Annotated in this window: 190 protein-coding genes, 1 tRNA gene, 1 other RNA gene and 27 pseudogenes (2 of these 219 only partly in view); 101 read left to right on the top strand and 118 right to left on the bottom strand. The window is 72.7% G+C overall.

The features are described 5' to 3' along the window. The 6 genes and pseudogenes from ENC19_RS23060 to mraZ form a co-directional block, all read right to left on the bottom strand. Nucleotides 1-1,281: the 5' portion of a UDP-N-acetylmuramoyl-tripeptide--D-alanyl-D-alanine ligase gene (locus ENC19_RS23060; RefSeq protein WP_164449189.1), read on the bottom strand. It extends 147 nt beyond the left edge of the window; 1,281 of the gene's 1,428 nt are visible here — the first part of the coding sequence; its start codon is at nt 1,279-1,281; its stop codon lies beyond the left edge, outside the window. Then, a pseudogene (locus ENC19_RS23065) lies at nt 1,278-2,855 on the bottom strand (UDP-N-acetylmuramoyl-L-alanyl-D-glutamate--2,6-diaminopimelate ligase). Before ENC19_RS23065 ends, ENC19_RS23060 begins: the two are co-directional and overlap by 4 nt. Before the next feature lie 22 nt (nt 2,856-2,877). Next, a pseudogene (locus tag ENC19_RS23070) lies at nt 2,878-4,750 on the bottom strand (peptidoglycan D,D-transpeptidase FtsI family protein). Between the two features lie 363 nt (nt 4,751-5,113). Beyond that, nucleotides 5,114-5,717 (bottom strand): annotated as a pseudogene (locus ENC19_RS23075) (septum formation initiator family protein). After that, entirely contained in the window at nt 5,714-6,820 is a 1,107-nt protein-coding gene (rsmH, locus tag ENC19_RS23080) for a 16S rRNA (cytosine(1402)-N(4))-methyltransferase RsmH (protein WP_164449350.1), read from the bottom strand. Before rsmH ends, ENC19_RS23075 begins: the two are co-directional and overlap by 4 nt. A gap of 209 nt (nt 6,821-7,029) precedes the next feature. Continuing rightward, nucleotides 7,030-7,461, bottom strand: coding sequence for a division/cell wall cluster transcriptional repressor MraZ (gene mraZ / locus ENC19_RS23085; RefSeq protein WP_137781340.1), 432 nt, complete (start codon nt 7,459-7,461; stop codon nt 7,030-7,032). A 355-nt stretch (nt 7,462-7,816) separates the two neighbouring features. Between mraZ and ENC19_RS23090 the strand changes: the two genes are divergently transcribed. From ENC19_RS23090 to ENC19_RS23100, 3 genes are read left to right on the top strand one after another with little or no spacing between them, the layout of a single operon-like run. Continuing rightward, nucleotides 7,817-9,064 (top strand): MurT ligase domain-containing protein, encoded by a 1,248-nt coding sequence (locus tag ENC19_RS23090; protein WP_164449351.1) that lies wholly within the window; start codon nt 7,817-7,819, stop codon nt 9,062-9,064. After that, a complete protein-coding gene (locus ENC19_RS23095; RefSeq protein ID WP_164449191.1) occupies nt 9,054-9,773 on the top strand; it encodes a type 1 glutamine amidotransferase in 720 nt (239 codons plus the stop codon). The genes ENC19_RS23090 and ENC19_RS23095 overlap by 11 nt, the downstream gene beginning before the upstream one ends. Further along, nucleotides 9,770-10,555, top strand: coding sequence for a TVP38/TMEM64 family protein (locus tag ENC19_RS23100; RefSeq protein WP_164449192.1), 786 nt, complete (start codon nt 9,770-9,772; stop codon nt 10,553-10,555). Before ENC19_RS23095 ends, ENC19_RS23100 begins: the two co-directional genes overlap by 4 nt. A 174-nt stretch (nt 10,556-10,729) precedes the next feature. Here the strand turns inward: ENC19_RS23100 and leuS are convergent, their stop codons facing one another. The 7 genes and pseudogenes from leuS to mbhE form a co-directional block, all read right to left on the bottom strand. Beyond that, entirely contained in the window at nt 10,730-13,555 is a 2,826-nt protein-coding gene (leuS, locus tag ENC19_RS23105; protein WP_164449193.1) for a leucine--tRNA ligase, read from the bottom strand. 231 nt (nt 13,556-13,786) lie between these two features. Then, on the bottom strand, nt 13,787-14,149 hold the full coding sequence (gene mnhG, locus ENC19_RS23110) for a monovalent cation/H(+) antiporter subunit G (RefSeq protein ID WP_164449194.1): 363 nt from the start codon (nt 14,147-14,149) through the stop codon (nt 13,787-13,789). Beyond that, a complete protein-coding gene (locus ENC19_RS23115; protein WP_164449352.1) occupies nt 14,146-14,403 on the bottom strand; it encodes a monovalent cation/H+ antiporter complex subunit F in 258 nt (85 codons plus the stop codon). The genes mnhG and ENC19_RS23115 overlap by 4 nt, the downstream gene beginning before the upstream one ends. A gap of 2 nt (nt 14,404-14,405) precedes the next feature. Continuing rightward, nucleotides 14,406-14,782 (bottom strand): annotated as a pseudogene (locus ENC19_RS23120) (Na+/H+ antiporter subunit E). A 34-nt stretch (nt 14,783-14,816) separates the two neighbouring features. Further along, nucleotides 14,817-16,280 carry a proton-conducting transporter transmembrane domain-containing protein gene (locus ENC19_RS23125; protein ID WP_164449195.1) on the bottom strand — a complete coding sequence of 488 codons (1,464 nt, stop codon included), beginning with the start codon at nt 16,278-16,280 and terminating at the stop codon, nt 14,817-14,819. After that, a complete protein-coding gene (locus ENC19_RS23130; RefSeq protein ID WP_164449196.1) occupies nt 16,277-16,675 on the bottom strand; it encodes a sodium:proton antiporter in 399 nt (132 codons plus the stop codon). The genes ENC19_RS23125 and ENC19_RS23130 overlap by 4 nt, the downstream gene beginning before the upstream one ends. Continuing rightward, nucleotides 16,672-19,425 (bottom strand): hydrogen gas-evolving membrane-bound hydrogenase subunit E, encoded by a 2,754-nt coding sequence (gene mbhE, locus ENC19_RS23135; protein ID WP_164449197.1) that lies wholly within the window; start codon nt 19,423-19,425, stop codon nt 16,672-16,674. The genes ENC19_RS23130 and mbhE overlap by 4 nt, the downstream gene beginning before the upstream one ends. Nucleotides 19,426-19,680: 255 nt before the next feature. Here mbhE and ENC19_RS23140 point away from each other — a divergent pair, with 255 nt between their 5' ends. From ENC19_RS23140 to ENC19_RS23150, 3 genes are read left to right on the top strand one after another with little or no spacing between them, the layout of a single operon-like run. Beyond that, a complete protein-coding gene (locus tag ENC19_RS23140) occupies nt 19,681-20,733 on the top strand; it encodes an AAA family ATPase (protein WP_164449198.1) in 1,053 nt (350 codons plus the stop codon). 1 nt (nt 20,734) lies between these two features. Next, nucleotides 20,735-22,033 carry a DUF58 domain-containing protein gene (locus ENC19_RS23145; RefSeq protein WP_164449199.1) on the top strand — a complete coding sequence of 433 codons (1,299 nt, stop codon included), beginning with the start codon at nt 20,735-20,737 and terminating at the stop codon, nt 22,031-22,033. A 16-nt stretch (nt 22,034-22,049) separates the two neighbouring features. Beyond that, nucleotides 22,050-24,521: a transglutaminase TgpA family protein gene (locus tag ENC19_RS23150; RefSeq protein ID WP_164449200.1), complete on the top strand. Its 2,472-nt coding sequence runs from the start codon at nt 22,050-22,052 to the stop codon at nt 24,519-24,521. 179 nt (nt 24,522-24,700) lie between these two features. On the opposite strand, the gene ENC19_RS23155 is transcribed toward ENC19_RS23150, so the two are convergent. The 8 genes and pseudogenes from ENC19_RS23155 to ENC19_RS23190 form a co-directional block, all read right to left on the bottom strand. Further along, nucleotides 24,701-25,096, bottom strand: a complete 396-nt coding sequence (locus ENC19_RS23155) for a DUF3040 domain-containing protein (RefSeq protein WP_164449201.1) — start codon at nt 25,094-25,096, stop codon at nt 24,701-24,703. A gap of 115 nt (nt 25,097-25,211) precedes the next feature. Then, entirely contained in the window at nt 25,212-26,471 is a 1,260-nt protein-coding gene (locus ENC19_RS23160; RefSeq protein WP_164449202.1) for a DNA polymerase IV, read from the bottom strand. Between the two features lie 38 nt (nt 26,472-26,509). Further along, the gene (locus ENC19_RS23165; RefSeq protein WP_164449203.1) at nt 26,510-27,682 is read right to left on the bottom strand and encodes an alkaline phosphatase family protein; all 1,173 of its coding nucleotides are present in this window, start codon (nt 27,680-27,682) and stop codon (nt 26,510-26,512) included. Next, nucleotides 27,679-28,442: pseudogene (locus ENC19_RS23170) on the bottom strand (class I SAM-dependent methyltransferase). Before ENC19_RS23170 ends, ENC19_RS23165 begins: the two are co-directional and overlap by 4 nt. Before the next feature lie 35 nt (nt 28,443-28,477). Further along, nucleotides 28,478-31,860: pseudogene (locus ENC19_RS23175) on the bottom strand (error-prone DNA polymerase). 99 nt (nt 31,861-31,959) lie between these two features. Continuing rightward, a pseudogene (locus tag ENC19_RS23180) lies at nt 31,960-33,752 on the bottom strand (DNA polymerase Y family protein). Continuing rightward, nucleotides 33,745-34,469, bottom strand: a pseudogene (locus ENC19_RS23185) (hypothetical protein). The pseudogenes ENC19_RS23180 and ENC19_RS23185 overlap by 8 nt, the downstream one beginning before the upstream one ends. A gap of 129 nt (nt 34,470-34,598) precedes the next feature. After that, nucleotides 34,599-35,048: an SAV_6107 family HEPN domain-containing protein gene (locus ENC19_RS23190; protein WP_164449204.1), complete on the bottom strand. Its 450-nt coding sequence runs from the start codon at nt 35,046-35,048 to the stop codon at nt 34,599-34,601. A gap of 446 nt (nt 35,049-35,494) precedes the next feature. Between ENC19_RS23190 and ENC19_RS23195 the strand changes: the two genes are divergently transcribed. The 6 genes and pseudogenes from ENC19_RS23195 to ENC19_RS23220 all read left to right on the top strand — a co-directional run bounded on the left by ENC19_RS23195 (nt 35,495) and on the right by ENC19_RS23220 (nt 40,859). Continuing rightward, entirely contained in the window at nt 35,495-35,983 is a 489-nt protein-coding gene (locus tag ENC19_RS23195; RefSeq protein WP_164449205.1) for a YbaK/EbsC family protein, read from the top strand. A 76-nt stretch (nt 35,984-36,059) separates the two neighbouring features. Further along, nucleotides 36,060-36,802 (top strand): annotated as a pseudogene (locus tag ENC19_RS23200) (monooxygenase). Continuing rightward, nucleotides 36,799-37,392: a GNAT family N-acetyltransferase gene (locus tag ENC19_RS23205; protein ID WP_164449206.1), complete on the top strand. Its 594-nt coding sequence runs from the start codon at nt 36,799-36,801 to the stop codon at nt 37,390-37,392. Before ENC19_RS23200 ends, ENC19_RS23205 begins: the two are co-directional and overlap by 4 nt. Beyond that, on the top strand, nt 37,389-38,228 hold the full coding sequence (locus tag ENC19_RS23210) for a carotenoid biosynthesis protein (RefSeq protein ID WP_164449207.1): 840 nt from the start codon (nt 37,389-37,391) through the stop codon (nt 38,226-38,228). Before ENC19_RS23205 ends, ENC19_RS23210 begins: the two co-directional genes overlap by 4 nt. Then, nucleotides 38,225-39,353: pseudogene (locus ENC19_RS23215) on the top strand (glycosyltransferase). Before ENC19_RS23210 ends, ENC19_RS23215 begins: the two are co-directional and overlap by 4 nt. An 18-nt stretch (nt 39,354-39,371) precedes the next feature. Continuing rightward, complete coding sequence (locus tag ENC19_RS23220) at nt 39,372-40,859, top strand: phytoene desaturase family protein (RefSeq protein ID WP_164449208.1); 1,488 nt, start codon at nt 39,372-39,374, stop codon at nt 40,857-40,859. Nucleotide 40,860: 1 nt separating this feature from the next. On the opposite strand, the gene ENC19_RS23225 is transcribed toward ENC19_RS23220, so the two are convergent. Together ENC19_RS23225 and metF are read right to left on the bottom strand one after the other, a co-directional pair. Then, a complete protein-coding gene (locus tag ENC19_RS23225; protein WP_164449209.1) occupies nt 40,861-41,550 on the bottom strand; it encodes a CDP-alcohol phosphatidyltransferase family protein in 690 nt (229 codons plus the stop codon). Between the two features lie 43 nt (nt 41,551-41,593). Further along, nucleotides 41,594-42,511 (bottom strand): methylenetetrahydrofolate reductase [NAD(P)H], encoded by a 918-nt coding sequence (metF, locus tag ENC19_RS23230; protein ID WP_164449210.1) that lies wholly within the window; start codon nt 42,509-42,511, stop codon nt 41,594-41,596. Between the two features lie 618 nt (nt 42,512-43,129). Between metF and ENC19_RS23235 the strand changes: the two genes are divergently transcribed. Further along, nucleotides 43,130-44,212: a polyprenyl synthetase family protein gene (locus ENC19_RS23235; protein WP_164449211.1), complete on the top strand. Its 1,083-nt coding sequence runs from the start codon at nt 43,130-43,132 to the stop codon at nt 44,210-44,212. A gap of 100 nt (nt 44,213-44,312) precedes the next feature. On the opposite strand, the gene ENC19_RS23240 is transcribed toward ENC19_RS23235, so the two are convergent. Next, complete coding sequence (locus ENC19_RS23240; protein ID WP_164449212.1) at nt 44,313-44,696, bottom strand: Rv2175c family DNA-binding protein; 384 nt, start codon at nt 44,694-44,696, stop codon at nt 44,313-44,315. 166 nt (nt 44,697-44,862) lie between these two features. Between ENC19_RS23240 and pknB the strand changes: the two genes are divergently transcribed. After that, nucleotides 44,863-46,851: a Stk1 family PASTA domain-containing Ser/Thr kinase gene (gene pknB / locus ENC19_RS23245; protein ID WP_164449213.1), complete on the top strand. Its 1,989-nt coding sequence runs from the start codon at nt 44,863-44,865 to the stop codon at nt 46,849-46,851. Then, on the top strand, nt 46,851-47,750 hold the full coding sequence (locus ENC19_RS23250; RefSeq protein ID WP_164449214.1) for a deoxyribonuclease IV: 900 nt from the start codon (nt 46,851-46,853) through the stop codon (nt 47,748-47,750). The genes pknB and ENC19_RS23250 overlap by 1 nt, the downstream gene beginning before the upstream one ends. 86 nt (nt 47,751-47,836) lie before the next feature. Here the strand turns inward: ENC19_RS23250 and ENC19_RS23255 are convergent, their stop codons facing one another. The 4 genes from ENC19_RS23255 to ENC19_RS23270 form a co-directional block, all read right to left on the bottom strand. After that, nucleotides 47,837-48,865: a threonine aldolase family protein gene (locus tag ENC19_RS23255; RefSeq protein WP_164449215.1), complete on the bottom strand. Its 1,029-nt coding sequence runs from the start codon at nt 48,863-48,865 to the stop codon at nt 47,837-47,839. 38 nt (nt 48,866-48,903) lie between these two features. Next, nucleotides 48,904-50,310: a class II 3-deoxy-7-phosphoheptulonate synthase gene (locus ENC19_RS23260; RefSeq protein WP_164449216.1), complete on the bottom strand. Its 1,407-nt coding sequence runs from the start codon at nt 50,308-50,310 to the stop codon at nt 48,904-48,906. A gap of 87 nt (nt 50,311-50,397) precedes the next feature. Then, nucleotides 50,398-50,880 carry a hypothetical protein gene (locus ENC19_RS23265; RefSeq protein WP_235945044.1) on the bottom strand — a complete coding sequence of 161 codons (483 nt, stop codon included), beginning with the start codon at nt 50,878-50,880 and terminating at the stop codon, nt 50,398-50,400. Between the two features lie 155 nt (nt 50,881-51,035). After that, nucleotides 51,036-52,664, bottom strand: a complete 1,629-nt coding sequence (locus ENC19_RS23270) for a glycosyl hydrolase family 18 protein (RefSeq protein ID WP_164449217.1) — start codon at nt 52,662-52,664, stop codon at nt 51,036-51,038. Nucleotides 52,665-52,866: 202 nt separating this feature from the next. On the opposite strand from ENC19_RS23270, the gene ENC19_RS23275 reads away from it, so the two are divergent. Then, nucleotides 52,867-53,355: a glutathione peroxidase gene (locus tag ENC19_RS23275; protein ID WP_164449218.1), complete on the top strand. Its 489-nt coding sequence runs from the start codon at nt 52,867-52,869 to the stop codon at nt 53,353-53,355. 244 nt (nt 53,356-53,599) lie between these two features. Here ENC19_RS23275 and ENC19_RS23280 read toward each other — a convergent pair whose 3' ends face one another. The 7 genes from ENC19_RS23280 to ENC19_RS23310 form a co-directional block, all read right to left on the bottom strand. Continuing rightward, complete coding sequence (locus ENC19_RS23280) at nt 53,600-54,166, bottom strand: GNAT family N-acetyltransferase (RefSeq protein ID WP_164449219.1); 567 nt, start codon at nt 54,164-54,166, stop codon at nt 53,600-53,602. Continuing rightward, complete coding sequence (locus ENC19_RS23285; protein WP_164449220.1) at nt 54,166-54,645, bottom strand: GNAT family N-acetyltransferase; 480 nt, start codon at nt 54,643-54,645, stop codon at nt 54,166-54,168. Before ENC19_RS23285 ends, ENC19_RS23280 begins: the two co-directional genes overlap by 1 nt. A 191-nt stretch (nt 54,646-54,836) precedes the next feature. Beyond that, nucleotides 54,837-55,205 (bottom strand): DUF2203 domain-containing protein, encoded by a 369-nt coding sequence (locus ENC19_RS23290; protein ID WP_328824355.1) that lies wholly within the window; start codon nt 55,203-55,205, stop codon nt 54,837-54,839. 77 nt (nt 55,206-55,282) lie between these two features. Then, nucleotides 55,283-56,101 (bottom strand): pyrroline-5-carboxylate reductase, encoded by an 819-nt coding sequence (gene proC / locus ENC19_RS23295; RefSeq protein ID WP_164449221.1) that lies wholly within the window; start codon nt 56,099-56,101, stop codon nt 55,283-55,285. A gap of 70 nt (nt 56,102-56,171) precedes the next feature. Continuing rightward, the gene (locus ENC19_RS23300) at nt 56,172-57,200 is read right to left on the bottom strand and encodes a 6-phosphofructokinase (protein WP_093401195.1); all 1,029 of its coding nucleotides are present in this window, start codon (nt 57,198-57,200) and stop codon (nt 56,172-56,174) included. Between the two features lie 156 nt (nt 57,201-57,356). Next, nucleotides 57,357-57,851 carry a pyridoxamine 5'-phosphate oxidase family protein gene (locus ENC19_RS23305; protein WP_164449222.1) on the bottom strand — a complete coding sequence of 165 codons (495 nt, stop codon included), beginning with the start codon at nt 57,849-57,851 and terminating at the stop codon, nt 57,357-57,359. Nucleotides 57,852-57,958: 107 nt separating this feature from the next. Further along, nucleotides 57,959-58,456 (bottom strand): polyadenylate-specific 3'-exoribonuclease AS, encoded by a 498-nt coding sequence (locus tag ENC19_RS23310; RefSeq protein ID WP_164449223.1) that lies wholly within the window; start codon nt 58,454-58,456, stop codon nt 57,959-57,961. A 263-nt stretch (nt 58,457-58,719) separates the two neighbouring features. Between ENC19_RS23310 and ENC19_RS23315 the strand changes: the two genes are divergently transcribed. After that, on the top strand, nt 58,720-59,412 hold the full coding sequence (locus ENC19_RS23315; RefSeq protein WP_164449224.1) for a Crp/Fnr family transcriptional regulator: 693 nt from the start codon (nt 58,720-58,722) through the stop codon (nt 59,410-59,412). Between the two features lie 80 nt (nt 59,413-59,492). Here the strand turns inward: ENC19_RS23315 and ENC19_RS23320 are convergent, their stop codons facing one another. Further along, nucleotides 59,493-59,684, bottom strand: coding sequence for a hypothetical protein (locus ENC19_RS23320; RefSeq protein ID WP_235945045.1), 192 nt, complete (start codon nt 59,682-59,684; stop codon nt 59,493-59,495). A 197-nt stretch (nt 59,685-59,881) separates the two neighbouring features. Here ENC19_RS23320 and ENC19_RS31560 point away from each other — a divergent pair. From ENC19_RS31560 to ENC19_RS30590, 3 genes and pseudogenes are all read left to right on the top strand, one after another. Beyond that, a pseudogene (locus ENC19_RS31560) lies at nt 59,882-59,965 on the top strand (zinc-ribbon domain-containing protein); the annotation flags it as partial. Nucleotides 59,966-60,001: 36 nt separating this feature from the next. After that, nucleotides 60,002-62,413, top strand: coding sequence for an ATP-binding protein (locus ENC19_RS23330; RefSeq protein ID WP_328824356.1), 2,412 nt, complete (start codon nt 60,002-60,004; stop codon nt 62,411-62,413). Next, nucleotides 62,338-63,537 (top strand): hypothetical protein, encoded by a 1,200-nt coding sequence (locus tag ENC19_RS30590; protein WP_235945046.1) that lies wholly within the window; start codon nt 62,338-62,340, stop codon nt 63,535-63,537. The genes ENC19_RS23330 and ENC19_RS30590 overlap by 76 nt, the downstream gene beginning before the upstream one ends. On the opposite strand, the gene ENC19_RS23335 is transcribed toward ENC19_RS30590, so the two are convergent. Beyond that, complete coding sequence (locus ENC19_RS23335) at nt 63,471-64,181, bottom strand: lysophospholipid acyltransferase family protein (protein ID WP_164449226.1); 711 nt, start codon at nt 64,179-64,181, stop codon at nt 63,471-63,473. The genes ENC19_RS30590 and ENC19_RS23335 overlap by 67 nt on opposite strands. A gap of 284 nt (nt 64,182-64,465) precedes the next feature. Here ENC19_RS23335 and ENC19_RS23340 point away from each other — a divergent pair, with 284 nt between their 5' ends. Together ENC19_RS23340 and ENC19_RS23345 are read left to right on the top strand one after the other, a co-directional pair. Further along, nucleotides 64,466-65,311, top strand: a complete 846-nt coding sequence (locus tag ENC19_RS23340) for a DUF308 domain-containing protein (RefSeq protein WP_164449227.1) — start codon at nt 64,466-64,468, stop codon at nt 65,309-65,311. 175 nt (nt 65,312-65,486) lie between these two features. Beyond that, a complete protein-coding gene (locus tag ENC19_RS23345) occupies nt 65,487-66,899 on the top strand; it encodes an alpha,alpha-trehalose-phosphate synthase (UDP-forming) (RefSeq protein ID WP_164449228.1) in 1,413 nt (470 codons plus the stop codon). Between the two features lie 31 nt (nt 66,900-66,930). Here ENC19_RS23345 and ENC19_RS23350 read toward each other — a convergent pair. From ENC19_RS23350 to ENC19_RS23375, 6 genes and pseudogenes are all read right to left on the bottom strand, one after another. Further along, a pseudogene (locus tag ENC19_RS23350) lies at nt 66,931-67,732 on the bottom strand (alpha/beta hydrolase). 11 nt (nt 67,733-67,743) lie between these two features. Further along, the gene (locus ENC19_RS23355; protein ID WP_164449229.1) at nt 67,744-69,150 is read right to left on the bottom strand and encodes a flavin-containing monooxygenase; all 1,407 of its coding nucleotides are present in this window, start codon (nt 69,148-69,150) and stop codon (nt 67,744-67,746) included. A gap of 91 nt (nt 69,151-69,241) precedes the next feature. Next, nucleotides 69,242-69,967 (bottom strand): endonuclease/exonuclease/phosphatase family protein, encoded by a 726-nt coding sequence (locus ENC19_RS23360; protein ID WP_373688947.1) that lies wholly within the window; start codon nt 69,965-69,967, stop codon nt 69,242-69,244. Between the two features lie 2 nt (nt 69,968-69,969). After that, the gene (locus ENC19_RS23365; RefSeq protein ID WP_164449356.1) at nt 69,970-70,917 is read right to left on the bottom strand and encodes an ROK family glucokinase; all 948 of its coding nucleotides are present in this window, start codon (nt 70,915-70,917) and stop codon (nt 69,970-69,972) included. A 69-nt stretch (nt 70,918-70,986) separates the two neighbouring features. Then, a complete protein-coding gene (locus ENC19_RS23370) occupies nt 70,987-71,691 on the bottom strand; it encodes a hypothetical protein (protein ID WP_235945047.1) in 705 nt (234 codons plus the stop codon). A gap of 40 nt (nt 71,692-71,731) precedes the next feature. Further along, a complete protein-coding gene (locus tag ENC19_RS23375) occupies nt 71,732-72,187 on the bottom strand; it encodes an SRPBCC family protein (RefSeq protein WP_164449230.1) in 456 nt (151 codons plus the stop codon). Between the two features lie 145 nt (nt 72,188-72,332). Here ENC19_RS23375 and ENC19_RS23380 point away from each other — a divergent pair. The 5 genes and pseudogenes from ENC19_RS23380 (at nt 72,333) to ENC19_RS23400 (ending at nt 79,221) form a co-directional block, all read left to right on the top strand. Beyond that, a pseudogene (locus ENC19_RS23380) lies at nt 72,333-74,129 on the top strand (AMP-dependent synthetase/ligase). Nucleotides 74,130-74,143: 14 nt separating this feature from the next. Further along, nucleotides 74,144-75,838, top strand: coding sequence for a GAF domain-containing sensor histidine kinase (locus ENC19_RS23385; protein WP_164449231.1), 1,695 nt, complete (start codon nt 74,144-74,146; stop codon nt 75,836-75,838). A gap of 7 nt (nt 75,839-75,845) precedes the next feature. Next, nucleotides 75,846-76,514: a response regulator transcription factor gene (locus ENC19_RS23390; protein ID WP_007072219.1), complete on the top strand. Its 669-nt coding sequence runs from the start codon at nt 75,846-75,848 to the stop codon at nt 76,512-76,514. Nucleotides 76,515-76,676: 162 nt separating this feature from the next. Further along, complete coding sequence (locus tag ENC19_RS23395; protein ID WP_164449358.1) at nt 76,677-77,486, top strand: SAM-dependent methyltransferase; 810 nt, start codon at nt 76,677-76,679, stop codon at nt 77,484-77,486. 79 nt (nt 77,487-77,565) lie between these two features. Then, the gene (locus tag ENC19_RS23400) at nt 77,566-79,221 is read left to right on the top strand and encodes a putative bifunctional diguanylate cyclase/phosphodiesterase (protein WP_164449357.1); all 1,656 of its coding nucleotides are present in this window, start codon (nt 77,566-77,568) and stop codon (nt 79,219-79,221) included. 21 nt (nt 79,222-79,242) lie between these two features. On the opposite strand, the gene ENC19_RS23405 is transcribed toward ENC19_RS23400, so the two are convergent. The 3 genes and pseudogenes from ENC19_RS23405 to ENC19_RS23415 all read right to left on the bottom strand — a co-directional run bounded on the left by ENC19_RS23405 (nt 79,243) and on the right by ENC19_RS23415 (nt 83,233). After that, nucleotides 79,243-80,367: a glycosyltransferase family 4 protein gene (locus ENC19_RS23405; RefSeq protein WP_164449232.1), complete on the bottom strand. Its 1,125-nt coding sequence runs from the start codon at nt 80,365-80,367 to the stop codon at nt 79,243-79,245. Continuing rightward, nucleotides 80,364-81,623, bottom strand: coding sequence for a M48 family metallopeptidase (locus tag ENC19_RS23410; protein ID WP_164449233.1), 1,260 nt, complete (start codon nt 81,621-81,623; stop codon nt 80,364-80,366). Before ENC19_RS23410 ends, ENC19_RS23405 begins: the two co-directional genes overlap by 4 nt. A gap of 180 nt (nt 81,624-81,803) precedes the next feature. Beyond that, a pseudogene (locus tag ENC19_RS23415) lies at nt 81,804-83,233 on the bottom strand (NYN domain-containing protein). Nucleotides 83,234-83,360: 127 nt separating this feature from the next. Here ENC19_RS23415 and ENC19_RS23420 point away from each other — a divergent pair. From ENC19_RS23420 to ENC19_RS23450, 7 genes and pseudogenes are all read left to right on the top strand, one after another. Continuing rightward, nucleotides 83,361-85,115, top strand: coding sequence for a DEDD exonuclease domain-containing protein (locus tag ENC19_RS23420; protein ID WP_164449234.1), 1,755 nt, complete (start codon nt 83,361-83,363; stop codon nt 85,113-85,115). Between the two features lie 129 nt (nt 85,116-85,244). After that, complete coding sequence (locus ENC19_RS23425) at nt 85,245-87,032, top strand: RelA/SpoT family protein (RefSeq protein WP_164449235.1); 1,788 nt, start codon at nt 85,245-85,247, stop codon at nt 87,030-87,032. Nucleotides 87,033-87,106: 74 nt separating this feature from the next. Then, entirely contained in the window at nt 87,107-87,649 is a 543-nt protein-coding gene (locus tag ENC19_RS23430; RefSeq protein WP_164449236.1) for an NUDIX hydrolase, read from the top strand. A 53-nt stretch (nt 87,650-87,702) separates the two neighbouring features. Then, nucleotides 87,703-88,531, top strand: a pseudogene (locus tag ENC19_RS23435) (nucleotidyltransferase family protein). A gap of 88 nt (nt 88,532-88,619) precedes the next feature. After that, nucleotides 88,620-89,198: an ArsR/SmtB family transcription factor gene (locus tag ENC19_RS23440; protein ID WP_164449237.1), complete on the top strand. Its 579-nt coding sequence runs from the start codon at nt 88,620-88,622 to the stop codon at nt 89,196-89,198. After that, complete coding sequence (locus ENC19_RS23445; RefSeq protein WP_164449238.1) at nt 89,195-90,493, top strand: MFS transporter; 1,299 nt, start codon at nt 89,195-89,197, stop codon at nt 90,491-90,493. The genes ENC19_RS23440 and ENC19_RS23445 overlap by 4 nt, the downstream gene beginning before the upstream one ends. Continuing rightward, on the top strand, nt 90,490-90,777 hold the full coding sequence (locus ENC19_RS23450) for an Lrp/AsnC family transcriptional regulator (RefSeq protein ID WP_164449239.1): 288 nt from the start codon (nt 90,490-90,492) through the stop codon (nt 90,775-90,777). Before ENC19_RS23445 ends, ENC19_RS23450 begins: the two co-directional genes overlap by 4 nt. Before the next feature lie 48 nt (nt 90,778-90,825). Here ENC19_RS23450 and ENC19_RS23455 read toward each other — a convergent pair whose 3' ends face one another. From ENC19_RS23455 to ctaE, 5 genes and pseudogenes are all read right to left on the bottom strand, one after another. Further along, nucleotides 90,826-91,500 carry a DUF4142 domain-containing protein gene (locus ENC19_RS23455; RefSeq protein WP_164449240.1) on the bottom strand — a complete coding sequence of 225 codons (675 nt, stop codon included), beginning with the start codon at nt 91,498-91,500 and terminating at the stop codon, nt 90,826-90,828. A 166-nt stretch (nt 91,501-91,666) separates the two neighbouring features. Next, nucleotides 91,667-93,286, bottom strand: a complete 1,620-nt coding sequence (gene qcrB, locus ENC19_RS23460; protein WP_164449241.1) for a cytochrome bc1 complex cytochrome b subunit — start codon at nt 93,284-93,286, stop codon at nt 91,667-91,669. After that, on the bottom strand, nt 93,283-94,365 hold the full coding sequence (qcrA, locus tag ENC19_RS23465; RefSeq protein ID WP_164449242.1) for a cytochrome bc1 complex Rieske iron-sulfur subunit: 1,083 nt from the start codon (nt 94,363-94,365) through the stop codon (nt 93,283-93,285). The genes qcrB and qcrA overlap by 4 nt, the downstream gene beginning before the upstream one ends. Nucleotides 94,366-94,376: 11 nt before the next feature. Continuing rightward, nucleotides 94,377-95,215 (bottom strand): annotated as a pseudogene (qcrC, locus tag ENC19_RS23470) (cytochrome bc1 complex diheme cytochrome c subunit). Between the two features lie 76 nt (nt 95,216-95,291). Further along, nucleotides 95,292-95,891, bottom strand: a complete 600-nt coding sequence (gene ctaE, locus ENC19_RS23475) for an aa3-type cytochrome oxidase subunit III (RefSeq protein WP_164449244.1) — start codon at nt 95,889-95,891, stop codon at nt 95,292-95,294. 108 nt (nt 95,892-95,999) lie between these two features. On the opposite strand from ctaE, the gene ENC19_RS23480 reads away from it, so the two are divergent. From ENC19_RS23480 to ENC19_RS23495, 4 genes and pseudogenes are all read left to right on the top strand, one after another. After that, nucleotides 96,000-96,998: a cytochrome c oxidase assembly protein gene (locus ENC19_RS23480; protein ID WP_164449245.1), complete on the top strand. Its 999-nt coding sequence runs from the start codon at nt 96,000-96,002 to the stop codon at nt 96,996-96,998. Nucleotides 96,999-97,172: 174 nt separating this feature from the next. Then, a complete protein-coding gene (locus ENC19_RS23485; protein ID WP_164449246.1) occupies nt 97,173-97,568 on the top strand; it encodes a response regulator in 396 nt (131 codons plus the stop codon). An 84-nt stretch (nt 97,569-97,652) separates the two neighbouring features. Continuing rightward, nucleotides 97,653-98,698: pseudogene (trpD, locus tag ENC19_RS23490) on the top strand (anthranilate phosphoribosyltransferase). 109 nt (nt 98,699-98,807) lie between these two features. Then, a complete protein-coding gene (locus tag ENC19_RS23495) occupies nt 98,808-99,005 on the top strand; it encodes a hypothetical protein (RefSeq protein ID WP_164449247.1) in 198 nt (65 codons plus the stop codon). Between the two features lie 66 nt (nt 99,006-99,071). Here ENC19_RS23495 and ENC19_RS23500 read toward each other — a convergent pair whose 3' ends face one another. After that, nucleotides 99,072-99,500 carry a cytochrome c oxidase subunit 4 gene (locus ENC19_RS23500; protein ID WP_164449248.1) on the bottom strand — a complete coding sequence of 143 codons (429 nt, stop codon included), beginning with the start codon at nt 99,498-99,500 and terminating at the stop codon, nt 99,072-99,074. Between the two features lie 10 nt (nt 99,501-99,510). Continuing rightward, on the bottom strand, nt 99,511-100,482 hold the full coding sequence (gene ctaC / locus ENC19_RS23505; protein ID WP_164449249.1) for an aa3-type cytochrome oxidase subunit II: 972 nt from the start codon (nt 100,480-100,482) through the stop codon (nt 99,511-99,513). Nucleotides 100,483-100,675: 193 nt separating this feature from the next. Between ctaC and ENC19_RS23510 the strand changes: the two are divergent. Together ENC19_RS23510 and ENC19_RS23515 are read left to right on the top strand one after the other, a co-directional pair. Further along, nucleotides 100,676-101,826, top strand: a pseudogene (locus ENC19_RS23510) (cysteine desulfurase family protein). Further along, the gene (locus ENC19_RS23515) at nt 101,823-102,059 is read left to right on the top strand and encodes a sulfurtransferase TusA family protein (RefSeq protein ID WP_164449250.1); all 237 of its coding nucleotides are present in this window, start codon (nt 101,823-101,825) and stop codon (nt 102,057-102,059) included. The pseudogene ENC19_RS23510 and the gene ENC19_RS23515 overlap by 4 nt, the downstream one beginning before the upstream one ends. A gap of 55 nt (nt 102,060-102,114) precedes the next feature. Here ENC19_RS23515 and ENC19_RS23520 read toward each other — a convergent pair whose 3' ends face one another. The 3 genes from ENC19_RS23520 to ENC19_RS23530 form a co-directional block, all read right to left on the bottom strand. After that, nucleotides 102,115-103,092, bottom strand: a complete 978-nt coding sequence (locus ENC19_RS23520; RefSeq protein ID WP_164449251.1) for a carbohydrate kinase family protein — start codon at nt 103,090-103,092, stop codon at nt 102,115-102,117. A 222-nt stretch (nt 103,093-103,314) separates the two neighbouring features. After that, nucleotides 103,315-103,683: an iron-sulfur cluster insertion protein ErpA gene (gene erpA, locus ENC19_RS23525; protein ID WP_093401225.1), complete on the bottom strand. Its 369-nt coding sequence runs from the start codon at nt 103,681-103,683 to the stop codon at nt 103,315-103,317. A gap of 151 nt (nt 103,684-103,834) precedes the next feature. Next, complete coding sequence (locus ENC19_RS23530; RefSeq protein WP_164449252.1) at nt 103,835-104,974, bottom strand: glycerate kinase family protein; 1,140 nt, start codon at nt 104,972-104,974, stop codon at nt 103,835-103,837. A gap of 67 nt (nt 104,975-105,041) precedes the next feature. Here ENC19_RS23530 and nadA point away from each other — a divergent pair, with 67 nt between their 5' ends. The 4 genes from nadA to ENC19_RS23550 all read left to right on the top strand — a co-directional run bounded on the left by nadA (nt 105,042) and on the right by ENC19_RS23550 (nt 109,286). Next, nucleotides 105,042-106,217 carry a quinolinate synthase NadA gene (gene nadA, locus ENC19_RS23535; RefSeq protein ID WP_164449253.1) on the top strand — a complete coding sequence of 392 codons (1,176 nt, stop codon included), beginning with the start codon at nt 105,042-105,044 and terminating at the stop codon, nt 106,215-106,217. 226 nt (nt 106,218-106,443) lie between these two features. Then, entirely contained in the window at nt 106,444-107,799 is a 1,356-nt protein-coding gene (murA, locus tag ENC19_RS23540; protein ID WP_164449359.1) for a UDP-N-acetylglucosamine 1-carboxyvinyltransferase, read from the top strand. A 79-nt stretch (nt 107,800-107,878) separates the two neighbouring features. After that, complete coding sequence (locus ENC19_RS23545; protein WP_164449254.1) at nt 107,879-108,484, top strand: DUF3043 domain-containing protein; 606 nt, start codon at nt 107,879-107,881, stop codon at nt 108,482-108,484. A 517-nt stretch (nt 108,485-109,001) separates the two neighbouring features. Then, nucleotides 109,002-109,286 (top strand): hypothetical protein, encoded by a 285-nt coding sequence (locus ENC19_RS23550; RefSeq protein WP_164449255.1) that lies wholly within the window; start codon nt 109,002-109,004, stop codon nt 109,284-109,286. 1,324 nt (nt 109,287-110,610) lie between these two features. Here the strand turns inward: ENC19_RS23550 and ENC19_RS23555 are convergent. Further along, nucleotides 110,611-110,925 (bottom strand): hypothetical protein, encoded by a 315-nt coding sequence (locus ENC19_RS23555; protein WP_164449256.1) that lies wholly within the window; start codon nt 110,923-110,925, stop codon nt 110,611-110,613. 906 nt (nt 110,926-111,831) lie between these two features. On the opposite strand from ENC19_RS23555, the gene ENC19_RS23560 reads away from it, so the two are divergent. Further along, on the top strand, nt 111,832-112,956 hold the full coding sequence (locus ENC19_RS23560; RefSeq protein ID WP_408058102.1) for a WG repeat-containing protein: 1,125 nt from the start codon (nt 111,832-111,834) through the stop codon (nt 112,954-112,956). A gap of 233 nt (nt 112,957-113,189) precedes the next feature. Here the strand turns inward: ENC19_RS23560 and ENC19_RS23565 are convergent, their stop codons facing one another. Continuing rightward, nucleotides 113,190-113,915, bottom strand: a complete 726-nt coding sequence (locus tag ENC19_RS23565; protein WP_164449257.1) for a quercetin 2,3-dioxygenase — start codon at nt 113,913-113,915, stop codon at nt 113,190-113,192. A gap of 109 nt (nt 113,916-114,024) precedes the next feature. Between ENC19_RS23565 and ENC19_RS23570 the strand changes: the two genes are divergently transcribed. Beyond that, nucleotides 114,025-114,690 carry a TetR/AcrR family transcriptional regulator gene (locus ENC19_RS23570; RefSeq protein WP_164449258.1) on the top strand — a complete coding sequence of 222 codons (666 nt, stop codon included), beginning with the start codon at nt 114,025-114,027 and terminating at the stop codon, nt 114,688-114,690. A 45-nt stretch (nt 114,691-114,735) separates the two neighbouring features. Next, on the top strand, nt 114,736-115,734 hold the full coding sequence (locus ENC19_RS23575) for an aldo/keto reductase family protein (protein WP_164449259.1): 999 nt from the start codon (nt 114,736-114,738) through the stop codon (nt 115,732-115,734). Nucleotides 115,735-115,795: 61 nt separating this feature from the next. Here the strand turns inward: ENC19_RS23575 and ENC19_RS23580 are convergent, their stop codons facing one another. Both ENC19_RS23580 and ENC19_RS23585 read right to left on the bottom strand, forming a co-directional pair. After that, nucleotides 115,796-116,587 carry a site-2 protease family protein gene (locus ENC19_RS23580; RefSeq protein ID WP_164449260.1) on the bottom strand — a complete coding sequence of 264 codons (792 nt, stop codon included), beginning with the start codon at nt 116,585-116,587 and terminating at the stop codon, nt 115,796-115,798. Further along, on the bottom strand, nt 116,587-116,787 hold the full coding sequence (locus ENC19_RS23585) for a hypothetical protein (protein ID WP_093401231.1): 201 nt from the start codon (nt 116,785-116,787) through the stop codon (nt 116,587-116,589). Before ENC19_RS23585 ends, ENC19_RS23580 begins: the two co-directional genes overlap by 1 nt. 178 nt (nt 116,788-116,965) lie before the next feature. Here ENC19_RS23585 and ENC19_RS23590 point away from each other — a divergent pair, with 178 nt between their 5' ends. The 4 genes and pseudogenes from ENC19_RS23590 to ENC19_RS23605 all read left to right on the top strand — a co-directional run bounded on the left by ENC19_RS23590 (nt 116,966) and on the right by ENC19_RS23605 (nt 121,270). Beyond that, nucleotides 116,966-117,172 carry a hypothetical protein gene (locus ENC19_RS23590; protein ID WP_164449261.1) on the top strand — a complete coding sequence of 69 codons (207 nt, stop codon included), beginning with the start codon at nt 116,966-116,968 and terminating at the stop codon, nt 117,170-117,172. A 73-nt stretch (nt 117,173-117,245) separates the two neighbouring features. Continuing rightward, a pseudogene (gene cobU, locus ENC19_RS23595) lies at nt 117,246-119,153 on the top strand (bifunctional adenosylcobinamide kinase/adenosylcobinamide-phosphate guanylyltransferase). Beyond that, nucleotides 119,143-119,913 (top strand): annotated as a pseudogene (locus ENC19_RS23600) (adenosylcobinamide-GDP ribazoletransferase). The pseudogenes cobU and ENC19_RS23600 overlap by 11 nt, the downstream one beginning before the upstream one ends. A 67-nt stretch (nt 119,914-119,980) precedes the next feature. Then, a pseudogene (locus tag ENC19_RS23605) lies at nt 119,981-121,270 on the top strand (DUF2314 domain-containing protein). A 6-nt stretch (nt 121,271-121,276) separates the two neighbouring features. Here the strand turns inward: ENC19_RS23605 and gcvT are convergent. Next, a complete protein-coding gene (gene gcvT, locus ENC19_RS23610) occupies nt 121,277-122,401 on the bottom strand; it encodes a glycine cleavage system aminomethyltransferase GcvT (protein ID WP_164449262.1) in 1,125 nt (374 codons plus the stop codon). A 163-nt stretch (nt 122,402-122,564) separates the two neighbouring features. Between gcvT and ENC19_RS23615 the strand changes: the two genes are divergently transcribed. Beyond that, nucleotides 122,565-124,133 carry a leucyl aminopeptidase gene (locus ENC19_RS23615; RefSeq protein ID WP_328824359.1) on the top strand — a complete coding sequence of 523 codons (1,569 nt, stop codon included), beginning with the start codon at nt 122,565-122,567 and terminating at the stop codon, nt 124,131-124,133. Nucleotides 124,134-124,180: 47 nt separating this feature from the next. Here the strand turns inward: ENC19_RS23615 and ENC19_RS23620 are convergent, their stop codons facing one another. Then, complete coding sequence (locus tag ENC19_RS23620; protein ID WP_164449263.1) at nt 124,181-124,510, bottom strand: hypothetical protein; 330 nt, start codon at nt 124,508-124,510, stop codon at nt 124,181-124,183. A 179-nt stretch (nt 124,511-124,689) separates the two neighbouring features. Here ENC19_RS23620 and lpdA point away from each other — a divergent pair, with 179 nt between their 5' ends. Beyond that, nucleotides 124,690-126,081 carry a dihydrolipoyl dehydrogenase gene (lpdA, locus tag ENC19_RS23625; protein WP_164449264.1) on the top strand — a complete coding sequence of 464 codons (1,392 nt, stop codon included), beginning with the start codon at nt 124,690-124,692 and terminating at the stop codon, nt 126,079-126,081. Nucleotides 126,082-126,153: 72 nt separating this feature from the next. After that, the gene (gene sucB / locus ENC19_RS23630; RefSeq protein ID WP_164449265.1) at nt 126,154-127,980 is read left to right on the top strand and encodes a 2-oxoglutarate dehydrogenase, E2 component, dihydrolipoamide succinyltransferase; all 1,827 of its coding nucleotides are present in this window, start codon (nt 126,154-126,156) and stop codon (nt 127,978-127,980) included. 153 nt (nt 127,981-128,133) lie between these two features. On the opposite strand, the gene ENC19_RS23635 is transcribed toward sucB, so the two are convergent. Continuing rightward, a complete protein-coding gene (locus ENC19_RS23635) occupies nt 128,134-129,078 on the bottom strand; it encodes an SDR family NAD(P)-dependent oxidoreductase (RefSeq protein ID WP_164449266.1) in 945 nt (314 codons plus the stop codon). Between the two features lie 138 nt (nt 129,079-129,216). Here ENC19_RS23635 and ENC19_RS23640 point away from each other — a divergent pair, with 138 nt between their 5' ends. The 6 genes from ENC19_RS23640 (at nt 129,217) to ENC19_RS23665 (ending at nt 134,161) form a co-directional block, all read left to right on the top strand. Then, nucleotides 129,217-129,795 (top strand): TetR/AcrR family transcriptional regulator, encoded by a 579-nt coding sequence (locus tag ENC19_RS23640; RefSeq protein WP_164449267.1) that lies wholly within the window; start codon nt 129,217-129,219, stop codon nt 129,793-129,795. A gap of 45 nt (nt 129,796-129,840) precedes the next feature. Beyond that, on the top strand, nt 129,841-131,163 hold the full coding sequence (locus tag ENC19_RS23645) for a low temperature requirement protein A (RefSeq protein WP_164449268.1): 1,323 nt from the start codon (nt 129,841-129,843) through the stop codon (nt 131,161-131,163). 53 nt (nt 131,164-131,216) lie between these two features. Beyond that, the gene (locus tag ENC19_RS23650) at nt 131,217-131,486 is read left to right on the top strand and encodes a type II toxin-antitoxin system Phd/YefM family antitoxin (protein ID WP_164449269.1); all 270 of its coding nucleotides are present in this window, start codon (nt 131,217-131,219) and stop codon (nt 131,484-131,486) included. Beyond that, nucleotides 131,476-131,895 (top strand): type II toxin-antitoxin system VapC family toxin, encoded by a 420-nt coding sequence (locus ENC19_RS23655; protein ID WP_216592978.1) that lies wholly within the window; start codon nt 131,476-131,478, stop codon nt 131,893-131,895. The genes ENC19_RS23650 and ENC19_RS23655 overlap by 11 nt, the downstream gene beginning before the upstream one ends. A 311-nt stretch (nt 131,896-132,206) precedes the next feature. Beyond that, the gene (locus tag ENC19_RS23660) at nt 132,207-133,214 is read left to right on the top strand and encodes an aldo/keto reductase (RefSeq protein ID WP_164449271.1); all 1,008 of its coding nucleotides are present in this window, start codon (nt 132,207-132,209) and stop codon (nt 133,212-133,214) included. 47 nt (nt 133,215-133,261) lie between these two features. After that, entirely contained in the window at nt 133,262-134,161 is a 900-nt protein-coding gene (locus ENC19_RS23665) for a TIGR01777 family oxidoreductase (RefSeq protein ID WP_164449361.1), read from the top strand. 109 nt (nt 134,162-134,270) lie between these two features. Here ENC19_RS23665 and ENC19_RS23670 read toward each other — a convergent pair whose 3' ends face one another. Continuing rightward, nucleotides 134,271-135,500, bottom strand: coding sequence for an extracellular catalytic domain type 1 short-chain-length polyhydroxyalkanoate depolymerase (locus ENC19_RS23670; protein ID WP_328824360.1), 1,230 nt, complete (start codon nt 135,498-135,500; stop codon nt 134,271-134,273). A gap of 182 nt (nt 135,501-135,682) precedes the next feature. Between ENC19_RS23670 and ENC19_RS23675 the strand changes: the two genes are divergently transcribed. Together ENC19_RS23675 and lipB are read left to right on the top strand one after the other, a co-directional pair. Continuing rightward, nucleotides 135,683-137,503 (top strand): glycosyltransferase family protein, encoded by a 1,821-nt coding sequence (locus ENC19_RS23675; protein WP_164449273.1) that lies wholly within the window; start codon nt 135,683-135,685, stop codon nt 137,501-137,503. Between the two features lie 86 nt (nt 137,504-137,589). Next, nucleotides 137,590-138,234 carry a lipoyl(octanoyl) transferase LipB gene (gene lipB / locus ENC19_RS23680; RefSeq protein WP_164449274.1) on the top strand — a complete coding sequence of 215 codons (645 nt, stop codon included), beginning with the start codon at nt 137,590-137,592 and terminating at the stop codon, nt 138,232-138,234. Between the two features lie 117 nt (nt 138,235-138,351). On the opposite strand, the gene aspS is transcribed toward lipB, so the two are convergent. Further along, nucleotides 138,352-139,638 (bottom strand): aspartate--tRNA(Asn) ligase, encoded by a 1,287-nt coding sequence (gene aspS, locus ENC19_RS23685; protein WP_164449275.1) that lies wholly within the window; start codon nt 139,636-139,638, stop codon nt 138,352-138,354. Nucleotides 139,639-140,088: 450 nt separating this feature from the next. Here aspS and lipA point away from each other — a divergent pair, with 450 nt between their 5' ends. Then, on the top strand, nt 140,089-141,081 hold the full coding sequence (lipA, locus tag ENC19_RS23690) for a lipoyl synthase (protein ID WP_164449276.1): 993 nt from the start codon (nt 140,089-140,091) through the stop codon (nt 141,079-141,081). Between the two features lie 116 nt (nt 141,082-141,197). Here the strand turns inward: lipA and ENC19_RS29635 are convergent, their stop codons facing one another. The 6 genes and pseudogenes from ENC19_RS29635 to ENC19_RS29415 all read right to left on the bottom strand — a co-directional run bounded on the left by ENC19_RS29635 (nt 141,198) and on the right by ENC19_RS29415 (nt 144,358). Then, nucleotides 141,198-141,365, bottom strand: coding sequence for a LuxR C-terminal-related transcriptional regulator (locus ENC19_RS29635; protein WP_328824361.1), 168 nt, complete (start codon nt 141,363-141,365; stop codon nt 141,198-141,200). A 17-nt stretch (nt 141,366-141,382) separates the two neighbouring features. Continuing rightward, complete coding sequence (locus tag ENC19_RS29640; protein WP_208020999.1) at nt 141,383-142,273, bottom strand: tetratricopeptide repeat protein; 891 nt, start codon at nt 142,271-142,273, stop codon at nt 141,383-141,385. 160 nt (nt 142,274-142,433) lie between these two features. Continuing rightward, nucleotides 142,434-142,760: a YfgM family protein gene (locus ENC19_RS29645; RefSeq protein ID WP_208021000.1), complete on the bottom strand. Its 327-nt coding sequence runs from the start codon at nt 142,758-142,760 to the stop codon at nt 142,434-142,436. Further along, entirely contained in the window at nt 142,688-143,908 is a 1,221-nt protein-coding gene (locus tag ENC19_RS29650) for an ATP-binding protein (RefSeq protein WP_208021001.1), read from the bottom strand. The genes ENC19_RS29645 and ENC19_RS29650 overlap by 73 nt, the downstream gene beginning before the upstream one ends. Next, a pseudogene (locus ENC19_RS31565) lies at nt 143,850-144,089 on the bottom strand (ATP-binding protein); the annotation flags it as partial. The pseudogene ENC19_RS31565 and the gene ENC19_RS29650, both read right to left, overlap by 59 nt. Nucleotides 144,090-144,187: 98 nt before the next feature. Then, a complete protein-coding gene (locus tag ENC19_RS29415) occupies nt 144,188-144,358 on the bottom strand; it encodes a hypothetical protein (RefSeq protein ID WP_166459000.1) in 171 nt (56 codons plus the stop codon). Nucleotides 144,359-144,554: 196 nt separating this feature from the next. Here ENC19_RS29415 and ENC19_RS23700 point away from each other — a divergent pair, with 196 nt between their 5' ends. Beyond that, entirely contained in the window at nt 144,555-145,244 is a 690-nt protein-coding gene (locus ENC19_RS23700) for a DUF4191 domain-containing protein (RefSeq protein ID WP_164449277.1), read from the top strand. Between the two features lie 21 nt (nt 145,245-145,265). Here ENC19_RS23700 and ENC19_RS23705 read toward each other — a convergent pair whose 3' ends face one another. After that, nucleotides 145,266-145,664 (bottom strand): RDD family protein, encoded by a 399-nt coding sequence (locus ENC19_RS23705; RefSeq protein WP_164449278.1) that lies wholly within the window; start codon nt 145,662-145,664, stop codon nt 145,266-145,268. A 300-nt stretch (nt 145,665-145,964) separates the two neighbouring features. Between ENC19_RS23705 and glnA (ENC19_RS23710) the strand changes: the two genes are divergently transcribed. After that, on the top strand, nt 145,965-147,389 hold the full coding sequence (gene glnA / locus ENC19_RS23710) for a type I glutamate--ammonia ligase (RefSeq protein WP_164449279.1): 1,425 nt from the start codon (nt 145,965-145,967) through the stop codon (nt 147,387-147,389). Between the two features lie 175 nt (nt 147,390-147,564). Here the strand turns inward: glnA (ENC19_RS23710) and ENC19_RS23715 are convergent, their stop codons facing one another. The 8 genes and pseudogenes from ENC19_RS23715 to ENC19_RS23750 form a co-directional block, all read right to left on the bottom strand. Further along, nucleotides 147,565-148,200: a hypothetical protein gene (locus ENC19_RS23715; protein ID WP_164449280.1), complete on the bottom strand. Its 636-nt coding sequence runs from the start codon at nt 148,198-148,200 to the stop codon at nt 147,565-147,567. After that, nucleotides 148,200-148,715 (bottom strand): SigE family RNA polymerase sigma factor, encoded by a 516-nt coding sequence (locus ENC19_RS23720; protein ID WP_164449281.1) that lies wholly within the window; start codon nt 148,713-148,715, stop codon nt 148,200-148,202. Before ENC19_RS23720 ends, ENC19_RS23715 begins: the two co-directional genes overlap by 1 nt. A 421-nt stretch (nt 148,716-149,136) precedes the next feature. Further along, nucleotides 149,137-150,654: a polyprenol phosphomannose-dependent alpha 1,6 mannosyltransferase MptB gene (gene mptB / locus ENC19_RS23725; protein WP_164449362.1), complete on the bottom strand. Its 1,518-nt coding sequence runs from the start codon at nt 150,652-150,654 to the stop codon at nt 149,137-149,139. Nucleotides 150,655-150,801: 147 nt separating this feature from the next. Next, the gene (gene mptB, locus ENC19_RS23730) at nt 150,802-152,214 is read right to left on the bottom strand and encodes a polyprenol phosphomannose-dependent alpha 1,6 mannosyltransferase MptB (protein ID WP_281603362.1); all 1,413 of its coding nucleotides are present in this window, start codon (nt 152,212-152,214) and stop codon (nt 150,802-150,804) included. A 66-nt stretch (nt 152,215-152,280) separates the two neighbouring features. Further along, a complete protein-coding gene (locus ENC19_RS23735) occupies nt 152,281-153,897 on the bottom strand; it encodes a hypothetical protein (RefSeq protein WP_164449282.1) in 1,617 nt (538 codons plus the stop codon). 59 nt (nt 153,898-153,956) lie between these two features. Then, a pseudogene (locus ENC19_RS23740) lies at nt 153,957-156,713 on the bottom strand (bifunctional [glutamine synthetase] adenylyltransferase/[glutamine synthetase]-adenylyl-L-tyrosine phosphorylase); the annotation flags it as partial. Nucleotides 156,714-156,815: 102 nt separating this feature from the next. Then, nucleotides 156,816-157,169: pseudogene (locus tag ENC19_RS23745) on the bottom strand (hypothetical protein); the annotation flags it as partial. After that, nucleotides 157,169-157,933 (bottom strand): type 1 glutamine amidotransferase, encoded by a 765-nt coding sequence (locus ENC19_RS23750; protein WP_164449284.1) that lies wholly within the window; start codon nt 157,931-157,933, stop codon nt 157,169-157,171. The gene ENC19_RS23750 and the pseudogene ENC19_RS23745, both read right to left, overlap by 1 nt. 157 nt (nt 157,934-158,090) lie before the next feature. Between ENC19_RS23750 and ENC19_RS23755 the strand changes: the two genes are divergently transcribed. After that, complete coding sequence (locus tag ENC19_RS23755; protein WP_166459056.1) at nt 158,091-158,966, top strand: S66 peptidase family protein; 876 nt, start codon at nt 158,091-158,093, stop codon at nt 158,964-158,966. 129 nt (nt 158,967-159,095) lie between these two features. After that, entirely contained in the window at nt 159,096-159,638 is a 543-nt protein-coding gene (locus tag ENC19_RS23760) for a hypothetical protein (RefSeq protein WP_164449285.1), read from the top strand. 259 nt (nt 159,639-159,897) lie between these two features. On the opposite strand, the gene ENC19_RS23765 is transcribed toward ENC19_RS23760, so the two are convergent. After that, complete coding sequence (locus ENC19_RS23765; protein WP_099850791.1) at nt 159,898-160,323, bottom strand: DUF350 domain-containing protein; 426 nt, start codon at nt 160,321-160,323, stop codon at nt 159,898-159,900. Between the two features lie 187 nt (nt 160,324-160,510). Continuing rightward, a complete protein-coding gene (gene glnA, locus ENC19_RS23770) occupies nt 160,511-161,860 on the bottom strand; it encodes a type I glutamate--ammonia ligase (protein WP_164449286.1) in 1,350 nt (449 codons plus the stop codon). A gap of 203 nt (nt 161,861-162,063) precedes the next feature. Here glnA (ENC19_RS23770) and ENC19_RS23775 point away from each other — a divergent pair, with 203 nt between their 5' ends. Together ENC19_RS23775 and panB are read left to right on the top strand one after the other, a co-directional pair. Next, the gene (locus ENC19_RS23775) at nt 162,064-163,833 is read left to right on the top strand and encodes an NAD+ synthase (protein ID WP_164449287.1); all 1,770 of its coding nucleotides are present in this window, start codon (nt 162,064-162,066) and stop codon (nt 163,831-163,833) included. Between the two features lie 112 nt (nt 163,834-163,945). Beyond that, nucleotides 163,946-164,791, top strand: coding sequence for a 3-methyl-2-oxobutanoate hydroxymethyltransferase (panB, locus tag ENC19_RS23780; protein ID WP_164449365.1), 846 nt, complete (start codon nt 163,946-163,948; stop codon nt 164,789-164,791). Between the two features lie 37 nt (nt 164,792-164,828). On the opposite strand, the gene ENC19_RS31115 is transcribed toward panB, so the two are convergent. The 3 genes from ENC19_RS31115 to ENC19_RS23790 form a co-directional block, all read right to left on the bottom strand. Next, nucleotides 164,829-164,954, bottom strand: a complete 126-nt coding sequence (locus ENC19_RS31115) for a hypothetical protein (protein ID WP_268968086.1) — start codon at nt 164,952-164,954, stop codon at nt 164,829-164,831. A gap of 66 nt (nt 164,955-165,020) precedes the next feature. Further along, a complete protein-coding gene (locus tag ENC19_RS23785) occupies nt 165,021-165,431 on the bottom strand; it encodes a VOC family protein (protein WP_164449288.1) in 411 nt (136 codons plus the stop codon). Nucleotides 165,432-165,556: 125 nt separating this feature from the next. After that, a complete protein-coding gene (locus ENC19_RS23790; protein WP_164449289.1) occupies nt 165,557-165,949 on the bottom strand; it encodes a DUF222 domain-containing protein in 393 nt (130 codons plus the stop codon). Nucleotides 165,950-166,041: 92 nt separating this feature from the next. Here ENC19_RS23790 and ENC19_RS23795 point away from each other — a divergent pair, with 92 nt between their 5' ends. Then, the gene (locus ENC19_RS23795; RefSeq protein WP_164449290.1) at nt 166,042-166,806 is read left to right on the top strand and encodes a hypothetical protein; all 765 of its coding nucleotides are present in this window, start codon (nt 166,042-166,044) and stop codon (nt 166,804-166,806) included. Nucleotides 166,807-166,846: 40 nt separating this feature from the next. Then, entirely contained in the window at nt 166,847-167,359 is a 513-nt protein-coding gene (locus ENC19_RS23800) for a hypothetical protein (protein ID WP_164449291.1), read from the top strand. A 145-nt stretch (nt 167,360-167,504) separates the two neighbouring features. Here ENC19_RS23800 and npdG read toward each other — a convergent pair whose 3' ends face one another. From npdG to ENC19_RS23820, 4 genes are all read right to left on the bottom strand, one after another. After that, a complete protein-coding gene (gene npdG / locus ENC19_RS23805; protein WP_164449292.1) occupies nt 167,505-168,203 on the bottom strand; it encodes an NADPH-dependent F420 reductase in 699 nt (232 codons plus the stop codon). A gap of 142 nt (nt 168,204-168,345) precedes the next feature. Next, the gene (locus tag ENC19_RS23810) at nt 168,346-169,773 is read right to left on the bottom strand and encodes an RNB domain-containing ribonuclease (RefSeq protein WP_164449293.1); all 1,428 of its coding nucleotides are present in this window, start codon (nt 169,771-169,773) and stop codon (nt 168,346-168,348) included. A 162-nt stretch (nt 169,774-169,935) separates the two neighbouring features. Next, nucleotides 169,936-170,295, bottom strand: a complete 360-nt coding sequence (locus ENC19_RS23815) for a histone H1-like repetitive region-containing protein (RefSeq protein ID WP_208021002.1) — start codon at nt 170,293-170,295, stop codon at nt 169,936-169,938. A 649-nt stretch (nt 170,296-170,944) separates the two neighbouring features. Next, a complete protein-coding gene (locus ENC19_RS23820; RefSeq protein ID WP_093401270.1) occupies nt 170,945-171,145 on the bottom strand; it encodes a hypothetical protein in 201 nt (66 codons plus the stop codon). Between the two features lie 164 nt (nt 171,146-171,309). On the opposite strand from ENC19_RS23820, the gene ENC19_RS23825 reads away from it, so the two are divergent. From ENC19_RS23825 to ENC19_RS23840, 4 genes are all read left to right on the top strand, one after another. After that, nucleotides 171,310-171,819, top strand: a complete 510-nt coding sequence (locus tag ENC19_RS23825) for an NUDIX hydrolase (protein ID WP_164449294.1) — start codon at nt 171,310-171,312, stop codon at nt 171,817-171,819. Further along, on the top strand, nt 171,800-172,606 hold the full coding sequence (locus tag ENC19_RS23830; RefSeq protein ID WP_164449295.1) for a nucleotidyltransferase domain-containing protein: 807 nt from the start codon (nt 171,800-171,802) through the stop codon (nt 172,604-172,606). Before ENC19_RS23825 ends, ENC19_RS23830 begins: the two co-directional genes overlap by 20 nt. A gap of 261 nt (nt 172,607-172,867) precedes the next feature. Continuing rightward, nucleotides 172,868-173,239, top strand: a complete 372-nt coding sequence (locus ENC19_RS23835; RefSeq protein WP_164449296.1) for a hypothetical protein — start codon at nt 172,868-172,870, stop codon at nt 173,237-173,239. Further along, the gene (locus ENC19_RS23840) at nt 173,236-173,706 is read left to right on the top strand and encodes a roadblock/LC7 domain-containing protein (protein WP_164449297.1); all 471 of its coding nucleotides are present in this window, start codon (nt 173,236-173,238) and stop codon (nt 173,704-173,706) included. Before ENC19_RS23835 ends, ENC19_RS23840 begins: the two co-directional genes overlap by 4 nt. Nucleotides 173,707-173,731: 25 nt before the next feature. Here ENC19_RS23840 and ENC19_RS23845 read toward each other — a convergent pair whose 3' ends face one another. Both ENC19_RS23845 and ENC19_RS23850 read right to left on the bottom strand, forming a co-directional pair. Next, nucleotides 173,732-174,253 carry a DinB family protein gene (locus ENC19_RS23845; RefSeq protein ID WP_164449298.1) on the bottom strand — a complete coding sequence of 174 codons (522 nt, stop codon included), beginning with the start codon at nt 174,251-174,253 and terminating at the stop codon, nt 173,732-173,734. Nucleotides 174,254-174,332: 79 nt separating this feature from the next. Next, on the bottom strand, nt 174,333-174,923 hold the full coding sequence (locus tag ENC19_RS23850) for a hypothetical protein (protein ID WP_164449299.1): 591 nt from the start codon (nt 174,921-174,923) through the stop codon (nt 174,333-174,335). A 73-nt stretch (nt 174,924-174,996) separates the two neighbouring features. On the opposite strand from ENC19_RS23850, the gene ENC19_RS23855 reads away from it, so the two are divergent. After that, nucleotides 174,997-175,440 (top strand): hypothetical protein, encoded by a 444-nt coding sequence (locus ENC19_RS23855; protein WP_164449300.1) that lies wholly within the window; start codon nt 174,997-174,999, stop codon nt 175,438-175,440. Between the two features lie 27 nt (nt 175,441-175,467). Here ENC19_RS23855 and rnpB read toward each other — a convergent pair. Next, nucleotides 175,468-175,877: RNase P RNA component class A (rnpB, locus tag ENC19_RS23860), an RNA gene on the bottom strand. Nucleotides 175,878-176,089: 212 nt separating this feature from the next. Here rnpB and ENC19_RS23865 point away from each other — a divergent pair. Further along, complete coding sequence (locus tag ENC19_RS23865; RefSeq protein ID WP_166459065.1) at nt 176,090-176,596, top strand: DinB family protein; 507 nt, start codon at nt 176,090-176,092, stop codon at nt 176,594-176,596. A gap of 47 nt (nt 176,597-176,643) precedes the next feature. Continuing rightward, a complete protein-coding gene (locus tag ENC19_RS23870) occupies nt 176,644-177,405 on the top strand; it encodes a sulfite exporter TauE/SafE family protein (RefSeq protein ID WP_164449302.1) in 762 nt (253 codons plus the stop codon). Nucleotides 177,406-177,506: 101 nt separating this feature from the next. On the opposite strand, the gene ENC19_RS23875 is transcribed toward ENC19_RS23870, so the two are convergent. From ENC19_RS23875 to ENC19_RS23895, 5 genes and pseudogenes are all read right to left on the bottom strand, one after another. Next, nucleotides 177,507-178,715, bottom strand: coding sequence for a bifunctional RNase H/acid phosphatase (locus ENC19_RS23875; RefSeq protein ID WP_164449303.1), 1,209 nt, complete (start codon nt 178,713-178,715; stop codon nt 177,507-177,509). Nucleotides 178,716-178,718: 3 nt separating this feature from the next. Then, the gene (locus tag ENC19_RS23880) at nt 178,719-179,456 is read right to left on the bottom strand and encodes a zinc ribbon domain-containing protein (protein ID WP_164449304.1); all 738 of its coding nucleotides are present in this window, start codon (nt 179,454-179,456) and stop codon (nt 178,719-178,721) included. Beyond that, nucleotides 179,446-180,311, bottom strand: a pseudogene (locus ENC19_RS23885) (Nif3-like dinuclear metal center hexameric protein). Before ENC19_RS23885 ends, ENC19_RS23880 begins: the two are co-directional and overlap by 11 nt. A 232-nt stretch (nt 180,312-180,543) precedes the next feature. Then, a complete protein-coding gene (locus ENC19_RS23890) occupies nt 180,544-181,116 on the bottom strand; it encodes a flavoprotein (protein WP_164449305.1) in 573 nt (190 codons plus the stop codon). Between the two features lie 13 nt (nt 181,117-181,129). Next, nucleotides 181,130-182,359 (bottom strand): helix-turn-helix domain-containing protein, encoded by a 1,230-nt coding sequence (locus ENC19_RS23895; protein ID WP_164449306.1) that lies wholly within the window; start codon nt 182,357-182,359, stop codon nt 181,130-181,132. Nucleotides 182,360-182,609: 250 nt separating this feature from the next. Between ENC19_RS23895 and ENC19_RS23900 the strand changes: the two genes are divergently transcribed. After that, entirely contained in the window at nt 182,610-183,281 is a 672-nt protein-coding gene (locus tag ENC19_RS23900) for a bifunctional DNA primase/polymerase (RefSeq protein WP_164449367.1), read from the top strand. Between the two features lie 414 nt (nt 183,282-183,695). Here ENC19_RS23900 and ENC19_RS23905 read toward each other — a convergent pair whose 3' ends face one another. Genes ENC19_RS23905 through ENC19_RS23925 form a run of 5 tightly spaced genes read right to left on the bottom strand, consistent with a single transcriptional unit; the run spans nt 183,696 to nt 189,733 of the window. Further along, entirely contained in the window at nt 183,696-184,418 is a 723-nt protein-coding gene (locus ENC19_RS23905) for an FAD:protein FMN transferase (protein WP_164449368.1), read from the bottom strand. A gap of 47 nt (nt 184,419-184,465) precedes the next feature. Next, nucleotides 184,466-185,074 carry an FMN-binding protein gene (locus tag ENC19_RS23910; protein ID WP_164449307.1) on the bottom strand — a complete coding sequence of 203 codons (609 nt, stop codon included), beginning with the start codon at nt 185,072-185,074 and terminating at the stop codon, nt 184,466-184,468. A 14-nt stretch (nt 185,075-185,088) separates the two neighbouring features. Further along, on the bottom strand, nt 185,089-186,504 hold the full coding sequence (locus ENC19_RS23915) for a ferredoxin reductase family protein (protein ID WP_164449308.1): 1,416 nt from the start codon (nt 186,502-186,504) through the stop codon (nt 185,089-185,091). After that, complete coding sequence (locus ENC19_RS23920; RefSeq protein ID WP_164449309.1) at nt 186,501-187,880, bottom strand: DUF1501 domain-containing protein; 1,380 nt, start codon at nt 187,878-187,880, stop codon at nt 186,501-186,503. Before ENC19_RS23920 ends, ENC19_RS23915 begins: the two co-directional genes overlap by 4 nt. An 8-nt stretch (nt 187,881-187,888) precedes the next feature. Further along, nucleotides 187,889-189,733, bottom strand: a complete 1,845-nt coding sequence (locus ENC19_RS23925) for a DUF1800 domain-containing protein (protein WP_309246338.1) — start codon at nt 189,731-189,733, stop codon at nt 187,889-187,891. Nucleotides 189,734-190,356: 623 nt separating this feature from the next. Here ENC19_RS23925 and ENC19_RS23930 point away from each other — a divergent pair. Beyond that, nucleotides 190,357-190,614 carry a DUF3040 domain-containing protein gene (locus ENC19_RS23930; RefSeq protein WP_164449311.1) on the top strand — a complete coding sequence of 86 codons (258 nt, stop codon included), beginning with the start codon at nt 190,357-190,359 and terminating at the stop codon, nt 190,612-190,614. A 100-nt stretch (nt 190,615-190,714) separates the two neighbouring features. Here the strand turns inward: ENC19_RS23930 and ENC19_RS23935 are convergent, their stop codons facing one another. Both ENC19_RS23935 and ENC19_RS23940 read right to left on the bottom strand, forming a co-directional pair. Next, entirely contained in the window at nt 190,715-191,737 is a 1,023-nt protein-coding gene (locus ENC19_RS23935) for an SWIM zinc finger family protein (protein WP_164449312.1), read from the bottom strand. Continuing rightward, a pseudogene (locus ENC19_RS23940) lies at nt 191,734-194,843 on the bottom strand (SNF2-related protein). The gene ENC19_RS23935 and the pseudogene ENC19_RS23940 overlap by 4 nt, the downstream one beginning before the upstream one ends. A gap of 88 nt (nt 194,844-194,931) precedes the next feature. On the opposite strand from ENC19_RS23940, the gene ENC19_RS23945 reads away from it, so the two are divergent. Both ENC19_RS23945 and ENC19_RS23950 read left to right on the top strand, forming a co-directional pair. Next, nucleotides 194,932-195,801, top strand: a complete 870-nt coding sequence (locus ENC19_RS23945; protein WP_164449313.1) for a carbohydrate kinase family protein — start codon at nt 194,932-194,934, stop codon at nt 195,799-195,801. A gap of 108 nt (nt 195,802-195,909) precedes the next feature. After that, a complete protein-coding gene (locus tag ENC19_RS23950; protein ID WP_164449314.1) occupies nt 195,910-196,116 on the top strand; it encodes a hypothetical protein in 207 nt (68 codons plus the stop codon). Between the two features lie 17 nt (nt 196,117-196,133). Here ENC19_RS23950 and ENC19_RS23955 read toward each other — a convergent pair whose 3' ends face one another. Next, complete coding sequence (locus ENC19_RS23955) at nt 196,134-197,279, bottom strand: polysaccharide pyruvyl transferase family protein (RefSeq protein WP_164449315.1); 1,146 nt, start codon at nt 197,277-197,279, stop codon at nt 196,134-196,136. A 389-nt stretch (nt 197,280-197,668) separates the two neighbouring features. Here ENC19_RS23955 and ENC19_RS23960 point away from each other — a divergent pair, with 389 nt between their 5' ends. Beyond that, complete coding sequence (locus ENC19_RS23960; protein ID WP_164449316.1) at nt 197,669-197,854, top strand: hypothetical protein; 186 nt, start codon at nt 197,669-197,671, stop codon at nt 197,852-197,854. Further along, on the top strand, nt 197,851-199,068 hold the full coding sequence (locus ENC19_RS30595; RefSeq protein ID WP_164449317.1) for a glycosyltransferase family 2 protein: 1,218 nt from the start codon (nt 197,851-197,853) through the stop codon (nt 199,066-199,068). The genes ENC19_RS23960 and ENC19_RS30595 overlap by 4 nt, the downstream gene beginning before the upstream one ends. Before the next feature lie 394 nt (nt 199,069-199,462). On the opposite strand, the gene ENC19_RS23975 is transcribed toward ENC19_RS30595, so the two are convergent. Next, a complete protein-coding gene (locus ENC19_RS23975) occupies nt 199,463-200,260 on the bottom strand; it encodes an alpha/beta fold hydrolase (protein WP_164449318.1) in 798 nt (265 codons plus the stop codon). 144 nt (nt 200,261-200,404) lie between these two features. Between ENC19_RS23975 and ENC19_RS23980 the strand changes: the two genes are divergently transcribed. Then, nucleotides 200,405-201,265: a hypothetical protein gene (locus ENC19_RS23980; protein WP_164449319.1), complete on the top strand. Its 861-nt coding sequence runs from the start codon at nt 200,405-200,407 to the stop codon at nt 201,263-201,265. Nucleotides 201,266-201,271: 6 nt separating this feature from the next. Here ENC19_RS23980 and ENC19_RS23985 read toward each other — a convergent pair. The 5 genes from ENC19_RS23985 to ENC19_RS24005 form a co-directional block, all read right to left on the bottom strand. After that, nucleotides 201,272-201,346: transfer RNA gene (locus ENC19_RS23985), tRNA-Val, on the bottom strand. 87 nt (nt 201,347-201,433) lie between these two features. Next, complete coding sequence (locus tag ENC19_RS23990; RefSeq protein ID WP_164449320.1) at nt 201,434-201,898, bottom strand: peroxiredoxin; 465 nt, start codon at nt 201,896-201,898, stop codon at nt 201,434-201,436. Between the two features lie 53 nt (nt 201,899-201,951). Next, a complete protein-coding gene (locus ENC19_RS23995) occupies nt 201,952-202,389 on the bottom strand; it encodes a DUF3052 domain-containing protein (RefSeq protein WP_164449321.1) in 438 nt (145 codons plus the stop codon). 109 nt (nt 202,390-202,498) lie between these two features. After that, on the bottom strand, nt 202,499-205,303 hold the full coding sequence (locus ENC19_RS24000) for a thiamine pyrophosphate-dependent enzyme (RefSeq protein ID WP_164449370.1): 2,805 nt from the start codon (nt 205,301-205,303) through the stop codon (nt 202,499-202,501). Between the two features lie 37 nt (nt 205,304-205,340). Further along, nucleotides 205,341-205,832, bottom strand: a complete 492-nt coding sequence (locus ENC19_RS24005; protein ID WP_164449322.1) for a MarR family winged helix-turn-helix transcriptional regulator — start codon at nt 205,830-205,832, stop codon at nt 205,341-205,343. 192 nt (nt 205,833-206,024) lie between these two features. On the opposite strand from ENC19_RS24005, the gene ENC19_RS24010 reads away from it, so the two are divergent. After that, nucleotides 206,025-207,683, top strand: coding sequence for an alkaline phosphatase D family protein (locus ENC19_RS24010; RefSeq protein ID WP_164449323.1), 1,659 nt, complete (start codon nt 206,025-206,027; stop codon nt 207,681-207,683). 135 nt (nt 207,684-207,818) lie between these two features. Here the strand turns inward: ENC19_RS24010 and ENC19_RS24015 are convergent, their stop codons facing one another. Continuing rightward, entirely contained in the window at nt 207,819-208,223 is a 405-nt protein-coding gene (locus ENC19_RS24015; RefSeq protein ID WP_164449324.1) for a YjbQ family protein, read from the bottom strand. Between the two features lie 174 nt (nt 208,224-208,397). Between ENC19_RS24015 and aceE the strand changes: the two genes are divergently transcribed. From aceE to ENC19_RS24030, 3 genes are all read left to right on the top strand, one after another. Next, nucleotides 208,398-211,142 (top strand): pyruvate dehydrogenase (acetyl-transferring), homodimeric type, encoded by a 2,745-nt coding sequence (aceE, locus tag ENC19_RS24020; RefSeq protein WP_164449325.1) that lies wholly within the window; start codon nt 208,398-208,400, stop codon nt 211,140-211,142. Between the two features lie 305 nt (nt 211,143-211,447). Next, on the top strand, nt 211,448-212,737 hold the full coding sequence (locus tag ENC19_RS24025) for a choice-of-anchor B family protein (RefSeq protein WP_164449326.1): 1,290 nt from the start codon (nt 211,448-211,450) through the stop codon (nt 212,735-212,737). Next, complete coding sequence (locus ENC19_RS24030) at nt 212,734-213,660, top strand: hypothetical protein (RefSeq protein ID WP_164449327.1); 927 nt, start codon at nt 212,734-212,736, stop codon at nt 213,658-213,660. The genes ENC19_RS24025 and ENC19_RS24030 overlap by 4 nt, the downstream gene beginning before the upstream one ends. A 95-nt stretch (nt 213,661-213,755) precedes the next feature. Here the strand turns inward: ENC19_RS24030 and ENC19_RS24035 are convergent, their stop codons facing one another. Beyond that, entirely contained in the window at nt 213,756-214,202 is a 447-nt protein-coding gene (locus ENC19_RS24035) for an SRPBCC family protein (RefSeq protein WP_093401307.1), read from the bottom strand. Nucleotides 214,203-214,393: 191 nt separating this feature from the next. Between ENC19_RS24035 and ENC19_RS24040 the strand changes: the two genes are divergently transcribed. The 3 genes from ENC19_RS24040 to gltX are packed head-to-tail and all read left to right on the top strand — an operon-like array spanning nt 214,394 to nt 218,468. After that, nucleotides 214,394-215,740 carry a GH1 family beta-glucosidase gene (locus tag ENC19_RS24040; RefSeq protein ID WP_235945050.1) on the top strand — a complete coding sequence of 449 codons (1,347 nt, stop codon included), beginning with the start codon at nt 214,394-214,396 and terminating at the stop codon, nt 215,738-215,740. Then, nucleotides 215,737-217,008: an MFS transporter gene (locus ENC19_RS24045; protein WP_164449328.1), complete on the top strand. Its 1,272-nt coding sequence runs from the start codon at nt 215,737-215,739 to the stop codon at nt 217,006-217,008. Before ENC19_RS24040 ends, ENC19_RS24045 begins: the two co-directional genes overlap by 4 nt. Nucleotides 217,009-217,058: 50 nt before the next feature. Continuing rightward, nucleotides 217,059-218,468, top strand: a complete 1,410-nt coding sequence (gltX, locus tag ENC19_RS24050; RefSeq protein ID WP_164449329.1) for a glutamate--tRNA ligase — start codon at nt 217,059-217,061, stop codon at nt 218,466-218,468. Nucleotides 218,469-218,527: 59 nt separating this feature from the next. On the opposite strand, the gene ENC19_RS24055 is transcribed toward gltX, so the two are convergent. Beyond that, nucleotides 218,528-219,118 (bottom strand): copper resistance CopC family protein, encoded by a 591-nt coding sequence (locus ENC19_RS24055; RefSeq protein ID WP_281603318.1) that lies wholly within the window; start codon nt 219,116-219,118, stop codon nt 218,528-218,530. 243 nt (nt 219,119-219,361) lie between these two features. On the opposite strand from ENC19_RS24055, the gene ENC19_RS24060 reads away from it, so the two are divergent. Further along, nucleotides 219,362-220,009: a hypothetical protein gene (locus ENC19_RS24060; RefSeq protein WP_164449331.1), complete on the top strand. Its 648-nt coding sequence runs from the start codon at nt 219,362-219,364 to the stop codon at nt 220,007-220,009. 69 nt (nt 220,010-220,078) lie between these two features. Here the strand turns inward: ENC19_RS24060 and ENC19_RS24065 are convergent, their stop codons facing one another. Beyond that, nucleotides 220,079-220,444 (bottom strand): hypothetical protein, encoded by a 366-nt coding sequence (locus ENC19_RS24065; protein ID WP_164449332.1) that lies wholly within the window; start codon nt 220,442-220,444, stop codon nt 220,079-220,081. Between the two features lie 158 nt (nt 220,445-220,602). Between ENC19_RS24065 and ENC19_RS24070 the strand changes: the two are divergent. The 6 genes and pseudogenes from ENC19_RS24070 (at nt 220,603) to ENC19_RS24095 (ending at nt 226,169) form a co-directional block, all read left to right on the top strand. Continuing rightward, nucleotides 220,603-221,848: pseudogene (locus ENC19_RS24070) on the top strand (PucR family transcriptional regulator). Nucleotides 221,849-221,926: 78 nt separating this feature from the next. Further along, on the top strand, nt 221,927-222,907 hold the full coding sequence (locus ENC19_RS24075; protein ID WP_164449333.1) for an ACP S-malonyltransferase: 981 nt from the start codon (nt 221,927-221,929) through the stop codon (nt 222,905-222,907). Further along, nucleotides 222,904-223,848 (top strand): beta-ketoacyl-ACP synthase III, encoded by a 945-nt coding sequence (locus tag ENC19_RS24080; protein ID WP_164449334.1) that lies wholly within the window; start codon nt 222,904-222,906, stop codon nt 223,846-223,848. Before ENC19_RS24075 ends, ENC19_RS24080 begins: the two co-directional genes overlap by 4 nt. Nucleotides 223,849-223,931: 83 nt before the next feature. Continuing rightward, nucleotides 223,932-224,171 (top strand): acyl carrier protein, encoded by a 240-nt coding sequence (locus tag ENC19_RS24085; RefSeq protein ID WP_007072348.1) that lies wholly within the window; start codon nt 223,932-223,934, stop codon nt 224,169-224,171. Nucleotides 224,172-224,173: 2 nt separating this feature from the next. Further along, nucleotides 224,174-225,400, top strand: coding sequence for a beta-ketoacyl-ACP synthase II (fabF, locus tag ENC19_RS24090; RefSeq protein WP_164449335.1), 1,227 nt, complete (start codon nt 224,174-224,176; stop codon nt 225,398-225,400). Between the two features lie 136 nt (nt 225,401-225,536). Continuing rightward, a complete protein-coding gene (locus ENC19_RS24095) occupies nt 225,537-226,169 on the top strand; it encodes a lipoprotein (protein WP_164449336.1) in 633 nt (210 codons plus the stop codon). A gap of 7 nt (nt 226,170-226,176) precedes the next feature. On the opposite strand, the gene ENC19_RS24100 is transcribed toward ENC19_RS24095, so the two are convergent. Together ENC19_RS24100 and ENC19_RS24105 are read right to left on the bottom strand one after the other, a co-directional pair. After that, the gene (locus ENC19_RS24100) at nt 226,177-227,910 is read right to left on the bottom strand and encodes a glycoside hydrolase family 3 protein (protein ID WP_164449337.1); all 1,734 of its coding nucleotides are present in this window, start codon (nt 227,908-227,910) and stop codon (nt 226,177-226,179) included. Nucleotides 227,911-227,960: 50 nt separating this feature from the next. Then, nucleotides 227,961-228,452, bottom strand: a complete 492-nt coding sequence (locus tag ENC19_RS24105) for a DUF3145 domain-containing protein (protein WP_164449338.1) — start codon at nt 228,450-228,452, stop codon at nt 227,961-227,963. A 304-nt stretch (nt 228,453-228,756) separates the two neighbouring features. Between ENC19_RS24105 and ENC19_RS24110 the strand changes: the two genes are divergently transcribed. Beyond that, entirely contained in the window at nt 228,757-229,086 is a 330-nt protein-coding gene (locus ENC19_RS24110) for a hypothetical protein (protein ID WP_111245442.1), read from the top strand. A gap of 78 nt (nt 229,087-229,164) precedes the next feature. Here ENC19_RS24110 and ENC19_RS24115 read toward each other — a convergent pair whose 3' ends face one another. Next, complete coding sequence (locus ENC19_RS24115; RefSeq protein WP_328824364.1) at nt 229,165-229,683, bottom strand: carbonic anhydrase; 519 nt, start codon at nt 229,681-229,683, stop codon at nt 229,165-229,167. 286 nt (nt 229,684-229,969) lie between these two features. On the opposite strand from ENC19_RS24115, the gene ENC19_RS24120 reads away from it, so the two are divergent. Then, nucleotides 229,970-230,686, top strand: the 5' portion of a protein-coding gene (locus tag ENC19_RS24120) for an alpha/beta fold hydrolase (RefSeq protein WP_164449339.1). Its footprint extends 207 nt past the window's final position; 717 of the gene's 924 nt are visible here — the first part of the coding sequence; it begins with the start codon at nt 229,970-229,972; its stop codon lies off the right edge, out of view.

The raw sequence follows: 230,686 nt of genomic DNA on the forward strand, positions 1-230,686 counted from the left end.
CTCGACGGCCGCCGCCTGATCGGTGAGCAGCACCGACTCTCCTCCCCAGTCACCTACCGATGTCGCCCCGTGGTGGATCGGCGCCGCCGCCTCGCCGACCACGAGCAACCGGTCCACACCCAGCTCGGCCGCGAGTCGGCCCACCTCGGCGTGTCCCTGCGCCTCGAATTCACCCAACTCGGCCATGTAGCCGAGCACCGCGACGGTACGCCGTCCCGCGCCGAGGCCGTCCAGCGCCCGCAGCGCCACCGCCGTCGACGCCGGGTTGGCGTTGTAGGAGTCGTCGATCACGGTGACCCCGTCGGTGCGCTCGAAGACGTCCATCCGACGGGTGGAGACCAGCCCGAGCGCGCCCAGCGCGATGGCCAGCTCGGCCAGCGGCATGCCCAGCTCCCGCGCCACGGCCGCGGCGGCCAGGCTGTTCCAGACCTGGTGCCGGCCGGTCAGCCCGAGTCGCACCGGCGCCGTGCCCTCCGGCGTGACCAGGGTGTACGCGGCCCGTCCCCGCTCGTCCAGCGTCACGTCCACGGCCCGCACGTCGGCGTGCGCCGACTCGCCGTAACGGACCACCCGGGCCGTCGTCCGGGCGGCCATCGCGTCGACGAGCGGATCGTCGGCGTTGAGCACCGCCAGGCCGTCGGCCGGCAGCGCCTCGACCAGTTCGCCCTTGGCCAGCGCGATGTTCTCCTGCGAACCGAACTCGCCGATGTGTGACACCCCGACGTTGAGCACCACGGAGATACGCGGCGGCGCGACCTCGCACAGGTACCGCACGTGGCCGATACCCCGGGCGCCCTTCTCCATCACCAGGTAGCGGGTGGTCGGGCTGGCCTGCAACGCCGTGTACGGGTGTCCCAGCTCGTTGTTGAACGACCCGGGCGGCGCCACCGTCTCGCCGAGCCGGGCGGTCAACTGGGCGATCAGGTCCTTGGTGGTGGTCTTGCCGGAGGAACCGGTCAGCCCGATCACGGTGAGCCCGGGCAGCCGATCCACCACCGCGCGGGCCAGCCGGCCCATCGCGGTCAACGGGTCGGCCACGACGATCATCGGCACGCCGGGCACCGCACGGGTACCCATGACCGCCACCGCACCGGAGGCCACCGCCGCGGCGGCGAAGTCGTGGCCGTCCACCTTCTCGCCGTCGAAGGCGACGAAGAGCCCACCGGAGGTGACCTTGCGGGAGTCGAACTCCACGCTGCCGGTGACCTGCGCGGCGGGATCGGCGGCGACCAGCCGTCCGTCGACCGCCGAGGCCACCTCGGCCAGGCTGAGCGTGATCACTGCCCCTCCAGATCCCCGAAGCGGCTCCGCAGCGCGTCGGCGAGTTCGGTCCGGTCGTCGAACGGGTACACCTCACCGGCGATCTCCTGGCCCCGCTCGTGACCCTTGCCGAGCAGGGCCACCACGTCACCCGGTGCCGCCAGCCGCACCGCCTCGTCGATCGCCGCGCGGCGACCGCCGACCTCGGTGACCTGGGCCGGCGCAGCGGCCCGGTGCGCACCGGCCAGCACCTCGGCACGAATGGCCGCCGGATCCTCGGTGCGGGGTTGTCGTCGGTCACCACCACCAGGTCGGCACCGGCCGCGGCGGCGGCACCCATCGCCGGCCGTTTTCCCCGGTCCCGGTCGCCGCCGGCCCCGATGACGCAGATCAGCCGGCCGGTGCTGAGTTCCCGCAGCGCGGCCAGCGCGGCCACCACGGCGTCGGTCTTGTGCGCGTAGTCGACCACCCGCGCACCCCACCGGCCACGCCCACCGACTCCAGCCGCCCCGGCACGCCGCCGCAGGCGGCACGCCCTCGGCGGCCGTCGCCGGGTCGACCCCGGCGGCCACCAGGCTGGCGATGGCCAGCAGGGCGTTGGACACGTTGTGCCGGCCGGGCAGCGCCACCCGGGCGGGCAGCGCCAGTCCGTCCGGACCGTGTGCGGTGAACCGCTGCGCGTACCCCTCGCCGGTCTGCTCGTCGGCCCACCAGCTGGCGGCCCGGTCCCCGAGCGCGGAGAAGCTGACCGTGGCCGGCTTGAACAGCGCCTTGAGCGCCGGGTCGTCGTGGTTGAGCACCTCGACGGCGCACCGGCCGTCGAACAGGCGGGCCTTGGCGGCGAAGTAGTCCTCGGCGTCGGCGTGGAAGTCCAGGTGGTCGGAGCCGAAGTTGGTCCAGCCGCCGACGGTGAACCGCACCCCGCCGACCCGGCCCATCGCCAGGGCGTGGCTGGAGACCTCCATGACCACGGCGGTCACCCCGCGCTCGGCGGCGGCGGCCAGCATGGCGTGCAGGTCGGTGGCCTCGGGCGTGGTCCGCACGCTGTCGATCACCAGGTCACCGAGGCGGGTCTCCACGGTGCCGATCAGGCCGGTGACATGGCCGGCAGCGCGCAGCCCCGACTCGATCAGGTACGCGGTGGAGGTCTTTCCGGCGGTGCCGGTCACGCCGATCACGGTCAGCCCGGCCGTGGGATCGCCATAGACGGCCGAGGCGAGCGTGCCGAGCGCCGCGCGGGGGTCGGCCACCACCAGGGCCGGCAACCCGCTGTCGGCGGCCCGCTCGACGCCGGCCGGATCGGTGAGCATCGCGACCGCGCCGGCGTTCGCCGCGTCGGCGGCGAACTCCGCGCCGTGCCGTCGGGCGCCGGGCAGGGCCGCGTACAGATCGCCGGGGCGGACCTCGCCGCTGGCGTGGGTCACCCCGGTCACCATCGGGTCGGCACTGGTCGGGGACGCCACGGCGAGCCGGGCGGCCAGGTCACCGAGCCGGATTCCGGTCACGGAACGGGGACGAGGATTGCCGCGCACGGCGTCAGACCCTACCCGGTCGCCCGCTCCCGACCGCACGGCGCGCCTGAATCTCCGTCTCATGGAGTCGAACCGCAGGTCGTGGCTACGGGAAGACGGTGAACGTCGGCGCCGGTTCGGTCGACGGCGGTACCCGGTGGTGGCGCAGGGTGAAGGTCATCATGTCGCGGAAGGCCGGTGCCGAGATCTGACCGCCACCACCGCTGGGGCTGTGCACGAAGACCGCGATGACGTAGCGCGGGTTCTCCGCCGGGGCCATCCCGATGAACGAGGCGACCTCGCCGGGCTGCTTCTTGCCGTCCACCAACCGCCAGCCGGTGCCCGTCTTACCGGCGACCCGGTAGCCGGGGACCGCGGCGGCCAGGCCGGTGGCGTCGTCGACCGTGGTGACCGCCTCCATGATCGTACGCAGCGCGGCGGCATTGTCCGGGCTGAGCACCTGCCGGGTCTCCGGCTCCGGCCCGGGGGTCCGTTTCCCGTTCGGGGCGATCGTCTCCTTCACCAGGTGTGGCTGGATGTACGTGCCGTCGTTGGCGATGGCGGCGTAGGCGGCGGCCATCTGCAACGGGGTGGCGTCCACGCTGTGCCCGATCGGCACCGACCCGTGCGACGACCCGCTCCACTCCTGCACCGGCAGCAGCCGCCCGCTCGCCTCGCCGGGCATCCCGACCTCGGTCGGCTTGCCCAGGCCGAAGCGTCGCTGGTAGTCGAGCAGCCGGTCCGGACCGAGCTTGTCGGCGATCTGGATGGTGCCGACGTTCGAGGAGTACGCCATCATGCCGGCCACGCTCATCCGCCGCCCGTTCGCCTGGTGGGTGTCGCGGAACCAGGTGTCGCCCTTGCGGATGGCGTTGGCCACCGGGAACGAGGTGTCCCGGGTGATGACGCCTTCCTGCAGGGCGGCGCCGAACGTGATCGGTTTGTGCACCGAGCCCGGGTCGACGATGAAGCTGGTGGCGGCGTCCTCCCGATCGGTCGGCTCGCTGGGGAAGGGCTGCGCCGCGTTGTAGGTGGGGTGGCTGGCCTGCGCCAGCACCTCGCCGGTACGCGCGTCCAGCACTACGACGGCGCCGGTGCTGCCCTGCACCTGCTGCGTCCGCTCGCTGAGGATGCGCTGCACCATGTACTGCAGGTCGCGGTCGATGGTGAGCACCAGCGAACTGCCCGGCTTGGCCTTCGTGGTGCGGCTGATGCCGCCGGGAATCGGCGCGGCCAGGTCGCCGAGGCCGATCTCGAAGACCCGCTGGCCGTCCTCGCCGTGCAGCAGGTCGTCGAAGCGCGCCTCCAGTCCCTCCAACCCGACCATGTCCGGGCTGGTGAAGCCGATCAGGTTGGCGGCGAGATCCCCGCCGGGCACCTCGCGCCGCTCGTCGCGGTGCGTGCCGATGCCGGGCAGCTTGAGCGCCGTGATCTCCTTGGCGCGGTCGATGTCCACCCCCCGGGCGAGGTACTCGAACTGCGAGTCGACGCCGTTGATCCGCTTGCGAGGTTTCATCTTCTCGGCAAGCTCGGAGGCCGGGATACCGAGCAGCGGGGAAAGCGCCCGCGCGGTCGCCGCGATGTCCTTCACCCGCGTCGGGTCGGCGTAGACGTAGCGGGCCTCGACGCTGTGCGCCAGCGCGGCCTCGCCGGAGCGGTCGTAGATGGCGCCTCGCGGCGCGGGCAGCGGCACGGTGGTGATGCGGTCGGCGATCCCGCCGTCGGCGTACGCCGGGGTGTCGACGGTCTGGAGCACGACCAGCCGCACGCCGACGGCGACGAAGAGGGCCAGGGTCAACGCGGTACCCAGGCGCAGCCGACGCCCCGGGTCGGCCAGCCGGGGCGGTCGCGGCCGCTGGCGCGACGGTCGACGCGGCGGCGTGCGGTCCCCGCGACGCGGATCCCGGTTGGTCACCCGTCGTCGGGGGCGGCGGCCGGGGCTCGTCGCGCGGAGTGCGGTCGGTGACGGTACGGGTCACGGTGGCACGGGCCGCGCCACCGTCCCGGCGGGCCGCGCCACCCGGTCGGCCGGCGGCCCGGCCGGCGGTGACCCGACCGCCGTCGAGGACCTGTAGCGCCGGCCGGAACGGGTCCTGAGACCGGCTGCTGCGCGGGGTGCGCCGCTGCTCGGCGCGTCCGGTGCCGGCAGCCGCGCCACCCTCGCGGACGGAGCGGCCCCGCGGCGTGTAGGCGCGGGCGTCGGAGATGCCGCCCAGACCCGGCGTCACGTCCCGCTCACCGGCCGGGCGGGGCGGTGAACTCCGCTGCCCGCCGCCACGCGACGAACCGCGCCGGGAGCCTTCGGCGTCCCGGCGCGGTTCATCCGATCTCGGTGGCACGACCTACCCCTCCGCGCCCTGCTGGCTGGCGATGGAGACCTTCCCACCGGCCGGCTGCGGCACTCCGATCACCTTGCCGTCCGGCAGCCGGATGTACGCCAGATCGTCAGACTCGACCAGCCCCAGCTTGCGGGCCTGCGCGGCGAGGTTGCCCGGCGACTCGGACTCGGCGATCTGCTTCTTCAGCTGCTGCTGCTCCACATCGAGCTTGGCCTGCTGCTGCTGCAGCTCGTTTAGCCGGAAGGCGTTCTCGTTGATCTTCGTGTTGACCGCCAGGATGCCCAGCACCCCGCCGACGACCAGCACCACCACCAGCGCGGCGAACGGTGCCCGCGGCACCGCACCGGCGGCGGCGGGGCGACCCGCAGCTGCGGCGACTCCGACCGCTCGGCCGCGACGGCGACCCGCTCCACCGGACGCAGCGCCGCGCTGCCCTGGGTCGGGAACTCGCGCGCCCCCGGGCGCGAGTCTCCGCCGACCGGTTCACCCGGTCCGTCCGCCGAGCACCGTCGCCCGCTCCCCGGGTCCGCTCCGCCGCGATCCGGCCCCCCGACCGCGGTGCGCGCTGCCCGGCGCCGGCGATGTCCCGACGCTTGTCTACGTTCATGTCCCCTCCCCCTCTTCGTCCGTGGTGTCCCCCGGCGCCCGCCGCGGATCCGGACCGGATTCCGTGGTCGACGCCGTCCCCGGTTGGTGCATCGCCTTGACCCGGCGGCGGTACCGTTCGCGGTCGGTACGCCCCCGTTGCCGTGCCTGCGGGTCGATCCGCTCCGCGGCCCGCAGGCGCACCGAAGCGGCCCGCGGATTCGCGGTGACCTCCACCTCCCCAGGCAGTTCCGCGCCCCGGCTGAGCAGCCGGAACGTCGGCTCTGACCCGGGCAGTTCGACCGGGAGGTCGATCGGGCCCGTGCTGCGGACCCGATCGGCGAGCGCCTGCTTGGTGAGCCTGTCCTCCAGCGAGTGGTAGGACAGGACCACCAGGCGACCGCCGACGGCGAGCCGGTCCAGAGCGGCCGGCAGCGCCGTCTCCAGCGCTGCCAGTTCTCTGTTTACCTCGATCCGTAAAGCCTGAAACGTTCTCTTTGCCGGGTGTCCCCCGGTTCGCCGGGCTGGTGCCGGAATCGACTCCCGGACCAGCTCGGCCAGCCGCGCCGACGAGGTGATCCGGCCGCGTTCCCGCTCCCGGATGATCGCCGAGGCGATCCGCCCGGCGAATTTCTCCTCGCCGTAGACCCGCAGCACCCGGGCCAGGTCCGGGTGCGGGTAGGTGTTGACCACCTCCTCGGCGGTCACCCCCCGGGTCTGGTCCATCCGCATGTCCAACGGCGCGTCCTGCGCGTACGCGAACCCGCGGTCGGGCGCGTCGAGCTGCAACGAGGAGACACCGAGATCGAACAGGACCCCGTCCACGGACGGATATCCCAGCCGGTCGAGCACCTCGGGCAACTCGTCGTAGACGGCGTGCTCAAGATGGACGCGGTCGGCGAACCGGGCCAACCGGACCCTGGCGTGGGCCAGCGCCTCGGTGTCCCGGTCCAGGCCCACCAGCACCGTCTCCGGATGGGCCTGCAGCACCGCCTCGGCGTGGCCGGCGAGACCCAACGTCGCGTCGACGTGCACGGTGCGCCCACCCCGGCCCAGTGCGGGGGCCAGCAGCTCGAGACACCGCTCGAGCAGCACCGGCACGTGCGTGCCGCGTAGCTCCCCCATGTCGACCCCCACTGGTTGAACCGGTTGTGTATCCGCGCCCTGTTCGTCGGACGACGCCTTGCCGTCGTACCGCCAGATCCCCATCCGCTCTCCGCCCGCCCGTCGGGCCGCGGCCCGGAGGGTCGGATCGTGCGCCTGGCACCGGGGAAGGGATGCCAGGAACTCGAAAGCGGCTGGAGATCTCGCAGTACGCCGGGCGTCGCCACGCCCTACAGACCGCCGGGCAGCACCCCTTCCTCGATGTCGGCGAAGTCGTCTTCGCTCTCGGCGAGGTAGGTCTCCCAGGCGACCTTGTCCCAGATCTCCACCCGGGTGCTCGCACCGATGACCACCAGGTCCCGGTCGAGCCCCGCGTAGGTACGCAGGTGCGCCGGGATGGTCACCCGGCCCTGCTTGTCCGGCACCTCGTCGTGCGCGCTGGCGAAGAACACCCGGCTGTAGGCCCGGGCCGCCTTGTGCGTCATCGGCTGCGCGCGCAACTGCTCCGCGATCCGCTGGAACTCCGGCGTCGGGAAGACGTAGAGGCAGCGCTCCTGCCCTTTGGTGATCACGACACCCCCCGCCAGCTCATCCCGGAACTTCGCCGGAAGGATCAACCGGCCTTTGTCGTCCAGGCGCGGAGTGTGGGTGCCGAGAAACATCGGCCCAACCCCCTCGCCCTTGAGCGGCGTTCGCGCGCCGCTGACCCCCCGGGCCGGTGGGCCCCTCCCGGCCCCACCAATGCGCCCCACTCTACTCCACTTCCCTCCACTCGCAACCAGATTCGACCGCGTGGCGCGTCGCGCGTCGCCACAAAACCGCACGTCAGCCGGGGTGGAGCGGAGTGGAGGGCCGCGCGGCGCCCCCGGACGGGTCCGCTTTCCGACATAGATCGACTCCGTCCGGCCGAGGGTCATCCGACCGGGCGCCGGCCGCGCCGAGCCGAACGGATCGCCGTCGGTGCCGATCTCGCGGGTCCGCTGGTCCGGTAACCTCGCTCGCGTGACGGACGCGAAGATGCCCCTGCGGGCGAAGGTGGCCAGCTCCGTGTCACGGACCGCCGCGGCGTTGTCCCGGGCGGCGGGCCGGGGCGACGGCTCGGTGATCGGTGGTTGGCTCGGCCTGAAGATCGACCCCGAACTGCTCGCCCACCTCTCCGCCGGACGGGCCATCGCGCTGATCTCCGGCACCAACGGCAAGACCACCACCACCCGGCTCGCCGCCGCGGCCGTCGGGGTGCTCGGCCGGGTCGCCACCAACTCGTTCGGCGCCAACATGCCCACCGGGCACACCTCCGCGCTGGCCAAGGCCGGCAGCACGCCGTACGCCGTGCTGGAGGTCGACGAGCACTACCTCGCCCAGGTGATCGAGGCGACCGACCCGCACGTGGTGGCGCTGCTCAACCTCTCCCGCGACCAGCTGGACCGGGCCAAGGAGGTCGCCATGATGGCGCAGCTCTGGCGCGCGGCGCTGGCCCGGCACCCGGACATCCGCGTGGTCGCCAACGCCGACGACCCGATGGTGGTCTGGGCCGCCACCCCGCCGGCCTCCCACGACCAGCGGATCACCCCGCCGCACGTCACCTGGTTCTCCGCCGGGCAGCGCTGGCACGACGACTCCTGGGTCTGCCCCGAATGCGGCTCCACCATCCAGCGTTCCGGCGAGCAGTGGTGGTGCACCGGCTGCGCGCTACGCCGGCCGGAGCCGCAGTGGACCGTGGACGAGGAGGGCGTCGTCGACCCGACCGGCGCCTGGTACAAGGTCAAACTCCAGCTTCCCGGCAAGGTCAACATCGGCAACGCGGCGACCGCGCTGGCGGTCGCCGCCGAGTTCGGCGTACGCCCCTTCGACGCGGTCCCCCGCCTCGGCGACGTGACCTCGGTGGCCGGACGCTACGCCCAGGTCGTCCGGGACGGTCGCACCGTGCGGCTGCTGCTGGCCAAGAACCCGGCCAGTTGGCTGGAGGCGTTCGACATGGCCGACGAGGCGCCGACGCTGCTGTCCATAAACGCCCGGGACCCCGACGGGCTGGACACCTCCTGGCTCTTCGACGTCGACTTCGCACCGCTACGCGGCCGGCTGGTGCTCATCACCGGCGACCGGGCGTACGACCTGGCCGTACGGCTGGAGGTCAACGACGTGCCCTTCCAGTACGTACGCACCTTCGACGAGGCCGTCCGGGCGGTACCGCCGGGTCGGCTGGAGGTCATCGCGAACTACACCGCGTTCCAGGACATCCGAGCGGAGTTGGATCGTGTCAACTGAGACCCTGCGCATCGTCTGGATCTACCCGGACCTGCTGTCGACGTACGGCGACCGGGGCAACGCCCTGATCCTGGCCCGCCGGGCCCAGCAGCGCGGATTCCCGGTCGAGGTGCTGGAGGTCCGCTCCGACGAGCGGCTGCCCACCACAGCCGACATCTACCTCATCGGGGGCGGGGAGGACGGCCCGCAGGCGCTCGGCGCGCAACGACTGCTAGCCGACGGTGGCCTGCACCGGGCGGTGGCCCAGGGTTCGGTGGTCTTCGGCGTCTGCGCCGGCTACCAGTTGCTGGGCACCTCGTTCTTCGCCAAGGGCACCCAGTACCAGGGCCTGGAACTGCTCGACCTCTCCTCGGACCGGGGCCCCAGCCGGGCCGTCGGCGAGCTGGCCGGCGACATCGACGCCCGCCTCGGCCTGCCGCCGCTGACCGGGTTCGAGAACCACGGTGGCCGTACCCACCTGGGCCCCGGCGTCTCACCGTTGGCCCGGGTCACCGCCGGGGTCGGCAACGACGGCGCCACCGAGGGAGCCTGGCGGGGCAAGCTGCTCGGCACGTACTCCCACGGCCCGGCGCTGGCCCGCAACCCGGCCCTGGCCGACCTGCTGCTGCGCTGGGCGACCGGCGCGCAGCACCTGCCCCCGCTCGACGACACCTGGGCCGACCGGCTGCGGGCCGAACGCCGGACCGCGGTGGCCACCGCCCGGGCATGATCCGCAAGCTGCGGAGGCGACTGCTGCGGGCGAGCCGGTCGGGCGACCTCGCAGCCGGCCCGCCGCAGCCCGACACCCCACCGGTCGGCCCACCGCCCGCCGGGTGGCGCCGCCTGCTGGTCGCCGCGACGCCGTCGGCCACCCGGTTCGCGCTGCTGCTGCTCCTGCTCACCGCCTTCGCGGTGGCACTGCTGCTGGTGCCGCACCCCGAACCGACCGCGCTGCCGGACCTGGCCGACCGGATGGGACGGCTCGCTCCGGTGGCCGGCGTGCTCGGCGGGGCACTGCTGCTGGTGGCGCTGGTCCCCCGCACCTTCATCACGCTCGCCTCAGGCGCGATCTTCGGTGCCCTGGAAGGTGCCGCGTACGCGCTCGGCGCCGCACTGCTGGCGGCGGCGATCGGCTTCGCCGTGGGTCGGGTGCTGGGTCGGGAATTCGTCGCCGAACGCGTCCGGGGTCGGCTGGCCCGCCTCGACCGCTGGTTCACCCGGCAGAGCGTGCTCGGCGTGGTCACCGTACGGCTGCTGCCGATCTCCGGATTCGGCCTGGTCAGCTACGGCTACGGCACCACCGGCGCGCGGGTGCTGCCGTTCCTCGTCGGCAGCGTGATCGCCTCCGCGCCGACCGCGTTCGGCTACGCGGCGGTCGGCGCCGCCGTGACCAGCCCTGGCGGGATCAACTGGTTCGCCGCCGCCCCGGCCTCCCTGGGGTTCATCGCCAGCGCCGTGCTGCTCGCCCGCTGGTGGCGCGCCGAACGCCGCCTCCGCCGCCCCCTCCCCTGACCAAACTCCCCACCCAACCACCCCATTTCTTCCCCTGGCGACAAACCGGTGGGGGCCAGCGGGGTGGGGTGACCAGGCCGGCCTCGTAGGCGGCGATAGGTTGATCATGAGGTTGACGGCAGCAGTTGATTTTCAACCTGCCGCCAACCTCATGATCAACGAGAAAGGGCGCGGCTACAGGACGATGGAGACCATGCGGGTGGGGATGACGATTACCTTGCGGGGCTCCTTGTCGGCCAGCACGCCGGCGACGGCGGCCAGGGCGGCCTGCCGGACGTCGGTCTCGCCTGCGTCGGCGGGGACCTCGATGCGGGCCCGGACCTTGCCGTTGATCTGCACCGGGTAGGTGACCGTCTCGGCGACCAGCAGCGCCGGGTCGGCGACCGGGAAGTCCGCGTACGTCAGCGAGGTGGCGTGGCCCAGCCGCTGCCACAGCTCCTCGGCGACGTGCGGAGCGAACGGCGCGACCATCAGCACCAGCGGCTCGGCCACCTCGCGGGGGGTACCCGCCAGCCGGGTCACCCCGTTGGTCAGCTCGATCAGCTTGGCGATCGCGGTGTTGAACCGGATCTGCTCCATGTCGCCCCGGACACCGTCGATCACCTTGTGCAGCAGCCGCCGGGTCTGCTCGTCGGCCGGGTCGTCGGTGACCCGGGACTCGCCGGTGCGCTCGTCGACGATGGCCCGCCAGACCCGTTGCAGGAACCGGTACGAGCCGACCACCGCCCGGGTCTCCCACGGGCGGGACACCTCCAGCGGGCCCATCGACATCTCGTACACCCGGAACGTGTCTGCGCCGTAGGCGGCACACATCTCGTCCGGGGTGACCACGTTCTTCAGGGACTTGCCCATCTTGCCGTACTCGCGGTTGACCTGGACGTCGCCCAGGAAGAAGCCGCCGTCGCGCTCGGCGACCTCCTCCGCCGGCACGTACGCGCCCCGGGCGTCGGTGTAGGCGTACGCCTGGATGTAGCCCTGGTTGAACAGCTTGCGGAACGGCTCGAACGACGACACGTGGCCCAGGTCGTACAGCACCTTGTGCCAGAACCGGGCGTACAGCAGATGCAGCACGGCGTGTTCGGCGCCGCCCACGTACAGGTCCACGCCGCCGCAGTCGCCCTCGCCACGCGGGCCCATCCAGTACCGCTCGTTGTCCGCGTCGACGAACCGGTCGCCGTTGGTCGGATCCAGGTAGCGCAGCTCGTACCAGCAGGAGCCGGCCCACTGCGGCATCACGTTCGTCTCCCGGGTGTAGCGCTTCGGGCCGTCACCCAGGTCCAGCTCGACCTCGACCCAGTCCCGGCGGCGCGACAGCGGCGTCTCGGGGTTGCTGTTCGCGTCCTCCGGTTCGAAGGTGCGCGGGGAGAAGTCGTCGACCTCGGGCAGCTCGACCGGCAGCATCTCCTCCGGCAGCGCCACGGCCGCACCGTCGGCGTCGTAGACGATCGGGAACGGTTCGCCCCAGTAGCGCTGCCGGCTGAACAGCCAGTCCCGCAGCCGGTAGGTCACCGCGCCCTGGCCGTTGCCGGTCTCCTCCAGCCAGGCGATGATCCGGGCCTTGGCGTCGGCCACGCCCAGACCGTTCAGGTCCAGGCCGCGCTCGGGCGCGGCGCTGTTGATCGCCGGCCCGTCCCCGGTGTACGCCTTGCCGTCGAAGCCCTCCGACGGCTGCACGGTACGCACGATCGGCAGCTCGAAGACCTCGGCGAACTCCCAGTCCCGCTCGTCCTGGGCCGGCACCGCCATGATCGCGCCGGTGCCGTAGCCGGCCAGCACGTAGTCGGCGATGAAGATCGGGATCTGCCCACCGGTGACCGGGTTCGTGGCGTACGCACCGGTGAAGACGCCGGTCTTCTCCTTCGTCTCGGCCTGCCGCTCCACGTCGGTCTTGGCCGCCGCCGCCTTGCGGTACGCCTCGACGGCCTCCCGCGGGCTGTCGTGCCCGCCGGTCCACGCGTCCCGGGTGCCCGCCGGCCAGGCCGCCGGCACCAGCGTGTCGACCAGCTCGTGCTCCGGGGCCAGCACCATGTAGGTGGCACCGAAGACGGTGTCGGGCCGGGTCGTGAACACCCGGATCGCCGCCGCCGGAGTCGGGAAGTCGATGTGCGCACCCTGCGACCGGCCGATCCAGTTGCGCTGCATCAGCTTGATCGGCTCGGGCCAGTCCAGCTTGTCCAGGTCGTCCAGCAGCCGGTCACCGTACGCGGTGATCCGCATCATCCACTGCTTCAGGTTGCGCTTGAAGACCGGGAAGTTGCCCCGCTCGGAGCGGCCGTCGGCGGTGACCTCCTCGTTGGCCAGCACCGTGCCCAGCCCCGGGCACCAGTTGACCGGCGCCTGCGACACGTACGCCAGGCGGTGGTCGTCGACGATGGCGCGCCGCTCGGCGGCCGACAGCTCGGCCCACGGCCGGCCGTCCGGGGTCCGCCGCACGCCCCCGGCGAACTCGACGATCAGCTCACTGATCGGCCGGGCCCGGCCGGCTTCCCGGTCGTACCAGGAGTTGAAGATCTGCAGGAAGATCCACTGGGTCCAGCGGTAGAAGTCGGTGTCGATGGTGGCCACCGAACGCCGCTGGTCGTGGGCCAGTCCCAGCCGGCGCAGCTGCGCCCGGTACCGGTCGATGTTGGCCACGGTGGTGGTCCGCGGGTGGGTGCCGGTCTGCACCGCGTACTGCTCGGCCGGCAGCCCGAACGCGTCGAAGCCCATCGCGTGCAGCACGTTGCGGCCGGCCATCCGCTGGTACCGGGCGAAGCAGTCGGTGCCGATGTAGCCCAGCGGGTGCCCGACGTGCAGTCCGGCTCCGGACGGGTACGGGAACATGTCCAGCACGTACAGCTTCTCGGCACCGGAGCGCGGATGGCCCGGGTCGGCCAGCGGGCCGGACGGGTTCGGCGCGTGGAAGGCACCCTCCCGTTCCCAACGGTCCTGCCAGCGGCGTTCGATCTCGTCGGCCAGTGCCGCGGTGTACCGGAACGGTGGGACGTCTGCCTCGGTCATGGCCTTCTCCTCGCGTCGCTCGGCGGAGTCTGTCGGAGTGCTGGCTGGTCTCGGATCTGCCTCGGCGGCCCGTCGCGGGCCGGCGGCGGGCACGAAAAAGCCCCTCACGCAGGAGGGGCCGCCGTGCTGTCGCGCGTTCAGCGCATCAGCACGGCCCGATAAGAAGCAGGAAGACTCCGGCCATGTCCGGCAGTGTACCGCGCGTGGCGGGTGGCCGCCGTCGACCACCCCTCAGACCGGGTCGCGGGGCTGCTCGTCGCCACCCTCGCCGGCCCGGCCGCCGAGTTCGTCGTAGCGGGTGACCGGTGCCAGCGGGGCCCCGGACCGGTAGGCGGCCCGCGCCAGCGCGTAGCCGCCGATCGGTGCGGTGAACAGTTGCAGCCCGACGGCGGCCAGGACCACCACCGCGGTACGCCAGCCGGGTATCAGCAGCAGCACGCCGAGCAGCACGCAGCTCACCCCGAGGCTGGCCGCCTTGGCCACGGAGTTCATCCGGTGGTAGACGTCCGGCAGGCGGATCAGGCCGACCGCGCTGATCGCGATCAGCGCGGTGCCGAGCAGCAGCAGCGCCGACGCCACCGAGATCCGGATCATCGCTGCCTCCGGTGCACCAGCCGGGCCATCGCCACCGTCGCGAGGAAGCTCACGAGGGTGCCGGTCAGCACCAGGTCGAGCAGGTCGGGGGCGTGCAGCCGGGCGGCGAGCACCGCCAGGGCCGCCAGGAAGACGAAGAAGCCGAGATCCAGTGCGGCCGCCCGGTCGGCGTCGGTCGGACCGACCACCAGCCGGACGATCACCACCGTCATCGAGCCGGCGAGGACCACGAGCACCGCGTCGAGCAGAATCATCGTCACCGCCGGACCACCTCCGTACGACCGGCGTCGGGACCGTCCGGGTGGGCGGCCGGGCGCAGCGCGGCCAGCAGCCGCCACTCCAGGTCGGTCACCGCCCGCCGGAACGCCACCGGGTCGGCGGCGTACATGCCGTGCACCCACAGTGCGGCGGTGGGTGCACCCTGCACGCTCAGGGTCAGCGTGCCCGGGGTCAGGCTCACCGCCAGCGCCACCGCCGCCACCTCCGTGTCGGTGGCCGCCCGCAGCGGCACCCGCACCACCGCGGGCGCCAGCCGGGAACCCGGCGTGAGGATCTCCCAGGCCACCGCGAGGTTCGCCTGACCAGCCGGACGGCGAAGTAGCCGGCGAACCGCAGGACGCGTCGGACCCGCACCGCCGTGCGGCGGGAATCGTCATCGTGTCGCTGCTCATCGGCCGGTCACCGCCCGTACGTAGCCCGCCGGGTCGCGCAGCTCGGCCGCCGCCGTGTCGGCGAGGACCAGGAGCGGTGCGGCCGCCAACCCGGCCGCCAGGGAGAGACCGGCCAGTGCCAGCGGCGGGCCGACAAGCGTCGGTCCGATCCGCCGGGCCACGGTCGACGAGGCCGGCGGATCGCCGGTGAACAGCGCGCTCCAGATCTTCAGCATGGACAGCAGGGTGACCAGGCTGACCAGCACCGCGACCACCATGGCCAGCCAGGCACCGGACTCCGCGGTGGCCCGCAGCAGCAGGAACTTCGCCAGGAACCCGGAGAACGGCGGCAGGCCGGCCAGCGACAGCGCCGCCCCGGCGAAGGCCAGGGCGAGCGCGGGACGTTGCCCGGCCAGACCGCCGGAGCCGTCGAGCCGGTCGGTACCCCGGCCGGCACGCACCGCCGCCGCGCACAGGAACAACGCCGCCTTCACCAGGATGTACTGGGCCAGGTAGTAGACCGCCGCGGCCAGGCCGACGGCGGTGAACAGGGCCACGCCGAGCAGGACGTAGCCGAGCTGGCTGACCATGTGGAAGGTCAGGATCCGCCGCATCGAGTTCTCGCCCACGGCACCGAGCACGCCGACCACCATCGACAGCAGCGCCACCGCGCCGAGCAGCCAGCGGTATCCGGGATCACCGCCGTAGACCACCGCGTAGATCCGGATCACCGCGTAGAGACCGACCTTGGTCAGCAGCCCGGAGAAGAGCGCCACCACCACCGGCGAGGCCACCGGATAGGTGCGCGGCAGCCAGTCGTGCAGCGGCACCAGCGCGCTCTTGACGCCGAGGGCGAGCAGCACCACACCGCAGGCGACCGCGACCGTCGGTTCGTCGCGTGCCGCGCCGGCCAGCTCACCCAACCCGACTACTCCCGTGGTGCCGTAGACCAGAGCCACCCCGGCCAGCAGCAGGGTGGAGCCGAGCAGGTTGGTGGCGACGTACACCCGTCCCGCGCCGCCGCGCCCGACCCCGCCGGCCAGGCTCAACAGCACGTACGACGGCACCAGCATGACCTCGATCAGCACGAAGAGGTTGAACAGGTCGGTGGTGAGGAACGCGCCGCCGGCCCCGGCGGTGAGCACCAGCACCAACGGCAGGAAGTACGGACGACGGTCGTCTCCGGAGCCGACGGCGGCGACGAGGCAGCCGAGCACCACCAGCGCCGTCACCGTGACCAGCAGGGCGCTGAGCGCGTCCGCCGCCAGGCCGATGGCGATCGGTCCGGGCCAGCCACCGACGCGCAGCACGGCCAGCGCGCCCCCACTGGTCCGCACCAGCAGGACCAGGCCGGCCACCAGCACCACCGTCATGGTGGCGAAGGCGCCGACCCGATGCGTGCCGGGGCGGTTCGGCAGGGCGAGCAGCGCCCCGGCGGCCAGCAGCGGTCCGACCACCGGGATCAGGAGAAGAGCACTCACCGCCGCCGCCCCGTGGTGCCGGGCCTGCCCGCTCCACCGGTGCCGTCGCCGTCGGACTCGGCGTCGCCGTCGTCGTCGTTGTCGTCGTCCATGGGATCCGCACCGCTGGCCGGCCCGCCGGCGCCGCGTCGCAGCAGGCCGAGCAGATGGATGGTGATCCCGAAGGTGATCACGATGGCGGTCAGCACGAACGCCTGCGGCAGCGGGTCGGCGGTGTCCGGGCCCGCCTCCTCCAGCGCCGCGGTCCGCCGGCCGAGTCCGCCGGCGGATAGCAGCACCACGTTGACGGCGTGGCCGAGCAGCACGAAGCCCAGTACCACGCGCAGCAGACCCGGCCGCAGCAGCAGGAACACTCCGGCGGCCACCAGGACGCCGACCACGAACGCGGCGCTCACCGGGCACCTCCGGTCTCCGGCAGGTCGGCCGGCTGGGCCGGCGGCACCCCGAGGCGCCGCACCGCGGCCACCACCAGCGCCAGGACCATCAGGTAGATCCCGAGGTCGAACAGCAGCGACGTGGACAGCGACGGCAACGGATCCGGTGTGCTCAGGGCGAGCGGCGCGAGCAGCGACCGACCTGCGGCGAGCGGCACCAGCGCGGCGACCGTCGCGGTCAGCAGCCCGGTCGCCACCAGCGGAGCCGACCTGAGGCGGCCCAGCAGCGGCGCCCCGCCGGGGTGCGCCAACTGACCGAGCCCGACGGCGGTACCCGCCAGCAGCGCCCCGATGAAGCCGCCGCCGGTCTCCTCGTGTCCACGCAGGAACAGCACCGCCGAGGCGGTCAGCATCACCGGCGCGAGCACCCGGTAGGCGAGACCGAGCACCAGGTCCTCGCCGGCGGGCTCGGTCCTGGCCGGCTCGACCGGCCGACCGGCGGCGAGCCGGACCAGCCCGAGTGCCACCACCGCGAGCACCACCGCCTCACCGAGGGTGTCCAGGGCCCGGAAATCCACCAGGATGGTGTTCACGACGTTGGCGCCGCCGGTCAGTTCCTCCGCCCGGTCGAGGTACCACCGGCCGGGTTCGGACAGCCGGTCGCGCCCGGTCAGCACCGCCGTGCCCGCGGCTGCCGCGCCACCCGTGACGACCGCGAGCAGGGCCGCGCCGGAAACCGACAAGCGTCGACCGACGGGGGCGAGCCGGCGCGGCTGCTGCCGCAGCGCCAGCATGACGACCACCGCGGTCAGCACCTCCACCAGCATCAGGGTCAACGCCACGTCCGGTGCGCCGAGGGTCAGGAACCACGCCGACAGCAGCAGCCCCACCACCCCGGTGAGTCCGATCGCCGCCAGCGCGGAGCGCACCACCAGCAACCCGGCGAGGGCCGTCACGAGCAGCCCCAGCAGCAGCCAGTCACCGGGGCGGGCCGGGTCACCGCCGAGGCCGGCCGGGACGTCGGGCAGCGCCACCGCGGCGACCGCGGCCAGGACCACCGCCGCCAGCAGCGGCCGGGCCAGGTAGGGCGCCGGGCCCGGCGCGTGCGCGCCCCGGGCGACGATCGAGCCCGCGTGCAGCACCGCCTGTCGGGCCCGCTCGAACAACGCGGCGAACGGCGGTGCGGTGGGTACGGCCCGAAGCCACCGGTCCACCCGGACCCGGCCGAGGAACATCAACACGCCCAGCAGCACGGTGAGCACGCTCAGCCCCAACGCCGGGGTGAAGCCGTGCCAGAACGCCAGGTAGGGCGGCGTACCCTCCGGACGCGCGTCGGTCGCGGCCCGCTCCACGAGCGGGCTCAGCACGGCCACCGTGGGGCCGAGCGCGGTCGCCACCAGCGCGGCCACCGCAGCCGGGGCGAGAAACGCCCAGGACGGCTCGCGCAGTTGGCGTTGCCGGGTCGGTCCCTCCACCATCCCGTGCACCAGACGGGCCGCGTACGCGAAGGTGAGCACCGAGGCGAGCACCCCGAGCCCGGCGGCGCACCAGCCCAGCCATCGTCCGCCGTAGGCCCCGCCGAGGGCCTCGAAGATCGCCTCCTTGCCGACGAAGCCGATGGTCGGCGGCAGGCCGGCCATCGACATCGCCGCCAGCACGGTGAGCCAGACCGTCGCGGGCATCACCCGGTGCAGTCCGCCCAGCTCCCGCACGTCACGGCTGCCCGCCTGATGGTCGATGATGCCGACCAGCATGAACAGGGTCGCCTTGAACAGCGCGTGGGCGACGGTGTAGAGGATCGCCGCCGCGTCGGCGGCCGGGGTACCGACGCCGATCACCCCGACCAGCAGGCCGAGCTGACTGACCGTCGAGTACGCCAGCAGCGCCTTCAGGTCGTACTGACGCAGCGCGAGTAGCGCGCCGAGGATCGCGGTGAGCAGCCCGACGGCGATCAGTGTGCCGTTCCACGTCCAGGAGCCGGCGAACACCGCCGAGAAGCGCATCAGCAGATAGATACCGGCCTTCACCATCGTCGCCGCGTGCAGGTACGCGCTCACCGGCGTGATCGCCACCATCGCGCCGGGCAGCCAGAAATGGAACGGCAGCTGCGCGGACTTGGTGAACGCCGCGACGATCACCAGCGTCGCCACCACCCAGGCCGGTCCGCCGTTCAGCCGCTCCGGCTCGGCCACGACGGTGTCCAGGCTGGTGGTGCCGAGGTGCACCGCCAGCAGCACGATCGCGGCCAGCAGCGCCAGACCGCCGGCGACGGTGACCAGCAACGCCCGCACGGCGGGCCCGGTCGCCGCCGGCCGGCCGCCCTGCCCGATCAGGACGAAGGAGAGGATCGAGGTGAGTTCCCAGAAGACGAAGAGCACCAGCAGGTCGTCGGCGAGGACCAGGCCCAGCATCGCGGCGGCGAAGAGGGTCATCGTGACGTACACCCGCTCCTGCTCCACCTCGGTGCCGTCGAGGTAGCGGGGGCAGTAGGCCATGATGAGCGCGCCCACACCCAGGGCCAGCAACGCGAAGACCAACCCCAGTGCGTCCATCCGCAGCGCGGCGTGGACCTCCAGTCCGGGCAGCCACCGCCACGCCACGGCGACCTCCCGGTCGTCGAGGATCACCGGCAACCGGCTGAGCAACAGTGCCGCCCCGGCGAGGTAGCCGGCGGCCAGCGGATACCCGGCGTTGCGGTCGAAGCGCCGCACCAGCAGCGGTACGCAGGCCGCCAGGCCGACCTGCCAGGCGAGCGCGGCGGCGAGGATCACCTCGTCATGTCCTCCCGTCCGGGCAGGCGGATTCGACGCCGCTTACCCGGCAGAACCGACGACATGCGCTGCGTAAATGACAAATCACTGCGTAAGCGCTCAAACACCTGCGGCGGTCGGCGTTGACGACAAACATGGTTAGCCTGAGAGGCCAGTGAGATTGCCGCGGCACATGAGGCTCGTACGTCGCGAACGAAACGGCGGGGCCAGGTGCTCTTGTAGAGAGCTGCCGTGACGGCGACGAGGAGGAGGCCCGTGACACAACAGACCTGGGACGACGTTGGCGGTCTGCTGCCGTACGACGAGTTCCGCGCCGCCAGTGACGCGATCGTTACCAACATCGAACAGGTCATCGAGGGCAAGACCGCGACCGTGCGGCTGGCGCTGGCCGTCCTGCTCGCCGAGGGTCACCTGCTCATCGAGGACGTGCCCGGCGTCGGCAAGACCAAGCTGGCCAAGGCCCTGGCCCGGTCGATCGACTGCTCGGTGCGCCGCATCCAGTTCACACCGGACCTGCTGCCCAGCGACGTCACCGGGGTCAGCGTCTACAACCAGGAGACCCACGACTTCGAGTTCCGCCCGGGTGCCGTCTTCGCCAACCTGGTAGTCGGCGACGAGATCAACCGGGCCTCGCCGAAGACCCAGTCCGCGCTGCTGGAGTGCATGGAGGAACGGCAGGTCACCGTCGACGGCGTGACCTACCAGTTGCAGACGCCGTTCATGGTGATCGCCACCCAGAACCCGATCGAGATGGAGGGCACCTACCCGCTGCCGGAGGCGCAGCGCGACCGGTTCACCGCCCGCATCGCCATGGGATACCCGGACCCGACCGCCGAGCTGGCCATGCTCGACGGGCACGGGGCGCTCGACCCGCTGTCCGGGCTGCGGCCGGTTTCCGACGCCGACACCGTACGCCGGCTGATCGGTCACGTCCGGCAGGTGCACGTCGCCGACGCGGTCAAGCAGTACGCGGTCGACCTGGTCACCGCCACCCGCGAGTCACCCGACCTGCGCCTGGGCGCCTCTCCCCGGTGCACCCTGCAACTGCTGCGCACCGCCCGCGCGGTGGCCGCCCTCGACGGGCGTGACTACGTCCTGCCCGACGATCTCCAGGTGCTCGCCGTGCCGGTGCTGGCACACCGGATCATCCCCACGGCCGACGCCCAGCTCGCCCGGCGTACCACCGACGCGATCGTCGCCGACCTGGTGCACCGGTTGCCGCTGCCGCACGACCGCAAGCGCTCGCCCTACGACACCCGGCCACCGAGCGGTAACGGCCGGGCCCCCTTCGAGCCGCGGAGGCCGTGACGTGCGTGTCGGGCTGCGCGGGCTGACCACCCGCGGCCGCTCCTTCCTGGCCGCGGCGGTGGCGGCGGCCGTCTCCGCCGGCATCCTCGGCGAGAAGGACCTGTTGCGGGTGGCCGTGCTGCTGGCCGTCCTGCCGCTGCTCGCCGCGCTCTACGTCGGTCGCAGCCGCTACAAACTCGCCTGTCACCGGTCGCTGGAGCCACACCGGGTGCCGGTCGGCGCGACCGCCCGGGTGGTGCTGCGCCTGCAGAACATGTCCCGGCTACCCACCGGCACCCTGCTGCTGGAGGACCGGCTCCCGTACGCCCTGGGCAGCCGGCCCCGGGTGGTGCTGGAACGGCTCGGCGCGCACCAGGCCAGTTCCGTGGCGTACACGGTGCGTGCCGACGTGCGGGGCCGGTACGAGGTGGGGCCGCTCGTGGTCCGGATGACCGACCCCTTCGGCCTCTGCGAACTCACCCGCGCCTTCCCCGGCACCGACCGGCTCACGGTCGTCCCGCAGGTGGTTCCGTTGCCGTCGGTGCGGCTGCCCGGTGAGTACGCCGGCAGCGGTGAGAGCCGGGCCCGCTCGGTGGCGGTGCACGGCGAGGACGACGCGGCCACCCGGGAGTACCGGCGCGGCGACGACCTGCGCCGGGTGCACTGGAAGTCGACCGCGCGCACCGGCGAGCTGATGGTGCGACGGGAGGAGCAGCCCTGGGAGAGCCGGGCCACGGTGCTGCTGGACACCCGCGCGTACGGCCACCGGGGCGACGGGCCGACGGCCAGCTTCGAGTGGGCGGTCTCCGCCGCCGCCAGCATCGCGGTGCATCTGCGCCAGGCCGGCTACAAGCTTCGCCTGGTGACCGGCTCGGGCGCGGACGTCGACGCCACCGAGGGCGCCGGCGACGGCCTGCTGCTCGACCAGCTCGCCGAGGTCAGACTCGACCAGCGGGTCGAGATCACCACCCTGGTGCAGCACGTCCGGCAACGCGCCGACGGCGGGCTGATCATCGGCCTGTTCGGGTCGCTGAGCACCGCCGAGGCGGAACTGCTGGCCGGGCTGCGGGCCAACGGCGCCACCTGTGTCTGTTTCCTGCTGGACAGCTCCGCCTGGCTGAACCTGCCGACGCCCGCGCGGGCGGAGGCCGATCAGGCGCACGACACCGCGGCACTGGCGCTGCTGCATTCCGGCTGGCGGGTGATCGGCGTCGACCACGGCGGCCGGTTGCCGGCGCTCTGGCCACAGGCCGGGCGGGGCTCGCAGGGGTTCGCGCTGCGCGCGGCGATGGCCGAGACCGTGGCCGGTGGCGTGCGATGAACGGAAGGTCCCCCTCATGATCGCCCATCGGAACCTGGGATTGGTCGCCGCCGGCGCGACGCTGCTCGCGGCGGCGCCGCTGTCGGCCATCTTCGAGCGCTGGACGTGGCTGGTCCAGGCGGTCATCGCGGTGGCCGCGGTGGCGGCCGCGGCGGCGCTGGCCCGGCTCGGCCGGACTCCGCTGTGGGTGCAGATCCTGGCCATGGTCGGCGGCCTCACCCTCGCCCTGACCTGGCTGTTCCCCAGCGGCAGCGAGTTGCTGGCGGTGCTGCCCACCCCGGCCACCTTCGGGCACTTCGCCGAGCTGCTCGGCAACTCGGTCGAGGACATGCGCTCCCACGGCGTGAAGGTCCCGGACACCGACCCGCTGCTGTTCGTCACCGTGCTCGGCATCGGCGGGGTGGCGGTGCTGGTTGACGTGCTCTGCGTCGGGCTGCGCCGCCCCGCCCTGGCCGGCCTGCCGATGCTTGCCATCTACTCGGTGCCGGTGGCGGTCTACGTGGACAGCGTTCCGCCGGTGCCGTTCGCGATCGGCGCCGCCGGTTTCCTGTGGCTGCTGGTCACCGACAACGTGGACCGGGTCCGCCGGTTCGGCCGCCGGTTCACCGGCGACGGCCGCGACGTCGACGTCTGGGAGTCGTCGCCGCTGGCCGCCGCCGGCCGCCGCCTGGCGGTGGTGGGCCTCGCGCTGGCCGTGCTGGTGCCGTTGGCCGTGCCCGGGATGACCGCCGGGCTGATGACCACCCTCAACTCCGGCGCCGGCTCCGGCATCGGTCCCGGGTTCGGCGGCTCACCCGGTCGGGTCGATCTCTTCGCCGCGCTCAGTGGGCAGCTCAACCAGTCCCAGGTGACCGACCTGGTGACCGTCACCACCACCGAGGAGGAGCCCTTCTACCTGCGCTTCGGGGTCGCCGACGACCTGCGTACCGACGGCTTCCGGGTGCGCGGCCCCAACGGCAGGCGGGTCAACGGCGACCTACCCGATCCCTCGGGGCGCTCGGTGCCGGGCGTGCAACGCACCCGGCAACGGGCCACCGTGCAGGTCAGCCGGGAACTGAACATGCCGCTGCTGCCGGTCTACGCCGAGCCGGTCAGCTTCGCCGAGTTGGGCAACAGCTGGTTCTACGACCCGAACCTGCAGGTCGTCTTCTCCAACCGGGAGAACTCCCGGGGCAAGGAGTACTCCTTCGACTACGTACGCTCGTCGTACAGCCCGCAGGCGCTGCGGCGGGCCCAGCCGCTGCCGGCGGACCTGCCGCTGCGCCGGCAGCAGACCGTGACGCCGGACGTGCCGGAGGTCCGCACCCTGGTGGAGGACCTGACCCGGGGGGCCAGCACCGAGTACGACAAGGTGCGGGCCATCTACGACTACTTCTCCGAGGACAACGGCTTCAGCTACCGGCTCAGCACCGAGCAGGGCACCAGCGGCCAGGCGATTCTCGACTTCCTGCAGAACAAGGTCGGCTACTGCCAGCAGTACGCCGCGGCGTTGGCCTGGATGGTCCGCGACGCGGGGATCCCGGCCCGGGTCGCCTTCGGGTTCACCAACGGCAGCCGGCGCAGCGACGACACGCTCACCCTGACCAACCGCAACCTGCACGCCTGGACCGAGGTCTACTTCGACCAGATCGGCTGGGTGCCCTTCGACGCCACCCCGGCCTACGGTGTGCCGGGCTCGACCCGCTCGGCCTGGGCGCCGGACGTGGACGCCCCGGAGGAGAGCACGCCGCAGGGCGGCACGTCGGACACCCCCGACGAGACGGACCCGTCGGCCGACGCGGAGCAGGGACCGAACCAGTTCGAGGAGGGCGAGGACCCGGGCGCGGCGGCCGGCTCGGACACCCCTGCCGAGCAGCGGTCCCGCTGGCCGTGGCTGGTCGCCGCCAGCGTCCTGACGCTGCTGGTGTTGCTCGCCGTGCCCGCACTGCGCCGGCTCGCCCTGCGTCGCCGTCGGGGCCGGCCGGCACCGGTGGTACGGACGGTCGACGCGTCGGACGCGGCCCCGTCCGCGACCGGTCAACCGGTCATGGTGGTCGCCACCGATCCGGACCGGGCGCGGGCCGACGCGCACGCCGCCTGGGACGAACTGATCGACACGCTTGTCGACTACCGGATCGGGGTGGACCGGACGGAAACCCCACGCGCCACGGCGGAGCGGCTGGCCCGGGAGCGGCTGGCCACGCAGGACGACGCCGGGTCGGCGGTACGCCTGCTCGGGCGGGCGGAGGAGCGGGCCCGTTACGCGCGGGACCCGTTGACCGGCGAACCGCTGCCGGCAGCCTTGCGGACGGTGCGCGGCGCACTCGCCGGGCAGGCCGATCGGCGGACCCGCCTGGTGGCGACCGTGCTGCCGCCGTCGGTGTTGTCCCGGTGGCGCACCGCCGTCGCGGACAACTCGTCCCGACTGGTCAACTCGGCCGGGCAGGTGCGCCGGAGGCTGCTGCGGTTCAGTCCGCGCCGATTGATCGCCAGCCGCGCGGGGCGCTGACGCCAACCGTGCGCGGGCGCTGATCCCGTTGCCGGCGACACCATCGGAGGTCGCCGGCAACGCGCCGCCGGCAGGCGGGCGACACGGAGCCTCGCACGGCACCCTGGCCGTTTGCGCGCCACTCACCCCGGGCAGCCCAGCCCGGGGTGACGTGCTTCCTCGTCAGCGGCGGAACGGGGTCAGCGGTGCCCCTCCGGGCGCTGCCGCCACCGGTCCTCCATCCGGTCGAGGAAACCCGACTTCCGGCCGGCACGGCCTCGGAACCGGCGACGACTCGCCGTGCCCCCGACGACGTGCAGGTCGGGTGACTGCGCCCGACGATGCGACTGCACCGCGAACGCGGCCGAGGCCAGCATGACTACGAATCCCGCCACTGCCAGCGGCGGAGTCTTGATCACCGCGCCATAGACCAGCAACGCCAGGCCAGCGATGATCACGCCGGCAGCGACGAGCAGGCGACGCCGCGCGTGGAAGCGCGGATCGCTGGCGCGCACGGCCGAGGCGAACTTGGGGTCCTCGGCAAGCGACCGCTCGATCTGCTCGAACAGCCGCTGCTCGTGCTCCGAGAGCGGCACGGCACTCCTCCCCGGTCACGTTGGTCGGTCCGGTCGGACCGACAGACCGTGGCAGCCAACCGGCTGCTTACCCGCAAGTCTACGAGGGCCCTCGCGCGTCGGAAAGCGGGACGACCTACGGTCGGGTCGGATTTTCATTTCGTCGGGGATCGCGCCCGGTGAGAAGACTGGCCGGTCCTATGACGGACCGCCCGAAACGGGCAGCCGCCGCGTCGGCGGCGACCTCCGCCTCCCGCCAGCCTCTCTCCGGCTGCCCGAGGGCGAGCTGCTGCGGCGTCTGGTCCGCCGCCGTCAATCCCTCCGCCCGGACACCGAGCAGGCGGATCCGCTCACCCGGGTTCAACGCGGTGTAGAGCGCCCACGACGTGTCGAACATCTCCCGGGCCACGTCGGTGGGCACGTCCAGGGTGCGGGCCCGGCTCACGGTGCGGAAGTCGGCGGTGCGCACCTTGAGCGACACCGTCCGCCCCACCTGCCCGCCGGCCCGCAACCGGGCACCGACCTTCTCCGCCAGGGCCAGCAGAGTCCGGCGGATCTCGGCCGGGTCGTCGACGTCCACGTCGAAGGTGACCTCCGCGCCGATCGACTTCTCCGCCTGCTCCGGGCTGACCCGGCGTGGGTCACGGCCCCAGGACAGCTCGTGCAGGTGCGCGGCGGCCGCCTCGCCGAGCGCGGTCCGCAGCATGCCCGGCGGCGCCTGCGCGAGGTCGCCGATGGTACGCAGACCGAGCCGCAGCAGTGCCTGCTCGGAACGCTCCCCCACCCCCCACAACGCGCCGACCGGCAGCGGGTGGAGGAACTCGAGCACCCGGTCGGCCGGCACCACGAGCAGACCGTCGGGCTTCGCCCGGGTCGAGCCGAGCTTGGCCACGAACTTGCTCGGCGCGACCCCGACCGAGCAGGTCAGCCCCTGCTCGGTGGCGACCCGCTCCCGGATGCGGCGGGCGATCTCCGCCGGCCGGCCGAACAGTCGCCGGGCACCGGCGACGTCGAGGAACGCCTCGTCCAGCGAGAGCGGCTCGACCAGCGGCGTGACGTCCCGGAAGATCTGCATGACCGCCCGCGAGGCCGCCGCGTAGCGGGCGAAGTCGGGGGGAAGGAAGACCGCGTGCGGGCAGAGGGCCCGGGCCCGCATCGTGGGCATCGCGCTGCGAACGCCGTACCGCCGGGCCTCGTAGCTGGCCGAACTGACCACGCCGCGCGCACCGACCCCACCGACCACGACGGCCCGGCCGCGCAGCTCCGGTCGGTGCCGGACCTCCACCGAGGCGTAGAAGGCGTCCATGTCGACGTGCAGGATCGGGCACCCGGCGTCGTCGGCGCCGGGCCCGAACCGGGGATCGCCGCCCCGGGGTAGCGACTGGCTGCGGCCCACCCGCGCAGGTTAGCCCGCCGGGCTGACATTCCGGCCGGTCAGCCCCGCACCACCAGCAGCGGAATGGTCATCTCGGCCGCGGTGTCCGCACCGTGGAAGGCCACCAACCGGGACACCATCGGCGGCTCCGACCGACTGGCCAGCACGGCGTACGTGTCGTTGCAGACCACCACGACGTCGCCGATCCGGTCCAGGTGGCCGGCGGCCACCGGCCCGAACCGGCCGCTGGCCACCGCCTCCTCACGGGTGAGCACCCGGGCGGCGGTGCCGAGCACGGCCGACCAGGCGGCCACCACGTCGGCGGTGGCTCCCGGTGCGACATGCAGGTAACGCACCCGGGGTTCGCCGGCGACCACCCGCACCCCGGCGGTCAACCGGGGATTGGTGTCCAGGTCGAACCGATCCCCGGCGGGAATGTCGAGCTGACCGTGGTCGGCGGTGACCAGCAGCGCGGCGTCGGGCGGCAACCCGTCCACCAGCCGGGCCAGCAATCCGTCCATCTCGGTCACCGCCACCCGCCACGGCAACGAGTCGACGCCGCTGAGATGACCGTGCCGGTCGACGTCCGGATGGTAGGCGGAGACGAGAGTCGGACCGGGCCCGGCGGTCAGCGCCGCCAGCGTGGTGGCGGCCACCGCGTCGACACCGGCCGCGCCCCGGTAGTCACCACCCCGGTTGGCGGCCAGGGTCAGACCGGTGCCACCGAACTCCGGCCGGCTCACCACGGTCACCGCCACACCCGCCGCCCGGGCCCGTTCCAGCTGGGTGGGAACCGGCTGCCAGCGCAGCGGGTCGGGATCGCCGTCGCGCCACTCGATGTGGTTGAGGACCCGCTCGGTGCCCGGAAGGCACACGGTGAAGCCGAGCACCCCGTGCGCGCCGGGCGCCACGCCGGTGCCCAGGGTGACCAGGCTGGTCGGGGTGGTGGAGGGGAAACCGGAGGTGAGCGGTCGACCGGAGGCGGCGGTCAGCCCGGTCAGCGTCGGCGCGTACGGCGCGGCGGTCGGGATCTGGTACCAGCCGAGGCCGTCGACCAGCAGCACCGCGATCCGGCGCACCCCGGACAGTTCGGCGGCGAGGCCGAGCGGGTCCGCGACGCCGGGGACACCGAGCACGGCCAGCGCGCTGGGCAGCACGTCGGCGAGGCTGCCGCCGCCGTACCCCGGCGCGACGACCTCCAGCGGGCGGGCCCGGCCGATCACGCCGGTCATGCCGGACGGCGGGCGAACAGGTGCAGCTGGGCCGCGACGTCCCGCCAGGGTGGTCGCGCGGCGAGCGTCCGCTCCAACTCGACCAGGGCAGCGGCCTGACCGTCCGCCACGGCCGCGGGCAGCAGGTCGGCCAGGACGCGTACGCCGTGGATCTCCTCGACGGTGAGACCAGCGGCGGTCAGCAGCGCGGCGGCGCCCTCGACGTCGAAGCGGCGGCGCAGGGTGTCCCGCTCGCCGGCGGAGCCGACCGGGTCGGCGGCCAGGGTCGCGGCCACGTCGAGGTGCCCGTTCATCGCCCGGCCGAGCACCGCGGCGGCCCGCCCGGCGACCAGCACGCTCGCCGCACCGCCCGGTCGGAGCACGCCGGCCAGCGCGGACACCACAGGTGCCGGGTCGTCGACGACCTCCAGCACGGCGTGGCAGAGCACCAGGTCGACGCTGGCCGGCTCGATCAGCCCGGCCAACGCGTCGGCGTCACCCTGCACCGCGCGCACCCACCCGGCCACCCCCGCCTCGGCGGCCGGCGGCTGAGCGCGGCGAGCGCGTCGGGACTGGCGTCGACCACTGTCACCCGGTGCCCGGCCTGGGCCAGCGGCACCGCGAAGCCGCCGGTGCCACCCCCCACGTCCAGCACGGTCAGCTCGGCGGCCGGCCGGCGGTCCAGCTCGGCGCGCAGCACCGACCAGACCACGGCGGTACGGGGGGTGAGCGGCGGCCCGGCCGGGCCTGGGGTCTGTTCCACCCGGTCGAGCCTAGTCAGCCGGGCACAGATCGCCAGGGGGCACCTGCCCACCGTCAGCGGAAGTCGCGGGAGGCGGGGCGGACCGGTGCCTCGATCGGGTCCAGCCGGTCGGCGACCAGGTTGACCACCCCCTCGTGCCGCTGTAGCCGCCCCCGCACCACCAACGCCGTGCTGGTGCGGGCCACCCGTCGATGCCGCTGCCACAGCCCTGGCGAGCAGGTGACGTTGAGCATGCCGGTCTCGTCCTCCAGGTTGAGGAAGGTGACCCCACCGGCGGTCGCGGGCCGCTGCCGATGGGTGACGATGCCACCGACCCGGATCCGCCGGCCCGGTTCCACCCGGCCCAACCGGTCGATCGGGACCGCGCCCACGGCGTCCAGCTGCGGCCGGATGAACCGGGCCGGGTGGTTCTCCGGCGACAAACCGGTGGCCCAGACGTCGGCGACCAGCCGGTCTACCTCCTCCATTCCGGGCAGCACGGGTGCCTCCGTACCGGTGACCGTGCCGGGCAGCCGACCGGGCCGCTCCTGGGCCGCCGCGCCGGCCGCCCAGAGCGCCTGCCGCCGGGTCAGCCCGAAACAGGCGAAGGCGTCCGCGGTGGCCAGCGCCTCCAACTGGGCGGCGGTCAGACCCACCCGCCGGGCCAGATCCGGCATGTCGCGGTACGGGCCGTCCGCCGCCCGCTCGGCCTCGATCCGCTCGGCCACACCGTCGCCGAGGGTACGCACGCTGGACAGCCCGAGCCGGACCGCCGGGCCGCCCAGCCCCCAGGCGTGCGGCGGTTCCCCCGCCCGGCTGCCCCAGCGGGTGTCCGGGGTGGACTCCAGCACCGGCTTCGCGTCGCTGGCGTTGACGTCCGGTCGGCGTACCTGCACACCGTGCCGGCGGGCGTCGTCGACCAGGGTCTGCGGCGAGTAGAAGCCCATCGGCTGGGCGCTGAGCAGCGCGGCCAGGAACGGACCGGGGTGGTAGCGCTTCAGCCAGGAACTGGCGTAGACCAGGTAGGCGAAGCTCATCGCGTGGCTCTCCGGGAAGCCGTAGCTGGCGAACGCGGTGAGCTTGCGGTAGACGTCGTCGGCCAGTTCACCGGTGATGCCGCGCTCGGCCATGCCCTGGTAGAGCCGGTCGGCGATCTGCTCCATCCGCTGCACCGACCGTTTGGCGCCCATCGCCCGGCGCAGCTGGTCGGCCTCGGCCGCGTCGAAGCCGGCCAGGTCGATGGCGAGCTGCATCAGCTGCTCCTGGAACAGCGGCACGCCGAGGGTCTTCTCCAGCGCGTTACGCATCAGCGGATGCGGGTAGGTCACCGGCTCCTGGCCGTTCTTGCGCCGGATGTACGGGTGCACCGAGCCGCCCTGGATCGGACCGGGCCGGATCAGCGCCACCTCGACCACCAGGTCGTAGAACGTCCGGGGCTTGAGCCGGGGCAGGGTGGCCATCTGGGCGCGGCTCTCCACCTGGAACACCCCGACCGAGTCGGCCCGGCAGAGCATGTCGTAGACCTCGGGGTCGTCCAGCGTCATGTCGCCGAGATCCAGGCTCATCCCGATCATGTCGTAGCCGTAGTGCAGGGCCGACAGCATGCCGAGACCGAGCAGGTCGAACTTGACCAGGCCGACGGCGGCGCAGTCGTCCTTGTCCCACTGGAGCACGCTGCGCCCGGGCATCCGCCCCCACTCCACCGGGCAGACCTCGATCACCGGCCGGTCGCAGATCACCATGCCGCCGGAGTGGATGCCCAGGTGCCGGGGGAACGTCTGGAGTTCGTTGGCGTACGCGACCACCTGCTCGGGGATCTCCGGCACGTCCACCGTGGCCACGTCGCCCCACCGGTCGATCTGCTTGCTCCAGGCGTCCTGCTGGCCGGGTGGGAAGCCGAACGCCTTGGCCACGTCCCGCACCGCCGAGCGGGGCCGGTAGGAGATCACGTTGGCCACCTGGGCGGTGTGCTCCCGGCCGTAGCGGGCGTAGACGTGCTGGATGACCTCCTCCCGGCGGTCGGACTCGATGTCCACGTCGATGTCGGGCGGCCCGTCGCGCTCGGGAGCCAGGAACCGCTCGAACAGCAGCCGGTGCCGGACCGCGTCCACGTTGGTGATCCGCAGCGCGTAGCAGACCGCCGAGTTCGCCGCCGAACCCCGGCCCTGGCAGTAGATGTCCGCCCGGCGGCAGAAGTCGACGATGTCGTACACCACCAGGAAGTAGCCGGGGAAGCCCAGCTCCTCGATCATGTTCAGCTCGTGGTCGAGTTGCGCGTACGCCTGCGGGTGCGCCTCGCGCGGGCCGTAGCGTTCCCGGGCGCCGGTCTCGGTGAGGTGGCGCAGCCAGCTCATCTCGGTGTGCCCCGACGGCACCGGGTACGCCGGCAGCTGCGGCGCCACGAGCTGGAGGTCGAAGGCCAGCTCGGCACCGAACTCGGCGGCCCGGGCCACGGCGCCCGGGTAGGCGGCGAACCGGGCCGTCATCTCGGCGCCGTCCCGCAGGTGGGCGGTGCCCGCCGCGGGCAGCCGTCGATCTCGTCCAGGCTGCGTCGGGCCCGCACGGCCGCCAGGGTGGTGGCCAGTCGCCGCCGCCCCGGTGTCGCGTAGTGCACGTTGTTCGTGGCCACCGTGGGCAGGCCGGCGGCGGTCGCCAACTCGGCCAGGGCGTCGTTGCGGTCGCCGTCGACCGGATGCCCGTGGTCGGTCAGCTCCACCGCCACCGTCTCCGCGCCAAACAGCGCGGTGAGCCGGTCCAGCTCGCGGGCCGCCGCGTCGACCCCCTCGGTGAGCAGGGCGGCCGGCACGTGCCCCTTGCGGCAGCCGGTGAGCACCAGCACGTGGTCGCGCAGGTCGGCGGCGATCTCCTCCAGCTCACCGTAGACCGGGCGGCCCTTCTCACCGCCCCGCAGCTGGGCGCGGGCGATGGTCGCGGCCAGCCGGGCGTACCCCTCGTGGCCGTGAGCCAGCAGCAGCAGGTGGTTGCCGTGCGGGTCGGGTACGCCGTTCTGCGGACCGGGCAGGCCGAGGGACAGTTCCGCTCCGAAGATCGTCGGCAGGCCCAGCGCGCGGGCCGCCTCGGCGAACCGCACCACGCCGTAGAACCCGTCGTGGTCGGTGACGGCGAGGGCGGTGAGTCCCAACCGGACGGCCTCCTCGGCCAGTTCCTCGGGGTGGCTGGCACCGTCGAGGAAGCTGAAGTTGGTGTGCGCGTGCAGCTCGGCGTACGGCGGCACGCCGTCGGGCCGGGCCAGTTCCGGCGGCCGGTAGTGCTCCCGCCGCCGGCTCCAGGCCGGCGAGTCACCCCCGTCGGCGTCGACCGCCAGCGGATCCACCACATGCAGGTGCCGCTCCGCGCCGCTGCCCTTTCCGCCGTCGCTGCCCTTCCCGCCGGTCGACCGCCCGGAGAGCACCCGCTCCAGCTCCGACCACGGCAGCCGGGGATTGTGGAAACTCACCGCCGCCACCTCGCCGTCGCGCAGGACGCCGTATCTCGTGCCCTCGATCCGCCCGGATGCCCCCACATGCCGCAACTGGTGAAGCCCGTCGGCCCGACGTCAGTCATAGATCGCCTCCACCAGCCACTGGCCGGACTCGACGGCGAGCAGCAGGGCGCTGCCGTCGGCGAGGCGGACCTGGAACCGGGCTCGGCGGCGGGCCTCGGCCGGCGCCCACCACCGCTCGTCGACCGGCCACGGACCGGCCCAACCGACGATCTCGGCCGACGCGACCGTCCCACCACGAAGGGCGGTGGCCGAAGCGGCGGTGGAGGTGGCGGAACCCGGGGCGGGAGTGGGGCCGGTGGCCTGCGGTGACACCGAGCCGATGCTCAGCCGGGCCGGTGGCGCGCTGACTGCCAGCCGGGCGCTCACCACCACCGGCGCGCCGGTGGCGTCGAGCACGCTCGCGGCGAGCGGGACGGGCAGCACCACGGCCGGCGAGGGTGGCGGCAGTCGCCCCGGCCAGGACGGTACGGCCGGCCCGGGACTCACCCGCCGCCGACCGGGACGGGCCACTCCGCCGCCGGAGTACCGGCCCGCCACCGGAGCCGGCCGACCCACCGGAGGCGGCGGGTTCGACGTCCGGACCGGGCCAGGAGCGCTCGGCGGGTACGGGCGGCGGCGGACCGGGGCGGCCGGGCCGGCGCTCGTCACCCCAGGGCACCAGCCGGGTCTGGTCGGCCGGGGATCGCCCGCCACCGAGCACCGCGGTGACCACCGCCTCGGGACCGAGCAGGCCCTGCACCCGACTCAGCGCGCGGTGCGCCCGCTCGCGTTCCGCGCCGGTCTCCCCACAGCCCGGGTTGCAGGCCGGCCTGGGCCAGCACCCCGTCCGGCAGCAGCCGCAGTCGGATGATTCCGGCGGTGGGACGGGCCGGCCGGTCACCGCCGCGCCGGGCACCGGAGAGCCAACCGTCCAGTTGCCAGCGGACCCGGTCGGCGATCGCCGCCGCGGTGAGCAGCCCGTCGTGCCGCCAGACCCGGTGCAGTTCCTGGCCGTGTGCGGTGACCGCCTCGATGCCCAGGCGGGTGCAGGCCAATCCGTGCCCGGCGAGCCGTTCGTGCAGTTGCTCGGCCAGCGTCCGGGCCGCGAACGCCGCCACGTCGATCCGGTCGATCGGCTCGTCCAGGTCGGCGGTGACCGTCAGATCGACCGGCGGACGCCGGACCGCGAGCGGTCGGTCGTCCCGTCCGGCGGCCAGCCGCTGGGCCAGCGCCCCGTCGAACCCGAATCGGGCCAGTACGTCGCCGGCGGGCAGCGCGGCGAAGTCGCCCAGCGTGCGCACCCCCAGCCGGCGCAGCAGGTCGGCCAGGGCAGGGCGGCCGAGCGCCTCGACGGGCTGACCGGCCAGGAACTCCGATGTCCCGCCGGGCGGGACGATCCGCCCCTCGCGGGCGGCCAGTCCGGCGGCGAAGACCCCGGCGGCGACACCGATCTGGCTCTCCACCGCACAACTGAGGGCGACGTGCTCGACGATCCGCTCAGCAGCCGCCTCCTCACCACCCAGATAGCGGCTCGGGCCCCGGGCGGCCAGCGCGCAGGCCCCCGGACGGATCACCTCGACCCCGACCGCCACCTCCTCGACCGCGGCCACCACCGGCTCGAACGCCCGCGCGTCCCGCCCCGGATCGTGGTCGACGACGGTGAGCCCGGAGCAGCGTCCCTGCGCCTCCCGCCGACGCAGCCCTCGGCGTACCCCTTCGGCGCGGGCCTGCTCGGAACAGGCGATCACCCGGTTGGCGTGCAGCACCGCAACCGGCCCGGTGGCGGGCACCCCGTCGACGATCTCGGCGGCGAGTACCGGCCAGTCCGGGCACCACAGCAGCAGTGTCCGGACCGGTTCACCCACGGCCCGCCACCACCCGCAGGCGCGTGGCACCCGGTCGGGCGACGGTGGCCGGACCGGGGATGACCCGGGTCAGCTCGTCACCGGGCAGCCAGACCTTGACCTCTCGGGGCCGGGCGGCGGCACCCCGCCCGCGAGCCGAGATGGTCACCTCCCGGCGGCGCAACCGTCCCCGCCCCGGCCCGAGTCCCTGCCAGATCCCCCGGACCACCTGGAGCGTCACGTCCGCGCCGTCCCACCGGCCGTACGGCACCAGCACGCTGCCGCGTTGCCGGGCCCGCGCGGCCAACCGGTCGGCGACGGAGGCGGGGACGGTGGACGGGACCGCGGTGACCACCACGTCGACCCCGTCGATGAGCGCGGCGACGACGGTGGGCCACTCCGGACCGGGCTGCGGCACCGGGGCCAGCCGGTCCAGGACGATGCCGGCCTCGGCCGCCGCCCCGGCCCCGAAGGTCGGCATCCCGACCACGGCACACCAGGATCCGGCGCGGGACGCCTCGGCGAGCAGCGCGAGCAACAACGAGGTGGTGCCGCCGGGTCGGGCCTGTCCACCGCCGACCGCGACGGTGCTGCCGCGCCGCAGCCCCGGTTGGGCAGCAACCCGGTCAGCTCGGGCCGCACGGGCAGCACCCGGTGCCCACCCGCCGGGTCGGGTGCGCTGGCCGGGCGGACCAGCCCGGCCAGCGCGGCGGAACCGACCACCATGCGGCCCGCCATCGGACCTCCCCCGTCGTCGCCACGGACATCCGGCCCGTGGATGGTGCTGTCGTGGATCAGAAGAACGCGCGTGTGGTGGGGCGGCGTCCGGCCACCCTGGGTCCCGCCGAGGCGGCCGGACGCCGCGGCTCAGGCGACGAGACCGTCGATCGCCGGCTGGTGCGCCAGGCCGAGTGCCGCCTCCACCACGGTCACGAACTCCTCGGCGGCGCGGAGCAGGTCGTCGGCCTCTCGGGCGGTCACCACCCGGGGTATGCCGGCCTCGGCGGCGGCCCGTTTGCCGGCACCGAGGGCGAAGTAGCCGGCCCATTCGTCGAGCTCGGGGGCGACGTTGGCGAGCAGGACCCAGACGCTGGTGATCCGGTGGCGTCGGGTGGGTGCGGGACGGGCGCGGGCGGCGAGCACCGCCGCGGCGGCGCGCAGGGCCGCGAGATGGGCGGCGGCGTACCGGAGGCCGTCGGGGCCGGTCCGGGCGGCCTCGGCGAGCCCCTGCCGGGCCACCGCGAGCAACTGGACGGGAGTACGGTGCGGCAGCACGTTCGCGGGCACCGTCGGTGCCTGAGCCGGACTGGTCGGCATGGTCTCCTCCAGATGAGCCGGGGCGGGCAGGTGCACGACGGGTCGGATCCGTCGACGCGGTAGCCCGCGGCGGTCGGTGCGGAGGAAGACGCACCAGGTGGGTGGCCGGCCGGGTGCGGAGCTTCCCCACACCACACCCGGCCGGCGTACCGGCGGGTCCGTCGTCCGCCGCCCGGGGGTCGGTGGGCGGCGGACGACGGTCCTGCCTGACGGGCCCGGACTCGCGACTGCCCGGGGCCAGGTGCGGTCCGCGGCACCGCACCTGTCGGAGGCCGGTGCCGCGAAACACCCGCCCCCGAGAGGGTTGGAACGAACGTTCGAGGCAATCGAACACTCGTTCTAACTACTGCTGACACTACACCCTCCCCCCGACGAAAACGCAACGCACGACGCACCCCAACTTGGCCGGTGGCGCGGGCGCACCGCGTACCGGGAAGAATGGCGGCATGCAGTCACACCCGAACGTCCGGGCGGTGCAGGGCGCTCTCGACGCCGCGAACGCCCGGAACGGCTCCGACGCGCCCGCCACGGTCCGCCTGCTGCCCGACGCCGTGCACACCGCCGCGGCCGCCGCCGAGGCGCTCGGCGTCGACGTCGGCGCCATCGCCAACTCGCTCGTCTTCGACGCCGACGGCACCCCGCTGCTGGTGCTCACCTCCGGCGCGCACCGGGTGGACACCGCCGCGCTGGCCACCCGGCTCGCCGTCACCCGGCTGCGCCGGGCCACCCCACAGTTCGTCAAGGAACACACCGGACAGGTGATCGGCGGGGTCGCCCCGGTGGGTCACCCGCAGCCGCTGCGCACGCTCGTCGACACCGCCCTGGACAAGTACGACGAGATCTGGGCCGCCGGCGGCGTACCGCAGGCGGTCTTCCCCACCACGTACGCCGAACTGCTCCGGGTCACCGGCGGGACCCCGACCGACGTGGCGTGAACGAGCGAAGCGAGCGAACCATCAGGCACAGCACAGTGGTGCCTCGCGCCGGCGGCGAGCGCGGCGAGGTGGCGGCGTGAGGCACCCGGAGAGCGTCCCCGAGCTGGTCACCCTGCACGTGTGGCGGATCGCGCCGACCGCCGTGGGCCGGGCGCTGACCCGGATGGCGGTCGACCCGCGCCGGCTGCGGGCCCTGCCCGGCGTACGGTTCGGCAAGCTGCTCGGCACCGGGACCGGCACCGGCTTCGGACCCGGCGACGCGGACCTGACCCGCTGGGCGGCGTTGACGGTCTGGGACTCCCCGCCGCGGCCGCCCGGTTCGCCGACTCGCCGGTGGCGCGGGCCTGGTCCGGTCTCGCCCGCGCGGGCGTCCGGCTCGACCTGCGGCCACTGACCAGTCGGGGTGAATGGTCCGGCCGGCGGCCGTTCGGTGAGCCCGCCGGCGGCCGGGTCACCGGCCCGGTGCTGGCGCTGACCCGGGCCCGGCTGCGCCCGACCCGGGCCCTCACGTTCTGGCGGGCGGTCCCGCCGGTGGCCGCGGCCCTGCACGCCGCGCCGGGGCTGCTGGCCCGCTTCGGCGTCGGCGAGGCGCCGCTGGGCTGGCAGGGCACGGTGAGCGTGTGGCGTGACGCGGCGGATCTCGTGGCGTTCGCGTACCGTCACCCGGAGCACCGGGCCGCGATCACCCGGACGGAGACCCAGCGGTGGTACGCGGAGGAACTCTTCGCCCGATTCGAGGTGCGGGACGTGGTCGGCGACCGGACGGTACTGGGGTGGGTCACCGACGACGGTGACCCGGCGAAGGGTGAACGGGCATGAGGTTGGTGCGGTGGACGCCGGACGATCTCCTCCGGCGGCTGGACGACGTGGTGGCCGTCTACGGCGAGGCGATGGGTTACCGCGCCGACCTGCTGGAGGCCCGCCGCGGCTACATCGCCACCCACGTACGTCGACCCGGCTTCCGCGCCGTGGCCAGCCTCACCAGCTCCGGTCACCTGGCCGGATTCGGGTACGGCTACGTCGGCGCAGCCGGTCAGTGGTGGCACGACCAGGTCTGGCGGGCACTGGACCAGCCCACCCGGCGGCGCTGGCTGGCCGACTGCTTCGAGGTGGTCGAGCTGCACGTGCGGCCAGCGGCCCAGGGGCACGGGCTGGGCGCCGGGCAACTGCGCGCCCTGCTCACCATGACCGAGAACGCCACCACCCTGCTGTCCACTCCGGAGGCCGACGAACAGACCTCGCGCGCCTGGCGGCTGTACCGCCGGTTCGGTTTCGTCGACGTGCTGCGCGACTTCCGTTTCCCCGGCGACGAGCGCCCGTTCGGGGTACTCGGGCGGGATCTGCCGCTGCCCGTGCCGGGATCGACACCACCGCCGTCGGTGCCGACCCCACCACCGGTCCGCTCATGACCGCACGCTCGTCGGCCCGCGGCTACGCCTGGACGCTGTTGGCCCTGCTGGTACTGGCGCAGATCTGCTACCCGCTGACCGGCGGGGTCACCCGGGCCCGGCTGACCGTGGCCACGGTCGTGCTCGGCTACCTGCTCTCGGTGGGGCACGCCCTGGCCACCCGGGGGCCACGGACGGCGGTGGCGCTGGTCGCGGTGGCCACCGGCGGCGGGTTCGCCATCGAGGCGCTCGGCGTGGCCACCGGCTTCCCGTTCGGCAGCTACGACTACTCCGGCCAGCTCGGCCCGAAGCTGGCCGGCGTACCGCTGATCATCCCGCTGGCCTGGACCTGGATGGCCTGGCCGGCCTGGTTGGCGGCCACCCGGCTCACCGGCGGGTCGACCGGTCGGTGGCGTTGGCCGGGCCGGATCGCGTTGGCCACCGTCGGGTTGGCCGCCTGGGACCTCTTCCTCGATCCGCAGATGGTGGCCGAGGGGCACTGGGTGTGGCGGGACGCCACGCCGGCCCTGCCCGGGCTGCCCGGCATCCCGATCAGCAACTACCTGGGCTGGCTGCTGTTCGCGGTGCTGATGATGACCGCGCTGCGTCCGCTCGCCGGGCCCACCGTGGCCACCACCGACGCCGGCGACCATCCGATGTACGCGCTCTACCTGTGGACGTACGGCTCCAGTGTGCTCGCCCACGCCGTCTTCCTCGACCTGCCCGCCTCGGCGGTGTGGGGTGCGGTCGGCATGGCGGTGGTCGCCGTACCGCTGGCCGTCACCCTGCTGCGGGCCCGACGGACCCACGACCGGGACACCGGTTCGCCACGCTCCCCGGTCGACGTGGCGGCATGACCGTCGCGCTGGTCCTGTTGCTCGGCGTCACCGTGCTGACCGCGCACACCGTGGTCAACGCCGGCCGTTGGCTGCGCCGGCCGGCCGACCGGCCGGTGGAGGTCACCGAGCCGGTGGCGGTGCTGCTGCCGCTACGCGACGAGGCCGACCGGGTGACCCCGTGCCTGCGTGCCCTGCTCGCCCAGCGGGGAGTGCCCGGGCTGCGTGTCGTGGTGCTCGACGACGGCTCGGGCGACGGCACCGCCGAGGTGGTCCGCGCGGTCGTCGCCGACGACCCCCGGGTCACCCTGCTGACCGGGGTGAACCCCCCGCCGGGCTGGCTGGGCAAGCCGCACGCCTGCTGGCAGCTGGCCACCCGGGTCGAGGAGCCGGTCACCGCACTGGTCTTCGTGGACGCCGACGTGGTGCTCGAACCGTACGCCGTGGCGGTGGCGGTCACCGAACTGCGCGCCGCCGGGGCGACGCTGCTGTCGCCGTACCCACGGATCGTGGTGCGGACGATGGCCGACCGGCTGGTGCAGCCGCTGTTGCAGTGGCTGTGGCTGACCTTCCTGCCGCTGCGGGCGATGGAGCGTTCGCCACGGCCGTCGCTGGCCGCGGCCGGCGGACAGTTCCTGGTCGTGGACCGGGCCGGTTACCTGCGGGCCGGTGGGCACGCGGCAGTCGCCGACCGGGTGCTGGAGGACATCGAGCTGGCCCGGGCGGTGAAGCGGGCCGGCGGCCGGATCGCCCTCGCCGACGGTTCCCGGCTGGCCAGCTGCCGGATGTACGAGGACTGGCCGCAGCTGCGCGACGGCTACACCAAGTCGCTGTGGGCCTCGTTCGGGCATCCGGGTGCCGCGGCCGTGGTGCTGACCGTGGTGCTGGCGCTCTACACCGCACCACCGCTGGTGGCCGGCGCGGCGCTGCTCGCCGGTGCGCCGACGGTGGCCGGGATCGCCGTCGGCGCGTACCTGGCGGAGGGTGGCCGGGCGGGTGGTCAGCGCCCGGGCCACCGGCGGCCGTGCCTGGCCCGACGCGCTGGGCCATCCCGTGTCGGTCGCGGTCCTCGGTTGGCTGACCCTGCGGTCGTACCATCTGCGCAAGCGGCGACGTCTGTCCTGGCGTGGCCGTCCGGTCGGATAGGGCCCGGGAGGACGCGGCATGGCGCGGATCGTGGTGATCGGTGCCGGGGTGGGTGGGTTGGCCACCGCGGCTCGGCTGGCCGTCACCGGGCACCAGGTGACCGTTCTCGAACGCGCCGAGGAGGTGGGCGGCAAACTCGGCCGGCACCGCCGGGACACCCCCGAGGGCGCGTTCCACTTCGACACCGGCCCCAGCCTGCTGACCCTGCCCGAGGTCTTCCAGGAGCTGTTCGAGGCGACCGGGGCGAAACTCGACGAGTATCTCGACCTGATGCCGCTGGACCCGATCGTGCGGCACGTCTTTCCCGGTGGCGGCCCGGTGCTCGACTCCTGCGCCGACCCGGCCGAGTTCACCGCGCGGATCGGCGCGGCCCTCGGCGACCGGGCCGCCGCCGACTGGCAGCGGTTGTGGCGGCGCGCCGCCCAGGTGTGGCGGGCCTCGGAACGCGACATCCTGCGCCGCCGCGTCGACTCGCCCCGCGACCTGGCCCGGCTCGCCTGGCGGTTGGGCGACCTGGCCGCGATCCGACCCGGCCAGAGCCTGCGCGGGCTGGGTCGCACCCTGATCTCCGACCCGCGACTGCGGATGCTGCTGGACCGGTACGCCACCTACACCGGTGCCGACCCGCGCCGGGCACCCGCGGCACTGGTCGCGGTCCCCTACGCCGAGCTGGCCTTCGGCGGCTGGTATCTGCGCGGCGGCCTGGGCACCCTCGCCGACGCGCTGCTGTCCCGCTGCCTGGACCTGGGGGTGGTGGTGCGCACCGGCACCACGGTCACCCGGATCGACGCGGTGGGCGGTCGGGTGCACGGGGTACGCGTCGCCGGTTCGACCACCCCGATCCCGGCCGACGTGGTGGTGGCCAACGTCGACGCGCTCAACGTCTACCGTGACCTGCTGCCCGACGCGCGCCGGCTGGCCGGGCTCACCGACCGCAGCCTGGCCGGATTCGTGCTGCTGCTCGGCGTACGCGGCGACTCCGGGCTGGCCCACCACAACGTCTTCTTCCCCACCGACTACGACGCCGAGTTCGACGCGGTCTTCGGTGACCCGGGACGGGGGGTACGGGCCCGCCCGGCCGTCGACCCGACGGTCTTCGTCACCGTGGCGAACGATCCGGCGGTCCGTCCGGCCGGGCACGAGGCGTGGTTCGTGCTGGTCAACGCCGCCCGTCAGGGCACCGCGTCGGGGGCGATCGACTGGCGCCGGCCGGGGCTGGCCCAGGCGTACGCCGACCGGATCCTGGACGCGCTGGCCGAACGCGGCGTGGACGTACGCGACCGGCTGGTGTTCCGCGACGTGCGTACCCCCGCCGATCTGGCCACCGCCACCGGCGCACCGGGCGGCACCATCTACGGCACCGCCGGTGGCCTGCTCCGGCCGGCGAACCGGGGACCGGCCCGAGGCCTGTGGCTGGTCGGCGGCTCCAGCCATCCCGGCGGTGGCCTGCCGATGGTGACCCTGTCCGCGCAGATCGTCGCCGACGCGATCGGCCCCGCCTGGTAGCTCAGCCGGCGTCGATGAGTGCCCGGCGCACGGCGGAGAGCAGCTGTCCCAGCCCGAAGGCCGCGAGCAGCACCCACACCGCGGTCGCCATCGTGATGGTGCCCGCGGCCAGGTCCACCTCGACCAGCCCGCTCAGGCCGGCCAGCAGCAGCCCCGCCACGGCCACGCAGACCCGGGTGGGCCGTTCCCCGACGGTGACCGCGCCGATCTCCCGCATGCCGGCGGCGACCGCGCGGGCCCGGACGTACTCGTGCAGCCAGGAGAGCGCACCGCCTGCGGCGACCAACGCTCCCGGCGCGCCGACCAGCCAGAACGCCACCAGCCACGCGGCCTCGCCGATCCGGTCGGCGAGCGAGTCGTAGACGTAGCCGAGCCGGGTGGTGCGGCCGGTGGCCACGGCGACCGCACCGTCGACGCTGTCGGCCACCGAGGCGAGCAGCACGAACAGCGCCCCCAGGAACGGCCCGTCGCCGGGCCGGACCGCGAGCAGTGGTACGCAGAGGCAGAGCAGCACCCCGACCACCGTGACCGCGGTCGGGCCGACCCGTAGCCGGCCCAGCAGGAACCCCACGTGGTAGGAGAAGCGCAGCCAGCCACGCACCACCGGAGTGGCGGCCCGGGGATCGAACCCGCCGTGCAGCCGGGCCCACGCCGTGGCGTACTCGTTCCAGTTCAGCTGTCTGCCCACCACGGTTCAACCGTCGCGACAGCGCCGAGGTGTCGCGCGCCGGGTGTCACGTCGCGGCGCCCACCCGCAGGTTCTGCCAGATCTCCCGGGTCGCGGTGGACCGGTTGAAGGTGATGAAGTGGATCCCCGGGACTCCCTCGTCGAGTAGCCGGCGACACATCTCGCTGGTCTGCTCGATGCCGAGCCGGCGGACCGCCTCCGGATCGTCGGCGACCCGCTCGAACCGCGCGGCGAGCGCCGGCGGGAAGGGCGCCCCGGACAGCTGCACGGAACGCTCGATGGTGCCGATCCGGGTCACCGGCATCACCCCGGCCAGGATCGGGGTGTCACAGCCGGCGGCGGCCACCCGGTCACGCAGCCGAAGGTATTCGTCGGCGTCGAAGAACATCTGGGTGATCGCGAAGTCCGCGCCGGCCCGGCACTTACGGATGAAGTAGTCGGTGTCGGTGTCGACGTCCGGCGAGCGCGGATGCCGGTAGGGGAAGGCGGCGACGCCGACGCTGAAGTCGCCGGAGTGCCGGACCAGGCGGACGAGATCCTCGGCGTAGTGCACACCGTCGGGGTGCGGGATCCATTCGCCGGTGGGGTCGCCCGGCGGGTCGCCGCGAACCACCAGCACGTTGCGCACCCCGACGCCGGCCAGCCGGCCGATCACGTGCCGCAACTCGGCGACGGAGTGGTTGACCGCGGTCAGGTGGGCCATCGGCAGCAGGGTGGTCTCGGTGGCGATCCGTTCGGTGACCGCGACCGTGGTGTCCCGGGTGGAGCCGCCGGCACCGTAGGTGATCGAGACGAAGGAGGGGCGCAACGGCTCCAGCTCGCGGATGGCCTGCCACAACTGTCGCTCGCCCTGCTCCGTCTTCGGGGGCATGAACTCGAAGGAGAAGGTCGGCTGGCAGTCGCGGACCAGCTCCCCGATCGCCGGTTGCGAATTCGGGAGGACGGAGGGAAGACCGAGCGCCACGCACCGACTGTAGCGGGCCGGACCGAACACTCCTACCGGCTTCCCAGCGGTGGAGACGGCGGCTGCGCGTGGGCGCGGGCGTCCCCGTGTGGCCGGCGCGGAAACTGTCGCACCGCCGGACTACCCTTCCGACCTGCGCGGGGTGTGGTCGAGAGCCCACCCGGGGGCCGCGCGGGGGTCAGCAGCAGACAGTGCGTACCGGCACCGCCCCGATCGGGTGGGGTCGGGCCGTCGCCCCGCCGACCCGCCGGAGGATCAATGTCCCCGCCCCCGCTCACCCCTGCTCGGCCCGCCCTCGGCCCGCTGGTGGCCCGGTCACGGCGCGCCCGAGGGTGGAGCCAGTCCCGGCTCGCCGCCGAACTCTGCGCCGCCGCCGGAGTGTGCACGCTCAGCCGGCACGAGATCTCCCGCTGGGGCGAGGGTGCGCGTGCCGGGACGCTTCTGGCGCGGCTGGCTGGTCCGGATCCTCGCGGTGCCGGGGGCGCACCCGGGCCCGGCGGGTCGCCACGCCCGGCACGGCGCAGCCCCGGACCGGCCGGGCCGCGACCAGCGACGAACACGACGCGCCGGAGGACGGGTGGGTCGTCGCGGTGCACCTCGACCCACTAGCGTCGGGACGTGACCCATGCTGCTCCCGTCTCTCCCGTCGACCGTGCCAGCCTGCGCCAGCGGGTCGACAAGGCGCTGTCGGACTTCCTCGCCGGGCGTCGCGCCTGGATGACCGACGTCGACGACGCCCTGGTGCCGGTCGCCGAAGCGATCGAGGCGTTCGTGCTGGGTGGCGGCAAGCGGCTGCGACCGGCCTTCGCCTACTGGGGCTACCGGGGTGCCGGTGGGGTGGACACCGACCCGGTGGTGACCGCCCTCGCCGCGCTCGAGTTCGTGCAGGCCAGCGCACTGATCCACGACGACCTGATGGACCGCTCGGACACCCGACGCGGTGAGCCCGCCGTGCACCGGCGGTTCGCCACCCGGCACCGCCACGCCGGCTGGGGCGGCGACCCGGACGGCTTCGGTGACGCCGCGGCGATCCTGCTCGGCGACCTGTGCCTGGTCTGGTCCGACGAACTGCTGCACTCCGCCGGGCTCGACCCCCGGACGGTGGCCCGGGCCCGGCCGGACTTCGACGAGATGCGCACCGAGGTCACCATCGGGCAGTACCTCGACGTGCTGACCCAGGCCACCGGCGACACCTCGCTGGAACGGGCCGGCAAGGTGGCCAGGTACAAGTCGGCCAAGTACACCGTGGAACGGCCACTGCTGATCGGCGCGGCGCTGGCCGACGCCCCCGCCGACGTACGCATCGCCTACTCGGCGTACGGCCTGCCCTTGGGTGAGGCTTTTCAGCTGCGCGACGACGTGCTGGGTGTCTTCGGTGACCCGGCGCAGACTGGCAAACCGGCCGGCGACGACCTGCGCGAGGGCAAGCGGACCTACCTGGTGGCGGCGGCCCTGGAGGTGGCCGACGACGCCGGCCGCACGCTGCTGCTCGGTGGCCTCGGCGACGAGGACCTGGACGCCACCGGGGTGGCCCGGCTGCGGGAACTGATCGTCGACACCGGCGCGCTGGCCCGTACCGAGCAGCGCATCGTCACGCTCACCGACGCGGCGCTCGCCGCGCTCACCGCCGTCGACCTGGACACCGAGGCCCGGCAGGCCCTGGTGGACCTGGCCATCGCCGCCACCCGCCGCGCCGACTGACCCACCCGGGGTGGCTCAGCTCCCGAGCCCGCAGCCCGCAGCCCGCAGCCCGCAGCCTGCAGCCCAGCCCGCAGCCCGCAGGAGCCTGGCGGCCGGTGAGTCAGAAGCCCAGGGCCTGAGCCCGGCGCTTGACCTCACGGGCCTGGTCACCACCGAGGGCGGTCGCGGGGGTGCCACCGGCCAACGTGCCGTCGGGCTCGTAGAGCCAGCGCAGCGCGGCCTCGTCGTCGTAACCGGCGTCGGCCAGCAGGGTGAGCACACCCGGCAGGTGTTTGAGCACGGTCCGGTTCGCCACCAGGTCGGCCGGGATTTGGCGGACACCGTCACGGCGCACCGCGATCAGTTCCCGGTCCCGGATCATCTGGTGCACCTTGCTGATCGACAGGTCGAGCCGCTCGGCGACGTCCGGCAGGGTCAGCCAGCCCGCCGCGTCGGCGGGACCGGCCAGGGGCACGCCGCCCTCGGCGGGTACGGATTCGGTCACGCGCACCACCCTGCCACGCCACCCCCCGTACCCGGTCAACGACCTCCCGGCGACCACCCTGAGCTGGGGCAACCATCACCCTGTGCGCGCGTCGGACCCGCTAGGGGGTGGCTGCCGGTAGCATCCGGTTCAACCTTCGTCCCTCCGACACATAGACTGCCTGCCGATGGACACACAGGTCGCCGACACGTTGCTGGGCTCGCTGATCGACGGGCGCTACCGCATCCGCGGTCGCGTGGCCCGTGGCGGCATGGCGACCGTGTACACCGCCACCGACGAGCGCCTCGAACGCACCGTCGCAGTCAAGATCATTCACTCCACCCAGGGATCCCCCGGGCAGTCGGGTCGACCCAGCTTCGTCGACCGGTTCACCGACGAGGCGAAGACGATCGCCCGGCTCACCCACCCGAACGTGGTGGCGGTCTACGACCAGGGCACCCACGCCGGGCGGCCGTACCTGGTCATGGAGTACGTCCGCGGCCGTACCCTGCGCGAGGTGCTGGCCGAGCGGCGCCGACTCAACCCGGACGAGGCGCTGGCCATCACCGAGCAGATGCTCGCGGCCATCGGCGCCGCCCACCGGGCCGGCCTGGTGCACCGCGACGTGAAACCGGAGAACGTGCTGGTCGCCGAGGCGCCCAGCGGCGGTCCGGCCAACCTCGTCGACAGTGTGGTCAAGGTGACCGACTTCGGGCTGGCCCGGGCCGTCGAGGCGAGCACCGACCACGACAGCGGAAACCAGCTGATGGCCACCGTGGCGTACGTCGCTCCGGAACTGGTCACCGACGGCCGGGCCGACGCCCGCACCGACGTCTATTCGACGGGCATCGTGTTGTTCGAGATGCTCACCGGCCGGGTGCCGTACGACGGCGACCGGCCGATCGACATCGCCTGGCAGCACGTCGACCGCGACGTTCCCGCACCGTCGACGCTGGTGCCCAGCCTGCCGAGGGTGCTCGACGATCTGGTCGCCCGCGCCACCCGTCGTGACCCGGCGGCCCGCCCGGGCGACGCCGGCACGCTGCTGGCCGAGGTGCAGGTGGCCCGGGACGGGCTCGGCAGTCCGAACAGCCACACCGCCCGGATCGCCCCGGTGACCGACGGCCCGGCGGTGTCGCAGCCGACGATGATGGTCGCGCCGGTACGTCCGCCCGAGCGACCGACCTGGGCCCGCCTGCCGGAAGGCGGCTCACCCGCTCGTGGTCGACGCCGGGCGACGCCGGGCGGTGGCGACGATCTGTGGGCCCGACTGGCCGGGCTCGGCGCCCGGCTGACCGGCCAGGGCGGCGGACGTCTCGGCGTGGCGGCCGTGGTCGTGGTGCTCGGGTTGGTGGCCGCGCTCGGCGGCTGGTGGTTCGGCGTCGGCCGGTACACCACGGCGCCGCAGCTGGTCAGCATGAGCAAGGCGGAGGCGGAGGCACAGGCCACCCAGGCCGGCTTCGAGGTGGTCTACGCCGACCCGCGGTACGACGACCAGATCCCCCGCGACGGGGTGCTGGGACAGGATCCCGCCGCGTCCGCCCGGATCCTCAAGGGCGGCACCATCACCCTCACCCTGTCGCTCGGGCCGGAACGCTTCGAGTTGCCGGACGTGGTCGGCAAGGAGTTCGACCTGGCCGAGGCCGACCTGGTCAGCGCCCAACTCGAGGTGGTCAAGGGCACCGCCCGGTACGACGACAGCCTGCCCGAGGGCATCGTGGTGGCCACCGACCCGAAGGCGGGCGAGGAGGTCAAGCCGGGCGACGAGATCACCCTGATCCTCAGTAAGGGCCGGGCCCCGATCACCGTGCCGAACCTGGTGGGCAAGAACCTCAACGACGCCCGTAACCAGATCGCGCAGCTCGGCCTGGTGCTGGTGGAGCCGACGCGCAAGGAGTCCGACAAGCCGCGTGACGAGGTGATCGGCCAGAGCCCGGCCGCCGGTGGCGGCGTGGAGAAGGGTGCCCAGATCCGGCTGGAGGTAAGCGAGGGGCCCCCGCTGGTGACCGTGCCGCGCGTCGTCGACCTGCCCTGCCAGCAGGCCAAGCAGGTGCTGGAGAGCCAGGGCTTCCCGGTGGCGGTGCAGTTCAACCCGAACGCCGTCACCCGGTTCCAGAACCCGAACGAGAACGCCCAGGTCGCCCCGGGTACCCAGATCACCATCGGGTGCTTCTGATGCCGGCACCGGATCCCGGGCACCGGCCGATCGGTTCGCACACGCCCACCTCGGGTGGGCTGGCCAGGGCGGCACTGCCGTACGTCGACGCGGCCGGCTCCGAGGTGGCGCAGGTCTACGTCGGCAACTCCCGGGGCTGGGCGATGCCGGCCGGCGATCCGACGCAGGACGCGCTGTTCCGCGACGGCTGCGCCGAACGCGGCGTCGCCGTCTACATCCACGCCTCGTTGCTGGTCAACCTCGGCTCACCGACCGCGGCAACTGTCGAGCGGTCGGCCCAGAGCCTGGCGCACGCGCTACGCCGAGGTGCCGCGATCGGCGCACGTGGGGTGGTCTTCCACGCCGGCAGTGCGGTGGACGCCGGGCACGCCGAAGCGGCCATGCGGCAGGTACGCGAGTCGCTGCTGCCGCTGCTCGACTCGACCGCCGACGCGGGCGGCCCGATGCTGCTGGTCGAGCCGAGCGCCGGCGGTGGCCGGTCACTGGCCTGCCGGGTGGAGCAGCTCGGGCCGTACCTCGACGCGGTGGATCGGCATCCGCAACTCGGAGTCTGTTTCGACACCTGCCACGCCTGGGCCGCCGGGCACGACCTGGCCGTCGAGGGCGGGATGACCGCCACGCTGGACGCCCTGGTGACCGCCGTCGGGGCGGACCGGCTCCGGCTGGTGCACGCGAACGACTCCAAGGACCTGTGCGGTTCCACCCGGGACCGGCACGAGAACATCGGCAAGGGCATGATCGGCGAACCCGCCTTCGCCGAGCTGATGCGTCATCCCGTCACCGCCGGCGTCCCGATCGTCGTTGAGACCCCCACCGAACGCCACGAGGGCCACGCCACCGACATAACCACCCTCCGCCGCCTCCTCCCTCCCCCTGATCCCCACCCCCACCTCCGTTGATCATGAGGTTGGCGGCACTCGCGGAGATCGAGATCGCCGCTAACCTCATGATCAACGGAGGTGGCGGGTAGGGGCGGGAGGCGGGGTTAGCGGCGGAGGATGTGGGTGAGGGTGGTGGCGGCCTGGTCGATCTGGGTGTCGGTGACGTCCAGGTGGGTGACCAGGCGGGCAGTGCGGGGACCGAGCACCGAGATCAGTACGCCCTCGGCGCGGGCGGCGGCGGCCAGCGTGGGCGCGTCCAGCGGGGCCTTCGTCAGGTCCAGCGGAACGATGTTGGTGCGTACCGTGGTGGCCAGCACCCCGAACGGGGCGATCGCCTCCGCCAGCCGAGCCGCCTTCGCGTGGTCGTCCGCCAGCCGGTCGATGTGGTGGGCCAGCGCGTACCGGCCGGCGGCGGCCAGGATGCCGGCCTGGCGCATCCCACCGCCCATCCGCTTGCGGATCACCCGGCCCCGCCCGATCCGGTCGGCGGAGCCGACGACAAGTGAACCCACCGGCGCGCCGAGCCCCTTGGACAGGCAGACCGACAGGGTGTCGAACAACGCGCCGTAGCTGGCCAGGGGCACCCCGTCGGCGACGTGGGCGTGCCAGATCCGAGCACCGTCGCAGTGCAGCGCCAGCTGCCCGGCGTCGGCGATCCGACGCAGCTCACGCAGCGTGTCCAGGGGAATCACCCCGCCGCCGCCACGGTTGTGGGTCTGCTCCACCGCGATCGCCCGGGTGGGCACCGCCCAGTAGCCGTCCGGACGCACCATGGCGGCCACCACATCCGCGTCGAGCTCGGCGCCCACCGGCGGCCAGGTCCGCGAGGTGACGCCACCGTACGCGGCGGCGGCTCCCATCTCGTACGTGACCACGTGCGCGTCGGCGTCGCAGAGCAGCTCCGCGCCGGGCGGCACCAGCAGTTGCAGGGCGATCTGGTTGGCCATCGACCCGCTCGGGCAGAACAACGCCGCCTCGTGCCCGAACATCGCGGCGACCTCGGCCTCCAGGGCGTTGACCGTCCGGTCCTCGCCGTAGACGTCGTCACCCACCTCGGCACCGGCCATGGCCTGCCGCATCGCGGCGGTGGGCCGGGTCACCGTGTCCGACCGCAGATCGATCAGATCAGCCACTGTCGTCCCTCCGGCCGCCGACTGCGGGGCTCGCAAGCTCAGCCACGGAGCATCTCCGCGACGAGGAAGGCCAGCTCCAGTGACTGTTGGGTGTTCAGGCGGGGGTCGCAGGCGGTCTCGTAGCGGTCGGGCAGGTCGAGGTCGGCGATGCCCTGGGCACCGCCGAGGCACTCGGTGACGTCCTCGCCGGTCAGCTCGACGTGCAGACCGCCCGGGTGGGTGTCCAGGCCACGGTGCACCTCGAAGTAGCCGAGCACCTCGTCGACGATCCGGTCGAAGTGGCGCGTCTTGTAGCCGTTCGACGACTCGTGGGTGTTGCCGTGCATCGGGTCGCACTGCCACACCACCTTGGCGCCGGCGGCGCTCACCTTGGCCACGATCGGCGGCAGCGCGTCCCGGACCTTGTGGTTGCCCATCCGGCTGATCAGGGTGAGCCGGCCGGGGACGTTGTCCGGGTTCAGTTTCTCGCAGAGCTCGATCGCCTCGTCCGGAGTGGTGGTCGGGCCGAGCTTGACCCCGATCGGGTTGGCGATGCGGGAGATGAAGTCGATGTGCGCGCCGTCGATCTGCCGGGTGCGCTCACCGATCCACAGGAAGTGCCCGGAGAGCCCGTACGGCCGGCCACCGGAGACCCGGGTCAACGCCCGGTCGTACTCCAGCGCGAGCGCCTCGTGCGAGCAGTACAGGGTGACCGTACGCAACGCCTCGTCGTCGGTCATCCCGCAGGCGCGGATGAACGCCAGGGCCCGGTCGATCTCCCGGGCGATCGCCTCGTACCGCTCACCGGCCGGGGAGTTGCGCACGAAACCCTTGTTCCAGTCGTGCACCGCGTGCAGGTCGGCCAGCCCGCCGGCCAGGTAGGCCCGCAACATGTTCATGGCGGCGGCCGAGTTCGCGTACGCCCTGATCATGCGCTGCGGGTCGGCGACCCGCGCCTCCGGCGTGGTCTCCAGCGAGTTGATCATGTCGCCGCGGTAGGCCGGCAGGCCCCGCGCGTCGGTCGGCAGCGACCGGGGCTTGGTGTACTGCCCGGCCACCCGGGCCACCTTCACCACCGGCAACGACGCGCCGTAGGTCAGCACGATCGCCATCTGCAACAGGGTGCGGGCGTTGGCCAGCAGGTGGCTCTCGGTGTTGTCCGCGAACGTCTCCGCGCAGTCACCGCCCTGGAGCAGGAACGCCTTGCCCTCACAGACCAGCGCCAGGCGCTGGCGCAACTGATCGACCTCGTACGGGGCGACCACCGACGGCACGGTGTCGAGCACCTTGCAGACCTCGGCGACCTGGGCCGCGTCCGGCCAGGGTGGGGTCTGGGCGCGCGGCAGCTCCCGCCAGCGGTCCAGGCCGAAAGCCTCGTCCTCGGCGGAGTCGATGGTCGGGCGGCTGGTCTGCAGCACCGGGCTGCCCACGGCGGGATGACTCAACTGATGCCACTCATGGCGCATGGTATTCAGCGTACGGCGACCAGCCGGGTGGGCGACCGGCGAGGGGCCGGGTTCCGGCAGATGGACGACCCTCGACGGTGGCGCAGGTCAGGGCGTGGGTGCCGGGGCGGGACTGTGCCCGCCGGGCCGTTCGTCCGAGATGCACCAGTCGAGCCCGTCGCGGGTGACGGTGAACAGCAGCGGACGGGTGGCCTTCTTCTTGCCGACGGTCACCGTGACCGCGGTGCTGACCTCCTGCCCGGACGGGCCGGGCCGGATGTCGGTGATCTCGGACTTCGACACCTCGAAGTGGTCGGCGAAGTCGCCGTTCGGCTCGGTGGCGGCAACGTCGAACGCCTCGTGCAGCACCGCGCAGAGCTGACTACGACCGGCCGCCACGTCCTTGGCCGCCATCGCGTCCAGGTACGCCTGGACCCGCTCGCGGGACTTCAGCATGGCCTCCTCGGCCGGCGCCCGTCCGGGCTGCTCCGCCTCGGGCTCACCGCCGACGAAACCACAGCCGACCAGTGCGAACGGCAGGCTGGCCAGCAGCGCGGCGGTGCCCGCAGCACGTCGGTACGTGGCCCGCATCGTCACCTCCCTCGATGGCGGACATCGAGACACGGTCGAGCGGCGAGTCTGTCACACCGCCGTCCGGGCATCGGGATCGACCCCGGACACGCCGGACGGGGAGGGGCCGGTGCGGGGCCCCTCCCCGTCGTGTGGGTGGTGCGTCGACCGTCGGCTCAGCCGAGGCCGCCCTTGATGGCGCTGATCAGCTCACCGTTGGTGGTGTCACCGGAGAGCTCCCAGAAGAAGGCGCCACCGAGGCCCTGGTTCCTGGCGTACGTCATCTTGCCGCCGATGGTCGACGGGGTGTCGTAGCTCCACCAGTTGCTGCCGCACTTGGCGTACGCCGTGCCGCCGACGGTGCCGGTGGCCGGGCAGGTGTTCTTGAGCACCTTGTAGTCCTCGATGCCCTGCTCGTAGGTGCCCGGCGCCGGCCCGGTCGCGGTGCCGCCCGGCGTGGACTGGGTGACCCCGGTCCAGCCCCGGCCGTAGAAGCCGATGCCGAGCAGCAGCTTGTTGGCCGGGATGCCCTTGCTCTTGAGCTTCTGGATCGCCGCGTCGGACCAGAAGCCCTGCTGCGGAATGCCGGAGTACGAGTACAGCGGCGAGTGCGGAGCGGTGGGGCCCTGCGGGGCGAAGGCGCCGAAGTAGTCGTACGTCATCGGCATGATCCAGTTGAGGTGGGTGGCGGCACCGGCGTAGTCGGTCGCGTCGATCTTGCCGCCGTTGCTGCCGTCGGCGGTGATCGCGGCGGTGACCAGGTTGTTCGAGCCGAACCGGGCACGCAGTGCGCTCGCCACGTTCTTGAACGCGTTCGGGCCGCTGGCGTCACAGGTCAGACCGCAGGCGTTCGGGTACTCCCAGTCGATGTCGATGCCGTCGAAGACGTCCGCCCAGCGCGGGTCCTCGACCAGGTTGTAGCAGCTCTCGGCGAAGGCGGTCGGGTTCTGCGCGGCCTGGGTGAAGCCGCCGGACCAGGTCCAGCCACCGAACGACCAGATCACCTTGAGGTGCGGGTACATCTTCTTGAGCTTGCGCAGCTGGTTGAAGCTGCCGCGCAGCGGCTGGTCCCAGGTGTCGGCGACGCCGTCCACGCTGTCCGCGGCGGTGTACGCCTTCTCGTAGTCGGCGTAGCTGTCGCCGATGGTGCACCGGCCGCCGGTGGTGTTGCCGAAGGCGTACAGGATGTGGGTCAGCTTCGACGCCGAGCCGCTGGTGTGGATGTTCCGCACGTGGTAGTTGCGGGCGTAGACGCCCCACTGGGCGAAGTAGCCGACCACCTTCTGCGCGCCCGGGTTCGGCGGCGTGGTGGTCGGGGGCGGGGTGGTCGGCGGGGCGGTCGTCGGCGGCGTGGTCGTGGGTGGGGTCGTGGTGGGCGGTGCGGTGGTGGTCGGCGGCGTGCTGCCGCCGCCGCACGACGCGCCGTTGATCGTGCAGTTCAGCGGCGCCCGGTACGCGCCGGTGCCGTTGTAACCCCAGCTGAAGGAGGCGCCCGGGGCCAGCGCACCGGCCCAGCTCTTCTTGACCGCCACATAGCGGTTGCCGTTGCGGGTGACGTCGGCGTCCCAGGAGCTGCTGATGCTGGTGCCCGAGGGCAGCTCGAACTCGATACGCCAGGTGCTGACGCTGGCGTTCGACCCGTTGGTGATGGTGACCCGCGTTTCGTGCCCCGTTCCCCAGTCCGACACCCGGGTGAACGAGGTGGTCACGCTTCCGGCGCCGAACGCCGAGGCCATCGGGACCGTGGCGACGGTCACCGCGACCACGGCGCCGACCCAGAGGGCCCGGCGAAGCGATCTCTTCATGTGGCGTCTCCAAACAGTTAGGAAACTTTCCAAAAGGATGAGGAGACGCTACTCACACGCCACCACTTCGTCAAGATGGCCATGTATCGATTGCCCCGGACGGCCAGATCGACGTCACCGCCGGCCGAGGGTCGGATACCACTCGGTAACCTCACCCCACCCGCCGCGCCCGCGAGCACCGGCGCGGCGGTAGCCTCCGGGCATGACCGTCTTCGACATTCCGATCGGCGCACTCGCCGGCGGCCCGGCCGACCTCGCCCAGTACCGTGGACGCGCCCTGCTGATCGTCAACGTCGCCTCCCGCTGCGGCCTCACCCCGCAGTACGCGGGCCTTCAGGCCCTGCAGGACGAGTACGCCGACCGCGGGCTGACCGTGCTCGGCGTGCCGTGCAACCAGTTCGCCGGCCAGGAACCGGGCAACGCGGCGGAGATCAGCGAGTTCTGCCAGGTCAACTACGGGGTGACGTTCCCGATCACGGAGAAGGTCGACGTCAACGGCCCCGACCGTCACCCCCTGTACGCGGCCCTGGTGGACACCGCCGACGCCGACGGGCACGCCGGTGACGTCCGCTGGAACTTCGAGAAGTTCCTCGTCGCGCCCGACGGCTCCGTCGCCGCCCGCTTCGCCCCCACCGTCACCCCCGACGACCCCACCCTCCGCACCACCATCGACAAGAACCTCCCCGCGTAACCAGCTGCCGCCTCGTCGATCATGCAGTTGTGGTCGTTCTTTCGGGGCTTTCGCACCCTTATGGACCGACCCGAACTGCATGATCGACGAAGAGGGCGGGGAGAGTGCGGGGCGGAGTAGGTTCGGGATGGGTCAACGCGGTGGAGGGGTCAGCATGGCGACGGTGGGCGTGCTGCGCGCCGCGCTCGCGGACGCCGGCTGGCCCGGCCGCGGTCCGGCACCTGCCGGCGAGCTGCCGTTCGACTCAGTGCGACCCGGTGCCGGCGCGCCGGGCCCGCCACTCGGGTGCCAGCACCGACCAGATCTCCAGGTCGACGCGGCCCCGCGGTCCCGGCAACGTCTCCCGCAGGACACCGTCGCGGCGCATGCCCAACCGACGGGCCACCGCGATGCTGCGCACGTTGCCGGCGTTGGTACGCCACTCGACGCGGTGCAGCCCGCGCTCGACGAGCACCCAGTCGATGAGCCGTTCCACCGCCCGGGTCACCAGCCCTCGCCCCTCGGCGGCCGGTTCCAGCCAGCAGCCCGCCTCGCACACCCCGGACGCCGCGTTGAGCGACACCAGCAGCACCCCGCCGACCAGGGTGCCGCCCGACCAGATACCCCAGATGCCGCCGTCGTCGCGGGCCCAGCGGTCGGCGTAACGCTGGAGCACGTGCCGCGCCCCGTCGAGGTCGGTGGCCACGAAGGACGGCGACACCCACGGCGCGATGTGCTCCCGGGCCCGGTCCAGATTGCCCAGGAACTCCTCGGCGTGCCACGGGTTCAGCGGCCGCAGTTCGGCGTCCTCACCCAACGCTGTGGCGAACATCAGACTCCTCCGTCCCGCCGCATCGCGACCATCGACGTGGGACGGAAGCCCAGCTCCCGGTAGAGCGGCTCGCCCTCCGGGCTGGCCTTCAGCTCCACCGTGCGTACGCCGCGCTCGGCGAACCAGTCGAGTAGCGCGCCCAGGCAGACCCGCGAGAAACCCCGACGACGGTACGCCGGATCGGTCGCCACGTTGAAGACGTACCCGGACCGGCCGCTCGGATCCGCCGGCCCGCCGAGCCGCAGGTCGACCACCCCGACCGCACAGGCGGCAAGCGTCCCGGGTCGGCCCGGCGCGTCGACCACGTAGGCGGCGAGGTCGGCCTCCGGATCCGGCAGCTGCCGCCGGAGCGTACGCAGGGCGGTGTGCTGCCATTCGCCGGGCTCCGGCGGCGCGCCGTCCAGCGCACCCAACATGACCGCCCGCAGCCGGACCAGTTCCCGGGCGTCGTCCACACTCGCCCGCCGCACTCCACTCACCGGCAGAGACTAGCCGCCCTCGCGTCTCGGCCCCGACCGGCGTCTCCCCTGCCGCCCGCTACCGGCCGAGGCTCCGCACGCCTGAGGATCGTCGACGAGGAGGGCCAGGCCCGCATGGCGGAGTGGAAGGTACCCGGCAGCGATCGGGTCGGCACGACGGCAAGTGCTGCGGGTACCGGCCGACGGCAGGGTCAGATCGGGCGGCGGCCGGCGAAGCCGCAGTCGGCGCGGTGGTACCAGCGCACGTCGGTGTCCCCCTCCAGCCAGCACCAGAGCACCTGTCGCCCCTCGCGCTCACCTGGGAAGTCGAGCAGCACCGGTGCCACGCTCTTGACCTCGATGCCGTGCTGCTGAATCTCGTCGAGGACCGCGTACAGCCGGGCCTCCAGGCCCTTGACCTCTGCCCGACCACCGAGCGCGCTGAGCCCGTGGCCGGCCAGGTCGGCCTGCAACTCGGCCAGATCTGCCCGGACCCGGATCAGTTCCTCGATCCGGGGATGCAGGGTTGCCACCAGGTGCCGGGCCTGGGCGAGAGTGAACACCGCGCCAGTATGCGCCACCCGGTTGATCATGAGGTTGGCGGCAGTCCAGCGCAACTACTGCCGCCAACCTGATGATCAACGCCAGAGAGGGTTGGTCAGTCGGCTTGGGTGGCCAGTTCGCGGGCGCGGTCGCGGGCGGCTTCCAGGGCGGCCAGCAGGGCGGCGCGGACACCGTGGTTCTCCAGTTCGCGGATCGCCGAGATGGTGGTGCCGGCGGGTGAGGTGACCGCCTCGCGCAGCTTGACCGGGTGCTCGCCGGAGTCGCGCAGCATCACCGCCGAGCCGATCGCGGTCTGCACGATCAGGTCGTGCGCCACCTGGCGGGGCAGGCCGAGCAGGATGCCGGCGTCGGTCATCGCCTCGACCAGCAGGTAGAAGTAGGCCGGGCCGGAACCGGACAGGGCGGTCACCGCGTCCTGCTGGGTCTCGGGTACCCGGATCGTGGCGCCCAGTGGCTTGAACATCTCCTCGGCCAGCGCCAGGTGCTCACCGGTGGCGTGCGCGCCGGCCGAGATCGCGGTCATCGCCTGGTCCACCAGCGCCGGGGTGTTGGTCATCACCCGTACCACGGGGGTGCCCTCGGGCAACCGGCGGCTGAAGAAGCTGCTCGGCAGGCCGGCGCAGAGCGAGACCAGCAGCTTGCCGGCTGGCACCTTGGGGCCGATCTCGTCCAGCAGCGCGGCGGCGTCCTGCGGTTTCACCGCGACGGCCAGCACCTCGGCCTCGTCCACGGCGGTGAGGTTGTCCACCACCCGTACGCCGTAGCGGGCGGCCAGTTCCTCGGCGCGGGCCGGGCGGCGGGCGGTGGCCAGCAGCCGGTCCGCCGGCCAGCCGGACCGCAGCAGCCCGGAGAGCACCAGCTCACCGATCTTGCCCGCACCGATCACCGCGACGGTGTGCACCTCGGCTGACACCTGGCGTACCCCCTTCGTGGGCCGGCGTCGCGGCGGGCCCGAGGCCCGGACCGCGACGCCGGAGCGACGATCAGCTACCGAAGAAGACCTCGGCCTCGGCGTACCGCTCCAGCGGCACGGTCTTCAACTCGGCGGTGGCGTCGGCGAGCGGGACGCGGACGATGTTCGTGCTCTGCATCGCGACCATCTTGCCCCAGTCGCCCTCGTGGGCGGCGTCGATGGCCTGCAGGCCCAGCCGGGTGGCGAGCACCCGGTCGAACGCGGTGGGGGTGCCGCCGCGCTGGATGTGGCCGAGCACGACGGTGCGGGCCTCCTTGCCGGTCTTGGCTTCCAGCTGCTCGGCCAGCCACTGGCCGATGCCACCGAGCCGCACGTGCCCGAACGCGTCCAGCTCCTGGTTCTGCAGGACCATCTGGCCCTCCAGCGGCTGGGCGCCCTCGGCGACCACGACGATCGGGGCGTACTGGTGCTGGAAGCGCTTCTCGACGTAGCCGGCGACCTGCTCGACGTCGAAGTTCCGCTCGGGGAGCAGGATCACGTTGGCGCCGCCGGCCAGGCCGGCGTGCAGGGCGATCCAGCCGGCGTGCCGGCCCATCACCTCGACCACCAGGGTGCGGTGGTGGCTCTCGGCGGTGGTGTGCAGGCGGTCGATCGCCTCCATGGCGATGTTGACGGCGGTGTCGAACCCGAACGTGTAGTCGGTCGCGCCGAGGTCGTTGTCGATGGTCTTCGGCACGCCGATGACGTTGACGCCCAGCTCGTGGAGCTTGGTGGCGACGCCGAGGGTGTCCTCACCGCCGATGGCGATGAGCGCGTCGACGCCCTGCGCGGCCAGGTTGTCCTTGATCCGCTCGACGCCGTTCTCGATCTTGAAGGGGTTGGTCCGGGAGGAGCCGAGGATCGTGCCGCCACGGGGCAGGATGCCGCGGACCTCCGCGATGCCGAGCGGACGGGACAGCCCCTCCAGTGGGCCCTTCCAACCGTCCTGGAAACCCACGAACTCGTGGCCGTAGCTGGCGACGCCCTTACGGACCACCGCCCGGATGACCGCGTTGAGACCCGGGCAGTCGCCGCCGCCGGTGAGCACGCCGATACGCATGATCTGCTCATCCTCCTGGGGAGCATCTGGTCAAGCCCGATCAAGCCCCAGGATATGTGTCAGCGCGGACCTCGGCACCGTTGCCGGCCCGGGGCGGGCCGTCCCTACGAACTGTAGTCGCCGCCCGGTACGCCGCACACCGCGCCCCACTACCGGTCAGTAGCCGTCCTCCCGGCGATCGGCCGGCGACCCACCGGTCGGCGCGGCACCCACCGGGCCGATCAGCTCGACCTGCTCACCGCTGGCGTCCCAGCACCGTGCGGCCGTGGGGTGCACGCCGACCAGCGTGAGACCGGCGGTGGCCGGACCGTCCGGGAACCAGGGGGCCAGTCCGGGGTGCCACAGTCGTTCGGCGCGGGCCTGGTCGTGGTCGTCCCGGGCACTGCCGGTGATCGAGGCCCAGACCTGCGCCCGCGGGTCGTACAGGCCCAGCTCGACCTCCGGGTTCACCCGCACCTGGCGGACGGTCGCCGAGCCGGCGTACGCGAAGAACCACAACTGCCCGTCGAACTCCGCCCGTTGCAGGACCATCGGCCGGCCCACCAGCCGCCCGTCGAGGGAGATCGTGGTCATGATGCCGATCCGCGCGGCCCGGATCAGCTCGGTGATCCGGGCCCGGGCCTGCCCGCCGCCGATCACCCCGCCGCTCACGTCGGTACTCCCCTGCGCCTGCCCACGCCGGCAACTCCCTCGCCTCGGCCCCTTCGGCGAACCCGGTGCCCGGGACGGCCCGGGTCAAACCACCGAATGACCGGATCTCACGAACCGGTCATCGCCCGCCACCGGGCCAGGTTGTGCCGGGCGTCGACAAGCGCGTCGTGTCGGGCCGCCGCGGCGTTCGGCAGCGGAGGCCGCCCCCGGTCGTCCCACAACTGCCGCAACTCCTTGGTGTACCGGGGGATCTCCCGGGGCAGCGCCGGCATCGCGCCCCACAACTGCGCCAACGCCACGTGGTCGTACGCCGCGTACCAGGCCCACAGTTCCACCTCCTCGCCGGGCCGGTCCCGGATCGGCTCGACCAGGAACTCGTACAGGTCGTCGCGGATGCGTTCGCGGGACCGCCACGCCCGGTCGGCCGGGGAGGGCAGCTTGTCCAGGACGTTGCGACGGACCCAGGGCACCGCGCGGGACGCGTCGAACTCGGTGGAGACCGCGTAGAACTCGCGGCCGTGCTCGTCGACGACGCCGATCGAGACAAGCTCGACGGTCCGGCCGTCCTCGATGAACTCGCAGTCGTAGAAGTAGCGGTAGGCCATCGGGACCATCCTCGCCGACGGTCACCGCGGCCCGTCCATCGGGTCGGCGACACCGGGAGCGCTTCCATCGCCCGCACCGAGGTCATGCCCCAGCTCGAACCGGTCACGGAAGTGATTTGAGGGGTGTACAGCACGCGACCGGACCGTCATGATCTGATGTGTTACCGCTGCCGGACGCCGAACGGGTGTCGGATCACCTCGTCAGGGCCTTCAGGCTCACCCGGTGAGCGAGTTGGGGTCCTTGACCGGGGAGGGGTGGGGCCGTGGAGATGCGCCTGCCGGAGCCGGGCGACGCGCTCACCGGCGTTGACATGTTCGCCGGGCTCGAGCCGGAGGTGCGCCAGCGGGTGGTCGCCGCGGCGGTACCCCGCACCTACCGCAAGGGGCAGCTGCTGTTCGTGGAGAACGACCCGGGCGAATCGCTGATCATCCTGCGGCGGGGCGCGGTGGCCGTGTTCCGGACCGCGCCCACCGGCGAGCGGGCGATCCTGACCGTGATGCGACCGCCGGACGTGCTGGGCGAGGTCTCCCTGCTGGACGCCTCGACCCGCTCGACCTCGGCCGAGGCGATCGAGGACACCGCCGCGCTGGCGCTGTCCCGGCCGGCCTTCATGGAGCTGGTGCACTCGAACGCGCGCATCCTCGACGCGGTGATGCGGTCCCTCGGTGCGTTGATCCGCCGGTTGACCGAGCAGAACGCCGACCACGTCTTCCTCGACCTGCCCGGCCGGGTGGCCAAGACGCTGGTCCGGCTCGCCGGCGAGAGCCAGGCCCCGATGATCACCATCGAGCTGAACCAGAGCCAGCTCGCCGAGATGGCCGGCGGGTCCCGGCAGAGCGTCAACCAGGCGATCGGTTCGTTCGCCAGCCGGGGTTGGCTGCGCACCGAGGGCCGGCGGATCGTGGTCACCGACGTGCCCGCGCTGCGCCGCCGCGCCGGCATGAACGAGCGCTGAGCGGCGGCCCGGCACCGAGCGCGGCGAAGACCGAGGCGGGGCCGGGACGATCGTCCCGGCCCCGCCCGCACTCGTTGTGGTCAGGGCTTGGTGCTGCCCGGCCCGACCCATTCGGTGTCACCCGGTCCGACCCAGTCCGTACCGTCCTTGCCACCGCCGGGCACCTCGCCGACGATCCCCTGCGCCTGGAGCTGCGCGAGGGTGGCGGCGTCCACGTCCACCGAGTCTCCGGCGGAGTGGGCGACCCCGTTCCCGTCGGTCCAGTCACTCATCAGCATCACGTACACCATGGAGCTGTCCCCCTGATCAGCGGTCAACGAATCGGCTGCCTGAATCTAGCCGTTCCGAAGCGTGGTGAGCTGCCCGGCTGAGTGTCCACAAGCCAACAGCCCGGTACCCGACACTGCGTCCGGCGGCGATACTCGATGCTGCGCCCCGGGGCGTCGGGGGCCTGCCACTGGAGGGTGTCATCGCCGCGCAGTGTGACCGCTGTGGACGTACCGCCGCCGAGGGCGACCGCTTCTGCGGTGGCTGCGGCGCGGAACTCGGTGCCGTCTGCCCGCACTGCCTGCGCCCGCTCGCGCCGGACGTGGCCTTCTGCACCTCCTGCGGCGCACCCCGAGCCGGCACCGACCTACCGGGCGCCCTGAACCAGGAGGATCGCCGCCGGGTCAGCGTGCTCTTCGTCGATCTGATCGACTTCACCCCGTACGTCGAGCGGGCCGACCCGGAGCTGGTCCGGGGCATGCAGACCGGCTTCTTCTCCGCCGCCCGCCGGGTGGTCGGCCAGTACGGCGGAGTGGTGGAGAAGTACATCGGCGACGCGGTGATGGCGCTGTTCGGTGCGCCGGTGGCCACCGAGACCGACGCGTTGCGGTGTGTGCGGGCCGGGTTGGAGTTGCAGCGGGTGCTGACCCGCTTCACCCCGACCGGCACCGACGGGTTGCGCTTCCGGGTCGGGGTGGCGACCGGTGAGGCGCTCGTCGACGTGGCCGCCGCCCGCGACGGTGGCCAGGCGATCGTCGCCGGCGACGTGGTCAACACCGCCTCCCGGCTGCAGTCGGCGGCGCCGTCGGGCGGGGTGCTCGTCGACGGCGCCACGCACGCGCTGACCCGGGACACCATCCGGTACGACGAGCAACCCCCGGTCATCCTGCGCGGTCGGTCGGCACCGACCGAGGTGTGGCTGGCCCGGTCCGCGGTACGTCAGCAGCCCACCGATCGGGAACCGGACACCACCCCCCTGATCGACCGGGAGCACGAGCTGGGCATGCTGGTCAACGCCCTGCACCGCAGCCTGCGCGACCGCCGACCCCAGGTGGTGACCGTCTTCGGTCGGGCCGGCATCGGCAAGAGCCGGCTGGTCCGCGAGTTGCACCGGCACACCGGTCGGCTGGTGGACGAGCCGCTGACCTGGCGCATCGGCAGGTGTCCACCGTTCGGCGAGAACGTCACGTTCGCCGCGCTCGCCGACATCGTCAAGGCCGAGGCGGGCATCCTCGACACCGATCCGGCGGCCAGCGCCGCGCAACGACTCACCGCCGCCGTCGGCGAGCTGGTCGGCGTCGCCGAGCGGGGCCGGGTCACCGACGCGCTGCGTCCGCTGGTCGGGCTGGCCGGTAACCCGCTGCCGGCCGAGGAGGCGGAATCGGCGTGGCGGCGGTTCCTGCTGGCCCTGGCGGCCCGTCGCCCCACCGTGCTGGTCTTCGAGGATCTGCACTGGGCCGACGACCCGATGCTGCGCTTCGTGGAGTTGCTCGGCGCGGCGGCCCGGGACGTGCCGCTGCTGCTGCTGTGCACCGCCCGCCCGGAACTTGTCGACCGGGATCCGAGCTGGGCGGGGACCATCACCGGTTCGGTCACCATCGCCCTGCCACCGTTGCGGGACACCGGCATCGCCGCGCTGTACGCGCACATGTTCGGCCAGGCCGCGTTCTCCGCCGACCTGCTGACCCCGCTGGTCGAGGTGGCCGGCGGCAATCCGCTCTACGCCCACGAGTACGTCCGAATGCTGATCGAGCAGGGGGCGCTGCGGCAGTCCGGCCGTGGCTGGTCGCTGGAGAAGCACCTGGACCTGCCGATGCCGGAGAGTGTGCACGCGGTCATCGCCAACCGGGTCGACCTGCTCGACGCCAAGGACCGGGCGGTGCTGCTGGCCGCCGCGGTGGTCGGGGTGCAGTTCTGGCCGGGCGCGGTGGCCGCCGCCGTCGGTCAGCCGGTCGAGTCCGTCGAGCGTGCCCTGCGTCGGCTGGAGCAGCGGGACTTCGTCCACGAGCAGACCACCTCCACGATGGCCGGCCAGCCGGAGTACCGCTTCCGACACGTCCTGGTCCGGGACGTGTGCTACCAGCGGCTGCCCCGGACCGAGCGGGTGGCCCGGCACGATCGCACCGCCGACTGGTTGGACACCCTGTCGCAGAGTCGGGACACCGACCTGGCCGAGGTGCTGGCGCACCACCGCTGGGCGGCGCACGAGATCGCCCGCTCGCTCGGCATGGAGACCAACCGCTACGCCGCGCCGGCCCGGGCCGCTTTGCCCGGAGGCGGCACGCCGGGCGTACGCGCTGCACGGGCTGGACGCCGCCGCCGGCCACGCGGCCCGGGCGCTCGGCCTGGCCGACGACTCCGATCCGGTGGGCCGGCTGCAGCTGGAGCTGTTGAGCACCGAGATCGCGTTCCACCGCGACGGCAACGCCTTCCTCTCCGGCGGTGGACCGGAGCAGGTGCAGGCGCTCGCCGAGCGGCTGCTCGCGTGCGGCGACGAGGCGTGCGCGGCGCGGGCCTGGACGCTGCTCGGCCAGGCGGCGTGGCCGCGCCGACCGCCCGGCGGCACTGGCCTGCCTGGACCGGGCGGTACGCCTGTTCGACCCGCTGCCGGACAGCGCGCAGAAGGCCGACGCCTTCGCCGAGCTGGGGCGGCTGCACATGCTCAACTACGAACGTGATCCGGCGGTGGCGGCGGCCGACACGGCCGCGGCGATCGGCGAACGGCTCGGGCTGACCGAGATCCGCACCAACGCCCGGATCACCGCGGCCACCGCCCGGTACCAGGCCGGCGACCGGGCCGGGCTCGACGAGCTGTACGCGATCGTGGAGTCCAGCCGGACCGGTCTGCTGCTCGCGTTGCCCCGGGCCACCCAGAACCTCGCCTACGCCGTCTGCGAGGAGGGCGACTGGGTACGCTCCGACGCGTTGCTGGCCGCCGCCCCGGCCCGCACCGCCAGCGGGCAGACCCTGACCACCAGCTACTCGAGCGAGGCGACGCGGGCCTGGTTCGAGGGGGACTTCGATCGGCTGCTCACCGCCGCCGACGCCTGCATGAACACCCCGACCGGCGGCTGGGACATGCAGGTACGCGGCCTGCGGTCGTGCCTGCTGGTGCTGCGCGGCCAGCCGGTGCCGCCGGGCCCGCCCGCCGACGGTCGCCGGACGGGGGTGCCGCCGTGGTACGGTGCGTGGCCGCCGCGCTGGACACCGCGCGGCGCAGTGGCTTCCACCGGCTGCACTGGACGATGCTCGCGATGGGCGCGTTGCCGGGCGGTACAGGGTCGCCTCGACGAGGCCGCCGCGCTCGTCGACGAGCTGGCCGGGTCGTGGACGGCGGTGCCGGCGCTGGCCAGTGGCGAGTGGATCGCGGCGGCCGGCTGGGCAGCCAGCCTGGCTGGACGCAACCGCCGCCCAGGTGCGCGCCATGCTCGACCGGGTCGGCCACCGTACGCGCCCTGGTCGGAGGCGGCGCTGCGGACCGTGACCGGGGCGCTGGCCGGGTTCGACGACAACCACCGGCACGCCGCCGAGCTGCACCTCGCCGCCGCCGAGATCTACGCCGGGATTCCCGACGTCACCGACCGGATGCTGGCGCTGACCTTCGCGGTACGCGAACTGGCGGCCGCCGGCGACCACGCGACGGCCGGCGCGCGCCCTGACCGAGTTGCGCCTTCGCACCGCAACGCCGCTCGGGCCCTGCTCGCCTGGCCCATCCACCCACCGGCACCGCCCGGACCCTCGCCTCCTGACCGGCGCGCGGGCCGCGCGGTCACCCGCGCAGGCCGGGTGGCTCAGGCCGCGACCGGGGTGGCCGGCGCGGTCGTCGGGGTGGGCTGGGCCTTGAGCTGCTGGGCGTAGACGTCGACGTACTCCCGGCCGGAGAGCTCCATCAACTCGTACATGATCTCGTCGGTGACCGCCCGCTCGACGAACCGGTCACCGGCCAGCCCGGCGTAACGGGAGAAGTCCAGCGGCGGTCCGAAACGGATCCGGACCCGGGCCAGGTTCGGGATGAGCTGGCCCGGCGGCTGGATCTCGTCCAGGTTGAGCATCGCCACCGGCACCACCGGCGCACCGCTCTCCAGCGCCAGCCGGGCCACCCCGGTCTTGCCCCGGTAGAGCCGACCGTCGGGCGAGCGGGTGCCCTCCGGGTAGATGCCGGCGATGCCACCGGAGCGCAGCACCGTCAGCTGGGTGTCCAGCGCGGCGCGGGCGGCCCGGCCACCGGAGCGGTCCACCGGGATGGTGCCGGTGCCGGTGAAGAACATCTTGGTCAGCCAGCCCTTGACTCCCTTGCCGGTGAAGTACTCCGCCTTGGCCACGAAGGTGACCTTCCGGGGCACGATCAGCGGCGTGAAGATCGAGTCGGAGAAGGAGAGATGGTTGCTGGCCAGGATGACCGGACCGGTCGCCGGTACGTGGTGCAGACCCTCCACCCGCGGCCGGAAGATGAGCCGCAGCAGCGGGCCGAGCAGCACGTACTTCAGCAGCCAGTAGAGCACCGGCGTCCTTTCGGCAGGTGGTGGTCACCACGGACCGCGCCGGACCGGGTGATCGTGGCACGAGCCTACGAACCGCCGGCCGGCCGCGGCAACGGACGCTCGGTTCGAAACCGCCCGTCACGTTCGGTGTCGGACCGACGTCCTGGCCGGCGTCCGGCCGTACGCCGCGCCACAAGGCACTCCCCGAACCCACCCTCGACGTGTCACGATTCAGGGCACGGGGCGTGCGGGGGCGCGCCGAGGGGCCGCGGGGCGCGCCGGTGGCGCGATGAGGAGGATGGTCGGTGTCAGCGGGTGGGGCCCGCCGGGGACGGCGGGACAACGGTCTCGACGCGAGCGAGTACGCCATCGCCGGTGATGTCGATCCGCGCGTCGGCGAGCACCTGCTCGACGTGCTGGCCGCCGGCGGGATCGCCGCCTACCTGCAACCGTCGGCCGACCTGAACCCGGTCACCCGCACCACCACCGTGCCGTCCCGGCCGGTGGACCGGCTCTACGTGGATCGCTCGCACCTGAGCACCGCCCGGGACTACCTCAGCCAGCTCGCCGACGAGACCGGCGACGCCCGCGTCGGCGGCGAGCCGGACATCGACGCCGAGTGGGAACGCATCGTCGCCGGCTTCCACACCCCGCCGGACACCGGTGACCACCCGTGGCCGGCCGCCGAGAACGTGGACGACCCCGCCGGGCGGGGTGGCACGGCCACCGCCACCCGGCCGGGCACCGAGGAGCCCGGCCCGACCGCCACCGACGTACGCCGGCTGCCGTACGCCGCCGACATCTCCGGAGTCTCGGTCGGGCGTGGGCCCCGCGACGGTGAGGGCCCGTCGCTGCTGGACGGCCTGGACACCCTCGGCGCCGAACTGCCCGACGACCCGGACGACGACGAGCGGTACGTGCCGCCGCCGCCACCTCCGCTACCCCGCGTGTCGAAGTTCGCGCTGGCCGGCATCCTCGCCGTGCTGCTCGGCTTCGTGCTGTTCCTCTTCCCCGATCTGCTCCCCGCCGACCAGGGCATCGTCACCCTGCTCGGCTTCACCGGCATTCTCGCCGGCTTCGTCACGCTGGTGTGGCGGCTGCGGCCCGGTGACGCCGACGACCGTGACCCGGACGACGGCGCCGTCGTCTGAGCCGGCGCGCAGGGTAGCGGTCCGGATACCGGGACGGCGGCCGCCCGTGCCGAGGCGCGTAACAGTGGTGTAACTTACTGTCAGTAGGAATACCGCAGTACGTCACGTCACCCGCCGACTGCCCGGTTGTTCCTCCCTCGTGGCGGTCACTCCCCTGCTGATCGGAATGCCCGAGATGCGACAGAGTTCCCTCGTGGTGGTGGCCAACCGCCTACCCATCGACGACAGCGTGGCACCCGACGGTGCCTGCGAGTGGCGGCGCAGCCCCGGTGGGCTGGTCAGCGCGCTGCACCCGCTGCTACGCCACACCCCCGCGACCTGGGTCGGCTGGGCCGGCGGGACCGGTCCCGCGCCCGACCTGCCCGACATCGACGGGGTACGGATGCACTCCGTGCCGCTCAGCGGCGACGACCTGCGCGACCACTACGAGGGCTTCGCCAACGCGACCCTCTGGCCGATCTACCACGACGCGGTCGAGCAGCCGCAACACCACCGGCGCTGGTGGGACGCCTACCTTCGGGTCAACCAGCGGTTCGCCGAGGCCACCGCGCAGGTCGCCGAGCCCGGCGCGGTGGTCTGGGTGCAGGACTACCACCTGCAACTGGTGCCGGGGCTGCTCCGCACGCTGCGACCCGACCTGCGCATCGGCTTCTTCCTGCACGTGCCCTTCCCGCCGCCGGAGCTGTTCATGCAGCTGCCCCGCCGGGCCGAGCTGCTGCGCGGGATGCTCGGCGCCGACCTGGTCGGCTTCCAGCGCGCCCAGGCGGCGCACAACTTCGCCCAGCTGGTGACGAAGGTGCTGGGGTTGCCGGCCACCGACCGACGGATCGGGATCGACGACCGGGTGGTGCGCATCGGCGCGTTCCCGGTGTCGATCGACACCGTCGAGATGGCCGCGCTGGCCGACCGCCCGGACGTGGCCGACCGGGCTCGCCGACTGCGCCACGACCTGGGCAGCCCCGAGCAGGTGATCCTCAGCGTCGACCGGATGGACTACACCAAGGGCATCGAGCAGCGACTCAAGGCGTACAGCGAGCTGCTGGCCGGCGGGCACGTCAAGGTCCGCGACACGGTGCTGGTGCAGGTGGCGGTGCCCAGCCGGGAGCGGGTCAGCCAGTACCAGATCCTGCGGGACCGGGTGGAGCGGGAGGTCGGGCGGATCAACGGGGAGTTCGGCCGGGTCGGTGAGCCCGCCATCCACTACCTCACCCAGCCGTTCGACCGCGCCGAGCTGGCCGCGCTCTACCGGGTCGCCGACGTGATGGCGGTGACCCCGCTGCGCGACGGCATGAACCTGGTCGCCAAGGAGTACGTCGCCGCCCGGGTCGACGACACCGGCGCGCTGCTGCTCAGCGAGTTCGCCGGGGCCGCCGCCGAGCTGCCGCAGGCGTACCTGGTCAATCCGCACGACCTGGAGGGGCTCAAGCAGGGCCTGCTCGCGGCGGTGCGGGCCGACCCCGCCGACGTACGGGAACGGATGCGGTCCATGCGCGCGTACCTGCACGAACACGACATCCGGGCCTGGGCCCGCTCCTATCTGTCCACGCTGGATCAGAGTGGTTCGATGCTCGCCCACCTCGGCGGCTGAGACCGGCCGTCGGGTCACGCCCGCGACGAGCTCAGCCGAGGTCGTCGCGGCCCGGTTCCTTGATCAGCCAGTCGAGGATCGCGTCGATGGGCTCCCGCCACCGGGCGTCGAGCATCAGGTCGTGCCCCATGCCGGGAAAGAGCAGCGGAGCCGAACCGTACCGCCGCGCGGCACGGGTCAGCGCCGCGGCCGGCACCACCCGGTCGTCCGGGCTACCCAGTACCAGCACCGGCGGATCGCCCACCGCCGGCTCCGGATCGGCGCCGGTCAACAGCTGCCACTGGGCCCGCCGGGCCGCCCGCCCCAGCCGCGCGGCGTGCCGCCGAGCGTCGGCCTCGGGCAGTTCTGCGCTGAACAGCTGCCTGCGGTTGAGCCGCAGCCCGGCGCCAAGACCGCCGGCAGGGTGCCGAACAGGTTGCGGCGCAACGCGGTACCGAGCGTCGCCCAACCGCCGAAGACCGGCGCCACCAGCACCGCCGCCTTCGCCGGGTAGCGGGCCATGGCGTGCGCGACCACCAGGGCCCCGGCGCCGTGCCCACCAGCACCGCCCGCCGCGGCAGGCCGGCCGCCACCTGGACCACGTCGTGGGCGTACGCCCGCAGGGTCGCCTCCGGTGCCGGGGCGCTGCCGCCGTGCCCGCGCAGGCTCATCGCGTGAGCGCTGAAGCCGCGGGCGGCGACATGTCCGAGCCAGTTCTCCGCGTACGCCCAGGCACCATGGCCGAAGCCCGGCACGAACAGCAGCGGTGGTCGTCCCTCCTCCAACTCCGGGACGGCGCTGAGCACCTCACGCCGGACCGGGCGCACCGGCCGCGCCCACTCCCAGCCGCGCATCACCCGCTCGGTCACTTGCTCTCCAGCTCGCGTAGGGCGCGCTCCAGCGCGCGCAGGTAGTCGGCGTGCCCGACCTCGAACCAGTGCCGGGTCGAATCCTTCACCTGTCCCGAGTAGCGTTCGCCCGCCCCGGCGCGTACCCGGGCCGCGAAGGCGGCGGCCCGCTCCGGACGGCTGGCGCGCAACCGCAGCAACCGGGCGAAGAGCACGGCCTGCCAGTGGGCCAGGGTGAAGATGCCCGAGTCGGGCTGGAGCAGCCCGGTCACCGCGAGCGTGGGATGGTCCGGTACGAGGGCGTTGAGCCACAGCCGGGGTCGGCCCACCCCCTCGTCGTCGCCGAGCAGCTTGCCGTCGAGGAACTCGAAGCGGGGCAGGTAGCCGGTGGCGAAGACGACAAGTTCCGGGTCGATCTGCCGGCCGTCGGCAAGCTCCACCGAGTGCGGGTGGAAGCGCGCGATGTCCGGTACCGGGGTGATCGCGCCGTGGCCCACGTGGTACACGAGCAGGCTGTTGGCGATCGGGTGCGTCTCGTACACCCGGTGGTCCGGCTTCGGCAGGCCGAAGCGGGTCAGGTCGCCGACGGTCAGTCGCAGCGTCCGGTGGTAGAGCCACTGCCGGACCCGCAGCGGCACCCGCAGCGCCAGCAGCAGGTCGTTGACCTGGTCGGCAGGGCGACCGAAGACGTACTTCGGGGCGTACCAGTAGCCGCGACGGGTGGAGTGCCAACACCGTGACGCCTGCTGGGCGGCCTCCACGGCGATGTCGCAGCCGGTGTTGCCGGCCCCCACCACCAGCACCCGCTTGCCCCGCAACTGCGCCGAGTCCTTGTACGACGAGGCGTGCATGACCTCGCCACGGAACTGCTCCAACCCCTCGTAGCGGGGCAGCTTCGGCGACCAGTTGTGCCCGTTGGCGATCACCACGGCGCCGTACCGGGAGGTGCGCTCGGGACCGTAGCCGCCGGTGCTGCGGGTGGTGACGTCCCACCGGTCGTCGCCGACCGGCTCGACCCGCACCACCTCGGTGCCGAACCAGATGTGCCGGCGCAGGTCGAAGTGGTCGGCGTAGCGCTCGAAGTAGGACAGCAACTGACCGTGGTGCGGGTAGTCCGGCCAGTGGTCGGGCATCGGGAAGTCGGGGAACTGGGTGAACGGCCGCGACGAGATCAGGTGGGTGCTGGCGTACACCGGGCTGCGGTCGTGCCGCCAGTTCCAGGCGCCGCCGACGCCGGTCTCACGTTCGTAGCAGTCGACCCCGAAACCGTGTTCGGCGAGGTTCTTCACGGCGGTCAGGCCGCTGGCACCGGCACCGATGACGCAGACGGTGTCGCCCCGGTCGGAGACCGGACGGCCGTCGGGGCCGCGGGCGAGCGTGGTCGTCTCCGGATCTGGCCGGCCGGGCTCGGTGGAGGTGGGCACCGGGGGTCTCCTTCGTCTCGGCACGAGTGCCGGGTCGCGCGAAATCCTCCCCACAACGGAGCGGGATGTCCAGCCCGGCGAACGGCCGATGTCAGGCGGTGGCGGGCAGCAGCAGGTCGACCAGGACCGGGAAGTGGTCGCTGGCCCGCCGGGTCAGCGGGGTGTCCACCACGTCGTAGTCGACCACGGTGATCCGCGCGTCGACGAACAGCGCGTCGATGCGCCGGCGCGGATCCGCGCACGAGTAGGTGAGCCGGTCGGCCCGGTCGGCCGCCACCGCCGCGTCGGTCAACCCGTCGGCGACGGCGCGCCACGCCGGCCCGCCCGGCTCCTCGTTGAGATCGGCGGCGGCGATCACCGGATGAGGTGCGGCGACCAGGTCCCGCTTGAACAACTCGGCCTGGCCGGGACGCTCCGCCGGGTCGGTGGACAGGTGCGACCCGGCCACCGTGAACCGGGCCGAGGTGCCCACCCGACAGTCGGCGTACGCGGCGCCGCGCAGGTGCCGGCCGGGGGTGAGCGGGAAGCGCCGGCAGCGGGTGTCGGTCACGCGTACCCGGAGGCTGGTCAACAGCAGGTTGCCCAGCGACGGCAACCCGCCGGCGGCGACCACCAGACCGAACGACTCGGCCAGCGCGGCCGACTTCTCCCGCCACCGGAACCGGCGCGGTCCCTCCTGGACGATGACCACGTCCGGCGCCGCCCCGCGCACCACCGCGGCCAGCGCGGCGGTGTCGTCGCGCTGGCCGTGGACGTTGTACGACAGCACGCGCAGCGGCACCCCGTGCTCGGTCACCGGGTGCGGTGTCGAGGACACCGCTAGATCCGGCGGGCCAGGTCGGCGGCGCCGATGACGCCGGCGGAGTTGCCGAGCTCGGCTGGCCGGATCTCGGCCACCGGCAGCCGGCTGCGTTGCGCCAGTGCTTCGGTGAACGAGCGACGGGTGGGGCCCATCAACAGGTCACCGGCGTCGATGACGCCACCGCCGACGACCAGGATCTGCGGGTCGAGGATCTGCGCCATGTCCGCCAGGCTGGTGCCGAGCCAGCGGCCGACCTGCGCGAACGCCTCGGCCGAGACGGGGTCGCCGCCCTTGGCGGCGGCGGTGACCATCGGGCCGGTGATCGCCTCGGCCTCCCCGTCGGCCAGCTGCAGCAGGGCGGCGGCCCGGTGTGGCTCCTGCCGGGCGGCGGCCCGGGCGAACCGGACCAGGGCGCTGCCGCTGGCGTACTGCTCGATGCAGCCGAGCCGGCCGCACCCGCACTGGTGGCCGTCGGGAACGGTGAGCATGTGGCCCAGTTCGGCGGCGATGCCGTGGGCACCCCGGACCAGATCACCGCCGAGCACGATGCCGCCGCCCACGCCGGTGCCGATGGTGAACATGACCATCGAGTCGTCGGCGTGGCGGGCGGCGCCGTAGCGGAACTCCGCCCAGGCCGCCACGTTGCCGTCGTTCTCGACGATGACCGGCAGCCCGACCGCCGCGCTCACGTACGCCCGCAGCGGCTCGTCGCGCCAGGCCAGGTTCGGGGCGAAGAGCACGGTGGAACGGCTGGAGTCGATCCAACCGGCCGCGCCGATGCCGACCGCCTGGATGTCGTGGCCAGCGGCCAGTTCGGCGACCAGCTCGATGATGACGTCGCGGGTCTTGCCGACGTCGTCGGCGGGGGTGTCCCGTCGGGCCTGCACGAGGACCGTGCCGGTGTCGTCGACGACACCGCCGGCCACCTTGGTGCCACCGACGTCGACTCCGATGGTCAGCGTCACCGCTGCCACTCCCCTCTGCTGTGCCACCCGCGCACACCTGCCCTCGCCGGTGGTGCGGGTCGTCCGTGGTCAGGCCCCGTCGCCTGGTGCGTCCTGCCGCCCCCCGGGCACGGTACGGCCGTCCGGTGCGGGCTCGTCACCCGGTGCGGGTTCGCCGTCGGGTACCCGGGAGGCGGGCACCACGCGACGCTCGGTCGACGTCCGGCGTCCGGCCGGTGCGACCGGCCCGGCGGCGTCGACGGGCACGGCGGTCGGGACGGCGACGTCCTCCACCCGGGTCGCGGCGGACCAGACGTCCCGCTCCGGTGCCGGCTGAGAATCATGCCCGGTCCGGGTGGCCTCGCGCCACACGTGGTCGCCGTACGGGTCGGCGGCGGCGGTGGCGGTGTCCTCGGCGGCGGAGCCGGACGCCGGTTCGGCGGTCGAACCGGCCGAGCCGAAGGCGCGCAGGAAACTGGCCAGGCCAGCGGCCAGATCCCCGGCACCGGTGGCCAGTCGTTCGGCGAATTCGGGGCTCGGATCGCGCAACGCGGCGATGCCCCGACACACCGGGCAGACGCAGCATTCGGGCGCGCCGGTGGCGAAACCACCCCCGGTGCCACCGGACGCGGCGCCCGGGACGTCGTTGTGACCGAGGACACCGGTCACGATCCCGCCGAGCGGGCCCAACGGCACCGCCGCCGGGTTGGCGGCGGCCATCCGCACGGTGGCCAGCAGCGTGGCGACCAGCCGCTCCGCCTCTTGCCGGGCCGTGCCCGGATCTGTCGCACCCATGCTGGGCTCCTCTACCGCGGCGACCGGGTCGCCGGACGCGTCACTGCGCCGCACCGGATGCTTCTACCCGGCGCTTGAGCTGCTTCAACGCGGCGTCCATGATCATTTTCTCGGCCTTGCGACGGAACATGCCGAGCATCCCGACCGCGAGCTCCACCTCCAGGGTGTAGGTCACGGTGGTGCTCCCGTCGGCGTTGGCCTCCAAGTCGTACGCGCCCCGCTGCGCCTTCTGCATCTTCGACGGGGCCACCAGGTGCCACTCGACGCGGGACAGGTCCTCCGCGTAGGCGTACGCCAGCACGTACTCGTCGGCCATCACCGTGGCGTCGAGGACGAAACGGACCTGGCTGGCGTAACCGTCCTCGTACTCCTCGATCACCTCCGCCTCGCGGACCGCCTCGGTCCACTCGGGGTAGCTCGGGAAGTCGCAGATGACCGCGGCCACCCGGTCCGGTGACGCGCCGATGATGATCGACTGGGTGGAAGAGTCCGCCATGGTGGGAGGCTACCGTCCGGTGACCGCCCGCGTGCCGCGCCGCCCACCTGCGGTGTGCTCCCGGCCCACCGGGCGGGTAGGTTTCGACGAGGCCACCCGCGCAGGTGGCGCCCCGACCCGGTCCCGTGAGCACGAGGGAGTGCAGGTGCGCGAGTTCACCGTCCCGCCGATCGTCACCGTCGGCGATTCGGCCAACCTCACCGATCCGGTCTGGGACAACGCCGAGGCCGCGCCCGACGCGGTGCAGTTCGTCCGCCGCGACGCCGCGGGCGCGTGACGACGACTCGCCGGCAGTTCCGGCGACGAGGTGGCCGCGGTCGCCCGCGGGCTGGTCGCCGCCGGGGTGCGGCCGGGCGACCGGGTCGCGCTGATGAGCCGCACCCGGTACGAGTGGACGCTCGTCGACTACGCCATCTGGGCGGCCGGTGCGGTCACCGTGCCGATCTACGAAACCTCCAGCGCCGAGCAGGCCGCCTGGATCCTGGGCGACTCCGGCGCGGTGGCCGTGGTGGTGGAGACCACCGCACACGCCACGCTGGTGGCCGGCGTCCGTGACCAGTTGCCCGCCCTGTCCCATGTGTGGCAGATCGACCTGGGTGGGGTGGACGACCTGATGGCCGCCGGCGCCGAGGTGGAGCCGACCGAGATCGAGCGCCGCCGCGCGGGCCTGCGTTCCTCGGACGTGGCGACGATCATCTACACCAGCGGCACCACCGGCCGGCCCAAGGGCTGCGTGCTGACCCACCGCAACATGTACGCCGACATCGCCAACGCCGCCCCGGTGCTGCCGAACCTGTTCGGGCCGAACGCGTCGACCCTGCTGTTCCTGCCGCTCGCGCACGCCTTCGCCCGGCTGATCCAGATCGGCGTGGTGCAGGCCCGGGCCACGATGGCGCACTGCTCGGACACCAAGAACCTGCTCGCCGAGTTGCAGGAGGTCAAGCCGACCTTCGTGCTCTCGGTGCCCCGGGTCTTCGAGAAGGTCTACAACGGCGCCAAGCAGAAGGCCGAGGCCGGCGGCAAGGGCGGGATCTTCGCCCGGGCCGAGGCGGTCGCCATCGCGTACAGCGAGGCGCTTGAGACGCCCGGCGGGCCGGGCCTGGCGCTGCGTGCCCAGCACGCGCTCTTCGACCGACTGGTCTACGGCAAACTACGGGCCGCGCTCGGCGGGCGCTGCCGCGACGCGATCTCCGGCGGCGCACCGCTCGGCGCCCGGCTCGGCCACTTCTTCCGGGGCATCGGAGTGACCGTCTGCGAGGGGTACGGCCTGACCGAAACCTCTCCCGCCGCCTCCGCCAACCTGCCCGGATTCACCCGGATCGGCACGGTCGGCCGCCCGTTGCCCGGGGTGACCATCCGCATCGACGACGACGGCGAGGTGCTCGTCGCCGGTGATCTCGTCTTCCAGGGGTACTGGCACAACGACACGGCCACCGCCGAGGCGATCACCTCGGACGGCTGGTTCCGCACCGGTGACCTGGGTTCGCTCGACGCGGACGGCTACCTGACCATCACCGGCCGGAAGAAGGAGATCATCGTGACGGCCGGCGGCAAGAACGTCGCCCCGGCCGTGCTGGAGGACCAGGTCCGGTCGCACCGCCTGGTCAGCCAGTGTGTCGTGGTGGGTGACCGGCAGCCGTTCATCGCCGCGCTGGTCACCATCGACGAGGAGGCCCTGCCGGGCTGGCTGGAGTCGGCCGGGCTGCCGGCGGACACCGGGATCGAGCAACTGCGCGAGCACGAGGGGCTGCACGCGGAGATCCAGGCCGCCGTGGACCAGGCCAACCAGTCGGTCTCCAAGGCCGAGGCGATCAAGGTCTTCCGGGTGCTGCCGCGCGACTTCACCGAGGCGACCGGGGAATTGACCCCGTCGCTGAAGGTCAAGCGCCAGGTCGTGCACAAGACGTACGCGGCGGAGATCGCCGACATCTACCGCGGCTGACTACGATCCGTCACGTGCCCGCCTCCACATCCGCCCTGGCCCGCTCGCACCCGCTCGCCGCGGCGGCCCGCGTCGTCGTACTCACGCTGGTCGCCGTCCTGACCCTGTTCGCCACCCGCGACGTGACCCAGCTGTGGTGGATCGTCCTGCTGGCGCTGGCCGGGCTGCCGGCGATGCTGGCCCCCCAGCACCGGCTCGTCGGTCCGCTCAGCCGGGTGGCGGAGGTGGTGGTGCTCGGTCTGGCGGCCAGCCAGGTCGCCGCGGTGGCCACCGTCGGCGGCCACATCGGCGGGCTGGGTGCCTCCGCGGTGCTGCCGTACCTGGCGGTACCGGTGACCGTCACCGCGCTGCGTCGCCGGTTCCGTGAGGGCGCGGCGCTGATCGCCGTGACCGCCGGCAGCCTGCTGGTCGCCGGCGCGGTCACCGAGGTGGGCGGGGTTCGCCAGCTCAGTCAGCCCGGCTATCTCGCCGTCTGCGCCCAGTGGCTGATCCTCGCCGCCCTCGGTCTCTACGCCGCCGGCACCCTGCACCGGGTGATGCAGGCCCGCCACGACAGCAAACCCCAGCCGTACGCCGAGGCGACCCGGCTGCTGACCCAGCTGCGTACGGTGGCCCGCCAACTGCCCGGCGCCACGCTGGACCCGGGCGGCATCTCCGAGCACCTGTTGGAGGAGCTGCGCACGGTGGCCCGTACCGACCGGGGCGCGGTGCTCTCCGCCAGCGGTGGTGGCCGGCTGGTGGTGCTCGCCCAGCTCGGCGCGGACCGGGTCGACTGGGAGACCACCATCGACGCCGACTCGGCCATCGCCGACGCCTGGGCCAGCCAGCAGTCGCAGACCTCGGCCCGCTCGCAGTCCCGCTCACACCGTGGTGGCGAGGTCTCGGCGCTGATCGTGCCGCTGGTGGCCGGGTTGCGCACGGTGGGTCTGGTGGTGCTGGAGACCGACACGGCGCACGCGTACCCGCCACCGGTGGTGGCCCAGGTGACCGGGCTGACCGGCCCGGCCGCGCTGCGCCTGGAGGCCGCCCTGCTCTTCGACGAGGTGCGCTCGCTGGCCACCAACGAGGAGCGGCAGCGGCTGGCCCGGGAGATCCACGACGGGGTGGCCCAGGAACTGGTGATGGTGGGCTACGGCATCGACAACGCGTTGGCCACCGTGCACGACGACGCCGAGGAGACCGCCGAGTCGCTGCGTCTGCTGCGCCAGGAGGTGACCCGGGTGATCACCGAGCTGCGGCTGAGCCTGTTCGAGCTGCGCAGCGAGGTGGACCGGCACGGTGGCCTGGCCGCCGCGATCGCCGAGTACGCCCGCACCGTCGGCGCCTCCGGCGGCCTGCGGGTGCACCTGTCCCTGGACGAGTCCACCGCCCGGCTGCCCGCCGCGACCGAGGCGGAGTTGCTGCGCATCGCCCAGGAGGCGGTCACCAACGCCCGCAAGCACGCCGGCGCGGCCAACCTCTGGGTCACCTGCGAGGTGGATCCGCCGTACGCGCAGATCGAAGTGTCGGATGACGGTCACGGCATAGGTGACCAGCGCTCGGACGGGCACTATGGTCTTGCGATCATGGCCGAGAGAGCGGAACGTATCCGGGGCCGGTTGGAGATCAGGCCGCGACAGCCGAGCGGGACGACCGTCGCGGTGGTGGTCGGTTCACCGTCCCGGCGCGATAACGTTCGCGGTAGCGCCGCCGCAGCAGAAGGGGAGTAAGCCGAGGATGACCACAAGCCCGACACCGGCAACCCGTACCAAGGTCCTCCTTGTCGACGATCACGACTTGATCCGCAAGGGCCTGCGGCACGCCTTCGAGCGCGACCGGCAGTTCGAGGTCGTCGGCGAGGCGGCCACGGCGGCGGAGGGCGTCCGGCAGGCCGGTGCCCTGCAACCGGACGTGGTGATCATGGATCTGCGGCTGCCCGACGGTAGCGGCCTGGAGGCCACCCGGGCGTTGCGCAAGTCCAGCGCGTCGATGGGCATCGTGGTGCTCACCATGTACGCCGGCGACGACCAGCTCTTCGGCGCCCTGGAGGCGGGGGCCAGCGCGTTCGTGCCGAAGACCGCACCGGCCGACGAGGTGGTCGCCGCCGCCCGGCACGCCGCCTCCTCCCCCAGCGCCTTCACCGCCGCCGACCTGGCCGAGGCGATGAAGCGTCGACTCGCCCCGTCCGGCCCGCAGCTGTCTCCCCGCGAGGGTCAGGTGCTGCGGCTGCTCGCCGACGGCATGAGCGTCGCCGGCATCGCCAAGCAGCTGTTCGTCAGCGAGTCGACCGCCAAGACCCACATCTCCAAGCTCTACGAGAAGCTCGGCGCGGCCAACCGGGCACAGGCGCTGATGACCGCGCTGCGACTCGGTCTGCTCGAGGCACCGGACGCGCCGAAGTTCTGATCGGCGCGACACCCGACGAAGATCCGTGTCCCACCTCGGCGGGGCACGGATCTTCGCATCGAAGGCCTCCGCCCGTACCGGCTCTGGCCTCCCTCGCGAAAGCGGGGCAGAATACCCGCCGGGGCGGCGTCGCCGCCGAGGGCGGGCGAAGGGGTGAGGCACTTGCAGCGGCCGGACTGGGCACCCGAGACGATCGACGTCGAACGTCCCAGCGTCGCCCGCATGTACGACTACTATCTCGGCGGCTCACACAACTTCGCCGTGGACCGGGCGACCGCTCGCGCGATGGTGGCGGTGGTGCCGCAGGCACCGCTGATGGCGCAGGCCAACCGCGCTTTCCTGCGCCGGGCCGTGCAGTTCCTCACCGACGCCGGCATCCGGCAGTTCCTGGACATCGGTTCCGGCATCCCCACCGTGGGCAACGTGCACGAGATCGCGCAACGGCACGCCCCCGACTCTCGGGTGGTCTACGTCGACGTCGACCCGGTCGCCGTGGCGCACAGTCGGGAGATCCTGGCCGGCAACGACCGTACGGCGGTGATCCAGGAGGATCTGCGCCATCCCGAGCGGATCCTGACCCATCCCGACATACGCGCGATGCTCGACTTCTCCCAGCCGATGGCGGTGCTGGTGGTGGCGGTGCTGCACTTCGTTCCCGACGACGACCGGCCGGCCGAGGTGCTGCGGACGCTGCGGGCGGCACTTGCCCCCGGCAGCTACCTGGTCCTGTCGCAGGCCAGCGACGACGGCCGGGGCGAGGCCGAGCGGGCCGAGGCCGAGGAGGTCTACCGGCGCACCGACAACCCGCTGTGGATACGCAGCCGGGCCGAGCTGACCGGGTTCTTCGACGGCTTCGAGTTGGTCGAGCCCGGCGTGGTGTGGGTGCCGCAGTGGCGCCCGGAAACGCCGGAGAGCGCCGAGGACGCCGAACAGGCGGTGTTCCTCGGCGGGGTCGGGCGCCTCGGTGGGTAAGCCCGCGGACGGCCGGCCCTGCGCCGGCGTGTTCGCCCGCGCCTGGGCGAAGGCGGTATCGGGCACCAGCTATCTGCCGATGACCCACGCCCAGCTCGAGGTGCTGCTGCAGCGGCTCACCGACCTGCTCGCCGAGGCGCTGCGGGCGGAGCCGCTCGACCTGCGGGTCGGGCACAAGGTCGCCGACGAGCTGGTCGCCGCGCACATCGTCTCCGCCGAGGCGCTCGGCCGGACCGTCGAGGTGATCCAGCTTCGACTGGTCCGTGACCTCGACCTGGTCGCCGACGACATCGAGGACCGGATGGCCCGCCTGCTGGGCGCGGTCGCCACCGGCTACGCCCGAGCGCTGCGGGACCGGACCCTCGACGAGCAGGAGTCCATCCGGCGGGCCGCGATGACCGCCCGCGCCGAGGCGGAGCAGGCGCTACGGGCCAGCGAGGCCCGTTTCCGGCACCAGGCCACCCACGACCCGTTGACCGACCTGCCGAACCGCACGCTCTTCGCCGAACGCCTCGCCGCCGCCGTCGACGCGTCGGCCGGCAGTGGCCGCCGGGTCGGGCTGTGCTTTCTCGACCTCGACCGGTTCAAGCGGGTCAACGACTCCTTCGGGCACCAGATCGGCGACCGGGCACTGGTGGCCGCGGCACGGCGACTGCGGCGGGCGGTCGAGCCGCACCTGGTCGCGCGGCTCGGCGGGGACGCCTTCGTCGTTCTCGTCGAACGGTCCACCGGGACCGGAGACGTGGTCGCCGTCGCCGAGGCGGCACTGGCCGCGCTCTCCGAGCCGGTGGTGGTCGACGGACATGACGTGACCGTCACGGCGAGCGTGGGCATCGTGGAGCGGCGGGTCGCCGGGACCTCGCCGGACGACCTGATGCGGGCCGCGGGCAGCACCCTGCACTGGGCCAAGTCGGCCGGGGGCGCGGGCTGGGCCCTGTACGACGCGGAGCGCGACGGCCGGGAGCAGGCCCGCCAGGAGCTGTGCGCGGCCATCCCGGCGGGGCTGGAACGGGGTGAGTTCTTCCTCGACTACCAGCCGTTGACCTCGTTGCACGACGGTTCGCTGCTGGGCGTCGAGGCGCTGGTCCGGTGGCGCCACCCACGGCTCGGGGTGCTGCGCCCGGACAAGTTCATCGGTCTGGCCGAGGAGACCGGGTTGATCGTGCCGCTCGGCGGGTGGGTGCTCGCCGAGGCGTGTCGCGAGGCGGTCGGCTGGACGTCCACCTCGGGTGAGCCCCCGTACGTCAGCGTCAACCTGGCGGTCCGGCAGGTTCGCCGCCCCGGTCTGGTGCAGGAGGTGCGGGCCCTGCTGCGGCGTACCGGCCTGCCGCCGAACCGGCTCCAACTGGAGATCACCGAGAGCACGATGATGACCACCTCCGAGGAGCCGGTACGCGCCCTTCGCGCCCTCGCCGACCTGGGCATCCGGATCGCCATCGACGACTTCGGTACCGGCTACAGCAACCTGGCCTACCTACGGGACCTGCCGGTGACCGAGTTGAAGGTGGCCGGTGAGTTCGTGCGGGGCCTGCGTACTCCGGAGGCCCGCGCCGACGAACGGATCCTCGCCTCGCTGGTCTCGCTGGCGCACGCGCTGGACCTGACGGTGACCGCCGAGGGGGTGGAGACCGGCGGACAGGCCGAGCGGCTGCGGGCGATCGGCTGCGACGCCGGCCAGGGCTGGCACTTCGGCCGCCCCGCCTCCCCCGACCACATCCTCGCCCGCATCCGCTGAGCCAGCCTCCGGTGGCCGGTCTCAGCCGGCGAGCAGTGTGGACAGGCGTAGCGCCTGCGTCTCCCAGCGCCACTCCCGCTCCACCCAGGCCCGCCCGGCGGCGCCGAACTGCCGGGCCAGGTCCCGGTCGGCCAGCAGGGTGGCCACCCGGTCGGCGAGTTCGGCGAGATCCCGACCGTCCACCACGTAGCCCGTCTCGCCCTGGCGCACCGCGTCCGGGGCGCCGCCGGAGTTGCCGGCGACCACCGGCAGGCCGGTCGCCGACGCCTCCAGGTAGACGATGCCGAGCCCTTCGACGTCCAAGCCCCGGTTGCGGGTGCGGCACGGCATGGCGTACACGTCGCCGGCCGCGTAGTGAGCGGGCAGTTCTGCCGAGGGCACCGAACCGGTGAAGACCACGTCCCGCTCCATCCCGGACTGGCGGGCCAGCCGGGCCAGCGTGGTCCGGTACGGTCCACCGCCGACCACCAGCAACGCGGCGTCGGGCACCCGGCGGCGAATCAGCGGCATCGCCCGGATCAGCATGTCCTGGCCCTTGCGGGGCACCAGCCGCGACACGCAGACCACCACCGGCCGGTCGGCCAGGCCGAGCCGGTGCCGCACCGCGCCGCCGTCGACGGACGGGTGGTAGACGTCGGTGTCCACACCGGGCGCGAGCCGCCGCAGTTCGGTCAGGCCGTCCACGACCCGGGCCAGCCGGGTGCGGGTGTACTCGCCCAGGTAGGTCACCACGTCGGTGTCCCGAGCGATGCGCCGCAGCGCCGTCCGGGCCATCGGCACCGCCGCCCAGCCGACCTCGTGACCGTGGGTCAGGGCGACCACCCGCCGGATGCCGGCCCGCCGACGCAGCCCGGCCGCGAGCAGTCCGAGCGGAGCCGCCGCGCCGAACCAGACCGTGTCGCACCCGTACGATCGGGCCAGTCGGGCGGCCCGGCGCGCCACGAGGGGGGTGGGCAGCAACACCTTGGTGCGCTCCCGCACCACCTCGAACGGCTGGTCGGCGTCGAACTTGTCCGCCCCGGCCCAGCGTGACGCGTACACCACCACCGAACCGGCCGGCTGGCGCACCGCGAGGTTGTGCACGAACGACTGGATGCCGCCCGGCCGGGGCGGAAAATCGTTCGTCACCAGCAACGTGCGGCTCAACGGCCAACCTTTCGGGCGTACGCGCGGGCAGCGGCGATCCGCTCCACGGTGGACGGGTGGGAGGCCGAGTAGAGGTACTCCCAGCGGGGCGGGTCGGGGTCGGACAGGTTGACCGCGGACAGTCGCCGCTGCATCGACTCGAACGCGGCCGGGTCGCCGGTCAACGCCAGCGCGTGTGCGTCGGCGCGGGCCTCGACCCGCCGCGACATCAGCGCCTGCACCGGAGCGAAGACCAGCCCGGCCACCGTGACCAGGGCGAGCAACAGCGGGAACGCGCGGGGTTGCGCCACCGAGTCGACCCCGGCCAGGCGCAGCAGCGGTGGCCAGGAGCCGATCAGGTAGAGCGCCACCACCGCGGCGGCGGCGCCGAGCGCGCCGGTGAGCGTGCCGACCGGTACGTCCCGGTCCCGGGCGTGGCCCAGTTCGTGCGCCACCACCGCGGTCACCTCGGCCGGCGTCGCCTCGCGCAGCAGGTTGTCGTAGACCACCACCCGGCGGGTCGGCCCCAGCCCGGAGACGTACGCGTTGACCGCCCGGGTGCGCCGGGAGGCGTCGGCGACCAGCACGTCGCGCACCGGCACTCCGTCCCGTTCGGCCAGCTCCATGAGCTGGCTGCGCAGCGGCGACGGCTCCATCGGGCGGAACCGGTTGAAGACCGGCTCGACGAGCACCGGCAGCACGAAGGAGAGCAGCGCCACCAGGGTGGCGGCACCGGCCGCGCCGAAGGCCCACCACCAGCGGGGGGCGAGTCGCACGACGGTGTAGAAGCCGAGCAGCGCCACCGCGCCGATGACGGCGCTCACCGCGTACGACTTGAGCAGGTCCACCGCCCAGCCGCCCCAGCCGTTGGTGGCCAGCCCGTAACGGGTGAGCACGCTGTGCCGCCACGCCGAGAAGGGCAGGGTCACCAGGTCGGCGACCAGCACCACGGCCAGACCACCGAGGATCGCCTGCGCGATCCAGTGCCCGCCGAAGGGCCGCCCGGCCAACTCGACCAGGCGGCTGCCCAGCGGGGTCAACCCGAGTGCCAGGGCCACCAGCAGCCCGACGCCGAGCGCCGCCCATCCGCCGGGACGCAGCGCGGACCGGAACTGCCGGGCCCGCTCCACCTGCTCGGTCGGCAGGTCGCGCAGGGCGGCGAGCTGGTCGGCCCGGGGGGCCGGCGGGCGCTGCCACGGGATCAGCACCAGCGCCGCCACGACCAGGGCGACACCCAGTCCGGCCAGGGTCAGCACCGCCCATCCTCGCGGGCTCACCACGCCGTCCCGTCCGGCACCGGCGATCCGCCGCAACGAACGCGAACCGATCCGTCGCCCGCCGTGCGCCTCATGCCAGCCGCTCCTGTCGCCATGGGCGCCCATCCTATGTCCCGGGGTGGATCCGCCCCACGCCCGTCGACCCACCGCACGGCCGGCTCAGAACCACCGCAGCCGGGCTCAGGACCGCGACAGCCGACGCACCAGCGAATCCGCCCCCAGCGGGTACGCGCCGTGCCGGCGTACCCCGTCGGCCACCTCGCGGTCGGAGGACACCACCACCACGGGACGGCCCGGTGGTTCGGCCCGCACCAGTCGGCGGATCAGCTCGTCGGCGGTCTCACCCTTGCGGGAGAACAGCACCCGCACCCCACGCGGGGTCGGTGGCAGGCCGTGCACCCGTTCGGCGCCGTCGAAGACCACGGTGACCTCGTCACCGGTCTGCGCGGCGATCCCGCCGAGGCCGCTCACCAGCCGCTTGCGCTGCTGTTCGAGCGACATCTCCCCGAAGCCGCGTTTGGTCACGTTGTAGCCGTCTACCACCAGGTGCGCCCGGGGCAGCGCCAGGAGCTGGTCCAGCCGGGCCGGGTCGTCGGTGTCCTGGGCCCGGGCCGCGGCCCCGGTGGCGGTGGGCGAATCGGTGAAGGAGTCGGCCACGAAGTCGGCGGGCAGCTTGTCGACCGGATCCAGGGCCAGCTCCCGGCGCAGCCCGACGGCGGCCTGACCGATCGTCTCCAGCAGCAGCCACAGTCGCGCGTCGTCGACCGAGCGGGCCTCCTTGGCGCTGCTCCGCGCCGCGCCGGCCGCGGCCTCCGCCTCGGCCAGCCGGGCCCGGACCCGGCGCAGTTCGGCGTCCGCGTCGGCGGCGGCCCGGGTGGCCCGGCCCCGCTCGGTGGCCAGCAGCTCGTTGGCCCGACGCTCCCGGGCCTGGCTCTCCCGCAGCGTACGAGCCAGTTGCCGGGCCTCCTCGCGCAGTTGGCCCAGTTCCTCGCGGACCCGGGCCAGTTCGTCACGCAGCTTGTCGGCCTCCACCCGGGCGACCGCCCGGTCGTGCTCGGCCCGGTGGCCCGCTGTTCGGCCTGCCGGACCAGTTCGGCCACCACCGCCGTGTCCGCCTCGGCGCGGACCGCCGCCCCGCTGGCGTCGATCAACTCCCGCCAGCCGCGCGGACGGGCCAGGTAGGCCAGGGCCGCCACCTCGACCGGATCGGCGGCGGCGGGCGCGGTGCCCTCCACCACGGCGGTGCCCAGGTCACCGGCGTCAGCCAGCACCCGTGCGGTGACCCGCTGCCGGAACAGCGGATCGGCGGTGAGTTGGGCGGCGATCGCCGGCGCGCCGAGCCGGGCGCGTCGATTCGGAGCGAACTTGGCGACCCGACGCAGCGGCACGGGCACCTCGTCGGCGGGCAGACCGGGCAGCACGGCGGCGGTGAGCGAGACGATCCGCTGTCGCACCGGCTCGGGCAGGATCGGCTCCGGCTCCGGCTGCCCCGGGTCCACCGGCCCGGGGTCCGGCGTCGGCTCGTCGGTGGCACCGTCACCGGCCGCGGGCACCGCGACGACCTGCTCCTCCTGCGGGAGGTTGTCGTCGTGCGGCTCGGTGAGGGGCATGTGGCAAGTCTCCCACCGCGACCGGGCCCACCGCCCGGTGAGTGAGCCGATCTCTCATCCTAGACCGGTGGTGACGTCTGGGGCTGGTGGGGCGGGAGTGTCGGACCGGACCGTTACGGTGCCGCGGATGGCAGCACAGGAGTTCCGGCAACCGCCGCTCGCCGGCCTCGATCCGACCGTCGGCGGTGTCGACCCGGCGCTGCCGCTGTACGCGACGACGTTCGTGGTGGTCGACCTCGAGACCACCGGCGGCGCACCCGACGGCGGCGGCATCACCGAGATCGGCGCGGTCAAGGTGCGCGGCGGCGAGGAGCTGGGGGTGCTGGCCACCCTGGTCAACCCCGGGGTGCCGATCCCACCCTTCATCACCGTGCTGACCGGCATCACCCAGGCGATGCTGCTGCCGGCGCCGCCGATCGAGCAGGTGCTGCCGAGTTTCCTGGAGTTCGTCTCGGACGCCGTACTGGTCGCCCACAACGCGCCGTACGACGTCGGCTTCCTCAAGGCGGCCTGCGCGAAGCACGGCTACCGCTGGCCGAACCCGCGGGTGCTGGACACCGCGGCGCTGGCCCGACGGGTGCTGCTGCGCGACGAGGTGCCCAACCGCAAGCTCGGCACCCTCGCCGCGTACTTCCGGGCGGCCACGCAGCCGACCCACCGGGCCCTGGACGACGCCCGGGCGACCGTCGACGTGCTGCACGGGCTCATCGGCCGCCTCGGCGGGCACCGGGTCGACACCATCGGCGACGCCATCGAGTTCGCCCGCGCGGTCACCCCGACGCAGCGTCGCAAGCGGCACCTGGCCGACGGTCTGCCCCGCTCCCCCGGGGTCTACATCTTCCGGGCCGCCGACGAGCGACCGCTCTACATCGGCACCTCCCGGGACATCGCCACCCGGGTACGCAGCTACTTCACCGCCGCGGAGAAACGCGCCCGGATCTCGGAGATGCTGGCCGCCGCCGAGCGGGTGGAGGCGGTGGAGTGTGCGCACTCGCTGGAGGCCGAGGTGCGTGAGCTGCGGCTGATCGCGGCGCACGCGCCGCCGTACAACCGACGGTCGAAGTACCCGGAGCGGGTGGTCTGGCTGAAGCTGACCGACGGGCCGTACCCCAGGTTGTCGGTGGTCCGGGAGATTTCCCCGGGTGACCGCGCCTACCTCGGCCCGTTCACCTCACGGCGGGCCGCCGAGCTGGCCGCCGCCGGCTTCCACGACGCGGTGCCGCTGCGGCAGTGCACCCACCGGTTGTCGCTGCGTACCGTGACGCCGGCCTGCGCGCTGGCCGAGCTGGGCCGCTGCCCGGCACCCTGCGAGCACCGGATCTCACCCGAGGAGTACGACGCCCGGGCGGTCACGCCGTTCGCCACCGCCACCACGGGCGATCCACAGCCGGTGGTGGACGCCCTGCTCGCGCGGATCGAGGCGCTCTCGGCCGGCCAGCGCTACGAGGAGGCGGCCGCGCTGCGCTCCCGTCTCGCGGCGGTGCTGCGGGCCGCCGTACGCATGCAGCGGCTCGCCGCGCTGAGTGGGCTCGCCGAGGTGGCCGCCGCGCACCCGGCGGCCGGCGGCGGCTGGGAGCTGGCGCTGGTACGTCACGGCCGGCTCGCCGGCGCCGGGGTGTCGCCGCCCGGGGTCCATCCTCGACCGACGTTGACCGCCATCCGGGCCACCGCCGAGACGGTGCCGCCCGGGCACGGTCCGGTCCCGGCGGCCAGCCCGGAGGAGTCGGAGCGGATCCTGTCCTGGTTGGAGCGACCGGAGACCCGACTGGTCGAGATGTCCGCCGGTTGGTCCTCGCCGGTGGCCGGCGCGGCACGGTTCCGCGACCTGTTGACCAAGGCGGAGAGCGCGGCGTCCCGGCAACTCTGGTCCGAACGCTCATGAGCAACTGTCCGATCGGACTACGTCGACTCACTTACTCTGTTAAGGAAGTGCAGTCCTGCCCGTTTCGAGGGTCTGCTCCCGCTTGCCGGAATCCGGTGGTGGTGCAGCAGGCGTGAGGGGGTGTCCCAGGTGGACGTCAACGCCGGCCACGGCGGCGCCCTGGGCGGTGCGCTCCCGACACAGCCCGGCGAGCTGCCCCTGACCAGACGACTCCGATCGCTGCTGACCTGGCCGACCACCGAGACCGAACCGGTCGGCCAACTGGTACGCACCCACCGCGCCATCCACGCCGGCGCCGACCCGGCGGTGCTGCGCCGCGCGTACACCATCGCGGACAACATGCACCGCGGCCAGTTCCGCAAGAGCGGGGAGCCGTTCATCACCCACCCGCTGGCGGTCGCCCAGATCTGCGCGGAACTCGGCATGGACACCACCACTCTGGTCGCGGCGCTGCTGCACGACACGGTGGAGGACACCCGCTACACGTTGCAGGCCCTCGCGGAGGACTTCGACCACGAGGTCGCCCACCTGGTCGACGGGGTGACCAAGTTCGACAAGGCGTTCTACGGGCAGGCCGCCGAGGCGGAGACCATCCGCAAGATGATCATCGCGGCCGGCAAGGACGTCCGGGTGCTCATCATCAAGCTCGCCGACCGGCTGCACAACATGCGCACCCTGGGCGTACGCTCGGCCGCCTCCCGCGAACGGATCGCCCGCAAGACCCAGGAGGTGCTGGTACCGCTCTGCGACCGGCTGGGTATCCAGACCCTCAAACGGGAGCTGGACGACGTGGTGCTGCTGCACCTCGAGCCGGACGAGCACGCCCGCATCGCGCGGCACGTGCACGACCGGCCCGGCTGGGACAGCTACCTCACCGAGGTGGTCGCCCAGGCCAGGGTGGCGCTACGGCGCAGCCGGGTCGACGCCGAGGTCGCCCCGCGACCCCGGCACCTCTACTCGATCTGGAAGGACACCGTGGCCGGCGGCCACACCGCTCCGTTCGACCTGCCCCGGATCACCATCGTGGTCGACGGTCCGCCGACCGACTGTTACGCGGCGCTCGGTGCCGTGCACGGCCTCTGGCGGCCGGTGCCGGGCCGGTTCAAGGACTTCATCGCCTCACCGAAGAACAACCTCTACCGGTCCCTGCACACGAGCGTCTGCGGGCCGAAGAACCGCACCGTCGAGGTGCTGATCCGCACGACGGAGATGCACCGCGCGGCCGAGTACGGGGTGGCCGCCGACTTCCGCTTCCCCCGCTCCGGCGGGGCCACGGCCCGCTCGGGGCAGCTCGACTGGCTGCGCCGGGTGCTGGACTGGGAGCAGGATGCCGCCGACCCGGCCCAGTTCCTGCACTCGCTGCGCTGCGACCTGTCCGAGGCGCAGATCCAGGTGGTCGCCGAGGGGCGGCAGATCGTGCTGCCGGCCGGTGCCACCCCGGTCGACCTGGCCTACGAGCTCGGTACCGACCGGGGTGACCGGTGTCTGGCGGCCCGGGTCAACGGTCGGCTGGTGCCGCTCTCCTCCGAGCTCGAGGAGGGTGACGTGGTGGAGATCTTCACCGAGACCGACGAGGAGAGCAGCCTCGACGCCGAGGTGGCCCCGCGTGGGCCGCGTCGTGAGTGGCTGGGGTTCGTCAAGTCACCACACGCCCAGATGCAGATCAACAGGTGGTTCGCCGAGCACAGCGAGCCGGGGATCTCGATCAGCGACAAGGTACGCCTGGGCCGGGCCACCATCGGGCTGGCCCTGCGCCGGTACAACCGGGGGCTGGCCAGCGATCTGCCGCTGCTGCGCCTGTCGGAGGAACTCGGCTACCCGGATCTGGAAACGCTGCTGGTCGCGGTCTTCGACCGGGTCATCGAGCCGGACGCCGTGGTGCGCCAACTCATCGACCTCGTCGACCACCGTCAGTGACCGACCCGGCCCCACCCGGTACTCGGCGTGGTCCTCGTGGCGCGAGCGGGCCGCACGGCCACTAGCCTGGAGTCATGATCCCCCGTACCCGCCGCACCGGACGCGCCGTCGCGTACCAGGTCTTCTACCGGCTGCCGCTGCCGGTCCGACGTCGGCTGGTCCGGATGGCCGTGCCGAAGTACATCGTCGGTGCCGTCACCCTGCTCCGCGACAGTGAGGCCTCGGGCGCGGGTCGGTTGCTGCTGCTGCGGCAGCCGCCGGGCCGGGGATGGACCCTGCCGGCGGGGTTGCTGCAACGCGGCGAGAACCCGGCCGTCGGTGCCGCCCGGGAGTTGTACGAGGAGACCGGGGTCCGGCTCTCCCCCACCCGACTCACCCCGGCGGCACCCAACGCCATCGTGCACGCCAAGGGATGGGTGGACGTGGTGTTCACCGCCGAGGTGCCGGCCTCGCGCACCGAGCTGACCGTCGACGGTGCCGAGGTCTTCGAAGCCGCCTGGCACCCGCTGGACGACCTGCCGAAGCTGACCTGGCCGACCGCCCGCCTGCTGGCCTACTACGACATCGGTCCGCTGGCCGGGCAGTTCCCGCCGCCGCTGCCCGACACGACGCCGTGACCCGGCCCGAGGGTGCGGCGAGCGGCGGTCGGCCCACCGCGTCCTCCGACGGCATCTGCGCGGTGGTGCTCGCCGCCGGCGAGGGCACCCGGCTGCGCCCGCTGACCGAGCGGGTACCGAAGGCGTCTGCCCGGTGGGCAACGTGTCCCTGCTGGACCGGGCGCTGGCTCGGCTCGCCGGGCTCGGCCTGACCGGCCCGGCCTCGGTCGCGGTGAACGCCTGCTACCTGGGTGACCAGGTGGTGCGGCGGACAGGTGCGCGGGCGCACCTGTCGGTGGAGCCGGGCAGCCCGCTCGGCACCGCCGGCGGCGTGGGGCGGCTGCGGGACTGGATCGACGGCCGGGCGTGCTGGTCGGCAACGCCGACGCCTACCTGGCCGACCCGGCGGCACCGCCCGGCCCCGACATCGCCGCGCTGCTGGCCGGCTGGGACGGCGAATCGGTGCGCCTGCTCGGGCAGCCGGCCGCCGACCCGACCGCGCCGGGCACCTTCGACGGGCACGTCTTCACCGGGTTCTCCCTGTTGCCGTGGCGGCTGGTCCGCGACCTGCCCGCCACCTTCGGCGACCTGGTACGCGCGGTGTGGCGTCCGGCCGAGGCCGCCGGTCGGCTGACCGTGGTCGGCTACCGGGGCACCTTCATCGACACCGGCACCCCGGCCGACTACCTCGCCGCGAACCTGCACGCCGCCGGCGACGGCTGCCTGATCGACGCGGCCGCCACGGTCACCGGCACCTGTCACCGTTGCGTGGTGGGCGCGGGTGCCACCGTCCGGGGCACGGTCAGCCGCAGCGTGATCTGGCCGGACGCCGTCGTCGGCGCCGAGGAGCACCTGCGCGACGTGATCCGGGCCGGTGCCGACCTGACCGTCCCGGCGGCCTGACTCGTCGACGCACCAAGGCCGGACCCAACGTGCCCGGTTTACAGAAAAGTCTTTGCATAAGCTTTTCTGCGAAGCTATGTTGCCCGGCATGACCGATCCTCGCCAGGAACGACGGGTATCCGATCCCGCGGACCTCAAAGCGGTGGCGCACCCTCTCCGGGTGCGGCTGCTGGCGGCTCTGCGGGAGCACGGCCCGGCCACGGCCACCGAGCTCGCCCGCCTGCTCGACACCGAGTCCGGATCGACCAGCTACCACCTACGCGTACTGGCCCGGCACGGGTTCGTCACGGAGTCCGCGCTCGGGCGTCGACATCCCCGAGAACGGCGCTGGGCCGCCGTACACCTCACGACCGGTTGGAGCAACACCGAGCTCTCCGCGAGTGATGCCGGTCGGCAGGCTGCGGCGATGATGCGGCGTCGACAGGTCGAGGTGCTCGTCGGCGATGTCGAGCACTTCGAGGCGCACCTGGACGACCTGGATCCGGAGTGGGTGGAGGCGGCAGGTATCGGCGATGTCGTGACTCGGCTCAGCCGCTCCTCGGTGGCCGAGTTGTGGGACCGCTTCTATGCCCACCTCGACGAGCTGAGAGCACGGGACGAAGCCGATCCGACCGCGGTCACCGTGTCCATCGTGGTGGCCGGTTTTCCGCGCACCGAACGCCGATGAGCATCGACGCTGCCCGGCGTCGGTACGCATCGCTGAACTTTCTCCTGTGGCTGCCGACCGGGCTCTATCTGGTGCCCCTCGTACTGCTGATGCTCGACCGTGGCTTGTCGGTACCCACGATCGCGCTCGTCACCGCGGTGTACGGTCTCACGGTCGCGCTGCTCGAACTGCCCACCGGAGGGCTGACGGACGCGATCGGCCGCCGCCCCGTTCTCGTCGCCTCGGCGGTGGCCGGCGCCGGCGGCCTGCTGTTGCTGGGCCTGGCCGACACGGTCGCACTGTTTCTGGCCTCCGCGGTGCTGCGCGGCGTCGCCCGCGCGCTGTCGACCGGGCCGCTGGAAGCGTGGTACGTCGACACCGTGCACGCGCAGGCCGACCGCGATGTCGACCTGACCACCGGACTGGCTCGCGGTGAGGTCGCCGGGTCGCTGGCACTGGCGGTCGGCACGCTCGCTGGCGGTCTACTGCCGCTGGCCCTGGGTGACACCGGCGCGCTTCCGGCCCTGGCAGTGCCGGTGCTGACAGCGGCCGGGGTCGAGGCGCTGCGGGCCCTGGTGACGGTCCGGCTGCCCGAGCCGCCGCGCCCGCGTCTGAGGATGGCGGCCGTCGTGCGTCGCGTGCCCGCCGGCGTCGTCGCTGGGCTGCAGGTTTCGGCGCGGGACCGGGTACTGGCCCGGGTGTTGCTCGCGGCCGGCGGAGCGGGTGTCGCGCTGGGTGCCATCGAACTTCTCACCCCGGCCTGGCTGGCCGAGCTGACCAGCGGCCCGACCGCCGCCGCCACGTACGCGGTGGTGGCAGCCACAGGTTTCGGCGCCGACGCCGTAGGGGGGATGATCGCGGGTTGGACGGTGCGTACCTGCGGATCACACGCGCGGGCGGCAGCGACCGGAGCGGTCGTGTCCGCACTGTCCATGCTCGGACTCGCCGGTTGCGCCCTCCTGCGGGGGCCGGGTGCCATGACGCTCGCCGGGCTCGCTTACTGCCTGATGTTCCTCGGTCTCGGCGCGGCCTTTCCGGCACAGGCGAAGCTGCTCCACGACCGCGTCGAGGCGACCGAACGCGCCACCGTGCTGTCTGTACAGTCACTACTCATGCAGGTCGTGGTGGCGACGGGGCTACCGCTGATCGGCTGGCAGGCCACCCGGCACGGTGTCGAAGCGGGTTACCTGATCGGCGCGGCGGTGCTGTTCGCGTCCGCCGCCCTTTTCGTGCGCCTGCCCGGCGCAGCCCCGCACGGCGCTGCTGGCACAGCGCCTAGCATGGGCGAGTACGCCGACGAACGGAGAGTCCCGTGATCACCGCGATCGTGCTGATCGACTGCGCCACCGACTCGATCCCCGAGGTGGCCGAGGCACTGGCCAACCTGCCGGGGGTGAGCGAGGTCTACTCGGTGGCCGGGCACGTCGACCTGATCGCCATGGTCCGGGTCCGCGAGTTCGACGAGATCGCCCAGATCATCGCGGGCAGCATCTCGAAGGTGCCCGGCGTGCTCAACACCGAATCGCACATCGCCTTCCGCGCGTACTCGCGGCACGACCTGGAGGAAGCCTTCGCCATCGGCCTGGGCAGCACCGACTGAGCCGGCCCACCCCACAGGGGGTGGACCGGCTCGGCTCGTACCGCCGAATCAGCTCTGCTGCGGCACCGGGGTCTCGGTGACGGTGCCACCGGGCACCGGCTCCTCGGTGAAGGTCTCACCCGGGGCCGGCGTGGTGCCACCCGGAGCCGGGACGGTGCCACCCGGGCTGGCCGTGCCGCTCGGGCTGGTCTCCGGGACCGGGATGCCGAGTTCCTCGGCCAGCATCACCAGGGCGTCGTAGTGCGCCTGCAGGACCGGCAGCGCGGTCTGCGCCAGCTGGACCACCTGCGGCTCGGTGCCCTGTGAGATCTCCGTCTGGGTCGCCTGGATGGCCTGGACGTGGCCGGCCAGTTCCTGGGTCACCCAGAGCCGGTCGAACTCCTCGCCGCTGGCGTTGTTGAGCTGGTCGAGACCGGCCTGCTGTTCCGTGGTGGGTTCGCTCGGCAGGTCGACGTTCAGCTGTCCGGCCAGGTCCTGCACCGACTGGTCCAGTTCGGTGTGGTCCGTGACGAACTGCTGCCCCAGCTCCTTGACCTGCTGGTTCTGACCCTTCTGCTGGGCCAGTTCACCGGCGGCGATCTCGTACAGGTTGACCTGGTGGACCGCCTGCAGGTACTGGGTGTCCTGTTCCGACGGCTGTGCCGCCGCCTGCGCCGCCGCCGCGGGTGCGACCCCCACCAGCACCAGCGCGGCCAGCAGGCCGAGGCGTTTGATACCCAACATGCTTCCTCCCCGTTGAGACGTTGGACCGCACGGATACCCGGCTGACCGGGGTTATTCCTGCGATCCGGCGACGGCGGGAAGCGATGACGACGTCCGGATGCGGCGAAACGGGCGTGGCGCCCGCCGGAGCAGGTCCGACGGGCGCCACGTCAAATTACGACGGATCTCAGGGGCGGTTCTCCCCGCTGGTGATCTCCTCCCGCTCCGGCCGTGGCTCGACCGGGGGATGCCCCGGCGAGACCGGTGCCTCGGCCGGCCGCTCGATCGGGTAGAAGAAGCCCCGGATGGCCGGGCCGAGGGCACCGAGCCGGTTCATCTTCTTCGGTACCACCCAACCGGCGTAGTCCAGTTCGCCGTGCCCGTCGCCCGCGCCGAGCGGCTGGTGCACCTCGACGAACCGCCCGTCCGGCAGGCGCCGGATGATGCCGGTCTCCACGCCGTGCGCGAGGACCTCCCGGTCGTGCTGCTGCAGCCCGAGACAGATGCGGTAGGTGACGTAGTACGCCAGCGGCGGCAACAGCAGCAGACCGATCCGGCCGGCCCAGGTCATCGCGTTCAGGCTGATCTGGAACTTGTCGGCGATGACGTCGTTCGCGCCCGACAGGGTCAGGATCACGTAGAAGGTGAGGGCCATGACGCCCAGGCCGGTGCGGAACGGAACGTCGCGGGGACGCTGGAGCAGGTTGTGGCTGCGGTAGTCCTTCAGGTGGCGGGCCTCCATGAAGGGGTAGAGCAGGGATATCGCCACCAGGATGCCGGGTAGCACCACTGTCGGCCAGAACAGCGGCGGGATCACATAGCCCTCGCCGATGGGTATCGTGATCTCCCAGTCGGGCATCAACCGGGTCGAGCCGTCGAGGAACATCACGTACCAGTCGGGCTGGCTGGCGGCCGAGACCACCCACGCCTCGTACGGGCCGAACAGCCACACCGGGTTGATCTGGAACAGACCGCCCATCAGCGCGATCACGCCGAAGACGACCATGAAGAAGCCGCCCTGCTTGATCGCGTAGCGCGGGAACATCCGCTCGCCGACCACGTTGCCGTTGGTCCGGCCGGGCCCCGGCCACTGGGTGTGCTTCTGCTTGAACACCAGGCCCAGGTGCACGGTGATCAACGCGACCAGCAGACCCGGGATGAGCAGCACGTGGGCGATGAAGAACCGGCTGATGATGATCGTGCCCGGGAACTCGCCGTTGAAGACCGCCGCGGTCACCCAGGAACCGATCACCGGGATGGACAGCATGATCGCCGAGGCGATCCGCAGGCCGGTGCCGGACAGACCGTCGTCCGGCAGCGAGTAACCGGTGAAGCCGGCTAGGAAGCCGACCCAGAACAGCAGCGAGCCGATGATCCAGTTGGTCTCCCGCGGCTTGCGGAACGCGCCGGTGAAGAAGACCCGCAGCATGTGCACCACGATCGCGGCCATGAACAGCAGCGCCGCCCAGTGGTGCATCTGGCGCATGATCAGGCCGCCGCGGACGTCGAAGGAGATGTCCAGCGTCGAGGCGTACGCGGCCGACATCGGCGTGCCCCGCAGCGGGGCGTAGCTGCCGTTGTAGATGACCTCCGTCATCGCCGGCTCGAAGAAGAAGGTCAGGAAGACCCCGGTCAGCAGCAGGACGATGAACGAGAAGAGCGCGATCTCGCCGAGCAGGAAGGACCAGTGGTCCGGGAAGACCTTGTTGAGCAGTCGGCGCAGCGGGGTCGCCACCTGGAAGCGGTCGTCGACCGCTCGGGCGGTGTTGCCCGGCACCGCTGCCACGTCAAACTTTCGCCGCTTCACGGCCGCTCCCAGAAGTCGGGCCCGACAGCCTCGGTGTAGTCGGACGTCGCCACGAAGTAACCCTCAGCGTCCACCTCGATGGGCAGCTGAGGCAACCGCCGGCTGGCCGGACCGAAGATCGGCTTGGCGTTGTCGGTGATCAGGAACTGTGACTGGTGGCACGGGCAGAGCAGCCGGTTGGTCTGCTGCTCGTACAGGCTCGCCGGGCAGCCGGCGTGCGTGCAGACCTTCGAGTAGGCGGCGTAGTTGCCCCACATGTAGCCGCCGTGCCCGGCACGCTCGTTGGCGCGCCGCGATTCCACGGCGTCGTCCTCGCGCAGGTGGATCAGCAGGGTGGGCGAGTCGGCGTACCGGTTGCTCACCCCGTGCTCCACACCCGGGAAGACGGTGATCTGACCACCGGCGCTGATGTCGGCCGGCCGGATCGGTCGGCCGTCCTCGCGGACCAGGCGGATCTTCTGACCGTCCCGGGGGGCGAACCCGGTGGTCAACATCTGGTCGTCCTTGTGCGGGTCGGAGATCAGCCCGCCGACCAGGGGCGCGGCGGCGACAGCACCGACCGGCAGCAGACCGGCCAGCAGCGACACGCCGAGCAACGGACGACGCTTCACGCCCAGCTCGTCGGCCATGTACGCCATGGTCTCGCCGGTGATCCGCTGGTCCTCGGCGGGCGGGGCACCCTCGTGCCGGTCCTGGATCGACACCTCCTTGGGCAGCAGCTTCTTGCCCCAGGTGAGGATGCCGAAGCCGATGCCGAGCAGGGCGACGCCGAGGGTCACGCCGAGCAGCGGGGTGTAGAGCTTGTCACCGCCGCGACCCGGCTCGTACTCCCAGGGCCACCAGATGTAGATGGCCAGGAACGCCGTCGCCGCCAGCCCGGTCAGCAGGAAGAAGCCCGCGACCGTGCGGACCAGCCGCCGTTCGGCCTTGGTGCCCGGGGCCACCTGCGGCTCGTAGTGGACGATCTCGATGTCGTCCCGCCGGGCGCCCTCCCGGACGATGTCGAACCGGCTGAGCCGGGGGTCGTTCACGTCGACCCGTTGGCTCGGCAGGTTCGACTGCCCGGTCTGGCTGCTCATGGTCCCCCCGCTCACGACTTGCCCGCGATCCACAGGCTGGCGAAGACCAGCGCGACGATACCGACGAGGAAGATCGCCACCCCCTCGGTGGAGGGTCCGTACCGGCCCAGGTTGAACAGGCCACCCGGGTCACCGTCGTCCTTCAGCGTCTGCTGGATGTAGGCGATGATGTCGGCCTTCTGCTCCGGCGTGATCTGGTTGTCACCGAAGACCGGCATGTTCTGCGGGCCGCTGAGCATCGCGGCGTAGATCTGCCGGTCGGTGGCCGGCCGCAGGCTCGGCGCGTACTTGCCCGAGGAGAGGGCACCGCCGCCACCGCTGAACGCGTGGCACTGCGAGCAGTTGATCCGGTAGAGCTCGCCGCCGATCGCGACGTTGCCGTCGGCGTGCAGGTTGTCACCGGCCGGCACGACCGGCCCACCGCCGAGTTCCTGGACGTACGCCGCGAGCTGGTCGATCTCGTCGCGGGTGAAGACCTCGGGCTTGCGCGCCGCCTGGGCCTCCTGCCGCGCCATCGGCATCCGACCGGTGCTCACCTGGAACTCCACCGAGGCGGCGCCGACGCCGATGAGGCTCGGCCCGCGCCCCTCGACTCCCTGCGCGTTGCGACCGTGGCAGCTCACACAGCTCACGTCGAACAGCGCCTTGCCGTCGGCGGCGGCGCTGCTCAGCGGCGGATTCTCCTGGGCGGCGGCGCCGGGGGCGAGCACGGTGTAGGCGCCGCCGGCCAGCATCAGCGCGGCGACCAGCCGGACCGCAGCACCCAGCCGGCGGCGGCCCCTGCTGGGCGCCCGGGCCGCCCGCGCAGCCGCGCGAACAGACCGCGTCGGCGGTCGTTGTGAGAAGTCATGACCTGTGTCCTTAACCGGTTGGACCTTGTGTTGCGGGGGGTGGAGCAGCGGCAAGGCGGCTGGTGCGCGCCAAGATCACTGAAGCCAGTAGATCATGGCGTAGAGCGCGATCCACACGACGTCGACGAAGTGCCAGTAGTACGACACCACGATCGCCGAGGTGGCCTGCGCCGGGGTGAACCGGCCCATGGTGGTGCGGATCATGAAGATCACGAAGGCGATCAGACCACCGGTGACGTGCAGGCCGTGGAAGCCGGTGGTCAGGTAGAACATCGATCCGTAGCCGTCACTGTTGATCTTGACGCCGTGGTGCACCAGCTCGCGGTACTCGTTGAGCTGGCCGAGCACGAAGATCAGGCCCATCACGAAGGTGATCGTGAACCAGCGTCGCAGCGCGTGGACGTCACCCTTCTCGGCGGCGAACACGCCGAGCTGGCAGGTCACCGAGGACAACACCAGGATCACCGTGAAGGTGGTCGCGTACGGGATGTTGAGGACCTCGGTGTGCTCCGCCCACTGCTCCGGCGCCGCCGCGCGGATGGAGAAGTACATCGCGAACAGCGCCGCGAAGAACATGAGTTCGCTGGAGAGCCAGACGATCGTCCCGACGCTGACCATGTTCGGCCGCGTCAGGGAGTGGATCCGGCTCTTGTCAATGGCTGGGGCCGCAGTCACGCGGTCATTATTGCCGTTCACCACGGCCGGCGATCAGCGGGGGGTGAAACCCGGGCCAGCAGTGGCCCGATCGGTACCGTCCGGTTCGCCTGACCTAGGCTGATTGGTGTGCTGCACGTCGATCCGATCTCCGTGGCCGCCGCGACCGCGCCGCTGCTCACGGCCGCGACCAGCCCTGCCGCCAGCGACGTGACGACGAGCGCCGGGATTCTGGCGGCCCAGGCCACTCCGCCGCCGTTCTCCATCACCGCCGTGTTCACCGAGGCGCGGCTGGACAGCTGGCTCGCCGTCGGCCTGGTCCTCGCTGCCGGGCTCTACCTCTACGGGGTGTACCGGCTGCGGCTGCGCGGGGACCGCTGGCCGATCGCCCGGACCATCTTCTTCCTCGGCCCCGGCCTCGGCGGCATCGCCTCGGTGACGGTCAGCGGGCTGGAGGCGTACGACAGCACGCTGCTGTCGGTGCACATGGTGCAGCACATGGTGCTGTCCATGGTCTCGCCGATCTTCCTGGCCCTGGGCGCGCCGGTGACCCTGGCCCTGCGTACCCTGCCGACCGGCCCACGCAAGCGGCTGCTCGCGGTGGTGCACAGTCGGATCGCCCGGATCTACACCTTCCCGCTGGTGGCGTTCGCCATCTTCGTGGTGAACCCGTTCGCGCTCTACTTCACCGACCTGTACCGCTACACGCTCGAACACGCCTGGGCGCACGAGCTGGTGCACGCGCACTTCATCATGACCGGCTGCGTCTTCTTCTGGCCGCTGCTCGGCCTGGATCCGCTGCCCGGACGCTGGCCGTACCCCGGGCGGGCACTGCTGATGCTGCTGTCGGTGCCGTTCCACACCGTGCTCGGGCTCACCATCATGCAGAGCACCACCCTCTTCGGCGGCGACTGGTACCCCTCGCTCGGGCTGGGCTGGGCCGACCCCCGGGAGGACCAGGTGCTAGCCGGCGGCATCCTGTGGGCCGGCGGCGAGTTCGTCAGCGTGACGATGCTCGCGGTGCTGGTCGTGCAGTGGATGCGGCAGGCCGAGCGGGAGGCCCGCCGGATCGACCGCGAGCTGGACCGCCAGGAGGCCCGCCGACGGGCGGCGGAAACCACCGCCTGAGGCCAGCCCGGCGGACCGGCCGGGGCGGCGTGTCACGCGCACCACACCGGCCGGTACGATCAGCCACGCAGCTACGAAGTGGGAGCCGTTGGGAGCCATGAGCGAGCACAGCGAGCGGGTCACGCTCGGTGCGATGGCGCCTCAGGACGGCACGAAGCGAAGCGGAGTGTCGGCATGAGTGACCGTCTGTGCACCGTCCTGCTCTACAGCGACGACCCGCAGGTGCGGGACCGGATGCGGCTCGCCGTCGGCACCCGACCCGCGGCCGACCTGCGAGTCGAGTTCGTCGAGGCGTCCACCTACGCCGAGTGCGTCCGACTGGTCGACGACTACGAGATCGACCTGATGCTGCTCGACGGTGAGGCCACCCCCGGCGGCGGCATCGGCATCGCCCGGCAGATCAAGGACGACCGCGACGACGCCCCACCGACCTGCGTGGTGATCGCCCGCGCCGCCGACCGATGGCTGGCGTCCTTCGCCGAGGTCGACGCCACCCTGGTGCACCCGCTCGACCCGGTCACCACCGCCGCCACGGTGACCGAGCTGCTGCGCACGAGCGCACCCGCCTGACGTCCCACTCCGGCACCGCCACGGCGCCGGGCGAGCCGGCGCCGGTCCCGTCCCACCCGTAACCGTCTGCTCGGGAGGCCCGCCATGGGCGATCGGACCTGGCCACACCTGCTCACCGCGCTGTTGCGTGGCGAGGAACTGTCCACCGCCGATACCGCCTGGGCGATGGGCGAGATCATGTCCGGATCGGCCGCGCCGGCCCAGATCGCCGGCTTCGCCGTCGCGCTGCGGGCCAAGGGCGAGACCCCGGCCGAGGTGACCGGGCTGGTCGAGGCGATGCTGAGCCGGGCCGTCCCGGTCGAACTGCCCGAGAAGGTACGCGCCGAGGCCCTCGACGTGGTCGGCACCGGTGGCGACCTCGCCCACACGGTGAACATCTCCACGATGACGGCGCTGGTCGTGGCCGGCGCCGGCGTACGCGTGGTCAAGCACGGCAACCGGGCCGCCTCGTCCTCCTGCGGCACCGCCGATCTGCTGGAGTTCCTCGGCATTCCACTTGATCTCGGGCCCGAGCAGGTGGCCCGGTGCGTCGCCGAGGCCGGCATCGGCTTCTGCTTCGCCGCCCGGTTCCACCCCGGCATGCGCCACGCCGGTCCGGTCCGCCGGGAGTTGGGGGTGCCGACCGCGTTCAACTTCCTCGGCCCGCTGACCAATCCCGGCCGTCCCCGCTCCGGGGCCGTCGGCTGCTTCGACGCGACGATGGCGCCGGTGATGGCGGCCGTCTTCGCGGCCCGGGGCGACTCGGTGCTGGTGATGCGCGGCGAGGACGGGCTGGACGAGTTCACCACCGCTGCCGCGACCCGGTTCTGGATCGCCCAGAACGGGGCCGTCAGGGAGACCGTGGTGGACGCGGTCGACCTCGGCGTACCCCGGGCCACCCTCGCCGAACTGCGCGGCGGCGACGCGGCCCACAACGCCGGGTGGCCCGACGCCTGCTCGCCGGCGAGCCGGGGCCGGTGCGCGACGCCGTCCTGGTCAACGCGGCGGCGGCGCTGGCCACCCAGGGTCCGCTGGACGGCGACCTGACCGAGGCGCTCCGCGCCGGTCTGGGCCGGGCCGCCGAGTCGATCGACTCCGGTGCGGCCGCCCGCACCCTCGACCGCTGGATCGAGGTCGCCCGCACCGCCTGACCTCGCCCGTGCCCGGGCGGCGCGGCACGTCGGAGGGTCGTGGGAAACTACAACCGAGTAGTTCCGGCGACGTCCGGCGACCGGCCGCCCCGAGCGAAAGGAGAGGTCCGTGTCGGAGCGCGAGCTTCACTGCGACATCTGCGGCAGCATCCAGCGGTTCGAGGTGCCCCCCTGTGTCGACGGCCACGGTGCCGACTGCCCCGAACGGGCCTGCACCGGCTGCGGTGCGGCGATCATGATGGTGGTGAGCATCGCACCGCGCCGGTCGACCCGCCGCCGTGCGGCCGTCCACCACCGCGCCGCCTGAACAACCCGCCCACCCGACGACGACAGGGCCCGCCCCACCGGGGCGGGCCCTGTCGCGTTGCGAGGCTCAGTGCTCGGCGGTACGCCGAGTGCCGCTGTAGTACTCGAACAGCAGGCCGCAGGCGGCCAGGATCACGGCCACCGCACCGAGGCCGAGCAGCCAGAACTGCCAGAACACCAGGCCCAGGCCGGCGATCGCGGCGGCCAGGGCCAGCCCGAACGGCCAGTAGCTGCCCGGGCTGAAGAAGCCGATCTCGCCCGCACCGTCGGCAATCTCGGCGTCCGGCCGGTCCTCCGGGCGCAGGTCGATGCGGCGGGAGACGAACCAGAAGAAGCCGCCGCACATCGCGCAGAGCAGGAACGACAGCAGCAGGGCCACGGTGCCGATCCACTCGACCCGACCGCCGGAGTCGGCCCACGTCCAGCCGCCGTAGAGGACGGTCGCGAAGAGCAGGAACCCGGCGATGATCAGGAAGATACGCCACTCGGTCTTCATGCCGGTTGCCTCAGCTTCCCGTGCCGGCCGGAGCGGTGTCCGGGTTGAAGTTGCTCTCGTCACGCCGCGTCTCGAACGGCCTCGTGGTGATCGCGTACGGCTCCTCGCCGATGGAGGTCAACGCCTCCTGGGTCGAGGCGCCACCCTGCTTGGCGGCGAGGAAGCGGTCGAAGTTCTCCGGCGAGACGACCCGCAGCTCGAAGTTCATGAAGGCGTGGTAGCTGCCGCACAGCTCGGCGCAGCGACCCACGTACGCCCCCTCGGTCTCCAGCGAGGAGACCTGGAACTCGTTACGGATGCTGCCGGGGAAAACGTCCCGCTTGAACAGCATCTCCGGCACCCAGAAGGAGTGGATGACGTCGCGGCTGGTCTCCTCGAACCGGATGGACCGGCCGGTCGGCAGCACCAGGATCGGGATGACCTCGCTGGTGCCGAGCACCGACGCGGTGGTCTCGGCGTCGACGCCCTGGCCGTCGCGGTAGTTGAACTGCCAGTTCCACTTGAAGGCCACCACCTCGACGGTCACATCGGGGTTGTTGGTGGTCTTGACCACGTCGGTCTGCACCACCGCGGTGTAGTAGAAGAGCACCGAGACGATCAGCACCGGCGCGATGGTGTAGAGGAACTCCATCGGCAGGTTGTAGCGGGTCTGCACCGGCAGTTCGTTGCCGCGCTTGCGGTAGCGCACGATGCACCAGAAGATCAGGCCCCAGACGAAGAAGCCGACCGCGAGCGCCGCGACGCACGAGGCGATCCACAGGTCGTACATCCGTCGGGCCTCGGGAGTGATGCCGCCCTGCGGCCAGCCGAAGCCGCCGAACGCCGCTCCGACATCACAGCCCGTGAGCAGGACCAGCAGCGCCGCCCCACTGAATCCGAGCCCGGCGAGACGCCCGGCACGACGCCCTCGCCGCCCACCGGCCCGCGAGGATGCGCTGTGCCGTACGGCCGTCGGCCGTACCTCCGAACTCCTTGCGACCACCTGGTCCTGCCTCCCTAGCGCGCCGCGGTGTCCTCGTTTCGGCCGGCTCCGCCGAGCGGAGCCGCCGCACCGGCGGCAAAGGCGTCACCGACGGTCGCAGATTACTCGACCATGACGGGCTGGACCCGGTTGGGGTCGTTGTCCGCACCCGACGGGGGATCGGGTGCGGACCGGGACGATAGCGTGGGCAGACGTGACTGCCTCCCCCGTCTACCTGGACGCGGCCACCGCCGCGCCGCTGCATCCGGTCGCCCGGCAGGCGCTGCTGGCCGCGCTCGACGACGGTTGGGCCGACCCGGACCGGCTCTACTCGCCGGCCCGGCGCGCGCGTCAGTTGCTCGACGCCGCCCGCGAGGCCACGGCCGAGACCCTCGGCGTACGCCCCGACGAGCTCTCCTTCACCGCCAGCGGCACCACCGCCGCGCACGCCGCCGTGCTCGGTGGCCTGCGTGGACGCCGACGGGCCGGCCGGGTCCTGGTGCACTCGGCGATCGAACACTCGGCCGTGCTGTACGCCGCCGAACAGCACGTCGCCGACGGTGGCACGGCCGTCGAGGTGCCGGTCGACCGTCTCGGCCGGCTGGACCTGGACGCCTGGTCGACGGCGGTCGCCGGGGCCCACGTGGCGTCGGCCGCGCTGATCGCGGCCAGTCACGAGGTGGGCACGGTGCAGCCGGTCGAGGCCGCCGCCGCGGCCTGCGCCCGGTCGGCGTGCCGCTCTACGTCGACGCCGCGCAGGTGGTGGGCCGGATGCCGGTGCCGCCCGGCTGGTCGGTGTTGACCGCGAGTGCCCGCAAGTGGGGCGGTCCGCCCGGCGTCGGACTGCTCGTGGTCCGCAAGGGCACCCGCTGGGAGTCGCCCTGGCCGACCGACGAACGGGAGTCGGGGCGTACCCCGGGCACGCTCAACCTGCCGGCGGTGGTCGCGGCGGCGGCGAGCCTGCGCGCGGTGACGGCCGACGCGGCGGCCCAGGCGTCGCGGCTGTCCGCGCTGGTGGACCGGATCCGGGCCCGGGTGGCGGCGGAGGTGCCGGACGTGGAGGTGGTCGGCGATCCCGAGCGCCGACTGCCGCACCTGGTCACCTTCTCCTGCCTGTACATCGACGGGGAGGCGCTGCTGCACGCGCTGGACCGGCGGGGTTTCGCCGTCTCGTCGGGCTCGTCCTGCACCTCGTCCACCCTGCGCCCGTCGCATGTGCTGGAGGCGATGGGGGTGCTCTCGCACGGCAACGTCCGGGTCTCGTTGCACCCCGGCAGCACCGAGGCCGACGTGGAGCGCTTCCTCACCGAGCTGCCCGGCATCGTCGCCGACCTGCGGGAACAGGCGGGGGTGACGGGGCTGTGAGCGCTCCCGACGACCAGCCCGACGAGGTGCTCGACTGCCTCGGCCAGCGCTGCCCGCTGCCGGTGATCGCCCTGGCCCGCCGGCTGCCGGAGCTGCCGGTGGGCACGGTGGTCCGGGTGCTCGCCGACGATCCGGCGGCGGCGGTCGACATCCCGGCCTGGTGCCGGATGCGTCAGCAGGAGTTCCTGGGCAACGCACCCGGCCCCGGCTACGACGTGCGCCGCGCCCACTGAGCCAGGCGGTGCCCGGGACACCGCCTGGCTCGCGCTGCGGCAGAGGCAGGGTGGGTCAGGGGAGCATGTGCGGGCGGATCTCGTCGGCGGCGTGGTCGCCGTAGGACTCGGCGAGGCGCTTGACGAAGGCGTCGCGGTGCACCTGGTACTCCTGGGTGCCGACGGTTTCCAGCACCAGCGTGGCCAGCAGGGAGCCGACCTGCGCGGCCCGCTCCAGCCCGACCCCCCAGGACAGCGCGGTGAAGAAGCCGGCGCGGAAGCCGTCGCCGACGCCGGTCGGATCGACCGCCTGGGTTTCCCGGGCGATCGGCACGTGAATCGTCTCGATCTCCCGCCCAGCGATCTCCACCCCGTGTTTGCCCAGCGTGGTGACCCGGATCTTCACCCGGTCCAGCAGTTGCGCGTCGGAGAGGCCGGCCTTGCTCTGCAGCAGCGACTTCTCGTAGTCGTTGGTCATCAGATAGTCGGCACCGTCGATCAGCGCCACCACGTCCTCGCCGGGCATCCGGGCGAGCTGCTGCGACGGGTCGGCGGCGAACGGGTAGCCACGCTCACGGCACTCGGCGGAGTGGCGCAGCATCGCCTCCGGGTCGTTGGCGCCGACCAGCACCAGGTCCAGCCCGCCGAGGCGCCGGGCGACCGGGTGCAGCTCGATGTTGCGAGCCTCGCTCATCGCCCCCGCGTAGAACGAGGCGATCTGGCACATGTCGGTGTCGGTGGTGCAGACGAAGCGGGCGGTATGGGCGATCTCGCTGACGTGCACCGAGTCGCAGTCCACGCCGTGCCGCTCCAGCCAGGAGCGATAGTCGGCGAAGTCGGCGCCGACGGCGCCGAGCAGCACCGGCTGGAGACCGAGCTGGCCCATGCCGAACGCGATGTTGGCCGCCACCCCGCCCCGGCGCAGCACCAGGTCGTCCACCAGGAAGGAGAGCGAGACCTTGTGCAGCTGGTCGGCGATGAGCTGGTCGGCGAACCGACCGGGGAAGCTCATCAGGTGGTCGGTGGCGATCGAGCCGGTCACGGCGATCTTCATGGCAACCCTCGGGGTCGGCGGCAGAGCCCGATCAGCCTACCGGCAGCACCACCTGCGGGCGACCATCCGCCTCTCTCCCACCCGCCACCTCCGCCACTCCCGTCGACCCCGCCGGCACGGGCGATCAGGAGGTTCTGGTCGGGCCACGGTGGCCGGAGACGCAGAGACGCGGACGGCGGTACGGCCCATGGGCCGTACCGCCGTCCGCGTGCGAAACCGGACTCAGCTGAAGGAGTCTCCGCAGGCGCAGGAGTTGCCCGCGTTGGGGTTGTCGATCGTGAAGCCCTGGGCGTCGATCCGGTCGGCGAAGTCGATGGTGGCGCCGGCCAGGTAGGGGGCGCTCATCCGGTCGACGACGACCTCGACACCGTCGTAGTCGGTGACGATGTCACCGTCGAGCGAACGCTCGTCGAAGAAGAGCTGGTACCGCAGGCCGGAGCAGCCGCCCGGCTGCACGGCGACCCGGAGTCGCAGGTCGTCGCGGCCCTCCTGCTCGATCAGGGCCTTGACCTTCTGCGCCGCGACGTCGGTGAGGACGACGGACGTGGGGGCCTTGGCCTCGGTCGACTCGGTCTGCGCTGGCGTGGTCACGTGGAATTCTCCCTGCGGCGCGTCGGTGTGGTCCTCCCCTGGCCAACGTCAGCCGCCGGTCAGCGATTCCCACAGTGGTCCAGTTTCTGATTGTAGGCCGCCGGTGGCCGCGCCACCCGGCGGCGTGACCAGGCACTCGGTCCGAACCGGGTCAGCGGCTCCACTGCCGGGCCAGCCGGGCGCCGAGCTCACGCAGCCCCTGCGCCGGGCGCTCCAGCGCGGCGGCCAACCCGCCGCGCTCCTCACCGCCGAAGTGCTCCACCAGGCTGTACGTGTCGGTCACCCCGACCGACGCCGCCTCCCGCCGACCGGTGCTCACCTGCCCGGCGAGCACGACACAGGGTACGCCCCGGTCGCGCGCGGCCCCGGCCACTCCGGCCACCACCTTGCCGCGCAGCGACTGGTGGTCGAATCGGCCCTCCCCGGTGACCACCAGGTCGACCTCGTCGAGCACGGTGTCCAGTTCGACGACCCGGCTGACCAGCCCGATGCCGGACTCGCACCGTCCGCCCAGGGCGAGCAGCCCGGCACCGGCGCCGCCGGCGGCGCCGCCACCGGGCAGTGCGCCCAGCCCACTGGGGCAGCCGGGCAGGTCCCGCTCCAGCACCTCGGCCCAGCGCCCGAGCGCGGCATCGAGCAGCAGCACGTCAGCCCGGTCGGCGCCCTTCTGCGGGCCGAAGACGTTGCTCGCGCCGTGCAGCCCGAGCAGCGGGTTGTCGACGTCGGTCGCCGCGATCAGCCGGGCGTCCCGCAACCGGGGCGTCCCGTCGAGTTTCGCCGCCGCGGCCAGCGCCGCACCGCCGTACGGCAGGGCCGCGCCGGTGCCGTCCAGCGCCACCGCGCCCAGGGCGGCGAACATTCCCGCGCCACCGTCGTTCGTCGCCGAGCCGCCGAGCCCGACCACCACCGTGCGTGCGCCGGCCTCGACCGCGGCGGCGATCAGCAGACCCAGGCCGTACGACGTGGTGGCCAGCGGGTCACGCTCGGCGGCGGAGAGCAGGTGCAGCCCGCAGGCGTGCGCGCTTTCCAGCCAGGCGACCGCGCCCCCGTCGGTGAGCAGCATCTCACCGGTGACCGGGCGGCCCAGTGGATCGGTCGTCGGCACCGGCACCCGCTGGCCGGGCAGCGCCTCGGCGAGCACGTCGAGGAAGCCCGGTCCCCCGTCCGCCAGCGGCCTGACCAGCAGGTCGTCCCCGGGTGCCACCTCCCGCCAGCCCTCGGCCACGGCGGCGGCGACCTGCGGAGCCGGGAGCGTACCGGCGAACTTGTCCGGGCAGAGCAGTACGCGCATGCCTGGCAGTGTGGCAGCCCACACCGGCGCGGGCGGCACGGCGGTCGCGCTGTGGGACCATGGAGGCGTGACGTCGACCTGGGTTGAGCCCTCCAACACCGCCACTGCGCTGCTGCTCCTCGGCCGCGGCAGCGACCCCGCCACCGAACGTGGCGTGGAGTGTCCGGGTGACCTGCCGGCACCGAGCGATCCGGACCTGGTGGCCCGCGCGACGGCGGCCAAGGCCGCCCTCGGTGACCGGGTCTTCGTGCTGGGCCACCACTACCAGCGCGACGAGGTGATCCAGTTCGCCGACGTGACCGGCGACTCGTTCAAGCTGGCCCGCGAGGCCGCAGCCCGGCCGCAGGCCGAGTTCATCGTCTTCTGCGGCGTGCACTTCATGGCCGAGAGCGCGGACATCCTCACCTCGGACGCGCAGCAGGTGGTACTGCCCGACCTGGCCGCCGGCTGCTCGATGGCGGACATGGCCGCGCTGCCGCAGGTCGAGAACGCCTGGGACGTGCTCACCGAGCTGGGCCTGGCGGAGCACACCGTCCCGGTCACCTACATGAACTCCTCGGCGGACATCAAGGGTTTCGTCGGGCGCAACGGTGGTGTGGTCTGCACCTCGTCGAACGCGAAGCGGGCCCTGGAGTGGGCGTACCAGCAGGGCGAGAAGGTGCTCTTCCTGCCCGACCAGCACCTGGGCCGCAACACCGCCGTGCTGGAGATGGGCCTCTCCCTCGACGACTGCGTGCTGTACGACCCGCACAAGCCGGGCGGCGGGCTCACCGCCGAGCAGCTACGCGAGGCGAAGATGATCCTCTGGCGCGGACACTGCTCGGTGCACGGCCGGTTCACGCTCGACAGCGTCAACGACGTCCGGCAGCGGGTGCCGGGGGTGACCGTGCTGGTGCACCCCGAGTGCCGGCACGAGGTGGTGCGGGCGGCCGACCTGGTCGGGTCGACGGAGTACATCATCAGGACCATCGAGGCCGCCCCGGCCGGCTCCGCCTGGGCCGTCGGGACCGAGCTGAACCTGGTCCGCCGGCTGGCGCTGGCCCACCCCGACAAAAAGATCATGTTTCTGGACCGGGCGGTCTGCTACTGCTCGACGATGAACCGCATCGATCTGCCGCACCTGGTCTGGGCGCTCGAGGAGCTGGTCGCCGGGCGGGTGGTCAACCGGATCACGGTGGACGCCGACACCGCGCACCACGCCCGGGTGGCGCTGGACCAGATGCTCGCGCTGCCCGGCGCCTGACCTCGACCAGGCATCACGCTCAGTAACGCCCGGTGTACGCGAAAGTGCCGGATCACCGATAAATGCCCTCCGAAGCGGTGTGACCGGATCCATTCTCATCACGGAGGGCTATGCTGCCGGGCGACGACACATGCGGGCGCGGGCGTTTGCGCGCGGTCGCGCCCCGGGTAGCGAACCGGTGGTGTCCATCCATCGAAACGGCAGCACGCACGCGCTGGAGGTTGCGTTGACCGACGACATCCTGGTCGTACACGGAGGCACGCCGCTGCAAGGGCGGATCCGCGTGCGCGGCGCGAAGAACCTGGTCTCCAAGGCGATGGTCGCCGCCCTGCTCGGCGACAGCCCGAGCCGGCTGTTCGACGTACCGAAGATCCGCGATGTCGAGGTCGTCCGGGGTCTGCTCGGGCTGCACGGTGTCAAGGTCACCGACGGCGACGAGGACGGCGAGCTGGTCTTCGACCCGGCCAACGTGGAGAGCGCCAGCACCGACCAGATCAACGTGCACGCCGGCTCCAGCCGGATCCCGATCCTGTTCTGCGGGCCGCTGCTGCACCGCCTCGGGCACGCCTTCATTCCGGACCTCGGCGGCTGCCACATCGGGCCCCGGCCGATCGACTTCCACCTGCAGGCGCTGCGGGAGTTCGGCGCGACCGTCGACAAGACCCCCGAAGGGCTGCACCTGTCCGCGCCGAACGGGCTGCACGGCACCAAGTTCGCGCTGCCCTACCCGAGTGTGGGCGCGACCGAGCAGGTGCTGCTGACCGCGGTGATGGCCGAGGGCGTCACCGAGCTGCGCAACGCGGCGGTCGAGCCGGAGATCATCGATCTGATCTGTGTCCTGCAGAAGATGGGCGCGATCATCAAGGTGCACACCGACCGGGTGATCGAGATCCAGGGCGTACCGAAACTGCACGGCTACACCCACCGGCCGATCCCGGACCGGATCGAGGCGGCGAGCTGGGCGGCGGCGGCGCTCGCCACCCGGGGTCACGTCGAGGTGCTCGGCGCCGAGCAGGCCGACATGATGACCTTCCTGAACGTCTTCCGCTCGGTCGGCGGCGAGTACGAGGTGACCGACACCCGCCCCCCTCGGCTGGGACAGCCGGGGCAGGAGGGCGGCATCCGCTTCTGGCACCCGGGCGGCGAACTCCAGGCCACCGCGCTGGAGACCGACGTGCACCCGGGCTTCATGACCGACTGGCAGCAACCGCTGGTGGTCGCCCTGACCCAGGCGCGTGGCCTGTCCATCGTCCACGAGACGGTCTACGAGCAGCGCCTCGGCTACACCGAGGCGTTGAACTCGATGGGCGCGAACATCCAGGTCTACCGGGACTGCCTGGGCGGCACCCCGTGCCGCTTCGGCCGACGCAACTTCAAGCACTCCGCGGTGATCGCCGGCCCGAGCAAGTTGCACGCCGCCGACCTGGTCATTCCCGACCTGCGGGCGGGCTTCAGCCACCTGATCGCCGCGCTGGCCGCCGAGGGCACCTCCCGGGTCTACGGCGTCGACCTGATCAACCGGGGCTACGAGGACTTCGAGGCCAAGCTCGCCGACCTCGGCGCGCACGTGGAACGACCGTAGTCGGCCAGCGACGTCACCCGCCGCGCGTTCGGCGCACCGCGATGTGCGGCAGGCGCGCGGCGTTGGCTACCCTTGCCGCGTGCCGTCGCTGTTTCGTCGCAAGTCCGCCGACCTCGCCGATCCCGCCACCGAGCCGCTGACCCCGGCGCAGGAGGAGGCGGCCGAGGCGGCTCGGTCCCGTGCCTACACCCCGGCCAAGGGTCGCCAGACGCCCAAGCGACCCGTGACCGGGCGTCGACCCGCCGGGGCGACGAAGCCGCTGAGCAAGGACGAGGCGAAGGCGGAGCGCCGACAGCGTCGTGCCGAGGCGGCCGCGGAGTTCCGGCGGGAGGGTGGCCCCCGCGACCGGGGGCCGGAGCGGCTGCTGGCCCGCAACGTGGTCGACTCCCGGCGTACCGTCGGCACCTGGTTCTTCGGTGGTGCGCTGGTGGTGCTGATCGGCTCGAACCAGGCGATGCCGCCGGTGATCCGGTTGGCCTCCAACCTGCTCTGGGGTGCGCTGGCGCTGGGCGTGGTGGTCGACTCGGTGCTCATCTCGCGCAAGATCAAGAAGCTGGTCCGCGAGCGGTTCCCGAAGTCCACCCAGCGAATGGGGTCGCTGTACCTCTACGCGATCATGCGGGCGATCACCTTCCGCAAGCTGCGTACGCCGGAGCCACGGGTCGCCATCGGCGACCAGGTCTGACCGCGGGTTCGGTCCGCGCCGCACAGGCCGGGCGACGAGCGGCTGACGGTGGGTGTGGCAGCGTCGGGAGTCCGATACCGGCATAGGGATAAATGTCCGGATCAATAGGATAACGTTTGGGTTGACGAGGGTGCCGCAGTGGCGGTGACCGAGCCCGCGCCGTTACCCTCCATGCGCAGCCATCCGGTGCCCGGACGAGCGATTTTGCCGGCCTCCGGGGTGCCCAGCGCGACCATTTCCGACGAGGTGACATCGCCGTGAGCGAGCGGACGCGAGCCGACCACCGGGGCGCGACCGTGAGCGGGCGGGCGCCGGCCCTGGGCTCCGGCGCGGCCGGTGCACGGCCCCGGGTCGCCGCGGTTGCGTCGGACCGGTTCCCGCGCTGCGGGTCGCGTGACGTGCGCCGCCCACCGGCGGCGTCCCGGCCGCAGCGACAGGTTCGGCGGATGAGTCAGGCTACGCCGACCGGTGGCATCGATCCCGCCGAGCCATCCTGGGTCGTCGAGCCGACGAGCGAATGGCAGCCGCAGTTCCCCTCGGCCAGCGTTGCCCGGGTGACATCGGGGCCGAGCACCAGCCACCGCCCCCACGAGGTCGCGCGAGCGCCGTCGGACGCGCCGAGGTGCCGCCACTCGCGCCGACCCGACCCGACGGCACCTACGTCGGCCGGTCCTGGGACGACGAGCCGGACGGCTGGCCGGGCCGGCACGAGATCCCCGACCGTCGACCCGCCGCATTCGAACGGTGCGCAACCGTACGACCGGTCGGTGCCACCCGCTCCCGGACGGAGCGCCCGGACTGAGGGGCGGCTCGTCGTACGACGATGCTCCCAGGGGTCGCGACGGGTCGTCTGGTCGGACTTCTGACCGCAGGCCTCCGGCGCCGGTGCGCCGCCGCGCCGCGACCGGCGCGACCCGGACCGCTACGTGGACCGCCGAGACCCGCGCGAATCCGGACTGGCGCGACCCGGATCGCGCCCGCGACCAGCGCGATCCCGACCGGTACGCGCGACGCGACCCGCAGCGGTACGCCGGCCGGGAGCCTGAACGACGTGACCCGGCGCGACGACCGGTACCCACGACCCGAACCGGAGCGACGGAGCCAGCGCGAGCCCGACAAAGTCGTACCCGGATCGGCTGCGCCGCCGCGCCGAGCCGACCGGTTGCGACGAGTACCGGCGCGGGCACCGGTGTCCCCGGCCGCCCGGAGCCCTTCCGGCTGGGTGGCGAGACGGACGAGGAACGTCGGCCCGCCGCCGCACAACACCGCCCGGCCGATCAGCGTCGACCGTCGGCCGCCCGAGGACGTCTCCCGCGTCCCCGCTACCAGTGGAGTCACCACCCCGCAGCCGGCCCGCGCCGACGGCCCGGTGGTCGACGGTTACCGCGGTGACTTCGTCGGCGGCGACCCGACGCCGCGCCGTACCCGGACGGCTACGTCGACGACGAACCGGTCCGGGTACCCCCCGCCGATGAGTGGGTCCGCCCGGACCGCGACCGCCGGTGGGTGCCCCGCAGCCGTCGACGCCGGATCCGCAGGAGTACGGCACCTGTCGCGCGGCGACCTGCCCTGGCCGGCACCCGGACCGTTGCGGCCGAGCAGCGGTCGGGACCATCGCGAGTACCAGCGGCCGACTTCCGCAGGAGCGGGATGTTGACTGGCGGCTGGGCGGCTCACCGGACGGTGCCGAACCGGAGCGGTCTGTCGACCGGCGCCGGCCGCTGCGCTGCCCGAGCCTGAGCGGCCGGTCTCCGGGCACCTGACCAGGATCCGCGCCGCCGGCACCTGTCGGTGGTGCCGGACCATCCCGTCTCTCCCGGCCCCGAGCGCAACCAGTCCTGTCTCCCCCGCTCCCGGAGTGGGACCGTCCAGTCTCACCCGCGGCAGCGGGCCGGCCCGGCCTGTCTCCCCGCTCCGCAGCACCGCCAGCCGGGGTCGACTCCGCGCCACACCGTCGCCCCCTGCCGCGCCGGTCGGGGACCTTGAGCCGGCCAGGACCGGACTGCACCGTCACGCTCCCGACCACAACCGGACTGACCTTCCCGGCCAGGACCGGAGCGGCCTGCCGCCTCCGCTGCCGGCCGGGCACCGACGGGGGACGCCGTCCGACCGGCACCGCTGCATCTTCAGCACGAGGTACGTCCCGCGCGCCGTTGCACGAGCACCAGGTCCGTCCGGCTCCACTGCACGATCAGCCGGTCGTCGCCTTCGCCATCACCACCGACACCGGCGCCCTCGGTGGCCGCCGCGCCCTGCACCTGTCGCTGCGCCCCGGCCCGTCCGGTCTCCGCACCACCCACCCAACGCTCCGTGCCCGCACCACCCGCCCACCGACCGGTCTCCGCACCACCGGCCCAGCCGCCCGTGCCTGCACCGTCGGGGCGTGGGATGTCCGGGGCCAGCCGCCGACCCGGCACCGGTGGGACCGCCGCCGGAAGCACGACCCGATCCCCCGCCGGGCGCGGCCCCGGCGCCGACCGCACCGCCAGCCCGCCAGCCCACCTGGGTACGTTCCGCCGGCGCCCGAGCCGTCCGCGCCGGGACCCGCCTGCCTCGCCGACGCTCCGGCAGAGCTGGTTCGGGCCCGCCACCGAGCTGCCTGCCGCGGCGCGCAGGCCCCGCCTGCCGCCGCACCGCCACCGGTGCAGCCCGCACCGCCTGCCCCGATCCGCTCAGCTGCCGGGCCCGTGTCGGCACCACCCGGTTACGCCCGCCGACCGGCCGGCGCCACCCGGACCTCGCACCGCCCGACGTCGCGGCCCTCGCGCCGCCGGCCACGGCATCTCCCGGCTCGGCACCGTCCGCACCGCCACCACCCGATCAGCCCGGAAGCCGCCGCACCACCGGCATCGGCCACCCCACCGCCCGCGGTCCCGGCGTGCCTCCCGCTGGCGTCGACACTGCCGGTTCACCCGCACCCGCCGTCTCGCAGCCACCGGTCACCACGCCGTCCGCCGGAACACTGCCGACCTCGGCGCCTCCCGTGTCGGCGCCGTCGGTCTCCAGAACTCCCGGCGGGCCCGACTTCGGTGCGCCGGTCTCGGCCGTGCCGGTCTCGACGTCGCCGGAGCCTCTTCGCCGACCGGTGACCCCAGCCAGCGGACGACCAGGCTCAGCTCGGGTACGCAGCGGGCCCACTGGCGCGGCGGGCGGCGACACCCGCGCCTGGCGAGGCTGTCGAGGGTGCTGCCGGCACCGCGTCGGGTGACGTCGGAGATGGCAGCGGCCCGGTCGACGCGCTGCTCGACCCCTCGGCAGACTCCGGACTCCCGGCCACCGACGAGCAGGGCGCCGCGGATGCCACCGACGACGAGCCGGCACCGGAACCACCGGCCGATCCCGAACAGGTGCTGGCCCGCTTCCGCTGGCGTCTCGATCCGGTGACTCTGCGGGAGACCGTCGACGACCCGGAGGAACTGCGCGAGGTCCGGGAGCGGCTCACCGAGAAACTCGCCTCGGCGCTGGACAACCGGTCCCGCGCCCGGCTGCTGAGCCTGCGCGCGGTCGCCTCGCGGGTCCTCAACGACCTGGACGACGCGCTGGCCGACGGCCGAATGGCGCTGACCTACGCCGAGGCGACCGGTGAGTTGCGCCGGGCCGCGCTCGCCCAGGCCCGGCTGGCCCACGTACTGCGCTGGCGGGGCGAGTTCGCCGAGGCCGACCGGCTGTTCGCGGAGGCCAACTCGATCGAGCTACCCGACCGGCTTCGCGCCGCGCTGCACGAGCACGCCGCCCGCTGCTGCTACGACCAGGGCCGGCTGATCGAGGCCTGCCATCACTTCGAGCGGGCTCTCGACCTGCGCGGCGAGCAGGACGCCGAGTTGCTGGACCGGGTCCGGACCGGCCTCGACGCGGTCGCCAGCCGAGCCGAGGAGGGCGGCTTCGGGCCGTACCCGCGCAGTTGGGACGAGGTGTTGGAGCGCGACCGCACTCCGGTGCCGGCGCGCGACGGCGGCCAGGGCCTGTGGGGTTACGCGGACGCCGAGGGCGACATGGTGGTGGCCGCCCGGTACGCGGAGGCGCAGCCGTTCCGGGACGGCCTGGCCTGGGTACGCGGACCGCAGACCGACCGCTGGTCGTTGATCAACCTGGCCGGCGAGACGGTGCTCGAACCGACCTACCTGGCGGCTCGGCCGTTCTCCGACGGCCTGGCCTGGGTGGTGCGCGACGAGAGCGGTTGGCACGCCGTCGACGCCACCGGCGCGGTGGCGGTGCCGCCGGGTTTCGCCGACGTGCGGCCCTTCCACAAGGGTGTGGCGGTGGTCCGCCGGGAGGGCTGGGGCGCCGTCGACCGCACCGGCCGGATCGTGGTGCCGACCCGTTACCACGGCTTCCACACCACGCTGGCCGACGGCCACCACGTCGACGGCTTCACCGAGGAGGGGCTGGCCGTGGTGGACCTGGCTGGCCGCAAGGGTGTGGTGGACCGGAGCGGCCAGGTGATCGTCAGGCGCACGGCATCTGGCGCATGATCATCCTTAGTCGTTTTCCCGGTCAACAGCAGGTTGGAACTGGTGCTTGACTGGCAGCATGCGAGTCGTTGATCGATCTGGATGTGTTCTCACTTCCATCTGGCGGTGGTGGTGGAACGCGCCGAGATCGACGGACTGCGCCGACGCCAACCCGGTGCCTGAGGCCGGCGGCCCGACCGCCGGTCGCCGCGCGGCCACCGGCGGTCGCGTCCCGGCGCGGGATCAGGCCGGCGCTACTGGCCGCGTGCGGGCCTGCCTGGCCTTGGGTCCCACCCGGCACGGGTGGCGGCGTCCGGTGCGGGGCCCGGCACGCGCCGGTGGGGCGCGCAGGCGCCGGGGCCGGAGTGCGCTCGTACCCGGGGATGCGGAAGACGATCCTCCGGCGTCGCGGGCCAAGACCAGCTCGGACCGCGACCCGTCTCGCTGCGCTGAAGGCGGTCACGGTACTGGCCGGTGGGTCGGTTGGGGGCCGGGCCGGTCGGCTGGCCGGGTGGCGGGCCCAGCAGTTCGATCCCGTGCCGCGCGGAGGCGTGCCCGAGCGCGGCCGGGTCGATCGGCGCCGGGTCCGGCAGCCGACGCTCCACCGCCGGCACCCCGACCTCGGCGACGTACTCCTCGAAGCCCGCGGGGGTGGTCAGTTGCAGCACCCGCAGCGGTTCGTCCGGACCGACCACGAAGGTGTGCGGCAGGCCCGCCGGCAGCAGCACGAAATCGCCGGGTGCGGCGGTCAGCACCGCGTCGTCGCAGTAGAACGTTGCGGTGCCGGACAGCAGGTAGAACATCTCGTCCTCGACCTGGTGCCGGTGCAGTGGCGGGGCGAAGCCGGGCGGGTTGACGAACTCGACAGCGGTGAGCCGGCCGCCGGTCTGCGCGCCGGCAGCCTTGACGGTGACCAGGTTGCCCAGGAACCAGTACGCCTCCCCCTCGTCGGGCCGACGTACGAACGGATGGACGGACATGGGTGCCTCCCCGGTGTCGACAAGCTTCGCTGGACAGCGAGCTATTGGATAGCCAGTCGCTATTCGATAGCTAGGAGTCTAGTGAATACATTGCTAGTATGACGACGCCATGGATGAAGTCAAGGACGGAAAAGCGACCAGGCCGTACCGGTCCCGGATCCGCGAGGAGAACGCCCGCCGTACCCGACAGGCCGTGGTCGCGGCGGCGACCGAACTCTTCGTCGCGCGCGGCTACACGGCCACCTCGCTGGCCGACGTGGCAGCCGCGGCCGGGGTGGCCCGACCCACCGTGTTCGCGGCGTTCGGCTCGAAGGCGGCGCTGCTGCGCCAGGTGCTCGACGAGGCGCTCGCCGGCGACGACGAGCCGGTGCCGGTGGCCCAACGCCCCTGGTACCGGCCGGTGTGGGAGGCCACCACCGGGGGTGAGGTACTCGACGCGTACGCCGGCATCTGCACCCTGATCGGCGCGCGGACCACCAGGGTCTTCGAGACCGTCCGGCGGGCCGCCGACGGCAGCCCCGAGGTGGCCGAGGTCTGGCGGACGCTGCTGAGCAACCGCCGGCTCGGCGCCACGATGGTGGTCGAGCGGATGCGCGCCCTGGACGCACGCTTGCGCCAGGGCTCCGACGTCGAGGCCGCCATCGACGAGGTGTGGTTCTACAACGACCCGGCGCACTACGGCGCACTGGTGCTGGAACGCGGCTGGCGCGAGGAGACCTTCCGCCGCTGGCTCGGCCGCAGCCTGCGCCACGCCCTGCTGTCCGACCCCGACTGATCACCGTCGCCTGCCGGGTCCACCAGGGCGGGCTAGGGTCAGAGCATGGAATTCCGACACCTGGGCCGCTCCGGCCTCATGGTCAGTGAGATCTCGTACGGCAACTGGATCACCCACGGTTCGCAGGTCGAGGAGGAAGCGGCGTTCGCCTGCGTGCGAGCCGCCCTCGACGCCGGCATCACCACCTTCGACACCGCCGACGTCTACGCCGGCACCCGCGCCGAGGACGTCCTCGGCCGGGCGCTGCAGCAGGAGCGGCGCGAGGGTCTGGAGATCTTCACCAAGGTGTACTGGCCCACCGGGCCGGGCCGCAACGACCGGGGCCTGTCCCGGAAGCACATCATGGAGTCGATCAACGGATCGCTGCGCCGGCTGCGTACCGACTACGTGGACCTCTACCAGGCCCACCGGTACGACTACAGCACCCCGCTGGAAGAGACGATGGAGGCCTTCGCCGACGTCGTGCACTCCGGCAAGGCGCACTACATCGGCGTCTCCGAGTGGAAGGCATCGCAGATCCGCGAGGCGCACGGCCTCGCCCGGGAGCTGCGCATCCCGCTGGTGTCCAGCCAGCCGCAGTACTCGATGCTCTGGCGGGTCATCGAGGCCGAGGTCATCCCCACCAGCGAGGAGCTGGGCCTCGGGCAGATTGTCTGGTCGCCGATGGCCCAGGGGGTGCTCTCCGGCAAGTACCTGCCCGGCCAGCCGCCACCGGCCGGTTCCCGGGCCACCGACGAGAAGTCTGGTGCCGGCTTCATCGCCAAGTGGCTGACCGACGACGTGCTGACCCGGGTGCAGCAGCTCAAGCCGCTGGCCGACCAGGCCGGGCTGACCATGCCCCAGCTGGCCATCGCCTGGGTGCTGCAGAACCCCAACGTGTCGTCGGCCATCATCGGTGCCTCGCGCCCCGAGCAGGTGCACGACAACGTCAAGGCGGCCGGCGTCAAGCTCGACGCCGGCCTGCTCAAGGCGATCGACGAGATCGTCGAGCCGGTGACCGAGCGGGACCCGGCGCGCACCGAGTCGCCGGCCGAACGGCCCTGACCCGTCCCGCCCGGCCGGCGTACCGCACGTCGGCCGGGCGGGACGGTCCGATCGGCCGTGCTCAGCTTTGCCAGAAGCGGACCAGGTCCAGACCGGTCGCGTACAGCCACGGCGGCAGGCCGAGCAGGTCGCCGATGGCGAAGACGGCGGTGAAGAACCAGCCCCCGATCGTCGGGTTCCACAGCAACGCGAAGAGCAGGATGAACCCGTACGGCGCGAACAGGTCGTACATCCGCCGGTACGGCGAGGTCAGCCACGGCTGGATCATGTTCCCACCGTCCAACCCGGGCACCGGCAGCAGGTTGAGCAGGCTCGCGGTGACCTGAAGGAAGGCCAACAGGGCCACCGCCGCCCAGAACTGCACCGGCCCACCGCCACCCGCGCCCAGCCGCAGCACCACCACCAGCACGAGGGCGAACAACACGTTCGTGGCGGGTCCGGCGAGGCTGACCAGGGTGTGGCGTAACCGCCCCGGGATGACGTGCCGGTCCACCCAGACCGCGCCACCGGGCAGACCGATGCCGCCGAGCAGCACCACCACCACCGGCAGCGCGATGGACAGCAACGGGTGGCTGTACTTCAACGGGTTCAGGGTCAGGTAACCGCGGTGGGCCACCCCCCGGTCACCGCTGCGGTACGCCACCACGGCGTGGGCGTACTCGTGCAGGCACAACGAGACCAGCCAGCCGGAGACGACGAAGCCGAACACGGTGAGCCGGACGTTGCCGATCCCGTGCCAGGTCAACACGGCGCTGGTCACCAGCAGGGCGACCAGCGCCAGGAAGACCGGGCTGGGCCGGAAGGCGGCCCGGGGCACCCCGAGCACCAGCGGCTCGGAGTCCCGGGGCGTCATCACTCGGCCACGGGCTGCAGGCTCATCCGGTACTCCACCCGGTCGTCTTCCAGGAGCGCGACCGAGGTGACGCCGGACGCCGCGAGTTCCCGCCAGGTCTGACCGATCCAGGACTCGGCATCCGCCTGGCTACCGAACGACTCGGCCGGCCCGTCGACCGACTCGCCGTTCGCACCCTCGTACCGCCAGCTCCACGCCATGTGCGCGTCTCCCCTCGCCGCTGCTGCCCCTTGGGACGGACCTCCGCCAGCGTAGTCGTACCGCAGCACCGCCGACCGGGCCACGGGCGGCGATCGGCGGCCGGGCCGACGCCCGGGCGGGACTGACCCTGCCGCGGCCGGGTATGTCGTTCGGGAACCCGACGCACAGGAGGCGGCAATGACGACACCGATCCCGCAGATGGACACGGCGGAACTGCGCGACATCGCGGTGCGCGGCGGCATCGAAGGCGCGCGGGAGATGGAGCGGGAGGAACTCATCGACGCCCTGCAGGCCCGCCCCGGCGAGGGGGCCTGGCAGGAGGATCCGAAGCCGGCGGACGTCAACCCCAACGACGTCAGGTACCAGTCCCCCGACCGGCGCTGACCGCATCGCGGGCCGGCGGGCGGTGCCCTACCTGCGATCCGCCGGCCCGCCCGCTCGACGTAAGGTACGCAGCATGTCCCTTGACGGGTGGAACACGCTTCTGGTCCTCGGCGGCATCCGGTCCGGCAAGTCGGAGTTCGCCGAGTCCCTGGTCGCCGACGCGTCCACGGTCCGCTACCTGGCGACCGCCGCCGACCCGGGGGACGATCCCGAGTGGGCCGCGCGCCTCGCCGCGCACCGCGCCCGCCGGCCCGCGACCTGGAGCACCGAGGAGACCGCGACCGACCCGCGTCGCCTCGCCGACGTGATCTCCACCGCCCGGCCGGAGGACACCCTGCTCGTCGACGACCTCGGCGGCTGGGTGACGGTCCTGCTCGACCCGGCGCACCAGCCGGCCGACGACACCGCCACCGTCGACGAACTGGCCGCCGCCGTGCGGTCCTGCGCCGCACGGTTGGTGCTGGTCAGCCCCGAGGTCGGGCTCTCCCTCGTACCCACCACACCGCTGGGCCGGGCGTTCACCGACGCCCTCGGCGCGGTCAACCGCGCCGTCGCGGACGCCTGCGACACGGTGGTCCTGGTGGTCGCCGGCCAGCCGTGCCGGTTGAAGCCCCGCCGCCACCCGACCCGCACTGTCCGACGCGTCACCGGCCGCTTCCGGCTCCGTCGGCCGGAGCTGCCACGGTGCCCGCTCAGGCCGGGCCGACCGGCGAGTCGTCGGAGACCCCCGGTGCTCCGCCGCTGCCCGCTTCGCCGCCGGTGACCAGCCCGCAGGTGCCCGCCGAGCCCGCTGCCGAGGCCGTCGGCGCCGGCTGGACGGCGCCCACCACGGCCCTCCCGCTGGTCGCGACCGGCCTGGTCATCCAGCCCGGCATGGAAACTGCCCATGCCCGACGAGTACGCCGGGCCGCAGGCCGTCGACCGGCTGGCGAGCCTGGACGTGCCGGGCACCGGGCTCGGTGCGCTGGAGCAGGTCGTCTCGTTCCGCCGCCGCCACCCAGGGCACCCCGTCCCGGCCCCGTGGCGGTCGTGCGGGTGCTGCTGGTTCACGGCGACCACGCGGGCGGCGTCGCCGCCGGCACGACGGCCGGTGAGTCGGCCCGCCGCGCCGAGCAGGCCCGGAGCCGGGCAGGGCGTGCTCGCCCGGCTGGCCGCCGAGAGCGGCGCGAGCCTACAGGTGGTGGACGCCCCCGCCGCCGCGCCCATCGAGCACGGCCCGGCGCTGGACGCCGAGCAGGTGGACTCCGGCCCTGCGCCACGGCTGGCGGCTGGCCGAGGAGGCGGCGGACGCCGGCGTACAACTGCTGGTGCTGGCCGCGTGCGGCGCCGGCACCGAGGCCACGGCCGCGGCGGTGCTGGCCGCGACCGCCGGCGCCGAACCGCCCGCGGTGCTGGCCCGGGTGGTCACCGCGGGCGGCGAGATCGACGACGTGGCCTGGATGGCCCGCTGCGCCGCGGTCCGCGACGCCCTGCACCGCACTCCGTCGTTCCGCAACGCCGTCGACGTGCTCGCCGAGTTGGGCGGTGGGGACCTCGCCGTCGCCACCGGCATCCTGCTGGGCGCGACCGCCCGCCGGCTGCCGGTGCTGCTGGACGGTCCTGTCGGGGTGGCCGCCGCGCTGATCAGTCGGGACCTTGCCGGGCAGGCCCGGCACTGGTGCCTGCTGGCCGACGACGGGGTCACCCGGCCGTCCGGCTCGCCGCCGACGTGCTCGGCCTGGATCCGCTTACCCAGTTGCGACTCGATCTCGGCGAGGGGGCGAACGCGCTCACCGTGCTGCCGCTGCTGCGGTCGGCGCTGGCGCTGGCCGCCGCGTTGCCGTCCCGTGCCGAGGACGACGACAGCGGAGCGGGCGACGAGCCGGGACCGGTCGAGGAGACGGAGCCCGACTTCCACGAGCCGGAGCCCGAGGGGCCCGGCCCGACCACCACCACGCCGGCCGCGGAGCCGGCGGAGACCTCCGCCGCACGTGCCGGCTGAGCTGCGGCTCGGCGACGGGGCGCGGCTGGCGCTGACCACCTCACCATCCTGCCGCTGCGCGTCGGCCGGGTCGACGCCACCGCCGGCACGGCGATGACGCTCGCCCCGGCGGTCGGCGCGCTGCTCGGCGTGCCGCTGGCCGGCATCCTGCTGCTGCTGGCCGCCGGCACCGCGCCGCTGGTCGCCGCCGGAGTCACCGTCGCGGCGGCGGCGGTGCTCACCCGCGGACTGCACCTGGACGGGCTGGCCGACACCGTGGACGCGTCTCGGGTCGTACCCGGCGGGGGCCGGCGCCCTGAGATCGCGAAGAAGCCCGACGTGGGGCCCTTTCGGCGTGGTCGCCCTGGTGCTCGTCCTGCTGGTGCAGGCCGCCGCGCTGGCCGAGCTGGCCGGCCGGTCCCGCCCGGCGGTGTTCGCGGCCGTGCTGACGGGCCACGGCGGCGGGGCGGCTGGGGTGACGTTGGCCTGCCGGCGAGGGTGCCGGCGGCGCGACCGGAGAGGGCTGGGTGCGCTCGTCGCCGGCAGCGTCGGCCCCGTCGCGCTGGCCGTCACCACCGCCGCCGTCGCGCTGCTGGCGGTCGCGGCGGTGCCGCAACAGCCGTGGCAGGGCCCGCTGGTCGTGCTGGCGGCGCTCGCCGTCGCGGCCGGGCTGCTGCGGCACGTGGTACGCCGCCTCGGCGGGATCACCGGCGACGTGCTCGGCGCCACCGTCGAGCTGGTCACCACGCTCGTCTACCTGGGACTGGTGCTGTCCGCCTGAGTCGGTGGCCCGGAGCCGGGTAGCGTACCTGCGACGACAGCACCGGCGCGGCCACCCGGGGGACGACATGCTCATCACCGACGACTTCCTGCCCGTTCCGGTTCCGGAGTCGCTGAGCGCGACCTATCTGGTGCCGACGGCCGGACTGCCGTCGGTGACCGCCCGCACGGCCGTGGGGACGCTGGCCGGCCGGCTCGCCGAGCCGGTGTACGGGCTGGCCCGGCAGATGCTGGACAGTCCGCTGATGAGCGTCGACATCCGGCCCGTCGGCGAGTTCCCCGAGCTGCCGCCGGACCTGCTCACCGCGTTCGGGGCCAGCGAGGCGCAGCTGGACCGGCTGGCCGCCGCGAGCCACCTGGTGGTGGTGCAGGCGGAGTACCGGCCAGCTGGCCGCCCGCTCACGAGTGGGCTGCGCGCGCGGTGGCCGCGGCGGGTCGCCGAGGCGGTCGGCGGCGACGTGGTGGACGTCTTCGGCCTGCAGTTCCTCGACCCGGCCACGGCGCTGCGCTCGCTGCCCGACGCGCAGGGCCGGGTCCGGCTGGTCGACTGGGTGCTGGTGCCCTACTCGTCGGACGCCGAGGGGCTCTGGTTCACCACCAAGGGGCTGCGCCGCTTCGGCCTGCTGGAGTTGCAGACCCAGGGGGTGCCCGACCATCTCACCCGGGCCTGGGGCGCGGTGATGACCGGTGCCGCCCGGCGCCTGCTGCGGGACTGGACCGACGGGCTGGCCGGCGAGGAGGTCCCGGCGTTCGTGCAGCTACCGGTGCTGGCCACGGTGACCGGCCACGACATCGCGGTGGCGTACGGCAATCCGGAGCAGCACGGGGCGACCGCGCCGGTGCTGCTCCGGCTGGAGCTGGACCCGGCCACCGACCCGGACGCCGACTCCTTCCTCAGCCTGCGCCCGCCGGCCGGGCACCCCGGTCCCGCCGGGCGATACTTCGCCAACGCCTGTGCCACCCTCTTCTCCGGGATTCAGCCCGACGTGCGGTACGCCCGCTCCGGTGACGCGATGAGCCGGGCGATCGCCACCGCCCGCGCCGGACTGGCGGACATCCGGGCCCGGTTCCGCGACGGTCAGCTGCCACCGGAGACGCAGCTGGTGGTCAAGTACGGGCTGCCGGGCGACGACGGCCCGGAGTACGTCTGGGCCGGGGTGACGGACTGGGACTCCCCGGACCGGATCGTCGGTGCCAGCGCCAGCGACGCCAACACCGACCCCACCGTACGCATCGGCTCCCCCGTCGTCGTGGCGGTCGCCGACATCGTCGACTGGGCGGTCCTGAACGCCGACGGCGTCATCGAAGGCGGCTGGACCCAGGCCGTCCTCGACGCCGGCCAACCCCCAACCCCCTGACCGGTCTTACTTGACGGAGGGGTGGATGAAGGGGGGGCGGGTCAGGTGGACGGGGGTGCGGCGGTTGCGGATGTCGACGTGCAGCTCGGCGCCGTCGGTGAGGGCGGGGGCGGTGTCGATCAGGGCGAGGGCGATGCCCTGCTTCCGGGTCGGGCTGAAGGTGCCGCTGGTCACCGTGCCGACCCGGGTGTCGCCCGCGTAGACGGCCATGCCGGGGCGGGGGATGGCGCGTTCGACGGCGACCAGGCCGCGCAGCGTACGCGCCGGACCGGCGGCCTTCTCCGCGACCAGCGCGTCGCGCCCCCAGAAGGCCGGCTTGTCCCAGCCGACCGCCCACCCGGAGCGGGCCTGCACCGGCGTGATCTCCAGCGAGAGGTCCTGTCCGTGCAGCGGATACCCCATCTCGGTGCGCAGCGTGTCCCGTGCGGCCAGCCCACACGCCTGCGGCGCCGGCTCGGCGGCGAACAACGCGTCCCACACCGCGACCGCGTCACCGGCCGGCACCACCAGCTCGTAGCCCAGCTCACCGGTGTAGCCGGTACGGCACACGGTCAGCTCGACCTGGCCGAGCGTCGCCGGCGAGAAACTCATGTACCCGTGCCCGGTGGGCAGGCCGAGCGCGCCCAGCAGGTCCGCCGACCGGGGCCCCTGCACCGCCAGTACGGCGTACCCCTCGTGCTCGTCGGTGACCGTGACCTGCGGCGGCGCGGCGGCGCGCAGCCGGCGCACCACCTCGGCGCTGTTCGCCGCGTTCGGGATGAGGAAGACGTGGTCGTCGGCGTGCAGGTAGGCGATGATGTCGTCCACCACGCCGCCGGTCGCCTCGTCGCAGCAGAGGGTGTACTGCGCTCGCCCGGGCCCGATGCGCCCCAGGTCGTTGCTGAGGCAGGCGTTGACGAACTCCGCCGCTCCCGGCCCGGTCACCCGCACCTTGCCCAGGTGTGACACGTCGAACACGCCGACGCCGGTACGCACCGCGGTGTGTTCGCGCAGCACTCCGCCGCCGGCGTACTCCAGGGGCATCTCCCAGCCACCGAACGGAGCGAACTTGGCGCCGAGCGCGGTGTGCCGGCCGGCCAGCGGAGAACGACGCAGCCGGGTCGCGGCGGCGTCGGTGGTCACCTCGGTCATGGGTGGCAACTTACCGGGAGGCACCGGGCTGGTTAGCATCGGCGGGACCGCCGGATCACCTGGCGGGGCAGCAATGACGTCCGGCGGGTAAATCATCCGCCGGGGAACTCCACCGCCGGTACGCCACCACGCGACCGGCCCGGCCCGCCCGGGAGCAGCCTCCGTGACATCGCCCAGCACCACCCTGAGCCTGGTCGACACCGACCCCGCCGAACTCGCCGTCGACGCGATCGTGATCGGCGTGCACAGTACGACCGGCGAGCAGGACGCCACCCGCGGCCTCGCCGGCACCCTGCTGCTCGCCAGCGGCGCCGAGAGCATCGCCGCCGCCTTCGACGGCAAGCTGACCGAGACGCTGGCGCTGCTCGGCGCGACCGGCGGTCCCGGCGAGGTGATCAAGTTGGCGACGCTGGGCACGGTCACCGCGCCGGTGCTGGCCGCTGTCGGCCTCGGCCCGGAGCCCAGCGGCGCGGCGCCCGCCCGGAGACGCTGCGCCGGGCGGCCGGCGCCGCCGTGCGGGCTCTGGCCGGCGCGTCCGGGTGGCGATGACGCTGCCGCTGCCGGACGACGCCGACGCCGCCGACGCGCTGCGCGCCGTCGCCGGGGGCGCTGCTGGGTGGTTACTGCTTCGCCGGGTACAAGACCAGGCCGCAGCCGACCCGCCGCGAGCCGGTCGCCGAGGTACTCGTCGCCGTGCCGGACGCCGCGGACGCGGCAGCGCAGGCCGAGGGTGACCCGGGCCCGCACGGTGGCCGGCGCGGTCCGGCGTACCCGCGACTGGGTCAACATCGCCCCGGAACGGCTGCGCCCGCCGGCCTTCGCCGACGCGGTCGCCGAGGCCGGTCGGGCGGCCGGGCTGACGGTCGAGGTGCTCGACGAGGTCGCCCTGCGCGAGGGCGGCTACGGCGGCATCATCGCCGTCGGTCAGGGCTCGGAGGCCCCGCCGCGACTGGTCAAGCTGACCTACACCCCGGCCGGTGGCGGCACCGGTAAGCGGGTCGCCCTGGTCGGCAAGGGCATCACCTTCGACACCGGCGGCATCTCGATCAAACCGGCCCAGGGCATGTGGGAGATGAAGTCCGACATGGCCGGTGCGGCGGCGGTGGCGGCCACCATGCTGGCGGTGGCTGAGCTGAAGCCGTCGGTGACGGTGACCGGGTACGTGCCGATGGCGGAGAACATGCCGTCGGGAACCTCGTACCGGCCGGGTGACGTGGTCACCATGTTCAACGGCAAGAAGGTGGAGGTGCTCAACACCGACGCCGAGGGCCGGATGATCCTCGGCGACGCGATGGCCCGGGCCTGCGCCGACGGCTGCGACTACCTGTTCGAGACCTCCACCCTGACCGGCGGTCAGGTCGTCTCGCTGGGCAAGCGGATCTCCGGTGTGATGGGTACCGCCGAGCTGTGCGAGCGGGTCCGTGGTGCCGGTGACGCGGTCGGCGAGCCGGCCTGGCCGATGCCGTTGCCGGACGACGTGCGCAAGGGCATGGACTCCGACGTCGCGGACATCTCGCAGGTCAACGCGGGCATGGACCGGGCCGGTCACATGCTCCAGGGCGGAGTCTTCCTGCGCGAGTTCGTCACCGACGACGTCGCCTGGGCACACATCGACATCGCCGGCCCGTCGTACCACACGGGCGAGGCGACCGGCTACTGGACCAAGGGCGGCACCGGCGTCCCCGTCCGCACCCTGCTGCACCTGATCGACGACGTGGCCGCCAACGGCTGAGTGTGCGCGAGGGGCCCCTTGTCGTAGGGGAGGGGCCCCTGCGGACGTCAGTACTGTTCGGGGCGGCGTTTGCGGCGCTCGTTGTAGTCGCGCATGCGTTGCGGGTAGCCCATCAGCGCCACGTCGTAGATCGGGATGCTCAGCCGGAACGCGAACCGCCGCGCGCCGTCCGGCCCGTCGATCCGGCGTCGGGTCCACTCCCCGTCGTCGGCGATCAGGATCACGGTCGTCTCGGTGACGGTGGTACGCGGTTCGATGTACGCCTCGACGCCCTTGCGGGTCCGGACGAAGTTCTCAAGGTGCTCCAGATCGGCACGATTGGCCGTACGGTCAGGGTCAGCCGAGCGTGGTCGCTTGCTTCGCCGGAACAGTCCCACCGAGCCGTCTCCCCAGTCGTGGCGTATCGAAGGCAGAGCCAAGGGTACGTGGCGGCGACGTGTCGTTGGGCACCTCGGTACGCGGGTGCGACGCGGTGGTGACAAGATGGCCGAGGTGGGGTGTGTCCGTGTTACCCCGCCGTGACCCCCGATGCAGCGAAGCGACCTGGGAGTTGGACGTGAGCGAGCCGAACGACGCAACCTTCGACATCGTCATCCTCGGAGGTGGTAGCGGCGGTTACGCGACCGCCCTGCGCGCCGCCCAGTTGGACCTCTCCGTGGCGTTGGTGGAGAAGGGCAAGCTCGGGGGCACCTGCCTGCACAACGGATGCATCCCGACCAAGGCGCTGCTGCACGCGGCCGAGATCGCCGACCAGACCCGCGAGTCGGAGCAGTTCGGCATCAAGGCCGAGCTGGTCGGCATCGACATGGCGGGGGTCAACTCGTACAAGGACGGCGTGATCTCGCGGCTCTACAAGGGCCTCCAGGGCATGCTCAAGGGCAACAAGTCGATCACCATCGTGGAGGGGCACGGCAAGCTTGTCGCGCCGAACGCGGTCGAGGTGGACGGCAAGCGGTACACCGGCCGCAACGTGGTGCTGGCCTCCGGGTCGTACGCCAAGAGCCTGCCGGGTCTGGAGATCGACGGCGAGCGGGTCATCACCAGCGACCACGCGCTGACCCTGGACCGGGTCCCCGCCTCGGCGATCGTGCTCGGCGGCGGTGTGATCGGCGTCGAGTTCGCCAGCGTGTGGAAGTCCTTCGGGGTGGACGTGACGATCATCGAGGCGCTGCCCCGGCTCGTCGCCGCCGAGGACGAGGAGTCGTCGAAGGCGCTGGAGCGGGCCTTCCGCAAGCGGAAGATCAACTTCAAGGTCGGCAAGCCGTTCGAGAAGGTCGAGAAGACCGACAGCGGCGTGAAGGTGACCATCGCCGGCGGCGACACCGTCGACGCCGAGCTGCTGCTGGTCGCGGTCGGCCGGGGCCCGAACACCGCCGACCTCGGCTACGAGGAGCAGGGCGTCAAGGTCGACCGGGGCTACGTGCTGACCGACGAGCGGCTGCGCACCAACGTGCCGAACGTCTACGCCGTGGGCGACATCGTGCCCGGTCTCCAGCTCGCCCACCGCGGCTTCCAGCAGGGCATCTTCGTCGCCGAGGAGATCGCCGGCCAGAACCCGGCGGTGATCGACGAGGCGGGCATCCCCCGGGTCACCTACAGCGACCCGGAGCTGGCGTCGGTCGGCCTCACCGAGGCGAAGGCCAAGGAGCAGTACGGCGCGGACAAGGTCAAGACCTACAACTACAACCTCGGCGGCAACGGCAAGAGCCAGATCCTCAAGACGGCCGGTTTCGTGAAGCTGGTGCGGGTCGAGGACGGTCCGGTGGTCGGCGTGCACATGGTCGGCGCGCGGGTCGGCGAGCTGGTCGGCGAGGCGCAGCTGATCTACAACTGGGAGGCGTACCCGGGCGAGGTGGCGCAGCTCGTGCACGCCCACCCGACGCAGAACGAGGCCCTGGGCGAGGCGCACCTGGCCCTCGCCGGCAAGCCGCTGCACGCGCACGCCTGATCACGACGTATCCGCGGCGTCCGGCGACGGGCGGCGCTCCCCCCACCAGGGAAATGAAGGAGTCTGGAGAACATGCCGGTATCGGTCACCATGCCCCGGCTCGGCGAGAGCGTCACCGAGGGCACCGTCACGCGCTGGCTCAAGCAGGAGGGTGACACCGTCGAGGTCGACGAGCCGCTGCTCGAGGTGTCCACCGACAAGGTCGACACCGAGATCCCGTCCCCGGCGGCCGGGGTGCTGACCCGGATCGTGGTGGGCGAGGACGAGACGGCCGAGGTCGGCAGCGAGCTGGCGGTGATCTCCGGCGAGGGCGAGTCGGCCGGCGGTGGAGCCGCCCCGCAGCAGCAGGAGGAGGCTCCCGCCGAGCAGGCCGCCGAGGCGGCGGCGGAGCCGCAGGCCGAGGCGGAGCAGTCGGCCGTCGAGGAGCCGACCGAGCAGCCGGCGCAGGCGGCACCGGCACCGTCGGGCGAGGGCACCCCGGTGCAGATGCCGGCCCTGGGCGAGAGCGTCACCGAGGGTACGGTCACCCGCTGGCTCAAGCAGGTCGGCGAGACCGTCGAGGTCGACGAGCCGCTGCTGGAGGTCTCCACCGACAAGGTCGACACCGAGATCCCCTCGCCGGTCGCCGGTACCGTGCTGGAGATCAAGGTCGCCGAGGACGAGACCGCCGAGGTCGGCGCGACCCTGGCCGTGGTCGGTGCCGCCGGTGGCGCCCCGGCCGAGTCGAAGCCGGAGCCGAAGCCCGAAGCGGAGGCGAAGCCCGAGCCGCAGGCCGAACCCGAGCCGGAGGCCAAGCCGGAGCCGCAGGTGTCCGAGCCGACGCCGGGCATGTCGTACAACGAGCCGGCCGCCGAGGCCGAGACGGCGCAGGAGCCGGTGAAGGCCGAGCAGGCGGCGCAGCCGCCGGCTCCGGCGGCACCGCAGCGCGCGGCGGCGCCGGCCAACGGTGGCGAGCAGGCGGCCGGTTACGTGACCCCGCTGGTACGCAAGCTGGCCAGCCAGCACAACGTGGACCTCGCCTCGGTCAACGGCACCGGAGTCGGCGGCCGGATCCGCAAGCAGGACGTGCTGGACGCGGCAGAGCAGGCCAAGGCGGCCAAGGCCGCGCCGGCTCCGGCAGCCCAGCCGACGGCCGGAGCCCCGGCCAAGCCGGCCGCCAAGCCGCAGCCGAGCGCCAAGCGGGGCACCACCGAGAAGCTGCCGCGCATCCGCGCGGCGATCGCCAAGCGGATGCTGTCGTCGCTGCACGAGATGGCGCAGCTGACCACGGTGGTCGAGGTGGACGTCACCAAGATTGCCAAGCTGCGGGCGCAGGCCAAGGAGTCGTTCCAGCAGCGGCACGGCGTCAAGCTGTCGTTCCTGCCGTTCTTCGCCCTCGCGGCCATCGAGGCGCTCCAGGCGTACCCGATCGTCAACGCCAGCATGGACCTGGACGGCGGGACGATCACCTACCCGGACGCCGAGAACCTCGGTATCGCGGTGGACACCGAGCGGGGCCTGCTGGTGCCGGTCATCCACAACGCCGGTGACCTCAACCTGGGCGGGATCGCCAAGCGGGTCGCCGACCTGGCCGAGCGGACCCGGACCAACAAGATCAGCCCGGACGAGATCGCCGGTGCGACCTTCACGCTGACCAACACCGGCAGCCGGGGCGCCCTCTTCGACACCCCGATCGTGCCGTCGCCGCAGTCGGCGATGCTGGGTACGGGTGCCGTGGTCAAGCGTCCGGTCGTGGTCAACGACCCGGAGCTGGGTGAGGTCATCGCCGTACGCCAGATGGTCTACCTGGCCCTGTCCTACGACCACCGACTGATCGACGGCGCCGACGCCGCCCGCTTCCTGACCGCGGTCAAGGAGCGCCTGGAGGCCGGCAACTTCGAAGCCGAACTGGGCCTCTGACCCCAGCGCACCCAAGGGCGCCCCGGTCCTCCCGGACCGGGGCGCCCTGCTGTTCTCACCCGTCCCGCTCCCCCGAAAGGTCGATCATGAAGTTGTTGTCGCCGGGTTCGGCGTGGCGCGACAACAACTTCATGATCGACGGGGAGGTTGCGGTCAGGGGGTGAGGGTTTGGGTGCTGACCTCCCAGAGGCGGTGGGCAGCGTCGGGGTCGAGGGCGTAGGGGGCCACGCCGGTGCGGGTGTTCGGCTGGTGGGGGGCGGCCTGTTGGCAGTCCTCGAAGTAGCGACCGCCGACGCCGTCGAGCAGGGGTGAGGTGGCGACCAGGACCGAGGTGGCGGCGCCCTGCTCCGGGGTCTTCCAGGGCGGCGTGGCCGGCCCGCTCTGGGCGCGCAGCCGGGCCAGTTCCTCCTCGGTCACGTAGCGCTGGAGGTTGGTGCGGATCGTGCCGGGGTGCAGGGCGTTGACCAGGATGCCGTCGTCGGCCCAGCGCCGGCTCGCCTCGACGGCGAAGAGGACGTTCGCGGTCTTGGACTGCCCGTACGCGGCCCACGGCTCGTAGGGCCGGCGCTCGAAGTTGATGTCGTCGAAGACGACCGGCGAGCGCAGGTGGGCCGCCGAGCTGACCGAGACGATCCGGGCGCCCTGCGCGGCGGCGAGGGCCGGGTGCAGCCCGGTGGCGAGCGCGAAGTGGCCCAGGTGGTTGGTGGCGAACTGCATCTCCCAGCCCTGGGGGGTACGCATTTCGGGCGAGGCCATCATGCCGGCGTTGTTGACCAGGATGTGCAGCGGGCCGTCCCAGTTCGCCACGAAGGCGGCCACCGAGGCCGGGTCGGCCAGGTCGAGCGGGGCGACGCTGACCCGGTCGTTGCCGGTCGTACCGATGATCTCCGCCGCCGCCCGCTCCCCCTGCTCGGGCTTGCGGACGGCGAGGGTGACGTCGGCACCGGCGGACGCGAGCGCCCTGGCGGTCTCCACACCGATACCCGACCCCCCGCCGGTGACGACGGCTCGACGGCCGGTGAGGTCGACGCCCGCGACGACCTCCAGCGCGGTGGACTCGGCGGTGAACGGGGTGCTGACAGGCGTGCCGATGGTCATGATCCATCCTTGTCTCAGGGTGTGCGGCGATTCTGTCCGCCACTACGATGAGAAGCGGAGGCTCCTCCGTTACCGCCAGGCTAACCGGAGGATCCTCCGTTTGCCAACCGGGCGGAGGCCGACTGTCAGGAGGAGTACGTGCCGGAGCAGCCATCCCGACCGTTGCGCGCCGACGCGCTGCGCAACCGCCGACGGCTGCTGGAGGCGGCCGTCCGGGCGTTTTCCCGGTCCGGCACGGAGGTAACCCTGGAACAGATCGCCCGCGACGCCGGAGTGGGCATCGGCACGCTCTACCGGCACTTCCCCACCCGAGAGGCGTTGGTCGAGGCCGCCTACCGCAACGAGTTGGAGCGGCTCTGCGACTCCGCAGTGGAGCTGCTCGACCGGTTGCCGCCGGAGGCGGCGACCCGAGCCTGGATGGACCACTTCATCGACTACCTCGCCACCAAGCGGGAGATGGCCGACGCGCTGCGCCTGGTGATCGCCGCCGGCACCAACCCGTTCGCGCAGAGCCGGGACCGGCTGCTCGCCGCCCTGAACCGACTGCTGGCCGCGGGCGCGGCGGCCGGCACCGTCCGCTCGGACGTGCAGCCCGGTGACGTCCTCGCCGGGCTCAGCGGAGTCTCGCTCGCCGCCGGTGGACGGGAACAGCGCGATCAGGCGCGACGCCTGCTCGACCTGCTGATGGACGGCCTGCGGTACCGCCGGCCGGACTGATCGAAAACGGGCGTACGCCCAGGTCCGCGCTGCCAGACTCAGCCCGTGGGCGATGTGGGCTGGCGGGGGCGGCTCGGGCCGGCCGTCGGCATCGCACCCGGCGCCCGGGTCGACAAGTTCGAGATCTTCTTCGACCTGGTCTTCGTCTTCTCGTTCTTCATCATCACCCGCGCCACCGCCGCCAACATCAACGGCCGCCAACTGCTGCACGCCGCACTGGTGCTGGCCGTGCTCTGGTGGTGCTGGGTGGTGCACACGGTGGTAGCCACCCGCATCCGCATCGGCGAGGGTTTCGTGCCGGTGCTGATGGTCGTCGGGATGGCCGCGCTGTTCTGCTTCGCCCTGGCCCTGCCGCAGGCGTTCATGGACCACAAGGAGGAGGCGGGACCGGTCGTGGTCGCGGTCAGCTACGTGATCATCCGGGCCATCCATCTGATCCTGTTCCTGCACGTGGTCCGCGACAACCCGACCGAACGTCGGCAACTGCTCCGATACGCCCCGGAGCTGGCGCTGAGCACCGCGCTGCTGCTGGTGGCCGCCCTGCTACCCACCCACATCGCCGACGCCGGGACCGCCGCGTTCGTCCGCGACGCACTCTGGGTGAGCGTGGTGCTGCTGCAGTACGGCACCGGGCTGCTGGCCCGCACCTGGGGCTGGCAGGTCACCTCGGCGGAACACTGGACCGAACGGTACGACCTGATCCTGATCATCGCGCTCGGCGAGTCGGTGATCTCCGTCGGCGTCGGCAGCAACCTGCTCGGCCAGGCGCCGACCTGGCCCGGGGTGACCGCGGCCGTGTTCGGGATCTTCTTCACCGCCGCCCTGTGGTGGGTGCACTACGACCTGATCGGCCCGGCCGCCCGGATCGCTCTGCATGCCACCCTCGGCCCCGCCCGGGTGCTGATGGCCCGCGACGCCTACGCCTACCTCTACCTGCCGATGATCGCCGGGATCATCCTGTTCGCCCTCGGCGCCGAGGGCATCGTGCACGACGTCGCCGAGCCCGGCGTACCGGTGACCGAGCCGGCCCACGGGCCGAACGTGCCGATGCTGTTCGGCGGGGTGTTCCTCTACCTGCTCGGCAACATGGCCTTCCAGCTACGCACCCTGCACACGCTGAGCTGGACCCGGGTCGCCACCCTGGTCGTCCTGCTCGCCGCCATTCCGGTCGCCATGCCGATGCCCGGGCTGGTCGCCCTCGGCCTGCTCACCGCGATCTGCGTCGGCCTGGTCTTCGCCGAGGTCATCTTCATGGCCGAGGCCCGGCATACGCTGCGCGCGGTGGTCTTCGAGGAGCGGACCGCCCACGAGACCCACGAGGCCGCCTACCGCGCCCGCTGGCACGGCCAACCCCCCGGCACGACGTGACGCGAAAGAATCAGGTTGTAGCACTTTGTAGCACCCTTGCCTAGCATGGGGCTATGGCAGAGCACGCGCACCGGGAAATCACCCAACGAGAGTTGCGCAACGAGTCAGGCTCGATCATGCGCGGTGTGGAGCGGGGTGATTCCTTCATCATCACGCGCAACGGCACGCCGATCGGCAAGTTGATCCCGCTCCGGCGACGCACCTACGTGCCACGCGCCGAGGTGATGGCCGCCTTCGCCACCGCGCCCCCCCTCGATGCGGGGCGGCTCCGCCGAGACCTCGACTCGGCAGTCGACCAGGACCTGTCCGACCGTGAGTGGTGACTCACCCGCCGACCGTGGGCTGATCGACACGAACATCGTCATTCACCTGGCCGCCCTCGACCCTCAGGAATTACCCGAAGAGATGGTGATCAGCGCCGTCACGCTCGCCGAGCTCTCTGCCGGTCCACACCACACCGACGACCCCGCCGAGCGGGCGCGACGGACAAGCGTCCTGCAACACACCGAGGCCACGTTCGACCCACTACCCTTCGACGCCGAGGCAGCGCGCGCCTTCGGCCTGATCACCGGTGCGGTCCTGGTTGCCGGTCGCACCACTCGTCGCCGCATCGCCGACCTGATGATCGCCTCGGTGGCTCACGCCAACCGGTTACCGCTCTACACGACCAATCCGGGCGACTTCACCGGTCTGGTGGACCTGGTCAGCATCAGACCCGTACGCCGCCCCTGACGAAAGCCGTGCGGCTGCCGACCGCCCGCAATTCGATCGCGTTGCCGGTTGGGCGCTGATCCGACGAATGGTCGCCGAGTTGGAGCGGATGCTCGCCGACAATGGTGTCGGTGCCGCCGACGACATCGAGCCCGCCCGGCGATCGGCCGACGGGCTGGGGCTGTTCGCGGGCCGGAGTCGTTGTTCACCCCAGCCGACGTGGACCGCATCGACGCGATCCTCACCTCCGTACGCGCCACCGCCACCCCCACCCACGGGGTCGCGTGAGCGCGCTTGACTTCGAGTGCGCTCTAAACGCGACGCTTGGCCGCATGACGACGACACGGAAACTGGGTCGCAGCGGCATCGAGGTCAGCGCCATCGGCATGGGCTGCTGGGCGATCGGCGGGCCGCTGTGGGGTGACTACCGGCAGCCGCTGGGCTGGGGCGAGGTGGACGACGAGGAGTCGGTGCGGGCCGTGCACGCGGCGATCGAGCACGGGGTGACCTTCTTCGACACGGCCAGCAACTACGGGGCCGGGCACAGCGAGCGGGTGCTCGGCCGGGCGCTCGCCGGCCGTCGCGACCAGGTGGTGATCGCCACCAAGTTCGGCTACACCGCCGAGGAGGCGACCCGCCGGGCCACCGGCGAGGACCACCGTCCCGAGTACGCGGTGGCCAGCCTGGAGGCGTCGCTGCGCCGCCTCGGCACCGATCACGTCGACCTGTTGCAACTGCACCTGAACGACCTGGCACCGGCGCTCGCGCTCGACCTGGTCGACACGCTGGAGGGCCTGGTCACCCAGGGCAAGATCCGGGCGTACGGGTGGAGCACCGACCACCCCGCCTCGGCCGCCGCCTTCGCTCCTGCCGCCCCGCACTGCACGGCGATCCAGCACGACCAGTCCGTGCTGCGGGACAACGCCGAGATGCTGGCGGTCTGCGACACGTACGACCTGGCCAGCATCAACCGGGGGCCGCTGGCGATGGGGCTGCTCACCGCCGCCACCCGGTCGCTGGGCGACGACGACGTGCGGGGGCGGGCACCGGAGTGGTTGCCCTGGTTCACCGACGGCCAGCCGGCACCGCAGTGGGCGCAGCGGGTGGCTCGGGTACGCCAGGCACTCACCGTCGACGGCCGTACCCTCGCCCAGGGCGCGCTCGGCTGGCTGCTGGCCCGCAGCCCGCGTACGGTGCCGATTCCCGGGTTCCGCACGGTGGCCCAGGTGGAGGAGAACACCCGGGTGCTCACCCTCGGGCCGCTGCCCGCCGACGCCTACGACGAGGTGGAGCGGCAGCTGTCGGCGCTTCGCCCGAACGGGGCCGCCACGCCAGCGTGACCGACTCGACCGGGCCGGGTCGTCGCGCGTACCCGAAGATGGAGGGCATGCGGATCCTCATGGCCGGCGCGTCCGGCTTCCTCGGCACCCGGCTGGTCGACCTGCTCGTGGCCGACGGGCACCAGGTGACCCGGCTGGTACGACGCCCGCCGCGCGCCGCCGACGAGCGACAATGGTCGCCGTCGGCGGCGCAGTTGGACCCGGCGGTGGTCGCCGAGGCCGACGCGGTGGTCAACCTGGCCGGCGCGGGCGTCGGCGACCGGCGCTGGAACGACAGGTACCGGCAGCTGATCCGGTCCAGCCGGGTGGACACCACCACCACCCTGGCCACCACGATCGCCGGGCTGCCCGTCGCGGACCGGCCGGAGGTGCTGCTGAACTCCTCGGCGATCGGCTGGTACGGCAACACCGGTGACCGGGTGGTGGAGGAGGACGCGCCGGCCGGCGAGGGTTTCCTCGCCGACGTGGCCCGGGTGTGGGAGGCGGCCACCCGGCCGGCCGAGGACGCCGGGGTACGGGTGGTGCGACTGCGTACCGGGCTGCCGCTGCACCGCGACGGTGGCCTGCTCAAGCCGCAACTGCTGCCGTTCAAGCTGGGTATCGCCGGTCGGCTCGGCAGCGGCCGGCAATGGATTCCGTGGATCTCGATGACCGACTGGCTCAACGCCACCACGTTCCTGCTGGCCCGGGCCGACCTCGCCGGACCGGTCAACGTGGTCGGCCCGGCCCCGGTCACCAACGCCGAGTTCACCCGTGAGCTGGCCCGCCAACTGAACCGCCCCGCGGTCATCCCGATCCCGGCGCTGGCCCTGAAGGTGGCCCTCGGCGGCTTCGCCCAGGAGGCGTTGACCAGCACCCGAGTCCTCCCCGGCGTCCTGAACCGCGCCCAGTTCACCTTCCGCCACCCCGACCTCCGCACCGCCCTCCACGCCGCCCTCCACGACTGACCGCCCGCCCCTCCCACCCCTCTCCGTGCACGCGTTGATCATGAGGTTAGCGGCGAAGATGATCTCCATGACTGCCGCCAACCTCATGATCAACGGGGTGGGGGTGGGGTTAGCAGCCGATCACCCAGTGGTTGGGGGCGGTCTGGCGCAGGGTGGTGGTGTAGAAGGTGTTGTACAGGCCCATCCGCTGGTTGGAGCCGTTGGCGTAGGCGTAGCCGCCGGAGTGGTAGGCGCGGCCGGCGGTGACGTGGGCGTAGTTGCTGGCGGTCACGCAGGTCGGGGCGCCGGTGGGGGTCGGGCTCGCCGTCGGGGTGGGTGACGCGGTCGGGCTTGGCGACGTGGTCGGGGTCGCCGTGGGGGTCGGGGTGGTGCCGCCGGTCAGGCCGAAGAAGACCGCGTCGTGGTACGTCGAGCAGATGGTGTCCAGGAAGTACGCGGCGGCGGTGCCGCACTGCTCCGCGCCCGAGCCCGGGTCGACGGGGGTGCCGTGCCCCATCCCGGAGACCCGGTGCACCCGGACCACGTCGTTGCCGTACACCTCGACGCTGGTGCCCGCCGGCAGTTGCCGGGTGCTGGTGGGCGTCTGCGAGACACCGAGCACGTTCGTCCACTGGTCACGGGACTCGGTGGCGTTCGCCGTCGCCACCGTGTAGTCGCTGGTCCCGTGCCAGATGGCCACCTTCGGACGGGCACCGGAGTAGCCGGGGTGGGCGTTGCGGACCAGATCGCCCCACTGCGCGGGAGTCTTGTCCACGCCCGGGCTCATGCAGGAGAACGCGTTGATCATGCTGGTGGCGCAGCGGTGCGGCAGCCCGGCGATGATCGAACCACCGGCGAAGACGTCCGGGTAGGTCGCGAGCATGGTGGCGCTCATCGCCCCGCCGGCCGACAGCCCGCTGACGTAGACCCGGTTGGCGGCCGTGCCGTACGCCGACCGCGCGTGGTCGACCATCTGCTTGATGGAGAGCGCCTCGCCCTGCCCCCGGGTCGTGTCGCCGGTCTCGAACCAGTTGAAGCAGGAACTGGAGTTGTTGGCCGACCGCTGCTCGGGCACGATCAGCGCGAACCGCCACTGGTCGGCATACTTCTGCCAGCCGGAGTTGGCGAAGTAGCCGCTGGCGTTCTGGGCGCAGCCGTGCAGCAGCACCACGGCCGGGGCACCGGAGGGCAGGTTGTCCGGCCGGTACGCGTACATGGCGAGGTTGCCGGGGTTGGAGCCGAAGCCGGTGACCTGGGTCAGGGTTGCGGCCTGGGCGGGCGCGGCGACGGCCACCAGCGCGGTGGCGGCCAGGGCCAGCCCGGCCAGCGCACCGGCGAGCCGGGTACGGGTGCGGCGCACGAGAGCCTCCATAGGTTGTGAGCTGGGTCACCAATGATTGCCGCGACGTTACGCAGTTGTGTCGCGCGGATGACATGGTGGCCGTGCACACATTCGTCGATGCCCGGGTGTGGCACGGCGGGCCGGCGGCTACCTGCCGGGTCTGACCGGCGTGTCCCGGTGCGGTTGGTAACGTCCGCTAGGTGCCCACCTCCCCGTCCGTGGCGTCCGAGCCCGCCTCACCGTCGCCGTCGCGGGTCACCCGCGACCGCCGTACCGACCTGATCGTGGTGCTGGTCGCGTTGGCGCTCGCCGGTTGGGTGACCAGCGGGCTGTGGATCGACCCGAACGGACGGGCGATCACCGTCAACTCCAGCGACCAGGCGCTGTTCGAGTGGCTGCTGGCCTTCGGCGGGCACGCGCTGACCCACGGGGACAACCCGCTCTACACCTATCTGATCAACGTCCCCGACGGGGTCAACCTCGCGGTCAACACCTCGATCACGGTGTACGCGGCGGTCTTCGCCCCGCTGACGTACCTGATCGGCCCGCCGGCCACCTTCCTGGTGATCCTCACCCTGAATCTGGCCGCCACCGCCGTCGCCTGGTACTGGCTGCTCTCCCGGCACCTGGTCCGCAGCCCGCTCGCCGCCGCGATCGGCGGGCTGTTCATCGGCTTCTCCCCCGGCATGGTCTCGCACGCCAACGCCCACCTGAACTGGACCGCCGGCTGGCTGGTGCCACTGCTGGTCTGGCGGCTGTTCGCGCTGCGCCGCCCCGGCCACTGGCTGCGCGACGGCGCCCTCCTCGGCCTCCTCGTCGCGGTCGCCTTCTCGATCGCCGCCGAGGGCCTGTTCTTCACCGCGCTGGCGCTCGGTCTCTTCGTCGCCGTCTGGGCACTGCATCCGGCCAACCGGACGGAGGCCCGCGCCGTCCTGCCGTCGTTCCTGCGCGGGCTGGTGGTCACCGCGGTGGTCGCCGGGGTGTTGCTGGCGTACCCGCTGTGGCTGCACTTCGCCGGACCGCAGCGGTTCCACGGCACCGGCTTCGACGCAGTGATCCACTCCGAGGACGTCGCCGCGTACGCCGCCTACCCACGCCGCTCGCTGGCGGGCGAGGCCGGTTTCGGCACCTCGCTGGCACCGAACCCGACCGAGGAGAACTCCTTCTTCGGGCTGCCGCTGCTGGTGCTGGCCATCGGCTGTTTCGTGCTGCTGTGGCGGGGCGGTGACGCACGCCGGCGGGCGACCCTGTGGGCCCTCGGGATCCTCGCGGTGGTGTTCACCGCGCTCTCCTTCGGGCCGGTGGCCAAGGTCGAGGGTCGGCGCACCGACCTGCCGATGCCCTTCGACCTGCTCGGGCACCTGCCGGTGGTGAACGCCGCGCTGCCCGCCCGGTTCGCGCTTGTGGTGACGCCGGTGATCGGCCTGCTGCTGGCGTACGCGGTGGACCAGTTGCGTCGCCGCCCGCTGTCCCGCCCGGCGGCGGTGGCGTGGACCGTCGGCTTCGCGGTGGCCCTGGTGCCCCTGTTCCCCACCCCACTGCTGACCAGCGAACGCGAGCCGATTCCCCGTTTCATCACCTCCGGCGCCTGGCGGGACCACGTCTCCCCCGGCGGGGTGCTGACCCCGGCACCGCTCACCCTCGACGTCTACCCCGACGGTCAGCGCTGGCAGGCGTACGCGCTGGCGCACCGGCAGGGCGAGTTCGCCATCCCCTCCGGCTTCTTCCTCGGCCCCGGCGGTCCCGAGGACCGGGGACGCATCGGTCCGGTGCCGCGCCCGTTCGGCGCGCTGCTGGACCAGGCCGCCCGCACCGGGCTGCCGCCGATCGTCACCGAGGGCACCCGTGAGGAGGTACGCGCCGACCTGGAGCACTGGCGGATCGAGACGGTGGTGCTCGCCGAGGAGGTGCACGGTGCCAAGTGGCCGGTCGACGAGGAGGCCGTCCGCCGCACCCTGGTCCTGCTGTTCGGCGAGCCGGAGCGGGTCGAGGACGTCTGGGTGTGGCGGGTCCGCCGGTGACCGCGGCTCCGGCGGCCAGCGTGGCGGCTCCGGCGGTGAGCCGGCTCACCGATTGTGACCAGCCGGTACGGGTCTAGGCTGGACGGGTGACCGTGACGACCTCCGGCCTGACGGCCGTACGCGCCGGTGTCCTCGACTACGCCGCCGCCTGGGACGAGCAGCGTCGCCTGCACGAGGCGGTGGTCACCGGCGGGCAGGGTGACACCGTGCTGCTGCTGGAACACCCGAGCGTCTACACCGCGGGCAAGCGCACCGAGCCGTGGGACCGTCCGGTCGACGGCACCCCGGTGATCGACGTGGACCGCGGCGGCAAGATCACCTGGCACGGCCCGGGCCAGCTGGTGGGCTACCCGATCGTCCGCCTGCCCGACCCGGTCGACGTGGTCGCGTACGTGCGGCGGGTCGAGCAGTTGCTGATCGACGTGTGCGCCGAGTTCGGCCTGACCGCCGGGCGGGTCGAGGGGCGCAGCGGGGTGTGGGTGCCGGCCGACGCCCGGGGCCCCGAGCGGAAGGTCGCGGCGATCGGCATCCGGGTCGCCCGGGGCGTCACCCTGCACGGCTTCTCCATCAACTGCGACTGCGACCTGACCGCCTTCGACCGGATCGTGCCCTGCGGCATCCGCGACGCCGGCGTCACCTCCCTCACCGCCGAACTGAACCGCCCCATCACCGTCACCGACGTCCTCCCCGCAGTGGAACGCCACCTCCCCACCCTCCTCCCCACCCCCTGAACCACCCCACCCCACCCACTCGGTTGATCATGAAGTTGTTGTCCCGCCATACCGGTATCGGTGACAACAACTTCATGATCAACGGCGAGGTCGATCGGGTGGGTGTGGGTCAGGGGGTTAGGGGGTTAGGCGGTGAAGGTCGCGGGGGAAGGGGGTTACCTCGCGGATGTTGGGGGCGCCGGTGAGGCGGGCGACGAGGCGTTCCAGGCCGATGGCGAAGCCGCCGTGCGGAGGCATGCCGTGGCGGAAGGCGTCGACGTAGCCGGCGTACGGCTCCACCGGCTCACCTCGGGCGGCCAGCGCGGCCAGGTAGTCGGCGTGCCGGTGCAGCCGCTGTCCGCCGGTGACCAGTTCGAGGCCCCGGAACAGCAGGTCGAAGCCGTTGGAGTAGCCCGGCCGTGCCGGGTCCGGGTGGGTGTAGAAGGGCCGCTTCGCCATCGGGTACCCGGTGACGAAGAGGAACTCCGACCCGTGTTCGTGCCGGGCCCACTCCCCCAGCGCCCGCTCGTGCGCCGGGGCCAGGTCCGGTTCGTCGGCCGGCGCGCCGGCGATCCGCAGCGCGTCGGTGAAGTGCACCGCCGGGATCTGCGCCGGCACCGGTGGGGGCGTGACGCCGAGGGTGGCCAGCGCGGCGGCGGCCCGGTCAGCGACCGCGTCGAGCATCCCGGCGAGGGTGTCCCGCAGCACCGCCATCACGTCCCGGTGGTCGGTGACGAAACCCAACTCGACGTCGAGCGAGGTGTACTGCGCCAGGTGTCGCACGGTGTCGTGCGGTTCGGCGCGGAACACCGGCCCGACCTCGTAGACCCGCTCGAAGACCCCGACCATCAGCTGCTTGTAGAACTGTGGCGACTGGGCCAAATAAGCGGGCCGACCGAACCAGTCCAGGGCGAAGACGTTCGCCCCGCTCTCGGTGCTGGCGGCGACCACCTTGGGTGTCTGGATCTCCACGAAGCGGTGGGCGTCCAACGAGGCCCGGAAACCGGCCACCGCCGCCGCGGAGATCCGCAACGCGGCCGACCGGGTCGGGTGGCGCAGGGCGACCGGGGCATGGTCCAGCTGGGTCGGCAGGGTGGCCGCCAGTTCGGGCCGGTACAGGTCGAACGGGGGCGGCACGGCGGGTGGGCCGAGCGGACGTACCGTCGGGTCGGTCAGCTCCAACCCGCCGGGTGCCGCCGCGTTGGCGACCACGGTGGCCACCACCTCGACGACGGTCTCCTCCGGCAGCGCCGCGACCTCGGCGCGCACCACGGGGTCGGTGACCACCACCTGCACCAGGCCGGCGGCGTCCCGGACGATCAGGAAGGCCACCGACTTGAGCAGCCGGCGGCGGTGGACCCAGCCGGCAACCCGGACGGTGCGCCCGGTGTACGGCGTGAGCTGGTCGGACAGGATGCGTTGCATGGCTACCTCCTCGATCAATCGCAACGCGATCCCCGGGAGGTGTGGGCGAGCGGGAAACCTCGCGGTGCCACCACACCTTCGCTCCCGTCGGGACGGGAGCCTCGTTCGTCGCCTTTTCACCGGGGCCAGCCGGGCGGGGTCTACTGGGCGCGGATACCGGGGTGACCCTGCTCAACGAGGGCTGTCACCGCACGCCGTTCTTCCCGCGGCTCGGGAGGGTCTTCGCGGGCCGGCGCCAGACCGCCTCGCAGCAACCGGCGGCTCTCTTCAACTGGCGGGTCGGCGCGCTACTCGGCTCCGTCGTCGCTGTTCGTCGGGCACGTTAACACCTGGCCGGACCCGCCTGTTACGTGTTTATCCCGGCCCCGGTGTCCGGCGTCACAGCATTTCCGGGGTGACGGCCGTCGCCCGCCGTTCATCGACCGCCGCCGTCCGGCGTAGGCTCGTTTTGTGACGATCGAGCACTCCGCGCCGACGACCGGCCAGGCCGCGAGTACCGCGACGCCCGCACCCGAGGGGCGGCGACTGCTGCGGATCGAGGCACGCAACGCCGAGACGCCGATCGAGCGCAAACCGCCGTGGATCAAGGTCAAGGCCAAGATGGGCCCGGAGTACACCCAGCTGCGCGGGTTGGTCTCGCGCGAGGGGCTGCACACGGTGTGCCAGGAGGCCGGCTGCCCCAACATCTACGAATGCTGGGAGGACCGCGAAGCCACCTTCCTCATCGGCGGTGACCAGTGCACCCGCCGCTGCGACTTCTGCCAGATCGACACCGGCAAGCCGGCCGAGTTCGACGCCGACGAGCCGCGTCGCGTCGCCGAGTCGGTGGTCTCGATGGGGTTGCGGTACGCCACCATCACCGGAGTCGCCCGCGACGACCTGCCCGACGGCGGGGCCTGGCTCTACGCCGAGACGGTGCGGCAGATCCACGCCCTGCAACCCGGCTGCGGCGTCGAGTTGCTGATCCCGGACTTCAACGCGGTACCCGAGCAGCTCGCCGAGGTCTTCGGCGCCCGACCGGAGGTGCTCGCGCACAACGTGGAGACGGTCCCCCGGATCTTCAAGCGGATCCGGCCGGCCTTCCGCTACGAACGGTCGCTGGACGTCATCCGGCAGGCCCGCGCCGACGGCCTGGTCACCAAGAGCAACCTGATCCTCGGGATGGGCGAGGAGCGGGCCGAGATCTCCCAGGCCCTGCGCGACCTGCACGCCGCCGGCTGCGAGCTGATCACCATCACCCAGTACCTGCGCCCCTCCCCCCGGCACCACCCGGTGGAACGCTGGGTCAAGCCGGAGGAGTTCGTCGAGCTGCGCGAGGAGGCCGAGGAGATCGGTTTCGCCGGTGTGATGAGCGGCCCCCTGGTCCGCTCCTCCTACCGCGCCGGCCGCCTCTACCAGCAGGCGCTCGCCGCCCGCGAACCCGCACCCCTCCCCACCCGCTAACCACCCTCACCCCACCCTCACGCCGTCGATCTTGCACTTGTGGTCGCCGTTGTGCGGCTTTCGCGGCGTATGCACCAACCGAAAGCGCAAGATCGGCGCGGTCTGGGCGGGTGGGGTCAGGTGAGCAGGTTGAGGCGGTGGGCGAGGGCGGCGGCCTCCACCCGGTTGGTCACGTCCAGCTTGGCGATGATCCGGGAGACGTGCACGCTCGCGGTCTTGGGCGAGATGAACAACTGTTCGGCGATGCGGCTGTTGCTGTGTCCCGCGGCGACCAGGCGCAACACCTCGCGTTCCCGCTCGGTCAGCAGCTCCGCGCCGGGCCGGCCCCGGCCGACGCCGCAGGCCGACGCGGCGGGCGAGGGTGGCCGCCCGCTCGGCGAGCCGGACCGCACCGAGCCCGCCGGCGAGCCCGGCCGCCTCGCTCACCGCCGCGGCCACCGCGTCCGCTGCCCCGCCCCCGCCGCCGCCTCGGCGAAACCCAGCAGCACCCGGGCCAGTTCCCCGGGCTGACCGGCGGTCCGCCAGGCCGCGACCGCCGTTTGCCAGGCGGCGAGCGACCCGGCGTCGGACGCCTCGGCACCCGACCCACGGTGGCGGCCACCTCGGCGGCGTACGCCTTCTCGGCGGGAAACCGGGCCGCGACGCCGCCGGCCAACGCGGCGACCTCGGCGGCCACGGCCTCGGCGTCGACGTGTCGGGCGACCCGCGCCGTCGCCGCCAGCACCGGCCAGCTGTAGCGGGGATAGTCGACGATCGCCGGATCGGTCAGGCTCGCCCGTGCCGCCCGCAGCGCCTCGGCCCGGTCGTCGGCCACGAGCGCCGCCTCCAGCCGCAGCAGATACAGCGGAAGCCGGTTGTGCGGGTGCAGGTACGGCTTGCTGAGAAAGCTCAGCGCCCGAGCGACCGTCTCGTCGGCGCGGGGATGCCCCTGCGCCAGTCGCAGTGCCGCCCGCAGTTGCAGCCAGTGCAGCCCGGAGACGCCCGGCGGGTCGAGCCGGGCCGCCTCGGCGCACACCTGGTCGGCCTCCGCCCAACGGCCCAGCGCCAGCAACGCCTCCGCCCGGTTCGAGAGCAGGTACGCGCCGGTGGAGCGGCTGATGCCGACCCGACGCGCCTCGCTCACCCCGTCGGCGGCGGCCTGCGCCGACTCGTCGTACCGGCCCAGCTCGTACAGCACGTCGGAGATGTGCACCAGCGCGCTGACCAGCGCCGGAGCCTCCCGGCGGTCCGCGCCAGCGCCTCGCAGCGGCGCAGCTCGGCCAACCCCAGATCAGCCGCGCCCTCGCGGCGTTTCAGCACCGCCAGCTGCACCAGCAGCAGGGCACCGTCCGCGCCGGCCGCCTGCGCCGCGGTCACCACCTCGGCGGCGATCCGGGCCGCGTCGGTGTGGTCGATGCGGGCCAGGTGATCGGCGAGGTCGGCGAGCAGCCGCAGCCGGTCGGGCCGTCCGACACCCCGGACACCAGCCGGTACGCCTCCCGCAGCTCGGTGGCGCCGTCGCTCTTGCCGAGCATGGCCAGCATCCGGCCGCGCCGATCCAGCAACCGCGCCGCGCGCAGCGGCTCCGCACCGGTGTCGACCTCGTCCAGCGCGGCCCGGGTCAGGGTCAGGGCACGCTGGTAGTCACCGGCGGTGGTCGCCGCGCCGAGCGTCTCCTCCAGCAGCGCGAGGTGGTCCATGCCGAGCCGGTCGGCGGCGTCGGGCACCAGCTCCCACAGTTCCAGCACCCGTTCCAGCAGCCGGGTCTGCTCGGCGTACGCGTACCGGTCGGCGGCGGCGCCGGCGTCACCCGGGCGGCCACCAGGGCCCGGGGATGGTCGTGGGCGGCGTACCAGTGGTGGGCGATCTCGGCCGGCGCCCGGCCGGCGGCGACCAGGTGCGGCTGCGCCTCGATGGCCGCGGCGAACCGGGCGTGCAGCCGGGCGTGTTCGCCGGGCAGCAACTCGTCGTGGACCGCCTCACGGACCAGCGCGTGGCGGAACTCGTAGTCGCCGTCCGGGTCGGCGACCAGCAGCTGCGCGGCGACGGCGGCCCGTACCGCGTCGTCCAGCTCCGCCTCGGGCAGGCCGGCGACCTCGGCGAGCAGTTGGTGTGCCAGTCGGTTGCCGCCGGCGGCGGCGATCCGCAGCACCCGCTGGGCCGACTCGGGCAGCCGGTCCACCCGGGCCAGCAGCAGATCGCGCAGTGTCTCCGGCAGCGCGGCGCAGCCGATCGGGCTGCCGGCGGCGGCGAGTTCCTCGATGAACAGGGGGTTGCCCTGCGTACGGTCGTGGATGTCGTCGACCGCCCGGGCGGCCGGCTCGGCACCCAGCAGCCCGGCGAGGACCGCCCCGGTGCCGTCCCGCTCCAGCCGGGACAGCTCGACCCGCTCGACGCCCCGGGCCCGGTCCAGCTCGGCCAGGAAGGGCCGCAACGGGTGGCCCCGGTGCAGCTCGTCGGTGCGGTAGGTGCAGATCAGCAGCAGCGGGCCGGGGTGGCCCGCCCGCACCAGGAAGCCGATGAGATCGCGGGTCGACCGGTCCGCCCAGTGCAGATCCTCGATCGCCACGATCAGTGGCCGCGCCGCGGCGAGCCGGCCGAACAGCTGGGCGACCAGGTCGAACAGGTAACCCCGGGGGGCGTCCGAGGGTGTGCGGCGGCGGGCGCGGTGGCACCGGCCGGGCAGGCCAGCTCCGGCAGCAGGCGGGCGAACTCGGCGTCGTACCCGTCGAGGACGCCGGTCCGTCGCGGCGCAGCACCGCCCGCAGGACCGCGGCGAACGGGGCGAACGGCAGGCCGGCCTCGCCGAGTTCGAGGCACTGCCCGACCAGCAGGCGGGCGTCGTCACCGACGGCGCGGCCGAACTCCTCCAGCAGGCGGGTCTTGCCGACCCCGGCCTCGCCGCCGACCAGGAGGGTGACCGGCTCCCCGGCGCGGACGCGGGCGACCGCCTCGCGTAGCCGTGTCATCTCCCGCTGGCGGCCGACGAGGACGGTACTGGTGGGGCGGACGGTCACGGCACCGAGCATGCCACGCCCACCCTCGCCGGCCCGCCGGCCGTTCCCCCCGGCCCCGACACCGTGGTGGTGTCGGGGCGGGAACGGTGCGGTTGGTTCTCCCCCACGGCTCAGTGGCGGGCCTCGTCGGTGTGCGTCCGATGCTGCCGGCGGTGCAGCCAACCGCGTGCCGAGCGGTGCGGCAGCGACCGCGCCAGCCGGTCCCGGGCGGCGTCGGCCCGCAGCTCCGCCGCGTGCGTACGGTAGAGGCTGAGCATGAGATTGGCGTCGTGACCGAACATGTCGCGCTCCCTGCGATTCGTCGTCATCCGATGACACCGACTCTGCTCGCGAAGGTGCCGCCGGGGCATGGGCACGGTGCCTGATCTGTGCCCGCTCGCCCTCCTTACGCCGGGTCGCTGGCGGCGGTTCGGGGTCGTAAGGTACTCAGCCGGCCGCGGATCAACTGTGCGGCGGGCGCCCACTAGACTCGACGTCATGGCAAAGCCCCAGGAGAAGGTCTCGTTCGGCCAGCGGCTGAAGCAGATCGGGTTGGTGTTCCGGTTCACCGCCAAGCAGGACAAGTGGTTCGCCCCCTTGGCCGCCGGTGCGGTGCTGATTCCGCTCGCGTTGACCGTGGTCGCGGTCGCGCTCTGGGGCTGGCTCTGGTTGCCGCTGGGCATCCTGTTCGCCCTGCTCTGCCTGTTGATCGTGCTCAACCTGCGGTCGAACCGGGCGATGATGAACGCGGCCGAGGGGCAGCCGGGTGCCGCCGCCCAGATCATGGAGAACATGCGCGGTGACTGGCGGGTCTCCCCGGCGGTCAGCTCGACCACCCAGATGGACATGGTGCACCTGGTCATCGGGCGGCCCGGCGTGATCCTGCTGGCGGAGGGCAATCCGCAGCGGGTCCGCGGCCTGCTCGGCCAGGAGAAGCGGCGACTGGCCAAGGTGATCGGCAATGCTCCGCTCTACGACTACGTCATCGGGCAGGACGAGGGCGAGCTGCCGATCCGCAAGCTGCGGATGACGCTGATGCGGCTGCCCCGCAACCTGAGCGGCAAGGACGTCAACTCCCTGGACAAGCGCCTCAAGGCGCTCACCTCTCGCCCGCAGATGCCCAAGGGGGCCATCCCGAAGAACCTCCGCCCGCCGCGCGGCGCGTCCCGCCAGATGCGCGGCCGCTGAGCCGGCACATCGGGGAGCCGGTCAGCGCGGGCCGGGGGTGACGACCGAGCCGGCGAGGCGGTCGTGCAGACCGCGCCGGTGCTGGTCCATCAGCAGGGCGGGGACGACCAGGGCCAGCAGCACACCCCGCAGCAGTGCCCGGAGCAGACCGATCCGGCCGCCGTCGGTCCAGTCGACGCATCGGATCCTGGTCAGGTACATGCCGGGTGTCTGGGCGAACAGCCCCAGGAAGAAGCCGTACAGCAGGATCAGCACCAGCACAGGTGCCCAGGCGTCCCGGGTTGGGCTGGCGAACAGGCCGGACGCGAGAAGGCAGAGAATCCAGTCGACGACCAGCGCCCCGAACCGACGCCCGAGGTCGGCCGGGACGAAGTCGGGGTCCGTGGCGGGGGGCGGTGACGGGCGCGGCTCGGTGGTCACCCGGACGAGCCTAGTCAGCGCCGGGGCCGCGCCGAGTGTGGGCCCGGCGCACGGTGCGAGGCGAACCGGATCGGTACCGGGCCGCGCCGACGCGTGGTGCCAAAAAGGACCAATCTCATCAAGGTTCACTACACTGGCACAGCCGGACCCGTCCCTCGGGTTGAGGTGCCCGGGTCAGGCACCGAGGTGACCGAACGCGAGGGACGTAACACGGCAGAAACACTGGAGACATGGCCGGGCAACCGCACGGCCATAGCGTCGCCAGGAGCCTAGCTATCCGTGGACGTGCCAGGAGGACGAGTGTTCGCCAATCCCGAGGAACTCCTGCGTTACCTCAAGAACGAGGACGTGAAGTTCGTCGACGTTCGTTTCTGTGACCTGCCCGGCGTCATGCAGCACTTCAACCTGCCGGTGGAGTCCGTCGACGACGACTTCTTCACCAACGGTCTCGCTTTCGACGGGTCGTCGATCCGCGGCTTCCAGGCGATCCACGAGTCGGACATGCTCCTGCTCCCGGACGTCGCCACCGCCTTCATCGACCCGTTCCGCGCGCAGAAGACCCTCGCGCTGAACTTCTTCATCCACGACCCGTTCACCCGCGAGGCGTACTCGCGTGACCCGCGCAACGTGGCGAAGAAGGCCGAGGCCTACCTCGCCGCCAGCGGCATCGCCGACACCGCCTACTTCGGTCCGGAGGCGGAGTTCTACATCTTCGACTCCATCCGTCACGAGACCTCCGCGCACCAGGCGTACTACTACATCGACTCGATCGAGGGCGCCTGGAACACCGGTCGTGAGGAGGAGGGCGGCAACCGCGGCTACAAGACCGCGTACAAGGGTGGTTACTTCCCGGTGCCGCCGGTCGACCACTACGCCGACCTGCGTGACCAGATCGTGCGCCGGCTGATCGACACCGGTTTCACCGTGGAGCGCTCGCACCACGAGGTCGGCACCGCCGGCCAGGCGGAGATCAACTACAAGTTCTCCACCCTGCTGCACGCCGGTGACCAGCTCCAGCTCTTCAAGTACATCGTGAAGAACACCGCCTGGGCCGCCGGCAAGACCGCCACCTTCATGCCGAAGCCGCTCTTCGGCGACAACGGCTCCGGCATGCACACCCACCAGAGCCTCTGGCTGGGCGGCGAGCCGCTGTTCTACGACGAGACCGGCTACGCCGGCCTGTCCGACACCGCCCGCTGGTACATCGGCGGTCTGCTGCACCACGCGCCGTCGCTGCTGGCCTTCACCAACCCGACGGTCAACTCGTACCGTCGCCTGGTGCCGGGCTTCGAGGCGCCGGTCAACCTGGTCTACTCGCAGCGCAACCGCTCCGCCTGCACCCGCATCCCGGTCACCGGCAGCAACCCGAAGGCCAAGCGGGTCGAGTTCCGGGTGCCGGACCCGTCGGCGAACGTCTACCTCGCCTTCTCGGCGATGCTGATGGCCGGCCTGGACGGCATCAAGAGCAAGATCGAGCCGCCGGCGCCGATCGACAAGGACCTCTACGACCTCCCGCCGGAGGAGTGGGGCGACGTCAAGCAGGTGCCGGGCTCGCTGCCGGCGGTGCTGGACTCGCTGGAGGCCGATCACGACTACCTGCTCGACGGCGGCGTGTTCACCCCCGACCTGATCTCCACCTGGATCGACTGGAAGCGGGCCAACGAGGTCGACCCGGTGCGTCTGCGCCCGACCCCGCACGAGTTCGCGATGTACTTCGACTGCTAGGACCGATCAAGGCGCGGACGTGGACCAACAGGATCACTACTGATCTTGGGTACAGGTTGGGTACAACCTGACGGACGGCGGTCATGCCCGGCTCACAGTCGGCATGGCCGCCGTTCCGCGTTGCCCGAGCGCGCCGCCGCGCACCTTGCGCAGGTGCGCGGCGGACGACGGTCCATCAGTCGAGGGTGCGTACCACGCCCGGCTGGACGTGGATGCCGTCGGCGAAGTCGACGATGTCCTGCTGGGTCCAGCCCTGGGTGTCCCAGATCTGCACCAGCATCCAGACGCCGTCGGGCTGCTTGACCCACAGATTCTTGCCGACATGGGTGCCATCGGCGGTATTGAGCACGCCAGGCTTGCCGCCGACATCAAGCTGCGTACCGGTCGGGGTGGAGTGGTCGCTCTTTGACTGCAGGGTGATGAGGATCTTGTCGATGTAGACGTGTGGGCTCTTGTTAGCCGCGTTCTCTGGGGCAATCGTCAGGGTGCCGGCGTCGCCGCCCTGGATCTCCCAGCCCGATGGGACTTTGTCGATCGTGAAGCCTTGAGGCTGCTCGCCCTCGTAGGCCACCAGGCGGGTAGCCACGACTTGGGCCGGCGCGTTGTCGCCTATGGTGATCGGGCCTCCCTGGGTGCCGTAGGTGACGGCGACGGCCAGCGCGGCGACCGCGAAGGCCGAGGCACCGAGCGCGCGGGCGGACCGGCGGCGGCGCAGCGCCCGGCGGCCCCGGGCCAGGTCGGCGTCGACCTCGGCGGCCGACGGCTCGGCGGCCGGGCCCGCGATCCGGTCGAGCCGGTCGTGCAGATCCATCATCGCGTGACTCCCGTCAGGGGATACTGGGCAAGGGCGGCCCGCAACCGGTCCAGGGCGCGGGCTGTCTGGCTCTTCACCGTTCCCTCGGAGCAGCCGAGGGCGTCGGCGGTGTCGGCTACGGAAAGGTCGTAGAAGTAGCGGAAAACCACTGCGGCGCGCATCTTTGGTGGCAGGTCGCGAAGGGCCGCGCGCAGGCCGTCGTCGAGGTCGCCGCCGCTGCCCGGTTCGGCGCGGGAACGATCCGGAAGGTCCGCCACCGAGCGTTCATGGCGGCGCCACCACCGACGGCGTTCGTCGGTCAGCGCGTTGACCAGGGTCCGGCGCAGGTAGCCCTCGATATTGTCCGCCCGCTGGACCGCCGGCCAGGCGACGTACAGCTTGGTCAGCGTCGACTGGACCAGATCCTCGGCCAGATGCGCGTCGCCACCGGTCAGCAGCGTCGCCGTTCGTACCAGCCCGGCACGCCGACTGAGCACGAAGCTGTGGAACTGCTCGTCACGGTCACATTTCACACACGCCCTCCTTCACTCTCACGGCCCCCTGACGATTCGCAAGCGAGTGGGGTTGCATGGCGGCGAATGAGTGCCCCGTGGTTTGTCACCCGGTCCGGCAGTGCCTCGGAGCCCCGCTGCTCGACGGACGGCTCCGCACTCAGCGCCCTCCGGGTCGGCTCCGCTCCTCGCGGAGCCGACCCGCGGCGCTCACCGTGGGGCTGCTCGGCCCGGCCGTGCTCCCGGCCGCCGTGACCCTGCACCGTCGCATCGGGAGCAGCCCCGACGAGTCCTACATGAAGGGCCGGCGACTGTGGCAGTGCAGGTGCTTTCGCACCGGCGTGTCGAGCAGCTCTGCTGCCACGCTTCGGCCGCGCAACCGCGCGCCGCAGGAGGGGCAGGCGGGCGGATCAGTCGGTGGAGGACCGGGCAGCGGCACCGATCAGGGTGGGGTTGATCGCCAGGGACGGCGGCGGGACAGGGTCCACACGAGCACGGCGAGGACCAGGGCGGTCATCGCGATCGCGCCCGGGGCCTTGGTCAGCCGGGCCAGGTTGGTGCCGTCCGGCAGGGCGAGAAACGAGGCCAGCCCACACGGCAGCACGAACCAGGCGGTCCGGGTCGCGGCCACCGCGAGCACCGCCAGCGGCCACGTCGCGTACCAGGGATGGAACACCGGCGCGAGCACCACCGTGGCCACCAACCCCACCCCCGCCCCCCGCAACACCACCCGCACCCGCTCCACCTCCGTAGCGTCGATCATGAGGTTAGCGCCTTGGAAAGCGCTTACCGGTGCCGCTAACCTCATGATCGACGCGGCCGGGTGAGGGGTGAGGGGTGGGGGGTGGCGCAGGGTGAGGTAGGTGTGGTGCCAGAGGAGAGGGAGCAGGGCGGCCAGGAGGGCCAGGGCGGCTATGCGGGTCACGGGGACCGCGTTGGGGTGGCGGGCGAGCAGTTCGCCGACGTAGTCGACGAGCATGCCGATGGCGGTCGGTGGCGACGTCCACTGCACGGTGTCGCCGCTGCGGCCCAACCCGCCGAGCCAGCCGAGCCCCAGACCGGTCAGCCACGAGAGGACCAGCAGCCCGCCGACGGCGCCGAGGGCCAGCAGGCCACCGTCGCGCAGCAGCGTCCGCACGCCGGGCCGACCCCGCACGGCGGCCAGCGCCGCGAACGGCAGCACCACCACGGCGGTCGCCTTCACCGAAACCGCCAGTCCGAGCAGCACCCCGGCGAGCAGCAGCACACCGACCGAGTGCCGCGATCCGAGCCGCCCCGGACGGTGGACGAGGATCAGCAGGGCGGGCAGAAGCAGGCCGAGCATCACCGCGTCGTTGTGCGCCCCGGCCACCAGGTGCACCCCGACCAGCGGACAGGCCAGCAGCAGCCAGGTCGCCCGCCGAGGCGGCACACCGGCTGCCCGGGCCAGGCCGGGCAGGCAGGCCGCCGCCGCCAGCAAGCCCGCGAGCGCCAGCAGCCGCAGCAGCACCACCGTGCCGACCAACCCGCCGCCGAGCGTCACGGCCAGCGCGGCGAGCAGGACGAAGAACGGCCCGTACGGCGCCGGGGTGTCCCGCCAGACCGGCGCGACCGCCTCGGCCCAGGGGCAGCCGGCCGCGGCCACCCCGATGGCGTACGGGTCACCCCCGTCGGCGTAGATCCAGCCCTGGCAGGCGTACGAGTAGACGTCCCGGCTGCCCAGCGGGGCGGTGACCAGCAGCGGCAGCGCCCACCACCCGGCGGTGACGTACGCCCACCTCGTCGACGGCGCACCGGCCCGCAGCGCCCACCAGGCACCCACCATGGCGATGGTGCCGAGCAACCACAGCGTGACGGTCAGCGGGCCACCGTCGGGGGCGGTGTCGGCGTCCGGCAGGGCACCACCGAGGTAGCCGGCGACCGCCAGCAGTAGCGCCCCCACCAGTCCGGCGTACCGGGCGATCCGGTCCCGCGCGCCCACGGTCCGGGCATCGCGACCGGGTCCGGAACCCGGATCGCCACCGGCCTCGGACGCGCAGCGGGGACCGAGGGGGGAACGGGCGCCGGGCTCGCTCACCGGCGGTACCTCTCCTCCAGTGCGGTGTCCAGCAACGCCGCCGGGACTGGCCTACTCGACCGGCACCGGTTGACGGGCCGCCGTCCGGGCCTGCTTCGCCGACCGTACCAAGCGGACCGCAACCACGATCACGAACAGCGTCATCAGCGGCGCACCGACCGTCTTGGTGTAGCGGGGCAGGCCGGTGCCGTCGGCCAGCACCAGGAACGCGGCGTACACGGTCACCGCGCTGAACCACCAGGTGCGCCGCGCGGTGGCGGCGAGCAGGGTCAGCGGCCAGAACCAGTACCAGGGGTGGAACAGCGGGGCGAGCGCCACCGTCGCGGTCAACGCCAGCGCGGCGTGCCAGAGCGGTTCCCGGTGCCGGGCCCGGAACCACAGCCACACCAGCAGCGCGGCCAGCACCAGCACCGCGATGCCCCGGGTCACCGGCAGCGCGTCGATGTGCAGGCCGAACGGCAGCACCAGGTAACCGACGGTCTGCCCGACGGCGGTCGGCGGCGAGGTCCAGGCGACCACCTCGTTGCCGTGCGACAGCCCGGTGATCCAACCGAGGTCCAGCCCGGCGGCCAGGGTCACGCCGAACAGCGTGGCCACGGCGCCGCCGACCACCGGCGTACCGTGGCGCAGCAGCGCACGCAGCGAGAAGCCGCCGGTGATCGCGGCGAGCGCCGCGAACGGCACCACCACGAGCGCGGTCACCTTGATGCCGGCGGCCAGGCCGAGCACGACGCCGCCGGCCAGCAGCGGCCAGGGCCGTCCGGGACGACTCACCACCACGGCCAGCCCGGCCACCAGCAGGCCGACCATCAGCGCGTCGTTGTGCACACCGGAGATCAGGTGAACTCCGACCAGTGGGCTGGCCAGGGCGAGCCAGAGGGCCCGGCCGACCGGCACGCCACTGCGGCGGGCCAGCACCGGCAGGCAGGCCGCCGTCAACACCACGCCGGCCACCGCGAGCACCCGGAACAGGGCGATGCTGCCGATCAGGGAACCGGTCGCCGCGACCACCGCGCCGGAGAGCACCACGAACAGCGGCCCGTACGGCGCCGGGGTGTCCCGCCAGATGTACGACATGGTGTCCAGCCACGGGCAGGGCAGCGTGGAGACGCCGTACTCGTACGGGCTGATGCCGCCCGCGTAGCTCGCTCCCTGGCAGGCGTACGCGTAGGCGTCCCGGCTGCCCAGCGGCGGGGTGAGCAGGAACGGCAGCACCCACAGCCCGGCGGTGACCAGGGCCCATCGTGCCGACGGCACCCGGTCGCGCAGCGTCCACCAGGCCACCGCCATGGCCGCGGTGCCGAACAACCACAGCCCGATGATCAGCGGCCCGTTCGGGCCCAACCAGATCTTGACCGGGTTGGGTCGCAGGTCGCCGTCGGGCAGGGCGCCGCCGAGGAACGCCGCCACGGAGAGCATGATCGATCCGGCCAGTCCGGTCCAGCGCACGAGGTGATGGGGCACCTCGCCATGCTGCCAGTACCGCCGAGCGCGGTACGGAGGTGGGCATCGTCCGGCGGTCGGCGGGCCTCAGTCGTGCGGGCAGTGTCCGGACGGTCGCAGACTGCTGGTGACCGCGAAGGTGCCCGCGCTTCGGGCCCGTACCGTGACCCATTCGTCCGGGCCGGCGCGCAGGCACCCGTCCCCCGCGGACAGCGACAGCCAACGGGACCAACGGACCCGGACGAGCACGTCGGCGGGCGCGTCGACGGTGAACCGCACCCCCGCGTCGTCGGAGCTGACCAGTCGGGCCGGACCGGAGACCAGGGGCGCCGGGTCGAGCACCTGGTACAGCCGCCACTGCCCGGGACGACCCACCTCCCGCAGGTACGGCTGGCCGGCCAGGACCAGCGTCGCCTCGTCCCGGCCGTACCGGTCGAGCGCCGCGTCCGGTGCCACGGCGACGTAGCTGACGGCGTTGCGGCGCAGCCACTCGCCGTACCGGCCGGCATCGAGGCCGCCGTCGTAGAAGAGCGGGTTGCGGCCCACGTCGACCTGTCGTTCCCAACCCCGGGCCAACGGTACGGCGGCGGCCACGAAGGCGCTCTCCCAGTGGTCCCGCAGCGGCACCACCTCGATCCGGCCGACCGGTGCCCGCCGCGCCAGGTCGTCCACCAGCGGTTCGTGGAAGGCGGCGTACGCCGGTGCCGAGCCACGCCGGGCGATGTCGTTGGTCATCACCGGGGACTGCCACCAGAACAGCGCGACGAGCAGCGCGGCCAGCCACCGGCCGAGCCCGACGTAGGCCGCGACGATCGGCAGGGCGAAGAGCATCGGCAGGCGCAGCGCGTTCGAGCCGATCGGGCTGGGCAGGTGGTAGGCCGCGACCAGCAGCAGCGCGGTCAGCGCGGCACCGACCCGCAGCGCCCGGACCGGTACCAGCGCGAGCACCACCACGGCCAGGGCGAGGTTGATCCGCAGTGATTCGGCGCTGAACGGCTGCCAGCCACCGTTGCCGAAGAGCACCGCCATCGGTGCCACCGTCACCAGCGGGGCCAGGCAGAGGACCAGCGCGGCGGCGCCGGGTCGCCGGTGCCGCCAGCTGTCGAGGATCAGCAGGGTGCCGCCGGCCAGGCCGAGGAAGAGGCCGGCCACCGGGCTGGCGGCCGTCGCGAGCACCGCCGCCACACCGGGCGCCGACAGTCGCCACCAACGCGCCCCCCGGGGCAGCGCCACCAGGCAGAGCGCGAGTAGTCCCCACATCAGGCCGACGGCGAAGGTGATCCGGCCGCTGGCCAGGTTCCCCACCAGGACGACCGCGCCCAGCAGGCCGCCGAGCAGCGGACGGCGGGCACCGGTCAGCACCAGCAGCCAGGCCAGTGCCCCGGCGGAGACGACCGCCGCGACCGCACCGAGCGGACGCACCCCCAGCAGCGCGCCGAGCATCTGGGTGTAGAGGCTGTAGCCGAACTGGTTGACCCCGCCGTACCAGGAGAAGTCCAGCGGGGCGAGCCCGTTGCGCTCCGCGAAGCCCGCGCGGGCCACCTGCGCGGAGAGGTCGGTTCCCATGGGCGGGGCCAGCAGGAACGCGACGGCCAGCAGCAGCGACAGCACCAGCGCACCGAGGACCGGGTAGCCCGGCCACGGTGCGCCAGCGTCCTCGGCGGCCTTCCCGTCGGGAACGGCAGCGTGGGTCGATGTCGGCACCGAGCAGTCCTACCACGATCAGCGACCGGCCCTGGTGGCGGGTCGCCGGGAAGCCCGCGCTACATCTCCAGGACGCGTTCGGTGGCGGCGCGGGAGCGACGGCCGGTGCGCAGGTACTCGTCGAGGAACTCGCCCGGATCGTCGCGGCCGAGCAGCCGGACCACCCCGGCCAGCTCCACGCCGTGCCGGGGCAGTTGGTCGCCGGCGCGACCCCGGACCAGCATCAGCGCGTTGCGGACCTGCGCGGCGAGCGTCCAGCCGGCCGTCATCGCCTCGGCGTCCGCCGGATCGACCAGGCCCGCGTCCCGGGCGGCACCGAGCGCGTCGAGGGTACGCGTGCCGCGCAGCTGCGGGTACGCGCCGGCGTGCCGCAGCTGGAGCAGCTGCACCGCCCACTCCACGTCGGCCAGGCCGCCCCGGCCCAGCTTGGTGTGGGTGGCCGGGTCCGCGCCCCGGGGCAGTCGTTCGGTCTCCACCCGCACCTTGATCCGGCGGATCTCGATGGCCTGTTCCCGGGTCAGTCCGTCGGCCGGGTACCGGATCGGGTCGACCATCTGCTCGAACCGGGTGCCCAGGTCGGCGTCGCCGCAGACGCAGCGGGCGCGCAGCAGCGCCTGCGCCTCCCACACCCGCGACCAGCGGGCGTAGTACTGCTGGTAGGCGGCGAGGCTCCGGACCAGTGGTCCCTGCCGGCCCTCGGGGCGCAGGTCGGCGTCGACGCCGAGCGGCGGGTCGGGTGCGGGCATGCCGAGCAGCCGCCGCAGTTCCTCGGCGATGGCGTGCGCGGCGGCACTGGCCGCGCTCTCGCTGACCCCCTCCGGCGGGTCGTAGACGAAGAGCACGTCGGCGTCGGAGAGGTAGTTCGACTCGTAACCGCCGAGCCGGCCCATCCCGATCACCGCGAACGTCAGTCCCGGCATGGCCGGCTGGGCGGCCCGGGCGGTCCGTAGCGCGGCGGCGAGGGTCGCGTCGGTGACGTCGGAGAGCGCGGTGCCGACCGCCGTGATGTCGGACAGCGCGGGCGTGCTCCGGCCGCCGTCGGGGCGGGCCGGGGCCAGCGAGCCGGCCCGGCTGAGCACGTCGGCGCAGGCGAGGCGGAGCAGTTCCCGGCGGCGCAGTGCGCGTACCGCCCGGGTCGCCTCGACCGGGTCGGTGTGCCGGGCCGCGGCGGCGGTGAGACCGTCGAAGAGCACCTCGCGTGGGCGGGGGCTCAGCTCGCTCTCCTCGGCCAGCAGGCGCAGCGCCTCCGGCTCTCGGGTCAGCAGGTCCGCGACGTACCGGGAGGCGGAGAGCACCCGGGCCAGCCGGCGGGCCACCGGCCCGGAGTCACGCAGCAGTCGCAGGTACCAGGGGGTGCTGCCGAGGGAGTCGGAGACCTGGCGGTAGTTGAGCAGCCCCCGGTCCGGCTCGGGCGCGTCGGCGAACTCGCTGAGCAGCACCGGCAGCAGGGTGCGTTGGATGGCGGCGGTCCGGCTGACCCCGCCGGTGAGGGCCTGGAGGTGACGCAGCGCCCCGGCCGGGTCGGCGAAGCCGAGGATCTCCAGGCGGTTGCGGGCCGCCTGCGGGGTCAGCCGCAGCCCGTCGGCCGGTACCCGGGCCACCGACTCCAGCAGCGGCCGGTAGAGCAGCTTGGCGTGCAGCCGGCGTACCTCGGTGGCGTGGGTGACCCACTCGGCGCGGAACTCCTCGACGGCGCTGCGGCCGGGTCCGGCGGTGTAGCCGAGCGCGGTGGCGAGCCAGCGCAACGCGCCCGGTTCGGTCGGTACGGTGTGGGTGCGTCGCAGGCCCTGAAGTTGCAGCCGGTGCTCGACGCTGCGCAGGAACCGGTAGCCGCGCAGCAGCGCCTCGCCGTCGGCCCGGCCTACGTAGCCGCCGGTGACCAGCGCCCGCAGGGCGGGGATGGTGCCGGGCGCCCGCAGCGTCTCGTCGCCCCGGCCGTGCACAAGTTGCAGCAACTGCACCGCGAACTCGATGTCGCGCAGCCCGCCGGGGCCGCGTTTGATCTCGCGTTCCAGTTCCTTCGGCGGGATGTGGTCGATGATCTTGCGCCGCATCGCCCGGACGTCCTCGACCGCCTCGGGGCGTTCGGCAGCCTGCCAGAGCAACGGCGCCAACGCGTCGATCCACTCCTGGCCGAGCGCCAGGTCACCGGCGGCCGGGCGGGCCTTGAGCAGCGCCTGGAACTCCCAGGTCCGCGCCCAGCGCCGGTAGTAGGCCAGGTGGCTCGCCAGCGTCCGCACCAGCGGCCCCCGGTTGCCCTCGGGACGCAGGGCCGCGTCGACCGGCCAGGCGACCAGCCCGCAGATGTGGATCAGCCGGGTGGCCACGGTGGTGGCGGTGGTCAGGTCCTCGTCCTCGGCCGCCACGAAGATCACATCGACGTCGGAGACGTAGTTCAGCTCGCCGCCACCGCACTTGCCCATGGCGACCACGCCCAGGCGCGGCTCCCGGGTGCCCTCGGGCAGCTCCGCCACGGCGATCCGGTACGCGGCCGACAGCGTGGCGTCGGCAAGTGCCGACAGGGCGGCCATCGTCTGTTCCAGGCCGCGCCCGCCGGTCAGGTCGGCCGCCGCGACCCGCAGCAGGGCCAGCCGGTACGCCCGCCGCAGCACCGCGACGGGATTACCGTCGCCGGACAGGTCGAGCCGGCCGTCCGCGGTCGGTGCGAGACCGTCCGGCTCGGTACGCAGTACCGGCCACTGGTCGGGGTTGGCCACCAGATGGTCACCGAGCGCCGAGGAGGCGCCCAGCACGGCGAGCAGCCGGCGACGCAGACCCGGGTCGTCGTGCAGCTCGGCGAGCAGCGCCGAGCCCGCTCGATGCCGCCGCCGGCCGCAGTGGTGCCCTGACTCCCGGCGACACCGTCACGCCCGGCGCTGCCGCCGTTGCCGGTCGCACCCTCGTTCGCGGCACCGGCATCCCGCTCCCGGTGCCGCCCTGGCCGGCGGCGGTCGCCGTGACCGTCCGGGCCCCGCACCCCGTTGCCGCAGTGCCGCACCCGGCCCGGCGCTGCCGTTCGGGCCGGCAATCGTACGGCGCTCCGCCTCCACCAGCCGGTGCAGCTGACGCAGCGCCAGATCCGGGTCGGCGGCCCGGGACAGCGCGGTGAGCAGCTCCTGAGCCTGCTCGCCGGTGGGTTCCTGGGTCTGCGGGCGCCACAGGTCGAGCCCGTCCGGCCCGAGCAGGTCGGCGGCGCGAGCGCCCGCCTCGTCGTCGGTGACGCCGAAGCCGTAGCGGGCGAGACGGCCTGTGGCGCTGGTCGGCCGGCCCATCAGTGCCCGAGCAGCGGCAGGCTGCGCCGCGACCCCTCGTCGAGCTCGCCGAGGGCGAGTGCGGCGAACCGCGCCGCGAACGGCTGCCAGACATCCTCGACGTCGGCCATCACCGCGTCGCAGGCGGAGATCACCAGCTGCGGGTCGTAGCCCAGCTCGGCCAGCAGCACCGAGTCGGTGGCCCACTCGGCGATCATCGCGGTGTCGCACTCGATGTGGAACTGCAACCCCCAGGCCCGGTCGCCGAGGCGGAACGCCTGGTGCGGATAGCGGGTGGAGGCGGCCAGCAGGGTGGCACCGGCGGGCAGCTCGGTGATCTCGTCGGCGTGCCACTGCAACACGTCGGGGATCAGCGGCACGTACCGGAAGAGCGGATCGGACTCGGCCGCGTCCCGCCGGCCGACCACGGCGGGCCCCACCTCCGGCCCGGACGGGCTGCGTACGACCGTGCCGGCGTGGGCGGTGGCGAGCAGCTGCGCACCGAGGCAGACGCCCAGGGTGGGCAGCCGGTGCCGCACCGCCTTGCGGAGCAGCTTCTCCACCGCCGGGAACCAGGGCGCCGCCGGCACCCCGTCGACGAGCGGGTAGGCCTGCTGGTCACCGCCGAGCACCACCAGGGCGGCGTACCCGTCCAGGTCGGTGGGAAGGGTCTCGCCCGCGTGCGGGCGGACCACCGCCAGCTCCAGCCCGGCCTCGGTCAGCCACTCCCCCAGCCGGCGCGGGTCGTCGGTCGGGTCGTTCTCGATCACCAACGCGGTTGCCACATCGTCGAGGCTATCCGGTCCCGCCGATTCGGCCGACCAGCGGGACCGGGAGCGCCGGAACGTGCCTGGCCACCGCAACTAAGCTGCCGCTGTGTCCGACCACATCGCGCCCGACGACGTCGTACGCCCGCCCGCCCTGCGTCCCGGGGACACGGTGATGCTGGTGTCGCCGTCCGGACCGACCCGCCCCGAGCGGGTGGCCCGGGGCGTGGAACTGCTCACCGGCTGGGGGCTGCGGCCGGTGCTCGCGCCCAACGCCTACGCCCGGCAGGGCTACCTGGCGGGGACCGACGCGCTGCGGGCGGCCGACCTCAACACCGCGTTCACCGATCCACGGGTGCGCGGGGTGATCTGCACCAGAGGCGGCTACGGCGCGCAGCGGGTGGTGGACGCGATCGACATGGCGGCGGTACGCCGCGACCCGAAGGTGGTGGCCGGGTTCTCCGACATCACCGCACTGCAACTGGCGCTCTGGCGGGGCGCCCGGTTGGCCGGCGTGCACGGTCCCGGGGCGGCCTGGCGCGACGAGCGCACCCCGCTGTCCTCGGCCGAGTCCCTGCACGCGGCGATGACCAGCACCGAGCCGGTCACCGTACGCGCCGAGGCGGGCGAGGAGACCTTCGGCGTACGCGTCGCGGGGCGGGCCACCGGCCGGCTGCTGGGCGGCAACCTCTGCCTGGTCGTGGCCTCCCTCGGCACCCCGGACATGCCCGACCTGACCGGCGCGGTGCTGTTGCTGGAGGATGTGCAGGAGCCGCCGTACAAGGTCGACCGGATGTTGACCCAGCTCCGCCGGGCCGGCGCGTTGGACGGGCTGGCCGGGGTGGCGGTGGGGCAGTTCACCGACTGCGCCGACGGCTGGGACACCACGGTGGCCGACGTGCTCGGTGAGCGCCTCGGCGATCTGGGCGTACCGGTGCTGGGTGGCCTGCCGATCGGTCACGGCCCCGGTCAGCTCACCGTCCCGGTCGGTACCCGGGCGAGTCTCGACGCCGACGCCGGCACCCTCACCGTGGCCGCCGCCGTCCGCTGAATCCTTGTCGGGATTGTCCGTCTTCAGGATCGGGATTGCCAGCTCGCTGACAGCTTCACCACGGTCCACGCCCAGCCCAGCTCGTCACTGTCGGTGACGTCAGCACATCACCAACGAGTTGGAGGAACGATGTCCCGCACGATCTCGAAGAAGCACCTGCTGGCCGGCCTGGCCGCGGCGGGCGTGCTCGGCGTGGGGATCGCCGCTCCCACCGTGGCGCTCGCCGACGACAAGGCCACCCCGAGCGCCAGCGCCAGCAGCGAACCGCAGGGCGACCGGCAGGAGCAGCGGGCCGCGCGGCACGCGCAGTTCGCCGAGGCGCTGGCCGAGGAGTTGGGCGTGCCTACCGAGCAGGTGACCGAGGCGCTGGAGAAGCTCCGCGAGCAGTACCAGCCGCAGGGCCGGTCGGACCGCGAGGGCCACCGGGGCTTCCCGGGTCGCGGCGAGGGCCGCATGGGTGGCGCGGATGCCGCCGAGGGCCAGCGCCGGACACCGCCGTCGGCCGAGGAGCGCAAGGAGGCGCTGGCCGAGCGGCTCGCGCGGGCGGTCGAGGACGGCAAGCTCACCCAGGAGCAGGCCGACGCCATCACCGCCGCCGTCGAGGCCGGTGTGTTCGGCGGCTGGGGCGGCCCGGGCGCTCGTGGCGACGCGGGCGAGTCCGCCGGCAAGTGACACCTCGGCTGAACGGCCTGGCCTGATGCGGTCCCGGCTGACGCACGCGAACCAGGTGAAAGGCGGCCCCGCTCCACTCCTGCGGGGCCGCCTACCGGGTGCACCGGCGCGTCCCGACGACGGTCAATTCCGCCCGGCTCGCCGACTCACGACATGCGGCAAGTCGCGGTCTCCGGAGCCCGGGAAGGCCCGACTTGCCGCATCCGGCGACCACTGGCGGCGCGCCGGGCTCGACCGGCGGCACCTGACCGGGGCGCGGTCAGGCGATGCAGGCGCAGACGATCAGCGCGGCGCCGAAGTGGCTGGCGGCGCTGACTCGGGCCACCGGGTGCGGCTCGTCGGCGCAGATGACCTCGCCGAGCTTGCCGGGCGTGATCAGGTCCAGCACGAAGAAGGCCAGCGCCATGATGCCGAGACCGATCAGCCCGAAGATCACCGTCGAGGCCAGCCCCTTGGCGAAGTCGCTGTAGCTGGTCAGGATCGCGGTGAAGACGATGCCGGCGACGCCCAGCTGGTTCGCGGCGAGCAGCAGGCCAGCGTTGGCGTTACGGCGTACCCAGATCAGGTCCCGCAGTTTGCCCGGGGTGAGCAGGTCGACCAGGACGAAGCCGGCGGCCATCAGGCCCACTCCGACGACCCCGAACACCACGCTCTGCCAGGCTCCGCTGAGCAGATCCTCCAGCACCGACTGCCTCCCGACGGTCTCCGACCGGCGGACGCCGGCACGGTGATCGAGACGATAGCGGCACCGGGCAACGCCCGGCAGCCCGGCGGCGGGCCGATTCGCACGGACCCACCACAGCAGCGGCCGCAGCGACAGACAAGCTCGCCCGGAGCGCCGGCTACAGCGACAGCCCAGCCGCAGCAGCGGCCTACAACGACAGGTAGTGCTGGCGCTCGTAGGGAGTGACCTCGCGACGGTACTGCTCCCACTCGGCCCGCTTGTTACGCAGGAAGAAGTCGAAGACGTGCTCGCCGAGCACCTCGGCGACCAGTTCCGAACCCGCCATCACGTCGATCGCCTCGGACAGGTTCTCCGGCAGCGGTTCGTACCCCATCGCCCGCCGTTCGGCGCTGGTCAGCGCCCACACGTCGTCCTCGGCGCCCGGCGGCAGCTCGTACCCCTCCTCGATGCCCTTCATGCCGGCGCCGAGCAGCACCGCGAAGGCGAGGTACGGGTTGGCGGCCGAGTCGGGCGAACGGATCTCCACCCGGGCCGAGTTCGGCTTGCCGTACGCCGGGACCCGGACCAGCGCGGAGCGGTTCAGGTGCCCCCAGCAGACGTACGCGGGGCTCTCGGTGACCCGGTCCGGCAGCGCCTGCGGGAACAGCCGCTTGTACGAGTTGACCCACTGGTTGGTGACCGCGGTGTACTCCCGGGCGTGGGCCAGCAGCCCGGCGATGAACGCCCGCGCCACCTTGGACAGCTTCATCGGGTCGCTGGCGTCGTGGAACGCGTTGCGTTCCCCCTCGAACAGCGACAGGTGGGTGTGCATCCCACTGCCCGGTTGGTCGGTGAACGGCTTGGGCATGAAGGTGGCCTGCACGCCGGTGGAGAGCGCCACCTCCTTGACCACGTGCCGGAACGTCATGATGTTGTCGGCGGTGGTGAGCGCGTCGGCGTAGCGCAGGTCGATCTCCTGCTGGCCGGGGGCGACCTCGTGGTGGCTGAACTCCACCGAGATGCCGATCCGCTCCAGCGACAGCACCGCCTGACGGCGGAAGTCCCGCGCCACGGCGTGGGTGGTGTGCTCGAAGTAGCCGCCGGTGTCCACCGGCACCGGCACCGAGCCGTCCATCGGCCCGTTCTCCAGCAGGAAGAACTCGATCTCGGGGTGGGTGTAGAAGGTGAAGCCCTTCTCCGCCGCCCGGGACAGCGCCCGACGCAGCACGTGGCGGGGGTCGGCCCAGGACGGGCCGCCGTCGGGCAGCAGGATGTCGCAGAACATCCGGGCGCTCTCGCCGCTGACCCCACCCTCGAACGGGAAGACCTGGAAGGTGGTCGGATCCGGCATGGCGACCATGTCCGACTCGAAGACCCGGGCGAACCCTTCGATCGCCGAGCCGTCGAAGCCGATGCCCTCCTCGAAGGCGGCCTCCAACTCGGCGGGGGCGACCGACACGCTCTTGAGCGTGCCGAGCACGTCGGTGAACCACAGCCGGACGAAACGGATGTCCCGCTCTTCCAGCGTACGGAGGACGAACTCCTGCTGACGGTCCACTTCCCCAACCTTCCGCGACACGCTATGTCCGCCTTCGGTCGGACTCTGCCCGACCTGACCGACCAGTCTCCACCGACCCGATTACGCAGACGTTAACCGAACGGCGGCCGTTGCGTCCCGTCCCGTCCCGACCGGCGGTCCGGCCCGGTCGTACTGCCCCACGCCGACGTGTCGAGCCCATGGCGCTGGGGCAAGATGAGGACATGCCCACCCTGCGTCTCGCCCTGTGCCAGGTCAACCCCAGTGTCGGTGACCTCACCGGCAACGCCGGTCTCGTCCGCGCCTGGACCCGCCGGGCCGCCGCCTCCGGTGCCCAACTGGTCCTGTTCCCGGAGATGATGCTGACCGGTTACCCGGTGGAGGATCTGGTCTTCCGGCGGTCCTTCGTGGCCGCCTCCCAGGCGGCACTCACCCGGCTCGCCGCCGATCTGGCCGCCGACGGCCTCGGTGACCTGCCGGTCGTGGTGGGCTACCTGGACGCTGACGGGCCGCCGCAGGTCAGCGCGGAAGCCGAGCCGGGCCGGGGAGCGCGCAACGCCGCCGCGCTGCTGCATCGCGGCGAGGTGGTCGCCACCTACTTCAAGCACCATCTGCCCAACTACGGCGTCTTCGACGAGGACCGCTACTTCGTGCCCGGCGACATGCTCACCGTGGTCCGGCTGGGCGGGGTGGACGTGGCACTGACCATCTGCGAGGACCTGTGGCAGGCCGGGGGGCCGTTCGCCGCCGCCCGGCGGGCCGGGGTCGGGCTGGTGGTCAACATCAACGGCTCGCCGTACGAGCTGAACAAGGACGACCTGCGGCTTCCGGTGGTGCGCCGGCGGGCCGCCGAGGCCGGCGCCACCATCGCGTACGTCAACATGATCGGTGGTCAGGACGAGCTGGTCTTCGAGGGCGACTCGATGATCGTCGCGCCGGACGGGACGGTGCTGACCCGGGCGCCGCAGTTCGTCACCCACCTGCTCGTGCACGACGTCGACCTGCCCGCCGCCACCGACGGCACCGATGCCGCTGACGACGGCGACCGGTTGGCCGACGGGCTGCGGGTGGTGCGGCGTACGGTCAAGGGGATTCCGCCCTCGCCGACGGGCCCGGCGGCGACCGGCGGCCTCATCGAGCCGGTGGCCGACGAGGCCGAGGTGTGGCAGGCACTGGTGCTCGGCCTGCGGGACTACGTCGAGAAGAACCGCTTCCCCTCGGTGGTGCTCGGCCTCTCCGGCGGCATCGACTCGGCGGTGGTGGCGGCCATCGCGGTGGACGCCCTCGGCGGCGACCGGGTGGTCGGGGTCTCCATGCCCAGCCAGCACTCCTCGGAGCACAGCCGCTCCGACGCGGCCGACCTGGCCAAGCGGACCGGCCTGGACTACCGGGTGGAACCGATCCAGCCGATGGTGGACACCTTCCTGGCGAACATGTCGCTGTCCGGGGTCGCGGTGGAGAACCTCCAGGCCCGGGTACGCGGCGTCATCCTGATGGCGTTGTCGAACCAGGAGGGCCACCTGGTGCTGACCACCGGCAACAAGAGCGAGCTGGCGGTGGGCTACTCGACGCTGTACGGCGACTCGGTCGGCGGCTTCAACCCGGTCAAGGACGTGTGGAAGACCCTGGTGTGGCGGCTGGCCAAGTGGCGCAACACCGAGGCGACCCGACTGGGCCTGACGCCGCCGATCCCGGAGAACTCGATCGGCAAGCCACCGAGCGCCGAGCTGAGCCCGGGCCAGCTCGACAGCGACTCGCTGCCCGACTACGACGTGCTCGACCCGATCCTGATCGGCTACATCGACGGTGACCTGGGCCGGGAAGGTCTGATCGCCGACGGTCACGACCCGGCCGTGGTGGACAAGGTGCTGCGGTTGGTGGATACCGCCGAGTACAAGCGCCGCCAGTCCGCGCCGGGTACGAAGATCTCCATGAAGGCGTTCGGACGGGACCGGCGGCTACCCATCACCAACCGGTGGCGCGAGAACGGCTGACCGGCTCAGCCGGAGTGACATCCTCCACTGCGCCCTGCCGCCGACCGCCCGCACGGTGGGACGATCGCGGCAGAACCCGGGGACCGCGCACGCGGCCTCGAGGAAGGAGAACATCGTGGAATCCACTCCGGCCGAGGTGACCGCCCTCTACGGCGGCCCGGCCACCCGTCGGGTGCGCACCCGTGACCTGCTCGCCGCCAAGGAGCGCGGCGAGAAATGGTCGATGCTCACCTCGTACGACCAGTACACGGCCTCGATCTTCGACGCCGCCGGGATCCCGGTGCTGCTGGTGGGCGACTCGGCGGCGAACAACGTGTTCGGCTACGAGACGACCCTGCCGGTGACCGCCGAGGAGCTGCTGCCGCTGGTACGCGCGGTCGTCCGGGCCACCCGGCAGACCCTGGTCGTCGGTGACCTGCCCTTCGGCTCGTACGAGGAGGGGCCGACCCAGGCGCTGCGTACCGCCGTCCGGTTCATGAAGGAGGGCGGCTGTCACGCGGTGAAGCTGGAGGGCGGCCGGCGCTGCGCGGCGCAGATCGAGGCGATCGTCGGTGCCGGCATCCCGGTGATGGCGCACATCGGCTTCACCCCGCAGCGGGAGCACACCATCGGCGGATACCGGGTGCAGGGCCGGGGCGAGACCGCCGACGAGGTACTGGCCGACGCGCGGGCGGTCGCCGCGGCGGGCGCCTTCGCGGTGGTGCTCGAAATGGTGCCCGGCGATGTCGCCAAGCGGGTGACCGCCGAACTGCCGATCCCCACGGTGGGCATCGGCGCCGGCCCGGACACCGACGCCCAGGTACTGGTCTGGCAGGACATGGCGGGCCTGCGCGCCGGCAAGGCGCCACGCTTCGTGAAGCGCTACGCCGCCCTGGCCGACACGCTCGACGAGGCCACCCGCCGCTTCGCCGACGAGGTCCGCTCCGGCCAGTTCCCCGCCGCCGAACACACCTTCTGACCGTCCACGGGTCTGTGGCGGGACCCGGCCCCGACCATCAACTCGCCCGGGCGACCGTCAGGGTCGCCCGGGCGACCGTCAGGGTCGCCCGGGTGACCGTCAGGGTCGCCCGGGTGACGATGGGTGGCCAGCCAGGGGCGACGATCGGGGCAGCTCTGGCCACCGCCTGTCGGTAGCGGCCGGGGCTGCCATCGCCGTGCCACGCCCGTCCCCACCGCTGCCGACGGGATCACTGCGACTGCACGACGTTCACCATCCACGGAACACCGAACCTGTCGACACACATGCCGTACAGATCCCCCCACATCTGCTTCTCGAACGGCACCCTGACGGTGCCGCCGTCGGACAACCTCTCCCACGCCTCTGCGAGGCCCTCCTCCGGGTCGCCACTGAGACTGCACGTCATGGTGCTGCCGGGCTGGTACGGCATGCCGGGTGCGGTGTCGGCCGCCATCAAGGTGTAGCCCCGGTCGGTGTTGAGCAACGCGTGCATCACCTTGTCGGCGACCGCCGGGTCGGACGTGCCGAATTCGCCAAAAGTGCTGATCCGCAGCTGCCCGCCGAACACCGACTGGTAGAACTCCATGGCTTGGCGGGCATCGCCGTCGAAGGTGAGGTAAGGGTTGAGTCGAGTGGTCATGGCAGGACTCTCCTTGGCGCGGTGACCTGTTCACCGTCGGACGCTAGCCTCGGCCACCGCCACGGCGGCAGCTTTCCACCGACCCGCACCCCATCGGTGCTCCAGGATCGTCCGTCGGCTGCCGGTCATCGACAAGCGTCGCAGCCTCGAACCGTGGCCGCGACATCGGCGATGACCCGGACCTGCTCCAGATCGACCCGGCCTGCGGCGAGTGCGGCGGTCACCTCGTCGGGCTCGCGGTCGAGCGCCTCAGCGAGGTCGACCAACCGGCGGGCCGCCGGCACGCCGAGCCGGAGCCGGTCGCGGAGCCAGACGGCGGTGGACGACGCGCCCTGCGCCACCGCCACGCCACGGCCGTCCAGCTCACGCACCAGCGTCAGCTTCATCGCGGCGAGCCGCTGCTCCAGCCGGTGTGCAGCTTCGAGAGCATCGATCAGCTCGCTCTCCGGCATGGCCCAGACAGCGGTGTGGACACAGGAACGCGTCGCCACCTCTGCCCGCGCCAACTCCTCCAACACGCCACCGACGATAGAACGTACGTACGACAGTTCCGGCCGATCTCCACGGTGGTCATCGGTAGCGACTGGACGCGCGCTGCGACGATGCGATCATGATCGATGACGTCCCGGCCGATCGGCGCCGGCACTGGTGGACGGTGTTGCGGCTCGGCGTCGTCGCCTTGTGGCTGGTCGCGGCCGGAACGGCGTGGTGGACGGCGCCTCGGCAGCAGAGCTACGACCAGGCGGAAGCGGACCTGGCTGCCGGCCGGGTGGTGGCCCACCAGTGGGGCGACCGGTGGGACGCCGACCGGCGAACCCCGTGGTTCGGCACCGCCGATCTGGAGTCCTCCGGCCGTCTCGGTCCCCTGTTTGCCTGGCGTACGCCCGACGGTCGGGTCTGGTGGACCGACACGACCTACTTCGATCAGGTCACGATCATCGGCACCGCGCACGAGATGTCCTACGACGGGCCGGGCGCGGTTGCCTTCGCAGAGCAGTTGCAGGCCGCGGGGCTGGCGGCGGGTCGCAGCGGCGTTCTCCAGCCGATCGGGCAGGTCGTCGCTGGCACGGGCTTCGCCGCCGCCGTGGTCGTCATCGGTGTCCTGCTGGCCGGTCCCGCGCCGGTGCTGGGTACGCGATGGTTCTGGTTCTGGCTGATCTGCCTCGTACCGTTCGGGCTCGGGATCCTGTGGTGGTTGGCCCGGGAGCGCCCCTGGGCGCACGCGGACTCTCCGCCCACCGGCCCACGCCAGCACCGCCACGGTGCCCTCGGCTTCGCCGTCGGCCTCCTCGCCGCGCTCCTGAACAGCATGCTCCTGCTGGCGCTCGGCCAGCTTCTCGGCGACTGGTGGGTGCCGCGCCTGGACGCCGGATAGGGCGAGCGAGATTTCCCGAAAGCCGCTACGGTTCTCGCCCGTGAATAGGATTCGTGCTTCTTTCTCTGTCCTGGCCTGCGCCTCGCTGCTGGCGTTGGCCGCCTGCGGTGGCGACGACGCTGCCCCGACGGCCGGAACTTCGCCGTCGGCCACCGTGCCGTCGGCCACCGCCACCACCACCTCGCCCACCCCGGCACCGCCCACCGCCGACGCGGCGGACGTGGTGAGCGACAAGCAGCTCTGCGAGTCGGCGAAGCAGGCCAGCGACAAGATGCGGGAGGATCTCGTCGCCGCCGTCAGCTCCGGTAGCGAGCCGTCGCCGGCACTGTTCCAGAAGATCCTGTCCGGGTTGCAGAACGAGGTGACCCGGGTGGCCGCCACCGGCGCCAGCGACAGCAAGGTGGTTGCCGCATTGGAGGAGTTCGGCGCGGAGGCCGGCAAGGCCGCCAACGCCACGGACCCGGCGACGGCCGCGGACAACCCGGCCTTCGAGAAGGCTGGCGCTTCCCTCAGCAAGGCCTGCAAGTCGGCCGGCGTCACCGTCACCTTCTGACCGCCGGACGCCTGACCTGAGAATCCGGATCCGTGGCAGCCGTGGTAGCGGACACGCCGACCGGCTGACGCTTTCCCTGCCACGGATCCGGCTGCTCCTGGGACGAACCGCCAAGCGGCGTTGCGTCGGCGGCGACGAGCGGGGATCAGAGGTCGGTGACGCGGACGCCCGCGTGCGCCTTGTAGCGCTTGTTGATGGCGATCAGGTTGGCGGTGAACGCCTCGATCTGGTGCGCGTTGCGTAGCCGCCCGGCGTAGATGCCACGCATGCCGGGGATGTGGGCGGCGAGCGCGCCGACGATGCCGACCAGTTCCCGCTCCTCGGTGCAGATCAGCACGTCCAGCTCGATCCGGTCGATCTCGGGATCGGCCAGCAGCGGGGCGCTGACGTGGTTGAAGGCGGCGCAGACCCGGGAGTCGGGCAGCAGCGCGGCGGCCTGCTGAACGGCGCTGCCCTCGGGCACCGGCAGCGCGTACGGGCCCTGCTTGTCGAAGCCGAGCGGGTTGACGCAGTCCACGACGATCTTGCCAGCGAGCGGTTCGGCCAGCGCGCCGATGGTGGCGGCGTGCCCGTCCCAGGGCACCGCGATGATCACCACGTCACTGCGCCGGGCCACCTCGTCGTTGTCGGCACCGGTGACACCGCCGCCGGCCGGCACGCCGGGCAGCGCGGCGATCTCGGCGGCCGACTCGGCCGCCCGCTGCGCGGAACGGGAACCGATCAGCACCGTCAGGCCCGCCCGGGCGAACCGGTAGGCGAGCCCACGGCCCTGGTCGCCGGTGCCACCGATGATGCCGATGGTGAGCCCGGAAACGTCGGGCAGGGTGCTCGGGTCGTATGCCATGGTCGTCATCCTCGCAAATCAGCCCGGGCAGCAGCAGCGAGCGGGGCTGTGAGAATGCCCGCTGCGAAGGTCGCCATCCATCACACCGGCAGCGAGAAACGGGACGCCGGACCGGCAGCGAGGTCGGGCGCGACCGGGCCGGTCAGGCGAGTTCGAAGGCTACCGAGCGGGTGGCCGGATCGGCGGCGACCAGCCGGACCCGGACCCGGGTGCCCAGTGGCAGCTCACCGAGGCAGCGGGCGCGTACCGGCGGGTCGTCCAGGGCTACCGTGCCGCCGGGCGGACGAGTGCGGGTCTTGCCGTTCGACGGTGCGTCGACGTCGACCACGGCGGCGTCGAAGGTCTCGCCGACCCGGTGGGCCAGCAGCACCGCCTCGGCCAGGTCGATCGCGCCCCGGCTCGCCGCGGACGCGGCGCGGTCCGTGGCCGCCATCACCGCCGGCAGCCGGGGCAGCGCCGCGCGGGCCCAGTCGGGCACCGCACGGCCGTCGTGCAACGCCAGGCAGACCTCCGTGGCGTACCGGTCGGCGAGTCGTCGCAGCGGCGCCGTGACATGGGCGTACGCGGCCGCGACCCCGCCGTGCGCCGGTTGCTCCGGCGGCTCGCCGTCGAACGAGGTGTACGCGGCCGACCGCATCAACTCCGCCGCCTGGTCGATGAACGCGGCGGCCCGAGGCTGGCCCGGATCCAACCGGAGCAGCAGTTCACCCACGCCCACGTCGTCCGGCCAGTGCACGCCCAGCGGGGCGGCGGCCGCCCGCAGTCGCTGCACCGCCTCCGGCTTCGGCGCGGGCATCGTCCGCAGCAGGCCGATCCCACCGGCCAGCATCAGGTCGGCGGCGACCATCCCGGTGAGCAGGGAAATCTGCGCGTTGTGCTCCTCCATCGGCACCGGTGCCCGCAGGACCAGCCGCCAACCGTCGCCGTCGGCCTCCACGTCCTGTTCGGGTATCGGCAGGTTGACCGCGCCCCGACGCAACCCTCGGGCGGTGAGCAGCGCACCGATCTCGGGCAGCAGGGCGATCGGCTCGGGCAGCCGGCCCGCTTCGGCGTCGGCCTGCACCTGCGGGTAGGCCAGTTGGGCCCGGCTGCGGACCAGGGCACGCTGCACCACCACCGCGCTGGTGCCACCGTCGGCGTCCAGGTCGATGGTCCACAGCACGGCCGCCCGGTCGACGTCCGGCAGCAGGCTCGCCGCGCCTTCGCCGAGGGAGCGCGGGTGCAGCGGCACGTTGCCGTCCGGCAGGTAGACCGTCTGCCCTCGGCGCCAGGTCTCGTCCTCCAGCGCACCGCCCGGGCGTACGTGGGCGGCGACGTCGGCTATCGCGTACCGCACCCGGTAGCCGCCGGCGCGACGGCTGAGGTGCATCGCCTGGTCCAGGTCCCGCGAGCCGGGCGGGTCGACCGTGACCAGCGGGATGTCCGTGTGGTCGACGGCCGGCGCGGGCGGTGCCGCGGCTGCCTCGTCGGCCTCCCGCTGCGCCACCTCCGGGTAGGTCTCGGGCAGACCCAGTTCTCGGCGCAGCGCCCCGAAGTCGATGCGTGGTGCCAGCACACGTCGGATGACCATGCGCCCATCCTGACAGCGCCGGGCGCGCCGCGCCCTCCGCCGTGCGACGGGTCGTCGGCGTACGCCGGGTCAGCCGGCCGTCCTGCGCCCGGTGCCGGACATCGCGCGCCCGACGTTGCGGGCGGCGACCGTTGACGCGGGCGCTCTCCGCGCCGCAGGGCCCTACTTCGCCGCAGCAGCCTTCTTCGCGGGAGCCCTGTTCGCCGTCGTCTTCGCCGCGGGGGCCCGCTTCGCCGCCGTCTTCGACGCGGGAGCCTTCTTCGCGGACGCTTTCTTCGCAGGGGCCTTCTTGGCCGTCGTCTTCGACGCGGGAGCCTTCTTCGCGGCCGTCTTCTTCGCGGGAGCCCGCGACGCGGCCGTCTTCTTCGCCGCCGTCGCCCGGGTCGCCACCGTCGTACTCTTTCGGGCGGGCGCCTTCTTGGCCGCCACCGTCTTCGCGGGGGCCTTCCTCGCCGGGGCTTTCTTCGCCGCCGCCTTCCGCGCCGCGGTCGACGTACCCGTGCGCGCCGCCGCCTTCTTCACCGCCGACGTCGCGGTCTTCGCGGGTGCCTTCCGCGCGGCCGACGTGCTCCGGGTACCCGTCGTCTTCTTCGCGGGTGCGGTCTTCTTCGCGGGCGCCTTCGCCGCCGTGCCCCGCGCGGACGTCGCCTTCTTCGCGGGCGCCGTCTTGCGGGCCGGGCCGCCTTCTTCGCGGGCGCCTTCGCCGCCGTGCCCCGCGCGGACGCCGCCTTCTTCGCGGTGGCCCGCTGTGCCGTGGTCGTGGTCTTGCGTGGACCGGTCCGGGTCGACGCCGAGGTGGTCCGCGCGGCGGGCGCCTTCGTCGGCGCGGTCTTGGCCGACACCGTCTTCTTCGCGGGTGCCGTCTTCCTGGCCGCGGCGGTCTTCCGCGCCAAGGTGGCCGCCCTGGTCTCGGGGTCGCGCTCTTCGCCGCCGACCCGGCGCCGCCGGTCGCCTTACGAGCGGCCGGCGCGGTCCCGGACGCGCGGCGGGTCGACGGGGTACGGGCGACGCCGGCGGTGCGTTCCGTCGCGGCGGTCTTCCTCGCGGGCGTACGCTTCGCGGCCGGGCGGGTGGCCTGTTGCGCTTCGGCCATCTCGGTTCCCTTCATGGGGACGTGCTGCCGCCCTCGCGACGCACGCAGTGCCTCGGCGCGGGAGGCATCCCGCGCCGTCTACCTGTCCTCCCCGGTCCAGCGGGCGTCCTCGGCCTCCCACGCCTCGTTGCGTTCCCGCACCTGTTGCAGGGCGTTCTCCGCGTCGGCGGCCGAGTCGTACGGGCCGAGAACGTGCCGCGCCGGGCACACGTCGGCACCGGACTCGACCCGGTGGTGTCGCGTACACCAGTAGTAACGTCCACGTCCGCTGTCACTCATGGCATCACTGTGCACCGGGAAACGACCGGCCGCCACCGGAACACGGCAAGTCACCAGGCCCTTCCACAGTAGACGTGGTCCCTGGCCTGCGGGCCTGAACTGCGAAAATCGACGTCGCCGGCCCGGGTCCGGGCCCGGATCAGCGGGTTGGCTAAGGTCACCGGATGGGCGTACCGGACTACATCCTGCGGATGCGCAAACACGTCGGCCACGACCTACTCTGGCTACCCAGCGTAAGCGCGATCGTCCGCAACGACGCGGGTGAGCTACTGCTCGCCCAACGGGCCGACGACGGTCGCTGGTCGGTGGTCAGCGGCTTCGTCGAGCCGGGTGAACAGCCGGCCACCGCCGTCGTGCGTGAGGTGCTTGAGGAAACCGGCCTGGCGGTGGAACCGCTGCGGCTCAGCAGCGCCGTGTCGCACCCGCACACCTACCCGAACGGCGACCGCTGCGAGTACCTCAACCTCGGTTTCCACTGCCGGCTGCTGGGTGGCGAGGCACGGGTCAACGACGACGAGTCGTTGGACGTCCGGTGGTTCCCGCCGGGACGGCTGCCGGACCTCGACGAGCACGCCCGGCTGGTCATCCGCCACGCCCTCGGCGGGGAGACCTCGGCGTTCTTCCTGCCCGCCGGCACCCAGTGGGGCGAGCCCGGTGAGCTGGAGTACGCCTGAACCGCTACGGCGGTACCTGAGCGACCTGGTCGCGGTCGCCGACGAGGTGCTCGGCACCGAGCTGTGCGGTGCGTACGCGGCGGGCTCGGTGGGGCTGGCCGCGTACCAACCTGGACGCAGCGACGTGGACGTGGCGCTGGTCTGCGCCGGTCCGCTGGACCACGGTGTCGCCGAGGAGTTGGTGCCCCGGCTGCGGCACGAGGCCCTGCCCTGTCCGGCGCGCGGCCTGGAGCTGGTCGTGTACCGACAGGCGGTGGCCCGGTCCGGCAGCCCCGAGCCGGGTTTCGAGGTCGAGCTGAACACCGGCGCCCGGATGGACTTCCGGGTGTCGTACGGCCCGGCGCAGCGCCCGAGCGCGGACGGTCTGTTCTGGTACGGCCTGGACCGCAGCATCCTGCACCAGAGCGGACGGGTCCTGCTCGGTCCGCCCGCCGCCGACGCCATCGCCGACCTGGCCCCCGACGACCTGCGCCGACTGGTCCTGGACGCGCTGCGCTGGTGGTTGGCGCGACCGGTGCCCGCGGGAGAGGTGCCGGCACCCGGAGCGGAGGACGCCGTGCTCGGCGCCTGCCGTTCCTGGGTACGCCTGCGCACCGGGGTGTGGCTGCCCAAGGTGGCCGCCGGCCGGCGGCTGTTGGACGAGGCCGGACCGCTCGTCGACGCCGACACCGCCGACCTGGTCCAGCGGTCGGTGGCCGCCCGCGACGGCGGTGTGCCACCGACCGGGGCGGCCGCCCGCGCCTTCCAGCGACGCGTGCTCGCCGACCTTGCCGCCGCACCGGCCTGATCTCGCCGAGCGTGCCGCCCGGTTCGACCGGACGGCGTCGACGACGCACGCAGCCAAATAGCAGAAGGGTTCGGTGACCCGGCATCAGCCGCTGCGGCGGTTGTGGGCCGCCCCGGTGGTCACCCACCGTGGTCCGCTCAGCCTGTTCGCGCTGTACAAGATGCGAATAGGAGGTCGCGTGTGCGAGTCTCATCCGAGTTTTCTTCACCCGGCACGATCCGGTACCGGGGCGCAGTTGCCTAGCAGAACCTGGAGAGGCACGTGGCAAACCTCGACACCGCCCTTAAGGACGCCATGACGATCGACGGCGCCATCGGCGCCGCGCTCGTCGACTACACGAGCGGGATGACCCTCGGCGTCGCCGGTGGCACCCCGGAGATCGACCTGACCGTCGCCGCCGCCGGCAACACCGACGTGGTACGCGCCAAGATGCGCACCATCGAGATGCTCAAGCTGAACGACGACATCGAGGACATGCTCATCACCCTCGGCAGCCAGTACCACATCATCCGGCCGCTCGCCGGTCCCAACGGCAAGGGGCTGTTCCTCTACCTGATGCTCAGCAAGACCCGGTCCAACCTGGCGCTCGCCCGGCACCAACTGCGCACCATCGAGGAGCAGCTGGAACTGTGAGCACCGGCGACACCTTCCTCCCCCGCCGAACCGCGCAGCAGCCGAAGCTCCCACCGCCGGTCAAGCTCCCCCCGTCGCTGGCCGGTGACCCGTCGCTGCCGTACCCGTCGATCGGTACCGAGCTGCACGAACTGCGCCTTCAGATCCCCGGGGTGCAGGGCAGTGTCCTCGGCGGGGTCGACGGCCTGCTCATCACCCACGACGTGCCCGACACCCTGGACCCGGACGACCTGGCCGCGATGGCGGCGGCGACCTTCGGCCTCGGCCGCCAGGTCAGCCTCCGCCTCGGTCAGGGCGAATTCCGCCAGTCCACCGTCCGCAACGAGGCCGGCTACTTCTCCGTGTACGCCGTCGGCCCGCACGCGCTGCTGTCGGTGGTCGGCGCCGACGCGATAAACGTCGCTCGACTGCACCTGCACGCCCCACCGGTCGCCGAGCGCCTCGCGAAACTGCTCACCCCCGCCTGATCCGCCGGTCGGGGGCGCACCACGGTCAGATGGCGCCGGTCGAGCCGTCGGTCAGCTCACGGAGAATGTCGGCATGGCCGACGTGCCGGGCCGTCTCCTCGATCAGGTGCACCAGGATCCAGCGCACCGAAACCTCCCCGAGTTGCGGGTGGGGCACCACGTGGTCGAGGTCGAACCGGGCCGCCACCTCCCGCGACCGGGCGCACTCCGCCTCGTACGCCGCCGACAACCGCTCGACGGTGTCGTCCTCGGCCAACGTGAAGCTGGCCGTCGCGTCCTCCTCCGAGGTGAGATAGACGTCTCCCGGGCCGGGCGCGAGCAGGCACTGGAACCAGTTCCGCTCCACCACGGTCAGGTGCTTGACCAGGCCGGCGAGGGTGGTCGCCGACGGCACCAGCCGGCGGGCAGCCTCGACGTCGGAGATCCCCCGCAGCTTGCGCAGCAACATGGCGCGATGAAAGTCGAGAAACGAGTCGAGCACGGCGCGTTCGTCTGCCGTGGTCGACATCATCGCTACGGCCACGGGGTCGGGGCGGCTCTCCACCATCCTCGGACACTATCGGCGATCGACCCACCCCGCTGCCCCGCGAACCGTCGCCAGCGCCCGGGCGGAAATCCCGCTCCAGCTACCCGCCACGCTCCGCCGTCTCACGGAACTGCGCGCACGGCTGCTCGGTCCGCACCTGCCAGACGCTTCCCACCAGGGCGACCGGGTAGTCGATCTCTCTGACCTGGCGGTCGCTGGTCTCGACCGAGAACCGCATCGGCAACATCTCGCTCTCGAACGCGGTCGCACAGTCGAGGCGCAGCCTGACGTCGAGCAGACCGGTATGGCCGGGACTCAGCGAGCGGAAGGCGCCAGCGTCCTGGACCACGGCACCCGGTGCCTGCCCAATCGCCGCACGAACCGTGACCGACGCCTGGCCAGCGTTCGTCACTGCCAGTTGCCCGTCCAGCTGGAGAACGCCCGGAACGTCCGAACCTCCGCCGGCAATGGACACGGGGACGGCCACGAGTGCGACCGAAGCGTTGCGCTCCCGTTCCTCCCGCGAATCCCGCAGCTCGTTCACGCCAAGGCCGCCAAGCACCCCGCCGACGACGAACGCGGCGACGAGCCGGACAGTCGTCTTCCGGCTGGCCAGGAGGCGGTCGGGGACCGGGGCGCCGGCCGGTCGGTCATGCTCATCCAGGTCGATCACTTCACGCCGCGTCGACATGCTGCCAGCCTAGGGCGTACCCCGACAGCGAGGTGCCGTGCGTGCCGCGCGCGGCCGTGGGTACTGACCGGCTATGGCACGCGATCACAGGTCGGTAGACGACGAGCACTCCCGCCCAGAGAGGGTCGACGACACCACCGTCGAAGCGCTCGGCGAGCTGAGCAAGGCCCTGGAAACCATCCATCGCGTACGGGGGCACCTCTACTCAGCCCATCAGTTGGTGGGTGGTGCGGACCTGACGCTTGATCGGGTGATCGAACTGCTGCGGCAGGCGGGACACGACGAGGTGGCCAACCGCGTCGAGCGGGAGTTGCTGGGCCGCAACGTCCTACCGGGCCGCTGGACGTTCCAGATCATGGAGGAGTTCGACGATGGGTACTACGCCACGTTCCAGGAGGTCGAGCGGTACGCGCGGGAGACCTTGGCCGATGGTCGGCGGCACCTCTACGAGGCGGAGATGAAGCAACGTCGGCGTACCCCTGGGATGCCGGGGCATGAGGCTACGCCGCAGGAGTGACCGACAGCTCGTAGGCACCGGTGGCGACGGACGAGTCGACCTGTACGCCGGATTCTGTGCGCGACACGCACCGGGGTGCGTGCCGGCGGCGGCCATCCATCTCGGCCTGCCGTTGCCGACAGGCTCGTGCGGCCTACCCGCAGACATCGGGCGGGCCGCCCTCAAGCGTCTGCGCGGGCGTCATCCTGCGATGACAACCCTTTCTTGGCCTTGCTCCGGGTGGGGTTTACCGAGCCACCCCGGTCACCCGGGGTGCTGGTGGGCTCTTACCCCACCGTTTCACCCTTACCGTCCCCGTTGGGGCCGGCGGTCTGTTTTCTGTGGCACTGTCCCGCGGGTCACCCCGGGTTGCCGTTAGCAACCACCCTGCCCTGTGGAGTCCGGACGTTCCTCGGCGGCGGGCCGGAACCCGCCGACGCGACCGCCCGGTCGACTCGTCCGTCGCGTACCCATCCTAACGACACCCGGTCCGCGCCTATTGCCGCACCGGGCCCGGACGGGCGGTGATCCGTGGCAGTGAAGGTGGTGCCTGGTCGGCGTGTCGTGCGCCTTCGCTGCCACGGATCACGCACACCGCACGGGAGCTCGTCAGAGGCCGTGGGCCGGGGCGACTGTGTGGGAGCGGCGTACGCATAATGGCGCGGTGACGATGCCGCCGTTTCCCGAACCGACGGTGCCGGCCGACGGGCGGGCCGAGGTGTTCCTGCGCTACCTCGACTATTTTCGGGACAGCGTGGTGGAGAAGGTGGCCGGGCTGGCCGAGGAGGAACGGCGGAATAGCCGGCTGCCGTCCGGCTGGACCCCGTTGGAGTTGCTCAAGCACCTGCGCCACGTGGAACTCCGCTGGATCGAGTGGGGATTTGAGGGCCGCGACGTCGCGGACCCGTGGGGCGATCAGCGGGACGGTCGGTGGTACGTGGCGCCGGAGGAGAGCTTCGCGGAGCTGACGGCCACTTTGCGGGCTCAGGGCGCGCACACCCGGGCGGTGGTCGAGGGCACCGATCTGGCTGCGCGCGGTGCGCCGGGGCCACGGTGGGAGGGCGCGGACCCGGCGTCGCTGGAGCGGGTGTTGTTCCACCTGGTGCAGGAGTACGCCCGTCATCTCGGGCACCTCGACATCGTGGCCGAGCTGGCCGGTGGCCCGGTCGGCGAGTAGCCGGGGAGGGCGACCGGCACGCGTTCCGGACCGCTAGCCTGCGGATCATGGAACTCGCCGAAGCCGCCTTGCTGGTCGCCGCCGGTCTCGCCGCGGGCACGGTCAACGCGGTGGCCGGCGGTGGTTCGCTGATCACGTTTCCGGCGTTGCTCGCGATCGGCCTGCCGCCGATCTCGGCGAACGTCACGAACTCCCTGTCGGTCGCTCCCGGGTACCTCGCGGCGGTGGCGGGCAGCCGGGTGGATCTGCCTCGGTCGCGGCTGCTTGCCGCGTTGCTGCCCACCGCCGTGGTCGGTGCGTTGGCCGGTGCCGGGCTGCTGCTGGTCACCCCCGCGCGGGCGTTCGAGCTGGTCGTACCCTTCCTGGTGCTGGGGGCGACCGCGCTGCTGGCGTTCCAGGATCCGCTGCGCCGGCTGGTCGGCCACCCGCGTGACCTGGCGCCGCGCCGCCGGGCCGTGACCGTTCAGGTGGTGGTGGCGGTGGCGGCGGTGTACGGCGGCTACTTCGGTGCCGCCGTCGGGGTGATGCTCGTCGCCGGGCTGGCCCTGGTCCTGGACGCGACGCTGGCCCGGGTGAGCGCGATCAAGAATCTGCTCTCCGCCGTGATCGGCCTGACCACCGTGGTCGTCTTCGCCATCGCCGGCCCGGTGAACTGGGCCGGCGTCGCGGTGGTCGCTCCCGCCACGCTCGTCGGCGGTTACGCCGGCGCTCGCCTGGTCCGCCGGCTCCCCTCGGTGATCCTGAAGACCGTCATCGTCGTCTTCGGCACCGTGATCGGCACCTATCTCCTCTGGCGCGCCCTGTCCTGAGCCCGCGATCTTGCACTTCCCGACCCCGCGAATCGGGCATCAGTTACCTTTCGGCGACCAAAGGTGCAAGATCGGCGAGGCGAGGGCGACGGGGAGGCGGGTCAGAGGGAAGAGAGGTGGGCGGTTTCGTTGACGGAGCGGACCGCGACGCCGCCGTCGGGCCAGCGGTCCAGCACCGACACACCGGCCGCGTCGAGGTAGAGGCGGTGCAGGAAGGAGTCGGTGGCGGCGAGCGCGTCGCGCAGCATCAGCTTGATCGGCGAGACGTGCGAGACCACCACGACGGTCTGCCCCGGGTACGCGTCGAGCAGCCGACGCACCACCCGGGCGCACCGTTCGGCGACCGCGGCGAAGGACTCGCCGTCCGGCGGAGCCACCCGGGTGGAGGCGAGCCAGGCGTCGAGTTCACCGGTCCAGCCCTCGCGTACCTCGGCGAAGGTGCGCCCCTCCCAGGCACCGAAGTCGCATTCGATGAGTTCGTCGTCGCGGCGTACCGGCAGGTCGCCGAGGGCGGTGGCGATCGCTTCGGCGGTCGCCACGCAGCGGGACAGCGGTGAGCTGACCACTGCCACGGCGTCCGGCGCGAGCGCGGCCAGCCGCGCGGCGGTGGCCCGCACCTGGGCCTGCCCCTTGCCGCTGAGCGGGATGTCGCCGCGACCGGAGTAGCGGCCCTGCTCGGTGTACTCGGTCTCGCCGTGCCGCACCAGGATGAGCCGGGTGGCGGTGAAGCTTGGCCGGGGCTCCCAGGACACCGGTGCGCTGGTCAGGTCGGCGCCCGGTGACTCGGCCCGGGCGGCGACCTCGGCGGCACCGCCACCGGCGGGCTCCGGGCCGCCGAGGCGGCGCGGCGGCTCGACCAGGCGGGGTGGCTCGACGGTCGGCGTGGCGACGCCGGAGGCGGCCGCGGCGTCCATCGCGGCGTTGGCGAGGGCGTCGGCGTGGGTGTTGCGTTCCCGGGGGATCCAGCTGAACCGTACGGCGGTGAAGCCGCCGACCAGTTGGGCGGCCTCGGCGGCCAGCGGGCGCAGGCCCGGGTGCTTGATCTGCCAGCGGCCGCACATCTGCTCGACCACCAGCTTCGAGTCCATCCGGACCTCGACCTCGTCGGCACCGAGCTCGGCGGCGGCGGCAAGGCCGGCGATCAGTCCCCGGTACTCGGCGACGTTGTTGGTGGCGGTGCCGATCGCCTCGCTCCGCTCGGCCAGCACCTCGCCGGTGGCGGCGTCGCGCAGCACCGCGCCGTATCCGGCCGGTCCGGGGTTGCCCCGGGATCCACCGTCGGCCTCCACGAGCACCGTCCGGGGGGCCACCGGCTACAGCCCGGACTCGTTGGTGCGGACCATGATCCGGCGACATTCCTCGCAGCGGACCACGTCGTCGGGGTCGGTCTTGCGGATGCGGGCCAGGTCGGCACCGGAAAGCTCGATCCGGCATCCGCCGCAGCGGCCGGCGGTCAGCAGCGCCGCACCGAGTCCGGTGTCGGTGCGGATCCGGTCGTAGAGCTGCACCAGATCGGCGGGCAGGTCGTTGGCGAGGGGCTGCCGAGCGGAGCGCTTGAACTCCTCCTCGCGACCGATCTCGGCGAGGCTGTCGTCGCGCCGCTGCTCGGTGGCGGCCCGCCGTTCCCGCACCTCGGCCAGCCGCTGCTCCACGCCGTCCAGCACCGACTGGGCGGTCTCCCGCTGCTCCATCAGCTCCAGCTCGGCGTCCTCCAGGTCGCTCTGCCGGCGGTTGAGGGAGGCCAGCTCGTGCTGGAGCGCCTCCAGTTCACGGGCCGGGCCGGTGCCGGCGGCCAGCCGGTCCTCGTCCTTGGTCTTGCGCGCCCGGACCTGATCGACGTCCTTCTCCAGCCGGGCGATGTCGCGGTCCAGGTCGTCGACCGCCACCTGGGCGCGGACCCGCTCGTCCTCCAGGGCGGACAACTCCCGGGCGAGGGCTTCCAGCTCGGCCCGTTCGGGCAACGACCGACGCCGGTGGGCGAGCTGTGCGAGGGCGGTGTCGATCGCCTGGAGATCGAGCAGGCGGCGCTGGACCTGGGGGTCAGCCTTCACGGTCGGGCTCCTTGTCGTCCGCTGCGGGTTCGTCCGGCGTGCGTTCGTCGGGGTGCGGTGCGGCGGCGTGCACGGTCCACGGGTCGGTGTCCAGGTCGGACACCAGGGTGTCGACGCCGGGCGCGGTCCGCAGCAGCGCCGCGAGGTCGTCCAGCCACGGCCGTTCGGTGGCCCAGTGGGTGGCGTCGAGCAACGCCGGCCCCCCGGTGGCGAGGTGTTCGCCGGCCGGGTGGTGGCGCAGATCCGAGGTGAGGTAGGCGTCCACCCCGGCCGCGGTGGCGTCGGCCAGGAAACTGTCCCCGGCGCCACCGCAGACCGCCAGGGTACGCACCGTGCGGTCCGGATCGCCCGCGGCGCGCACCCCGGCGGCGGTGGCCGGCAGTACGGTGGCGGCCCGGCGGGCCAGTGCGGCCAGGGTCAGCGGCTGCGGCAGCCGGCCGATCCGGCCGGCGCCCCGCCCCTCCCCTCGGCGGGCGTGCCCGGGCGGGCGGGTCGCAGCGGGCCCAGGTCGAGCAGGCCGAGGCGGGCGGCGAGGGCGTCGGACACGCCCGGGGCGGCCACGTCGGCGTTGGTGTGCGCGACGTACAGCGCGACATCGGCCTTGATCAGCTGGTGGACGATGCGGCCCTTGTAGGTCGTCGGCGCCACCGACGACACCCCGCGCAACAGCAGTGGATGATGCGAGATGATCATGTCGACGCCCGCGTCGAGCGCCTCCGCGACCGTCTCGGGGACCACGTCCACGACGCAGAGGATCCGGCGTACCGGGGCGGACGGTTCACCGAGCACCAGGCCGACCCGGTCCCACTCCTCGGCCCAGGCCGGCGGGTAGTGCCGCGCCACCTCGGCCACCACGTCGGCGACGGTCGGTACGGCTGCGGTTGTGCTCACGGCCGGTGAGCTTACCGGCGTCAGCACTTCTACCGGACGTCACCCGGCCACACCACGCCTCGGTCCGGGCCGCGTCGACACCGCTGACCCGGCCACGGGCGAACGCCCGGGCCGGGTCGTGGATGCTCCGGCGGCCGGTCCCGGTTGTCGCGCGGGGCCAGGTCCGGACCGGAGCTCGTCAACTGTGGGCTGCCGCTCAACCGGTCCGGCAGAGATGGTCACGCACGGCGGTCAGCGGCAGCGCCCAGGGGAAGGTGTGCTGGTGCCGCTCACCCGTGCCCGGCGGATGCAGCGGGTAGACGTCGTCGCCGAAGAGCACGCTCACTCCCCACTCGGAGAGCCGGGCGAGGCCGGCCCGGAAGGCCGGATGGGCGGCCATCGCCGCGTTCGTGTACGGCACGGCCACCAGCGGTATCCCCCGACCCTGGGCCTCCACCAGCAGCCCCAGGGCGAGGGTGTCGGCGATGCCGGCCACCCATTTGTTCACGGTGTTGACCGTGGCCGGGCAGACGATCATTGCATCGGCGGTGGGCAGCACGTCGGGGTCGCCCGGGTTCTTGTAGTGGGTGCGTACCGGGTGGCCGGTCTGACGGGCCAGTGCGGTGCGATCGACGAACTTGGCGCCGTCGGGCGTGGTGATCACGCAGACGTCCCAGCCGTCCTGCTGGGCCAGGTCGACGAGCCGGCCCACGTCTCGGGCCAGCGGCGAGCCACAGGCGATGATGTAGAGCACCTGGCGGTGCCCGTCGTGGCGGTGCGAACCGGTCATGCCGGCTCCGAGGTCATACTCCTACTCCCATGTGCTCAGCCAACTCCGCGATCGGAGAAGGCGGCGCACCACGTGTGCGACGAAGCACGTCCGACATCACCTCGTGGGCGATCGGGCGGCAGCGGATCTCGGACGGCGCCAGGCGGTCACCGCGCAGCAGCATCTCCCCGGCATTTGCGACATCGCCGATCAGGGCGTAGCCCCGGGCCAGGTCCAGCAGGTGGTGCGCCCGGCGTTCGGGCAGCATCGCGTCGAACGGCGCCGGCTGGATCCGCTGGCGGTGCACCTCGACGGCCCGCCCGCCGTCGCCGAGTTCGACGGCGGCCGCCGCCCGGTGCAGTTCCACGTTCGTCGGCCCGAACGAGGTCCAGTAGTGGTTCTGGTCGCCGCCCAGCTCGATCGCGGCCGCGTGCGCCCCGTCGAGCAGGTCCTCCACGGTGGCGGTGTCGCCGATGCGGGAGGCGGCCATCGCGCCCTGCAGCAGCAGCATCCCGTAGACGGACAGGCGTTCGGGACGGCTGTCGTTGCCGCCGCCCGGAGCGAGCTGGTTGGCGATCCGCACGTTCAGCTCCAGCGCCGGCCGGGGCCGACCCATCGCCACCAACGCGTTGCAGACCCGGGTGGTGGCGACCCCGGCGAGCAGTGGGTCGTCGGCGCGTTGCGCGACGGCGATGGAACGGTCGGCGGCGAGCCAGGCGAGGTCGCACTCGCCGAGCTTGCGCAGCACCGAGGAGGCGAGCTGGTAAACCTGCCCGAGCAGGTGGGCGGCGCGCTGGGCCTGGTCACCGCCGTACACGGCGTCGGCCGCCTGGGCGTCGCGGAGCAGCTTCGGCAGGGCCCGGGTGAGCATCCCGTAGCGGCCGTACTGGTAGGTCAGCCAGGCGTGGGTGACCGCCTTGCTCATGTCGGCCAGTGGCGGCGGGCTCGGTGCGGCGTCGAAGTACGCGCTTATCGAGTCGTACCGCTCCAGGGCGGCCCGGATCTCCTCGACCTCGAACTGTTCGATGCAGTTGAGCGCGTCGGTGCGCCGCTCCGGGTCCTTGCCGAGCAGCAGTTGCACGTCCATCTGGAGGATGTCGGCGATCTCGTAGAGCACGGAGAACTTGTCCAGTCGCCGGACGCCCCGCTCGATCTTGTCGACCCAGCTCTTCGACTTGCCCAACCGGTCGGCGAACACCTGCTGCGACATCTTGCGCCGGCCGCGCCAGTAGGCCACCCGCCGCCCGATGGGTAGCTCGTCCATCTCCCCAGTCCTCCCCTTGCTGGAGCCCTGGCCGGGGGCCGGGGGCCGTTCAGTGGGCGCGGCGATCCGTCCGTATCTCAGGTTTCCGCTGGTCGCACAGGAGGTGCGTCAGCCGTCCGGCCGAACCTCGTACTTTTCGTGCAAGTTGCATCGGCCACTTTGTCAAACAGAACGACGACGGGCTGCGGCAGTGACGGGTCTCGACGTACGAGCTGACGCCGGCCGGGCGCGGCGAGGGGAGATGACACCAATGTGGGGGAATGTCGGACCGCACGTGGCGCGTCTGTCGCCGTTGGAACGGGTACGACTGCGCCGGGTCGCCGTGCGCTACGCCCTGCACGGGTGGGCGGTGACCCCGGGTGCCTGCCTGGCGCGGAGCCGCTTCGTCTGCGGCCGGGCCGGCTGCCCGACGGTCGGCTGCCACCCCGCCCTGGAGGACTGGGAGCACGCGGCCAGCACCGATCCGGCGCGGGTGGCCACCTGGTGGCGGTCCCGGCCGCACGGCCTGCTGCTGCCCACCGGCCGCTCCTTCGACGTGCTGGAGATCCCCGCCCACCTGGGTCGGCTGGTCCTGGACGCGGTGCGCGTGCACCCGGTCGGCCCGGGGGTACGCGGACCGGTGCTGGTCACCCCGACCGGACGGTGGATGTTCCTGGTCCGCCCCGGCGACCCGTTGCGGCCGGAACTGGAGCACTGCTTCGACGTGGTCCTGCACGGTCGCGGCTCCTGGGTCGCGGCGCCACCGACCCGGCTGCCCGAGGGACAGGTCCGCTGGGCGGTCGCACCGGAGCAGGCCCGGTGGCAGCTACCGGATGCCTACCTGGTGCAGAACACAGTTGTCGAGGCGCTGCGTTCCACCGGCGCGACGCTCACCTCGGCCCTGGTCCCCGGCCAGCTGCCGCTGCCCCGCCGGGGCCGCTGAGGCGGATGACCCACGGTCCGACGCGCCGGCAGCGAGACCCGGACGGACCGGCGCTCGTTGCACCCTTCGACGGCGCGTCCGCGCCGGGAGCGGGGATGCGATGTCCACCGGCGACACCAGGCACCACCTGGGCGGAGCAGAGCCGCCCCGGCGACACCGGCCCGGCCACCGCTGGGGGCCACGCGTCCCCGGGCGCCCGACCCGGCCGTCCGCGACCGACCGGGTCCCGCCCGGCCATCATCCACCGCCCGGCCCGCTGGCCCTGACCCGAAGCCAGGTCCCGGCCACACCTCGCCCGACCAGGTCGACCCGCGCGGCCCGCCTCCGTGGCCGTCGAGATGGTCTCCGACCGGCGTGTCGACTGCCGTGACTGTCACGGACACCCGGCTGCCGCACGGCTGGGGGTCGGTCCGGCTAGTCGGTGAGCGGCAGGTTTGTGGAGTGCAGGCACCGGGCGTCGTCGGTGACCACCGCGTGCTGGTAGCCGGGCAGCCGATCCAGCCAGCCGATCCCGGCCACGCCCATGGCCACGGCCGCGGTGGCGTACGCGTCGGCCAGCCCGAGGTCGTGCCCGACCACCGTCACCGACCGCAGGCCCCGGGCGGGGGTGCCACGGCGCGGATCCCGCACGTGGTGGCCGCGTTCGTAGACACCCGACGTGGCGACCGCGAGGTCCGTCCCGCTGAGCACCAGACAGACCGCCGACGGGTTCCAGGGATGCCGCACACCGATCCGCCACGGCAGCCCGGTCGACGAATGCCCCCGCACCCGGACGTCACCACCGGCGTTGAGGCAGTGGTTGTCGGCACCGGCCGCACGCAACCGATCCGAGGCCACCTGGACCGCCCAACCCTTGACGTACCCGGACGGGTCCAGCCCGCCGGTGGCGTACGCGTCGAAGAAGCCGTCGGTGGCGTCCCACAGGTCGGCGCAGCGTTCCATCACCCGGCGCAGGTCGGCGGACGCCTCGGAGAGCAGCAGCTCGCCCCGGTCGAAGCGGCACACCTCGCTGTCCGGCTGATACGTGCTGAACCTCGCGTCCACCTCCCGTAGCCAGGCGAACACCTCGTCGGCCAACGTGGCCAGCTCGGTCGCGGGCCGATCGTCGGCGATGTCCAGACTGACCGGCGTACCCATGACGTGTTCGACGCGGCGCAGTCCGGGCCGGATCGAACTCGCGGCGCTCATCGCGCCCGGTCGATGGCAGCCTGCAACGACCGTTGGTAGGACTCGCTGGTCGCGGTCGCCCCGGAGACGGTGTCCAGGTCGGCGCTCTGCCGCTGCACCACGAGTCCCGCGGTGCCGCTGTACCGATCGTCCACCTGGCTGCTGCGTTGGTCGGACTGGGCGGTGCGCTCCGGTAGTTCGAGCGCCTCCGCGTCCACGATCCGGGCGCCGTCCAGCGAGATCGCCACCTGCACGTTGCCGAACTCGTTGCTGACCACGGGCCCGACGACACGACGGACCGCGGGTTGCGGGGCGGCGGTGCTGGGTCGTGCCGCCGGTGGCTTCTTCGTGGCGTCGCTCGACGGGCCGGCACGGCCGGCAGATGGGCTCGCCGTTTTCCGGCCGGGCTCTGCCGACCTGCTGGTACGCGGTCGCGGACTCGCGGTGGCGGTCGCCTCGGCTGGTTCGGCGGTCGGCTCGGCTGCCGTCGTCGACTCCCCGGCGCCGGATGTCGCCGGCGCGGGTACCTGCTGGGCCACCGTGCTGGTGTCCGGTGCCGCCTTGAGCACCACCAGAGCGGTGGTGCTGGCCGCCAGGCCGCTGATTGCGAACAGCGCACGACGCATGCGGCGATGCCCTCTCATAGTTCGAAGGTGGCGAGGTGGATCTGTCGGCGTGGCACGCCGACCCGGCGGAGCAGTTGCCGGCTCTGCTCGACCAGTCCCGGCGGGCCGCAGAGATAGACGTCCCGCCGAGCCACGTCCGGCACCAACCGGCGCAGACCGTCCGTGGTCATCACCTGCCGGGGTCCGGGATCGTCACGCGAGCCGACCACGTACCAGACCTGGACGCCGCGTGCCTGCGCCAGCCAGTCCAGTTCCCGGTGCAGCACCACGTCGGCGGGGGCACGCACCCGGTAGATCAGCGCGGAACCCGGCGGCAGTTCCTCCAGCATGGCCCGCAGCGGGGTGATGCCGCTGCCGCCGGCGATCAGCAGGGCCCGCTCGCGGGTGCGGTGCGCCGCGGTGAAGGTGCCCGACGGGCCGACCGCCCAGACCCGGACCCCCGGCTCCAGCTCACGCAGGTCACGGGTGTGCGCACCGACCACCTTGACCGTCAGGCGTAGCCACCGGCCGTTGGCCGCGGCGGACACCGAGAAGGGATGGGACTGCCACCAACAGCCCCTGGTCAGGAACCGCCAGCGGAAGAACTGCCCGCCGAGCATCGTCAGCCGGTCGAGTCGCTCGCCGGTCAGATAGATCGACACGGTGTCCGGGTTCTCCGCGACGACGTCGGCCACCCGCAACCGGTGCCGCAGGTTGAACGCCAGCGGGGCGATCACCCGGCCGTACAGCAGTGCGGCGACCACCAGCAGGTAGAGGCCGATCCATCCGGTACGCACCGGATCGGGGCGGAACAGCTGGGTGCCGTTGCTGAACTGGTGGGCGAAGCCGAGCAGCAGCACCGCGTACGCGGCCAGGTGGGTGGCGTGCCACAGCTCGTAGGGCAGCGCCCGGCGTACCGCCCGGACACCCGTCAGCCCGATCAGTACCAGCAGGCCGGCGGCGGCGAACGCCGAGACCATGTCCTGGTAGTCGCGCAGCATCACGCCGGCCTGGCTCAGTGGCGACCGGCCTTCCAGCCGGGCGTAGCCGACGAGGATCAGGGACATGTGCGCGAGCACCGCGACCAGCAGGGTGGCCCCGACGTCCCGATGCCAGCGGGCGATCCGTTCGCCACCGGCCACCCGCTCCAGCACCGGCAGCCGGCTCATCATCAACACCTGCACGAGCAGCAGGTAACCGGCGAGCAGGCCGCTGATCTGACCCGCGCCGGTGAGCATCGCGGTGCTGCCGGCCAGGGAGCCGGCCGGCGTGTCCGTCCACCAGGGCAGCACGGCGGCGACCAGCCCGAGCAGGAACAGTCCGACCAGCAGCCGCCGGCCACCGGCACCGCGCCGTGGTACGACCGGCAACGGACTCCCGGTGGTGGGCCGACCGCCGGACCGGGAGTGCGCCGCGGTCCGGCGGTCGGAGTAGAGGTCGGGGTGGGTCACGCGTACAGCTTCATCGGGGCGTACTTCATCCGGGGGAAGATCTTGTCCACCTCCGCGTTGGTCAGCCCGAACCGACCCTGCGCCACCGATCCGTAGACGTTGAACATGTTGTTGTACTCGGGTACGTCACCGGAGTCGAGGCTGTCCAGTCCGTTCCAGGCACCGAGTAGCGAGCCGGCGAGCTTGCGACCGGACAGGATGGTCACCACGCCGCCGTGGCCGTGGTCGGTGCCGCCGCGGTTGGACGCGACCCGGCGACCGAACTCGCTGGAGATCATCACTGTCACGTCGGCGGCCCGGTCACCGAGGTCGGTGAAGAACGCCGCCAGCGCGGTCGCCAGCTCGTTCAACCGCCGGTACAACTGGCCGCCGTTCGTGGTGCCCTGATTCTCGTGGGTGTCGTAGCCGCCCATCCCGACGGTCGCCACCCGAACGTTGGCATCGCCCTTGATCAGCTGGGCGAGTGTCTGGAAGGCGGAGCCGACGCCCCGGTACTCGACGCCCTCGGCCGGCCGGTACGGCTCGGCGGCGAGCCTGCGCGCGGTGGCGAGTGCGCCGAGCCCGGCCTGCACCGCGTCCTCCACCGGGTGGTTGATACCGGTGAACAGGCCCTTGATCGCCTTCTCGGTGGCCTCCCGCTGCCGCTCGCTGCCGGCCAGCCGCAACGAGCCGACGTTGTTGAGCGAGAGTGCGCCGTTGTTGCCGACCAATGACCGGGGCAGGGTGCTACCGATGCCGACGCTGCGGAAGGCGGTGCCCTTGCCGAGCGCGTCGATCAGGCTGTCGAGCCAGCCCCGTCCGCCGGTCTCGCCGGGCAGGCCGCCGAGGTTGCAGGCGTCCGCGGCCTGGAAGTGGCTGCGGGACAGCCGCTCGTCGGAGACACCGGGGACGAAGCCCAACTGTCCGGACCGCAGCCACGGCTGCAGCGGCGCGAAGGCGCTGGTGAGCTTGAAGCCTCGACCGAGCGCCAGTGAGTCGTTGGGCAGCAGCAGCTCGGGACGGGCCCGGTCGAGCACCGGGTCGTTGTCCGGCGCGATCAGGCTCAGGCCGTCCAGGCCGCCGTACAGGAAGACGTGGATCAGCGTGCCCGTCTTGGTCGCCGCGAACGACGCCGAGGTGGTCACGAACTGGGCGGTCGCCAGGGCGGTGGCGGTGGCGGCGGCACCGGCGACGAAGGTACGCCGAGTCACCCCGCGACCATCCTGCTGCGCCTCCTCCAGTTCCTCCAGCCGCCGGTAACGGTCGGCCTCGGCGGCGTTCTCGGCGGCCACCACTTCGGCCTCCGCCCGCAGGAGTGCCTCGGCCGGGTTGTCGGCCAGCCGTCGCACGTCGGGGCAGTCGGGGTGCAGGTGATACGGGTACACAGTCTTCTCCATCGGATGCCTCACCGGAGGTGGTGCTGGGGGGATGCGAGGATCGCCCGCGCGACGGCGGTGATGGCCCCGTTGAACGTCGCGTCGACCTTCGTACCGGCGGAGACCCCGGCCACGCCGAGGATCAGCGCCCGTTCCCGGTCGGTGAGCCGCTGCCGGATCAGCCGTCGGGCCAGTGCGTCGACGTACGCCCCGGCGGTGGCCGGTGGGGTGGCGACCAGCTTCTCCGCGCGGGTGAAGGTGAACACGGTGCGGTTGGCGGCGAGCAGGTCGTGGGCCTCGTTCCAGCCGTTGACCATGGTGCCGACGGAGGTCCACGCGAGGTAGACGTCCGGGTAGCCGTCGGGCGTCGGTTGACCCATCGGGTGGTGACCCAGCTCGCGCAGCTTGTCGTGGATCTGCCGCAGGCCGCGGGCGTACGCGGTCCGCTGGTTGCCGCCGTTGTCGTGGTTGGGCGCGGCCTCGGGTGACACACCGAGCGTGCGGTAGGTGGCCACCAGGTACTCCAGCGGGCGGCGCACCTTCTGGCCCACCGCGGCCCAGAACTCCGACGAGCTGAACAGCGCGAGCAGCACCGGCTTGATCCGGCCCCGGTGGGAGGTGTACGCCTTCGCCAGCCGGTCCACGAGGGACTTGGGTGGGGTGTCCGACACGAACCGGACGGCGAGGTTCTGTGCCACGTACCGGGCGGTCGAGGGGTGTAGCGCGAGATACGTGAGGTAGGCGTCGATCGCCGCCTCGGCCTTCTCCGGATCGGCGGAGTTGTTGGCGTGGGTGAACCCCAGAATCTTCACCTTGCCGACGTAGTGCCGCTCCGGGCGGAACACGTAGCTGCCGTCCTTGACGCCCCGGCCGGTCTGCAACAGGGCCGCCTGGCGGACGTCGGCCTCGGTGTAGCCGCCGTCGACACCCACCGAGTACAGCTCGAGGTTCTCCCGGGCCAGGTTCTCGTTGACCGCGTCGGCACGGGAGTCGACCTGGTTGAGGTAGAGCAGCAGTGCCGGATGCCGGTTGGCGGCCAGGAACATCTCCGGATAACTGCCGAGCGCGTGCTTACGGATGACGTCCCGGTCGAACGAGTTGCGGTAGATCTCGCCGCCGTCGAAGTCGGCGGCCACGTGCAGGAAGTCGTTCCAGAAGTCGACCATCACCTCGAACAGCTGACGGTCGGACCAGATCTGCCGGGCGATCGTGGCATCCACCATCTCCCGCTCGGGCTGGGCGCCACGTTCGTTGAGCTGGTCGCGCTGCTCGCGCAACTGCTCCGGCGACAGCTTGAGAGTGGGCAGTTCGGCGAGCTTCAACTCCGCCTTCGTCGGGGCGATCTTCTCAGGCTCCAGCTGCCAGCGCAGCCAGCCGTCGATGCCGCGCTCCTTGATCTCCGCGAGTACCGCGGCGGTGGGGCCGAAGGTCAACCGGCGGGCCAGGTGCAGCTCCGGGTCCTTGGCGAGCACCGTCTTCACGGTGACCTTGGTCGCCGCCGCCGCGGCGGCCGGACCGGAGAAGGTGCGCCCGCCCTTCGGCGCGTTCTTCTTCAGCGCCTCGCCGCCCCGGGAGCCCATGTAGCTGTCGTTCTGCTCGGTGTACGTGCGTACCGTGCTCGCCTGCTGCCCGCTCGGGCGGGTGGGGGAGCCATCCGTCGGTTTGGCGATGGTGGCGTCGCCGGCGACCGCTGCCTCGTCGCCGAAGAAGGCGCGTACCCGGGGATTCATCGCGAGCATCGCGCCACCGGCCACGACGGCGGCGCTACCGCCGAGGGTGGCCAACGCTCGGCGACGGCCGGACGCACGGCGGGGTTCGTCGTCACCGTCCAGGTCGGGCAGTTCACCGCCGGGCCGGGCCGGGTCCAGCGGCACGCCGTACCCGTCCGGGCCGATCCACTGCGGTCCAGGGTTCGGGGCCGGCCGCTGGCCCTGGTGAACGTAGGGCTCCGGTCGGTACGGATCGGTTCGATGGGTCGGATCGCCGTGCTGGGGGTGTGGTTGCGGGTACCGGCGCCCGTCCCATCCGCGATCGTCCTGCCGTCGGTGTGGTGGCACCTGATGGTCGGCCATATACCGTTCCTGTTTTCTAACGTCGACGCACGACCGTGCCTCGGCCTGAGGTGCGGCGACTAATGTCCGAGGGGGGTTGCCAGGGGAACGTAGTCACCGGCATCCGGCCTAACAAGGCAGCCGTTCACGGCGCTCCCGCGCACTTAAGACGAGTTTCAACGCGGATGCCGGACTGCCGGCTACCGGCCAGTTGGCCAGACACGCCGCGAGCAGGGGTGTTTCCTCGGCGACGGCGCCCACCAGCGCCACTGCCACGCACGCGAGCGCCACGGGTCCGGTTCGGCGGCTTAGTAAGAATTAAGGTGCCGATAAGGAGCCGTTGTGGCAGCTCGTCACGGGTGAAAGTAGCACCAGCAAGAGCGCGTGAGCCCGCTCCGCAGCGGGTATTCCGCCGCACCGTTGCTGAACGCGTGAGGGGAAGGCACATGCTCAGCAAAGAGGATCAACGCAGATTCGAACAGATCACCCGCCATCTGCGGGAGAGCGATCCGGCGTTCTTCGCCCGGCTCGACAGTCGGGCCCGGGGTCGCCACGGCCGCTGGCTGCTGTTGCTGACCGTGGTGCTCTGGGCGGCGCTGCCGGCGACCACCGTACTCGCCGGCCGGCTGGCCGGGGCGATCTTCGCGGTGGTGCTGGTGACGAACGCCGCGCTGATGTGGCGGTTCCGTCAACGTTGGCTGTGAGGGCCGGGGCCGCGTGCCGCCCAGGATCGAGTGACCGCACGGTGCGGCGGAAAGCCGCTCGATCCGGGACCGAACCTGACCAGGGCGGCGCGAACCCGGCCTATTCGCCGAGCTGGCGGTAGGCGTGACGCAGGCGTTCGACGAGTCCCGGTCCACCGATGGCCGGCGCGGGCGCGCCCAGTTGTCGTAACAGCAGATCCGGCCGGGCGGTCAGGCTCGGCGGACGGTCCGGCAGTGGCACGGGCGGCAACCAGAACCGGTCCACCGCCTCGGCCAGCGGCGTGCCGGGCAGGTCGGCGAGCGCCCGGAGGGCACCGGCGGCGGGCACGTCCACCTGGTGGTGCCCGGGCCGACCGCCGTCGGCCTCCCGGCCGGTGTCGGGATGCCCGGTGTCCCGGGTGCGCGAGCGGCCACGTCGACCGGTCAGGTCCGGCGGCCCTGCCACGTCCCGCGCCGCCGCAGCGTCGACACCGGCCACCGGTGCACCGTCGCGGAGCTGCGGTGTGGTCGATGCCTGGTCCTCGACGCGCAGTCGCCGTAGCCGGGCGAGCAGGTCCGCCCGGCTGCGACCACGCCAGTGCAGCAGGGTGAACGGGTCCGCGTCGAAGGCCTCGGCGAGCAGGTAGAAGGTGGCGGCGAGGTGTTTGCAGGGCACCGCGACGTCCGGGCACGAACAGCGCTGGTCCAATTCGCCGATCGCCGCCGGGAACAACGGGGCCTCGGCCGCGACGAACAGTTCCTCCAGTTCGGCCGGCAGGTCGCCGGCGAGCAGCCGGGCACTGAAGAACGCCTGAGCGGCGAGTTCCTGTTCGATCCGTTCCCACAGCCGGGCCGGGAAGGGCGGCAGCGCGACGCTCACCTGGTACGGCTTGGCGCGCGAGCCCTGCACCACCGCGGTCACCACGCCCGGTGCGACGTCGAGGCGGAGCACCTGGCCGGCGCGGGCGTACGACCTGCCCCGGGTCAGCCGGGTGCCGAGCGCGAACGACTCCAGCACCTCGAGGAAGCGGCGGGACCACCAGGAGACCCCGATCGCGCCCCGGGTGCTCCGAGCCCGTAGGCCCCCGTCGACCCGGCGCGGCGGGCCGTAGTCGGCGAACCGGCCGCCGTCGTCGGCACTCACTCGGCCACCGCCCCCGCCTCCAGGGCGAACAAGTCACGAAGCTGGGCGGTGGACAGCTCGGTGACCCACTGCTCACCGGTGCCGACCACCGAGGCGGCCAGGCCACGCTTGTCGGCGATCAGCGCGGCGACCTTCTCCTCCACCGTGCCGGCGCAGACGAACTTGCGGACCTGCACCCGACGCCGCTGTCCGATCCGGAACGCCCGGTCGGTGGCCTGGTCCTCCACCGCCGGGTTCCACCACCGGTCGACGTGCACCACGTGGTTGGCGGCGGTCAGCGTCAGCCCGGTCCCGCCGGCCTTGAGCGACAGGACGAACATCGCCGGCCCACCGGCGGACTGGAAGCGGGCCACCATGGCGTCCCGGTCGGCCTTGCCGACGCCGCCGTGCAGGAACAGCACCTCCCGACCGAACCGGGCCGACAGATGCCCGCGCAGCATCCCGCCGAACTCCGCGTACTGGGTGAACAGCAGGGCCTTCTCCCCCGCCGCCAGGACCTCGTCGAGGATCTCCTCCAACCGGGCCAGCTTGCCCGACCGACCGTCGAGGGGCGAGCCGTCGCGGAGCAACTGCGCGGGATGGTTGCAGACCTGCTTGAGGCGGGTCATGGTGGCCAGCACCAGCCCACGCCGCTCGATGCCGGCGCTGGCTTCGATCCGGGCCAGCATGTCGTCGACGACCGCCCGGTACAGCGCCGCCTGCTCGGCGGTGAGGTTGCAGAAGACCTCCATCTCCAGCTTCTCCGGCAGGTCCGAGATGATCGACGAGTCGGTCTTGAGCCGGCGCAGCACGAACGGGCCGGTGATCCGGCGGAGCCGTTCGGCGGTCTCGGTGTCCCCGTGCCGCTCGATCGGCTCGGCGAACCGTTTGCGGAACGTCGCCGCCGGGCCGAGCAGGCCCGGGTTGGCGAACTGCATGATGGACCACAGGTCCGCCAGCCGGTTCTCCACCGGCGTGCCGGTGACCGCGATCCGGTGCCGGGCGGGCAGTGCGCGTACCGCCTCGGCCTGCCGGGTGGCGGCGTTCTTGATGGCCTGGGCCTCGTCCACCACCACCCGGTGCCAGTCGACGCCGGCCAGCTCCGCGGCGTCCCGGGCGGCCACCGAGTACGTGGTGAGTACCAGATCCGCGGCGTGCACGGTGGCGCTGAACTCGGCACCGCGAGCCCGCTGGGCGCCGTGGTGCACGTGTACCCGCTTGTCCGGGGTGAACCGGGCCGCCTCCCGCTGCCAGTTGCCGACCAGCGACATCGGACAGATCAGCAGGGTCGGACCGGCCTGCGGCGGGTCGGCGGCCAGCAACGCCAGCAGTTGCACCGTCTTGCCCAGCCCCATGTCGTCGGCGAGCACCCCACCGAGCCCCAGCGACTGGAGGAACGCCAGCCAGGCCAACCCCCGCCGTTGGTACGGCCGCAGCGTGCCCTGGAAGGACGGCGGCTCGTCCTGCGGGGCGAGCCGGCGATCCACGGCCCCGGCGAGCAGGTCGCCGAGCGCGCCGTCGGCGCTCACCTCCAGCACCGGCAACGCGTCCGGTTGTTCGGCGTCGGACAGGCCGAGCCGCAGCAGGTCGGCCACGGTCAGCTCGCCGGTGGACCGCAGCAGGCGCAGGCCGGCGGCGAGCCGCTTCGGGTCCAGCTCGACCCAGCGCCCCCGCAGCCGTACCAGGGGGGTCTTCAGCTCCGCCAGCCGGGTCAGTTCGTCGGAGGTCAGCGGCTCGTCGCCGAGGGCCAGCTCCCACCGGTAGTCGACCAGGGCGTCAAGTCCGACCCGGTCGTCCGGGCCGGTCACCGCGCCGGGCGCGCTGCGGGAGCGGGCCCGCAGCCGGGCACCGAGCCGCGAGGCGGGGCGCCGCCACCAGGACGGCAGCAGCACCGTGAAGCCCGCGGCGTGCAACGTCGGCGCGCCCTCGCGCAGGAACCGGTGCGCCCCTCGGTGTCCAGCTCCAGCCCTTCCGGTCGGGCGGTGCGCAGCGCCTCGTCCAGTTCCGGCCACAGCTGGCTGGCCCGGCCGAGTTCGGCGAGCAGGATCTCCTGTGGATGGTCGCCGGCCAGGTCACGCCGCCGCCGCGCCACACCTGCCCGGCGTCGACGTGCAGCCCCGGCTCGTCGGTGGCGCGCAGTCCGAACTCGATCCGCCACGGGCCGGTGGTGGCGACGACGGCACCGGGGTCGGCCGGCACCACCGTCACCGGTTCGGTCAGCTCGTCGGCCGACGGCTCGACCAGCCGGAAGCTGGCCCGCACCGTGCCACCGGCGGCGTCGCGCTGCCACTGGTCCAGCTCGCTACGGAGCGTGCGCAGCGCCGCCGCCTCAGCGGTGAACCCGCGACGTGGCCCGGTCAACGCACCCAGCCAGGCCGCCACGGCACCGTTCGGTCGCGCCCCCGGGCCAGCGTCATCGGTGGCAGGACGGCGCGTACGGCCGCGTCGGTGAGCGCGTCGAGCGCGTCGGCGACCAGCAGCCCGGCACCTCGACCCTCCCGTCGGACGGGCCGGCCCCCGGGTCGCGGACAGTTCCGCCTCGACGACGGCTCGGGCGGCGGGAGGCAGGGCCAGCGCCAGTGACCGGGCCCAGGCGGCGTCCGTGCCGGTCAGCAACGGCCGCCACACCGCCCAGGCGGAGCCCTCGGCGGCCGAGGCCGGGTCGGCGAGGCTGGGCAGGACCCGGCCGCGCGTGGCCAGGTCGGTGGCGAAGTCGGCCAGCTCGGCCAGGTGGCGCAGGCTCGCCCCGGGTGCGGCGGCCAGCTTCTCGACGGTACGCAGCAACGACAGCGCGGCGTCCGGGGCGTACGCCAGCACCGGGACCCGCCACCCGGCGAGGGTGACCGGACCACGCACCGGTGCCAGCTCGGTGGTGCGGACCAGTTCCGGCGAGTCCAGCGGCGAGCCGGCGCGGGTGGCAGGCGCAGCAGCGCCGTGCCGAGGTCGTCCGGTTCGGCGGCGTCAGCCAGCAGCGCGACGAGTGCGGCGTGCCCGGCGGCGAACGGGTGTGTGGGCGGGCCCGTGGTGCCCGGCCGGGGCGGCGCGGGGCCGCCGGTGGCAGGGTGCTGTCCTCGGCCCAGACCGCGAGCCCCCGACCGGGCAGCCACATCCCATGGACGACCAGCACGCACTCCCCTCGGACCGGACGGGCCCGCGCGACGGCGGCGGCGACCCGGGGCCAGGATAGGCGGCGCCGGCCGACCAGCGTCGGCACCATGTGCGACCTCCTGGTGATCGGCGGCCTCGGCGTCGACGTGCGGGTGCGGGTGCCCCGGCTGCCGCTGCCGGTGGTCGACTCGGTCACCGTCGACCCGATCGAGCTGCGGGTCGGCAACACCGGAGCCGGGGTGGTACTCGCCGCACACGCGCTGGGGCTACGGGTGACGGTGCTCGACACGGTGGGCGCGGACCCGGCCGGTGCCGTCGTGCGGGCCGCGCTGGCCCGTACCGGCGTGCGGACGGTCCTGGCCGACGACCCGGCGGGTACCCGGCGGTCGGTGAACCTGGTCGACCCCGGCGGACGGCGGATGTCGCTGTACGACCCCCGGGACTCGGACGGTCCACCCCCGTTCGCGGCGGCCCGGGTGGCGGAGCTGGTCCAGGACGCCACCCACGTCCATCTGTCGATCATGGGATGGGTGCGAAAACTGCTGCCCGACCTCGGTGACCTGCTCAGCGAGGGGGTGGGCAGCTCGACCGACCTGCACGACTGGGACGGGCACAACCCGTACCACCGTCCCTTCGCCGACGTCGCCGAGCTGGTGCTGGTCAGCGGTGCGGCGCTCGACGACCGGGCGGCGACCGTGGCCGGCACGCTGGCGCCGCGCCCGGTGCTGGTGACCTGGGGCGCCGACGGCGCCGACCTGTACCTGGGCGGCGACGTGCGGCGGATCCCGGCGGCCGTGCCGCCCGGCCCGGTGATCGACACCAACGGCGCCGGGGACGCCTTCGCGGCGGGGATCATCACGGCCCGGTCGCGCGGCGCGACCTGGGCGGAGGCGGCCGGGTACGCGTCCCGGGTCGCAGCCGCCTCCTGCACCCACGACGGCATGGAGTACCCACCGGGCCTGCTGCCCCGCGACTGACCGACGGGCACCGGTCCGAACCGGACTGCCGGCCCGAGGAGCAGCGGGCCGAGGCGGATCATCTCGCTTCGCCCTGCGGGTCACCGACGGCCGGGGCAGGATGGGCGCATGGCATCCACGGTTGAGATCCCACTGGTGGGCGGCACGGCCGACGGCGAGCACGTCACCGTCGAACTGGACCCGAACGGCCGGCCCCCGCTGACCCACCATCACCTGGGGCCACAGGGGCTGGCGGCAGCGGAGATCTACGAGTTGGAGTCCGTCGACGCCGACCGGCAGCAGTGGCGCTACTGCTGGCGGGGGCCGGCGGTCTGACCCGACCCCCGCGCCGGTCAGGCGCCGACCTCGACCAGGGACCGGTTGCGCAGGCTCTCCAGCACCGCCCGGGTGACCTGAGAGGTGCCCCTGGCCTCGTCGCACACCCGAGCCACCCGCTGGGCGGTGACCTCGGCCCGCTGCTCACGTTCGTCCCACAACTGGTCCACCTCGGCCAGCAGCGGGCCCTCCACCTCGCGTTCCACGCCACGCAACGCCGGCACCCCGAGTCGCTGCGCGAGGTCGAAGACCTTGCCGGCGTACGGCAGCGGCAGGAACGGGGTGCCCATCATCGCCGCGAAGATCAGGAAGTGCAGGCGCATACCAACCGCGAGGTCGAAGTGCTTCATCAGCCCGAGGATCTGCTGCGGTGAGTAGGTGCCGTGCAGGATCCGCCCTCGCTCCGCGGCGATCATGTGCGACAGCACGCCGTGCGAGTGCCGGATGTCGTCGCGTTCCATCGGCACGAACAGCACGTGCGCGTCGATCCGGTGCACCAGGAAGTCACCGATCTGCGCCAGCAGCCGGTGGTATCCGTCCACGTCCAGCCGTTCCGCCGCCCGGCCCGGCTCCCGCACGCTCATCCCGACCAGCCGTTTGCCGTCCGGCACGCCCTCCTCGCGGAGGAACTGAGCGGGAAAGTCCTCCGGTTCCAGCAGGAACGCCGGATCGCCGGTGACGGTGATCGGGTTGAGCAGGCCGGCCTCCTCCAGCACCATCCGCGACTCCTGGTCGCGTACGGTCACCTGGACCGCGCCGGCCAGCGTCTCCCGGACCATGCCGGTGTCCACCATCTCGCTGAGCGGCCCGACGCCAACGGCGTACGTCAGCAGCGGCAGACCCCGCTCCTGCGCCACCCGGACCACCCGCAGGTAGCGGCGTGCCTCCTTGTCGTAGAGGATGCCGCCGCCGCCCAGGATCAGCAGGTCGAGCTGGGACAGCACGAGGGCCGAGTCGGTCCGGCTGACCCCCTCCCACGGCACCGCCTCCACGTCTGGGTGGGCGACGGCGGTGTGCGCGGGATTCCGTGAGAACACGATGATCCGCGCGTGCGGCTCCTGCTGACGCAGATCGGTCAGCAGACCGGTGAGGATCGCCTCGTCGCCCAGGTTGCGCCCACCGTACGAGCCGAGCACGCCGATGGTCAGTCCGGCACGCGTCATCCGTCGCTCCTCCCCAGGTGCGTCCGCTCGAGGTTTCCCCGCTGCGCTGGTGAACAGTCCTCGCGGTCTGCTCGGCCACCGGATCAGACGGTGCGGCTGGCGGATGGGTGCGGCCGGGCACTCGGGGCCGACCGGACAGACTGCGGCATTCCACGCGGGGCCGCTGTCGACAAGCCGACTACCCGGGCAACGACCGGCTGCGGCGCGCGTCAGGCGGTCACACATTAGCTCGATGGGGTGACAGAGCGTGGTTGACCCTGGTTGACGGCTTTGCGAGGGTGTCGACCGGATCCCGCACCCCGAGCGGCTGATCCAGCGGCGGCCGGGGCACGACTGGGGCTGCACCCTGCCCGCCGCCACAGCCCCCGCAGCCCCGAGCGGAGAACTCGATGTCGTCAGGTAGCACCCTGCCCCGCACCGGATTCGACGTGGTCACCATCGGCGGTACCGCTGGTGTCGGCGTCGTGCAACTGTCGTTGCCGCTCGTCATCGCCGCTGTCGGTGTGCTGATGGTGGTCGCCGGTGCCTGCATGATCCGGATGACGTTCCGACGCGGACGGCCGATCGACGGATGAGCGCGCGCATCGGACCCCGACGGGTGCTGCTCGCGGCGGCGGTCGTGCTGGCCGCCGCGGCGGTGTGGGCGATACACCATGTGTTCGCGGTCTCGGGCGCTCTCGACGGCGCCGGGCACCGCTTCACCTACGTGTACGCGGGCATGTTCCTGTTGCTGTTGTGGCAGATCGGCGGTGCCTACCTGGAGCGGCCGGCGACGGCGACCGGCCAGGCTCGCGAGTATCTGGACGGGTTGCGGGTGGTGGCGATCGTCCCCGTCTACAACGAGGACCCGGCGGCGCTGCGTGCCTGCCTCGAATCCATGGTCAGCCAGGCCAACGCCGGCAAGCGGCACGCGCAGGCCGTGGCCGTACGCGCCACCGGCGACGCGGACATCTACTGGACGGTCGACTCGGACACCGTTTCCGATCCGCGGGCGCTCGACGAGCTGCTGCTGCCGTTCGCTGATCCTCGTGTGCAGTCGGTGGCCGGCGTGGTGATGGCCGCGAACGTGGGGTCGTCGTTTCTCGCGCGGATCACCGACCTGTGGTTCGTCACGGGTCAGCTCACCGACCGGTCGTCGCTGTCGGTGTTCGGAGCGGTGTGGGTCAACTCCGGGCCGATCGCCGCCTATCGGGCTGAAGTCGTCCGGGACAACCTCGACGGCTACCTGACGGAGCGGTTCTTCGGCCGGCACGTGGCCTTCTCGGATGATTCCCTGTTGACGTTGTACGCGATGGTCAGGGGGCGCACCGTGCAGCAGCCGACCGCGTTCGCGTTCGCGTTGATGCCGGACCGGTTCGGCCACCTGTGCCGCATGTACCTGCGGTGGATGCGGGGCAGTTTCATCCGCTCCTGGTGGCGGGTGCGGTACCTGCCGCTGCGGTCGTACGCCTGGTGGGCACATCTGCTGCGCTGGGCGTCGATGGTGGTCGCCACGGTGGTGTTCGTGACCGTCGTGTTCGTGTCCCCGATGGTCGAACCGACGCTCACGGCACTGCCGTGGCTGTTGTCGGTGACCTTCATCGTGGGGTGGGCACAGACGCTGCGCTACCTGACGGTCCGCCGGTCCGACGAGTCGACCGGCCGCCGGGTGTGGACGTGGCTGTTGGCGCCGGTGGCGGTGGTGTTCGCGGCGGTGGTGTTGCGAGTGATCCGCTGGTACGGGGCGGCGACGTGCTGGCGGACCGGTTGGGGCACCCGGCAGCAGGTGGAGGTCGTGCTGGCGCGCTGACCGCGTACGCGGGCCGGCGGTTGGCAACCTCACCCTGCCGACCGCCGGCCCGGACGGACGTCTCGCACCTCGACACTGGCCCCGCGTCGCTGACCGGCGACACCCTGTGCCACGTGGATCTCCGCGCGGACAACCTGCTCGTCGACCGGACCGGCCGCGTCACAGTGGTCGACTGGCCCTCGGCGGCTCGCGGCCCGGCCTGCTGGACACCGCGCCCGATCGTCGAGGCAGCAGTATCGCCGATACTGCTGCCTCCGACCCGACGGCGAACCAGCAACATCCCCGAAACTGCTGCCTCCGACCGACGACGACTCCGCAACATCCCCGATGTTGTTGCCTCCCGCCCCCGGCGGCCCAGCAACAGCCACAGTTTGGGGACGGTGGGGTGGGGGTGTCAGGTGGGCGGGGTGGAGACGTGGGTGAGGAAGGGGAGGACCGCCGTGGGCAGGGCGGGTGAGTCGACGACGTCGTAGTGGGTGAGTCCAGGCAGGACGGCCAGCCGGGCGGCCGGTCGGTCGGTGCCGTCCCACCCGGCGTCCCGATGCCCGCCGCCGAGCAGGCCGAAGAACTCCACCATGTGTGCCGGGCGGACCGAGTCGGCGTCGGCGAAGACAAGCATCGTCGGGGTGGTGATCGAGGCGACCTCCGAGGACCAGTCGTAGTCACGGCGCAGCAGCTCGCCGGTCCTGGTCCAGAGCAGTGGCCAGTCCTGGGGCCGGGGCGCCACGCGACGGTAGAGCTGCTCGGGCGGGGTGCCACGCATCCGCTCGGCGGCCGCCTCGTCGGGCTCGGGCATGCCGGCGAGCACCTCGGGAAACCAGCCCTGCCGCCGACACGGCGCGGAGACCACCACCAGACGACGGAGCAACTGCCGGTGCTGCACCGCCATCCGCAGCGCGACCCCACCGCCGAGGGAGAAGCCGAGCACCTCGGCCTCGGCCAGGCCGAGGTGCACGATCAGCGCCGCCACCTCGTCGGCCATCGACTCGTACCGCAGGGGGCGTCCGGTGTCCGGGGTGCGGCCATGACCGGGCAGATCGACGCTGACCACCAGGCGACGTCGCGCCAGCGCCGGCCGGATCGCGGCGAAGGTCTCCACCGCGCCGAACCCGCCGTGCAGCAGCACCAGCGGTCGACCGGTGCCGTGCGTCTCGTACCAGAATCGGACGCCGTCGAGCCGCGCGTAGCCCATCTGCCTCCTTCCACGTCCGGGTCGGGACCGACCACGCCGCACCGAATCCCGTCCGAGCGGACCAGTGCCGAGTGGGTCGACGCCGATACGATCGGTGGGTCTCGATACTCTCGGTAGGTGCCCACCCGGACGAGGTGAGCTGCGGTGGCCGTCGTCGTCGACCTGCTCAACGTCACGATCATCCTGCACGGGCTGCTGAAGGTGACCGCGATCACGAACGCGATCCGCTGGATCAGCGAACGAGGCCGGGACTACCGGCTCGCGTACGACCGGATGCCGCCCGCCGACGACGCGGCCAAGCTTCGCCTGCTGGACGAGTGCGGCGGCACGTTCTTCCCGTTCGGCGCCAAAGATCACCGGATCCGGCGACGGTACCTGCGGTGGCAGCGACGATCCCGGCGGTGGCGGGCGGCGGCCGTCGCGCTGCGGCTCTGGGCCACGGTCTGCTTCACCGCGCCCGGGCTGGTCGCGTTGACCGTCCTCAGCACGGCCGGGCCCGCCTTCTTCCTCCCCCGGCCGCCGGGCGCCCGCTGGCTCACTCTCGGCGCCGCACTCGTCGCCGCCGCCATCGTCATCGCGATGTTCTTCGAGGCGCTGACCTGGTATCTGACCGTACGCGGCTACGCCCGCCGGTTCCTCACCACAGGTTTCCACCGGACCCGGGTCGACTCGACCGGGGAGAACCTCGCGGAGTTGCGGATCTACATCTACCTCGCCGCGTCGATGGTGCTGGCCAACTCCATGCTCTGCCTGACGGCAGCGGTCTCCTTCGGCTCCTACCGGTACCTCGACGGCAGCGCGGTCGGCTACGGTCCCAGCGCCGTCGCCGCGGCCTGCCTGCACACCGCGTCGAGCATGTCCTTCCTGGGCGAGTCACCCTTCACCACGCACAATTCGGTGGGCAGCCTGATCGGCGTGCTCGACCTCGGGTCGGGCGTGATGCTGATCCTGTTCGGGCTGACGCTACTGCCCGCCATCCTCAACCTGAGCGGACGAACCGAGTAGAGGGTGTGGTGGGCGCGGCAGGTTTCGAACCTGCGACCCCTCGCTTGTAAGGCGAGTGCTCTCCCACTGAGCTACGCGCCCGGGACGCCGTACGGCGGGCCGGCGGTTGGCAAGCTTACCCTGCCACCCGCCGGCCCGGACGGATGCCTCGCACCCCGACGCGTCGGGTCAGGCCACGGCCTCCGCCAGGGCCTTGCGCCAGCTCTGCTGATCGCGGGATTCCCCAGGCGGGTTCATCTCGGCGAAGCGGACCACGCCGGCCCGGTCGATGACGAAGGTGCCGCGGTTGGCGATGCCGGCGACGTCGTTGAAGACGCCGTACGCCTGGGCGACCGCGCCGTGTGGCCAGAAGTCCGACAGCAGCGGGAATTCGTAGCCCTCCCGCTCCGCCCAGATCTTGTGGGCGTACACCGAGTCGACGCTGACGGTCAGCACCTGGACCTCGTCGTTGACGTACTCGTCGAGGTTGTCCCGCACCTCGGTCAGCTCACCCTGGCACACGCCGGTGAACGCCAGCGGGTAGAAGACCAGCAGGACGGTGCGTCGGCCGCGGAAGTCGGAGAGCCGGACCTGCTGGTTGTTCTGGTCCTTCAACACGAAGTCGGGCGCCTCGACGCCAACCTCGATGGGCATGCGAACTCCTCGGGTGGGTTCGGGACGGCCTCGGTCGCTCGCCGTGGGTCGGGTTACTTCTTGCCCTTGGCGCCGCGACGCAGCACGAGTCGGGCACCGCTCCAGTCCTTGCCGGCGTTGACCGTGGAGGTCTGCTGGAGGCCGGCGGTGGGTGCGGACTCGGCGATCTCGCTCGGCTCGACGTGGCCCTCGCGGCCGGCCTTGGGCGTCAGCAGCCACACGACCCCGTTGTCGGCCAGCGGGCCGAGGGCGTCGACGAGCAACTCGAAGAGATCACCGTCGCCGTCCCGGTACCAGACCAGCACCGCGTCGACGACCTCGTCGGTGTCCTCGTCGACCAGATCTCCACAACGGTCGGTCAGGGCGTCCCGGAGATCGGAGTCGACGTCGTCGTCGTAGCCCATCTCCATGACGACCATCCCCGGCTCGATGCCGAACCGGTCCGCCAGGCTGCGTACCCCGTCAGCAGCCTGACCAGCGGTCGCGCTCACTGTCGCGTGCCTCCTCATCTCGTCCGAGCCGGCGTCTGCTCGACGCCGTCAGGCAAAGTCCACACAGTTGTGCCCTCCTGCGCAAGTGGCGCACCGGGTGGAACGAAATTTACCGTGCCAGCAGCGTACGGGCACCCTGGGTGATGGCCTCCTCGGACACCAGGACCTGTCGGGCGGCCGGACCCAGGGGCACAAAAGAGTCAACCGCCGCCACCCGGCGTGCCGCACCGACATATCCGGCATCCACCAACGCGGCGATCACTCCCTCGCCCACCCCACCGGACCGGCGGGTCTCGTCCACCACCAGCACCCGACCGGTCGCGGTGGCCTCCCGGATGAGGTCGGCCACCGGCAGCGGCGCGAGCCAGCGCAGATCCACGACCCGGGTGCCGATGCCCTCGTCGGCCAGCACCGAGGCAGCCCGCAGCGCCATCCGTACGCCGTTGCCGAAGGTGACGATGGTGACGTCCTCGGCGGAACCGACGCCGTACACCCGGGCCCGCCCCACCGGGACGTGGCCGCCGGCCCAGGCGCCCGGCTCGGCGTAGGGGGCGAGCCACTCGCCGTCACCGTCGGTGTAGAGATCGCGGGTGTGGTAGAGCGCGATCGGCTCCACGAACACGCAGACGCTGCCGTCCACCGCCGCGCTGGCCAGGCAGGTCCGCAGCATCGCCGCCGCGTCGTCCGGCCGGGCCGGCACGGCGATCACCAGGCCCGGCACGTCCCGCAGTACGGCCACCGAGTTGTCGTTGTGGAAGTGCCCGCCGAAGCCCTCCTGGTACGCCAGCCCGGCCACCCGCACCACCATCGGGTTGCGCCACGCCCCCTGCGAGAAGAACCGCATGGTCGCCGCCTCGCCCCGCAGCTGGTCCTCGGCGCTGTGCAGATACGCCAGGTACTGGATCTCCGGCACCGGCAGCATCCCGGCCAGGCCCGCGCCGAGGCCGAGGCCGAGGATGGAGGTCTCGTCGAGCAGCGTGTCGAACACCCGGGCGGCGCCGAACCGGTCACGCAAGCCCTTCGTCACCCCGTAGACCCCGCCCTTGGCGGCGACGTCCTCGCCGAAGACCGCCATCTGCGGATGACTGAGCAGCCCGTCGGTGAGCGCCGCGTTGATGCTCTGCGCGAGGGTGAGCGGCCCGGCAAGTTCCGGCGGCTTGCCGCCGAACGCCTCGACCCGAGCCCCGGCGTCCGGGCCGGCGGCGCGGGCACCCGCGTCCTTGACCGCCAGGGCGACCCGGACCGGGCGGCGCGGTGCCAGTGGGGCGATCACCTCCGCGGCGTCGGCCAGCTTCGGTTCGTCGAGCACCTCCTCGGCGATCCGGCGGACCTGCCAGCCGATCTCGTCGTAGCGGTCCAGCAGTTCCGGCCCGCTGGCCAGTCCGGCGTCGACCAGCCGCCGCGCGGTGGCGACCACCGGGTCCCGGGCCACGTCGGCGACGATCTCCGCGGCGGGGCGGTACGCGCTCTCGGCGTCCGCGCCGGCGTGGCCCATCAGCCGGACCGTGGTCAGGTGCAGCACGGCCGGGCGTCGGTGCCGGCGCACCCAGGCCGCCGCCTCGACCGCCGCCTCGTAGGTGCCGACCAGGTCGGCACCGTCGGCGGCGAAGTATCGGATGCCGGGTTTGGACCGCAGGGCCGTCGCCACCCAACCCTGCGGCGACCGGACGCTGATGCCCAGCCCGTTGTCCTCGCAGACGAAGAGCACCGGGATGCGCAGGCCGGTGTGGTCGTACCAGCCGGCGGTGTTGAACGCGGCCGTGGCGCTGGCGTGGTTGATCGAGGCGTCCCCGAACGAACAGACCACGATGGCGTCGGCCGCCCAGGGCGTCGGTCCGGGCTCCGCGCCGGTTCGGTTCGCTTCCCCTCGGGCGTCGAGCCGGCGCAGTCGCTCGACAGCGAGACCCATCCCGACCGCACGGGGCAGGTGCGAGGCGATGGTAGAGGTCGTCGGGACCACCGCGAGGTCGGCCCGGCCGAACACCTTGTGCCGGCCTCCGGCGATCGGTTCCCGGCTGGAGGCCACCATGCCGCGCAGCACGTCCCGGGCCGCCTCGGCGTACGCCGGGCGCACCGGCCGCTTGACCACCGCCATCCGGACGCCGCCGGGTCCGACGCCGTCGCCCGGCCCGGAGACCGGCACGGTCAGGGTGGCCGACCTGGAGTCGGTCAGTGGCACGGCTGCCGGTCGGTCTCCGGCCGCGGCTGCCTTGCCCGGGTCACCGGCGGGGGCGTCGGCGGCGTCCGTCCGGTCGATCGCCGCCGCGTCGGGCTCACCGTCGGGCGCGCCCGCACCGCTCGGCGAGTCGGTTTCCGCCGGGACCGGACCGCTCGCCGACTCGTCCGGCGCGCCGCCGACCTGTCGTTCGCCGGTTTCCGCCAGGTCCGGCGCGGCGGGCTGCCGGCCGGAGGAGTCGACCTCGACGGGCTGTCCGCTCTCCGCCACCTCCGTGGTCGGACCGTCCCCGGCGATCTCCACGGTCTCGGCCGGCGACCGGGCGGGCGGCACGAGCGGTGGGGCGGGCACGACCGGCGCGGGAGGCACAGCCGGTGTGGGCGGCGCGGACGGGTCGGCCTGGGCGGCACGGACGCAGTAGAAGGCGCCGGAGCGGTAGTGCAGCAGCGCCGGATCCGTGGGCCGCAGGGCCGCCGCCACCGCGGCGTTGCCCTCGTGACCGGCGGAGCCGATGGTGTAGTAGCCCTCGCCGAAGCTGCGCAGCCAACGGGCGGCCAGGTCGAGTTGCCGGCTGGTGACCTGGGCGTCGAAGAGGTCCAGCAGTTGGGTACCGGTCAGCGCGCTGCCCTCGGCCACCGGACGTGCCGGGTCGCCACGGTGTGGCGGTGCGGCGAGGGCGGCCAGGCTCTCCCGGAACCGGTCGTCGAGATCCTGCGGGGTGGTCACGTCCGACAGCATTACCGACGGGGGCACGCATCGCACAGTCGAGTGCGTTTCACGCCCGCCCGGTCGGGCCGCAGTCCTCGGGGCAGCCGCCGTCGGAGACCTTCCACACCAGCTCACGCAGCGCGGCGAGTTCCTCGTTGTCGAGCGGGGTCAGCAGCCGGGAGTCGGAGAGCACGAGATGGACCCGCTCGCGCATCCGCCGGCCGGCGTCGGTCACCACGAGCGTCTTCTGCCGCCGGTCGGTCGGGTCGGCCCGGCGCTCGACCAGCCCGGCCTGCTCCAGCTTGTCGACCAGGGCGGTGACGTTGGACCGGTCGCAGCGCAGCTGCTCGGCCAGGTCGCGGGCGGGCAGTGGACGGTCCGGGTCGAGTTGGTACAGGGCGCGGGCCACGGCCGGGGTCAGACCCAGCGCGGCGATGTCGAGATCCTGGTGGTGCCGCAGGGCGGCGGCGACGTGCATGATCCGGCGTACCGCGTCACCGGCCAGCCCGGCCCGGTCGACCGGTTCCCGGCCGACCGGGGCGATGATCGGCCGTGACATGGTCACATCCTAGGTCGGCGTACCCCCGCCGACCTCGTCCGATCGGTGTCGGGCGCCGAGAGCTCCGTCGGATCTGCCGCGCTCGGCCCTTGTTCGGGCAATAGCGGCGGGAAAGGGCTCTTCCTTTCACCCCCGATTCATCGACGGCAGCAAGTCTCCCCGTGGACCACGTACCGACCTGGGGAGGCAATCGTGTCGTTGTCCCGACGTACCATCCTGCTCTCCGGCCTGGCGGCGAGTGCCGCCGGAGTCGCCGGTGGCGCGCTGCCCGCGGGCGCGGCGCCCGTTCCGTCCCGACCGGCCGGGCAAGCCCTGGCCTACCCGTTCACGCTCGGTGTCGCCTCCGGCGACCCGGACCACGAGGGCTTCGTGCTCTGGACCCGGCTGGCGCCGCAGCCGCTGGCCGAGGACGGTCTCGGCGGCATGCCCGACCGCATGGTGCCGGTCTTCTGGGAACTCGCCGCCGACGAGCGGTTCCGGCATGTCGTGCGGCGGGGAGTCGTCGACGCGCACGCGGCGAGCGCGCACAGCGTGCACGTCGAACTCACCGGTCTGCTCCCCGGCCGGGAGTACTTCTACCGGTTCCGGGTGCAGCGGCACCTGTCGCCGGTCGGGCGGACCCGCACCGCACCCGCACCGTGGAGCCTGCCCGCGACGCTCGCCATGGCCTTCGCCTCCTGTTCGCAGTACGAGCACGGGTACTTCACCGCGTACCGGCGGCTGGCCGAGACCGAACCGGAGCTCGTCCTGCACCTGGGCGACTACCAGTACGAGTACGCCCGGGACACCTACAACGCACCCGGTGGGAATCCGCGCGACCACGAGGGTCCGGAGACCCGCACGCTCGCCAACTACCGGCAGCGGCACGCCCAGTACAAGACCGACCCGGATCTTCAGGCGGCGCACGCCGTCGCGCCGTGGGCGGTGGTCTTCGACGACCACGAGGTGGAGAACAACTGGGCCGACGACGTGCCGGAGGCACCCGACCCGGAATTTCCGGCCCGGCGGGCGGCCGCCTTCCGCGCGTACTACGAGAACATGCCGCTGCGCCGCACCTCGCTACCGCGCGGTGTCGACATGCAGCTCTACCGGCGGCTGCGCTGGGGCCGGCTGGCCACCTTCCACCTGCTCGACACCCGGCAGTACCGCGACGACCAGGCCTGCGGTGACGGTTACCAGTCGTGCCCGGAGGCGGCCGAGCCGAGCCGTTCCATCCTCGGCGGGCGGCAGGAGGCGTGGCTGCTGGACGGGTTCCGCCGCTCCTCGGCCCGCTGGGACCTCCTCGCCCAGCAGGTCTTCTTCGCCCAACGGGACCGCGACTCCGGACCACTCACGGTGACCAGCATGGACGCCTGGGACGGTTACCTCGCCTCGCGGGACCGGATCACGCGGGGCTGGCTGGCGGCCGGGGTACGCAACCCGGTCGTGCTCACCGGCGACGTGCACGCGCACTGGGCCAGCGACCTGAAGCTCGACTACGCCGATCCGACCTCACGCACCGTCGGCAGCGAGTTGGTGTGCTCCTCGATCACCTCGGGTGGCGACGGGGCGGACTCGGCGACCGGCACGCACCCGTGGCTGGCCTGGAATCCGCACCTGCGCTTCCACAACAACCTGCGGGGTTACGTCCGGACCACGCTCACCAGGGAACAGCTCACCGCCGACTTCGACGTGCTGCCGTTCGTGAGCAGCCCGGGTGCCCCGGCCCGTACCCGCGCCCGGTTCGTCATCGAGGACCGGGTCCCGGGGCTGCACCTGACCCGGGACGACCCGCCGGCCGCCGCGCGGGCCGCCGGTGCGGACGTCGACGCCGGGCAACGCACCGTGGAGAGCGAGACCCGTCGGCCCTGACCGGTGCGCCCGGCAGGGTTCGCGGGGCCGCCCGTGACCGCGCCGTCTCCATCGGGGCGACGCGGTCACGGGCGGCGGCGGGACGGGGGCGGGCGAGCCGGCTGGGTGACGGGTGGGCCGGAGGGCGGACGGGGGTCAGCCGGACAGGAAGGAGAAGCGGACCTGCCGGGTGAGGTTGTCACCGTTGGTGTCGACCAGGCAGATCGACTGCCAGGTGCCGAGGGCCAGCCGCCCACCGAGCACGGGCAGCGTCGCGTACGGGGCGACGAAGGCGGGCAGCACGTGATCACGACCGTGTCCCGGTGAGCCGTGCCGGTGTCGCCACCGCTCGTCGGTCGGCAGCACGGCGTCCAGTGCGGTGAGCAGGTCGTCGTCCGAGCCTGCCCCGGTCTCGATGATGGCCACGCCGGCGGTGGCGTGCGGCACGAAGACGTGCAGCAGCCCGTCGCCGCAGCCGGCGAGGAACTGCTCGGCCTCGGCGGTGATGTCCCGGACGGTCGGCCGGGAACCGGTCCGGACGGTGATCAGCTCGCTGCGCACACCCGCATTCTTCCGCACCGGGCATCGGCCCGCCGCACCGCCGTGGAACGGCAAAGTTACTGATTGGTACCTGTGTCGAGCGTCGCCCTTAAGCCGGGTGGACGTGACGGCGAGTGCCACGACGGGGCAGGATGGCGCTAGAGACCTATCCCACACACAACCGAGGGAACGCCTGTGGCTACGGAACGCAAGCGCCCGGTGATCACGGCCGGCCTGCCGAGCCAGCTTCCGGACATCGACCCCGAAGAAACCAGCGAGTGGGTCGAGTCGCTCGACGGTGTCATTGGCGACCGTGGCACCAAGCGAGCCCGCTACGTCATGCTGCGGCTGCTCGAGCGCGCCCGGGAACGTCAGGTCGGCGTGCCGTCGCTGACCACCACCGACTACATCAACACCATTCCGCCGGAGCGTGAACCGTGGTTCCCCGGCGACGAGCACGTCGAGCGCCGGATCCGGGCGTACGTGCGGTGGAACGCCGCGATGCTGGTGCACCGCGCGCAGCGGCCGGAGATCGGCGTCGGTGGTCACATCTCGACCTACGCCAGTTCGGCCTCGCTCTACGAGGTCGGCTTCAACCACTTCTTCCGGGGCAAGGACCACCCGGGTGGCGGCGACCACCTCTTCTACCAGGGGCACGCCTCCCCCGGCATGTACGCGCGCGCGTACCTGGAGGGCCGGCTCAGCGAGAACCAGCTCGACGGCTTCCGGCAGGAGCTGTCCCACCCCGGCGGCGGCCTGCCCTCGTACCCGCACCCCCGGCTGATGCCGGACTTCTGGGAGTTCCCCACGGTCTCCATGGGTCTGGGCGGTCTGAACGCCATCTACCAGGCCCGGTTCAACCGGTACCTGCACCACCGGGGCATCAAGGACACCTCCGACCAGCACGTCTGGGCCTTCCTCGGCGACGGCGAGATGGACGAGCCGGAGACCCTGGGCGCGATCGGTGTGGCCGCCCGCGAGGAGCTGGACAACCTCACCTTCGTCATCAACTGCAACCTGCAGCGGCTGGACGGGCCGGTACGCGGCAACGGCAAGGTCATGCAGGAGCTGGAGGCGTTCTTCCGGGGCGCCGGCTGGAACGTCATCAAGGTGGTCTGGGGGCGGGAGTGGGATCCGCTGCTCGCCGCCGACACCGACGGCGCGCTGGTCAACCTGATGAACACCACGCCCGACGGTGACTACCAGACCTACAAGGCGGAGTCCGGCGCGTACGTGCGGGAGCACTTCTTCGGCCGTGACCCGCGTACCCGCAAGATGGTCGAGGGGCTGACCGACGACGAGATCTGGAATCTCAAGCGGGGCGGGCACGACTACCGCAAGCTGTACGCGGCCTACAAGGCGGCCACCGAGCACACCGGCCAGCCGACCGTGATCCTGGCCAAGACGATCAAGGGCTGGACGCTCGGCTCGCACTTCGAGGGCCGCAACGCCACGCACCAGATGAAGAAGCTGACGCTGGAGGACCTGAAGACCTTCCGCGACCGGCTCTACCTCGACATCCCGGACTCGGCGCTGGAGGAGAACCCCTACCTGCCGCCGTACCTGCGGCCGGACGAGAAGTCCGACGAGATGCAGTACCTGCACGAGCGGCGCAAGCAGCTCGGCGGTTACCTGCCGACCCGGCGGACCAGCGCCAAGACGCTCGCCATCCCCGGCGCCGAGCGCTTCGCCGACGTCAAGCGCGGTTCGGGCAAGCAGAAGGTGGCCACCACGATGGCCTTCGTCCGGCTGCTCAAGGACCTGATGAAGGACAAGGAGTTCGGCCGGCGCTGGGTGCCGATCATCCCTGACGAGGCGCGCACCTTCGGCCTGGACTCCATCTTCCCGACCGCCAAGATCTACTCGCCGCACGGCCAGCGGTACACCTCGGTGGACCGGGAGCTGTTCCTGTCGTACAAGGAGTCGACCGCCGGGCAGATCCTGCACGAGGGGATCAACGAGGCGGGTTCGGTCGCCTCGTTCACCGCGGCCGGCACGTCGTACGCCACCCACGACGAGCCAATGATCCCGATGTACATCTTCTACTCGATGTTCGGGTTCCAGCGCACCGGCGACGGCTTCTGGGCTGCCGCGGACCAGATGACCCGGGGCTTCGTGCTCGGCGCCACCGCCGGACGCACCACGCTCAACGGTGAGGGCCTCCAGCACGAGGACGGGCACTCCCTGCTGCTGGCCGCCACCAACCCGGCGGTGGTCGCGTACGATCCGGCGTTCGCGTTCGAGATCGCGCACATCATGGAGAGCGGCCTGCACCGGATGTACGGCGAGGAGCAGGAGAACGTCTTCTACTACCTCACCGTCTACAACGAGCCGATCCACCAGCCGGCGGAACCCGACGGTGTGGACGTCGAGGGCATCGTCAAGGGCATCCACCGCTACTCCCCCGCCCCGTCGCTGGACGGAGACGCCCCCCGGGCGAACCTGCTGGCCTCCGGCACCGGCATGCAGTGGGCGCTCAAGGCGCAGCAGTTGCTGGCGCAGGACTGGGGGGTGGCCGCCGACGTCTGGTCGGTGACCTCCTGGACGGAGCTGCGCCGGGACGCGGTGGAGTGCGAGGAGTACAACCTCCTGCACCCGGGCGCCGAGCAGCGGGTGCCGTACATCCAGCGCAAGTTGGCCGACGCCGACGGGCCGAAGGTCGCGGTCAGCGACTGGATGCGCGCGGTACCGGACCTGATCTCCCGGTGGGTGCCGGGTGACTGGACCTCGCTGGGTACCGACGGTTTCGGGTTGTCCGACACCCGACACGCGCTGCGGCGGCATTTCCACGTCGACGCCGAGTCGGTCGCGGTCGCGACGCTGCGGCAGCTCGCGCTGCGCGGGGCGGTGCCGGCCCACGTGCCGGCCGAGGCGGCCAAGAAGTACGCCATCGACGACGTCACCGCCGCCCCGGTCGGCGAGACCGGCGGCGACAGCTGAACCAGGGGAGAGGTCTTCCTGGAGGGCCCGGCGCGGTGTCACACCGCGCCGGGCCCTTCCGCGTGTGACGGCGGAGCACGGCGCGGTGGGCCCGGCGCCGCGATCGCCGCGGCGGTCCGCAGATATGACCCATCCGGTATCGATGGACATCTGTTTCATGTAACACAGCGCATCCACAATTGCCGATAGGTGTTTCAGTGGTACCCGGGGACACCAGGCCGGCCGGTGGAGCCACCCCCGTCGCGCCCGTCCACCGCCGGCCGGGACGTCACCGCCGCCTCGGCGCGCGACGGGAGGGAGCGTTCATGCGAATCGTCCGGATCGGTCTCGCCCTGGCCGTCGGCGCCCTGGTGGTGTCGATGCTCCCGGCGAGCTCGCCGTCGGTGGCACACGACCCGGCCACCCCGGCCGGACGCGCGTCGGCCCAGGAGTTCATGGCCCAGCGCGAACCGACTCAGCAACTCGTCGCGGCCGCCGCCGCGACCTGCACCAACGGCCAGGCGTCGGGCTACCCCTGCCGCAACGTGGACCTGCTGTCGTTCATGCCGCTGTCCAGCATCGGCGGCAGCCAGGCCAACGACATCTGGGGCTGGACGGACCCGCAGACCGGCAAGGAGTACGCGCTCGTCGGCCGGCGCAACGGCACCTCGTTCGTGGACGTGTCCAACCCGACCGCTCCGGTCTACCTGGGCAACCTGCCCGCGTACCAGAACCGCACCGCGATCTGGCGGGACATCAAGGTCTACCGGGACCACGCGTACGTGGTGGCGGACGTCTCCGGGCACGGCATGCAGGTGTTCGACCTGACCCGGCTCCGCGGCGTCACCGCGCCGCAGACCTGGACGGCCAACGTGCACTACAGCCGGTTCGGCAACTCGCACAACATCGCCATCAACGAGCAGACCGGGTACGCCTACGCGGTCGGCACCAACACGTGCAGCGGCGGCCTGCACATGATCGACATCCGCACCCCGAAGTCGCCGGTGTACGCCGGCTGTGTCAGCAACGACGGCTACACCCACGACACCCAGTGCGTGGTCTACCGGGGTCCGGACACCACCTACACCGGGCGGGAGATCTGCGTCAGCTCGAACGAGGACACGGTGACCGTGGTCGACGTGACCACCAAGTCGGCTCCCCGGCAGCTGTCCCGCATCGGCTACAGCGGGCGGGCGTACACCCACCAGGGCTGGTTCACCGACAACCAGCGGTACTTCCTGCTGGACGACGAGTTGGACGAGACCCGGCGCGGGGTGCGGACGCAGACCTACATCTGGGATCTGGCCGACCTCGACGCGCCTCGGCACATCGGCACCTACAGCGCCCCGTCCGGGGTGCAGGCCACCGACCACAACCAGTACGTCAAGGGCAGCTACAGCTACCAGGCCAACTACCGGGCCGGGTTGCGCATCCTGGACCTGCGTAACGTGGCCAGCGGTCAGGCCACCGAGGCCGGGTACTTCGACATCTACCCGTCGAGCAACAGCGCCTCGATGAACGGGGCGTGGAGCACCTATCCGTACTACCCGAGCGGCATCGTGGTGGTCAGCGGCATCGAGCAGGGGCTGTTCGTCCTCCAGCCCCGCTTGTCATGACCACCACCGACCATCGGCCGGCAACGGCCGCCGGCCAGGTCGAGGGGGCGTCCCACCCGGGGCGCCCCCGCCCCGACCTGTCGCCGGCGGGCGGCCCGGTGTGGCGGTACGTCGCCGCCGCGCTGGTGCTCAGCCTGACCCTGGCCGTCGGATTCTTCGCCGGTCGCGCCGGTGCGCCGGCCTCCGGCCCGGTGCCGCAGGCGGCGTCCACCGCGCACCTCGGCCACGGCCCGGGCGGGCTGGAGGTGTCCCGCGACGGCTGGACGCTGGCCCTGGACACGCCGAGCCTGGCCGTCGGCCGGCCGGGCGAACTGGCCTTCCGGATCACCGACGCGTCCGGCGCGGCGCTCACCACGTTCCAGGAGAACCACGAGCGCCGGATGCACCTGATCCTGGTCGGTCGGGACCTCTCCGGCTACCAGCACGTGCATCCGGAGATGTCGGCCGACGGCACCTGGCGGGTCACGGTCACGCCGGCCAGGCCCGGCCCGCTCCGGGCCATCGCGGACTTCTGGCCGCAGGGTGCGCCCGCGGGCGTCACGCTCGGCGTCGACGTGCCGGTCCCCGGGCGGTACGCCGCCGGCCCGCTGGCACCACCGGAGGAGACGATCCTGGTGGACGGCTACACGGTCACCCTCGACGGTGGGTTGCGGGCGGGCGAGTCCAACCAGGTGCTCGTCTGGCTCGGCCACGGCGGGCGGCCGGTCGACGACCTGCAACGCCACCTGGGCGCGTACGGGCACCTGGTGGCGCTGCGCCAGGGCGACCTGGCGTACCTGCACGTGCACCCGGCAGCGGCCAGCCAGCCCAGTTCGGTGGTGGCGTTCGGTGTCACCGTGCCGTCGGCCGGCACCTACCGGCTGTTCTTCGAGTTCCGGCACCTCGACGAGGTCCGCGTCGCCGCGTTCACCGTGATCGTGTGAGGTGACAGGGCTGCGACGAGCGGTGGCGGCCCGGGTGCCTCTGGAGGGGGGCACCGGGGCCGCCACCTTCGCGGGTGACGCCGGGACGCGGCCCGTCAGCCGACGGCGGCCAGGTCGGTCAGCCGGGCCAGCGAGTCCTCCAGGTCGGCGCCGACCCGACGCAGGCCGAGCCGGAGCAGGGCGGCCTTGACCGGGCCGGCCGGCCAGCGCACGACGATGAGCCGGACGACCGTGCCACCCTCCTGTTCGTCGGGTGTGAGCTGGACGTATATCTCGGTGCGCGCCTCCGCTCGGGCACCGGCGCCCTTGGCGCGTTCGCGCCAGCCGATCAGGGTCGGCTCCTGATAGGCGATCACTTCAGCCTCATGCGCGGCTCCGCGTCCGGCCTGGACCAGCTGCCGCCGACCGAAGCCCTCCCCCGAGAGGACCTCGGCCGCACGGACCCCGGCCAGCCAGGCCGGCAACTGCTCGGCCCGCTGCACCACGTCCCAGACCGCTTCCACCGGCGCCGCCACGTGCGCGCTGCGTTCCACGAGGATCATTTCCGTCTTCCTCCAGTGAGGACATCCCACGATATTCGGCACTCTATGCGCAAAAACGGACGTATATGGACGGGTTCGTAAAAGACACGCCGAAAGGTATTGCCCCTGGCCGCTCGGGAGCCTATGGCGCACGGTCTCGCCGCCCCCTAGAGTTCCGAGCACATTTCGCGTTAGAGCGACCGGGAGGGCGTATGTCGACCGCACCGATGCCCGAGTTCCCCACCGGCTTCCGGTGGGGCGTCTCCACCTCCGCGTACCAGATCGAGGGCGCCGCCGGCACCGACGGACGGGGACCGTCCATCTGGGACACCTTCGCCCACACGCCCGGCCGGATCGTCGACGGCAGCACCGGCGACGTGGCCTGCGACCACTACCACCGGTACGCCGAGGACGTCGCCCTGATGGCCGGGCTGGGCGTCGGCGCGTACCGCTTCTCGATCGCCTGGCCCCGGGTGCTGCCCGGCGGCACCGGTGCGGTCAACTCCGCGGGGCTGGACTTCTACGAGCGGCTGGTCGACGAACTGCTCGCGCACGGCATCGATCCGGTCGCCACCCTCTTCCACTGGGACCTGCCCCAGTCGCTGGAGGACGCCGGAGGCTGGCTGAATCGGGACACCGCGCACCGCTTCGCCGAGTACGCCGACCTGGTGGCCGCCCGCCTCGGCGACCGGGTCCGGCTCTGGATCACCCTCAACGAACCGTTCATCCACATGAGCCTCGGGCACGCCACCGGTGTCCACGCCCCCGGCCGAATGCTGCTCTTCGACGCCTTCCCGGTCGCCCACCACCAGCTGCTCGGCCACGGCCTCGCGGTCGCCGCACTGCGCGCCCGCAGCACCAGCCCGGTGGCCATCGCCAACAACTACTCTCCGGTACGCGTCGTCGGCGCCGACCCGGCCGATGCCGCCGCGGCGGCGACCTACGACGCCCTGCACAACCACCTCTTCACCGACCCGCTGCTCGGTCGCGGGTACCCGGCGCAGCTGGGCTTCGACACCGCCGTGGTCCGCGACGGCGACCTGGAGGTGATCGCCGCGCCGATCGACGTGCTCGGCGTCAACTACTACAACCCCACGGCGGTACGCGCCCCCGAGGAGGGCTCGCCGCTGCCCTTCGAGCTGGTGCCGCTCACCGGCTACCCGCGTACCGCGTTCGACTGGCCGGTGGTACCGGACGGACTGCGCGAGCTGCTCGGCCGGCTGCGTGACCGCTACGGCACGGCGCTGCCGCCGATCCAGGTCACCGAGAGTGGCTGCGCCTACGACGACGCTCCCGACACCGACGGGCAGGTGCCCGACCCGGACCGGATCGCCTACCTCGACGGTCACCTGCGGGCCGTCCGCGGCGCCATCGACGACGGGGTCGACGTGACCGGCTACTTCGTCTGGTCATTTCTGGACAACTGGGAGTGGGCCGAGGGCTTCACCAAGCGATTCGGCCTGGTGCACGTGGACTTCGAGACCGGGCGGCGCACGCCCAAGTCTTCGTACGCCTGGCTGCGTGAGGTGATCGCGACCAACCGGCGGGAACCTCGGTGACCACCGTCGACCCCACCCCGGCCTCGCTGCCGGCCGCGCTCGCCGAGCCGACCGTGCCGGTCCGGCGCGGATGGATCGCGCTGCTGTTCGCCGCCAACCTCGGCGTCTGGATGGCCTTCTTCACCCCGATCCAGGTGCTGCTGCCGCAGCAGATCGGGCAGATCGCACCGACGGACAAGGAGACCATGCTGGCCGTGGTCACCGGCTTCGGCGCCCTCGCGGCGGTGCTCGCCAACCCGCTCGCCGGTGCCCTGTCGGACCGCACCTGCCTGCGCCTGGGCCGGTGGGAGTTCGGTCGCCGGCACGTCTGGACCCTCGGCGGCGCGGTGCTCGGCGCGCTGGCCCTGGTGCTGCTCGCCCAGGCGCGTACCGTCCTCGCGGTGACCGTCGGCTGGGTGGCCGCGCAGGTCTGTTTCAACGCGATGCTGGCCAGCCTGACCGCCGCGGTGCCGGACCGGGTTCCGGTCGCCCAGCGGGGCGGCGTCTCCGGCTGGGTCGGCATTCCGCAGGCGCTGGGACTGGTCCTCGGCGTCGTACTGGTCACCGTCCTGGTCACCGGCAACACCGCCGGTTACCTGGCCGTGGCCGCCGCCGTCCTGCTGCTCGCCCTGCCGTTCGCCCTGCGCACGGTCGACGATCCGCTGCCCCGCACCCACCGTCCGGCGCTGCGCGGCCTGCTCGCCGGGATGTGGGTCTCACCGCGCCGGTACCCGGACTTCGGCTGGGCGTGGATCACCCGGTTCCTGGTCCAGTTGGGCAACGCCTTCGGCACGCTCTACCTGCTCTACTTCCTCACCGACGAGGTCCGCGTCGCCGACCCCGAGGGCGGGCTGCTGGTGCTGATCCTGCTCTACACCGCCGGGTTGATGGCCACCACGGTCATCGCCGGCCGGCTCTCCGACCGCTCCGGCCGGCGGAAGGTGTTCGTGATCGCCGCGGGCGTGGTGATGGCCGTGGCCGCGCTGCTGCTGGCCGCCGCGCCCACCTGGCCGGTGGCGGTGGTCGCCGCGCTGGTCCTCGGCGCCGGCTACGGGGTGTACCTGTCGGTCGACGCCGCGCTGATCACCCAGGTGCTACCGAGAGCCACCGACCGGGCCAAGGATCTCGGCGTGATCAACATCGCCAACTCGGCGCCGCAGGTGCTCGGTCCGGCCGTCTCCGCGCCGATCGTGGTGCACCTGGGCGGATACCCGGCGCTGTACGCGACCACCGCGGCGGTGACCCTGCTCGGTAGCGTCCTGGTCCTGAAGATCCGCTCGGTGCCCTGAGGCGCACCCCTTGGCCGAATGCGGTAGCGGGTCGCCGTAGGCTGGAGGTCGTGACGGTACGTGTGCGCTTCGCCCCCTCCCCGACCGGTATGTTCCACGTCGGCGGTGCCCGCTCGGCACTCCAGAACTGGATCTACGCCAGGCAGCAGGGCGGGGTGTTCGTGCTGCGCATCGAGGACACCGACGCGGCCCGTAACTCCCCGGAGTGGACCGAGGGCATCCTGTCCGCGCTGGACTGGATCGGCATCGAACGGGGCAGTTACGAAGGACCCTACTTCCAGTCCTCGTACGCCGCTGAGCACCGGGACGCCGCGCGGCGGCTGTACGAGGCGGGTCGGGCGTACTACTGCGACTGCACCCGCGAGGCGGTGCAGGCCCGCACCGGCAACCAGTACACCGGCTACGACGGCTACTGCCGCGACCGGGGGCTGCCGCCCGGCGACGGCCGGGCGCTGCGCTTCCGCACTCCCGACGAGGGCGCCACCGTGGTGACGGACCTGATCCGGGGCGAGCCGACCTTCGAGAACAAGCTCATCGAGGACTTCGTCATCGCCCGGGGTGACGGCTCGCCGGTCTTCCTGCTGGCCAACGTCGTCGACGACATGACAATGGGCATCACCCACGTGATCCGGGCCGAGGAGCACCTGCCCAACACCCCGAAGCAGCAGTTGCTCTGGGACGCGCTCGGGGTGAAGCCGCCGATCTGGGCGCACGTGCCGGTGGTGGTCAACGAGAAGCGGCAGAAGCTCTCCAAGCGCCGCGACAAGGTCGCCCTGGAGGCGTACCGGGACGAGGGGTATCTCGCCGCGGCGATGCGCAACTATCTGATGCTGCTCGGCTGGGCACCCTCCGGCGACCGGGAGATCGTCCCCTGGTCGGTCATCGAGGACGAGTTCCGGCTGACCGAGGTCAACCCCTCACCGGCGTTCTTCGATGAGAAGAAGCTGCGCGCGTTCAACGGCGAGTACATCCGGGCGCTGCCCGTGGCCGAGTTCGTCGAGGCCTGCCAGCCCTGGCTGACCGGCACCGGCACCATCGCGCCGCCGCCCTGGCAGCCGGCCGAGTTCGACGCGGCCGTGTTCGCCGCGGTGGCCCCGCTGGCGCAGACCCGCATCGCGGTGCTCAGCGAGATCGTGCCGAATGTCGACTTCCTCTTCGTCGACCCACCGCTGATCGACGAGGCGGCCTGGACGAAGGCGATGAAGGAGGGGTCGGCGGAGCTGCTCGACGCCGCCGTCGCCGCCTTCGAGGCGGTCGATTCGTGGGACGCGGAGACGCTCAAGGCAACGCTGGAGGCGGTCGGTGCGGAGCGCGGGCTCAAGCTCGGCAAGGCCCAGGCGCCGGTACGCGTGGCGGTCACCGGTCGTACCGTCGGTCTGCCGCTGTTCGAGTCGCTGGAGGTGCTCGGGCGCGAACGCGCCCTGACCCGGATGCGCGCGGCCCGGGTCCGCCTGGTCTGACCCTCCACGCCGGTGCGCCGGGCCCGGCGCACCGGCCCGCGTGGCTGGGCCGGAAGCGTTCAGCGGCGGCCGGCAGAGCGACGGCGGATCAGCCGGGCAGCGGCCAGGACGGCCAGCAACAGCAGCACCGCGACGGCCGCCCACCACCATCCGCCGCCGGAGGACTCGTCCGACCGGGGCACCGGGCTGACGAGCGCCGGAGTGGTCGGTGCCGGGGTGCTCTCCGCCGTGCCAGGATCCGTCGGATCGGCGGTGGTGGGTGCCGGGGACGGGTCGGCGGGCGTGTCGGTGGTGAGCGTGAACCGCACCTCGCCGGAGATCGGGTGACCGTCGGCGGACATCAGCCGGTAGCCGACGATGTACAGCCCTGCGGCACCCGGCGCGAACGGCACGCTCACCCGGTTGCCGGCGAACCGCGGCTGCCCGCCCGCCGCGTCGACATTGTCCGGCCCGGTGATCGTGACCTTCGTCGTGTCCTCGTCGACCGTGGCCAGGAAGCGCAGCTCCACGCGCTCCGGAGCCTCGGCCACCCGGGCACCCTCGCGAGGGCTGCTGCCGGTCAACTGGTTGTGCGCGGCGGCCGGCACCGCGGGTATCAATAACGACACACCGAACGCCACGCCGAGCACCACTGCCCAGGACCACGACACGCGCGATATCCTGCCCACCATCATGGCCTCCGCAAAGGTAAAATCCGGCCGCTGCATCGCGCCTGGCCGTCGAGCGAGTCGCAATCGCAGATAGTTCCAATTAGTGTTCCATCAGCTGCAACCGATCGGCGTTCCGCGGAGTCTTTGAGTGGGTACCTGTCCTGCGGGCAGGGGCACCACCGTCAGCCTGCCAACGTGTGACCCCTGCAGCACGGCCACCATCGAACGGGGCGAGGAGGCGGCATGGTCCGACGGATGAGGCGATTGACCGGAGCGACGGTGGGTGCGGTGGCGGCGCTGTTGCTGTCGCTCGCCTCCGCCGAGGCGGCCGAGGCGGCACCGAAGACGCCGCCGGCCGGCGTGGACATCACCGGGCACGGGCTCGCCGAGCCGTTGCGGTTGCGTGCCGACACCCACCCCGCGCATGTCGTCGCCGTCATCGAGCAGGTGAATCACAAGGGCCTGGTCCGCCAGTCCGGTGGCCCGAAGAAGGCCGACCTCGGTCCGAAGTACACGGTCCTGGTGCTGGCCGGCGACGCTCCGAAGCAGACCTACGACCTGTACCCGAAGGCGGTCGGCGGGCCGCGCGTCTACCGCCCCGCCAAGCAGCCCGACCGCAAGGTCAGCGCGGCCTGGTATCTCGGGCGGGTGAGCATGTCCGAGACGCTGCGCACCGCCGGTGTGCCGCTGGAGCGGACCTACGAGGCGGTCAGCGGTGGGGTCGGCGGAGGTGAACGCATCATCCCCGAGGAAGCGCTCAACCCCGCGCAGGACATCAACGAGGCGTTCAGCGAACTGCGCCGCCTGCTCCTGCTGAACGTCGCGGTGGTGCTGGTCATCACCCTCGGACTCGCCGGGATCGCGCTACTGATCCGCCGCCGTACCCACTGAGCCACCGCGCGGTCGAGGTCCGGCCGGCCCGCGAGCACGCCGCCGGCCGGGCTCGCCCTGTCCCTCAGCTCAGCACCAACGACCCGGCGGACGTTCCCGCCGCAGGTTGCGGTGCGCCGGACGAACCGGCCCGTGTCGGTGCGCCCCGGCCCAGCCGGGCAGGTCACTGCGGCACCCACCGGCCGCCGGATCGGTCGGCCCGGCGGTGGCCGGCTCGACGCCGCGCTGACGGGGCACCGGCGACTCGCCGCCGAGCTGCCGGTTGGTCGTGGGATCGTCCTCCGGACGTTCCGGCACGCGACCGGTGACCGGCTCGGCCGGATGGGCCAGGCCGGGCGGCCGGCGGTGATGCTTGGCGAGGGCCGGCTGCTCGTGCGGGCCGGGTCGGCACGGCTCACCCTGGGCACAGCCGTGGTCGGCCTCCCCGTACGCCATCGGCGTCTCCTCACGCTCGCCCTCACCCGCCGGCGCCCACCCGACGTGCCCTGTCACCGTACTGGCCGGTTCTGACCGGCCGCGCAGCGCGTACCGGTCGACCGCCGGTGCCGACGCCTGCCGTCGAGGTCCAGCTCAGCGCATGTCAGGCTAAGCGGGTGAGCGAGTCGGGCGGTACGGACCTGTCGGCCACGCTGCGCCGGATCGAGCGGGCGGCCGGCGCGCTGGCCACCGCGAGCGTGGTCCGGATGGACGAGACCCTGCCCTGGTTCCGGGAACTGCCGGCCGACCAGCGCTCCTGGGTGATGCTGGTGGCCCAGGCCGGTGCCCGCTCCCTGGTCCAGTGGTTGCGCTCCGGGGGCGGGGCCGCCGAGGGCACCCAGGAGGTTTCCGACGAGGTGTTCGCCACCGCGCCGCAGGCGCTGGCCCGCTCGATCACCCTCCAGCAGACCGTCGCCCTGATCAAGGTCACGATCGACGTCGTCGAGGAGCAGGTCGGCGACCTCGCCGCCCCCGGTGAGGAGCCGCAGCTGCGGGAGGCGGTGCTGCGGTACTCCCGGGAGATCGCCTTCGCCGCCGCCCGGGTCTACGCCCGGGCCGCCGAATCGCGCGGTTCCTGGGACGCCCGGTTGCAGGCCCTGCTGGTGGACGCGCTGCTGCGCGGCGACTCGCCGGACGTGCTGGCCAGCCGGGCCGCCGCGCTGGGCTGGACGGATGCGCCGCCGGTGGCGGTGGCGGTCGGTCACTCCCCGGCGGCGAGGTCGCCGCGGTCCTGCACACCGTCTACCGGCAGGCCCGCCGGATCGGGGTGGAGGTGATCGGCGGGGTGCACGGCGACCGCCTGGTCATCGTGCTCGGTGGGGCGGCGGACCCGGTCGCGGCCACCGGCAAGCTGCTCACCGCCTTCGGCGACGGGCCGGTGGTGGTCGGTCGGCGGTGCCGAGCCTGGACGAGGCGACCGAGTCGGCGCGGGCGGCGTTGGCCGGATACCGTGCCGCCCCGGCGTGGCCGGCGGCACCACGTCCGGTGCACGCCGGTGACCTGCTGCCCGAGCGGGCTCTGGCCGGCGACGCCGAGGCCCGCCGGCGGCTGCGCCACGACGTGTACGCGGTGCTGGTCCGCGCCGGCGGTGAGCTGCTGGAGACGCTGGACGCCTTCTTCGCCGCCGGTGGCACGCTGGAGAGCGCCGCGCGGGCGCTGTACGTGCACCCGAACACCGTGCGCTACCGGCTGCGGCGGATCTCCGAGGTGACCGGCTTCAGCCCGCTGGCCCCCCGGGACGCGTTCGCGCTGCGGGTCGCGCTGACCGTCGGCCGGCTCGACCCGGTGGTACCGACCCAGACATTGGCCCCACCGGTCAGTAAAAGATCACAGCATGGTGATGACCAGCGTCAGTCTTTGTAGGATCCCTCCAACTGTCCTAGTGCGGTTTGGTGCCAGCCGGCACAGCGCAACCCATGGGTATCCAGGAGAGTCATAGACGTGCTCGCCGTACTCTGCCCCGGCCAGGGTTCCCAGAAACCCGGCTTTCTGACCCCCTGGCTCGACCTGCCCGACGCCGAGTCCCGACTGCACTCGTGGTCCGAGCTGGCCGGCGTCGACCTGGTGCACCTGGGCACCACCGCCGACGCCGACGAGATCCGGGACACCGCCCGCACCCAGCCGCTGCTGGTCACCGCGGCACTGCTCGCCGCCGAGCACCTGCCGATGCGCCAGGTCGCGGTGACCGCGGGACACAGCGTCGGTGAGCTCGGCGCGGCGGCGCTGGCCGGGGCGCTGCCGGCGGAGGCGGCGATCACCCTCGCCGGCGTACGTGGCCGGGAGATGGCCGCCGCCTGCGCGCTGGAGCCGACCGGCATGGCCGCGGTGCTCGGTGGCGACCCGGACGAGGTGCTCGCCGCGATCAGCGCGCACGGGCTGCACGCCGCCAACCGCAACGGTAAGGGCCAGGTCGTCGCCGCCGGTGCGCTCGACGGGTTGGAGAAGCTGGCCGCCGAGCCCCCGCAGCGGGTCCGGGTCGTCCGGTTGCAGGTGGCCGGTGCCTTCCACACCCCGTACATGGCTCCGGCGGAGACGGCGCTGGCCGCCGTCGCCGCCGGGACCACCCCGAACGACCCGGACCGCATCCTGCTGTCCAACCTCGACGGGATGGCCGTCGACACCGGCCGGGAGTTGCTCGACCGACTGGTCCGGCAGGTCACCGCCCCGGTCCGCTGGGATCTCTGCATGGCCACTCTCGCCCGCCTCGGGGTGACCGGCGTGCTCGAGCTGCCGCCCGCCGGCACGCTCGCCGGCCTGGTCAAGCGGGAACTCGCCGGTGCGAACGCACCGGAGATCGTCACCGTGAAGACCCCGGACGACCTGCCCGCCGCCCGGGATCTCATCGCCCGGCACGGCACGGTCGACGAAACCAGTACGCACATGTCTCGCGACGACAACCACGCTGGGGAGGCCTCGTCATGACGGGCAGCCGGATCCTGTCCCTCGGGCACTACCAGCCGTCCCGGGTGGTGACCAACGACGAGATCGCCCAGCTGGTGGAGACCAACGACGAGTGGATCCGCGACCGGGTCGGCATCGCGACCCGCCGGATCGCCGGTGACGAGACGGTCGCCGACATGGCCGCGGCCGCCGCCGACAAGGCGCTGGCGAACGCCGGCCTGACCGCCGCCGACATCGACCTGGTCGTGGTGGCCACCTGCACCTCGATCGACCGCAGCCCGAACGTGGCCTGCCGGGTCGCCGCCAAGCTGGGGATCAACGCCCCGGGGGCGTACGACGTCAACACCGCGTGCTCCGGTTTCGCGTACGCGCTGGGCACGGTCGACCACGCGATCCGTGCCGGTGCGTCCCGCAACGCTTTGGTGATCGGTGCGGAGAAGCTGTCCGACTTCACCGACTGGACCGACCGCTCCACCTGCATCATCTTCGGTGACGGCGCGGGCGCGGCCGTGGTCACCGCCGCCGCGGAGGACGAGCCGGCGGGTGTCGGCCCGGTGGTCTGGGGCTCCGTGCCGGAGCGCGGCGACGCGGTGCGCATCGAGGGTTGGCGGCCGTACGTCGCCCAGGAGGGGCAGACGGTGTTCCGCTGGGCCACCACGGCGCTGGCCCCGCTGGCCCTGCAGGCGTGCGAACGCGCCGGTGTCGACCCGTCGGAGCTGGCCGCCTTCGTCCCGCACCAGGCCAACGCGCGGATCATCGACGGCATCGCGAAGCGGCTGAACATCGGCCAGGCGATCATCGCCAAGGACATCGTCGAGTCCGGCAACACCTCCGCGGCCAGCATCCCGCTGGCCCTGTCCAAGCTGGTGGAGCGCCGCGAGGTGCCCTCCGGCGCCCCGGTGCTGCTGTTCGGCTTCGGCGGCGGCCTCACCTATGCCGGTCAGGTCGTCCGCTGCCCCTGATACCCCCACGGCGCGCGGCGCCGAGGAGCGACGGGTGGCGTCGCCGCCCCGTCGAGAGAACCCGATGAGAGGAACCCACCGCAATGACCCGTGACGAGATCACCGCCGGCCTCGCCGAGATCCTCGAAGAGGTTGCCGGGGTGAACCCGGACGACGTGGCCGAGGGGAAGTCCTTCACCGACGACCTGGACGTCGACTCGCTCTCCATGGTGGAGGTCGTGGTCGCCGCCGAGGAGAAGTTCGGCGTCAAGATCCCTGACAACGAGGTGCAGAACCTCAAGACCGTCGGGGACGCCGTCAGCTACATCGAGGCGCAGTCCTGATCATGAGTCGCATCGACGTCGTCGTCACCGGGCTCGGCGCGACCACCCCGCTGGGCGGGGACGTCGCGTCGACCTGGGACGCCATGCTCGCTGGCCGCTCCGGGGTGAGTTCGCTCGCCCAGGAGTGGTCCGCGCAACTGCCGGTCCGGATCGCCGCCCAGCTCGCGGTCGATCCGGCCGGTCTGCTGGACCGGGTGAAGCTACGCCGGCTGGACCGCTCCGAGGCGATCGCCCTGATCGCCGCCCACCAGGCCTGGTCGGACGCCGGCCTGGCCGATTCCGGGCTCGACCCGGAGCGGCTCGGCGTCAGCGTCGGCTCGGGCATCGGCGGGGCGCTGACCCTGCTCGCCCAGGACGACGTGCTGGAGGCGTCCGGTCCCCGGCGGGTCTCCCCGCACACCATCCCGATGCTGATGCCGAACGGCCCGGCCGCCTGGGTCGGCCTGGAGTTGGGCGCCCGCGCCGGGGTGCATTCCGTGGCCAGTGCCTGCGCGACCGGCGCGGAGGCGATCGCGCTCGGCCTGGACATGATCCGTGCCGGCCGCGCCGACGTGGTGGTGGCCGGCGGCACCGAGGCGGTGATCCACCCGCTGCCGATCGCCGGTTTCTCCTCGATGCGCGCGATGTCGACCCGCAACGACGAGCCGGAGCGGGCCTCCCGCCCGTGGGACAAGGGCCGTGACGGCTTCGTGCTCGGCGAGGGTGCCGGCGTCATCGTGCTGGAGCGGGCCGACCACGCCGCCGCCCGGGGCGCCCGGGTGTACGCGCGGCTCGCCGGCGCGGGCATCACCTCCGACGGCTTCGACATCGTCCAGCCGCACCCGGAGGGTGCCGGCGCGATCCGGGCGATCGCGAAGGCGATCTCCGACGCGGACGTGGCGAAGTCCGACATCGTCCACGTCAACGCGCACGCCACCTCGACCCCGGTGGGCGACATCGCGGAGATCACGGCGTTGCGAGCCGCGCTGGGCGACCACCCGGTGCTCACCGCCACCAAGTCCATGTCCGGTCACCTGCTCGGCGCGGCCGGGGCGCTGGAGTCGATCGCCACCATCCTGGCGATCCGCGACGGGGTGGTGCCGCCGACGATCAACCTGGACGACCCGGACGACGGTCTCACCCTGGACGTGGCGGCCAACAAGGCGCGGCACATGGACGTGCCCGCCGCGCTCAACAACTCGTTCGGCTTCGGCGGCCACAACGTGGCGCTGGTCTTCACCCGCCCCTGAGCCGACTTGAGTGTCGGGAAACGCCGTGACCTGCGGCGTTTCCCGACACTCCGGGACCGGCGGCACGACGACTTGACGCCCGCCCGCCACCCCGCTTTGCTGGCTCCCTTGTCGATCAATGACGGGGGTTGGGGACGTGGGACGACTGACCATCGCGGCGGCGACGCTGACCATCGGGCTGCTCGGTGGCTGCGGCGGCACCGGGGAGGATGCCGGCGGCGCGACCGGCGAGCCATGGCACGACGAGGTGACCGCCGCGGCGTCCGTGGACATGGTCGGCGGCGGAGCGCCCTGCCCGCTGCCGGTCACCTTCGGGCTGGCCGACGGCTGGGCGGCCGAGCCGATCGAGACTCCGGCGGCCAGCGACGAGTTGGGTGACATCGTGGCGGAGGCGCTGACCCGTCGTGGCGGTTCGACAGTGCGCTGCGAGCTGGACGGTCGTGCGGTGGTGCCGGGTTTCCTGCGGGTCTGGACGGCCGACGACGCTGGCACGCCGGCGCGACAGGCGCTGGAGGCGTTCGTCACCGCCGAGCCGGAGTCGAGCGGGCCGCAGTACCGCCAGACCCGCACCGGCGACCTCGACGTGGTGGAGGCGACCTGGCTCAGCCGGCGGGCGCTCACCGACTCCGACGTGCGGGAGTGGGCGCTGGCCGTGACGGTGGCCAACCGGACGGTGCTTGTCGAAGCGAGCAGCACCAGCCTCGGTGAGCCGGTCGACGTGCTGCCCGCGTACCGGCTGGCCCGCGACACCCTCGTCGCGACGCCCTGACCCGGGGTCAGTCCGCGCAGGTGGTGGTGGGCAGCCCGGGCACCTTGACCGGGGCGCGGCCCGCCGGGCGGGTCTTACCGGCGAGCACGTCGGCGAGCGCGGTCATCGATGCCCGGCTGGACGAGTAGGTGGCCAGCAGGGTGGCCGATTTCGCCTTGGCGAGCACGTACGGGGTGTCCATGGCGACGGTGACGGCCGCGCCGGTCCGCAGGTCCTGCGCGCCGTCGCCGTAGCCGACCAGATGCACCACGGTGCCGCCCTTGAGCACCACCTGCACGCCGGCCTTGGTCAGTGCCTTGGTCAGCGCCGCCCGGGTGTGCGCCCGCCCGCCAGACGAGGTGACGGTCACCGGACCACGGACACCCGTGGTGTCGCACCGGCCGCGCAGCACGGTCACCGCCCCGGCAGCCAACGCCTCGGCCGCTTCGCGGTGTGCCGGTGCACCAAGCGTGGACAACGCCGGTGTGGGTGTGTCGCCCAGGGTGAACTTCATGGTCAGTACGCGGGTGGCCGCCTCGACCAGCCGGCTGCGTGGCAGCGTGCCGTCGCGCAGCGCGGTCAGCAGCCCCTCGTACGCCTGCCCGACGTGCGGGGGCATGAGGATCAGGTCGTTGCCGGCCTTCAGCGCCCGCACCGCCGCCTCGCCCGGCGGGAAGCGACGGGCCGGCGCCATGTTCATGCCGTCGGTGATCACCACACCCGCAAAGCCGAGTTCCCCGCGCAGCACCTCGGTGAGCAGCTTGTACGAGAAGGTGGCGGCCACGCCCGGGTCGATCGAGCGCACGTCGAGGTGGGCCGACATCACGGCCAACGCGCCGGCCTCGATGCCGGCGGTGAACGGCGGCCACGCCTCGGCCGCCAGCTCGCCCCGGGACTGCGGGAGCCGGGGCAGGTCCGTGTGGGAGTCGACGGCGCTGTGCCCGTGCCCCGGGAAGTGCTTGAGGGTGGCGGCCACCCCGGCGGACTGCAGTCCGCGTACCGCGCCGCCGACCTGGTCGGCCGCCCGCTGGGGATCCGAACCGAAGGACCGGGATCCGATCACGGCGCTGCGGGTCACCAGCACGTCCGCGACCGGCGCGAAGTCCACGTTGATGCCCATGGCGGTCAGTTCGGTGCCGGCGGCACGCCAGGCGGCCTCGGTCAGGTCCGGGTCACCGGCGGCGCCGGCACCGAGCGCGCTGGGCAGCATGGTGACCCCGTCGGTGATCCGGGTGACCACGCCGTACTCCTGGTCGGTGCCGATCAGGAAGGGCGCCGTGCCGGCGGGCAGCCGCCCGGCGGCCTCGCGCAATCCGGTGGTCAGGTTGCGGACCTGCTTCGGATCGTCGACGTTCGTGGTCTCCTGGTTGCCCTGGGTGGGGTCGTCCGCGCTGAAACCCACCAGGATCAGCCCACCGAGGCGGTACTTCTCGATCATCTCGGCGGGCGTGTCCACCCCGGCCAGTGCCCGGTTGCCGGCCGCCGAACCGGCCGACACCTTCGTCGCGTGGTCGCCGTAGGCGTACGGCATCAGCACCTGGCCGACCAGGTCCTCGTCGGCGAGTTCGCCGACCAGGGTCGCGGCCAGGGTGGCCGGATCCTCTGGCGGGGTGCTCGACGGCGGCGCGGGCTGCGGGGCCGTTGTCGAGGCAGGGCCCGCCGAGGGTTGTTGACCGGCCCCGGAACAGCCGGCGACGAGCAGCGCGGTCACCAGGCCGAGCGCGGCGGCGACGCGCCGAGGGGTAGTCGACACGCGGACCATCCCACCAGTTCACCGCGTACCGGGCAACTTGACCGCTGCTCGCGCCCCGGTCAGCCCACCCGGGTGAGCAGGGTCACCGGTGCACCGTCGCCGGCGTGGCGGTACGGCTCCAGTTCGGCGTCCCACGCGGTGCCGAGTGCCTTGTCGAGGGCGTGCGCCAGGGCCTCCGGCGCCCGCGCGCCCGCCATGATGCTGCGCAGCCGGTCCTCGCCGAGTTGGATGTCCCCGGCGGCGCCCACGGTCGCCCGGAACAGGCCGCGGCCCGGCACGTGCATGAAGCGCTCACCGTCGACGCCCGGGCTGGGCTCCTCGGTGACCTCGAAACGGATCATGGGCCACTGCCGGAGGGCAGCGGCCAGTTCGGCGCCCGTTCCCGGGCGACCGGACCACCCGCACTCGGCCCGGCGGGCGCCGGGATCGACGGGCTGGGCCGTCCACTGCAGGTTGACCGGCGCGGCGAGGACGCGCGCGATCGCCCACTCGACGTGCGAGCACACGGCGAGCGGGGTCGAGTGGACGTATACGACGCCACGCGTTGGCACGGTGACCTCCCGGAGTGCGAGGTGCGTCTTCCCCTACGACCTCGCCCGATCCGGGCTTGTGGAACACATGATGACTGCTGTGACGGATGGTACGCCAGGGAATCGGAAAATCCGCCGCCCGGAATACCCGGACAGGTGACCGGGGTTCCACCTCCTGACGCCGCGATGACCAGCCGGCATCGTGGGTCGTGTACAGTTCCATCGGCGGCCTGTGCCGCGTAAGCCTCCGCGGGTCTCGCCTTGACGGCGCCCGCACCAGCCCCCGGACGTTCCGTCCTCCGTACGTCTTGCAAGGAGTACCTCCGTGGCGAGCAACACCTCTAAGACCGCGCGCGCGTCAGTCCGGGCCGGCCAGGCTGGCCAGGGTGGCGCCCTCAGCGTGCTGGGCGAGTTCAAGTACCTCATCCCGCTCAACGGCGGCAAGCACGCCTACGTGCGGAACCTCACCAACGGCAAGACGGCGCACCTGCGCACCGACTCCGAGGCCTTCGTCGAGGAGATCCGGGTGCTGGCCGCCGCCGGCCACGCCGCCAAGATCCGCGCCGAGATCAACGGTCTCAACGCCGCCCACCCGGGCGACGGCTGGGACGCCACCGAGAAGCGCCTGGTCGAGGCCGGCGTCTTCGAGGCCTGATCGGCCGAGGGCGCGCCGCGCCCGCCCCGTACCACCTGTGAACGCCCGTCGGGTCCCCCCCGGCGGGCGTTCACCGTCTCATGCCCGTTCCGGCGGGTCCAGCAGGGCCACCTCACCGGTGGCGAGGTCGTAGACGGCTCCGGTGACGGCGAGCCGACCGGCGGCGACCGGCGGCGTCAGCCTGGGGTCGGCGCGCAGCGCGGCCACCGTACGGACCACATGCCGGCGGACGGCGAGCGGCAGCAGGTCCTTCTCGTCCAGCCCCACCTCGGTGACCGCCGGCACGATCCGGTCGACCAGATGGGCCAGCGCGCCGGCCGGACGCCGACCGGTGCGCAGGGAGTCGATGGTCGCCTGCACCGCCCCGCACTGCTCGTGACCCAGCACCATCACCAGCGGTACGCCCAGCACCTCGACCACGTACTCGATCGAGCCCAGCACCGCCCGATCCAGCACGTGCGCCCCGGTACGGATGACACAGATCGAGCCGAAGGTCTGGTCGAAGATCGCCTCCAACGGCACCCGCGAGTCGATGCAGCCCAGCACCACGGCGTACGGCTGCTGGTCGCCCGAAGCGGTCGCGGCCGCCGCGGTCACGTCGTGACCGTGCACCGGTTGCCGCTGACGAACCGCCGGTTGCCGGCGAGCAGCTCGGTCAGGGCCGCGCGCGGCGTGCCCCGCGGGCCTGGCCGGCGAGCGCGGAGCCGGCGGGGTTGCCACCCGTGGTTGCCATGCCTCTCAGCCTGGCCGGGTCGTCGCCCCGCCGAGAGCCGATCGACGAGATCTTCTCAACACCCCGGTTGGCGTGTTGTCATGACGGGTAGCCGGTGTTACCACCGGGTATCCCCGGTGTTACGCGATCGTGCGCCGTGGGGAGGTGGCGATGCCGGAGCCGACCGAGGTACGGCTGGGCGACGACGTACGCCTGCACGTGGAAACCGCCGGCCCGACCGACGCCGAGGTGACCGCCGTGCTGCTGCACGGCTGGACCCTGGACGGACGCAGTTGGCACCGGCAGCTGGCCGCCGTCCGCGAGGCGTTCGGCTCGGTCCGGGTGGTCACCTACGACGCGCGTGGGCACGGCCGGTCCAGCTGCATGGCCCTGCCCACGGCCACCCTGGCCCAACTCGGTGACGACCTGGCCGCGGTGCTGGACACGGTGGCACCCACCGGCCCGGTGGTGCTGGTCGGCCACTCGATGGGCGGCATGACGATCATGGAGTACGCGCACCGTCACCCGGACCACTTCTCCCGACGCACCGCCGGACTGGTCTTCGTCTCCACCACCGCCGAGGGCCACACCCACACCGTCTACGGTCTTTCGCCCCGGATCGCCCGGATCATCCGGTTGGCCGAAACCACCGGAGCGGGAGTCCTCGCCCGCTGCGGCGCCTGGCGACCACCTCGGGCACTGCTGCGGGCGCTGCGCCCGAGCATCCGGTGGATGCTCTTCGGGGACCGCTGCGATCCCACGGACATTCGACTGGTCACCTCGGCCGTGGCCCGCGCCTCGCTGCGGTCGATCGGCGGGTTCCGGGCCTCCATCGGCACCCAGCACCGGCTGGACACGCTCACCGCCCTGGCTCACCTGCCGGCCGCG

Origin of the sequence: Verrucosispora sioxanthis, from assembly GCF_010560025.1 — a bacterium.
In the GTDB taxonomy this organism is placed as follows: domain Bacteria; phylum Actinomycetota; class Actinomycetes; order Mycobacteriales; family Micromonosporaceae; genus Micromonospora; species Micromonospora palythoicola.

Excerpts from the sequence above, each read along its gene's own strand:
- rsmH (WP_164449350.1), bottom strand. The coding sequence starts at position 6,820 with ATGGGGGAGCTACGCGGCACGCACGTGCCGGTGCTGCTCGAGCGGTGT.
- mraZ (WP_137781340.1), bottom strand. The coding sequence starts at position 7,461 with ATGTTTCTCGGCACCCACACTCCGCGCCTGGACGACAAAGGCCGGTTG.
- ENC19_RS23090 (WP_164449351.1), top strand. The coding sequence starts at position 7,817 with ATGCCCCTGCGGGCGAAGGTGGCCAGCTCCGTGTCACGGACCGCCGCG.
- ENC19_RS23100 (WP_164449192.1), top strand. The coding sequence starts at position 9,770 with ATGATCCGCAAGCTGCGGAGGCGACTGCTGCGGGCGAGCCGGTCGGGC.
- leuS (WP_164449193.1), bottom strand. The coding sequence starts at position 13,555 with ATGACCGAGGCAGACGTCCCACCGTTCCGGTACACCGCGGCACTGGCC.
- mnhG (WP_164449194.1), bottom strand. The coding sequence starts at position 14,149 with ATGATCCGGATCTCGGTGGCGTCGGCGCTGCTGCTGCTCGGCACCGCG.
- ENC19_RS23115 (WP_164449352.1), bottom strand. The coding sequence starts at position 14,403 with ATGATTCTGCTCGACGCGGTGCTCGTGGTCCTCGCCGGCTCGATGACG.
- ENC19_RS23150 (WP_164449200.1), top strand. The coding sequence starts at position 22,050 with ATGATCGCCCATCGGAACCTGGGATTGGTCGCCGCCGGCGCGACGCTG.
- ENC19_RS23165 (WP_164449203.1), bottom strand. The coding sequence starts at position 27,682 with ATGACCGGCGTGATCGGCCGGGCCCGCCCGCTGGAGGTCGTCGCGCCG.
- ENC19_RS23190 (WP_164449204.1), bottom strand. The coding sequence starts at position 35,048 with ATGCCGACCAGTCCGGCTCAGGCACCGACGGTGCCCGCGAACGTGCTG.
- ENC19_RS23195 (WP_164449205.1), top strand. The coding sequence starts at position 35,495 with ATGCAGTCACACCCGAACGTCCGGGCGGTGCAGGGCGCTCTCGACGCC.
- ENC19_RS23205 (WP_164449206.1), top strand. The coding sequence starts at position 36,799 with ATGAGGTTGGTGCGGTGGACGCCGGACGATCTCCTCCGGCGGCTGGAC.
- ENC19_RS23210 (WP_164449207.1), top strand. The coding sequence starts at position 37,389 with ATGACCGCACGCTCGTCGGCCCGCGGCTACGCCTGGACGCTGTTGGCC.
- ENC19_RS23220 (WP_164449208.1), top strand. The coding sequence starts at position 39,372 with ATGGCGCGGATCGTGGTGATCGGTGCCGGGGTGGGTGGGTTGGCCACC.
- pknB (WP_164449213.1), top strand. The coding sequence starts at position 44,863 with ATGGACACACAGGTCGCCGACACGTTGCTGGGCTCGCTGATCGACGGG.
- ENC19_RS23250 (WP_164449214.1), top strand. The coding sequence starts at position 46,851 with ATGCCGGCACCGGATCCCGGGCACCGGCCGATCGGTTCGCACACGCCC.
- ENC19_RS23260 (WP_164449216.1), bottom strand. The coding sequence starts at position 50,310 with ATGCGCCATGAGTGGCATCAGTTGAGTCATCCCGCCGTGGGCAGCCCG.
- ENC19_RS23265 (WP_235945044.1), bottom strand. The coding sequence starts at position 50,880 with ATGCGGGCCACGTACCGACGTGCTGCGGGCACCGCCGCGCTGCTGGCC.
- ENC19_RS23270 (WP_164449217.1), bottom strand. The coding sequence starts at position 52,664 with ATGAAGAGATCGCTTCGCCGGGCCCTCTGGGTCGGCGCCGTGGTCGCG.
- ENC19_RS23275 (WP_164449218.1), top strand. The coding sequence starts at position 52,867 with ATGACCGTCTTCGACATTCCGATCGGCGCACTCGCCGGCGGCCCGGCC.
- ENC19_RS23280 (WP_164449219.1), bottom strand. The coding sequence starts at position 54,166 with ATGTTCGCCACAGCGTTGGGTGAGGACGCCGAACTGCGGCCGCTGAAC.
- ENC19_RS23300 (WP_093401195.1), bottom strand. The coding sequence starts at position 57,200 with ATGCGTATCGGCGTGCTCACCGGCGGCGGCGACTGCCCGGGTCTCAAC.
- ENC19_RS23310 (WP_164449223.1), bottom strand. The coding sequence starts at position 58,456 with ATGGCCTACCGCTACTTCTACGACTGCGAGTTCATCGAGGACGGCCGG.
- ENC19_RS23320 (WP_235945045.1), bottom strand. The coding sequence starts at position 59,684 with ATGAGTGACTGGACCGACGGGAACGGGGTCGCCCACTCCGCCGGAGAC.
- ENC19_RS30590 (WP_235945046.1), top strand. The coding sequence starts at position 62,338 with ATGCTCAACTACGAACGTGATCCGGCGGTGGCGGCGGCCGACACGGCC.
- ENC19_RS23345 (WP_164449228.1), top strand. The coding sequence starts at position 65,487 with ATGCGACAGAGTTCCCTCGTGGTGGTGGCCAACCGCCTACCCATCGAC.
- ENC19_RS23370 (WP_235945047.1), bottom strand. The coding sequence starts at position 71,691 with ATGGGTGCGACAGATCCGGGCACGGCCCGGCAAGAGGCGGAGCGGCTG.
- ENC19_RS23375 (WP_164449230.1), bottom strand. The coding sequence starts at position 72,187 with ATGGCGGACTCTTCCACCCAGTCGATCATCATCGGCGCGTCACCGGAC.
- ENC19_RS23390 (WP_007072219.1), top strand. The coding sequence starts at position 75,846 with ATGACCACAAGCCCGACACCGGCAACCCGTACCAAGGTCCTCCTTGTC.
- ENC19_RS23400 (WP_164449357.1), top strand. The coding sequence starts at position 77,566 with ATGACCCACGCCCAGCTCGAGGTGCTGCTGCAGCGGCTCACCGACCTG.
- ENC19_RS23420 (WP_164449234.1), top strand. The coding sequence starts at position 83,361 with ATGGCAGCACAGGAGTTCCGGCAACCGCCGCTCGCCGGCCTCGATCCG.
- ENC19_RS23430 (WP_164449236.1), top strand. The coding sequence starts at position 87,107 with ATGATCCCCCGTACCCGCCGCACCGGACGCGCCGTCGCGTACCAGGTC.
- ENC19_RS23440 (WP_164449237.1), top strand. The coding sequence starts at position 88,620 with ATGACCGATCCTCGCCAGGAACGACGGGTATCCGATCCCGCGGACCTC.
- ENC19_RS23445 (WP_164449238.1), top strand. The coding sequence starts at position 89,195 with ATGAGCATCGACGCTGCCCGGCGTCGGTACGCATCGCTGAACTTTCTC.
- ENC19_RS23455 (WP_164449240.1), bottom strand. The coding sequence starts at position 91,500 with ATGTTGGGTATCAAACGCCTCGGCCTGCTGGCCGCGCTGGTGCTGGTG.
- qcrA (WP_164449242.1), bottom strand. The coding sequence starts at position 94,365 with ATGAGCAGCCAGACCGGGCAGTCGAACCTGCCGAGCCAACGGGTCGAC.
- ENC19_RS23485 (WP_164449246.1), top strand. The coding sequence starts at position 97,173 with ATGAGTGACCGTCTGTGCACCGTCCTGCTCTACAGCGACGACCCGCAG.
- ENC19_RS23500 (WP_164449248.1), bottom strand. The coding sequence starts at position 99,500 with ATGAAGACCGAGTGGCGTATCTTCCTGATCATCGCCGGGTTCCTGCTC.
- ENC19_RS23520 (WP_164449251.1), bottom strand. The coding sequence starts at position 103,092 with ATGAAGATCGCCGTGACCGGCTCGATCGCCACCGACCACCTGATGAGC.
- ENC19_RS23530 (WP_164449252.1), bottom strand. The coding sequence starts at position 104,974 with ATGCGCGTACTGCTCTGCCCGGACAAGTTCGCCGGTACGCTCCCGGCT.
- ENC19_RS23550 (WP_164449255.1), top strand. The coding sequence starts at position 109,002 with ATGGCAGCCGCAGTTCCCCTCGGCCAGCGTTGCCCGGGTGACATCGGG.
- ENC19_RS23565 (WP_164449257.1), bottom strand. The coding sequence starts at position 113,915 with ATGTCCGTCCATCCGTTCGTACGTCGGCCCGACGAGGGGGAGGCGTAC.
- ENC19_RS23570 (WP_164449258.1), top strand. The coding sequence starts at position 114,025 with ATGGATGAAGTCAAGGACGGAAAAGCGACCAGGCCGTACCGGTCCCGG.
- ENC19_RS23575 (WP_164449259.1), top strand. The coding sequence starts at position 114,736 with ATGGAATTCCGACACCTGGGCCGCTCCGGCCTCATGGTCAGTGAGATC.
- ENC19_RS23580 (WP_164449260.1), bottom strand. The coding sequence starts at position 116,587 with ATGACGCCCCGGGACTCCGAGCCGCTGGTGCTCGGGGTGCCCCGGGCC.
- ENC19_RS23585 (WP_093401231.1), bottom strand. The coding sequence starts at position 116,787 with ATGGCGTGGAGCTGGCGGTACGAGGGTGCGAACGGCGAGTCGGTCGAC.
- ENC19_RS23590 (WP_164449261.1), top strand. The coding sequence starts at position 116,966 with ATGACGACACCGATCCCGCAGATGGACACGGCGGAACTGCGCGACATC.
- gcvT (WP_164449262.1), bottom strand. The coding sequence starts at position 122,401 with ATGACCGAGGTGACCACCGACGCCGCCGCGACCCGGCTGCGTCGTTCT.
- sucB (WP_164449265.1), top strand. The coding sequence starts at position 126,154 with ATGCCGGTATCGGTCACCATGCCCCGGCTCGGCGAGAGCGTCACCGAG.
- ENC19_RS23635 (WP_164449266.1), bottom strand. The coding sequence starts at position 129,078 with ATGACCATCGGCACGCCTGTCAGCACCCCGTTCACCGCCGAGTCCACC.
- ENC19_RS23650 (WP_164449269.1), top strand. The coding sequence starts at position 131,217 with ATGGCAGAGCACGCGCACCGGGAAATCACCCAACGAGAGTTGCGCAAC.
- ENC19_RS23660 (WP_164449271.1), top strand. The coding sequence starts at position 132,207 with ATGACGACGACACGGAAACTGGGTCGCAGCGGCATCGAGGTCAGCGCC.
- ENC19_RS23665 (WP_164449361.1), top strand. The coding sequence starts at position 133,262 with ATGCGGATCCTCATGGCCGGCGCGTCCGGCTTCCTCGGCACCCGGCTG.
- aspS (WP_164449275.1), bottom strand. The coding sequence starts at position 139,638 with ATGCAACGCATCCTGTCCGACCAGCTCACGCCGTACACCGGGCGCACC.
- ENC19_RS29645 (WP_208021000.1), bottom strand. The coding sequence starts at position 142,760 with ATGGACCACCTCGCGCTGCTGGAGGAGACGCTCGGCGCGGCGACCACC.
- ENC19_RS29415 (WP_166459000.1), bottom strand. The coding sequence starts at position 144,358 with ATGTTCGGTCACGACGCCAATCTCATGCTCAGCCTCTACCGTACGCAC.
- ENC19_RS23700 (WP_164449277.1), top strand. The coding sequence starts at position 144,555 with ATGGCAAAGCCCCAGGAGAAGGTCTCGTTCGGCCAGCGGCTGAAGCAG.
- ENC19_RS23715 (WP_164449280.1), bottom strand. The coding sequence starts at position 148,200 with ATGGATCTGCACGACCGGCTCGACCGGATCGCGGGCCCGGCCGCCGAG.
- ENC19_RS23755 (WP_166459056.1), top strand. The coding sequence starts at position 158,091 with ATGCTGGTGTCGCCGTCCGGACCGACCCGCCCCGAGCGGGTGGCCCGG.
- ENC19_RS23760 (WP_164449285.1), top strand. The coding sequence starts at position 159,096 with ATGTCCCGCACGATCTCGAAGAAGCACCTGCTGGCCGGCCTGGCCGCG.
- ENC19_RS23775 (WP_164449287.1), top strand. The coding sequence starts at position 162,064 with ATGCCCACCCTGCGTCTCGCCCTGTGCCAGGTCAACCCCAGTGTCGGT.
- ENC19_RS23785 (WP_164449288.1), bottom strand. The coding sequence starts at position 165,431 with ATGACCACTCGACTCAACCCTTACCTCACCTTCGACGGCGATGCCCGC.
- ENC19_RS23795 (WP_164449290.1), top strand. The coding sequence starts at position 166,042 with ATGATCGATGACGTCCCGGCCGATCGGCGCCGGCACTGGTGGACGGTG.
- npdG (WP_164449292.1), bottom strand. The coding sequence starts at position 168,203 with ATGGCATACGACCCGAGCACCCTGCCCGACGTTTCCGGGCTCACCATC.
- ENC19_RS23810 (WP_164449293.1), bottom strand. The coding sequence starts at position 169,773 with ATGGTCATCCGACGTGTGCTGGCACCACGCATCGACTTCGGGGCGCTG.
- ENC19_RS23820 (WP_093401270.1), bottom strand. The coding sequence starts at position 171,145 with ATGAGTGACAGCGGACGTGGACGTTACTACTGGTGTACGCGACACCAC.
- ENC19_RS23825 (WP_164449294.1), top strand. The coding sequence starts at position 171,310 with ATGGGCGTACCGGACTACATCCTGCGGATGCGCAAACACGTCGGCCAC.
- ENC19_RS23845 (WP_164449298.1), bottom strand. The coding sequence starts at position 174,253 with ATGGTGGAGAGCCGCCCCGACCCCGTGGCCGTAGCGATGATGTCGACC.
- ENC19_RS23850 (WP_164449299.1), bottom strand. The coding sequence starts at position 174,923 with ATGTCGACGCGGCGTGAAGTGATCGACCTGGATGAGCATGACCGACCG.
- ENC19_RS23855 (WP_164449300.1), top strand. The coding sequence starts at position 174,997 with ATGGCACGCGATCACAGGTCGGTAGACGACGAGCACTCCCGCCCAGAG.
- ENC19_RS23865 (WP_166459065.1), top strand. The coding sequence starts at position 176,090 with ATGCCGCCGTTTCCCGAACCGACGGTGCCGGCCGACGGGCGGGCCGAG.
- ENC19_RS23870 (WP_164449302.1), top strand. The coding sequence starts at position 176,644 with ATGGAACTCGCCGAAGCCGCCTTGCTGGTCGCCGCCGGTCTCGCCGCG.
- ENC19_RS23890 (WP_164449305.1), bottom strand. The coding sequence starts at position 181,116 with ATGACCGGTTCGCACCGCCACGACGGGCACCGCCAGGTGCTCTACATC.
- ENC19_RS23895 (WP_164449306.1), bottom strand. The coding sequence starts at position 182,359 with ATGGACGAGCTACCCATCGGGCGGCGGGTGGCCTACTGGCGCGGCCGG.
- ENC19_RS23900 (WP_164449367.1), top strand. The coding sequence starts at position 182,610 with ATGTGGGGGAATGTCGGACCGCACGTGGCGCGTCTGTCGCCGTTGGAA.
- ENC19_RS23905 (WP_164449368.1), bottom strand. The coding sequence starts at position 184,418 with ATGGGTACGCCGGTCAGTCTGGACATCGCCGACGATCGGCCCGCGACC.
- ENC19_RS23910 (WP_164449307.1), bottom strand. The coding sequence starts at position 185,074 with ATGCGTCGTGCGCTGTTCGCAATCAGCGGCCTGGCGGCCAGCACCACC.
- ENC19_RS23920 (WP_164449309.1), bottom strand. The coding sequence starts at position 187,880 with ATGGAGAAGACTGTGTACCCGTATCACCTGCACCCCGACTGCCCCGAC.
- ENC19_RS23930 (WP_164449311.1), top strand. The coding sequence starts at position 190,357 with ATGCTCAGCAAAGAGGATCAACGCAGATTCGAACAGATCACCCGCCAT.
- ENC19_RS23945 (WP_164449313.1), top strand. The coding sequence starts at position 194,932 with ATGTGCGACCTCCTGGTGATCGGCGGCCTCGGCGTCGACGTGCGGGTG.
- ENC19_RS23950 (WP_164449314.1), top strand. The coding sequence starts at position 195,910 with ATGGCATCCACGGTTGAGATCCCACTGGTGGGCGGCACGGCCGACGGC.
- ENC19_RS23955 (WP_164449315.1), bottom strand. The coding sequence starts at position 197,279 with ATGACGCGTGCCGGACTGACCATCGGCGTGCTCGGCTCGTACGGTGGG.
- ENC19_RS23960 (WP_164449316.1), top strand. The coding sequence starts at position 197,669 with ATGTCGTCAGGTAGCACCCTGCCCCGCACCGGATTCGACGTGGTCACC.
- ENC19_RS30595 (WP_164449317.1), top strand. The coding sequence starts at position 197,851 with ATGAGCGCGCGCATCGGACCCCGACGGGTGCTGCTCGCGGCGGCGGTC.
- ENC19_RS23975 (WP_164449318.1), bottom strand. The coding sequence starts at position 200,260 with ATGGGCTACGCGCGGCTCGACGGCGTCCGATTCTGGTACGAGACGCAC.
- ENC19_RS23990 (WP_164449320.1), bottom strand. The coding sequence starts at position 201,898 with ATGCCCATCGAGGTTGGCGTCGAGGCGCCCGACTTCGTGTTGAAGGAC.
- ENC19_RS24000 (WP_164449370.1), bottom strand. The coding sequence starts at position 205,303 with ATGCTGTCGGACGTGACCACCCCGCAGGATCTCGACGACCGGTTCCGG.
- ENC19_RS24005 (WP_164449322.1), bottom strand. The coding sequence starts at position 205,832 with ATGTCACGGCCGATCATCGCCCCGGTCGGCCGGGAACCGGTCGACCGG.
- ENC19_RS24025 (WP_164449326.1), top strand. The coding sequence starts at position 211,448 with ATGCGAATCGTCCGGATCGGTCTCGCCCTGGCCGTCGGCGCCCTGGTG.
- ENC19_RS24030 (WP_164449327.1), top strand. The coding sequence starts at position 212,734 with ATGACCACCACCGACCATCGGCCGGCAACGGCCGCCGGCCAGGTCGAG.
- ENC19_RS24035 (WP_093401307.1), bottom strand. The coding sequence starts at position 214,202 with ATGATCCTCGTGGAACGCAGCGCGCACGTGGCGGCGCCGGTGGAAGCG.
- ENC19_RS24040 (WP_235945050.1), top strand. The coding sequence starts at position 214,394 with ATGTCGACCGCACCGATGCCCGAGTTCCCCACCGGCTTCCGGTGGGGC.
- ENC19_RS24060 (WP_164449331.1), top strand. The coding sequence starts at position 219,362 with ATGGTCCGACGGATGAGGCGATTGACCGGAGCGACGGTGGGTGCGGTG.
- ENC19_RS24065 (WP_164449332.1), bottom strand. The coding sequence starts at position 220,444 with ATGGCGTACGGGGAGGCCGACCACGGCTGTGCCCAGGGTGAGCCGTGC.
- ENC19_RS24080 (WP_164449334.1), top strand. The coding sequence starts at position 222,904 with ATGACGGGCAGCCGGATCCTGTCCCTCGGGCACTACCAGCCGTCCCGG.
- ENC19_RS24085 (WP_007072348.1), top strand. The coding sequence starts at position 223,932 with ATGACCCGTGACGAGATCACCGCCGGCCTCGCCGAGATCCTCGAAGAG.
- fabF (WP_164449335.1), top strand. The coding sequence starts at position 224,174 with ATGAGTCGCATCGACGTCGTCGTCACCGGGCTCGGCGCGACCACCCCG.
- ENC19_RS24100 (WP_164449337.1), bottom strand. The coding sequence starts at position 227,910 with ATGGTCCGCGTGTCGACTACCCCTCGGCGCGTCGCCGCCGCGCTCGGC.